The following is a 226,958-nucleotide window of genomic DNA, read 5'->3' as shown; positions in this document are numbered from 1 at the left end:
ACGTCACCGAGGATCGAGTGGCTGAAGAACCAGGCCGCCGGTGTGGTGCTGTCGTAGCCGCCGCGGACGTCCCGCAGGCCGATGCAGCCGTGGCTGGCGTTGTAGTTGCCGAAGGCGCCGCCGCCCCAGTAGTTGCCGTGGGCGAAGGTGCCCGAGTCGGTCAGGCGGATGGCGTGCGGCACGTCCTTGATGTCGTACTCGCTGCCGTAGCCCACCGTCTCGCTGTTCATCCGGGTCTCGGTGAGCTTCTGGCTCATGACCATCTGGCCGTTCCAGGTGTCGTAGCCGGGCTTGCCGGTGGTCACCGGGATGGTCTTGATGGTCTTGCCGTCCTGGGTGACCTTCATCGTGTGCTTCTTGGCGTCGACGTAGGAGACCTGGTTGCGGCCGATGGTGAACTTCACCGTCTTGGCCTGCGAGCCGTACACGCCCTGGCGGCCCTCGACGCCGTTCAGGTCGAGCTTGACGGTGACCTTGGTGCCGGACTTCCAGTACTGCTCGGGGCGGAAGTCGAGACGGTCGTTGCCGAACCAGTGGGGCTCGACGTCGACGGCCGGCTCGGTCGTGATGGTGATGGCCTTCTCGACGTCCTCGGGGTGGGTGATGCCCCGGGTGAAGCGGATGGAGAACGGCATGCCGACGCCGACCGTGGAGCCGTCCTCGGGCGTGAAGTAGCCGACGAAGGTGTTCTTCGGGGTCAGCGTGGTGAAGCTGGAGTCCTCCGCCGCCTGGCGGCCCTCGGAGTCCTTGGCGACCGCGTGCACCGTGTACTTGGTGGACGCGGACAGGTGGGTGTCCGGCGTCCAGCTCGTGCCGTCGGCGGCGATCTTGCCTGCCACCGCCCCGCCCTTGGCGTCCTTGACCTCGACCTGGGTCAGCTTGCCCTTGCTGGCGGTGACCTTGAGGGCTCCGCTGGTGTCGACGGACTGCGCGCCGTCCTTGGGGGCGATGGCGACGACGGCCTCGGACTGCTTGCTCTGCGCCGTGTCCGAACCCTTGCCCTTGCCGTCCCCGGAACCGGAGCCGGATCCGGACCCCGAGCCTCCCCCTCCGCACGCGGTGACCGCGAGCAGCAGGACGCCGAGAATCAGCGCCAACAGCCCCTTGCGGCCCCGCCGCCCGCGTGCGTCAACCGACGCCCCCGATATCGGCCTGACGTTCAAGTCGTACTCCCCTCCCGGGCCTGGTCGGGCCCCACCCCCGCGCAGCTCAAGCGCGCTTGGCGCATATTAACCGCAGGGTTTTGAGATTCGTGTCAGACGAATGTCACCGTTCGGTCGCAACATCAACTGCCCGCTTTCCACTCGTTCCACCCCATGTTCCATCCCCCGAGGCCGTTGTCGGGAGCGACCTTTTTGTCATTGCTGTGGACGACCTCGACGACGTCCCCGATCAGACTGCGGTCGAAGAACCAGCCCGCGGGGGTGTCGGAGCCGCCGCCCTTGACGTCCCTGAGGCCCACGCAACCGTGGCTGACGTTGACGTGGCCGGGGGCGGTCGGCGCCCAGTAGTTGCCGTGCAGGAAGGTGCCGGAGTCGGTCAGGCGCATGGCGTGCGGGACGTCGGGGATGTCGTACTCGCCGCCGAAGCCGACCGTGCGGCTGTTCATGCGGGTGACCTCCAGCATCTCCATCACCACCATCTTCCCGTTGTAGGTGGTGTGTTTCGGCGCCCCGGCGGTGATCGGCACGGTGGCCAGCAGGTCGCCGTCCCGGCGGACCTGCATGGTGTGCGCGGCCGCGTCGACGAGGGAGACCTGGCTGCGGCCGACCGTGAAGGAGAACGTCTTGTACTGGAGGCCGTAGACGCCGGGGGCGCCCTCCACGTCCCGCAGCTTCAGCGCGACGGTGACCTGGGTGCCGGGCTTCCAGTAGTGCTCGGGGCGGAAGTCGAGGCGGGCCTTGCCGAACCAGTGCGGGCGGATCTCCACGGCGGGCTTCGCGGTGACGTGGACGGCGCGTTCGACGGCGGCGCGGTTGTCGATCTCGCGGTTGAACTCCAGGGACACGATCATGCCGGTGCCGACCGTGGAGCGGTTCTCGGGGGTGACGTATCCGATGAAGCGCTCGTCGGGGACGTACGTGGTGAAGGTGGTGTGCCGGGCCGATCTGCGGCCGTGGCCGTCCAGGGCGACCGCGTCGACGGTGTACTTGGCGGCGAGGGCGAGCCGCGCGTCGTCGGGTTCCCAGCGCAGGCCGTCGTCGGAGATGTGTCCGGGCACCGCGGACTCCTGCGCGTCCTGGGACTTCACCACCTTCACGGACTCCAGGCGCCCGCTGGGCACCCGTACGACCAGCCGCTGGTCCGGCCGGATGCCCTTGCCGCCGTCGTCCGGTGAGATACGGATCACGTCCTCGGGCGCCGGGGCCTTGCCCAGCACCTCGTCGATGCCGCCGCCGCTGCCGCCCGAAGTGCAGCCGGCCAGCAGCCCCGCCCATGTCAGTACGGCGGCCAGCCCGGCCCCCACGCGCCACGCGCGCCCATGTCCATGCGTCACGACGTACCCAACGACGGGCCCCGCTCCGGGGAAACGTGAGTGCGACGCAACCGCTGGGCAGAACAGTGGGGAGGACGACGCGCTGGGGAGCCGCGGCCGGGACGCCGTGTGCTCTCTTTTCTGGTCGTCCCTTGAGCCGTGGGAGGCCGTGGTGTCCAGCGCAGCCGAGCAGGAGGCGGTGGCCGAGGAGGGTGTGCGGTCCGCCGCCGTGGTCAACGGCGTGCACCGCAGGCCACCCGGCGTGCCCGTGCGGCCGGGTGCGCCGACACCGCTGGGGGCCAGGTTCCGGGTCGGCCCGGACGGGGTCGCGGGCACCAACTTCGCGCTGTGGGCGGGCGGGGCGGAAGCGGTCGAGCTGTGCCTGTTCGACGAGCGCGGCAGGGAGACCCGGGCGCGGCTGACCGAGCTGACGCACGAGATCTGGCACGGCTTCGTCCCGGGCGTCATGCCGGGCCAGCGCTACGGCTACCGCGTGCACGGCCGCTGGGACCCGTGGACCGGCAGCCGCTGGAACCCGGCGAAGCTGCTCCTCGACCCGTACGCCCGCGCGGTGGACGGCGACTTCAGCCTGCCGCCCGAGGTGTACGGGCACGTCCGCGACTGGCCGCAGCAGCAGGTCGCCGACACCGTCCGCGACGACCGCGACTCGGCGCCGTACGTCCCCAAGGGCGTCGTCGTCCACGATGACGACGACTGGGCGGACGACCGCCGCCCGAAGACCCCGTGGGCGGACTCGGTCATCTACGAGCTGCACGTGAAGGGATTCACCGCCCAGCACCCGGGGATCCCGGAGGAACTGCGCGGCACGTACGCCGGACTGGCGCACCCCGCGGCGGTCCAGCACCTCCTCGACCTGGGCGTGACGGCCGTCGAGCTGCTCCCCGTGCACCAGTTCGCGCACGAGGACCACCTCCTGCGCCGCGGCCTGAAGAACTACTGGGGCTACAACTCCATCGGCTACTTCGCCCCGCACGCCGCGTACGCCGCGTCCGGTACGACGGGGCAGCAGGTCGGCGAGTTCAAGCGCATGGTCCGCGCGCTGCACGCGGCCGGCATCGAGGTCATCCTCGACGTGGTCTACAACCACACGGCGGAGGCGAGCGAGTTGGGCCCGACGCTCTCCCTGAAGGGCATCGACAACCGCGGCTACTACCGCCTCCAGTCGGACGCCCGCAGGTACGCCGACTACACGGGCTGCGGCAACACCCTGCACGTCGTGCAGCCGCACGTGCTGCGGCTCATCACCGACTCGCTGCGCTACTGGGTGACGGAGATGGGCGTCGACGGCTTCCGCTTCGACCTGGCGGCGGCGCTGGCCCGCTCGATGCACGACGTCGACATGCTCTCCCCGTTCCTCGCGGTCATCGCCCAGGACCCGGTGCTGCGACGCGTGAAGCTGATCGCCGAGCCGTGGGACGTGGGGTCGGGCGGCTACCAGGTGGGCGCCTTCCCACCCCTGTGGACGGAGTGGAACGACCGCTACCGCAACGCCGTCCGGGACTTCTGGCGGGGTGCGCTGCCGGACGTACGCGACCTGGGCTACCGCCTCTCCGGCTCCAGCGACCTGTACGCCTGGGGCGGCCGCCGTCCCTACGCCTCCGTCAACTTCGTCACCGCGCACGACGGCTTCACCCTGCGCGACCTGGTGTCGTACGAGAGGAAGCACAACGAGGCCAACGGTGAGGGCAACCGGGACGGCACGGACGACAACCGCTCGTGGAACTGCGGGACGGAGGGCGAGACGGAGGAGGAGCGGGTACGGGCGCTGCGACGGCGCCAGTTGCGCAACCTGCTCACCACCCTGCTGCTGTCGACGGGCGTGCCGATGCTGGTCGCCGGCGACGAGCTGGGCCGCACGCAGCGCGGCAACAACAACGCGTACTGCCAGGACAACGAGATCAGCTGGCTGGACTGGAGCCTGCTGGAACAGCCGGGCTGGAAGGCCCTGTTCGACCTCACGTCCCGTCTGATCGAGCTGCGCCACCGGCACCCGGTGCTGCGCCGCCGCGCCTTCTTCTCCGGCCGGGCGCACTCCGCGGACGGCCTCCGTGACCTGGCCTGGTTCACGGCGCGCGGCAGCGAGATGACCGAACGCGACTGGTACGCCCCCGCCGCCACCCTGGGCATGTACCTCTCCGGCAAGGACATACCCGGCCGCGACGAACGCGGCGCCCCCATCCTCGACGACAGCTTCCTCGCCCTGCTGCACGCCGGCGACCGCCCGGAGAGCTTCGTCCTGCCGGGCCCGCCGTGGGCGGAGAGCTACGAGGTCGTCGTGGACACCTCCCGGGAGGCCCAGACCGAGGAGCCGGGCGTGCTGCACCGGGCCGGGACGGCGATCACGGTGCCGGCGCGGGCGGTGCTGTTGTTGCGGGTCCGTGAAAGCTAGCCGAGGATCCCCCGCTGGTACGCCGTGGCGACCGCTGACGCGCGGTCGTTGACGCCCAACTTGGCGTACAGGTGGGTGAGATGGGTCTTCACGGTCGCCTCGCTGATGAACAGCTCGCGGGCGATCTCGCGGTTGGACGTGCCCTTGGCTACCAGGGCCAGGACCTCGCGCTCGCGCGTCGAGAGCGGCTCGTTGCCGGGGGCGCGGACCGCGGAGACCAGGCGGGAGGCGACGGCCGGGGACAGGACGGTGCGGCCGTCGGCCGCCGCGCGGACCGCCGTGAACAGCTCGTCGCGCGGGGCGTCCTTGAGGAGATAGCCGGTCGCGCCCGCCTCGATCGCGGGGAGGGTGTCGGAGTCGGTGTCGTACGTCGTGAGGACCAGGACCTTCGCGCGGGCGGACCGGCGGGTCAGCTCCCGGATGGCGTCCACTCCGCCGCCGCCCGGCATGCGCAGGTCCATCAGGATCACGTCCGGGTCGAGCACCGACGCCTTCTCCACCGCCTCGACCCCGTCGGACGCCTCGCCGAGCACCGTGAACCCGGGCGCGGACTCGAACATGCCGCGCAGACCGTCCCGTACCACGGGATGGTCGTCGACGATCAACAACGAGATGTCACTGGTCATGGCGGACCAACGGTACGCGAGCCGACAGGGCCGTACCGTGTCCCGGCTCGGACTCCACGGTGAACGTTCCGGCGATGCGTTCGGCACGCGCGCGCATGCCGTCGAGGCCGAAGCCGCCGGCGTGGGAGCGGGCCGGGAGGGCGAGGGGGTCGAAGCCGGTGCCGTCGTCGCGGATGTCGAGGATGACCTCGTCGCCCAGGTAGGACAGGGTGACGCCGACGCGGGTGGCGCGGGCGTGGCGGGCGGCGTTGGAGAGGGCCTCCTGGACGATGCGCAGGAGGGTGGCCGAGACCTCCTCGTGGAGCTGCTCGGCGGTGCCGGTGACGGTGAACTCGGCGCGTACACCGGTCCGTTCGCCCCACTCGGCGACCGTCTTCTTGAGGGCTTCGGGCAGCCCGTCGTTCTCCAGCGCGACGGGCGCGAGGTTGTGCACGGAGCGGCGGGCCTCGCCGAGGCTGTGCCGGGCGAGGTCCATGGCGCGGCCCGTGTGCTCGCGGGCCTGCTCCCGGTCGGGCGTGTTCGCGACGACCTGGAGCTGGGCGATGATGCCGGTCAGGCCCTGGGCGATCGTGTCGTGGATCTCGGCGGCCAGGCGCCGGCGCTCGTCGGCGACCCCGGCCTCCCGCGCCTGGACGAGGAGTTGGGCGTGGAGGGCGGCGTTCTCGTCGAGGGCCTGCTGCAGGGCGGCGTTGGTGCGTTCGAGTTCGGCGATGGTCTCGTTGCGCTCGTGGGCCCGGTGCGTCTCCTGCTCGGTGAGGTGGGCGACCACCATCTGCAGACCGGAGTTGGCGATCAGGAGGGCGGCGAAGACGGCCCACTGGACGAGGCTCCCGAACGGCATTCCGCCTGCCTGCGCCCCGGCCACGGTGACCGCGCTCGCGAGCAGCCCGAGCCGCTGCCACCGCCTGCCCGGGATCGTCTCGTCGGCGTCCATGTAGCCGGCGGCGGCGTAGAACGCGAAGAACGGGTTGATCCAGGTGAGGGCGAAGGCGAGGGCCCAGCGGACGACGTAGTACGCCGTCCCGGCCGGGGAGGGCCTGCGGCGGCGGTCGGGCCCGCCGGGCCGGGTGCTGTGCCACCACAGCTGGAGCACGACCGCGGCACCGAGCAGCGCCCAGGCCGTGTACCACTTGGCCAGGGGGGCGTGCGGGTCGGCGGTCGCGAGCGCGGGGACGACGCTGATGGCGAGCAGCGCGTACGGCCCCCAGGTGTGGAACTGCTCCCAGCGCCGCTCGATCTGCGTGTCCACCGCGGTCATGTCCCCAGTCTGCACGGCCGTGCCCCTACTCCCAGCGGAACCAGCGACTCGCGGCCCCGGTCAGCAGCAGGATCCACACCACCAGCACACCCAGGTGCCCCCAGCCCGGCCAGTGCCCGGCCGCCGCCCGGTTGAGTGCCTCGGCCGCCGCGCCGAAGGGCGTGTACCCGACGATCCGGCCCATCAGGTGCGGCATGGACTGCACCGGCAGCCACACGCCCGCGCAGAACATCGACGGGAAGAACACGGCGGACCCGATCGCGCCCGCGATCTTCGTCGTACGGGACAGTGCCGACACCACCGATCCGAGAGCGAGGGCGACCAGGACGGCGAGGACGAGCGCGAGGCCGTATCCGAAGGGCTGCCTGGGCAGTCGTACGTCGAAGGCGAGCCGTCCGACGGCGAGCGCGAGCAGGGCTGACGCCAGGGCCGAGCCGCCGTACACCGCCATCTGCGCGGAGAGCAGGGCGCGCGGGCGGACCGGGGTGGTGGCCATGCGGCGCAGGATGCCGCGCTCGCGGTAGCCGGTGAGGGTCTGCGGCATGGACTGCAGACCGCCGACGATCATGCCGAGGAGCACGGCCACCGGGACGTAGACGTCGATGGTGCGCAGCCCGCCGAGGTCGGCCTGGTGCTCCCGGAAGCCCGGGATGGAGCCGAGGATCACCAGGAGCAGGGTCGGGAAGAGCAGGATCCAGAAGATGGCGCCGGGTTCGCGGCGGAAGAGGCGGATCTCGGTCCGCAGTACGGCGGTGCTCATGCCACTGCCTCCTTGGTGAGGTCAAGGAACGCGTCGTCGAGGGTGGCGTCCACGACGCGGAGTTGGTGGGCGGTGACGTGGTGGCGGGCGAGGAGGGTGATGACGGCGTTGACCGTCGCGTCGGTGCCGGAGAGCGTGACGCGGCCGTCCTTGTGCTCGACCGAGGCGAGGTCGGGCAGCGCGTTCAGGTCACGGTCGTCCAGCGGCGCGGACGGCGTGAAGCTGATGACGGTCGCGCCCGCCGAACGCCGGATCAGCCCGGCCGGGGTGTCCAGCGCGGCCACCCGCCCCTTGTCGATCACGGCGATCCGGTCGCACAGCCGCTGTGCCTCCTCCATGAAGTGGGTGACGAGCAGAACCGTCACACCACCCGCCCGCACGTCCTCGATGAGCTCCCAGGTGTCCCGGCGGGCCCGCGGGTCGAGGCCGGTGGTCAGCTCGTCCAGTACGACGACCCGGGGGTTGCCGATCAGCGCCAGCGCGATGAACAGGCGCTGCTTCTGGCCGCCGGAGAGCTTGCCGAACCGGGTGGTCAGCTTGGCCGTGAGGCCCAGGCGCTCGGCGAGCGGCGCCCAGTCCAGCGGACTCGGGTAGAAGGAGGCGTACATCTCCAGCGCCTCGCGGACGGTGAGCTTGGGCTGCAGTTCGCTCTCCTGGAGCTGGGCACCCAGCACGCGGGCCACGCGCGCGTGGTCGGCGACAGGGTCGAGGCCGGTGACGCGCACCCGGCCGCCGTCGGGGACCCTGAGCCCCTCGACGCACTCGACGGTGGTGGTCTTGCCGGCGCCGTTCGGGCCGAGGATCCCGAAGATCTCGCCCTCCTCCACGCCGAAGGAGACACCGTCGACGACGGCCCGGCCGCCGTAGGACTTGCGCAGATCGGTGACTTCGATGACAGGCATGGCATCAGACTCCCGAGAAGCGGCACACCGCCACATCGCCCGTCGCGCTCGAAGCGGCATCAGCCGATCGGTTGATGCGGGCGTACGACCCCTCGAACGCGCAGGTCGTAGGTCCGAGGACCGATCCGGGTCCGGCCAAAACTCGCTGGGCGATGTCAGTGCCGATCCGTAGGCTCACTGCTGATGCCCACGACACGTGCAACCACCAAGGACCGGTCGGCCGTACGAACCCTGCTGCGCCTGTGGCCTTACGTCCGGCCCGTCCGGACCCGGCTGTTCACCGCCGCGTTCGTCGCCGTGGTCGCCTCCTGCGTGGGCCTGGTCATCCCGCTCGTCCTGAAGTGGATGGTCGACGGCCCGGTCGCCGACCGCGACCCGGCGGGCGTGTGGCTGGGGGCGCTGTACCTCCTGCTGCTGGGCATCGCCGAGGCCCTGCTGTTCGGCCTGCGGCGCTGGCTGGTGGCCCGCCCCCTGTCGCATGTCGAGGCGGAGATGCGGGCGGACCTCTACCGCCACCTCCAGCGCCTGCCGGTGGCCTTCCACGACCGCTGGGCCTCCGGCCAGTTGCTCTCCCGCGGCACGACGGACCTGATGCTGCTACGCCAGTTCCTGGCCTTCCCCCTGACCTTCCTGCTGGTCAACGGCGTGACGATCCTGGTCGGCGTGACCATCATGCTGCTCCAGGACTGGACCCTGGGCCTGGTGATCCTGATCCCCGCCGTCCCCGTGATGATCACCTGCGTGATCTTCGAGAAGCGCTACGCCCATGTGGCGCGCCTGGCCCAGGACCAGGTGGGCGACCTGACGACGGTCGTGGAGGAGAGCGTCCTCGGCATCCGCATCATCAAGGGCTTCGGCCGCCACCGCAGCCAGGCACGGGCATTCCGGAACCTGTCGCAGACCCTGCGGGGCACGGAACTCCGCAAGGCCGGCCTGCTCGCGACGATCTGGAGCGTCATCGTGACGCTCCCGGAGGTGGCGATCGGAGCGGCACTGGTCCTGGGCACGGTGCAGGTCGCCGACGGCGACTTGTCGGCGGGAACGCTGGTGGCGTTCCTGTCGACGGCACTGGCCCTGAGATGGCCGGTGGACTCGATCGGCTTCCTGCTGGCGATGAGCCAGGAGGCGGCAACGGCAACGGAACGGTACTTCGAGGTGATGGACGAGCCGCCGGAGGCGGCAAGGGGCGCGGGGAACTGCGCGACCAGCCCCCACGCACCCGCACCCGACAACGAAGGCCTCCAGTTCCAAAACGTCCATTTCCGCTACCCCGACGCCCCCAAAGACTCCCCACCCGTCCTCAACGGCATAGACCTCCACATCCGCCCAGGCGAATCCATGGCCCTGGTAGGAGCCACAGGCAGCGGCAAGACAACCCTCACCGCCCTCGTCCCCCGCCTCCACGAGCTCACTTCCGGCCGCATCACACTCGACGGCGAGGACATCACCGCCATGCCCCGCGAGCAGCTGCGCTCAAAAGTGGCCGTCGCCTTCGAAGAGCCAACCCTCTTCTCGGCCTCCGTCGGCGAGAACGTCCTCATGGGCGCCGACGACACCGCAGGCGCCGCCGACCTCGACCGTGCCCTCTCCGTCGCGCAGGCCGAATTCGCCCACGCCCTCCCCAGCGGCACCGACACCCAGGTGGGCGAGCAGGGCCTCAGCCTCTCCGGCGGCCAGCGTCAACGGCTGGCGCTGGCACGGGCGGTCGTCGGCCGCCCTCACTTCCTCGTACTGGACGACCCGCTGTCCGCACTGGACGTACACACCGAGGCCGCGGTGGAAGCCGCCCTGCGCGACGTACTCGCCGACACCACCGCGCTGATCGTCGCGCACCGCCCCTCCACGGTCCTCCTGGCGGACCGCGTCGCCCTCCTCTCCGGCGGCCGTATCACCGCCGTCGGCACCCACCACGAACTGCTGCGCACGAACGCCGAGTACGCCCACCTCATGTCCGGCACCGGGGAAGCGGAGGACGACCGATGACGGCTCCCACCACGTCCGCCCCCACGGCGGACGACGACCCGGACCTCCCCCGCCCGAAGGACTCGGCGGACCCGACGGACCCCTTCGACAAGGACGTCCTGCCCACTCCCCCGGGCGCCACCGCAAGCCTCCTGCGCTCCCTCCTCACCCCCCTCAAGGCCCGCGTCGCCCTCACCACGCTCCTCCTGCTGCTCCAGCAGGCCGCGGTCCAGGCGGGCCCGCTCCTCGTGGCGTACGCGATCGACAACGCCGTACCGGCGTTCCGGAACCACGACCACGGCCCGCTGATCGCGGTGGCCGTGGGCTATCTGCTGTGCGCGCTGGTCTCCGGCGGCCTCCAGTACGCGTTCGTGCTGGCCTCCGTCCGCGTCAGCCAGGACGTGCTGCTCGACCTGCGCGGCCGTATCTTCCGCCACGCGCAGGCACTCAGCATCGACTTCCACGAGCGGTACACGAGCGGCCGTCTCATCTCCCGCTCCACCACGGACGTCGAGTCCCTGCGCGAGCTCCTGAACGAAGGCCTTCAGGAACTCGTCACCGTCGTCCTGTCCTTCGTCTACATCTCGGCGATGCTGCTCTGGCTGGACCCGGGCCTCGGGGCGGTCGCCGTGGCCTCCTTCGTACCGCTGTATCTGCTGGTACGGCTCTACCAGCGGCGCGCGGTTCGGGTGTACCGGGTCCGCTCCACCGCGATCGCGGCCGTGATCGTGAAGTTCGTCGAGACGATGAACGGCATCCGCCCGGTGCGCGCCTTCCGCCGCGAGGCCGTCAACGACACCGAGTTCCGCGAACTCAACCGACGGCACGAACGGGTCAACGGCGACGCGCTGCTGGAGATGGCCCGCTATGTCGTCGGCTCCCGGCTGGTCGCCAACACGGCCGTCGCGCTGATCGTGCTGTGGGGCGCCTACCGGGTGGCGAGCGACTCCCTCGAACTGGGCGTGCTCGCCGCCGCGGTCCTCTACCTGCGCCGCCTGTACGACCCCATCGACCGGCTCGGCATGTTCCTGAACGCGTACCAGTCGGCGGCGGCCTCCCTGGAGAAGATCGCCGGGCTGCTCGCGCAGACGCCGTCCGTGCCGGAGCCGTCGACTCCCGTGGAACTCCCGGCACTCGAGGGCGACCACCCCGGCCGAGAGGTCGTCTTCGACGGCGTCCGCTTCGGCTACCGCACCGGCGGCGAGGTCCTGCCCCGCTTCGACCTCACCCTCCCGGCCGGGCAGACGGTCGCCGTGGTCGGCACGACCGGCGCCGGCAAGTCGACCCTGGCCAAGCTGCTGGCCCGCTTCTACGACCCGACGGACGGCCGGGTCCTGCTGGACGGCGTGGACCTGCGCGAGCTGGCCGTGCCCGAACTGCGGCGCGGGGTGGTGATGGTGACGCAGGAGGCGTTCCTGTTCTCCGGCACGGTCGCCGAGAACATCGCCATCGGCCGCCCGGACGCCACGCGCGAGGAGATCGAGCGGGCGGCGAAGGCGATCGGCGCGCACGAGTTCATCAGCGCGCTGCCGGACGGGTACGACATGGACGTACGAAAGCGCGGCGGCCGTATCTCCGCGGGCCAGCGCCAACTGGTGGCCTTCGCACGGGCGTTGCTGGCCGACCCGGCGGTCCTCATCCTCGACGAGGCGACCAGCTCGCTCGACGTGCCGGGCGAACGGGCCGTGCAGCGCGCGATGTCGACGGTCCTGCGGGGCCGTACCGCCGTGGTCATCGCCCACCGCCTGTCCACGGTGGAGATCGCCGACCGGGTGCTGGTCATGGAGCACGGGCGGATCGTGGAGGACGGCAGCCCGGCCGAACTCGTCGCGGGTACGGGCCGGTTCGCGGATCTGCACCGGGCGTGGCGGGACAGCCTGGCGTAACGACACAACGGGACGGGGGCACATGATCGACGCGTACGAGGACCCGGGCACACCGGACCGCCGCGGCGGCTGGCACTACCTGTGGTGGCTGGTCCGCCGCCAGCTCGCCCGGTGCGTCGCCGGGGCGCTGCTGGCCAGCGTGTGGATGGTACTCATCGCCGCGGGGCCGTATCTGATGTCCCGGGCGATCGACGACGGCCTGGTGCCCGGTCACCTGGCCACGCTCGCCTGGTGGACCGTGCTGCTGTTCGCGGTCGGGGCGGTCAACGCGTGGCTGAGCATCATGCGCCACCGCACGATGACCCGGGTCCGCCTTGACGCCAACCTCCGCACGGTCAAGGTGGTGGTCGGCCACGCGGTACGCCTGGGCGCGGCCCTGTCCCGCCGGACCGGCGCGGGCGAGGTGGTGACGATCGGTGTGGGCGACGTCCAGACGATTTCCCAGTCCCTGACGGTGGTCGGGCCCGGCGCGGGTGCGGTGGTCGTCTACGCCTTCGTCGCGGGCCTCCTCCTCGACATCTCGACGCAACTCGCGGCGGTGGTCCTCCTCGGCATACCGGTGATCGTCCTGTGCGCGGGCCCGCTGACCGTCCGCCTCCAGGGCGCCGAGTCCGAGTACCGGCAACGCCAGGGCATCCTGACGGCCCGCATCGGCGACCTGGCGGGCGGCCTGCGCGTCCTCAACGGCCTCGGCGGCAAGGGCCTGTTCGCGGACGCCTTCCGCCGCGACTCCGGGCGCCTCCGCCGCCAGGGCTACCGCGTGGGCGCGGTGGCCAGCTGGATGCAGGCCCTGGGCGTGGGCCTGCCCACCCTGTTCCTGGCGGTGGTGACATGGCTGGCGGCCCGCCTGGCCGCCCAAGGAACCATCAGCATCGGCGAGTTGGTGGCGGTGTACGGCTACGCGTCGGTCCTGGTGGGCCCGGTGGCGTTCTTCATCCAGATGACGTACGACCTCAACAGGGGCGTGGTGGCGGCCCGCAGGGTCGTACGCCTGCTGCACGTCGAGCCAGAGCCCGACGAGGGCACGACCCCGGCCCCCGCGGAACCGTCCACCCTCCACGACCCGACGTCGGACGTACGGGTGCTGCCGGGCCGCCTGACCGCCCTGGTGAGCGCCAGGCCTGGGGACGCAGCGGAGGTCGTCGACCGCCTCGGCCGCTACACGCCGTCGACGGCGACCTGGGGCGGAACCCGACTGGACGCGATCCCGCTCGCAGAACTACGAGCCCGCATCCTGGTGGCGGACAACGAGGCAGCGTTGTTCGCAGGCCCCCTGCACGAAGTAATAGGCGCCAGCGATTTCAGGAGCGCGGGGAACTGCGCGACCAGCCACAACCAACCCGCAGACGCCCCACAACAACAAGAGGCAACCCCTCTCGCGCAATCAATCCACGCAGCCGCAGCCGAAGACATCGTCCAAGCACTCCCCAACGGCATCCACTCACCGATAGACGCCCAGGCCCGCAACCTCTCCGGCGGCCAACGCCAACGCATCCGCCTGGCCCGAGCCCTCCTCACCGACCCGGAAGTCCTCCTAGCCGTGGAACCGACCTCGGCACTGGACGCACACACCGAAGCAACCGTGGCGGAACGGCTGCGACACGCACGTACCGGCCGCACCACCGTCGTAACAACGACCTCCCCCCTGCTCCTCGACCACGCGGACACCGTCCACTACCTGGTCGACGGCAAGGTCGAAGCCACTGGCACCCACCGCGAGCTGCTGTCCCGAGTCCCCGGCTACCAGGCCCTCGTGGCGCGCGACAACGATGCCGAGGAGGCCGTGCGATGACAACGGGACAGCTCCCCGTCGCCGAACCCGCAGCCGTCCGCAAGGCCTCCCTCCGCCTGATGCGAGCCGACGGCAGGGCCTTCACCGCCGCGCTCCTCCTCAACGCCCTCGCCGCCGCGGCCGGCCTCGGCGGCCCGTGGCTGCTCGGCAGGATCGTCGACGAGGTGCGGGCCGGCCACGGAGTGGACGCCGTCGACCGCCTCGCGCTCGGCATCCTCGTCTGCTCCGTCGCCCAGCTCCTCCTCGCCCGCTGGGCCCGCTACGTCGGCCACCGCTTCGGCGAACGCACCCTCGCCCGGGTCCGCGAGGAGTTCGTGGACCGCGCACTCGCCCTCCCCGCGTCCGTCGTCGAGCGCGCCGGCGCCGGCGACCTGACGGCCCGCGGCACCGCCGACGTCAGCACCGTCGGCTACACCCTCCGCGACGTCGGCCCCGAACTCCTCGTCAGCGGCGTGCAGGCACTGTTCGTGATGGGCGCCGTCTTCGTCATCGACCCCGTGCTCGGCCTCTTCGGCGTGCTCGGGCTGACCCCGATCTGGTTCGCGCTGCGCTGGTATCTGCGCCGCGCCCGGGACGGCTACCTCGCCGAGGGCGCGGCCACCTCGGAGGTCGCCGAGATCCTCGCGGCGACGGCGTCCGGGGCCCGCACGGTGGAGGCGTTCCGGCTCCAGGAGCGGCGGATCGCGGCGAGCCGGGACGCGCTGGACAAGTCGAAGCGGACGCGCCTGTACACGCTGTTCCTGCGCTCGGTGTTCTTCCCGGCCGTCGAGGTGTCGTACACCGTCCCCGTGGCCGGCGTGCTCCTGCTCGGCGGTGTCCTGCACGCGCACGGCGCGGTCGGTGTGGGTGACGTCGTCGCGGCGGCGCTGTATCTGCGGCAGTTCACCGAGCCGCTGGACCAGATCCTGATGCGGGTCGAGCAACTCCAGAGCAGCAGCGCCTCGTTCGCGCGGGTGGAGGGCCTGGCCGCCGCTCCGAGGAACACGCCCGACGGCGACTCCCCGGCCCCCGCCGACGACCGCATCGACGTCACCGGTGTGCGGTACGCGTACGACCGCGGCGGCGAGGTGCTGCGCGGGGTCGACCTGACCGTGCGGCCCGGGGAACGGCTCGCGGTCGTGGGCCCGTCCGGCGCCGGGAAGACCACGCTCAGCCGGCTCCTCGCGGGCGTCGACGCGCCGACCGAGGGCACGGTGACCGTCGGCGGTGTGCCCGTCGTCGGCCTCGGGCCGGAACAGCTGCGCCGCCAGGTCGTGCTGGTCACGCAGGAGCACCACGTGTTCCTCGGCACGGTCCGGGAGAACCTCCTGATCGCCGAACCGGCCGCCACGGACGAGGAGTTGTGGGCGGCGCTCACCGCGGTCGGCGCCGACGAGTGGGTACGGGAGCTGCCCGACGGCCTCGACACCGCGCTGGGCGAGGGGGGCCGCCGTACGGACGGCTCGCAGGCGCAGCAACTCGCCCTCGCCCGAGTGGTGCTGGCCGACCCGCACACCCTGATCCTCGACGAGGCGACGGCGCTGCTCGACCCGACCACGGCCCGGCACACCGAGCGCGCCCTGGCCGCCGTACTGGAGGGCCGTACCGTCATCGCGATCGCGCACCGCCTGCACACCGCGCACGACGCGGACCGGGTGGCGGTGATGGAGGACGGCCTGCTCACCGAACTCGGCACGCACGACGAACTGGTGGCGGCGGACGGGGCGTACGCGGCGCTGTGGCACACCTGGCACGGCGAGTCCGCCTGACACGTGCGACCACCGGACCGCTCACGATCCGACAACAGGTCCGCATAACGAACATGAACACCCGGACAACGAACCATTTCCGGCCAACTTTCTGACGCGGTCCTGACAGAAACCGCAGACTGCTGCCACCCTTCCCACAGCTTCAACACAGCAACCCCACAGCTCCACCCCGGTTCTGCCCGGACGGTCGACCCACCGTCCGGATCTCCCCTGGCCGCGCGACCCGCGGCCACGCAGAAGGAGTCAGTGTTGAGAAGCAGTTCCTCTCGCAGACGCACCTCCCACATCGTCGCCGTCGCCGGCGTCACCGCGCTGCTCGCCGCGGCCGTCCAGGCGGGCGCCGCGTCCGCCGCCCCGGCCCAGGCCTCCGCCACGAACAAGGCCCACGCGGCCGTCAGGCTCACCCCGTCCCAGCGCGCCGAGCTGATACGCGACGCCGACGCGGCGAAGGCGGCCACCGCCAGGGACATCGGCCTCGGCGCCAAGGAGAAGCTCGTCGCCCGTGACGTCGTCAAGGACGCCGACGGGACGCTGCACACCCGCTACGAGCGCACCTACGCGGGCCTCCCGGTGCTCGGCGGCGACCTGGTCGTCGACACCGCCAAGTCGGGTGCCACCAAGGGCGTCATCAAGGCGACGAACGCCGCCCTCAAGGTCTCCGACGTCACCCCGGACATCTCGAGGGCGACCGCCGAGAAGCAGGCCGTGACCCGCGCGAAGGCCCTCGGCGGGACCAAGGCGTCCGCCGACAGCGCCCGCAAGGTGATCTGGGCCGCCACCGGCAAGCCGGTCCTCGCCTACGAGACGGTCATCGGCGGCTTCCAGGACGACGGCACCCCGAACGCGCTGCACGTCATCTCGGACGCGACCACCGGCAAGAAGCTCTACGAGTTCCAGGGCATCGAGAACGCCACAGGCACCGGCAACACGCAGTACAGCGGCACGGTCTCGCTGACGACGACCCAGTCGGGCTCGAACTACAACCTGACCGACGGGGACCGCGGCAACCACAAGACGTACAACCTGAACCACGGCACGTCCGGCACCGGCACGCTGTTCTCGCAGACCAGCAACACGTGGGGCAACGGCACCACGTCGAACGCGGCCACCGCGGGCGCGGACGCCCACTACGGCGCCGCGGTCACCTGGGACTTCTACAAGAACACCTTCGGCCGCTCAGGCATCAAGAACAACGGCGTCGGCGCCTACTCCCGCGTGCACTACGGCAACTCGTACGTGAACGCGTTCTGGGACGACAGCTGCTTCTGCATGACGTACGGCGACGGCTCCGGCAACGCGGACCCGCTGACCTCGCTGGACGTGGCGGGCCACGAGATGAGCCACGGCGTCACCAGCAACACCGCCGGCCTCAACTACAGCGGCGAGTCGGGCGGGTTGAACGAGGCGACCTCCGACATCTTCGGCACCGGTGTGGAGTTCTACGCCAACAACTCCTCCGACGTCGGCGACTACCTCATCGGCGAGAAGATCGACATCAACGGCGACGGCACCCCGCTGCGCTACATGGACAAGCCGAGCAAGGACGGCGCGTCCAAGGACAGCTGGTACTCCGGCATCGGGTCGATCGACGTGCACTACTCGTCCGGTCCCGCGAACCACTTCTTCTATCTGCTGAGCGAGGGCAGCGGCGCCAAGGTCATCAACGGCGTCAGCTACAACTCGCCCACCGCGGACGGGCTTCCGGTCACCGGCATCGGCCGGGACAAGGCCCTCGCGATCTGGTACCGGGCGCTGACCACGAAGTTCACGTCCACCACCAACTACGCGGGCGCCCGCACCGGCACCCTCGCGGCGGCCGGTGAGCTGTACGGCACCACGTCCGCCGAGTACAAGGCGGTGCAGGACGCGTGGGCGGGTGTCGCGGTCGGGGCGCGCTCCGGCGGGGGCGGCGGCACCGGGACGTCGTACGAGAGCACCACGCCCGTGTCGATCCCGGACAACGGGCCCGCGGTGACCTCGTCGATCACCGTCTCCGGCCGGACCGGAAACGCACCCTCCAACTTGCAGGTGACGCCGAACATCACCCACACCTGGCGCGGTGACCTGGTCATCGATCTGATCGGCCCGTCGGGCACCGCGTACCGCCTGAAGAACTTCAGCTCCTCCGACTCGGCGGACAACGTGACGGACACGTACACGGTGAACGCCTCGTCCGAATCGGCCAATGGCACCTGGAAGCTGCGGGTGCAGGACCAGGCCGCACAGGACGTCGGCACGATCAACAGCTGGAAGCTGACCTTCCCGTAGACCGCAGGGCCCGAGCGGCCCCTCGGCCCGGATTCAGGGCGCCGTCCCGGTGGTTCGACCCACCGGGGCGGCGCCCTCTTTTTGCCACCCTCTTACGCACCGATGATTGCCGCTTTACCCAGGTCAACTCGGTTTACATTCCTGCAATGTTCACCCGGGGGTCGTTTTTCAGCCAACATCACTTGAGGGTCCTGACATGTACGCGCCTTGATGTCACTCTTCCTCACAACCGCCGCACAACTTCACAGCAACCCCTTGCCCGGCAGCCCCACTCCGGGTCAGGACTCCCCCACCACAAGGAGCTTGTGTGACCCCCCTCTACGCGCGTCACAAGCGCTCGACTCTGGCCATCGCGACCGCTGTCGCCGCCGGAGCCCTGCTCACCACCGGTCTGACCACCGGTGTGGCCTCCGCCGCCCCGACCCAGGCGGACACGGCCAGTGCTCGGCCGGCCGCAGCGGCCGCCGCGCTGTCGAACGCCTCTCGCGTCTCGCTCATCCAGAAGGCCGAGGCCGGCGCCGCCGAGACCGCCCAGAACATAGGCCTCGGCACCAAGGAGAAGCTGGTCGTCAAGGACGTCGTCAAGGACGCCGACGGCACGGTGCACACCCGCTACGAGCGCACCTACGCGGGCCTGCCGGTCCTCGGCGGCGACCTGGTCGTCGCGACGAAGGACGGCAAGACCGCGAGCGTCACCAAGGCGACCAAGGCGACCATCAAGGTGGCCTCGCTCAAGCCGGCCATCACCACCGCCAAGGCGGAGAAGCAGGCCCTGACCGCCGCCAAGGCCGCGGGCTCGGACAAGACCTCCGCGGACAAGGCCCGCAAGGTCATCTGGGCCGGCTCGGGCACGCCCGTCCTCGCCATCGAGACCGTCGTCGGCGGCCTCCAGGACGACGGCACGCCGAACGCGCTGCACGTCATCACCGACGCCGCGACCGGCAAGAAGCTCTACGAGTACCAGGCCATCGAGAACGCCACCGGTACCGGCAAGACCCTGTACTCGGGCACGGTCAGCCTGACCACCACCCTGTCGGGTTCGACGTACCAGCTGTACGACACCACCCGCGGCGGTCACAAGACCTACAACCTGAAGCACACCACGTCCTCCGGCACCGGCACGCTGTTCACCGACGCCGACAACACGTGGGGCACCGGTGCCGCGTCCAGCTCCACCACGGACCAGACCGCCGCCGCCGACGCCGCCTACGGTGCGCAGGAGACCTGGGACTTCTACAAGTCCACCTTCGGCCGCTCCGGCATCAAGAACGACGGTGTCGGCGCCTACTCCCGCGTCCACTACGGCAGCAGCTACGTCAACGCCTTCTGGGACGACGACTGCTTCTGCATGACCTACGGCGACGGGTCGAGCAACACCCACCCGCTGACCTCGCTGGACGTGGCCGGCCACGAGATGAGCCACGGCGTCACCGCCAACACCGCGGGCCTCAACTACAGCGGTGAGTCCGGCGGCCTCAACGAGGCCACCTCGGACATCTTCGGCACCGGCGTGGAGTTCTACGCGGCCAACTCCTCCGACGTGGGCGACTACCTCATCGGCGAGAAGATCGACATCAACGGCGACGGCACCCCGCTGCGCTACATGGACAAGCCCAGCAAGGACGGCGGCTCGGCGGACTACTGGTCCTCCTCCGTCGGCAACCTGGACGTCCACTACTCGTCCGGCGTCGCGAACCACTTCTTCTACCTCCTCTCGGAGGGCAGCGGTTCGAAGACGATCAACGGCGTGAGCTACAACTCGCCGACGTACAACGGCTCCACGGTCACCGGCATCGGCCGGGACAAGGCGCTGCAGATCTGGTACAAGGCGCTGACCGAGTACTTCACCTCCACCACCAAGTACTCGGGCGCCCGCACCGGCACCCTGAGCGCCGCCGCGGCCCTCTACGGCTCCAGCAGCACCGAGTACGCGGCGGTCAAGGCGGCCTGGACGGCCGTGAACGTCAGCTAGCCCGAGGGGGGTTGGCGGGCGGCACCCGGGGCGAAGGCATTCCCGGGTGCCGCCCTACCCTTGTGTCCCATGCGCATGGAGGACTTCACGTACGACGACGTCGGCGGCACCCGCCGCGGCGGTTTCTGCCCGCCCGGCTTCCGCCCGCTGCATGTGCGTACGCGCATCGGCGAGGGCGAGAAGGTCTTCCGCAGGGCGTCGGAGGCGGTGCTCACCTGGGAGATGCACCGCGAGCTCGGCGTGGGCGTCGAAGCGAGCGCGCCACGCGCCGCCGAGGACGTCGACGTCACCGTCACCCTCGCCGGCATGATCAAGGCCCCGTGCCGGATCGTCTACACGGTCGAGGAACCCCGCCGCGCCGGCTGGGCGTACGGCACGCTGACCGGGCACCCGGAGTGCGGCGAGGAGTCCTTCGTCGTGGAACGCACCGGTGACGGCACGGTCTGGCTGACCGTGACCGCCTTCAGCCGCGCGGCCAAGTGGTACGCGAGGGCCGGCGGCCCGGCGACACGGGGGCTGCAGACCGCGTACGCGCGGCGCTGCGGCAAGGTCCTGCAGAGGCTGTGCGCCCCCGTGTCGGAGTTCTAGGGCTCACCCGGATCTCACCGGAACAACCCGGATCTCACCGGAACAGCACCCCCGCCCCCTCCGCGGCCTCCTCCGAGGGCACCGCCACCAGGCCCAACTCCGCGCCGGACGCGAGGAGTCGGTGCTCGGGGAGGATACGGACGGTGTAGCCGTAGGGGCCGGTGCGCTCCAGGGAGAGCGGGCCCTCGTAGACCCAGCGGCCCTCCGGGTCCGGGCCGCCCGCCGGTTTCAGCGGCACCGTCGTCGCGTCCGCGATGTGGTCCTCCGGGTCGACGCGGCCGGAGACGACCTGCACCTCGACGTCGTCGGGGCTCAGGTCGCCGAGGCCCACCCGCACCCGCAGCCCGAGCGTCGTGCCGAGTTCCGCGGTGGCGGTGGCGGCCGAGGTCTCCACGTGGTCGACGGTCACCCCGTGCCACGCGGCCCGCACCCGCCCCTTCCAGGCGGCGAGTTCGCGCGCGGAGTCGGGGTCCATCGCGCGGTGGGCGTGCGCGGCCGGGGTGTAGAGGCGTTCGACGTACTCGCGGACCATGCGTCCCGCCAGCACCTTCGGGCCGAGGTGGGTCAGCGTCTGGCGGACCATCGCGATCCAGCGGTCGGGCAGTCCGTGCTGTCCGCGCTCGTAGAAGCGGGGGGCCACCCGCTGTTCGAGGAGGTCGTAGAGGGCGTCGGCCTCTATGGCGTCCCGGCGGTCGGGGTCGGTGCCCGTGCCGTCGGCCGTGGGGATCGCCCAGCCGAAGTCGGGCTGGAACCACTCGTCCCACCAGCCGTCCAGGACCGAGAGGTTGAGGCAGCCGTTGAGCGCCGCCTTCATGCCGGAGGTGCCGCAGGCCTCCAGCGGGCGCAGCGGGTTGTTGAGCCAGATGTCGCAGCCGGGGTAGAGCTTCTGCGCCATCGCCATGCCGTAGTCGGGCAGGAAGACGATCCGGTGCCGCACCCGCGGGTCGTCCGCGAACCGCACCAGTTCCTGCACGAGCCGCTTGCCCCCGTCGTCCGCCGGATGCGCCTTGCCGGCGACGACGATCTGGATCGGCCGCTCGGGGTGCAGCAGCAGGTCCATCAGCCGGTCCCGGTCGCGCAGCATCAGCGTCAGGCGTTTGTACGAGGGGACGCGCCGCGCGAATCCGATGGTGAGGACGTCCGGGTCGAGGACCCCGTCGATCCAGCCCAACTCGGCGGTGCCCGCCCCGCGTTGCCGCCAGGAGGCGCGCAGCCGCTCGCGCACCTCGTCGACGAGCTGCTCGCGCAGGCTGCGGCGCAGCTCCCAGATGTCCTGGTCGGGGATGTCGCCGACCGCGTCCCAGCGGTCCGAGCCGCCGACGGTCATCGCGTCCTCGGTGCGCTGGGCGCCGATCTGCCGGGCGCCGAGCCGGAAGACCTCGGGGGCGACCCAGGTGGGGGCGTGCACGCCGTTGGTGACGGAGGTGATCGGCACCTCCTCCGGGTCGAACCCGGGCCACAGCCCGGAGAACATCTCCCGGCTGACCTGGCCGTGCAACAGCGAGACCCCGTTGGCGCGTTGGCCCAGGCGCAGGCCCATCACGGCCATGTTGAAGAGGTTGGGTTCACCGCCGGGGTAGGTCTCCATGCCGAGCCGCAGGACGCGTTCGACGTCGATGCGCGGGAGTTCGGCGTCGGGGCCGAAGTGGTGGGCCACCAGCTCGCGGTCGAAGCGGTCGATGCCGGCCGGGACGGGGGTGTGCGTGGTGAACACGGTCCCCGCGCGCACCGCCTCGAGCGCGGAGTCGAAGTCCAGCCCCTCGGCGCAGAGTTCGGCGATGCGCTCCAGGCCGAGGAAGCCTGCGTGGCCCTCGTTGGTGTGGAAGACCTCCGGCGCCGGGTGACCGGTGAGCCGGCAGTACGTCCGCACCGCGCGCACGCCCCCTATGCCGAGCAGCATCTCCTGCAGCAGCCGGTGCTCGCTGCCGCCGCCGTAGAGCCGGTCGGTCACGCCGCGTTCGCCGACGTCGTTCTCCTCGACGTCGGAGTCGAGCATCAGCAGCGGGACGCGGCCGACCTGGGCGAGCCAGATGCGGGCGTGCAGCTGTTTGCCGCCGGGCAGGGCGAGGGAGACCCGGGCGGGGGTGCCGTCGCTCTCCTTGAGCAGCGCCACCGGCAGCTCGTTGGGGTCGAGGACCGGGTAGTGCTCCTGCTGCCAGCCGTCCCGGGACAGGGACTGGCGGAAGTAGCCGTGCCGGTAGAGCAGGCCGACACCGATCAGCGGAACGCCCAGGTCGCTGGCGGACTTGAGATGGTCGCCGGCCAGGATGCCGAGGCCGCCGGAGTACTGCGGCAGGGCGGCCGTGATGCCGAACTCGGGTGAGAAGTAGGCGACGGCGGCGGGGAGTTCACCGGGCTGGGCCTGGTACCAGCGGTCGCCGGTGACGTAGTCGCGCAGATCGTCCGCGACCGCCGTGAGCCGGCGCAGGAAGCGGCGGTCCTCGGCGAGCTCCGCCAGTCGCGTCGGCGACACGCTGCCCAGGAGCCGTACGGGATCTCCGTCCGAGGCGGCCCAGCGCTCGGGGTCGACGGACTGGAACAGGTCTCGGGTCTCCGCGTGCCAGGACCAGCGCAGATTGCGGGCCAGGTCGCTGAGCGGCAGGAGGGGTTCGGGCAGGACAGGTCGGACGGTGAATCGACGGATAGCCTTCACTTGCCACCTCGTCAGGCGTGCGGAAGAGGACGCACCGCGGTGTGCGTCCTGTCGTCATCCCCGACGGTATCGGGGAGAGGGGTCTCCTAACCACGGGACGTCGAACACCACCCCGCAGCCGGACACAGTCCGGAAATCGCCGCAACCTTCACTCGTCCCCCATGGCCGACATGGCCGATTCCGCCCCCGTAGGCCCCCTTGTGGCGCTTCACACCGCACGAGACGCTGCCCAACGGAGTCAAAGGGAGGGGAACTCGACCATGACGCGGACGCGAACACGGCGTCTGCGCTGGGCAGCGGGACTGACCGCGGTGGCCTGCGCCGCCACGCTGTCGGCCACCACCCTGCCCGCGCACGCCGTACCGGAGGGGCGGATACTCGGCGCCGGTGAGCCCGGCTCCGTCGGCGGAAGCTACCTGGTGACACTCAAGGGGGGTGCGAAGGCTCCGTCGGCCGCCGGTAAGGGCATAGCCGAGAAATACGGGGCGAAAATAAGCCATACCTACGGCACGGTCCTCAACGGCTACTCGATCAGGGCCGACGAGAGACAGGCGAAGCGGCTCGCCGCGGACTCACAGGTCGCCTCGGTCGTCCAGGACACCCGCGTGAGCCTCGACCACACCCAGCAGAACCCGCCGTCCTGGGGTCTGGACCGGATCGACCAGCAGGGCCTGCCGCTGGACCGCAGCTACACCTGGCCGGAGTCCGCGGGCGCCGGGGTGACCGCGTACGTCATCGACACCGGCATCCGGATCAGCCACAAGGACTTCGGCGGCCGCGCGAGCTACGGCTGGGACTTCGTCGGAAACGACAAGACCGCCTCCGACGGCAACGGCCACGGCACGCACGTCGCCGGCACCATCGCCGGCACGAAGTACGGCGTGGCCAAGAAGGCGAAGGTCGTCGCCGTCCGGGTCCTCGACAACAACGGTTCCGGTACGACGGCCCAGGTCATCGCGGGCATCGACTGGGTGACCAGGCACGCGCACAAGCCCGCGGTCGCCAACCTCAGCCTGGGCGGCTACCACAACGCCCAGCTCGACGCCGCCGTACGCAACTCGATCGCGTCCGGCGTCACGTACGCCGTCGCCGCCGGGAACGACGGCCTGCCCGCCGCGCTCTACTCCCCGGCGGACGTCCGGGAAGCGATCACGGTCGGCGCGACCGACAAGGCGGACACCCGGGCGAGCTTCTCCAACTTCGGCTCGGCCGTCGACCTGTTCGCCCCCGGAGTCTCGATCACCTCGGCCTCCTACGCGAGCGACACCGGAAAAGCCACCTTCTCCGGTACGTCCATGGCGACACCGCACGTCACGGGCACGGCCGCGCTCTACCTGGCCGACCGTCCGACGGCCACGCCGGCGCAGGTCGCCAAGGCGCTGGTCAAGCTGGCGGTGTCCGGGAAGGTCTCCGGCCGCGGCCTCGGCTCGCCGGACGAACTTCTCCAGGTGCCGCCCTCTTAGTGGCAGAGTCCCGGGCTCGTCATCCGAGAGTCTGGATTCCGGCCCCGTTCGTTCACGAGCGGGGCCGGTCTTGTGTGTAGACATACGCGTGAGTAGTTAACAAAGTTCCGGAATGCTCACCCGAAAAGGGTGGGAAGGCTCCTCCGGTACGTTGCACGATAGACCCCACGCAGGACCCCCTCCCCATAACCATCCGCCCACCCACGTTGACGCGGACAGGAGCGGTCATGCCCGCCACGCACCACTCGTCGGCACCCCCGACACCCCGTACCGAACCGCCCTCGACGCCCCAGGCCACCGCCGGCATCGGGCGCATACCCGTCCTCGACGTCCAACCGGTCGTCCAGCACGGCCGCAGGCCCGCCAAGGCCGTCACCGGCGAGTCCTTCGAGATCTCGGCCACCGTCTTCCGCGAGGGCCACGACGCGGTCGCCGCCAATGTGGTCCTGACCGCCCCTGACGGCACTCCGGGCCCCTGGACGCCGATGCGCGAGCTCGCCCCCGGCACCGACCGCTGGGGCGCCACCGTCACCGCCGGCGACCCCGGCCACTGGACGTACACCGTCGAGGCCTGGGGCGACCCGATCACCACCTGGCGCCACCATGCCCAGATCAAGATCCCTGCGGGGATGGACACGGAGCTGGTGCTGGAGGAAGGGGCGCGGCTGTACGAGCGGGCGGCCGAGGGGGTGCCGCCAGTGCTATGTGACATAGTACTGAGCGCCGTCGACGCGCTGCGCGACGAGGCCCGCCCCGCCGCCTCCCGCCTGGCGGCGGCGTTGACGCCGGAGGTGGACGCGGTTTTGGCCGCGCACCCGCTGCGGGAGTTCGTCACCGCCTCCGACACCCTGCCCCTCCTGGTCGAGCGGGAACGCGCCCTGTACGGGGCCTGGTACGAGTTCTTCCCCCGCTCCGAGGGCACCCCCCAGCAGCCGCACGGCACCTTCCGCACCGCCGCCCGCCGCCTGCCGGCGATCGCCGCGATGGGCTTCGACGTCGTCTACCTCCCCCCGATCCACCCCATCGGCACCACCTTCCGCAAGGGCCGCAACAACACCCTCTCCGCCGGCCCCGACGACGTCGGCGTGCCCTGGGCCATCGGCTCCCCCGAGGGCGGCCACGACACCGTCCACCCCCAGCTGGGCACCCTCGACGACTTCGCCTGGTTCGTGCAGCAAGCCGCCCGGCACGGCCTGGAGATCGCCCTCGACTTCGCCCTGCAGTGCTCCCCCGACCACCCCTGGGTGCACAAACACCCCGAGTGGTTCCACCACCGCCCCGACGGCACCATCGCGTATGCCGAGAACCCGCCCAAGAAGTACCAGGACATCTACCCCATCGCCTTCGACGCCGACCTCGACGGCCTGATCACCGAGACCCTGCGGGTCCTCAGGCTGTGGATGGACCTGGGGGTGCGGATCTTCAGGGTGGACAACCCGCACACCAAGCCGGTCGTCTTCTGGCAGCACGTGATCGCGGAGATCAACCGCACCGACCCGGACGTGATCTTCCTGGCCGAGGCGTTCACCCGGCCGGCGATGATGCGCACCCTCGCCCAGATCGGCTTCCAGCAGTCGTACACCTACTTCACCTGGCGCACCAGCAAGCAGGAACTGACCGACTACCTCACCGAGCTGTCGCGGGAGACGGCCGCCTACATGCGGCCCAACTTCTTCGTCAACACCCCCGACATCCTGCACGAGTTCCTCCAGCGCGGCGGCCGGCCCGCCTTCGAGCTGCGCGCCGTGCTCGCCGCCACCCTCTCCCCCACCTGGGGCCTCTACAGCGGCTACGAACTGTGCGAGAACCTCCCGCTGCGCGACGGCAGCGAGGAGTACCTGGACTCGGAGAAATACCAACTCCGCCCACGCGACTGGGAATCCGCCGAACGCGAAGGCCGCACCATCACGCCCCTGATCACCAAGCTCAACGCGATCCGGCGTGCGAGCCCCGCCCTCCGTCAGCTGCGCGACCTCCACTTCCACCACGCGGACCAGGACGCGGTGATCGCGTATTCGAAACGGAGCGGCTCGAACACGGTTCTGGTGGTCGTCAACCTCGACCCTCACCACACCCAGGAGGCCACGGTCTCGTTGGACATGCCGCAACTCGGCCTGGACTGGCACGAGTCGGTGCCGGTGCGCGACGAGCTCACCGGCGAGACCTATCACTGGGGCAGGGCGAATTACGTGCGCCTGGAACCGGGCACCCGTCCCGCGCACGTGTTCACCGTCCTGCGACCGTCCACCCCGCAGATCGGAGGGTCACCCACAATATGATCGTCAACGAACCCGTTCCGGACACCTTCGAGGACACCCCCGCCAAGGACCGTGACCCGGAATGGTTCAAGCGCGCGGTCTTCTACGAGGTCCTCGTCCGCTCCTTCCAGGACAGCAACGGCGACGGAGTCGGCGACCTCAAGGGCCTGACCGCGAAACTCGACTATCTGCAGTGGCTCGGCGTCGACTGCCTCTGGCTGCCGCCGTTCTTCAAGTCACCGCTGCGGGACGGCGGTTACGACGTCTCCGACTACACCGCCGTCCTGCCCGAATTCGGTGACCTCGCAGACTTCGTCGAGTTCGTGGACGCAGCGCACCAGCGCGGCATGCGCGTGATCATCGACTTCGTGATGAACCACACCAGCGACCAGCACCCGTGGTTCCAGGAGTCCAGAAAGGACCCCGACGGGCCGTACGGCGACTACTACATGTGGGCCGACGACGACAAGCAGTACGCCGACGCCCGCATCATCTTCGTCGACACCGAGGCCTCCAACTGGACCTTCGACCCGGTCCGCAAGCAGTACTTCTTCCACCGGTTCTTCTCCCACCAGCCGGACCTCAACTACGAGAACCCTGCCGTGCAGGAGGAGATGATCTCCGCGCTGCGGTTCTGGCTGGACCTGGGTATCGACGGCTTCCGTCTCGACGCCGTGCCTTATCTGTATGCCGAGGAGGGCACGAACTGCGAGAACCTCCCCGCCACCCACGAGTTCCTCAAGCGGGTGCGTAAGGAGATCGACGCGCACTACCCGGACACGGTGATCCTGGCCGAGGCCAACCAGTGGCCCGAGGACGTCGTCGACTACTTCGGCGACTTCCAGAGCGGCGGCGACGAATGCCACATGGCCTTCCATTTCCCGGTCATGCCGCGGATCTTCATGGCCGTGCGCCGCGAGTCCCGCTACCCCGTCTCGGAGATCCTGGCGAAGACCCCGGCGATCCCGTCGAAGTGCCAGTGGGGCATCTTCCTGCGCAACCACGACGAGCTCACGCTCGAAATGGTCACCGACGAGGAACGCGACTACATGTACGCGGAGTACGCCAAGGACCCGCGGATGCGCGCCAACATCGGGATCAGGCGGCGGCTGGCGCCCCTGCTGGACAACGACCGCAACCAGATCGAGCTGTTCACGGCTCTCCTGCTGTCGCTGCCCGGTTCGCCGATCCTGTACTACGGCGACGAGATCGGCATGGGCGACAACATCTGGCTCGGCGACCGGGACGCCGTACGCACGCCGATGCAGTGGACACCTGATCGCAACGCAGGTTTTTCGTCCTGTGACCCCGGGCGGCTGTATCTGCCGACCATCATGGACCCGGTCTACGGCTACCAGGTCACCAACGTCGAGGCGTCGATGGCGTCGCCCTCCTCGCTGCTGCACTGGACCCGCCGCATGATCGAGATCCGTAAGCAGAACGCCGCTTTCGGACTCGGCTCCTACACGGAGCTCCAGTCGTCCAACCCGGCGGTGATCGCGTTCCTGCGCGAGTACGAGGACGATCTCGTGCTGTGCGTGCACAACTTCTCGCGGTTCGCGCAGCCCACCGAGCTGGACCTCAGGACCTTCAACGGCCGGCACCCCGTCGAGCTCTTCGGCGGAGTGCGCTTTCCGGCCATCGGTGAGCTGCCGTACTTGCTGACCCTCGCGGGGCACGGCTTCTACTGGTTCCGGCTCCGCAAGGACCCCGTGTAGAGCCTCCGAGAACCCGGGATGGGGCGGTTTCCCCTGTCCCACCCGGGGCACGCATACGTAACACCCCGCCCCCGGGGAAAGGACGCGACGCCATGTCGGAAGCCGTCACCCGTACCGCCACGACAAGCCCCGGCCTCCTTGCGTCACTGGACCCCCTGCTGCGCGAGTGGCTGCCGAGGCAGCGCTGGTTCGCGGGCAAGGGACGGCCGGTCACCGGGTTCTCGCTGGTCGCGGCCACCGAGCTGCTGCCGGCCACGGCCAAGCTGGGCCTGTACCACCTCCTCGTCCGCGCGCACCAGCCGTCCTCGATCGGCGCCGAGCCGCACCCCGGCGACTGCTACCAGCTCCTCATAGGCGTGCGCGAGGCGCTGCCGCCCCGGCTGGCGCCCGCGCTGATCGGACACGTGGAGGAGGGCCCGCTCGCCGGCCGCACGGTGTACGACGCCCTGTACGACACCCGGCCCGCCGAGGTGCTCCTGGAGGCGATGCGCACCCGGGCCCGCATCGGCGCGCTGCGCTTCGACCGGGAGGCGGGGCAGGAGATCCGCGCCGGGCTGGTCCCCCGGGCGGTCACCGCCGAGCAGTCGAACTCGTCGGTGATCTACGGAGATACGTTCATCCTGAAGCTGTTGCGCCGGGTGGTGCCCGGCGTCAACCCCGATCTTGAGCTGCCGCTGGCGCTGGCCCGCGAGCACTGCCCCCGGGTGCCGGCGCCGACGGCGTGGCTGCGGGCCGAGCTGGCCGGGGAGCCGTACGTCCTCGGTGTTCTCCAGCCCTTCCTCCAGGGCGCCGCCGACGGCTGGGAGCTGGCGCTGCGCGAGCTGGCCAAGGGCGAGGACTTCGGCGCCGAGGCGCGGGCGCTGGGGCGGGCCACGGCCGAGGTGCACCTGGCGCTGGCCCGCGCGCTGCCGACCGTCACGCTCGGCCACACCCAGTTGCAGCGGCTCGCCGACGGCATGATCGAGCGCCTGGAGGCGGCCGCGCAGGCGGTGCCCGCGCTGCATCCGTACGTGCCCGCGCTGCACTCGGCGTTCAGCGCGCTGGCCGACCTGGCCGCGGAGGGACAGACCTGGACCGCGCAGCGCGTCCACGGTGACCTGCATCTCGGGCAGTGTCTGCGCGCGCCGGACGGCGAGTGGTTCCTGATCGACTTCGAGGGCGAGCCCGCCAGGCCGCTGGCCGAGCGGCGGATGCCGCAGCCCGCGGTGCGGGACATCGCCGGGATGCTGCGGTCCTTCGACTACGCGGCCCACTCGGCCGGACCTCCCGCAGAGGGGTGGGCGGACACCTGCCGGGCGGCCTACTGTTCCGGGTACGCGGAGGTCAGCGGCCGCGACCCGCGCACCGACCCGGTACTCCTGCGCGCCTACGAAACGGACAAGGCGATCTACGAGGTCGTCTACGAGGCCCGGCACCGCCCGGACTGGCTCTCGGTCCCGATGACGGCGATCGAGCGTTACGCCACCACCGACCTGTACTGAACCCCTTCCCGACCCTCGCCGAGGAGGCGCCGCCCGTGACCCCCCGCCCCACATCCAGCGGTTCGGATCCCAAGAAGACGGCCGAGGAGAAGGCCGCCAAAGCCGCGAAGAGTGTGAAGAAGGCGGTGAAGAAGGTCACGGAGAAGACGGCCGCTCCCGAGAAGACGGCGGCCAAGAAGACGACGGCGAAGAAGACGGCCGCGAAGAAGACCGCGAAGGCCGCCGAGGCGCCGGTGGCGAAGAAGGCCACCGCGAAGAAGACCGCGGCGCGGAAGACGACCGTGAAGGCGACGGCGGCGAAGACGACAGCCACGAAGGCCACCGCCGCCAAGAAGGTCACCGCCGCCGCCGAAAAGGCCGCCGCCCCGACTCCTGCTCAACCGCCGGAGGCCGCGTCGCCCGCCGTCGACGCCGGTGACCGGGAGCGGCTGCTCTCCGGTACGCATCACGACCCGCACACCGTGCTCGGGGCCCACCCCGTGCCCGGCGGTGTCGCCGTCCGGGCGTTCCGGCCGTACGCCCTGTCTGTCACCGTCGTCGCCGGGGAGCTGCGGGCGGAGCTGCACGACGACGGGGACGGGTTCTTCTCCGGGCTGCTGCCGCTGACCGAGGTCCCGGCCTACCGGCTCCTCGTGACGTACGAGGGCTCGGTCCAGGAGGCCGAGGACGCGTACGGCTTCCTGCCGACGCTCGGCGATCTCGACCTGCATCTGATCGGCGAGGGCCGGCACGAGCACCTGTGGCAGGTGCTGGGCGCGCACCCGATGACGCACCAGGGCGTGGCCGGCACCCGCTTCTCCGTGTGGGCGCCGAACGCGCGCGGTGTGCACGTGGCCGGCACCTTCAACTTCTGGGACGGCACCGGCTATCCGATGCGCTCGCTGGGCTCCTCCGGGGTGTGGGAGCTGTTCGTGCCCGGCATCGGCGAGGGCGAGCTGTACAAGTTCGAGATCACCCGCCCGGACGGTTCGAAGACCCTGCGTGCCGACCCGCTGGCCCGCCGCACCCAGGCCCCGCCCGAGACCTCGTCGATCGTCACCGCCGCGCACCACGAGTGGCGGGACGAGGAGTGGCTGGCCCGCCGCGGCGAACTGCCCGCGCACGAGGCGCCGTTCTCCGTCTACGAGGTCCATCTCCCGTCCTGGCGGCCTGGGCTGACGTACCGTCAACTGGCTGAACAGCTTCCCGCGTACGTCAAGGACCTGGGCTTCACCCATGTCGAGCTGATGCCGATCGCCGAGCACCCCTTCGGCGGCTCCTGGGGCTACCAGGTCACCGGCTTCTACGCGCCGACGGCCCGGCTGGGCACCCCGGACGACTTCCGGTACCTGGTGGACGCCCTCCACCAGGCCGGCATCGGCGTCCTGATGGACTGGGTGCCGGCGCACTTCCCGCGCGACGACTGGGCGCTGGCGGAGTTCGACGGCCGCCCGCTGTACGAGCACGAGGACCCGCTGCGCTCCGCACACCCGGACTGGGGGACTCTCGAATTCGACTACGGCCGCCGCGAGGTGCGCAACTTCCTTGTCGCCAACGCCATTTACTGGTGCGAGGAGTTCCACATCGACGGGCTGCGGGTCGACGCCGTCGCGTCGATGCTCTATCTCGACTACTCGCGTGAGCCCGGTCAGTGGGTCCCGAACGTGCACGGCGGCCGGGAGAACTTGGACGCGGTGGACTTCCTCCAGGAGATGAACGCGACCGTGTACCGGAGGGTGCCGGGCGTGGTGACCGTCGCCGAGGAGTCGACGGCCTGGGACGGTGTCACCCGCGCGACCCACCACCGGGGCCCGGGCGGCTTCGGCGGGCTCGGCTTCGGCCTGAAGTGGAACATGGGCTGGATGCACGACTCGCTGGACTACATGAGCCACGAGCCGGTGCACCGCAAGTACCACCACAACGAGATGACCTTCTCGATGGTGTACGCCTACAGCGAGAACTACGTCCTGCCCATCTCGCACGACGAAGTCGTCCACGGCAAGCGGTCGTTGGTGTCGAAGATGCCCGGCGACTGGTGGCAGCAGCGCGCCAACCTGCGGGCCTACCTGGCCTTCATGTGGGCCCATCCCGGCAAGCAACTCCTCTTCATGGGCCAGGAGTTCGCGCAGGGCGCCGAGTGGTCGGAGGCGCACGGCCCCGACTGGTGGCTGCTGGACCCGGCGTACGGCGCGGAGGCCGACCACCGGGGCGTGCGTGACCTGGTCCGCGATCTCAACACGGTCTACCGTCACACTCCGTCCCTGTGGCAACAGGACACGGTTCCCGCGGGCTTCGAGTGGATCGTGGGCGACGCCGCGGAGGACAACGTCTTCGCCTTCCTCCGCTTCGCCACCGACGGCACCCCCCTGTTGGCGGTCTCCAACCTCTCCCCGGTGGTCCGCCACGACTACCGCCTGGGCGCCCCGGACGACGTCCCGGCCTGGCACGAGAGCCTGAACACGGACACGGGCAAGTACGGCGGCAGCGACGTGACGAACCCGGACGTCATCAAGCCGGAGCCGCTGGCCTGGCACGGCCGCCCGGCCAGCATCCGGCTGACCCTGCCGCCGCTCGCGACGGTGTGGCTGCGGCCCGCCTGAGCGCAGCCGTCGTCCTATAGTTGGCCGGGTCGACGTCTTTGGTCCACGGGGGGGATTGAGGCACTTGCGATCCGGCAGAGGAATCGCCGCCGTGCTGTGCGCGCTCGCCGTGCTGCTGCTGGGCGCGTGCGGCACGCAGGTGGCGGGGCGGGGCGCGGACGTGTCCGCGACGGCGACGGGCCCGGTCCCCTGGACCCTCGCCGAGCCCTCCCGGGTCACCGCCGCCCGGCTCGGCGCCGACCGCCGCACCGTGAGCATCGACGCCGACGTGCCCAGCGGCGAGCGTCCCTGCGTACGCGACTTCAAGGCCCGGGACACCGACGCCGAGTACGGCAGCGTGCCGGGCACCGTGCATGTGCAGGTCACCTTCGAGTCGCCGTCCGGCGACCGCCGTTCCGGCTGCACGAAGGAGCGGACGGCCACCGCCCGGCTGCGGCTGCCCGAACCGCTGGGCACACGGCAGCTGGTGATCGACGACCACACGGTCTTCACCACCGACGGCGCCGAACTGCCCGCCCTGCGCCTGTGCGGAGAGCTGGGCTGCACCCCGCCGGCCACGGGCTGCACGCCCGACTCCTATGAGCAGGCGCTGAAGGCGATCGACGCCCCCGAGCACACGTACCGGGACGCGGAGCACTGCGACGGCAAGTGGCTGGTCCTGGACTTCTCCTGGCGCACGGGCCCGGCCTGCGGCGACGACACGGCGGACCCGGCCTGCACGTCCCGCCTCGGCGACCGCTGGTTCTTCCGGGCCGAGAAGTCGGGCTGGAAGCCGATCGCACGCGGCTCGGCGGAGGGCTGCACGGACGTGCACCGCGTGGAGCCCGCCTTCCCCACCACCCTGTGCGGCCCGCTCCCGGCCCTGGCGCCGTCCCTGCACCCGACCTATTCGCCGACGGCCACCGCGACGCCCTGAGCAGCGGGCGCGTCCGGCGGCGCAGCCCTCACGTGGCCTTCTTCCCGCCGAACATGAGCCGGCGCAGGGCGGCCAGCAGCCCCCGCGCGTTGGTGTCCGTGGCGGCCTCGGGTGCCGCCGCCTCCCGCGGGCGCGGGACGGACGGTGGCGGCCCGCTCAGTTCGTAGCGCACCGGCAGCACCTTCAGCCCCCGCACCACCGGTCCCGCCCGCCACGGCAACTGGTCCGGCGGCAGGGTCAGTTCGGCCCGCCCGAAGTGCTCGAAGACCCGGCCGACGGCCGTGGCCACGATCAGGCCGCCCAACTCCCGCGCGGCACTGGGACATTGGTGCGGTCCCGCGCCCCACCCCAAATGGGCCCGCGTGCTGACCGCCGAGCCGACCATCGGTGAGGCCCCGATCGCGAGCAGGTCCTGGTGCGCCGCGGCCGCCGAGGGCGAGACCGCGTCCCCGGCCCGCACCCGGAAGTTGCCGAGCCGCACATCCCGTGCCGCGAACCGGAAGCACATGTTGGCGACCGGCGGATTCGCCAGCGCCGCCCGGTTGACGGTCTCCCCCAGCTGCCCCGCGGACAGGCTCCTGCGCACGGTCGCGTTGCCGCGCAACACCTCCAGCAGGGTGTTCATGACCATGTTGCCGGTGATGTCGTTCAGGTAGACGGCGTTCATGAACAGCTCCCGCCCGAGCTGCTCGTCGGTCAGCTTCGGATCGGTCAGCAGCATGTACGAGGTGAGGTCGTCCCCCGGCCGGGCCCGCCGGTGGGCGGCCAGCCGGGTCATCGCCGCAAGGGCCCGCCCCGTGGCCGGACCGGCGTCGGGGCCGCCGTCGAGCATCCGCCACAGGTCCATGACCAGTTCGTCGCCGAGCTCGACCGGACAGCCGAACAGCTTGGTCGTCACCATCAGCAGCAGCGGTCTGGTGTACTGCGCGCCCAGGTCCGCGAACCCGGCCGTGCCCGACTCCGCGGCGAGCACGCCGACGAGCTCGTCGGCGTAACCCGCGACCGCCGCCCGCAGCTCCCACCCCTGCGGGCTGCGCGCCTCCTGGAAGGGCCGCAGGGCCGAGTGCAGCGTGCCGCGCGCCGCCCGGTGCTCCTCCTCGTCCATGAACATCGTCTGCCGCACCTCGTACCCGGCGAGCAGCGGCCAGTCGTGCGGCAGCCGCCCCTCGGCCCGCGCCCGCCAGTAGCGGATGTCACGCCGCCACTGGCTCTCGTTCCGCAGGACCTCCAGCACCTCGCGGTAGTCGAGAACCAGCCACACGGGCACGCCCATCAGCCCGACGGGGGCGACGGGCCCGTACTGCCGCCGCAGCCGCCCGTACACCGCCCCCGGGTCGGCGTCGAACTCCGAGGTGAGCAGCGGCTGGACGGGCAGCGACTCCAGCCAGGGGCTGTCGGCCGGCTCGGCCGGGTACGGATGGGCTTCCATAACGCACACGCATACCGCACCAAGCGTGCACAAGCGGTGACCGAGGCGGGAACTGTTACGGCTTGGTGATACCAGTTGCTCAGGTGGTGACCAGTGCCTTCGGCAGCCGCCCGGTGTGCAGCACCCCCAGCCGCTGGGTGGCCCGGGTCAGTGCCACGTACAGATCGCTCGTCCCGTACAGCCCCGGTTCGACCACGAGCACGGAGTCGAATTCCAGCCCCTTGGACTGCCGGGGATCGAGGAGTACGACGGTCCGGGTCAGGTCGGGTTCGGCGCCCGCCGTCACCCCGTCCAGCCGCGCGGCGAGCCTGCGGTGCAGATGGCGCGGGGCGATGACCGCGAGCCGCCCCTCGGCGGGGGTCAGCTCCTTCACCGCCTCGGCCACCGCGCCGGGCAGGTCGTCGGTGGCGCGCACCCACGGCCGTACCCCGGTCGAGCGGACCGAGCTCGGCGGTTCGAAGCCGGGGTTCTCGGCGCGCACGACGGCCGCCGCGAGCTCCATGATCTCGGCGGGGGTGCGGTAGTTGACGCCGAGGCGGGTGTGTTCCCAGCGGTCCTGGACGTACGGCTCCAGGATGCGCTCCCACGATCCGACGCCGGCCGCCTCCGCGGTCTGGGCCGGGTCGCCGACCAGGGTCATCGAGCGGGTCGGGCTGCGGCGCATCAGCAGCCGCCAGGCCATCGGCGACAGCTCCTGCGCCTCGTCGACGATGATGTGCCCGAACGCCCAGGTGCGGTCGGCCGCGGCGCGTTCGGCGGCGCTGCGGTGGTCGTCCTCCTCGTGCCGCTCGGCGAACCGTTCGGCGTCGATGATGTCGTGCGCGGACAGGACCTCCGAGTCCTCCTCGTCCTTGTCCTCGAACTCGTAGGTCCGGGAGGCGTAGGAGACGTCCAGGACGCCCTGCGCGTACGCCACCTGCGTCTCGCGTTCCCGCTCGGCCAGCGCCCGCGCCACCCGCTCGTCCACGCCGAGCAGTTCGGCCGCCTCGTCGAGCAGGGGTACGTCCGACACGGTCCAGGCCCGGGTCACCGGGCGGCGGATGGCGGCCGCGTCCTCGTCGGGGAGGTGGCCGACGGGGTCGGCGAGGAAGTCGGCGACCAGGCGCTGCGGGGTCAGCCGCGGCCACAACTGGTCGATGGCGGCCCACACTTCGGGGTTCTCGGCGATCTCGTCGCGGATCTGCGTGATGTCGCTCTCGTCGAGGAGGCTGGAGCCGTCGTAGGGGTCGGTGCCGACGCGCTCGGCGTACAGCTCGGTGAGCGTGTTGAGGATGTGCCCCTCGAAGTGCTCGCGGGCCACGTTGTGCGGCAGCCGCGCGGCCCGGGTCTTCTCCCTGGCCACCTTCACCAGACCGTCGTCGAGCATCAGGATCTCCCGGTCGTGCTCGATCGCGATCACCGGGTCGGGCAGCGCCTGCCAGTCGCGTACGACGTCGGCGAGGACGTCCGCCATGTCGGCGCGGCCCTTCACCGCGGCCGCCGCCCGGGTGTCGGTCGCCGTCGCCCGCACCCCGGGGAACAGCTCCCCGACCGTCGCGAGCAGCACGCCGGTCTCGCCGAGGGAGGGCAGCACCTCGCCGATGTAGCCGAGGAAGGCGGGGTTGGGGCCGACGATGAGGACGGCTCGCTTGGCGAGCAGTTCCCGGTGCTCGTAGAGGAGATACGCGGCCCGGTGCAGGGCGACGGCGGTCTTGCCGGTCCCGGGGCCGCCCTCGACGACGAGCACCCCGCGGTGCGGGGCCCGGATGATCTCGTCCTGCTCTGCCTGGATGGTCTGCACGATGTCGTGCATCCGCCCGGTGCGGGCGGCGTCCAGCGCGGCCAGCAGCACCGCGTCCCCGGTCGGGTCCTCGTGGCCGGTGCGCTCCCGGTCGCCGAGGTCGAGGATCTCGTCGTGCAGGGCGGTCACCGTGCGGCCGCTGGTGGTGATGTGCCGGCGCCGCCGCAGGCCCATCGGGGTGTGGCCGGTGGCCAGGTAGAAGGGGCGGGCGACGTCCGCGCGCCAGTCGATCAGGATCGGGGTGCGCTCGGCGTCGTCCGTGCGCAGTCCGATGCGGCCGATGTGGTGGGTGTCGCCCGAGGTCAGGTCGATGCGGCCGAAGCAGAGCGAGCCGTCGACGGCGTTGAGCGCGGTGAGCAGCCCGGACCGCTCGGCGACCAGGATGTCCCGCTCCAGCCGGGCCTGCATGGGCGTGTTGCCCTGCGCCAGCGCGTCCGTGACGCCCGCCTCGGTGTCCCCGCGCAGGGCGTCCACGCGCATGTACAGAGCGTCGATGAATTGCTGCTCACGCTGCAATTCAAAATCGGAGTTTGACAATTCGACTCCCGCCCGGATATGATGCCTTCAGTGAACTTCTTTGCGACTCAATCCGATTGAAGTCGCGAATCACTCAATATACGCAAGGAAATCCCCCGGACGCAATTGCCCGGGGGATTTCCTTTGTACTGCGTGAGCTCAGAGCACGTCGGCGATCTCCTCCAGGAGCCGGCGCTTGGGCCGCGCCCCCACCATCGCCCTGACCGGCTCACCGCCCCTGAACAGCATGAACGTCGGCATCGACAACACCTTGTACGCGTTCGTCGTCTCCGGGTTGGTGTCCACGTCCAGCTGGACCACCTTGAGCCGCTCCCCCTCCTCCGCCGCGAGCGCGGTGAGCACCGGTCCCATCTGCCGGCACGGCGGGCACCAGTCGGCGGTGAATTCCACCAGCACCGGCAGCTCCGCCCCGATCACCTCCGCCTCGAAATCCGCGTCCGTCACCTCGGCAACTCCGGCCGCCTTGATCACAGTTCCTGCCCTCCCAGTTCGCACAACGGTGGTGGCTCCTCGACGGTCGACAACCGCACGCTGATCTCGGCCCGCACCGCCGTCAGCTCGCCGATCAGCTCGTCGAGCTCGGCCAGCTTGCGCCGGTAGACCGCGACCGAGGCCGGGCAGGAGTCGCCCTCGGGATGCCCGGCCCGCAGACACTCCACGAAGGGCCGGGTCTCCTCCAGGTCGAAGCCGAAGTCCTGGAGCGTCCGGATCTGCCGGAGCAGCTTCAGGTCGCTCTCGTCGTAGGTCCGGTGTCCGTTGCCGCCGCGCCGCGCGGGCAGCAGCCCGCGGGACTCGTAGTACCGCAGCGTCCGGGTCGTGGTCCCGGCCCGTGCGGCCAGCTCGCCGATTCGCATGGGTACGAACGTAAGCCTTGACGCCGACGTCAAGGCAACAGCGGTTTCCGCTCCACCGGTGAGGTGAGCACGATCGAGGTCGTCGTGCGGCCGAGGGCGGAGACCGCTTCGAGGACCTCCTCCAGGTGGACCGTGTCACGGACGGCGACCTTGAGAATCCAGCAGTCCTCGCCGACCACGTGGTGCACCTCGGTGATCTCCGGACGGGCGATCAGCTCCAGGGTGCGGGGGTGCTTCAGGCTGTAGCCGCCGTGCGGGCTGACCCGGATGAAGGCCTGGATGCCGTAGCCGAGCCGGCCCGGGACGACCTGGGCGCCGTACCCGCTGATCACGCCCGCCCCCTCCAGCCGCCGCACCCGCTCGGTGACCGCAGCCGGGCTGAGCCGCACCCGGCGCCCCAGCTCGCTCAGCTTGATGCGGCCGTCCGTCTGGAGGTGCTCCAGGATCTGCCGGTCCACCGCATCGAAGGCCACCGCGGTTTCGTTGGCGGTAGCCCGCAGATGCCGTGTTTCTTTCGGCGTGACGGCCTCGACTCCCATGGTTCCCCCTTCAGGACGGACGGATGCGCCGGGAGAATTATGGTCATGGAGAAGCGACACGGTGCAAAGGCCCGGGAGATCCTGGTCATCGGCGGGAACCGCTATTTCGGCAAGCGGCTCATCGCCCGTCTGCTGGCCGCGGGAGACCGGGTGACGGTCCTGAACCGCGGCTCGTCACCCCCGCCCGCCGGGGCCGTCCACCTTGTCGCCGACCGCGACGACGAGAGGTCCCTCACCGAGGCCCTCGGCTCACGCACCTTCGACGCCGTGGTCGACCAGGTCTGCTACACCCCGCGCCAGGCGGCCGTCGCCCGCCGGGTGTTCACCGGCCGCACCCGGCGCTATGTGATGACGTCGACGGTCGAGGTGTACGAGTACGAGGACTCGATCGCGCTCGTACGGGAGGCGGACGTCGACGCGCGCACGGTCCCGGTCGACCTGGAACTCCCCTGGGACGACCCGGAGTTCCTCGACTCCCACTACGGCGAGGGCAAGCGCCAGGCGGAGGCCGTCCTCGCGGCCGACCCCGGCTTCCCGTACACGGCGGTCCGGGTCGCCCATGTCCTGGGCGGGGACGACGACTTCACCGGGCGGCTGGCCCACTACGCCGACCGCATCCGCACCGGCGAGCCGATCGCCGTACCGGTGACGAACCACCCCGCCACCTACATCCACGTCGAGGAGATCGCCGACTTCCTGTTCTGGGCGGTCGGCGAGGACTTCACGGGCCCGGTCAACGCGGCCTCCCGCGGGCTGCTGACCACGGAGGAACTGTGCGAGGCGATCGCGGACCGGCTCCCGGCGGGCAAGGCGGTGTTCCGGCCGGTGGAGGTCGGCGAGGTCTCCCCCTTCTCCTTCACCCGCTTCCACGGCATGGACAACTCCCGCGCCGCACGGCTCGGTTTCGCCTTCGGCGACGTACGGCAGTGGCTGCCGCGCGCGGTCGCCGAGACGCTCGGGGAGGGCGACTGACATGCGGTACCGCACACTTGGCGGTCTCCGGGTGAGCGCGATCGGCCTGGGCGCGATGCCCCTGTCCATCGAGGGCCGCCCGGACGAGACCCGCGCCCTCGCGACCGTCCACGCGGCGCTCGACGCGGGCGTGACGCTGCTGGACACGGCCGACTCCTACCATCTGCCCGGCGCCGAACCCGGCCACAACGAACGCCTGCTGGCCCGCGCCCTGGCGACCTACGGCGGCGACACGTCCGACGTGCTGGTCGCCACGAAGGGCGGGCGCGGCAGACCCGCCGACGGCAGCTGGAGCACCGACGGGAGCCCGCGGCACCTCAAGTCGGCGGCCGAGGCGTCCCTGAAGCGGCTCGGCGTCGAGGCGATCGGCCTCTACCAGCTGCACAAGCCGGATCCCGCCGTGCCCTTCGAGGAGTCGGTCGGCGCGCTGCGCGAGCTGGTCGACGAGGGCAAGGTCCGGCTGGCCGGCGTCTCCAACACCGACGTGGACCGGATCCGCACGGCCCGCGCCGTCCTCGGCGACCGGCTGGTGTCCGTGCAGAACCGGTACTCGCCGGCCGTGCGGGACAGCGAGGCCGAGCTGCGGCTGTGCGCGGAGCTCGGCCTCGCTTTCCTGCCGTGGAGCCCGCTCGGCGGCATCTCCCGCAGCTCCCTGGACGGGCCCTCGCGGGTGCCGGGCGAGGCGCGCCTCGGCGCCTTCCGTGCCGTGGCCGCCGAGCGCGGAGTCAGTCCCCAACAGGTCGCCCTGGCCTGGCTGTTGGCGCGGTCGCCGGTCGTCGTACCGATTCCGGGGGCGAGCCGGCCGGAGACGGTACGGGACTCGGCGGCCGCGGCGGAACTCGTGCTGGGCGCCGAGGAGTCGGCGCGGCTGGACGCGGCGGTTCAGTGAGCCGGCGCGGCTGGACGCGGCGGTTCAGTGAGCGCGGGGCGCCCGGCCGGGGCGCGGCCCCAGTAGCCACTCCCCCGAGGGCGGCCCGCCGTGGACGTCGTCCTCGTCGCCCTCGTCGTCCTCGTCCTCCAGCCACTCCTCGTTCCCGTCCCGCACCCCGAGCAGCCTGCGCGTCAGCCGGTCGCGGTCGGACAGCAGTTCGTCGAGGGCCTCACGGAGGTCGGACGCCTCGGTGCGGTCGGACTCGCGCTCGGCCGCGATCAGCACGGCCCGGCGGACCAGTTCCTTGGTGAAGGAGGCCGTCGTGCCCTCGGTGCGGGTCACCACCTCCCGCGCGATGTCCTCGCCGAGGTCCAGGTTCGTGCCGTACAGGGCGAGCAGGGCGGCGCGGCCCTCCGCGTCCGGGAGCGGGATCTCGACGGCGAGGTCGACGCGGCCGGGGCGCTGGACGAGGGCCGGTTCGAGGAGGTCGGCGCGATTGGTGGTGAGGAGGAAGGCCACGTCGGCGTCGTCGCCGAGGCCGTCCATCTCGTTCAGCACCTGGAAGAGCAGGGGCTGTTCGCCGTTGCCGTAGTCGCGGGCCTCGGCGATCAGGTCGCAGTCCTCCAGGACGACCAGGGCGGGCTGGAGCATACGGGCCAGCGCGCAGGCCGGGCCGATGGCGTCGATGCTCTCGCCGGAGAGGATGACGACGGTGAACTGCGGGAGGTGGGAGAGGAGATAGCGGATCGTGTGGGTCTTGCCGGTGCCGGGCGGGCCGTAGAGGAGAAGACCGCGGCGCAGGTGCTGGCCGGCGGCGCGCAGCTGCTCACGGCGCCGCGCAACGCCGACGACCTGCCGTTCCACGCGGTCGAGGAGCCCGGCGGGCAGCACGATGTCGTCGCGGGTCAGACCGGGCCGGCGATGGAAGCGGAACGGGCCCAGCCCGTGCCCGAACTGGGAGCCCTCGAAGGAGAGCACCTGCCCCCGGAAGACGTTGTGCTCCCGCACCAGCGCGTCGATCTCGGCGAGCAGCCGGTCCCCGAACTCCTTGTCGGCGGCGAGGACTTCGAGCTCCACCTTGTTGCGCCCGTACTCGTCGGCCGGGCCACGCAGCAGTACGGCGAAGCGCTCGTCGCCCTCCGCGCCGAGGTAGAACCCGCAGGAGACGCAGGCCAGTTCCTCGTCCGGGGAGACCGGCATGTGCGCGTAGTCGACGGCGCCGACGACGAAGCGGTCGTAGCGGTCGGCGGCCTCGATGATGTCGCCGAGGGTGAGTTCGCCGTGGTGCTGGGCGCCGCGCATGCCGATCAGCTCGTGGCTGCGGCCGTCGGCGGCGAACCAGCGCTCCAGGGCGAGATGGACGTTGGGCAGGTCGTAGGGCGCGTAGGCGGCCTTGACCACCGGGCGGTCCGTGGGCGCCGAGCCCAGGTGCTCGCGCAGCCGCTTCGCCAGATCACGGCTGCCGTCGACGTCACCGCGCTTCGGGCGGGCGACCGCCATCAGGAACTCGTAGAACAGCTCGTTGATCCGCTCCAGCGGAAGCCCGGAAGGCTCCCGGTCCGCGCCGTACTTCCGCTCGTACTCGTCCGTGCTGAGAATCTCCACGTCGCCGGGTTCCCCCATGTACGCCTCCGCGTGTTCGGTCGTGCGTCCCCCGAGCCTCTCCAGCCTGGGGCCCGACCGGCATACGGGTCAAAGCATTTGGGGCAAGTGCCCCCATACGGCCCGTGGGTGCGCTAGGGACTGTCCGGCGACTCATGCCGCGAACGCGGGCCGATCCGCCGGAGGCCCGAGAAGCGGCGGGCCCGGGATCAGGCCCGCCGCTTCTACTCCCCCGCTCCCCCGTGCCCCCGTGGCCTACGGGCGCCTCACTGCTCGGCGCCGGCCCGCTCGAACCACACCCGGGCCGCCTCCGGGCGCCCGGTGAGCAGCAGGAGCAGGGCCGCGATCGGGCCGCGGACCTCCTCGCCCGCGCCGCGCGACCAGTCGATGTCGGTGGCGACCAGCCGGGAGCTGGGCAGCGGCCAGGGCCGGGGCGGGATCCGCATGGTCCACACCCGGTCGGCGGCGTCACGCGCGCCCTCCGGCGGCACCTCGCGCGTCCGGCCGAGGGCGAGGGCGATGTCCTGGCCGTGCACGAGGACGTCGAGCAGCGATTCGCGGGGCGTGGTCATGACCGCCGTACGCCGGGAGCCGACGATGGAGCGGAGGTTGGCGACGATGTCCGCCACCGGCAGCCGCGCCTCCCGCAGCGCCGAGTCGTGGATCATCCGGTCGAAGTTCCCGCGGGCGCGGGCGGCCTCACGCAGCACGGCCGTCAGCGGATAGCGCGCCCCGATGGTCAGATGCGCGGCGACGTCCCGCACCCGCCAGTCCCCGCACCCGGTCGGCGTCTCCCACTCCTCGGGGCTCAGCCCCTCCAGCAGATCGGCCAGGCTCGCCCGCTCGCGGTCGACGATCCGCCAGAGCTCGCCCGTCTCCAACACCGCACCCATGGGATCACCGCCACGGTCAAGTGGTAAGCTTCTCTGACCAAAGTAGTCAGAGAATCTGACCAAAGTCAAGGCAGGCGGAGGGGGCGCGGAACGATGGCGGCGGAGAGCGAGCTCAACACGGGCGTGCTTCTGTTCCTCCCCTACCGGGCCCTGGAGAACCGGATCTTCGCCGTGCTCGCCGAGTCCGGGCACGAGGACGTCACCCCTGCTCAGGCCCGGGTGCTCCAGCGCGTCGGGCCGGACGGCACACGGCTGACCGAGCTGGCCGAGCAGGCCCAGATCACCAAGCAGACCGCGGGCTTCCTGGTCGACCAGCTGGAGAAGGCCGGCTATGTACGCCGGGAGCCGGACCCGAGCGACAGACGGGCCCGGCTCGTGTGCCTGGCGGAGAAGGCGCTGGCGGCGAAGGAGATCGCCGACGGGGTGGTGGCCGAGGTGGAGAAGGAGTGGGAGGAGCACCTCGGCAGGCGCCGGATGAAGCAGCTGCGGGAGGCGCTGACGGCGCTGCGGGAGATCACCGACCCGTGGGCCTAGGGCAGCCCTGGACAGCCCTAGGCAGCCCCGGCCGGCACCCCCGCGCTCTCCTCGACCTCCATCAGGGAGGCGCTCTCCCGTTCCTCCTCGAACGCCTTGCGCCCGCCCCGCAGCCCGAACAGCCGCTTGGCGAGGGCGATGTAGAGCACGGCGAGGATGTTGAGGAGCAGGGTGGCGATCTTCAAGTAGCTGACGTGCTCGGTGAGTTCGTAGATCTCCAGCGGCAGGAAGGCGGCGGTGGCGACCACCGTCAGATACTCCGCCCAGCGCTTGGCGTACCAGAGTCCGACCGCCTCGACGAGCTCGATCAGCGCGTAGACGAGGAGCAGTACGGCCACCAGCATCAGCGTGGAGTGCTTGTAGCCGAAGGTCTTCTGGATGGTGCCGACGACCGGCGAGTGGTCGAGGTCGTAGTGGAAGTGCTTGAAGACGGGCCGGAAGACGTCGAGGTACTCGTCGAACAGCCGCCGCACCGAGTCCTGGCTGTTGCTGAACTTCCACACCGCCAGCGCCACCAGCACGATGAACACCCCGCGCACGGCCCGCTCGATCGCCAGGAAGCGCAGGATGAACAGATCCCGCAGCACCTTGCCGCGCGGCACGAGGGGCGCGTGGTCGGCCGGTCCCGAGCCGTGCGGCTCGCCGAGCACGAAGTCGCCGCAGCGCAGACAGCGCCAGGCGCCGCCGAGCGCGGTCTCCGCGTGCAGCCGCGCGCGCAGGCCGTCCTCGTCCGGCGCATAGGTGACATGGCCCTTACGGGCGCAGGTCCGCCGGTCCCAGTCGATCTTCATCCCCCGTGCCTCCCAACGTGTGCGCGGCCGTCCCGCACCGGTCGATCCGGCACGGCACGGTAGTGCATCGGGGTGTGAGACGACGGCCGGGGGCCTTCAGTTCGCCGCCGCACCCACGAGTTCCCGCACCGACCCGCTCCACTCCTCGGCCTCACTCTTCCGTCACGACGCCCCGCTCGCGCGGCAGCAGCTTCACCACGGTGACGGTGCCGACGCCCGGCTCGGGCTCCGGGAAGGCGCGCGTGATGTACGACGAAGCCGAGCGGTCGGGTCCACGGGGGGAGGGACCGACCGCTCGGCGTTCTCGGCCGGGCGACTGACGACGGGGGAGTGTTCAGTCGCCCGGAGTTGGGGGCGTTCAGGGGGTTACGCCTTTGCGAGTTCCTTCTCGCCGCCCTGCTCGGGGATCTCGGCCTGCGGCTGTACGTCCTCGTCGAGGAGGGTCGTCTCGTCGAAGGGCAGGCCGCCCGCGAGGACCTGCCGGACGCGGTCCTTGTCGATCTCCTTGGTCCAGGTGCCGACCAGCACCGTGGCGACGGCGTTGCCCGCGAAGTTGGTCAGGGCGCGGGCCTCGCTCATGAAGCGGTCGATGCCGACGATCAGGCCGACGCCGTCCACAAGGGCGGGCTTGTGCGACTGCAGACCACCGGCCAGGGTCGCGAGCCCGGCACCGCTGACGCCCGCCGCGCCCTTGGAGGCGAGGAGCAGGAAGAGCAGCAGGGGGATCTGCTCACCGATCGACATCGGCGTACCGAGGGCGTCGGCGATGTAGAGGGACGCCATGGTCATGTAGATCATGGTGCCGTCGAGGTTGAAGGAGTAGCCGGTCGGGACGGTGATGCCGACGACGGACTTGCTGACACCCAGGTGCTCCATCTTCGCGATGAGCCGCGGCAGCGCGGACTCGGAGGAGGAGGTGGACAGGATCAGCAGGAACTCGCGGGCCAGGTACTTGAAGAGCGTGAAGATGTTCAGCCCCGCGACCGTCCGCAGCAGCACGCCGAGCACGACGAAGACGAAGAGGACACAGGTCACGTAGAAGCCGAGCATCAGGATCGCGAGGCTCTTCAGCGCGTCGAGGCCGGCGGAACCGACCACGGCGGCGATGGCGCCGAAGGCACCGATCGGGGCGGCCCACATCACCATGCCCAGGATGCGGAAGACGAGCCGCTGGATGTGGTCGACACCACGCAGGATCGGCTGCCCGGCGGAGCCCATGGCCTGCAGCGCGAAGCCGGCGAGCAGCGCGATGAGGAGGGTCTGCAGGATCTGGCCCTCGGTGAAGGCGGAGACGAAGGTGACCGGGATGATCGACAGGACGAAGTCGACGGGCGGCAGCGCGTCGGCGGACACCTGGTCGTGGCCGGAGGCCTTGATCGCGTTGGTGATGTGCAGCCCGTCGCCCGGGTGCAGGATGTTGCCGACGACGAGACCGATGGTCAGCGCGACCAGCGACATCACCAGGAAGTAGCCGAGCGCGATACCGCCCACGGCGCCGACCTTGGCGGCCTTGCGCACCGAACCGATGCCGAGCACGATCGTGCAGAAGATGATCGGCGAGATCATCATCTTGATCAGGTTCACGAAACCGGTACCGAGCGGCTTGAGCTCCACGCCGGCGTCCGGCCAGATGAGCCCCACGGCGATACCGAGGGCCACCGCGGCGATGACGGCGATGTACAGGTAATGGGTGCGGTCCCGCTTGCGAGCGGGTGCGGCAGGTGCCGTATCGGGGGTGCTGGCGGCCACGGCTGCCCTCCTTGACGTCTTCGTCGGCATCACCGGCGTGCGGCTCACGTCCGGATGGAGATGGGGATGGGGACGGGGAAGGGAGGAGACGGAAGGGGAAGCCCTGGCCGGAACCAGGTGTACAGCTCCCGTTCATTCCTCGATGCGGTGACTATGTCGTGCCGTGTGAGGGCGGTCACCCTTCCGTTCATTAAGTTCAACGGCTCACACACTGACCTGTTACCTTCTAAGCATGCCCCACTCCGTGAAGCGCGCCTTCAAGTACCGCTTCTATCCGAATGACGTCCAGGCAGCCGAGCTGACGCGTACGTTCGGCTGCGTGCGGGTGGTCTACAACCTGGCCCTGCAGGCCCGCACGACGGCCTGGTACACGGAGCGGCGCAGGATCAACTACGTCCAAACATCGGCGCTACTGACGGAGTGGAAAAGGACCGAGGAGTACGCCTACCTGACCGATGTCTCGTCGGTCCCGCTGCAACAAGCCCTGCGACACCTGCAGGGCGCCTTCGTCAACTTCTTCGAGAAGCGCTGTGGCTATCCTCGATTCAAGTCTCGCAAGAGGTCCCGCGACAGCGCCGAATACACTCGCTCGGCATTCACCTATCGCGACGGTCGACTGACCCTGGCGAAGATGCGGGAGCCACTGGACATCGTGTGGTCCAGGCCGCTCCCCGAGGGACAGATCCCATCAACGGTAACGGTGTCGCAGGACAGTGCGGGTCGCTGGTTCGTATCGATGCTGTGCGAGGACGCTTCGGTGCGGGCTCTCCCGAACACTGCATCCACAGTGGGCATCGACGCAGGTATCACCGCTCTGGTGACCCTGTCGACCGGAGAAAAAGTCACCAATCCGAAGTTCGAGAAGAAGGATCGGGCGAAGCTCGCTCGTGCCCGACACGAGCTGTCCCGCAAGGAGAAGGGCTCAAGGAATCGCGACAAGGCCCGCATCCGCGTCGCCCGTATCCACGCCCGGATCGCCGATCGACGCCGGGACTTCCTGCACAAGCTGTCCACACATCTCGTTCGTGAGAACCAAACGATCGTGATCGAGGACCTCGCCGTCCGGAGCATGCTGAAGAACCGCAGACTCAGTCGCGCGATCTCCGACGCGTCATGGGCTGAGCTTCGCTCCATGCTGGAGTACAAGGCCGAGTGGCACGGCCGCGAACTGATCGCGATCGACCGCTGGTACCCGTCGAGCAGAACCTGCTCGGCCTGCGGCCACTTGGTCGCGAAACTGCCGTTGAGCATCCGGGAATGGACCTGTGCCGCATGCGGCACGACCCACGACCGGGACGAGAACGCGGCGAAGAACGTTCTGGCCGCCGGGCTGGCGGTGTCGGCCTGTGGAGCCGGCGTAAGACCTCAACGGAGATCCTCCGGGCGGGCGGCCGGTGCTGAAGCAGGAAAGCCTCGAAGGAGCGCCGGACAGCGGCGCAGAGTCGAAGCATCCCCCTCTTCGGAGCGGGAAGAGGCCAATTAGTTCACGCTTGGCCCGTCGGTCGGTGGTGATTGGAAAGACCGGTGCCGACCAAGCGCGAGGCACACTGAACCCATGCGCATCCCCGCCCCGAGACCCCGCAGCCTGGCCGGCCAGCTCTTCGCCATGCAGGCCGTGCTGATAGCGGTGCTCGTGGCTGGATACGCACTGTTCACGTACGTCACCGACGGCCGCCAGGCCGAGGAGGCGGCGGGCCGCCAGGCGACGGCGGTGGCCCGCGCGGTAGCGGACGCGCCGTCGGTGCACGCGGCGATCGACACGCCGAACCCCACGGCGGAACTCCAGCCGTACGCGCTGCGCGTGATGGCGGACACGGACGTCGACTTCGTCACGATCATGAACCCGAAGGGCATCCGCTGGACCCACCCCGACAAGAACCAGATAGGCAAGCACTTCCTGGGCAACACCGAGCGGGCCCTGAAGGGCGAGACCTTCACGGAGACGTACACCGGCACGCTCGGCGCGTCGGTCCGGGCGGTGACTCCGATCGAGGACTCCCACCAGCACGTCATCGGCATGGTCAGCGCGGGCATCAAGGTGGAGGCGATCAGCAAGCGGGTGCGGGGCCAGCTGACGGCCCTGCTCGGCGTGGCGGTCGGGGCGCTGGCCCTCGGGGCGATCGGCACGTACGTCATCAACGCCCGCCTGCGCCGCCACACCCACGGCATGAACGCGGCCGAGCTCAGCCACATGCACGACTACCACGAGGCCACGCTGCACGCGGTGCGCGAGGGGCTGCTGATGCTGGACGGGCAGTACCGGGTGGCGCTGATCAACGACGGCGGCCGGGAGCTGCTGAGTCTGACGGGTGACGTGGTGGGGAAGTCGGTGGCGGAGCTAGGCCTCCCGGCCCCCCTGACGGGTGCGCTGCTGGCGTCGGAGCCGCGGGTGGACGAGGTGCACCTGACGGCGGACCGGGTGCTGGTGGTGAACACGTCGCCGGTGTCGGGCGGAGAGCGGCGCGGGACGGTCGTAACGCTCCGGGATGTCACCGAACTCCAGTCCCTGATGGGCGAGTTGGACTCGGAGCGCGGGTTCACGCAGGCGCTGCGCTCGCAGGCGCACGAGGCGGCGAACCGCCTGCACACGGTGGTGTCCCTGATCGAGCTGGGCCGGGCCGAGGAGGCGGTGGACTTCGCGACGGCGGAACTGGAGCTGGCCCAGGCGCTGACCGACCAGGTGGTGGCGGCGGTGGGAGAGCCGGTCCTCGCGGCCCTGCTCCTGGGCAAGACCGCACAGGCGAACGAACGGGGTGTGGAGCTGGTGGTCTCGGAGGACAGCCGCCTGGACGACGGCCTGCTGCCCGAGAGTCTCCCCGCCCGTGACCTGGTCACCATCCTCGGGAACCTGATCGACAACGCGGTGGACGCGGCGCAGGGGAGTGTGGGGGCGCGGGTGACGGTGACGGCGTACGCGGAGGCGAAGGAGGACGCCGAAGCGAAGGAGGACGCCGAAGGGGACGGTCTCTTCCTGCGGGTCGCGGACACGGGCGCCGGTGTCGACCCGGCCCACGCGGACCTGGTCTTCCAGCGGGGCTTCACGACGAAGCCGGCGGGGCCGGGTGGGCGGGGGCTCGGCCTGGCCCTGGTACGGCAGGCGGTGCAGCGCCACGAGGGGACGCTGTCCGTGGCGGAGGCGGACGGGGGCGGGGCGGAGTTCGTGGTGTGGCTGCCGTTGCGTACGGCGGAGTCGGCGGCGGTGGCAGGGGGTGCGGTGTGAGTGGCGTGGGTGGAGTGAGTGGTGCCAGTGGCGCGGGTGGAGTGAGTGGTGCGAGTGGCGTGAGTGGTGCGAGTGATGCGAGTGGTGTGACCGGCGGCGGGCCGATTCGGGTGCTGGTCGTCGAGGACGATCCGGTGGCTGCCGACGCGCATGTGATGTACGTGGGGCGGGTGCCGGGGTTCGTTCCGGTGGGGAAGGCGCACACGGGGGCCGAGGCTCGGCGGATTCTGGACCGTACGGCGGTGGATCTGCTGTTGCTGGATCTGCATCTGCCGGATGTGCACGGGTTGCAGTTCGCGCGGTCGTTGCGGGCGGCGGGGCATCAGGCGGATGTGATCGCGGTGACTTCGGCGCGGGATCTGACGGTGGTGCGGGAGGGGGTGTCGCTGGGGGTCGTGCAGTACGTTCTGAAGCCGTTCACTTTCGCGACGCTGCGGGATCGGCTGGTGCGGTATGCGGAGTTCCGGGGGGCGGCCGGGGAGGCGAGCGGGCAGGACGAGGTGGACCGGGCGCTGGCGACACTGCGGGCGCCTTCGCCTGCGGCGCTGCCGAAGGGGTTGAGTGGGCCTACGTTGGAGCGGGTGACGGTCGCGCTGCGGGAGGCGGAGGAGGGGCTTACTGCGGCGGGGGTTGCGGAGGGCGTGGGGATTTCTCGGATTACCGCTCGGCGGTATCTGGAGCATTTGGTGGAGGCGGGGAGGGCTGAGCGGGCGCCGGTTTATGGGCAGGTGGGGAGGCCGGAGTTGGTTTATCGGTGGGGGCGGGGGGTGGGGGGGAGGCGAGGGTAGCGGCTCGGGTGCGGGCATAGGCGGCATCGGTGGGGGCGTTGGCGCGAGTGAAGGCGTCGGCGGCCTCACGGTAGGCGGCGCGGGCCTCAACTGAGCGGCCGGAGGTCTCGTGGAGGTCGGCCAGGTTGTAAAGGGCCTGCCCCGCGCCGTGCCAATACTCGCACTCCCGGCAGATCGCCAGGGAAGTGCCGTACGCCTCGACCGCCTCCTCCACCCGGCCCGCCGCCTCCAGGGCGAGGCCGAGGCTGTTCCATGCGTCCGCCTCACGGGGACGGTCCCCGACGGCCTGGAACAGGTCACGGGCCCGGATGTGGGCCTGCAGTGCCTCTTCCACCCGGCCCACCTCCCGCAGGGCCAGGCCGAGATTGCTCCACGAGCCCGCCTCACCAGGACGGTTCCCGAGGGCCTGGTACAGGTCACGGGCCCGGGTCAGGGCCTGCACCGCCTCCTCCACCCCGCCCACCTCCCGCAGGGCGTTGCCTAGGTTGTTCCAGGCGTCCGCCTCACGGGGACGGTCCCCGACGGCCTGGAACACGTCGCGAGCCCGGGTTTGGGCCCGCACCGCCTCCTCCACCCGGCCCGCCCGCTGCAGGGCGTTGCCGAGGTTGTTCCACGCGATCGCCTCGTCCAGCCGGCCACCCGCCCGACCAGCAGCCTCCCGCCCCGCCTCCGCCACCGCGATCCAGTCATCGAAATACCGCCCCCAGTCCAGGTACTCCGCCAGACACTCGGCCAGCCGCCCCGCCGCCCGCGCGAACCGCTCCTCCCGCCCCCACTCCACCGCCGCCACCAGCCCCGCCCGCTCCCCGTCCAACCACGAAAGCGCCTCCCCCCGCTCCACGAACCGCTCCGGCACCTCCGTCCCCGGCAACCACCGCAACCGGTCATCCGCCGCCCCCGCCCACCGCACACACCAGCCCAACACCCGCTCCCGAGCCTGATCCCCCTCCTCCCGCAACCCCCCATCCCCCGCCACCACACCCACCCCAAACGCCCGCACCAAGTCATGCAACCGCCACCGCCCACGCCCGCTTCCCCGCTCCACGAGATGCGCGCGAGCCAGGGCCCTCAGTTCCCGCACCGGCGATACCTCCGCACCGATCAGCGCGGCGACGACCTCGTCACTCGCCTCGGGCCCCGGTGCCAACGCAAGCAGACGCAGCACCCGGGCCTGCTCCGGCGGCAGCCGTCGGTACGAGAGGTCGAAGGCGGCACGGACGCTGCGTTCACCGTCTTCAAGGTGGCCGAGCAGGTCCCGGGACTCCGCCAGCTCCTCCACGAGGTCGGTTACCGCCATCCCCGGGTCCTCAGCCAGCAGCGCGGCCACGATCTGGAGGGCAAGCGGGAGATGCCCGCACAGAGCGGCGAGTTGGCCAACCGCGTCGGGGGAGTCGGCGGCCCGGGTGTCGCACGGGTCGGCGATCCGCAAGGCACGGTCGAGGAGTTCATACGCCTCGCCCGGGGTGAGCTGGTCCAACGGGACGAGTCTGGCGCCGAGTTGGGGCAACCGGTCTCGGGACGTGACCAGGACGCGGTGGCAGGGGTGGCCGGGCAGGAGGGGGCGTACCTGGTCCGGGGAGGAGGCGTTGTCGGCGAGGACGAGGACGGGGCCGCGTTCCCGGGCTCGCGCGTCCAGGGCGGAGCGGTAGAGGGCGGCCCGCTGGTCCGGGGTGGTGGGGATGTGCTCGGGCCGGGTGCCGAGAGCCCGGAGCAACGCTTGCAGGGCACCGTCGGCGGTGACGGGCTCCCGGTCGTAGCCGTGCAGGTCGAGGAAGAGCACGCCGCCGGGAAACCAGCCCCTCTCACAGGCAAGGTGCGCGGTCTGTACAGCGAGCGCGGTCTTACCGATGCCACCGAGGCCGGACACGGCGGCGACCAGAACGGCGGCGGCCGGAGTCTCCGCCGCCCCCTCCCTGTCCGGGTCCAGCGCGGCCAGCAGCGCCGCCGTCTCGTCCGCCCGCCCGGTGAAGCCACCGGGCCTAGGCGGCAGTCCGGCCATCGCCTCGGGTACGGCGGCGGCCCCACCCTGCTGGATCACGACCTGTACGCCGACCACCTCACGCAGGAAGACCCCGCCCCGGAAGTCGGCGTGGTCACCGTCGTACCAGGAGGCCCCACTGCCCGGCGCGTACCGCTCCATGACCCGCGCGACGGAACCGGCGACGCCCCGAGGATCGGCGGCGAACAGCTCGGCCACACCCTCGCCCCACTCCCGCACCACATCCCGCCGCGCCGGAACCGCCGCCGCCTCGGCGACCGCGCCGGCGGACGCCCCGCCACCCAGCCCCACCGCCTGCGCCAGCTTCTCCACGGCCCGGCGCCCGCCGTCCCCGCCCGCGCCCTCCACCAGAGCCGTCAGAAGAGCCGCAAGCCACGCCGCTTCCATCCGCCCGTCCCCCGCCGTTCCGCACCTGGTGCCGTACGTCAAAGGTAGGGCGTCCTACGGGAGTTCAGGCTCCGTTCGCGTACCACACCACCTGCGAGGCGAGCCCACCCACGGCGAGCGCCTCCAGCCCCGACAAGGCGATGAGCAACCCACTCCCCCCGGCGGCCCAGAACACCACCAGCGCGGCCAACGGCACCCCGCAGAACGCCAGCAGATCCACCGCCAACTGCACGGCCTTCCGTGACCCCCGCCGCGCGTCCCCCCGATGAGCGGTCTCCCACCCGAACGCCTGAAGCCCACCCCCCGGCTGCGCCAACGCCGCGAGCTTCGGCGCGAGTTCGCCCCGCACATACGCCCCGATCGCCGAGATCTTCTGGTCGTTCACGAGATACGTCCACCCGAGTACGACACACACCGGCGGCAGCGCGAGCAGCATCGACGCCTGCTTGGCCTGCGCGGCAGCGGCGATGACGGCGGCGACGACCGTAAGAGTCACGTACAGCAGATTGTCCCGGAACCCGATCCGAGCCTTCTGCTCGTCCTTGACGGTCTGATACTCGACGAGCAGCAACTGCCCGACGCTGACGTCCTGTTCAGCCACGCGTTTCCCTTCCCCGGCGTACCTTATGAGTGTGCCCGAGACCGTATCCACCGCTCTCGTCCTGACCGCGCTCCCCCTCGAATACGCCGCCGTACGCGCGCATATCGAAGAGCGCCGAGAGCGAACGCATCGCGACGGAACCCGTATCGAGCAGGGCCGGCTGCCCGGTACGGCATGGCAGGTCGCTCTCGCCGAACTGGGCGTCGGCGCCGACCGGGCCGCCGCCCTCACCACCCAGCTCATCACCTGGCTGCGCCCCGAGGCCGTGCTCTTCGTCGGCGTGGCCGGCAGCCTGAAGGACGATGTCGAGATCGGGGACGTCGTCGTGGGCACGCAGGTGTACGAGATCCACGGCGGCAAGCAGATGCCGGAAGGCTTCCTGGTCCGGCCGAGGTCGCTGCCGGGTTCGCACGCGCTGGAACAGGCGGCCCGTTTCGCGGTCCGGGACATGCCCGACGTACGGCCCCACTTCGCTCCGATCGCCACGGGCGACGTGGTACTGGCGGACGCGGACTCCGACCTCGCCCGCTTCATCCGTCGGCACTACAACGACGCCGCCGCGATCGAGATGGAGGGCTATGGAGCGACCCAAGCCGCCCATCTGAACGGCCGGTTGGACTCCTTGGTCGTCCGGGGTATCAGCGATCACGCCAACGCCGACAAGCACAGGGCCGACGCCTCGGGTTCTCAGCCGCTCGCCGCCAAGCAGGCCGCCGCGGTGGCGGTGGCGGTACTCCGCAGGCACGCACCCCGCGGTAGTGCATCCGACCAGGAGGGTCCCCATGCACACGGGGGCGGCGGGGCCACGTACGGCGGAGACCACATCGACTTCCGGGGCGGCACCTTCTACGGCCCCGTCACCGGCAAGAGGACCGAGCAGCGGTAGAGGCACCGTCCACGGCCCGGCCCCCACGCGAGCGCGACGCTGCCGCCCCGTCCGCCGGCCTTCACCGGCCGCTCGAAGGACCCCAATCGCCTGCTCCCCCACCTCGCCCCCACGGAGGACGACGCCCCCGCGCCTCCACTCCTCATCTTCGCGGTCACCGGCATGGGCGGCATCGGCAAGACCGCGCTGGCGGTCGAGGCGGCGCACCAGGCGCGTGCGGAGGGGTGGTTCCCAGGCGGAACGCTGTTCGTGGACCTGCGGGGTTACGACGACGACCCTGTGACCGCCGATCGTCGAACTGCGGGTCCTCACGACCGAGGTCGGCGCCTTCCCCGGCGCGGGCCATGCCGTGCTCTACGCACATGGTCCGGTCCCCCCAACTCGACACCGTGCAACTGGACTCGGCGCACGGCGGCGAGTTCACTCACTCCGAGGCCCAACTCGCCAACTATCAAGCCCACATGGACTGGTGGCGCACCCACACGGTGAGCCCTGACGACTCACGCGACCTCATCCACTCCATCGCCCGCTACCTCTGACCCCGAGAGACCCCCCTCACCGACTCCCGCGAAGCCCTCCGCGCCCTCATCCACAGCATCAAGGCGGGCAAAGCCGACCACCTCCTCTAGTCACCCCATCAATCCTGCGCACACGCATTGACCTGACTAGACCAGTCAACCTACGTTCACCAGGCAGCCATCCCGGCCACCGTTCCTAGAGACTGAGCGGGAGGGAGCCCTGTTGCCAGGTCTCATGCTCAGCCGAACACCCCGAACGGTGGTGGGTGTTCTGGTCGCCCGCGTTCGCTCCGCGTCCGGGCGGCACGCATCTGCTGCGTGGTCCGGGAACGTGAGGGCGGGGTCCCTCACGCCCCGGGGCGCCCGGTGCGGCCTGGACGGTCCGATGCCCGTACCCATCGCTCTGGTGGGTACGGGGCGGTGTCGTCCGACGCCGGATCGGGTGCCCCAGGGCGCGCCTGCCGATCGCCACGGCCGCGGCCTCGTGGCGCGTGGTCTTGCGATTCTTCGAGGTGAGGGGCTTCTGCCAGTGCTGGGCGCCCCAGCGGGAGGTGTAGGCCGGGTCGACGGCGACCAGGGGGATTGCCAGTTCGGCCGCCATCGACACCAGCCTCGCCCGCAGCCGGGCGACCGGCATGCCGGAGATCAGCCGACGGAAGCGTCTGCGGCGACCGTGCTTCTCCCTGGTGGTCTCAGCGTTGAAGTCCAGATCCTCGACCGCGATCGCCAGACCGTACCGCTTGGCCCAGTGCAGGAGCCGGATCAGGGCGTGGCGGACCTGGGCGTCGCGGTGCTGCATGGTGCCGGACAGGTCGTAGGCGAAGCGGCGCGGGGCACCCACCGGGTTGCCGTGCGCATCGAGCCGCCAGGCCGCCAGGTGGTCGGCGTTCATATCCACGCCGACCAGGCCGCTCGCACGAGCGGCGGACAAGGGCACGGCCTGGACCGCAGGAGTCGTCCAGGAGGCGGTCAGGTACCAGCGGCCCCGTCCCACGTCTTCGTGGAGGCGGTAGGCCACCGCCCGGTTCGCGGTGATCCGGTCGCGCCAGGCCTCGCCCCGGTGCGCGAACGCCACCCGGGCGGCCAGCACGTAGCGGCCTCGCGGAGCGTTCGCCAGCCGGGCCAGCGGGACCGGCAGTTTGATGCTGACCTCCCCATCGAGGCTGACCCGGATGGTCTCGTTGCCGTGCCGCTTGCCGGACTCGCCGTCCGCCTGCAGGAACCGCCGCGCCGCCTCCCACCGGTGCCGCCACGCGTCCTCGCTGAGCCCCGCGTCGTCGAGGTGGTGGCGGGTGTTCAGCAGCCGCTTGCCGCCCCGCACGACCCGCACCCGCCCGGCCTCCCAGCTGGCGCGCTCCCGCTCCAGCCGATCCTCCAGCACCCGCAGACGACGCGACTTCGCAAACCATTCCCCCTCACTGCGGTAGCCGCCTGGAGCCTTCTTGGTCCCCTTCGCCCCGACCGGGAGCGCCAGCCGGTGCCGGATGGTATCGATCCCGGTCTGAAGGCTCTGCAGATGCGCTGCCTGGCCGCGCCGGGCCAGCCCCCACTGATCATGCGTGGCCTTCGTGATGCTGCCCGCCCACCGCGACGACGACCGGCCGGTCAGCTCCCGCTTGCGCTCCGCCCACCGGCCGACGTCGTGCTCCAGCCCGGCCGCACATCGCGCCCTGAGGTCACGGGAGGCCAGCGTCCCAAGGTAGTCGCCGACCAGGCGCAGCACCCCCTCGTCCCGAGCGGTAAGGCCTTTGAGCCGGTCCCGGATGGCCACCCCGACGGGGCCGGGCACCACGAACGGCGCCGCCACCTCCCTCACCCCGCCCAACCCCCGTACCTCCACCCGGCGTCGAAGAACCCCACGCCCCACTCAACGACCGCCCCACGCAAAGGTCACACATTCGACAGAAGAACTCCCGTTCCCGCCGGGGAAAGGGTGTCCCCGCATCCCGCACCCAGGCACCGAAGCTCGCCCGTACACACGAAAGTGCACTCGTGCACACGCCAGCGGAAGCAGTCCCACACCCCCACGTGAGCCCGCAGGAGGTCATGCCCGTGCGCCCCACCGCCGCCCGCCCCCACCTCACCGTTCTCCTCACTCTCACCGTCGCCGCAACCGCCCTCACCGCCTGCGGCAACAGCTCCGGCAGCAGCCCCGACACCGTCAAGGTCTCCTTCAAGCAGTCCACCGACAATTCGATCCACGTGATGGACGACTACCTCGCGGACATCAAGAAGCAGTTCGAGAAGAAGTACCCCGGCAAGAAGGTCGAGCTCGTCCCCATCAAGGCCCCGGACTCGGAGTACTACACCAAGGTCCAGCAGATGCTCCGCTCCCCCAAGACCGCCCCGGACCTGGTCTACGAGGACACCTTCCTCATCAACTCCGACATCACCAGCGGGTACTTGAAGCCGCTCGACCCGTATCTCGCGAAGTGGCCGGACTGGAATCAGTTCATCGACACGGCCAAGACCGCAGCCAAGGCCGAGGACGGGAAGACGTACGGCGTCCCGGACGGGACGGACACCCGGGGGCTCTGGTTCGACAAGAGAATCTTCAAGAAAGCAGGCCTGCCCACCAACTGGCAGCCGAAGAACTGGGACGAGGTTCTCGCCGCCGCCCGCACCATCAAGCAGAAGGTGCCCGGCGTCACCCCGCTCAACGTGTACACGGGCAAGCCGGCCGGCGAACGGGCCACCATGCAGGGGTTCGAGATGCTCCTGTACGGCACGGACGACACCAACGGCGGCACCACGGACCCCTTGTACGACAAGGCGTCGAAGAAGTGGATCGCCGGGAGCCAGGGCTTCAAGGACGCCCTGTCCTTCGTCGAGACCGTCTACAAGGAGAAGCTCGGCCCGGACGTCTCCGACGCCCTCGACCCCAACTTCGCCGTCACCGTCAACAGCGATCTGCTCCCCCAGGGCAAGATCGGCATCAACCTCGACGGCTCCTGGCTCCCGCAGGCCTGGTTGAAGGGGAGCGGGCGCGAATGGGCCGACTGGTCGAAGGAGTTGGGGCTGGCGTACATGCCCACGCAGCACGGCCAGGCTCCCGGCAAGGTGAGCATGTCCGGCGGCTGGACCTGGGCGATCCCCAGCAAGGCCGGCAACCCCGACCTCGCCTTCGACTTCATCAAGACCATGCAGACCGAGGCCAACGCGAAGAAGTGGTACATCGCCAACTCCGGTATCTCGGTTCGGAAGGACGTGGCCGCCGATCCCGCCTACGCCAAGGCCCAGCCCGGCATCAAGTTCTTCACCGACCTCGTCGCGAGCACCCACTACCGGCCCGCCTACCCGGCGTACCCGAAGGTCTCCACCGCCATCCAGGAGGCCATGGAGGGTGTGACCACCGGTGACGCGTCCGTCGACAAGGCGGCGAGCGGGTACGACGACGCCCTCAAGGACGCCACCGACAACCAGGTCGTCAAGAAGTGAGCGGCGGAGAGTGCGTATGACCGCCGCGGCCGCACCGCACGCGACCGATGGCCCGGAGACCGTCAAGGCTCCTCCGGGCCGTCCCGCCCAAACTCCCTCCAAGCACGGGAAGTTGCTCCGCGCCCTCGCCCGGGTGCTCCCCCTCTCGCCCGCCGTCGTCCTCCTGCTCCTCTTCCTCGCCGGGCCCATCGCCTACTGCGCCTACATCGCCTTCACCGACCTCCAGCTCACCGGCCAGGCCCACTCCTCCTTCGTCGGCCTCGCCAACTTCCGCAAGGCCTTCCGGGACGAGGAGTTCCTCAACGCCGTATGGCTCACTCTCGTCTTCACCGTCGTGTCCTCGCTGCTCGGGCAGAACACCCTCGGGCTCGCCCTCGCCGCGCTGATGCAGCGTGCCTCGAAGCCCGTTCGCACCCTCACCGGCGGCATCGTCATCACGGCGTGGGTGCTGCCGGAGGTCGTCGCCGGGTTCCTGCTGTACGCCTTCTTCCGCAAGGAGGGCACCCTCAACGCCATCCTGGACTGGCTCCATCTCCCGTCCCAGAACTGGCTGTTCACCCTCCCGATCCTCGCCGTGTCCTTCGCGAACGTCTGGCGCGGGACGGCCTTCTCGATGCTGGTCTACTCGGCCGCGCTGAACGAGATCCCGAGCGAGATCACCGAGGCGGCGGAGGTGGACGGCGCGGGCGGCTGGCGCCGTATGTGGCACATCACCCTCCCGATGATCCGCCGCTCCATCGGTACCAACCTGATGCTCAACACCCTGCAGACCCTGTCGGTCTTCGGGCTCATCTGGGTGATGACGCGCGGCGGTCCGGGCAACAAGAGCCAGACCCTGCCCCTGTTCATGTACGAACAGGCCTTCCAGAACAGCATGATCGGCTACGGCACCGCGGTCGCCCTGCTGCTCCTCCTCGTCGGCTCCCTGTTCTCGCTCGTCTATCTGCGCCTGCTGCGAACGGAGGTCTGATCCGACATGGCCGCCACCGCCGTACCCCGCCCCACCGCAACCGCCACCGCCACCAGCCCCGGGCCCACGCTCGCCTCCCGCCGCCGTACCCGCCGACTCGCCGCCGACATCGGCCTGTTGGCGGTGGCCGCCGCCTTCGTGCTGCCCCTCGCCTGGGTCCTGCTCTCCTCCGTGGACCCGCACGCCGACCTCCGCGTGAAGGTCCCCGACGGGCTCACCTTCGACAACTTCGACGCGATCCTCACCTCGGACATCACCTTCACCCCGCTGCTCAACAGCCTGATCCTGTGCGGCGGGGCGACGCTGCTCACGGTCGTCTGCGCGGCCCTGGCGGCGTACCCCCTCTCCCGCTTCCGCTCCCGCCTGAACCGTCCCTTCCTCCTGACGATCCTCTTCGCGACGAGCCTGCCGATCACGGCGATCATGGTTCCGGTGTACGCCCTGTTCGTGCGGGTGAATCTGATCGACACCGCGCAAGGGGTGATCTTCTTCTTCACCGCCTCCCAACTCCCCTTCGCCATCTGGCTGATGAAGAACTTCATGGACGGCGTGCCGAAGGAACTGGAGGAGGCGGCCTGGACCGACGGCGCGAACTCCCTCCAGTCCCTGGTCCGCATCGTCCTGCCCCTGATGGGACCGGGCGTCGCGGTGGTCACTGTGTTCTCGTTCGTCCTGATGTGGGGGAACTTCTTCGTCCCCTTCATGCTGCTGCTGACCCCGGACCAGATGCCGGCGAGCGTGAGCATCAACGAGTTCTTCGGGAACCGCGGGATGGTGGCGTACGGCCAGCTCGCCGCCTTCTCGATCGTCTACTCGACGCCGGTGATCCTGCTGTACCTGCTGATCGCCCGACGGCTGGGGGGAGGGTTCGCGCTGGGCGGGGCGGTGAAGGGGTGAGGCCCGCGGGCGTCGGGATTGAGCCGCGCGTTGTCGATCTCCACGCGGCCGTTCGAGGCGTCGGCCATGGCGAACCCCCTTTCGAAGCCCGCCCGCGGCGGTGCACCCCGCGGCACGCCGTCCGGGTCCACCGGCCCGGGATCCCGGGTGTCAGGGGAGCGGCAGACCTTCGCGCATATGCCCATCGACCTTGACGTTCACAAATTCACCACGGAGGGCTGCGACCGCGCGGACCGCTCGACGCCCCCCTCGCGGGCACGCCCCGCCACCAGACAGACGATCTTCGGCCATCCGCGCACACCCCGCACACCTGGCCGAATCCGTACGTTCCTACAATCAGTGATCCTGGCCGAACAGACCGTAGTCAGCCCATTCCGGCGGCCCTACGTTGTGCCCCGTGCGCCAACCATCACCCCAACCCCCACCCCATCAGCCGCCCTACCCGCCGTCCCCCCACCCGCACCGCCCGAGCCACCCCCACCGCCCCCAACAGCCCGCCCCGCCCTTCGACGCCATGGCCGCACGCCGGCTGCGCGCCGCCCTCGGCATGGGACCCGAGCACGTCGCCCACGGGCTGCGCACCTCGTACGGACTCCCCTACGTCACCCCGGACCTCGTCCTCGCCTGGGAACGCGGTCTCGTCTCCCCCACCAGCCCCGAACTCACCGCTCTCGCAGGCGTGTTGTGGTGTTCCCCCGCCGAACTCCTCGGGCGGCCACGCACCCTGCGCGAGCACCGCATGGCCCGCGGCCTCGCCCCGGAGGACGTGGCCCGTACCGCCGGTCTCGAACTGCTCGCGTACCTGAACATGGAGGAGCACAACACCTGGCGCGGCAACGACCGTCAGTCCACCGCCCTCGCCGAGCTCCTCGAACTCTCGCTCCCCGACTTCGTCACCGTCACGGGACGCGAGGGCAAGCTCGCCGAGCTGCTGCGCAGCGCCGTGGGCACGCGCTGGCAGGCGTACGTGCGTCCGGTGGGCAAGATCGTGCCCCTGGACCGGCGTCTGCTGGAGGACACCCTCCAGCAGCTGCACCAGGACTACCAGGGGCAGATGGTCGCCTCGCTGAGCTGGGGCGACGGCCACGCGGCGAGCGATGCGAGCGACGCCGGGCGGGACTTCCTGGACCGGATCGTCGACCACTTCTGGGCCGCGGTCCAGGACAACACCGAATAGAAACCCGACAGCCCCGACAGAGCGCCGACAGACCTAGAAGACCGACTCCGCCTCGTCCATCCGGTCCTTCGGCACCGTCTTCAGCTCGGTAACCGCCTCCGCCAGCGGCACCATCAGGATGTCCGTGCCCCTGAGCGCCGTCATCTTGCCGAACTCGCCGCGGTGCGCCGCCTCCACCGCGTGCCAGCCGAAGCGGGTCGCGAGGACACGGTCGTACGCCGTCGGTACGCCACCGCGCTGCACATGGCCGAGGATGACCGGCTTGGCCTCCTTGCCGAGTCGGCGCTCCAGCTCGTACGCCAGTGCCGTGCCGATGCCCTGGAAGCGCTCGTGGCCGAACTGGTCGATCTCGCCGTGGCCGTAGTCCATGGAGCCCTCGGCGGGGTGGGCGCCCTCGGCGACGCAGACGACCGCGAACTTCTTGCCGCGCGCGAAGCGCTCCTCGACCATCTTGACCAGGTCGGCCGGGTCGAAGGGGCGCTCGGGGAGGCAGATGCCGTGGGCACCGGCGGCCATGCCGGACTCCAGGGCGATCCAGCCCGCGTGCCGGCCCATGACCTCGACCACCATGACGCGCTGGTGGGACTCGGCGGTGGTCTTGAGGCGGTCCATCGCCTCGGTGGCGACGCCGACCGCGGTGTCGAAGCCGAAGGTGCGGTCGGTGGAGGAGATGTCGTTGTCGATCGTCTTCGGCACGCCGACCACCGGGAGGCCGGCGTCGGACAGCATCCGGGCCGCCGTCAGCGTGCCCTCGCCGCCGATCGGGATGAGCGCGTCGATGCCGAAGGCCTCGACCATGTCCTCGGCACGCTCGCAGGCCTCGCGCAGCCGGTCGCGCTCCAGGCGGGAGGAGCCGAGAATCGTGCCGCCGCGGGCCAGGATGCCGCTGACCGATTCCAGGTCCAGGCTGCGGTAGCGCCCGTCCAGGAGGCCGGCGTAACCGTCCTCGAAACCGATCACCTCGTCGCCGTAGTTGTCGACGGCGCGGTGCACGACCGACCGGATCACGGCGTTCAGGCCGGGGCAGTCGCCGCCTGCGGTGAGAACTCCGATGCGCATCTGGCTGTGTCTCCTGCTCGGTGTCGATACCGGTGAGCCAGTGCGATTGTTTCATGCCCCGGAGGACCCTGTCGCATCTGCACCCTATAACCCGATTGCCCCTATCGGGTCAACCGCTTCGCCCCGGTTCACCCCCGATGCTGACGGGCGTCTTATCCACCGCCAGGGGTATTGTCAAGAGGGTTCTGCTCACCTCGGTGGGCGATTTTTATGACGCCTCATACGCCAGACTCGGGCCAGGCCCAGACACGAACTCGGACGCGAAACGGAGAGCACACGTGACGCGCAGCGTATACGTGACCGGAATCGACCGCGGCGACGGCCGCCAGGTCGTCGAGCTGGGAGTCATGGAGCTCCTGACCCGCCAGGTCGACCGGGTGGGGGTGTTCCGGCCGCTCGTCCACCATCAGCCCGACCGGCTGTTCGAGCTGCTGCGCGCCCGCTACCGGCTGTCCCAGGACCCGGCCACCGTCTACGGCATGGACTACCACGAGGCGTCCGCCCTGCAGGCCGAGCGCGGCACCGACGAGCTGGTGTCCACGCTCGTCGACCGGTTCCATGTGGTGGCGCGGGACTACGACGTCGTCCTCGTCCTCGGCACGGACTTCGCCGACACCCAGCTCCCCGACGAGCTCTCCCTCAACGCCCGCCTGGCCAACGAGTTCGGCGCCTCCGTGATCCCGGTGGTGGGCGGCCGCAAGCAGCCCGCCGAGTCCGTGCTCGCCGAGACCCGCAACGCCTTCCGCGCCTACGACGGCCTCGGCTGCGACGTGCTCGCGATGGTCGCCAACCGGGTCGCCCGCGAGGACCGCGACGAGATCGCGCAGCAGCTGGACTCCCGGCTGCCGGTGCCCTGTTACGTCGTACCGGACGAGCCCGCGCTCTCCGCGCCGACCGTCTCGCAGATCGCCCAGGCGCTGGACGCCAAGGTCGTGCTGGGCGACGACTCGGGGCTCGCCCGGGACGCGCTGGACTTCGTCTTCGGCGGCGCGATGCTGCCGAAGTTCCTCAGCGCCCTGACCCCGGGCTGTCTGGTCGTCACCCCGGGCGACCGCGCCGACCTGGTCGTCGGCTCGCTCGCCGCGCACAGCGCCGGCACCCCGCCGATAGCCGGCGTGCTGCTCACCCTCGGCGAGGCCCCCGGCGACGACGTCCTCACCCTCGCCGCCCGGCTCGCCCCCGGCACCCCGGTGCTCTCGGTGCCCGGCATGAGCTTCCCGACGGCGGAGCAACTCTTCGCCCTGGAAGGGAAGCTGAACGCGGCGACCCCGAGGAAGGCGGAGACCGCGCTCGGCCTCTTCGAGCGGTACGTCGACACCGGGGACCTGCTGGGGCGGGTCTCGGCGCCGAGCAGCGACCGCCTCACCCCGATGATGTTCGAGCACCAGCTCCTCGAACAGGCCCGCTCCGACAAGCGCCGGGTCGTCCTGCCGGAGGGCACCGAGGAGCGCATCCTGCACGCGGCCGAGGTGCTGCTGCGCCGCGGCATCTGCGACCTCACCCTGCTCGGCCCGGTCGACCAGATCCGCAAGAAGGCCGCCGACCTCGGCATCGACCTGGGCGACTCCCAGCTGATCGACCCGGCCACCAGCGAGCTGCGCGACTCCTTCGCCGAGCGGTACGCCGGCTTCCGCGCCCACAAGGGCGTGACGGTGGAGCTGGCGTACGACGTCGTGAGCGACGTGAACTACTTCGGCACCCTGATGGTCCAGGAGGGGCTGGCCGACGGCATGGTGTCGGGGTCCGTGCACTCCACGGCCGCGACCATCCGGCCCGCCTTCGAGATCATCAAGACCAAGCCGGACGCCGACATCGTCTCGTCGGTCTTCTTCATGTGCCTCGCCGACAGGGTCCTCGTCTACGGCGACTGCGCGGTCAACCCCGACCCGGACGCGCGGCAGCTCGCCGACATCGCCATGCAGTCGGCCACCACCGCCGAGCGGTTCGGCGTGGAGCCGCGGATCGCGATGCTGTCGTACTCCACCGGTACGTCGGGCTCGGGCGCCGACGTCGACAAGGTGCGGGAGGCCACCGAGCTGGTGCGCGAGCGGCGGCCCGACCTGAAGATCGAGGGGCCGATCCAGTACGACGCCGCGGTGGAGCCGACGGTCGCCCGGACCAAGCTGCCGGAATCCGATGTGGCGGGGCAGGCAACGGTTCTGATCTTTCCGGACCTCAATACAGGTAACAACACGTACAAGGCCGTGCAGCGTTCGGCCGGCGCGATCGCCGTCGGCCCGGTGCTGCAGGGCCTGCGCAAGCCGGTCAACGACCTGTCCCGGGGCGCCCTGGTCTCGGACATCGTCAACACCGTCGCCATCACGGCGATCCAGGCCCAGTCCCCGTCCCAGTCCCAGTCCCCGTCCCCGTCCCCGTCCCCGTCCCCGAGCGAGAAGGCGTCCCAGCGGTGAGCGCGACCCGAGTCCTCGTCCTCAACTCCGGCTCCTCGTCGGTGAAGTACCAGCTGCTCGACATGGCGGACGGCAGCCGGCTGGCCATGGGCATCGTCGAGCGCATCGGCGAGGAGACCTCCCGGCTCAGGCACACCCCGCTCGCCAGGGGCGGGGAGGCCCGGGAGTGGGCCGGGCCGGTCGCCGACCACGACTCCGCGCTGAAGGCCGTCTCCGAGGAGCTGGCCAGGGACGGGCTGGGGCTCGACTCCCCGGAGCTGGCCGCGATAGGCCACCGGGTGGTGCACGGCGGGAAGGCCTTCACCGAGCCGACCGTGATCGACGACGCCGTGCTCGCCGAGATCGAGCGGCTGATCCCGGTCGCACCGCTGCACAACCCGGCCAACCTCACCGGCATCCGCACGGCCATGGCGCTGCGCCCGGACCTCCCCCAGGTCGCCGTCTTCGACACCGCGTTCCACACGACGATGCCGGAGTCGGCCGCGCGCTACGCGATCGACGTCGAGACCGCCGACGAGCACAGAGTCCGGCGGTACGGCTTCCACGGCACCTCGCACGCGTACGTCTCCCGGGCCACCGCGGAGCTGCTCGGCAGGGCGCCGGAGGAGGTCAACGTCATCGTGCTGCACCTGGGCAACGGCGCCTCCGCGTCGGCGGTCCGGGGCGGCCGGTGCGTGGACACCTCCATGGGGCTGACGCCCTTGGAGGGGCTCGTGATGGGTACCCGCTCCGGTGACCTGGATCCGGCCGTCATCTTCCATTTGGCGCGAGTTGGCGGAATGTCCATTGATGAAATCGACACTCTTCTCAACAAGAAGAGCGGGCTCGTCGGCCTGTGCGGCGACAACGACATGCGGGAGATAGAGCGCCGGATCGGCGAGGGCGACGAGGCCGCCCGGCTCGCCTTCGACATCTACATTCACCGCCTGAAGAAGTACATCGGCGCCTATTACGCCGTGCTCGGTACGGTGGACGCGATCGCGTTCACGGCCGGGGTCGGCGAGAACGCGGCGCCGGTGCGGGCGGCGGCCGTCGCGGGCCTGGAGACCCTGGGCCTGGCGGTGGACGGCGCGCTGAACGCCGTACGCAGTGACGAGCCGCGGCTGATCTCGCCCGAGGACGCGAGGGTGAAGGTCGCCGTGGTGCCGACCGACGAAGAACTGGAAATCGCGACGCAGACCTATGCCCTGGTCCGCCCTGCGGAAAAGACGTGACCGAGCGGTAACCGGCAAACGAGCGCCGCTCCGCCCATTTGTATCTTCCGCCAGACGGAATATTCCGCGGCGAAACAAACCGATAGGATCGCCCCATGCGCCGTTCGAAAATCGTCTGTACTCTCGGCCCCGCGGTCGACTCCCACGAAATGCTGGTCTCGATGATCGAGGCCGGAATGAACGTGGCCCGTTTCAACTTCAGCCACGGCACCCACGCCGAGCACCAGGGGCGGTACGACCGCGTCCGTGCCGCCGCCAAGGAGACCGGCCGGGCCATCGGCGTCCTCGCCGACCTCCAGGGCCCGAAGATCCGCCTGGAGACCTTCGCCGAGGGTCCCGTGGAGCTCGAACGCGGTGACGAGTTCGTCATCACCGTCGAGGACGTCCCGGGTGACCGGACCATCTGCGGTACGACGTACAAGGGCCTGCCCGGTGACGTCGCCCGCGGCGACCAGATCCTGATCAACGACGGCAACGTCGAGCTGAAGGTGCTGGACGTCGAGGGCCCCCGGGTCAAGACGATCGTCATCGAGGGCGGTGTCGTCTCCGACCACAAGGGCATCAACCTGCCCGGCGCGGCGGTCAACGTGCCGGCGCTGTCCGAGAAGGACGTCGAGGACCTCCGCTTCGCGCTGCGCATGGGCGCCGACATGGTCGCGCTGTCCTTCGTCCGCGACGCCAAGGACGTCGAGGACGTCCACCGCGTGATGGACGAGGAGGGACGCCGCGTCCCGGTCATCGCCAAGGTGGAGAAGCCGCAGGCGGTGGACAACATGGAGGACGTCGTGATGGCGTTCGACGCCGTCATGGTGGCCCGTGGCGACCTGGCCGTCGAGTACCCGCTCGAGAAGGTCCCCATGGTGCAGAAGCGCCTCATCGAGCTGTGCCGGCGCAACGCCAAGCCGGTGATCGTGGCGACCCAGATGATGGAGTCGATGATCACCAACTCCCGCCCCACCCGCGCCGAGGCCTCCGACGTGGCCAACGCGATCCTGGACGGCGCGGACGCGGTCATGCTGTCGGCGGAGTCCTCCGTGGGCGCCTACCCGGTCGAGACCGTGAAGACGATGTCGAAGATCGTCGTCGCGGCCGAGCAGGAGCTGATGAGCAAGGGCCTGCAGCCGCTGGTGCCGGGCAAGAAGCCGCGTACGCAGGGCGGTTCGGTCGCGCGTGCCGCGTGCGAGATCGCCGACTTCCTCGGCGGCCGCGGCCTGGTCGCCTTCACCCAGTCCGGCGACACCGCCCGCCGCCTGTCGCGCTACCGCGCCGAGCAGCCGATCATCGCCTTCACCACCGACGAGGGCACCCGCAACCAGCTGACGCTCAGCTGGGGCGTGGAGTCGCACGTGGTGCCGTTCGTGAACAGCACGGACGAGATGGTCGACATGGTCGACCAGGAGATCGCCAAGATCAACCGCTTCAACCCGGGCGACATCGTCATCATCACCGCCGGCTCGCCCCCCGGCGTCCCCGGCACCACCAACATGCTCCGCGTCCACCACATCGGCGGCGGCAACTGACCGGTCCGCAAGGGCTCTTGAAGCCTCCTGTACGGCGCTGAGGGCGCCCCCCGGCAAGGGGGGCGCCCTCAGGCGTGTGCGGCTCCCGAACGGGTCTGTGGCGGCGCTCAGCCGGTTCCGTCGGTCGTGTACACGTGCATGCCGGGCACGTGCAGGGTGCCGCCGAACTGCGCGGCCTGGACGACCTTCACGTTGGTGAAGTAGATCAGCGGGATGTTCAGCGGCGGCGGGTTGTCGGGGCTGAACGTGATCGGGATCAGCCCGAACAGGTTCCCGGAGATGGACTCCGTGTACATCGTGGTGTCGCCGTCGCGGATGGTCGACGTCGATCCCGAGGCGGCCTGCACGTGGTAGGTCTTGTTCTGGGTCGTGTCCTTGACCGTCTGGTGCAGGTCGCCGATGTCGGTGCCACCGGAGATGACGTACTTCAGCACCTTCTTCTTGGTGCCGTTGGCCGTCTTCACCTCGACGATGCCCTGGTAGTCGGCGCTCTTCAGCAGCAGCGAGCTGGCGCTGAGGTACCAGGGGTCGTCCGCGACCGCCACCTTGTTGTCGACGCCGCTCTCGTCGTCGGTCGCGGCCGGGCAGTTCTCGGCGTCCGTGCTCGAACTGGCCGACGGGCTCGCGGAGGAGGTGGCCGCGTCGGCCGCTTCCTCGACGGCCTTGGTGGCGCTGTCGGCCGCCTTGGTCGCCGTGTCGGTGGTGTCCTTGACGGTGTCGGTGACCTTCTTGGTCGTGTCCTTGACCGTGTCGGAGACGCTGGAGTCCGAGGAGTCCGAGGTGGCGCTCGCCGAGGGCGAGGCGGACGCGGACGGCGTCGAGCTCGCACTCGACGACGAGCTGCTGCCGCCGGTGAGGATGTCGCCGATCGTGTTGCCGATGTCCTCCAGCAGACCGCCGCTGGTGCTGCTCGCCGACGCCGAGGGCGTGGCCGTGGCGGTGCTGTCGGACGACTTGCTCTCGGACGCGGACGGCGTGGGCGTCGCCTTGTCGTCGGAACCTGAATCCGACGAAGAGGACTTGCCCGAGTCCGACGAGCCCGACGAGTCCTTCGACGTGTCGGCGGACGTGGACGCGGACGGCGACGGCGTCGCCGTGTCGGCCGACGAACTCGCCGAGGCGGACGGCGACGGCGAGGCCGAGGAGTCGTCCAGCGCGGCGACACAGTCCTTGTACTCGTCGGCGGTCAGGCTCTTCGCGGACGAGGAGCCGCCGCTGTCGGCGAGCGCGAGCGAGGACGTGAAGCCCATGCCCATGAGGACCGCGGTCGGCATCGCCACCGTGGCTATCGCCTTGCCGGCGGGCATGTGGAACCTGGTGAACAGCGGCTTCTTGGGTGCCGCGTGGCGCGGCCCGGTTCTCACACGGGACTCGTCCACATCAGTCCCGTGGGTCACCTCGTCAGCCGGCACTGTGCCTCCCGTTCGCCCCGTTCGCCGGGCTCGTTCCTGACAGATCGTTCGGCTCGCCCACCACGGGCTTGAGGATGGTGGTGTCCGGGTCCGCCGCCTCGGGGGTTCCGCCCGTCGCGGGCGGCTCCTCCTGCGCGGCCTCGGCGGGCGGCTCGCCCGGCGCCCAGGCCACGGCCATCGCGCCGCCGACCAGGGCGAGCAGGAAGCCCATCAGGAAGCCGCCGAGGTTGGACACGGGGATGGACACCAGCCCCAGCAGGATCGCCGCGACGCCCGCGAAGGTACGGACGTGCTTCTGGAACCAGAGGCTGAAGCCCAGTACGACGAGCAGCACGCCGATGATCAGGGACCCGGCGCCCGCCGTGGTGGCCATCGCCAGCGTCAGGTGGCCCACCTGGAGGTGGGCGTAGGGGAAGTACGCGATGGGGAGACCGGCGAGCATGACGAAGAGGCCGGCCCAGAACGGCCGTGTGCCCCGCCAGGCGCGGAACTGCGTCCTCCGGCTGCTGAACTGGCCGGGGGACACGGCAGGAGTCTCGGCGCTCATGGAAAACAGCTCCCTGGTGCGGCTTTGCTGTGGCGGTGGTGCTCGTGCTGTGGTGGTGAGTTGTACGCGGTGTGAAGAAAGTCCTGGAAGGTGGACGGGCGGGGGCGCCATCGGCTCCCCCGCCCGTCAGAGAGTGCTTAGTAGCACTCCTTGACGCCCGTCGAGACGGACATCTTCAGCCCGCTGAGCTTGAAGGTTCCGGCGGTGGTCGCCCACGCCGTCTGCTTCACGCCGGTCAGCGTGGCCGACTCGGCCTGCTGCGCGAATCCGTACGGGTTCGCGGTGTCACCGGACTTGATGCCGGGGCCCTTGCTGGCGCTTCCGGCGGCCACACCGATGTCGATGTTCTTGAACGTCGCGTCGGCGCTCAGGTCGTCGAGGTCGATGTAGAGGTTGTCGGCCTCGACCGGCGTGTCACCGCCGCCCGCCTTCAGGATCAGGCTGACGCTACCGATGATCGGGATGTCCGGGGTGACCACGGACTGGCACAGGCCCTTGATGGACGCGGACTTGAACGCCGAGACCGCGACCGGGTGGGCCGTCTTCTTGCCGTCGAGGGTGTACCCCGAGTCAACGGCACCGTACTGAGCGAAGCCGGTACCCGTCAGCTGGTCGGCCGTGACCTTGAACTGCTGGCCGGACACGCTGAACGACGCGGCGAGAGCGCCCTGCGCGAGGGCGACACCTATCGCGGCCGTAGCGGCGACGCTGGGCACCATGACCACAGCGAACCGCTTCCATCTGGTCCCGCCACGCACCTGGGACTCCATATTTCCTCCTTCTCGGACGTACATCTCCTGACCCTGACTAGCCCCAGTTGGCGGCTCAGCCGGGCAGGGATGGGAGAAGTGCTACGTCCTCGGGAAGGAGAGCGCCCGCACTCGGAGGCGCGAACCGCGCACCGATCACCGGCGATCACCCCCGAGCGACAACCACTGGTCGCGCCTGACACGCATCACGCACAACCTTGCTGGACAGGCTTCGCCGTTGGGCGAAGACCCCCCTGCCCAAGAGCCGGCGCCAGTGACGCCGAACTCTGCTCGGTGGGGACCCAGGAACCCCCGCGACCCGACCGGCTGTCGGGGTACGGGAATGGACCGAGCGTCGCCGATCGTGGTGCATTCTCGCCGCCCGCACAAGGGGCTTCGTTACTGGGTAGTAACGGCGGGATAACCGAACAACGACCCACAGGTCTCGGGTGGCGACGCAGGGTGCAGTCGAGGGGGAGGACAAAGACGTTGATGAATGGACAGAATCCGACAGATCAACGCCCGTAACTTACTCGCAGTAACAGCGGCCGCGATTACCAAGTTTTGGTAAAGCGCGGCCGCAGTGACATCCCGTCGGCAAATCTTTCACTTGGGCATCACATGCCGTGACGTTTAGCGACTGGTCAGAACCGGGCCGCCGCCCCGTCAGAACAGCGCACGCGCAAGCGCCCTGCGGGCCGTCGCCACACGCGGATCATCCGCCCCGACCACCTCGAAAAGCTCCAGCAGTCGCAGACGTACCGTGTCCCGCTCGTCACCGGCCGTGCGCCGTACGGTGTCGATGAGCCGTCCGAAGGCGTCCTCCACATGACCGCCGACCAGATCGAGGTCCGCCGCGAGGATCTGCGCCTCGGCGTCGGCCGGCCGGTCGGCCGCGTCCTTGCGCACCTTCTGCGGGTCGACGCCCTGCACCCGCTGGAGCAACTCGGCCTGCGCGAGCCCGAGTTTGGCCTCCGGGTTGCCCGGGTCGTCGCTCAGCACGTTCTTGTACGCCTGCACCGCACCGCCCAGATCCCCTGAATCCAGGGCCTGTACGGCCGCTTCGAGGAGGGCGTCGTACGGGCCGACGGGCTCCGCCTCGACGGCCTCGCGCGCACCGCCGGGCTCGGCCTCGGGGTCGACCGCCAGACCGGTCAGTCCGAAGCGCTGCTCGGCGACCTGCACCAGCTGGTCGAGGGTCTGCCGGATCTGCGGCTCGCTCGCGGCGCCCTGGAAGAGCGGCAGCGCCTGCCCCGCCACCACGGCGAAGACGGCCGGGATCCCCTGGATCCCGAACTGCTGCATCAGCATCTGGTTGGCGTCGACATCGATCTTGGCAAGGAGGAAGCGCCCGTTGTACTCGACGGCGAGCCGCTCCAGCACCGGGCTCAGCTGCTTGCAGGGCTCGCACCACTCGGCCCAGAAGTCGATGACGACGGGCACTTCGGTGGACCGCTGCAGGACGTCGCGCTCGAACCCGGCCTCGTCTACGTCGATCACCAGGTCGGCCGGGGATACGGCGCCCGGGCCGCCGCCCTGCCGGGCCGCTTCGGCGCGCGCCTGCTCCGCCTTCGCCTTGGCCTCCTGGGCCGCCTTCACCGCGGCGAGGTCGACGACTCCGCTCATGGACATGTTCCGTGGCTGCATGCGTCTATCCTCCCCCGATCCCGCGCGCAAGTGAAAAGCGTTGTGAAAGCCGGTCGTGCCGTTCGCCGTTGAACATCGTGCTGTCGGCGCCGGGTCCCCACCCCACGCCCGTGGTCGTCGCCCGTGGAGTCACTCACGAGCTTTCGCTACGAGTCGTAGCGTAATGGCACCGGGTGCCTCCCCGGTACCACCCCCTGGTGATCTCCCTCACGGCCTCACACGAACCGCCCGTTATGGTCATGGGATGCAGAGCCGCACTCCCGCCCCACGCGCCACCGGACGCCCGCGCAACGCCAAGGCCGACGCCGCGATCCTCGCGGCGACCCGGGAGGCGCTGGTGGAGCTGGGCTGGTCCAAGCTCACGCTGGGAGACGTGGCGATGCGGGCCGGGGTCGCGAAGACCACGCTGTACCGCCGCTGGGCCGGCAAGAACGAGCTGGTCGTCGACGCGGTCGCGGAGCTCTTCGACGAGCTGCGGCTGCCCGACCGGGGCACGCTGGCCGCGGACATCGAGGGCGTGGTCCTTCAGTTCGCGGCGATCCTGGCCCGTCCGGAGGCCAAGAGCGGTCTGATGGCGGTGGTCGCGGAGTCCATCCGCGACGACGCGCTGCGGGAGCGGATCCGGGAGTCGATCGTGGACCGCCAGAAGCGTCTGGTCCTGGAGGGCCGGGCGCGGGCGCAGCGACGCGGCGAGCTGCCCGCGGAGACGGATCCCGGGGAGGCGGCCCGGACGGTCGACCTGATCTTCGACGTGGTGGCGGGCGCGGTGGTGCACCGCACGCTGGTGAGCGCGGAACCGGCGGACGAGGAGTGGGTGCGCAGCTTCACGCGGGTCCTGCTGCTGGGCCTGTCGGGAGCCTCGCAGGCTCCCTAGAAGCCCGCCGGCTCGGTGTACGTCCCCCACTCGTCCCGCAGCGCCCCGCAGATCTCCCCGAGCGTCGCCTCGGCCCGTACGGCGTCCAGCATCGGCTCGATCATGTTGGTGCCGCCGCGCGCGGCGGCGAGCATCGCGTCGAGCGCGCCCCGCACCGCGCCGTCGTCCCGCGAGTCCTTCCGCTCGCCCAGGATCCGCACCTGTTCCCGCTCCACCTCGTGGCCGACCCGCAGGATCTCCAGGTCGCCGGTGACGGAGCCGGTGTGGACGTTCACCCCGACGACCTTCTTCTCGCCCTTCTCCAGCGCCTGCTGGTACTTGAAGGCGGACTCGGCGATCTCGCCGGTGAACCAGCCGTCCTCGATCCCGCGCAGGATCCCGGAGGTGACGGGCCCGATCGGGTGCCGCCCGTCGGGATGCGCCCGCAGTCCGCGCTCCTTGATCTGCTCGAAGATCCTCTCGGCGTCGGCCTCGATCCGGTCCGTCAGCTGCTCGACGAACCACGAACCGCCCAGCGGATCCGCCACGTTGGCGACGCCGGTCTCCTCCATCAGCACCTGCTGGGTCCTGAGCGCGATCTCGGCGGCCTGCTCGCTCGGCAGGGCGAGGGTCTCGTCCAGGGCGTTGGTGTGCAGCGAGTTGGTCCCGCCGAGCACGGCGGCGAGGGCCTCCACGGCCGTACGCACCACGTTGTTGTACGGCTGCTGCGCGGTCAGCGAGACTCCGGCGGTCTGGGTGTGGAAGCGCAGCCACTGCGCCTTCTCGGACCGCGCCCCGTACACGTCCCGCATCCACCGCGCCCAAATGCGGCGCGCCGCGCGGAACTTGGCGATCTCCTCGAAGAAGTCGACGTGGGCGTCGAAGAAGAAGGAGAGCCCGGGCGCGAACACATCCACATCCAGCCCACGGCTCAACCCCAGCTCCACGTACGCGAATCCGTCGGCGAGGGTGTAGGCGAGCTCCTGTGCGGCCGTGGCCCCGGCCTCCCGGATGTGGTAGCCGGACACGGACAGCGGCTTGTAGTCGGGGATCCCGGCGGCGCAGTACTCCATGAGGTCGCCGATCAGCCGCAGATGGGGCTCGGGCTGGAAGAGCCACTCCTTCTGGGCGATGTACTCCTTGAAGATGTCGGTCTGGAGGGTCCCGTTGAGGACGGCGGGATCGACGCCCTGCCGTTCGGCGGCGACGAGATACATGCAGAAGACGGGCACGGCGGGCCCGCTGATGGTCATCGAGGTGGTCACATCCCCCAGCGGGATGCCCCGGAACAGCACCTCCATGTCGGCGGCGGAGTCGATGGCGACCCCGCAGTGCCCGACCTCCCCGAGCGAGCGCGGATCGTCGCTGTCCCGCCCCATGAGGGTCGGCATGTCGAAAGCTACGGAGAGACCCCCACCCCCGCTCCGGAGGATCATCCGGTACCGCTCATTGGTCTGCTCGGCGTTCCCGAACCCGGCGAACTGCCGGATGGTCCAGGTCCGCCCCCGGTACCCCGTGGAGTAGAGCCCCCGCGTGAACGGGAACTCCCCCGGCCACCCGATCCGCTCGAACCCCTGGTACACATCCCCGCCCCGGGGCCCGTACACGGCCTGGACGGCATCCCCGGAAACCGTCGTGAAGTCCGCCTCCCGCGTCCGCGAGGCGTCGAACCGGGCCTGCCAACGAAGGCGACCCTCCTCGATGGCGTCAGCGTCCATACCCTCGAATTTACTAGGACGTCCGACTAAATGTCGATGAGCGACCGCCGCACGCGACTCGTACGGCGGTGTGGGCTACGCCTTCGCGACGGCCGGGGACTGGTCGGCGACCGCGCCCTCCAGCTCGTGGGTGATCTTGCGCTCGACGAAGAAGGCGGCCGTTGGAATCGTTCCTGCAAGCAGGACCCAGAGCTGCTTGCCGACCGGCCACTTCGCCTTGGAGCCCAGGTCGAAGGCGAAGATCAGGTAGACGACGTAGAGCCAGCCGTGGGCGATGGCGACGACGCGGGTGAAGTCCGCCGCACCGTCGATGTCCAGGCCGTACTTGGCGATCATGCTCAGGCACAGCAGCACCAGCAGGACACCCGTGACGTAGGCCAGGACGCGGTAGCGGGTCAGCACGCTCTTCTTCATGCCGTCGAGCGTAACCGCCGGTTCCGGGAGATCTTGGGCCGGGTGGTCAGTCCTCGTCGAAGTCGCTCGCCGCCACCCTCAGCGGGCGCAGCATCGCGAAGATCTCGGCGCATTCCTCCGCGTCGTAGACGCCCAGGCCGAAGTCCATCGCCATCAGGTCGCGCGTGGCCGACTCGACGACCTCGCGGCCCTTGTCGGTGATGACCGCGAGGGTGCCGCGGCCGTCGTTCGGGTTGGGGCGCTTGGCGACCAGGCCGGACTTGACCAGGCGGTCGACCGTGTTCGTCACCGACGTGGGGTGCACCATCAGGCGCTCGCCGATCTTCGACATGGTCAGCTCGCCCTCCTTGGAGAAGGTGAGCAGCACCAGCGCCTCGTACCGCGCGAACGTGAGCCCGTACGGCTTCACCACCGCGTCGACCTCGGCGAGCAGGATCTGGTGCGCGCGCATGATCGAGGTGATGGCCGCCATGGACGGCACGTTCCCCCAGCGCTGCTTCCAGAGTTCGTCGGCGCGGGCGATGGGATCGAAGGGGAGACTGAGCGGCTTCGGCACGCCATCGACCTTACCGGCCGGTCACATGGTGGTCAGCCCCGTCTCGCCTTTCGGTCCGAGCCGTCCACCCGGCCTCCATCGAGGTCATGTCGGTTCCGGCCGCCCCCATGGCGTTGTGTCACGATTGGCGACAAATCGTCACTGAACGTCACCCTCGCCCAAGGGAGCGGCATGTCCCGGCTGATCCACACCTTCGCGACTCTCGCACTCCTCGGGCTCGCGGCGGGCTGCTCGTCCGGATCCGGCGTCGACGAGGCCTCCGTCGCGGGCGCCGCCTCCACGAGCCCGGACACCTCGACGCCCTTCTGGGTCGACCCGGCGAGCAACGCCGCCGAGCAGATCCAGATCTGGCGGCGGGAGGGCCGGACCAAGGACGCCGAGCTGCTCGCGAAGATCGCCGACGAGCCGGCCGCGCTGTGGCCGGCCGGCGAGATCGACCCCGGCCCCGTGGTCCGCGCGGCCACCGCGTCCGCCACCTCCGAGGGCCGTACGGCGCTCTTCGTGGCGTACGACATCCCGCACCGCGACTGCGGCCAGCACTCGGCGGGCGGCGCGGCCGACGCGGACGCCTACCGGGCCTGGATCGGGAAGTTCGCGGAGGCGCTCGGGGACAGCAAGGCGCTGGTGGTCCTGGAGCCGGACGCCGTGTCCCACATCGTGGACGGCTGCACGCCCGCCGAGTACCACGACGAGCGCGAGCAGCTGCTGAGCGAGGCGGTCGTCCGGCTGAAGCAGCAGCCGAACACGAAGGTCTATCTGGACGCGGGCAATCCGTCCTGGATCCGCGAACCGTGGAAACTGGTCGAGCCGCTGAAGCGGGCCGGCATCGAGAAGGCCGACGGCTTCTCGCTCAACGTCTCCAACTTCCAGACGAACGAACGCACCAGGAAGTACGGCCTCCAGCTCTCCGGCGACCTCGGCGGCAAGCACTTCGTCATCGACACCAGCCGCAACGGGAAGGGCCCCCTGCCGGGTGCCTGGTGCAACCCGCCGGGGCGCGCCCTCGGCACCCGCCCGACGACCGACACCGGGGAACCCGCCGTGGACGCCTACCTGTGGATCAAGCGGCCCGGGGAGTCGGACGGCACCTGCGAGGGCGGCCCCGACGCCGGGCAGTGGTGGCCGGAGTACGCCCTGGAGCTGGCACGCAACTCCAAGGCGTAGTCCAAGACGTGGTCCGGGAGTTCACCTGACCTGGATCCACTTCGCCTCCGACGGCGTGCCCTGCGCGTCCGTCACGAACAGCATGTACCAGCCGGGCGGCACCAGGGCCGGGTCCTTCGGTACGTCGACCGTCACCGAGTGGGCGTCCTTGGTCAGGCCCAGCTCGATGGAGCGCTGCTCGACGTCGGTGGTGTGGGTGACCGCGCTGGGCCGCATCAGTCGGGCCTTCACCACCCGGTCGGGGTGGTCCGTCCGGTACGTCGCCCGGTGGTGCTTGTCGAGCTCCTGCGGGCCGTCCTCCAGCACCGGCCGGCTCTTGCCGTACTTGTGCAGCAGAGGCGGCGTGAAGACCTCCATGCGCTGCTCGAAGTGGCCGAGCTTGGTGTTCTGCTGGTCGTCGAAGAGCGGGTCGGAGCCGAAGGTGGCGACCCGGCCGTCGGGGAGCAGCAGCGCCTCGGAGTGGTAGTTGCGGCCGACCGTGGGGGCCGCCGCCTCGTGGAAGGCATTGCTCCTCGGGTCGTAGAACTGCGCCTTGAAAATGTTGCTGGCGCTGCGGCCGCGGTAGTCCTCGGAGCCGTTGGTGGTGAAGACGGAGTCGTCCGGCATGATCACGCTGTTCAGGTAGCGCGTGCCCTGCGGGAGGTTGGGGCCGTCCTCGAAGGCCGGGTTGGCCTTCTTCAGGTCCACGACGGCCGTGCGCGGGGTCGACTTCTTGGACTCGCCGACGCCTCCGCCGCCCAGGATCATCACCTTCTGGTCCTGTGCGGGCGGGAGGAGGAGCGAGGAGGAGGTCTCGGTCTCGTCGGGGTCGCGCAGTCCGGGGACCTTGGTGAAGGTGTTGGTCTTCAGGTCCCACAGACCGGGTTCGCGCCCCTTGTCGGCGGGGCCGTAACCCGCGTTGGAGGCCGGGTAGAAGAGCTTGCCGCCCTTGGTGAGGAAGAGCGCGGGGTAGGTGGGGAAGTAGCGCTTGGGGCCCATCGACCACTTCTTGGTCCTCGGGTCGTAGATCTCGTTGTCGCCCGGGTCGATGACCCCGACGTCGTCGAGGCCCGAGACGGCGAGGACGCGTCCGTCGTCGAGGCCGACCAGCGTCGGGTACCAGCGCGCCTTCCGCATCGGGTCGACGGGGATGTACCGCTCGGCCTTCGGGTCGAACTCGTAGGCGGCGCGGATCCCTTGGAAGTCCTGCTTGCCGAGGGTGATCTTCTCGCTCAGGCCGTAGGTGTTGTTGGCGTCCTTGCCGGTCAGGCCCTCGATGTCGTACTGCGACTGCTTCTCGGTGACCGACAGCGGGCCGGGCTCGGCGGCCTCGACGAAGACCCGGACCTCGCTCGCGGTGACCCTGGTCTGCCAGGGCTGCATGACACCGCGGGCGTTGTAGGTGACCTTGAAGGAGCGCTTGGCCTTGGGGACGGTGACGTCGAACCTGCTGACGTACTCGACTCCGGCGGGCGATCTGAAGCGGGTGCCCTTCTTGAGGAAGATCGCTTTGTCGGGGTTCTCGTTCTTGACCCGCATACCGCCGCCGGCCCGCTTCACCTCGCCGTCGAGGCGCTCGTAGCGGGCCGTGCCGCCGGCCACCAGCAGGCGGCCGTCGGGGAGTTGGGAGTGTCCGGAGCAGAAGAAGTCGTCCGGGGTGGGGATCTTCTTGAAGGTGTCGGTCCTGGGGTCCCACAGGATCGTGTCGAAGGACCCGGCGTCGAACTTCTTCTGCTCGTTGCCCGAACCGGCGACGATCAGCACCTTGCCGGTGTGCAGGAGCGCCGCGTGGATGGCGTTGGTGCGGTACTGCTTCGGGATGTCGACCGTGCTCCAGGAGCCGTACTTGGCCTGGTACTCCGGCTGGGAGATCTCGTACTCGTGGTACTTCTCGCTCGCGAAGTCGAGGGCCGCGGGCGCGTTGAGCCCGGCCAGGATCGCGATGCCGCCGATGCCCAGGACGGTCTTCTTTGTCTTTTGCGACGGCTGGTAGGCCATGACGTCAGTTGCCTCCTGTCGTGGAGCCGGAGACCGGGGAGCCGGCGCCGCTGGTGGCCAGGGCGGGCTCGGCGCCGTCGACGGCCCGTGCGGTGCGATGCAGTGTCTGCCGCTCCCGCCGCTCCTTCAGCAGCGTGGAGCACCACACCCCGACCGGCGCCAGGGCGATCGCCATGGCCAGGACCGCCCAGGTGCGCATGGCCGCGTGGGTGTGGTCGAGGACGACCGAGGCGGCCAGGGAGGTCGCGAGGACGATCGCCCAGAAGACGTGGATACGGAAGGTGAGCAGCCGGTCGGGGCTGGCGTCGGCGCCCTTGGGGGTGACGACGAAGCGGGAGGGACGGCGGATCAGCGCCTCGCCGAAGGACTTGAGGTAGATGGGGGCGGAGAGCGCCGACATCGCCATGCCGGCCAGTCCGCCTGATCCTTCGGGCTCGTGCGGGGAGACGTTGTGCCGGCGGTTCCAGAGGTAGAGGCCGATCTGCAGCGCCGCCGCGTCGCTGTAGAGCATCAGCCAGACGGAGGCGGCGACCTGGGTGCCGGAGGCCCCGAACCAGAGGAACAGGACGCAGCTGAGGATGCCGAGGAACCAGTTGACCGCCGTCATCGGGTAGTAGACGAGCATGAGGGTGTACGAGAAGAGGCGGCCGGGAGGCATCGTGAACGGCGCCTTCCAGTACTGCTTGAGGAGCGTCTCGTACGTGCCGCGCGACCAGCGCATCTGCTGGGTGAAGAAGTCCGTCCAGGACGCGGGGCCCTCGCCGACCGCGAGCACGTCCGGGGTGTAGACGGAGCGCCAGTGGTGCCGGGTGAGGGGGTTGCGGTGCCGGTGGAGCTCGAAGCCGGTGGCCATGTCCTCGGTGATGGAGTCGTAGAGGCCGCCGATCTGTTTGACGGCCGAGATGCGTACGACGTTGTTGGTGCCGACGAACATGGGTGAGCGGTAGCGGTTGCCGGCGCGCTGGATCAGCGCGTGGAAGAGGAACTGCTGCGACTCGGCGGCCTTGGTGACGGGGTTGTGGTAGTTGCCGTACACCTGCGGGCCGACCACGAAGGCGACGTCCGGGTCCCGGAAGTAACCCATCATCCGTTCCAGGAAGTTGGGGAGCGGGACGTGGTCGGTGTCGACCGAGGCGAAGAAGTCGTACTCGTCGCCGTGCATGGCGATCCACGCGTTGTAGTTGCCGTGTTTGGTACGGGCCTTGTGGACGCCCTTGGGGCGGTTCCACTCGGGGACGCCGTGCCGGGTGAAGTGGCGTACGCCCAGCTCGGCGCAGAGCGCCTTGGCCTGCTCGTCGTCGCCCTCGTCGAGGAGCCAGACGTCGAGTGGGCCGGTGTGGGTGATCCGCACGGCGCCTTCGAGGGTGGCGCGGACCATGGAGAGGGGTTCCTTGCCCGGGACGTACGTCGTCAGGAAGGCGACGCGGGTGCCGGGTTCCGGGACGACCGGGACGGGGTCGCGGGCGACCAGGGTGGCGTGGGCGACCGAGGCGACGTTGACGACCATGAACAGTTCGATGAGGCCGATGGCTATGAGCATCGCGATGTCCAGGCCGACCATCCACTCGTCGCCGCCCTCGCGCTCCACCCAGTGGGTGGGCCACACGAGGTAGACGAGCAGGGCCGCGGTGAGTATCGGCGCCAGGCTCATCAGGAGGATCGCGCGTATTCGGTGGGGCTCGCTGGAGAGGAGCGAGGTGTACTGCACCCGGTACGGCCCGCCGGACGGCTCGGTGAGCGGTCCGGCCAGTCTGCTGTGGGTGTCGTAGTCGTAGCCCTCCGGCCGCACAGCGCCCTCCAAGAGGTGAGGAATGATCGGCGATCAAGGCCGATAACCACACACAAGTGGAGATTCGTGGGCGTGTCGAACTGGGGGCGTCCAGGTGGGTGGGTGACTGGGTGGCCGGGGGTGCGGAACCCCTTCAGCGGCGGGTCGTGCGGCGCAGGTGGTGGCGGATCGCCCGCTGGGCCACGGGACCCAGGTCCTCCAGGGCGGCTACGAGGGCGCCCAGTTGTTCCAGGGCGTCCAGGGCCGCGTGTGCTCCGGTCGGGTCCACGCCCTCGTACAGCTCGATGCCGACGAAGGACGCGGCCACGGCGCGGGCCAGGCCGGTGGGGTCGGTGAACTCTCCGAAGGGGGTGTGAGCGAGTACGCGGGTGAGGACCTTCTCGATCTCCGCGATCCAGGTGTCCAGTCCCGCCGCCGTGGCCGGGGCGAGCGGCGGGTTCGTCTGGGCGCCGGCCAGCAGCTGGCCGAGGACGGCGACATGGCCGGCGGCCTTCTCCTCCTCGTGCATCTCCCGCCCGAAGGCGAGGAGTTCGCCCAGGGAGGCGATTCGGTCGAGGCGGTCGCGGTAGCGCTCCACCCGTTGTTCGGTGCCGTAGCGGCAGGCCGCGGCGAGCAGTTCGTCGACCGAGCCGAAGTGGTAGAAGACCAGCGCCTGGTTGACTCCGGCCGTGGCTGCGATCGAGCGGGCCGAGGTCTTCGCGATGCCCTGCTCGGTGAGGGTGCGCAGGGCGCCTTCGAGGAGTTTCGTCTTGGTCTCCAGCGACTTGGCCGTCTCGGGGCTCACGCTCGCGCCTCCTCGCGGACCGGGCGCAGTCCTCGGCGTACGCCGTGGGTGCGGATGTTCTCGTACGTCGCCTCGAAGGAGCCCTCGTAGCCGAAGAGGGGGCCGAAGTACCGGTTCACCACCTGGACTTGGATGCGGAAGCGGGCGGTGTTGTCGTCGTACGACTCGCGCACCTCGGCGGTGGCGCCGATGAGTTCGGGCACGCGTACGTCCACCATGCCCTCCCGGAAGCGGTGTTCGCCGGAGCGGATGAGGAGCGAGCCGTCCGGCTCCGCCGTGAGGTGGAGCTCGCTGGCGAGGTGCTGGTGGGTGCCCAGGTAGTCCAGGATGCGGTCGCCCTTCGGGCTCAGGACCATCTGGGCGTCGAAGCGGCGGGGACGGCCGGGCAGGTCGAAGGTGCGCACGAAGGTCACCGTCTCACGGCCGTGGGTGTCCGTGTACGGGACGTTCTCGATGACGAAGGGGACGGCGCGGCCCGGCGTGGGGACGAGGATGTTGCGGGTGGCGCCGAGGGCGAGGAACGGCTTCACCCAGGGGGCGCCGTGCCAGACGCGGTCCATCACGCCGCGGCCGGTGCAGGCCTCGCCGCTCGCCAGGCCCACCGAGAAGCGGCGCTGGAGCTGAGGGTGGAGACGGTCGAAGTCCGTGCCCATCGCGGTGCGGAAGATCGAGGTCATCGCGGGTCCTCCAGGGTGCGCAGCAGACGGGGTGCACGCACGCGCGTGGGCGGCGTGCGCAGACAGCGGCGGGCGGCCGGGGTGCACGGCAGGGGCGCCTTGAACAGGGCCAGCGAGACGGCCACGATCAGGAGCAGGGGCCAGAGGTACGCCATCGACGCCGCGAGCGGTCCGAACAGGCGCAGGAAGCGCTGCTCGCCGAAGCCCGTGCAGCCGGCCGTGATCACGAGGGTGCGCAGGAGCAGCTCGGCCAGCCAGTTGCGCAGGGCCCGTTCGGGGGTGATCCCGCGCTCCAGCCAGAGGCGGAGGCGGTCGAAGGACCAGGCGGTCGCCCAGCCCATCAGGGGGCGGAAGAGCAGTCGGTCGGCCAGCGTGCCGAAGGTGCCCCAGCGTGGGCGGTAGTCGTAGCCGGTGAGGAAGCGGACGGCGTCGCCGTCGGGCACGTAGCGCCAGTAGCCGCTGCCCTCGGCCAGGAGGGAGAGGGGGTGCGGGGAGGAGAAGCGGAGGGCGGAGGTACGGGTGCCGTCGGGACGCTCTCGCTCCCCCGCCGAGACGCCGGTGCCCGCGATGGTGAGGAAGGGCAGCACGCGCGTGGCGTACCGGAAGTGCTGCGGCTCGTCCTTCACGCGCGGGAGGTAGGTGATCTCGGAGAAGCGGAGGTCCCAGCGCTGGTGGCGGGAGGGCTCCTGGGTGCGGTTCCAGAGGTCGTCGAGGTCGGCGCGGATCCGCGCCTCTATGTAGAGCCCGGTGCGGCTCATGTGATTCCCCCAGGTCAGCGTCTTCTTTGAGTAACTTCTTGAGCGAGTGCTCAAACTGCCTAGACAGGAAGGTACACCTGTTTGAGCGATCGCTCAAACAGCGGGCACGAGAAAACCCCGGCCCGTGTGGGCCGGGGTTCGACTTTCCGGGCCGGCTACTCGGCGAGGTGCCGCTCCACCGTCTCCACCTTGGAGGTGAGGCCGTCGGTGACGCCCGGGCGGATGTCGGCCTTGAGGACGAGGGAGACGCGCGGGGCACGTGCCTCGACGGCGGCGACGGCGCGCTTCACCACGTCCATCACCTCGTCCCACTCGCCCTCGACGCTGGTGAACATCGCGTCGGTGCGGTTGGGCAGGCCGGACTCGCGGACGACCCGGACGGCGTCGGCGACGTACTCGCCCACGTCCTCGCCGACCCCGAGCGGGGTCACGGAGAAGGCGACGATCATGCGTTCACGACCCCTTCCTTGCGGGCGCGGGAGGCGATGACCTCGTCCTCGGCGGCGCGCTTGAGCTTGCGCTCGGCGAAGAAGCCGCCGGTCGGGAGGACGGAGAGGACGAAGTAGAGGGCCGCCGTCTTCAGGGGCCACTTGGTGCGGTTCCAGGCGTCCGCCCAGAAGATCACGTACAGGATGAAGAGGACTCCGTGGACCATGCCCATCACCGGCACCGCGTTGAAGTCCGTGGTCCGCTTCAGCACTGAGCAGACCAGCAGGAGCAGGAAGGACACGGCCTCGGGGGCCGAGACGAGTCGGAGGCGGCGGAGGGCGGTGGCGGTCTTGAGGTCCACGGGTCACCTTCGGTGGGAGACAGGTCGCTCTTTGTGAACGGAAGCACAAGCGTTCGCCCATTGTGACAAACAGTCCACCTAAGGGTGCGGTCAGGGTCCCTCTCCACCCACAGGCCCTGTTCGGCGCACCGGAGCTGCGGCTACCTTCGCAGCGTGGCGATGTTCCGACTTCAAGGCAGCAAGGTGCTCGCCGTCGACATGACCGGGGACGCCGTGAAGGCGAAGAACGGCTCGATGGTCGCGTACGACGGTCAGATGGCGTTCAAGAAGCTGAGCGGCGGGGGTGAGGGCATCCGGGGGATGGTGACCCGGCGGATCACCGGCGAGCAGATGACCGTGATGGAGGTGCGGGGGCAGGGGACGTGCTGGTTCGCCGACCGGGCCTCCGAGATCAACCTCGTGAGTCTCCAGGGGGACAAGCTGTACGTGGAGTCGAGCAACCTGCTCGCGACCGACGCGGGGCTCAGGACGGGTACCAGCTTCACCGGGCTGCGCGGTGCGTCGCAGGGGAACGGGCTGTTCACGACCACGGTTGAAGGGCATGGGCAGGCCGCGATCATGTCGGACGGGCCGGCCGTGGTCCTTCGGGTGAGTCCGCAGTATCCCCTGATCGTCGACCCGGGGGCGTACATCGCCCATCAGGGCAACGTCCGGCAGTCCTTCCAGTCCGGTGTGACCTTCCGCACCTTCCTCGGGGAGGGCGGCGGCGAGGCCTTCCAGATCCGCTTCGAGGGGGACGGGCTGGTGTACGTACAGCCGAGCGAGCGGAACACGATCGCGGGGGATGTGTGAGATGCCCTTCCGCGAGATCAACTCCAAGATGATCGAGGCCACGGTACTGCCCGGCCAGCGGCTGTTCAGCCAGCGCGGCGCGATGCTCGCCTACAAGGGCGAGGTGTCCTTCACGCCCAACATGCAGGGCGGCCAGGGCGGCGTCATGTCGATGATCGGCCGCCGGATCGCGGGCGAGGCGACGCCCCTGATGAGCGTCGAGGGCAGCGGCACGGTCCTGTTCGGGCACGGCGGCCACCACGTCCAGATCATCAACCTCACCGGGGACACGCTCTACGTGGAGGCGGACCGCCTGCTCGCCTTCGAGGGCACGCTCCAGCAGGGCACGATGTTCATGGGCTCGCAGGGCGGGGTCATGGGCATGGTGCGCGGCCAGGTGACCGGGCAGGGGCTGTTCACGACCACGCTCCAGGGGCACGGCTCGGTCGCCGTGATGGCCCACGGCGGCGTCTTCGAGGTCCCGATCACCCCGGGGCGTGCCGTGCACGTCGACCCGCAGGCCTACGTCGCCCACCACGGCGACGTACGCAACAAGCTGTCGACGGCCCTGGGGTGGCGCGACATGGTGGGGCGCGGTTCCGGCGAGGCCTTCCAGCTGGAGCTCAGCGGCAGCGGCACGGTCTACGTCCAGGCCTCGGAGGAGAAGTTGTGAGCATGTACGGGACTCCGGGCGGCCCGACGGTCTTCGACCCCATGACGCTGCCCGTCGACGACAACGTCAACAAGTACACCTTCTGCGTGGAGCTCAAGGGGAGCCAGTGGTTCCTGCAGAAGGGGAAGATGATCGCCTACTACGGCTCGATGGAGTTCAACGGCATCGGGCACGGCCGGCTCGACCGCCTTGTCCGTACGTCATTTCATTCGCCACTGCACGCGAGCGACTGGGTCGTGGCGGAGGGCTCGGGCAAGATGCTCCTCGCCGACCGGGCCTTCGACGTGAATTCGTACGACCTCGACGACGGCAATCTGACCATTCGCTCGGGCAACCTCCTCGCTTTTCAGCCAAGTCTCGCGCTCAAGCAGTCGATCGTGCCGGGTTTTCTGACGCTGATCGGAACCGGAAAGTTCGTGGCCGCATCCAACGGTCCGGTGGTGTTCATGGAACCCCCGATCCGGGTGGACCCGCAGGCGCTCGTCGGCTGGGCCGACTGCCCGTCGCCGTGCCATCACTACGACCACGGCTACATGACGGGCCTGATGGGCGGTCTACGTGCGATGACGGGCCTCGGCGGGGCCTCCGGGGAGGAGCACCAGTTCGAGTTCGTCGGAGCCGGCACCGTGCTGCTCCAGTCGTCCGAGACCCTCATGGCCGAGCAGGCCACGGGGGCCGTTCCGCAGCAGGCCGGGGTGCCCGGCGGCGGGGCCCACACGGGCCCCGCACAGCAATCGGGCACACCGCGCCTTCCCGGACAGCTGGGGGACCTCCAGCGTCGCTTCGGGCTGTGAGCGGTAGTCTGCGGAGTGTGACGTCGAACGTGTGCGCGCCGTCATACCACCCTCACTAGTTCGCCTTTCAACATTTTAGGTAGACTTCATTCATGGAGACCGAGACGGCCACCCGCTGGCTGACCGATGCGGAGCAGTGCGCCTGGCGCACCCACCTGGAGGTCAACAGGCTGTTGACGTACCAGCTCGAGAAGGACCTGCAGCCGTTCGGCCTGACAATGAACGACTACGAGATCCTGGTGAACCTCTCCGAGTCGGAGGACGTACGGATGCGGATGAGCGACCTCGCGTCCGCCACCCTCCAGTCCAAGAGCCGCCTCTCCCACCAGATCACCCGCATGGAGAACGCGAACCTGGTCCGGCGGGAGAACTGCGAGTCGGACCGGCGCGGTCTCTACGCGGTGCTGACCGAGCACGGCATGGAGACCATGCAGAAGGTCGCGCCCCACCATGTGGCGTCCGTGCGGCGGCACTTCATCGATCTGCTGTCCCCCGAGGCCCTGTCGGAGCTCGACAAGGCGCTCAAGCCGATCGCGGAACACCTGCGCGGGCAGCGGGGGCGGCCCTAGGGACCGGGACCGCCCCGACGCCCTCATCGGTGGTCGAGGGCGACGGCATCGAGGACACGGCGAGGGGTGTTCCGTTCGCGGGCTCCCCGCGCCGTGGCCAGGGCGGTCAGCAGGGCCGCCGCGCCCGCCGTCGCGAAGCACGGGCCCGTGGGCAGGGCGTCCACCAGGTGCCCGGCGACGGCGCCGCCGGCCGTGAGGCCCGCGTTGACGGCGGTGTTGACCCAGGTACCGGCCCGGACCCTCGCCTCGGGGGCGGACGCGTTGTCGGCGACGAGGTAGGCCGTGGTCAGCGTCGGCGCCACGAAGAACCCGGCGACCGCGAGGGCGAGGGCGAGCGTGCCGAGGCCGGGGGCGAGCCCCGCGCCGAGCAGCGCCAGCCCCAGGCCGACGGTGCTCAGCGGCAGCCGCGTCCGCGCCGGGACGCTCCAGGCGACGGCCCCGTTGAGCAGCCCGCCCACCGCACTGCCGGCCGACAGCGCGGCCAGCGTCCAGGCCACGGCGTCGTCACCGTGATGCCGCTGCTCGACGAAGGCGACGACGACGAGATCGGCCAGCCCGAGTGCCAGTCCCACACCGGCGACGGCGACGACGGGCTGAAGGACCCGCCGAAGCACACCGGCCGACTGGGCACGCCGAGGGTGCTGAATGCCGCCCTGCACGCCGGTCGGGCAAACCCCGCGCCCGCCGGGCCCCGGAAACAGCCGACGCAACACCCTGCGGCCGCCGACCCACCCAGCAGCCAGCCCATTCCCCGCCTCGAGCCCGGCAGCCAGCCTGTCACGCACCGTCCGCGCCCGCGCCCCTGGCCCGGAAAAGGACCCATTCCCCGCCACCAGCCCGGCAGCCAACCCTTCGCGCACCTCCCGCGCCCACTCCCCCGCCCCGGAAGACCTATCCCCCGCCTCTCGCCCAGCCGCCAACCCGTCACGCGCCTCCCGCACCCGCTCCTCCCGCCCCGCAGGCCCCACCCCGGCCACCGCCGGTGAGGTCACGAAAGCCGCCGTTCCCGTCAGCATCAGGCCCGTTCCGACGGCGAGCCCGGCCGCCGGTGAGGCGGAGCCGACCAGTACGCCTACCAGCAACGGGCCCGAGACGAACAGCAGTTCCTCGGCGACGCCGTCGAGGCTGTACGCGCGCTGCAGCAGCGCCCGGTCCGGGGCGAGTCGGCCCCATACCGCGCGCATGGTGGGGCCCAGCGGTGGTGTGCAGGCGCCCGCCGCGGCCGTCACCGCGCCGAGCACGACCGGGGAGGCCGTGCCTGGACGCCAGATCAGTGCCGTCAGGACGGTCAGCAGGGCGGCGTACGCCGTGACCATCGGGACGAGCGCGGCGCGTGGTCCGTGGCGGTCGATCAGGGACGCCCGTACGGGCGAGAGGAAGACGGCGGCGCCGGAGAACAGCGCCATCACGGTGCCCGCCACCGCGTACGACCCGGAGGAACGGGTCACGGCGAGCATCAGGGAGAGCGGGACGACTCCGTACGACAGCCTGCCGAGCAGTGCGGCGGCGAAGGTGCGGCGGGCGTGCGGGATGCGGAGCACGGCGGCGTACGACGGCCGTCGGGCAACTGACGTGGAAGACACGGCAATTCCTCGACTCGAGGCGGGAAAAGGGGACGCCAAAGGGCCGCGTGCAACGGCTGCGGTCTGTCACCGCTCGCCGGACGCGGCCGGGGCGTGCCCTATGCCAAGAGGAGGTACATGTCGATCAACGTAGCAGCGGGGGGAAGGGGACGACCACGCAATATCCCCGCGGCCATGGCATGTCCGCTGCCGTGGGATGTCCCCGCGTCAGCCCTGTGTCAGGCCCGCCACCAGTTCGTCCGCCGCGCGGTACGGGTCCAGCTCGCCGCCCACGATCCGTTCCGCCAGCGCGCCGAGGCGGCGGTCGCCATGGAGGTCGCCGATGCGTTCGCGCAGGGCCGTGACCGCGATCGTCTCGACCTCGCGGGAGGCGCGGGCGAGGCGGCGTTCCGCGAGGACGCCCCGCTCCTCCATCCAGGCGCGGTGCTTCTCCAGGGCTTCCACGACCTCGTCGATCCCCTCCGCGCGGGCCGCGACCGTCTTGACGATCGGCGGGCGCCAGTCGCCGGGGCGGCGGGACTCGCCGAGGCCCAGCATGTGGTTCAGCTCGCGGGCGGTGGCGTCGGCGCCGTCCCGGTCCGCCTTGTTGACGACGTACACGTCCCCGATCTCGAGGATGCCCGCCTTGGCCGCCTGGATGCCGTCGCCCATCCCGGGGGCCAGGAGGACGACGCTCGTGTCGGCCTGGGCGGCGATCTCCACCTCCGACTGGCCGACGCCGACCGTCTCGACCAGGATCACCTCGCAGCCCGCCGCGTCCAGCACGCGGATCGCCTGCGGGGCGGCCCAGGCGAGGCCGCCCAGGTGGCCGCGGGTCGCCATCGAGCGGATGTAGACGCCGGGGTCGGAGGCGTGGTCCGACATACGGACCCGGTCGCCGAGCAGCGCGCCGCCGGAGAACGGGGAGGACGGGTCGACGGCCAGGACGCCGACCCGCCTGCCCTGCTTGCGGTACGCCGTGACCAGGGCGGACGTGGACGTCGACTTGCCGACGCCGGGCGAGCCGGTCAGGCCGACCACGTACGCGTTGCCCGTCAGCGGGGCCAGTGCCGCCATGACCTCGCGCAGCTGCGGGGACGCCCCCTCCACCAGGGAGATCAGCCGGGCCACGGCCCGCGGCCGGCCCTCCCTCGCCTGGGCGACGAGTGTGGCGACGTCCTGCATCACAGCTCCGTTCCGAGATCGACGTACGTACCGAAGGCTCAGGCCTTGGGTACCCGGACGATCAGAGCGTCACCCTGACCGCCGCCGCCGCACAGCGCCGCCGCGCCCACACCGCCGCCCCGGCGCTTGAGCTCCAGGGCCAGGTGCAGGACGAGACGGGCGCCGGACATGCCGATCGGGTGGCCCAGGGCGATGGCGCCGCCGTTGACGTTCACCCTTTCCGTGGACACCCCGAGGTCCTTGATTGACTGGACCGCGACGGCCGCGAAGGCCTCGTTGATCTCGATGAGGTCGAGGTCCTCGACCTCCAGGCCCTCCTTCTTGAGGGCGTGCAGGATCGCGTTGGACGGCTGCGACTGGAGCGAGTTGTCCGGGCCGGCGACATTGCCGTGCGCGCCGATCTCGGCGATCCACTCCAGGCCCAGCTCCTGCGCCTTGGCCTTGCTCATCACGACCACGGCCGCCGCACCGTCCGAGATCTGGGAGCTCGTGCCGGCCGTGATCGTGCCGTCCTTGGTGAAGGCCGGGCGCAGCTTGCCGAGCGACTCGGCGGTGGTGTCGCCGCGGATGCCCTCGTCCTTGCTGAAGACGACCGGCTCGCCCTTGCGCTGCGGGATCTCGATCGGGGTGATCTCGGCCTCGAAGACGCCGTTCTTCTGGGCGGCCGCCGCGCGCTGGTGGGACAGCGCGGCGATCTCGTCCTGCTCGGGGCGCAGGATGCCCAGGCGCGTGTTGTGCTTCTCGGTCGACTCGCCCATCGGGATGTTCTCCCAGGGGTCGGTCAGGCCGTCGTACGCCATGGCGTCGAGCATCTCGATCGCGCCGTACTTGAAGCCCTCGCGGGACTTCGGCAGCAGGTGGGGGGCGTTGGTCATGGACTCCTGGCCGCCGGCCACGACGACCTCGAACTCGCCGGCGCGGATCAGCTGGTCGGCGAGCGCGATGGCGTCGAGGCCGGAGAGGCACACCTTGTTGACGGTGAGCGCCGGGACGCTCATCGGGATGCCGGCCTTGACGGCGGCCTGGCGGGCCGGGATCTGGCCCGCGCCGGCCTGCAGCACCTGGCCCATGATGACGTACTGCACCTGGTCGCCACCGATCCCCGCACGGTCGAGGGCGGCCTTGATCGCGAAGCCGCCGAGGTCGGCTCCGGAGAAGGACTTCAGCGAGCCCAGCAACCGTCCCATGGGCGTCCGGGCGCCCGCGACGATCACGGAGGTGTTCGTTCCAGAAGACATGAGCTGCGATCCCCTTACCGGCTGCACTGCCGAGGAGTGAACGAGGGTTTACTTCGAGCGTACTGAGTGGCACTCCGTGCCGTCACCGTGCCGTCGATGTGATCGCTCGCACGTTGCGCAACCATCCCGGGAGCGCTGCACTAACAGCATGCTGACGCGAATCGACCACATCGGGATCGCCTGTTTCGACCTCGACAAGACCGTGGAGTTCTACCGGGCCACCTACGGCTTCGAGGTCTTCCACTCCGAGGTCAACGAGGAGCAGGGCGTCCGCGAGGCCATGCTCAAGATCAACGACACGTCCGACGGCGGCGCCTCCTACCTCCAGCTCCTGGAGCCCACCCGGCCGGACTCGACGGTCGCGAAATGGCTGGACAAGAACGGGGAGGGCGTCCACCACATCGCTTTCGGTACGGCGGATGTGGACCAGGACGCGGCCGACATCAAGGACAAGGGCGTACGCGTTCTGTACGAAGAGCCGCGACGCGGCTCCATGGGGTCACGGATCACGTTCCTGCACCCCAAGGATTGTCATGGCGTACTGACAGAACTGGTCACTTCGGCGCCTGTTGAGTCACCTGAGCACTGACCCTCGTACATATGGGCCGGTAGGGTTGGGGTCGGTCGCCGCTCTTCGGGGGGTGATCGCACGCCGGGGTCCGGGTTTCGGGGGACGAGCGTCGGGGCAGCAGCCCATGCTCCGCCGTTGATCTGACACCATTCCCCGGGGGCCCCGTTCGGCGGAGGACGGAGCTCGTATGGGCAGACCTGCGACCAGGGGACGGATGGGACCGCGCAGTGCGGGGCTACGAACGCCAGGAGCGAGAGCAGGCGGCTGACGTCGACCACCTCTCTCGGTTCGAGGCCGAGATGGATCGGCTGAAGACCGAGCGTGAGAAGGCGATCCAGCACGCCGAGGACCTCGGCTACCAGGTCGAGGTGCTGCGCGCCAAGCTGCACGAGGCGCGCCGCACCCTCATGTCCCGGCCCGACTTCGCCGGCGGTGACATCGGCTACCAGGCCGAGCAGTTGCTGCGGAACGCGCAGATCCAGGCCGACCAGCTGCGCCAGGACGCCGAGCGCGAGCTGAGCCAGGTGCGGGCGCAGACCCAGCGCATCCTCCAGGAGCACGCGGAGAACGCGGCCCGGCTCCAGGCCGAGCTGCACCAGGAGGCGGTCACCCGCCGCCAGCAGCTGGACCAGGAGCTCGCGGAGCGCCGGCAGACCGTCGAGTCCCACGTCAACGAGAACGTGGCGTGGGCCGAGCAGCTGCGCGCCCGCAGCGAGTCCCAGGCGCGCCGCCTGCTGGAGGAGTCCCGGGCCGAGGCCGAGCAGGCCATGGCCGCCGCCCGCGCGGAGGCCGAGCGGGTCGCCGCGGAGGCGCGGCAGCGGCTGGAGAGCGAGGCCGAGCAGGCCCGTGCGGAGGCGGAGCAGCTGCTGCGCCGGGCCCGTACGGACGCCGAGCGGCTGCTGAACGCCGCCTCCACGCAGGCCCAGGAGGCCACCGACCACGCCGAGCAGCTGCGTTCCTCCACCGCGACGGAGTCGGACTCCGCGCGCCGGCAGGCGCAGGAGCTGAGCCGGACCGCCGAGCAGCGCATGGCGGAGGCCGAGGAGGCGCTGCGCAAGGCGCAGGCCGAGGCCGACAAGCTGGTCACCGAGGCCACCGCGCAGGCCGAGAAGGCCCTCTCCAGCGCCGAGTCGGCCAACGAGCAGCGCACGCGCACGGCGAAGGAGCAGGTCGCCCGGCTGGTCGAGGAGGCCACCAAGGAGGCCGAGGCCACCAAGTCGGAGGCGGAGCAGGTCGTCGCGGACGCCCGCGCCGAGGCCGAGCGGATCGTCGCGGAGGCCGCCGAGAAGGCCCGTACGATCACCGCCGAGGAGAGCGCGACCCAGCTGTCGAAGGCGGCCAAGACCGCCGAGGACGTCCTCAACCGGGCGCAGGAGGACGCGAAGAACACCACCAAGGCCGCCGCCGAGGAGGCCGAGCGGATCCGCCGGGAGGCGGAGGCCGAGGCGGACCGGCTGCGGGCCGAGGCGCACGACATCTCCGAGCAGCTCAAGGGCGCGGCCAAGGACGACACCAAGGAGTACCGCGCCAAGACGGTCGAGCTGCAGGAGGAGGCGCGCCGGCTGCGCGGCGAGGCCGAGCAGCTGCGGGCCGACGCGGTCGCCGAGGGCGAGAAGATCCGGGCGGAGGCCCGCAAGGAGGCCGTCCTCCAGATCGAGGAGGCCGCCAAGACCGCCGAGGAGCTGCTGGCGAAGGCCAAGCAGGACGCCGACGAGCTGCGCCAGAAGGCCACGACGGACAGCGAGAAGGTCCGCACCGAGGCCATCGAGCGGGCGACCACGCTGCGCCGGCAGGCCGAGGAGACGCTGCAGCGCACCCGGCAGGAGGCCGAGCGGCACCGCGAGGAGGTCGTCGAGCAGGCCGAGGGCATCAAGGCCGCCGCCGAGCAGGCCGCCCGCGAGCTGCACGAGGAGACCGAGCGGGCCATAGAGGCACGCCGGGCGGAGGCCGCCGACGAGCTGACGCGGCTGCACACCGAGGCCGAGGAGCGGCTCGCCGCCGCCGAGCAGGCCCTCACCGAGGCCCGTGAGGAGGCCGCGCGGATCCGCCGCGAGGCCGCCGAGGAGACGGAGCGGCTGCGCGCCGAGGCCGCCGAGCGGATCCGTACGCTCCAGCAGCAGGCCGAGGCGGAGGCCGACCGGCTGCGCAACGAAGCGGCGTCGGACGCGTCGGCGTCCCGGGCCGAGGGCGAGGCCGTCGCCGTACGCCTGAGGTCGGAGGCCGCGGCCGAGGCCGAGCGGCTGAAGTCGGAGGCGCAGGAGACCGCGGACCGGGTGCGGGCGGAGGCGCAGGCCGCCGCCGAGCGGCTCGCCACCGAGGCGTCGGAGACGCTGGCCGCCGCCCAGGAGGAGGCCACCCGGCGCCGCCGCGAGGCCGAGGAGACCCTCGGCGCCGCGCGCACCGAGGCCGACCAGGAGCGCGAGCGGGCGCGCGAGCAGAGCGAGGAGCTGCTGGCCTCGGCGCGCAACCGCGTCGAGGAGGCGCAGGCCGAGGCTCTCCGGCTGGTCGAGGAGGCCGACCGGCGCGCGAACGAGATGGTGTCGGGCGCCGAGCAGCACGCCCAGCAGGTACGGGACTCGGTGTCGGGGCTGCACGAGCAGGCCCAGGAGGAGATCGCCGGGCTGCGCTCGGCCGCCGAGCACGCGGCGGACCGTACCCGGCGCGAGGCGCAGGAGGAGGCGGACCGGGTCCGCGCCGACGCCTACGCCGAGCGGGAGCGGGCCACCGAGGACGCCAACCGGGTGCGGCGCGAGGCCCGCGAGGAGACGGACGCCGCCAAGTCGCTTGCCGAGCGCACGGTTTCGGAGGCGATCGCGGAGGCCGAGCGGCTGCGCGCGGACGCGGCCGAGCACGCCCAGCGGGTGCGCACCGAGGTGTCGGACCTGGTCGCCGAGGCCGACCAGGCCGCCGCGCGCACCCGGGCGGACGCCCGCGAGGACGCCAACCGCATCCGCTCGGACGCGGCGACGCAGGCCGACACCCTGATCACCGAGGCCCGCAGCGAGGCCGAGCGGCTCACCACGGAGACGATCCGCGACACCGACAAGCTGCGCACCGACACCGTCGCGGAGGCCGAGCGGCTGCGCGTGGAGACGGCGGCCGAGGCGGAGCGGGTGCGGGCCGAGGCGGTCGCCAAGGCCGAGAAGCTCATCGCCGACGCCTCCGGGGACGCGGAGCGGCTGCGCGCCGAGGCGGCGGACACGGTCGGACAGGCCCAGCAGCACGCGGAGCGGATCCGCAGCGAGGCGCAGCGGGTCAAGGCCGAGGCGGCGGCGGACGCCGAGCGGCTGGTCAACTCCGCGCGCGAGGAGGCCGAGCACACCCTCGACGAGGCCCGCAAGGACGCGGCGAAGCGGCGCCAGGACGTGGCCGAGCAGGTCGACACGCTCATCACCGAGACCACCGCCGAGGCCGACAAGCTGCTCACCGAGGCGCAGCAGCAGGCCCACAAGACGACCGCCGAGGCGGAGGCGCAGGCCGACGCCATGGTGGGCGCGGCCCGCAAGGAGGCCGACCGGCTGGTGTCGGAGGCGACGGTCGAGGGCAACGCCCGGGTGGAGAAGGCCCGTACGGACGCGGACGAGCTGCTGGTCGGCGCGCGCCGGGACGCCACGGCGATAAGGGAGCGCGCGGAGGAGCTGCGCGACCGGATCACCAGTGAGATCGAGGCGCTGCACGAGCGGGCCCGCCGTGAGTCGGCCGAGACGATGAAGGCGGCGGGCGACCGCTGCGACGCGCTCATCAAGGCCGCCGAGGAGCAGCTCGGGAAGGCCCAGGCGAAGGCCAAGGAGCTGGTCTCGGAGGCCAACTCCGAGGCGGGCAAGGTCCGTATCGCCGCGGTGAAGAAGGCCGAGGGGCTCCTGAAGGAGGCCGAGCAGAAGAAGGCGGCCCTCGTGAAGGAGGCCGAGGAGCTGAAGGCCGAGGCGATCCGCGAGGCCAAGGCCACGGTCGAGGAGGGCAAGCGCGAGCTGGAGATCCTGGTGCGCCGGCGCGAGGACATCAACGCCGAGATCTCCCGTGTCCAGGACGTCCTGGAAGCGTTGGAATCCTTTGAGGCCCCGGCGGCGGGCAAGGACGGTGGCGTCAAGGCGGGCGCCGCGGTCGGCGCCCCTCGTTCGGGTAAGCCGTCGGACAGTTAGTCGACAGGTTAACTCCGGTGCCTTCTGGGGCCTTTGACCAAGTTTTTGGCAAGCCGTCCAAGGGTTAGCCACTCAAAAGGGGTGTCATTCTCCAGATCAAACACGTATCCGCTCGATGACACACCGCTTCGGCCCCTAGGATTCCCCCTATCACCTCACCGGTCTCATTTGACAGGAACCCCATGAGCGACACTTCCCCCTACGGCTTCGAGCTTGTGCGGCGTGGGTACGACCGCGCTCAGGTGGACGAACGCATCTCCAAGCTCGTCTCCGACCGTGACAGCGCTCTCGCCCGCATCACCGCTCTGGAAAAGCGCATCGAGGAGCTCCACCTCGAGACGCAGAACGCCCAGGCGCAGGTGACCGACGCCGAGCCCTCGTACGCCGGTCTCGGCGCGCGCGTCGAGAAGATCCTCCGCCTCGCCGAGGAAGAGGCCAAGGATCTGCGCGAGGAGGCCCGGCGCGCCGCCGAGCAGCACCGCGAGCTCGCCGAGTCGGCGGCCCAGCAGGTCCGTAACGACGCAGAATCGTTCGCTGCGGAGCGCAAGGCCAAGGCCGAGGACGAGGGCGTCCGGATCGTCGAGAAGGCCAAGAGCGACGCGTCCCAGCTGCGTTCCGAGGCCCAGAAGGACGCTCAGTCGAAGCGCGAGGAGGCGGACGCCCTCTTCGAGGAGACCCGCGCCAAGGCCGCGCAGGCCGCCGCCGACTTCGAGACGAACCTCGCCAAGCGCCGCGAGCAGTCCGAGCGCGACCTGGCGTCCCGTCAGGCCAAGGCCGAGAAGCGCCTCGCGGAGATCGAGCACCGCGCGGAGCAGCTGCGCCTGGAGGCCGAGAAGCTGCGCACGGACGCCGAGCGCCGCGCCCGCCAGACGGTGGAGACGGCCCAGCGCCAGGCCGAGGACATCGTGGCCGACGCGAACGCCAAGGCCGACCGGATCCGTTCGGAATCCGAGCGCGAGCTGGCCGCCCTCACCAACCGCCGCGACAGCATCAACGCCCAGCTGACGAACGTCCGCGAGATGCTCGCGACGCTCACGGGCGCGGCGGTGGCCGCGGCGGGCACGCCGGCCGACGACGAGCCGATCTCCCGTGGGGTTCCGGCTCAGCAGTCCCGGTAACCAGCAGCACGGTCAAGGGCCCGTACCGTCTCCCCCGAAGGTGCGGGCCTTTGTCATGCCCTGCGGGTGACCAGGGGCAGGAAGATGTCGTCGACGATCTCCGACATCGTCTGTTCCGTCAGCGGCTCGCTGCGCATCACGATCTCGTTGCGGACCAGGTCCGTGGGCAGGGTCATGATCCGGGGCGGGACGTCGGCCGTGGGGATCTCGCCGCGTGCCGCCGCCCGTTCGAGCAGGGTGGCCATCACGTCTCGCATGATCTCGAAGACCTGGGCCCGCATCGGGCCGATCTCCGCGAGCACGCCGTGCACAACGTCCTGCCCGATGTCCCGCTGGCGCTCCGCCATGAGCCGCAGCACCGCGAGGACGTCCTCGCGCAGCGACCCGGTGTCCGGGACCTGGTCGGTGATCGAGCCGCCCTGCCGGTGGCGCAGCGCGGCGACCACCAGTTCCGCGCGGTTGGGCCAGCGGCGGTAGAGGACCTGCTTTCCGGTACGGGCGCGGGCGGCGACGCCCTCCATGGTGAGCCGGGTGTAGCCGACGGCCTTGAGTTCCGCCCAGGCCGCGTCCAGGAGGTCGGCCTCCAGGGCGGCACCGCGCCGCCGGGTGGTCTCCGCGGGCACTGACCCACCTCCTCCTCAAGAGACCTTGCGTCTCCAATCCCCGGCAGCCTATCGTCGAAGTAAGAGACGGAACGTCTCCTAAATCGCCGTCCGGGGGACCCGTATGCCCAAAACCGAAGAACGCCTCGACCCCGCCGTCCTCAAACTGGCCGGAATCCTCGTCCTCGGCGCCCTCGCGCCGCTGCTCGACAGCACGATCGTGTCGATCGCCATCCACACCCTCGGGCACGACCTGAACGCCTCGACGGCGACCGTGCAGTGGGTGAGCACCGCCTATCTGCTGGCCCTCGCGATGGTCGTGCCGGTCAGCGGCTGGGCCGCCGAGCGGTTCGGGGCACGGCAGGTCTGGCTGGGGGCCCTGACGCTGTTCCTGGCAGGCTCGCTGCTGTGCGCGCTCGCCCGGGACATCGAGTCGCTGATCGCCTTCCGGGTGGTGCAGGGCGTCGGCGGCGGGCTGATGCTGCCGGTGCTGCAGACCCTCGTCATCCGCGCGGCGGGCCGGGAGCGGCTCGGCCGGCTCATGGGCGTGGTGTCGATCCCGGCCGTCGTCGGCCCGATCCTCGGACCCGTCCTCGGCGGCCTGATCGTCGCCCACCTCAGCTGGCACTGGATCTTCTACGTCAACCTGCCGATCTGCCTGCTCGCCATCGTGCTCGCGCTGCGGGGCGTACCCAGGGACGAGGGCACGCGGGCCGCCCGTCTCGACCTGACCGGCCTCGCGCTGGTCTCCCCCGGGCTGGCCGCGCTGATCTACGGTCTCGCCCAGGTCGGCGACCAGGGCGGCTTCGGGCACGCGCGCGTGCTGGTGCCGATGACGGCCGGGGCGCTGCTGGTGGCCGCCTTCGTCGTGCGCGCCCTGCGCGTTGCGCACCCTCTCGTGGATCTACGGCTGTTCCGGGTGCGGTCGTTCGGTGTGGCCTCGGCGCTGACCTTCACGGGCGGGCTGACCCTGTTCGGCGGGATGTTCCTGCTGCCGCTCTACTACCAGCAGGTGCGGCACGAGGGCGTGATCGACGCCGGGCTGCTGCTCGTGCCGCAGGGCGTCGGCGCGCTGCTGGCCCGCACGACCGGCTCGCTCTCCGACCGCGTCGGCCCCCGCCCGGTCGCGGTAACCGGCCTGCTGCTGACCGCCCTCGGCACACTCCCCTTCGCGGCCGGCGCCGACAACGGCTACCTCCTGGGCGCCGCCCTCCTGGTCCGCGGCTTCGGCATGAGCGCGGCCAACCTGGCCCTGCTGGTGGGCGCCTTCCGCGACCTGGCCCCCGCGGACGTCCCGCACGCCAGCTCCGCCACCCGCATCCTCCAGCAACTCGGCGGCTCCTTCGGCACCGCAGTCCTCGCCGTCCTCCTCCAGTACGGCGGCGGCACGGACACGGCGTTCGCGCACACCTTCGCCTGGACGACGGCGTTCACCGTTGTTGCCGCCGCCGTCGGCATCTGTTTGCCCGTCCGGGTGGCACTGGCCCAACCGGCGTCTTAGCGTGGCCGCATGATCCAGCTGGAGGGCCTGACCAAGCGGTACGGCGAGAAGGTGGCGGTCAACAACCTCACCTTCACCGTCAGACCGGGCATCGTGACCGGCTTCCTCGGACCGAACGGCGCCGGCAAGTCGACGACGATGCGGATGATGCTCGGGCTCGACCGGCCGACGGCGGGCGACGTCCGGATCGACGGTCAGCACTACGACCACCTCAAGGATCCCCTCAAGTACATCGGCGCCCTGCTGGACGCCAAGGCCATGCACGGCGGCCGCAGCGCCTACAACCACCTGCTCTGCCTCGCCCAGAGCAACGGCATCCCCAAGAGCCGGGTGGCCGAGGTGCTCGACACCGTGGGGCTCACGGCGGTCGCGAAGAAGAAGGCGAAGGGGTTCTCGCTGGGCATGGGGCAGCGGCTCGGGATCGCCGGCGCGCTGCTCGGCGACCCGCGGATCCTGATGTTCGACGAGCCCGTCAACGGCCTGGACCCCGAGGGCATCCACTGGATCCGCAACCTGATGAAGTCGCTGGCGGCGCAGGGCCGTACCGTCTTCGTCTCGTCCCATCTCATGAGCGAGATGGCGCTGACCGCCGACCACCTGGTCGTCATCGGACAGGGCCGGCTGCTCGCCGACACGTCCATGGCCGACTTCATCGAGCAGAACTCGCGGTCGTACGTCCGTGTCCGCACCCCGCAGCGCGAGCGGCTGCTCGACATACTGCACGAGGCCGGGGTCACCGTCGTCGAGTCCGGCAGCGGGGCGCTGGAGGTGGACGGCGGCAAGGCCGAGCAGATCGGCGAGCTGGCCGCGCAGCACCAGATCGTGCTGCACGAGCTGAGCCCGCAGCAGGCCTCCCTGGAGGAGGCGTTCATGCAGCTGACCGCCGAGTCGATCGAGTACCACGCGCACACCGACACCCCCCAGGACGCGCCGCCCGCGCGGCAGCAGGCGTGGGGCGACGGCTGGAACAGGAGCTGAGCATGGCGGCGATCCAGGTCGTACGGTCCGAGTGGACCAAGATCCGGTCGGTGGCCTCGACCGTGTGGACGCTCTCCCTCGCCGTGGTCGTCACCATCGCCCTCGGCATGCTGATCTCGGCGCTGACCAGGCACGAGTTCGACAACATGAGCGCGAAGGACAAGCTCTCCTTCGACCCGACCTTCATCAGCTTCGCCGGGATGAGCCTCGGGCAGCTCGCGATGATCGTGTTCGGGGTGCTGGTCGTCTCGAACGAGTACAGCACCGGCATGATCCGCACCTCGCTGGCGGCCGTGCCGCAGCGCGGGACCTTCCTGTTCAGCAAGATCGCGGTGGCCACCGGGCTCGCGCTGGTCGTCGGTCTCGCCACCAGCTTCGTCGCGTTCTTCCTCGGGCAGGCCATGCTCGGCTCGCACAAGGCGGAGATCGGCGACCCGCACGTGCTGCGCGCGGTGATCGGCGGCGGGCTCTACATGACCCTCATCGCGGTGTTCTCGATGGGCGTCGCCGTGATGCTGCGCTCGCCGATGCTGTCGCTGGGCATCCTGATGCCGTTCTTCTTCCTGGTCTCCAACATCCTCGGCAACGTCTCGGCGACCAAGAAGATCGGCCGGTACCTGCCCGACCAGGCCGGCAGCAAGATCATGCAGGTGGTGACGCCGATCGACGACGACACCCCGTACGGGCCCTGGGGCGGGCTCGCGATCATGGTGCTGTGGGTGGTGGCGGCGCTCGCGGGCGGGTACGTGTTGCTGAAGCGACGGGACGCGTGAAGAAGGGGCGAGCGGAGGGTCACCTTTTACTTGCTCTTGAGCGGAACCGTCAGCGCCTCGATATCCTCCTAACCCTTACGGGGGCGTGTGCCCCGCTGTCCTGAACCTTTCGATGGGTGCGGAGCATGATCGAGGCAGTCGGCCTGACCAAGCGCTACGGCGACAAGACCGCTGTGTACAACCTTTCCTTCCAGGTGCGGCCCGGCGCGGTCACCGGCTTCCTGGGGCCGAACGGTTCCGGCAAGTCGACGACGATGCGGATGATCCTCGGCCTCGACAACCCCACCGCGGGCCAGGTGACGATCGGCGGCTACCCCTACCGGAAGCTGCCGAACGCTCCCCGCCAGGTGGGCGCGCTGCTCGACGCCAAGGCCGTGCACGGCGGCCGCTCCGCCCGCAGCCATCTCCTCTGCCTCGCCCAGCTGTCCGGCATCCCGGCCCGCCGGGTCGACGAGGTGCTCGGCGTGGTCGGGCTGCAGGACGTGGCGAAGAAGCGGTCCAAGGGCTTCTCGCTCGGCATGGGACAGCGGCTCGGCATCGCCGCGGCGCTGCTCGGCGACCCGCAGGTGCTGCTGTTCGACGAGCCGGTCAACGGGCTCGACCCCGAGGGCATCCTCTGGGTGCGCAACCTGATGAAGGCCCTCGCCGCCGAGGGGCGTACGGTCTTCGTCTCCTCGCACCTGATGAGCGAGATGGCGCTGACCGCGGACCACCTCATCGTGATCGGGCGCGGGCAGTTGCTGTCCGACATGAGCGTCAGGGACTTCATCTCGGCGAACTCCGCGGACTTCGCGCGCGTGCGGACGCCGGACACCGAGCCGCAGCTGCGCGAGAAGCTGACGTCCGCGCTGACCGAGGCGGGCGGGCACGTGCTGCCGGAGCAGGACGGCGGACTGCGGGTCACGGGGCTGCCGCTCCCCCGCATCAGCGACATCGCGCACGACGCCGACGTACGCCTGTGGGAGCTGTCGCCGCATCAGGCCTCCCTCGAAGAGGCGTACATGCGGATGACGCAGGGCGCGGTCGACTACCGCTCGACGGCCGACCAGAAGGCGGGCCTGATGCAGCCGCTGCCGCCCGGCGCCCAGCCCCCGATGCCGGTCCCCGGCCAGGGCCAGCCCGGCTGGTACGCCCCACCGCCCCCGCAACAGGGCGGCCAGCCCTTCGCGATGCCCCAACTCCCCCAGGACCACCCCGGCGCGGACACCGCCCCAGGGCCCCCCACGGGCCCGTACGGCGCCCCACCGCCCCCGGGAGCGGGCCACCCCAACCCATACGCCCAGACGCCCCCACAGACCCCTCAGCCACCCCAGAACACGGCCCCGGCGCAGCCCCACCCGTCCACGCCCGCCGCCCAGCCGCAGCCCGCCCCGGCACCAGCGGCACCGCAGCCCCCCGCACCCACGGCTCCTGCTCCCACCGCCTCCGCCCCCGCGGCCCCGGCCCAGCCGCAGGCCGCCCCGGCGTCGGCTGCGCCGCAGGACTCCGCGTCCGCCGGCTCCGCCCCGTCCGCCGCCTCTGCCGCTCCCGCCGATCTGACCAAGCCCGAGGACGCCCGATGAGTGCCCCGACCCCGCAGCCCCCGATGCCGCAGGCCGCCGTACCCGACTGGCAGGCGGTGGCGCACGGTTCGTCGTATCCCGGTGTTGGTTACACCTCGCCGATCCCCGTCGTGCGCACGCACCTCGGGCATGCCATCTCCTCGGAGTGGACCAAGATCCGGTCGGTGCGCTCCACGATGTGGACGCTCGGGGTGTTCGTCGCGCTCGTCGTCGGCATCGGGCTGCTGGTCGCCGCGCTCGTCGCCGCCAACGCGGGGGACGAGAGCCTGCAGGGCGAGAACCCGCTGTCGTTCGGCGTGTTCGGCCTGCTGCTCGGCAGCATCTGCATCATCACCCTCGGCGTGCTGACCACGGCCTCCGAGTACGGCACCGGAATGATCCGGACCACGATGACCGCCTGCCCGACCCGCGGACGCGTCCTCGCCGCCAAGGCGATCGTGTTCTTCGCGGTGGCCTTCACGGTCACCTTCGCGTCCGTGCTGCTCGTCGCCCTCGCCGACGTCTCCATGCTGACCGACGCCCGGGAACCGTCCACCGCCGAGTGGCTGAAGGGCACCCTCGGCGTCTCCTTCTACATCGCGCTGCTCGGCCTGCTCTCGCTGCTGATCGGCTCGGTCATCCGGCACTCCGCCGGCGCCATCACCATCATGATCGGCGTCGTCCTGGCCCCGCTGGTGATCGCGCTGTTCATGTTCTCGGAGGCACTGGACGGCGTACGCCAGGCCCTGTTCGAGTACTCGATCCCGAACCAGCTCAGCGTCTTCTACTCCAACTCCCTCAGCGAGTCCGGCCCGAGCGGCTGGGACCCGCTGTGGATCGCGCTGGGCGTGACCGCCGCCGCCTTCGCCGGCGCCGTCGCCCTGCTGGACCGACGGGACGTCTAGACGGGCCTAGAACTTCGGCGCGTTACGGGACCGCTGCACCCGCGTGGTGCGGCGGTCCTTCGCGTTCCAGCACGCCTTGTGCCAGTGCCGGCGCTCGTCGACGCCCGAATGCTCCGGCCACGCCACCACGTGCGGGACACCGGAGCCGATCATCTGGTCGCAGCCGGGACAGCGGTACGTCTTGCCCTGCGCGCTCGCGCCCGCGACGTGCCGCACGCTCCACTCCTCGCCCTGCCAGCTCTCGGTGGACTGCCAGCCGCCGTAACGGCCGGGACGGTCGTCCTCGGCGCTCCGGCCGGACGAGCCCGAAGGATCGGCACCCTTGGGTCGGTTGCGACGCGGGGACACAGGACACCTCACGGGGCTATACAGGAAGCACGGGTCGTGTCCAGCCTACGGGGCGCGGACAGGGGTACGCGTAGGGCACCGACCGGCGCCGGACCCCCGCCGTGACGGCCCATTCTGCAGACAATCCGCAAATCTCCCCGCCAAGCCGTGACCTCGGCACGTGTCACACGGTTATGCCCGTCGGGGGAGCTCCGCGTCGGAGCCAAGGAAGCAGGAAAAGCAATGCGCGTTGGAAGTTTCGTGTTGGCGGCCCAGTTCCCGGGACAGGGCCAGGGGGAGGCACTGCACCGCGCGGTCCGCTCCGCCGAGGTCGCCGAGGAAGCCGGTCTGGACTCGGTCTGGCTGGCCGAGCACCACTTCGTGCCGTACGGGACCTGCCCGTCGGCCATCACCCTGGCGGCGTTACTGCTGGGACGCACCAGCCGGCTGCGGGTCGGTACGGCGGTCAGCGTGCTGCCCACCGTCCACCCCGTCGCGCTCGGCGAGCAGGCCGCGCTGCTGCACATCACCTCCGGCGGGCGCTTCTCGCTGGGCGTGGGGCGCGGTGGGCCCTGGGTCGACCTGGAGGTGTTCGGCTCGGGTCTCGCGGCGTACGAGAAGGGGTTCCCGGAATCACTCGATCTGCTGGTGCGCTGGCTGCGCGAACCCTCGGTCTCGGCCGCGGGCGAGCGCTTCAGCTTCCGTGAAGTGCCCGTCGTACCAAGGCCGTCGGAGTCCCTGTCGGAGGCGGCGGGACCGGAGGTCGTCGTCGCGTGCACCTCCCCGGCGAGTGTGCGGCTGGCCGCCGAGCGCGGGCTGCCGATGCTGCTCGGGATGCATGTGGGAGACGAGGAGAAGGCCGAGATGGTCGCGCTGTGGCGGCAGTCGGCGCGGGCCGCCGGGCATCCGCCGGAGCGGGTCCTGGACGCGGCGCACGTCTCGGCCGGGGTCTGCCAGATCGCCGACCGGCGCACGGACGCGGTGGAGGCGCTGACGAAGGCGATGCCGGGCTGGCTGAGGCAGGGGCTGGACGCGCATGTCACGGTGGACGGCCGGGCCCGGCAGATGCGCGACCCGCTGGCCTACACCGAGCTGCTGTGCGGACTGCACCCGGTGGGCACCCCGCGGCTGTGCGCCGACCGGCTCGCGGCGACCAGCGAGCGGACCGGCATCTCCCGCTTCGCCCTCCTGGTCGAGGGCTCGGGAGACCTGGCGGCCACCGAGGAGAACGTACGGCGGCTGGGTGCCGAGGTACTCCCCCACCTCGGCTGATTCTGTCGAACCGCGCTGCCCGGCATGGAGCTTGCCGCCCCAGTACTAGTTGCACCTCCCGCGTACGGAGCGGCAAGCAAAGCGGCTACCGCTCAGCAGTCCCGGAACTCCGGAGACTGGTTGAGCAGCTGACTGCGGACCGACGTGAAGCGGGCCAGCGTCTCATCGACCGAGGCGTCCAGCGGGAACACCGCCACCCGGTGGCAGTTCTGGAAGGCCAGTCGCACACCGAAGTGCCGTTGCAGCGCGCCGCGTATCGCGTCACTCGCGAGCGCACGCAGCAGCTGACCGCGTGCCTGCTCGTCCGGCGGGGGCGTCTGGTTGTCGGCGAACGATCCGCCGTCCACCTTCAGCTGGGCCACCAGGGAGCTGATCATCTCCCATGCATAGGGCAGGGAGGTCCGGACGCAGTCGACGAATTCTGCTTCGTCGACCTCGCCTCGCTCGGCCTTTTCGAGTAGGGCCGGTGAGACGTCGAGCGACATGGGTTCTCCTCTCGCACCCCCGTGATCGACAGGGGTTGCCGGACAGATAAGGGAGTTCGCGATACCGAACACGCTCAGTACACGTCTCGCGACCTCCCGTTTACTACGGTAGGCAACCGACGGTGACGGCACCAGGAGAATGCGTACATGCGGAGCCCTCTTTGGGCACACAATCGGCCACAAATGAACAGGGGTTGACCCGGGACTTCCGGGGCGAATCGCGTCGACCCTCGGCCGTCGAGTAGCGTTGCCGACCATGCGTCTCGTCATTGCCCGGTGTTCCGTCGACTACGCGGGCCGGCTCACCGCCCACCTCCCCGCAGCCCCCCGCCTGATCCTGGTGAAGGCGGACGGCAGTGTGTCGATCCACGCGGACGACCGCGCCTACAAGCCCCTGAACTGGATGTCCCCGCCCTGCACGCTGAAGGAGGGCTCGGGCGACGAGGAAGGCGTCTGGACCGTCGTCAACAAGGCGGGCGAGAAGCTGATCATCACGATGGAGGAGATCCTGCACGACTCCTCGCACGAACTCGGCGTCGATCCGGGCCTGATCAAGGACGGCGTGGAAGCACACCTTCAGGAGCTCCTCGCGGACCGCATCGAGACCCTCGGGGACGGCTACACGCTCATCCGCCGCGAGTACATGACCGCCATCGGCCCGGTCGACATCCTCTGCCGGGACGCCGACGGGCAGACGGTCGCGGTCGAGATCAAGCGGCGCGGCGAGATCGACGGCGTGGAACAGCTCACGCGCTACCTGGAACTCCTCAACCGCGACCCCCACCTCGCCCCCGTCCGCGGCATCTTCGCGGCCCAGGAGATCAAGCCCCAGGCCCGCGTCCTCGCCACGGACCGCGGCATCGGCTGCACGGTCCTCGACTACGACGCCCTGCGCGGCATCGAGGACGACAAGCTGCGGCTGTTCTGACGACGGTTCCGTTACGAGGACGAGGGCCGGGTCCGTTGCGACGGACCCGGCCCTCACGCGTACGCGGGCCTCAGATCACCGGGCCCGAGCTGCCGCTCGTGGGCGCGCTTGCCGAACTGCTCGTCTCCGCCGGGGCGCTGGAGGATGCGGGGGCGCTGGAGGCGGGGCCGCTGGCCGAGGTGGAGGTGGACGGGGACTCGGACGCGGACTGCGACGGCGAGGTCGACTCGCTCGGCGAGGGCGAGGTCGACTGCGACGGCGAGGTCGACTTGGTGGGTGTCGGGCTCGAACTCGACGGCTTCGTCGTCGGCGACTTGGACGGCGAACTCGACGAACCGCCCGATCCCTTCGTACCGCTCGGGTTGTCCGACGGCGTGTTCCCGTCCGACGGCGGCGTCGGGTCGTCCGACGTCCCGTACGTGCCGTCGGGGCCCGGGTCCGTCGGCCTGCTGGTCGCCGTACCCGTGTCGCCCTTGTCGTCGCCGTTCTTCGGCGCGTCCGCGCCGAGGGAGCCGTCGTCGACGCCCTGGCTCGCGGACGGGTTGACGCCGACCTTGTCGGACGGCGTGTTGGCGTCGTTGTTGGACGTCGCGCCGAGGGTCACCACCGTGCCGAGGACGGCCGCGAGGAGCGCGCCCGCGCCGGCCGCGACGAGATTGCGCCGGGCGAGGCCGCGGAAGCCGGCCCGGTGGGCCTTGGGCGACGGCCCGCCCGACGGCCCGGCGGCGGCCCGGTTGACGACGATCGTGGCGGAGTCGCCGGTGGACGGCGGCCGGGGCGGCAGCAGGGCCGCGGGGACACCGCCGGGCGGCGACTGCGACTCCTCGTAGCGTGCGTCCGGCACCTCCTCGCCCGCGGTGGAGCCGAGGCCCGGCTGAGTGCCGGTGCGGTCGGCGACCAGGGCGAGGGCGCGGCGCCCGGCGACGGTGCCGCGCTTGTCGGCGCTCGCGCCGCGCAGCCCGACGGACGTCTCCAGCTCGGAGCGGGCCCGGTCGAAGTCCCCGCCGCAGAGCGCGAGGACGCCCAGTTCGTGGTGGAAGTAGGCCTGTTCGGACACCTCGCCGGCCAGCCGGGAGGCCTCGGCGCCGCCCCGCAGGGCCCGCTCCCAGGCGCTCCAGTGCAGGCCCGCGGCGAAGGCGGGCGCGGCCGTGCGGGCCAGCTGGACGGTGACGCTCTCCTCGTCCTCGGCGGGCGGTGTCGTGCCGGGCACCAGCGCGCCGAGGGCGGCGAGCAGGGCGTCGGCCTCAGCGCAGACGCGCTCCGGGGTGACCGAGGGGTGTCCGGCCCACCAGGCGTAGTGCTGGGCGGCAGTCAGGGCGCGGGCGTCGACGTCGTCGCCGTACCCGGCCGCCTCCAGCTGCTGCAGCACGCCCGCCGCGAGGCGGTAGCGGGCGCCGACCGGGGAGACCAGTCCGCAGGAGGCGAGTTCGCCGAGGGCGGCGTCCGCGTGTGTGTCGCCGACGAGGGCCGGCAGATGGGCCTGGTGCGGCACCTCGCCGCCGAGCGCGACGGCGAACCGCAGGGTGGCCCGGGCCGAGGCGCTGAGCCGGGAGGCGAGCAGCGGCGCGGGCGCCGCGGCCTCACCGAGCGAGGGCAGGGGTATCTCGTCGCCGTCCTCGGCACCGAAGGGGGCGTCGAAGGGCGCGTCCACCGGGAGCGCGTCGGCGAAGACGCCGAACTCGTCCACGGCGCCGGCCCCGGCCCGCTGCCGGTCGCGCTCCCGCAGCAGGGCGCCGGCCTGCACGAACCGCAGCGGCAGGCCCTCGGACTCGAACCAGAGGTCGCCGGCCCAGTTGGCCTCCTCCTCGGTGAGCACCCGGCCGACGGCGCGCTCGATGATCTCCACGCCGCCCGCGCGCTCCAGGCCGCCGAGGAAGACCTCCTCGATCGCGGAGTCGGCGGAGGGCGCGGCCACGTCGGGGGTCGTGCCGATGACGAAGGCGCACTCGGGCGTCGCGTCGAGCAGCTCGTCCAGGGCGGCGCCGCCGAACTCGATGTCGTCCAGGACGACGACCGCGCCGATGTCCCGGACGTATCCGAGCAGTTCGTCGCGTTCCGGGCGGTGCAGGGGTGCGTTGTAGACGGCGTAGAAGAGGTCGTACAGGAGGTCGTCGGCGGTGCGGTGGAAGCCGCTGAGGCGGACGACGCCGTCGGGGGCGAGGTCCCCGCAGTCGTCGGCGACCAGGTCGAGCAGGGCGGTGCGGCCGGAGCCCGCGGGGCCGGTGAGCCGTACCGAGCGGCCGCGGGCGAGCAGCCGTACCAGCCGCTCGCGTTCGTCCTGGCGCTCCAGGAGCGACAGGACCGGCTGCGTGGGGCCCGGTGGGACGGGCGGCTTGGCCGCACGGTCCACCTCGGCGCGCTCGGCGGCGGTGAACTTCTCGGGCCGGCCCGGGCGCTCGCCCGGTGGGCAGGCCTCTATCTCGCTGCCGTCGACGGGATTGACGGTGAGCAGGTAGTCGCCCGAGACGAGCTGCACGGTGCGTGCGAGCGCGGGCGAGTGCTGTCCGAAGTCGGGTGTGAGGGGGTCCCTGGGCGGGCGCTGGCGCGGCGCTGTGCCGTCGCCGTCATGGCCGTACTCCTCGGGTCCCCGGTTGTTCGGGTCCATAGGTTCAAGCCCCCCAAAAGCGTCGTGTGCCGAGCCCCTCCCGGCCTTGCTGCACACCGCGCTGTCGCTTCTGGTCCGGGCCCGCTCGCAGGGATGTCGGGCAGCGGGCGACCGAACCTTAAACCTTTGCACAGTATCTACGACAGTCCGGGGTACCGCGCCGCCCGAGACGTCACAGTCTCGTGAGGATTGCGCGCGACGTCATACGCGGGGCAAAGACTCCACCCCGATGCCCCCCTCGATCGCCAGGATCCGGTGCAGCCGGGTGGCCACCAGCAGGCGCTGCATCTGCGGCGGTACGTCGCGCAGCACCAGGCGCCGGCCGCAGCGGCCGGCCCGCCGGTGGACGCCCATGATCACCCCGAGTCCGGTGGCGTCCCAGGAGTCCAGTTCGGACAGGTCGAGCACCAGGTCGCCGACTCCGTCGTCGACGGCCGTGTGCAGGACCGTACGGGCGTCCGCCGCGCTGCGGACGTCGAGGCGGCCCCCGACGACCAGCTCGGCGTGGTCGCCCCTGATGTGCATATGCGCTCCCCGTGAGTGCGGTTGCGTGCTCGTACTCCGTGACGGTGGCTGTGCAACGTCTGACTGCTTCAGCGGCGAACAGGTTGCCGTCTGTAAGCGAACCGATACCGAATTCACCCGAGAGGGTGAGGCCCCTGGGGTCTGTGCGGTTTCAGTGGCTTGACGTACCGGTGGTTCAGTACGTGTAGAAGCCCTGCCCGCTCTTGCGTCCGATGTCACCGGCGTCAACCATCCGGCGCATCAGCTCCGGCGGCGCGAACTTCTCGTCCTGCGACTCGGTGTAGATGTTGCTGGTCGCGTGCAGCAGGATGTCGACGCCGGTCAGGTCCGCCGTCGCCAGAGGGCCCATCGCGTGGCCGAAGCCCAGCTTGCAGGCGAGGTCGATGTCCTCGGCGGTCGCGACACCGGACTCGTAGAGCTTGGTGGCCTCGACGACGAGCGCCGAGATGAGCCGGGTGGTCACGAACCCCGCCACGTCGCGGTTGACGACGATGCAGGTCTTGCCGACGGACTCGGCGAACTCCCGCGCGGTGGCGAGGGTTTCGTCGCTCGTCTTGTACCCGCGGACCAGCTCGACGAGCTGCATCATCGGCACCGGCGAGAAGAAGTGGACGCCGACGACCCGCTCGGGGTGCTCGGTGGCCGCCGCGATCTTGGTGATCGGGATCGCGGAGGTGTTGGAGGCGAGCACGGTGTCCGGGCGCACGATCTTGTCGAGCGCGCGGAAGATCTCGTGCTTCACCTCCAGCTTCTCGAAGACGGCCTCGACGACGATGTCCGCGTCCGCGGCGGCGTCCAGGTCGGTGGTGGCGGTGATGCGGCCGAGGGCGGCGTCGGCGTCGTGCGCCTCCAGCTTCCCCTTGCTCACGAACTTGTCGTACGAGGCCTTGATCCCGTCGGTGCCACGCTTGAGAGCCTCGTCGGTGACGTCCCGGAGGACCACCTCCCAGCCCGCCTGCGCGGAGACCTGGGCGATGCCGGAACCCATCAGGCCGGCGCCGATGACGGCAAGCTTCCGTGCCACGTTTGCGACTCCCCTTCGAAGCGCCTTACACGCTGTTTACGTCTGCCTCTTCGGCGGACCTTAGCGCTCTGTCGGTGCTGTGTGACCGGTAAGTAATGCGCGTCACGTCTCATCTGACGGACATCACACCGGGGCGGCTCACCGATCGCCCCGGACGGCGTAGTTGAGCACCTTCTCGCCCAACAGCTCCTCGATGTCGTCGAGAAGGGCCAGTACCTCTCGTGACACTTCGCGTGGATTGCGCCCGGCGACCATCTCACGGCCGATGGTCGCCACGACCGTCTGGTGGGCCCAGCCGATCTGACCGGCGATCAGGCCGGGCAGCGGGTCGCCGGCGGCGGCGCCCGTCTCCTCGCGCAGGGCGGCCTCCAGGTTGTCCTGGATCTCCTGCTGCAGGGTCCAGAGCCGGGACCGGAGCGGGGGCGCGTCATGGACGACCCGCATGAAACGGTCGTAACCCTCCATCAGTCCGAGTCTGGGCGAGACCGCCAGGACCTCCTCGCGCAGTTCCCGCAGCACGGCCGCGGCGGCGGACTCCCCCACGTCCCGTCCGCGCACCCAGCGCGCGAGCCGGTCGACGACGTCCGCGGTGCGGTCGAGGAAGAGGTCCTCCTTGGTGGGGAAGTAGTTGTAGACGGTGTTGACGGAGACGTCGGCGGCCTCCGCGACGTCCGCGATCGTGACCGTCACGAAGCCGTGTTCCAGGAACAGCCCCGTGGCGATGTCCGAGATGCGCTGCCTGGTCTCGCGCTTCTTCCGCTCCCTGAGCCCCTCTGCCATGTCCGGATCCTAGCCCTTCCTGGGCTCGCTGAAATTTTGGAGGCATTGCAAAATTGGTGAACCTCTGTTTTTCTGTCGGGCATGGCAGTCATCAGCGCGGCCGGACTGGCCCGCACCTTCCAGACCAAGCGCGGCCCGGTCGAGGCCGTGCGGTGTGTCGACCTCACCGTCCGCGAGGGCGAGATCCTCGGCCTTCTCGGGCCGAACGGCGCGGGCAAGACCACCACCCTGCGGATGCTCACGACCTTGCTGAAACCCACCGGCGGCGCAGCCACCGTCGCCGGCCACGACCTGACGACCGACGCCGCGGGGGTGCGCCGGTCGTGCGGATACGTCGCCCAGTCGGGCGGCGTCGACCCGCAGATCTCCGTACGCGAGGAACTGGTCACCCAGGGGCGCCTGTACCGGCTGACCAGGGCTCAGGCGTCCGAGCGCGCCGAGGAGTTGGCGCGCGAACTCGGCCTGACCGAGCTGCTCGACCGCAGGTGCGGCAGCCTCTCCGGAGGTCAGCGGCGCCGCCTCGACATCGCGATGGCGCTCACCCACCGCCCGAAGGTCCTCTTCCTCGACGAACCCACCACCGGCCTCGACCCCGGCAGCCGCGCCGACCTGTGGGACCTGGTCCGCGGTCTGCGCGACCGGCACGGCACCACGGTCGTCCTGACCACCCACTACCTGGACGAGGCCGACGCCCTCGCCGACCGGCTGGTGATCGTCGACCGGGGTGTGGTCGCGGCGGAGGGCACCCCGAGCGCGCTCAAGCTCCGGTACGGCGGCTCGATCGACGCCTCGCTCCAGGACGCGTTCCTCGCGATCACCGGCCGGGGCCCCGCTCCCGCCGACACCGCCCCCGTAGCCGTATAGGACCGCATCGATGCTTCTTCACGACACCGCGCTGATCTACGGCCGCTATCTGCGCCAGTCCCTGCGCTCGCGCTTGGCGCTGCTCTTCGGGCTGCTGATGCCGCTGTTGTACCTGTTGTTCTTCGGTCCGCTGCTGACCGGTCTGCCGCTCGGCGGGCGGGGCAGCTCCTGGCAGCTGCTGGTGCCGGGGCTGCTCCTTCAACTCGGCTTGTTCGGGGCCTCGTTCGCCGGATTCTCGGTCATCGTCGAGAAGGGCCAGGGGGTGCTGGAGCGGATGCGGGTGACGCCGGTGAGCCGGCTCGCGCTGCTGCTCGGGCGAGTCCTGCGCGATGCCACGGTCTTCGTCCTCCAGGCGGTGCTGCTGGTCCTGGCGGCCGTGACGATGGGGCTGCGGGCGCCGCTGGCCGGGGTGCTGATCGGGTTCGGGTTCGTCGGCCTGCTGACGGTCTCGCTCGGCTCGCTGTCCTGTGCCGTGGCGATGAGGGTCGACACACCTCAGTCGTTCGGCCCCCTGGTCAACGCCCTGACCCTGCCGTCCATGCTGCTGTCCGGCCTGATGCTGCCGATGACCCTGGCGCCGGGCTGGCTGGACGTGCTGTCGCACTTCATGCCGCTGCGCTATCTGGTGGACGCGCTGCGGGACGCGTACGTCGGCTCGTACGGGACGGATCACATGCTGTACGGCGCTCTCGTGGCCGTCGGCTTCGCGCTGCTCGCCGTGACGGTCGGCACACGCGTGTTCCGGACGGCCGGAGCGTAATTACGCTGGCCTCATGGTCAATCTGACGCGCATCTACACCAGGACCGGCGACCAGGGCACCACCGCCCTCGGCGACATGAGCAGGGTCGCCAAGACCGACCTGCGGATCTCCGCGTACGCCGACGCCAACGAGGCGAACGCGGTGATCGGCACGGCGATCGCGCTGGGCGGGCTGGACGAGGAGATCGTCAAGGTCCTCACCCGCGTCCAGAACGACCTGTTCGACGTCGGGGCCGACCTCTCGACGCCCGTCGTCGAGAACCCGGAGTTCCCGCCGCTGCGGGTCGAGCAGTTCTACGTCGACAAGCTGGAGGCGGACTGCGACCGCTTCAACGAGCGGCTGGAGAAGCTCCGCTCCTTCATCCTCCCGGGCGGCACCCCGGGCGCGGCCCTGCTGCACCAGGCCTGCACGGTCGTACGCCGGGCCGAGCGCTCCACGTGGGCGGCCCTGGAGGTCCACGGTGAGGTGATGAACCCCCTCACCGCGACCTACCTCAACCGACTGTCGGACCTGCTGTTCATCCTGGCTCGCACGGCGAACAAGGACGTCGGGGACGTGCTGTGGGTGCCGGGCGGGGAGCGCTGACCGTCCCGGCGGCGCTCCCCGCCCCTCCCCCCTCTTCTCAGTGGTCGCTGTCGTCCTGGGCCGCGTCCTTGTCCGCCTGCGCCAGCGCGGACTCGGCCGCGGCCACCTTCTGCTGCATCTCCGAGTAGCCGGCCGGCGTGTCCGTCGCCGTGCCGTGTTCCCGGGCGCAGCCCGCGAGGAGCCCGACGGCCAGCAGTACCGCGGCCGCCGTCGCCCGGGTGCGCATCAGCTCGCGCCCCCGTCGTTGTCGTCGCACCAGGTCCGCACGTCGGCCAGGTCCTTCTGCCGCTGCTGGAGGGTCGTCACCAGCGACTTGCGGAAGGTCAGCCGGTCCTGGAGATACGTGGCGATCTCGCTGTGGCCCGCCGCCTTCGCGTTGTCCACCCGCTGCTGGAGCCGGGCGATCGAACCCCGCTTGTCCGCCCCGGCGTTCAGCCGCTTCAGCGCGCGGTCGATGCGGTGGTCGATGTTCGGCGCCCGCTTGCAGAGGGCCTGCGCGCCGTCGCCGGTGGGCGTCCCCGCCGGGGCGGGGGTGCTCTCTGCCGCCGCGACGCCGGTCCCGGTCGCCAGGAGTGCCGCCGTGGCCAGCCCCACGAGGAGCCTTCGTCGTACGTACATCTCTGCCTCCGTTCCCCGGGCGGCCCCGTAGTCCGCCCGGCAGAGCAGAAGCTAGGGACCGTCTTTGGGGAAACTCTGTGACCGGTTTGTCCCGGCTGTTGCCCCGGCTGTTCTCCCTGCCGTGTCGATCAACCAGTCGCGGTGCGCGGGCAGTTCACCGCCGCCCCGCGGCAGCCGCACCTCGAAGCGCGCGCCGGTCCCGCCCGGCCCGTCGGTGACCGTGACGCGGCCCTGGTGCAGCGCCGTCTGCTGGGCGACCAGCGTGAGGCCGAGCCCCGAGCCCGAGCTGCCGGGCCCGCGCCGGAACCGCTCGAAGATCCGCGCCCGTTCCTCGGGCGGCACGCCCGGCCCGCGGTCGTCGACCGTGATCACGACCTCCGCCTCCGTGCCCCGCACCCCGACCTCCGCGCCCGCCCTGCCCGCCCCGTCCCGGCCGTGGGCCAGGGCGTTGGCCAGCAGGTTGTCGAGGAGCAGCCGCAGGCCGGGTTCCCAGCCGTGGACGGTGAGTCCGGGTGCCGCGTCCAGCGTGATCCGGGCGTCCGGCTCGCGGCGCCGGGCCTCGGCCACCGCCGCGTCGGCGACCTCCGCGAGGTCGACGCCGCCCAGCGCTTCCGCCTCGACGAGGTCGCCCCGCCCCAGCTCGCGCAGCATCACCAACAGGCCGAGCAGCCGGGCGTGTTCGTGGCGCAGGTCGGTGAGGACCTCGGTGCGGTCGGGTTCGGGGAGGTCGGGGTGGGCGGCGAGGATGTCGAGGTTGGTGCCCATGCTCATGAGCGGGGTGCGCAGTTCGTGGGCGGCGGCGGAGGAGAAGGAGCGGGCGGTGTCCAGGGCCTCGGCGGTGCGGGCGGCCTGTTCGTCGTAGCGGGCGAGGGCCTTCTGGAGGGTGGCGGCCAGGTCGTCGACCTCGGTGACTCCGGTCGGCTCGTGGTGCAGCCGGGTGGCGCTGGTACGCGGGTCGAGTCCGGCGGTACGGCGACGCAGGCGGCGCAGCGGGCCGGTCGCGCCGGTGGCGATGCCCCAGGCGAGCAGGCCGGACAGGGGTACGGCGAGCAGGGTCGTGACGGCCACCCGGCGCCGGACGAGCCGGAGTTGGGCCTGGTCGGCGGCGTTGGGCGCGAACACCCAGAGGGTGCCGGAGCCGCGGGCGGTGGTGATCGGGCGGGACAGGGCCCGCCAGCTGGTGGCGCCGTCCCGGACGGTGACGGGGTTCGTCGCCTCGGCCGGGAGCGGCACGGAGTCGTCCGGCTGGGGGCCGCCGCTGAAGGTGGCGTCGGGGCCGATGACCCGTACGCCGACGTCGAGGGCGGCGCTGTACAGCAGCCGTTCACGGTTGTCGGCGGCCTTGGGGCGGCCGTTCGCGCTGGCCCGCAGCAGGGCGCGGGCGTCCTGAGCGACGGCGGCGGCGCGGGTGCGGAGGTGGTCGTCCTCGGCGCTGTGCAGATCGTGGTTGACCAGCTGGAGCAGCAGCCAGCCGGAGGCGAGGACCAGCAGCGGGACGGTGACTCCGATCGCGAGCCCGATACGGGTGGACAGCTTCACGGCTCTTCCCTCAGTACGAAGCCCACGCCGCGAACGGTGTGCACGAGCCGGGTGCCGCCGTCCGCCTCCAGCTTGCGTCGCAGGTAGCTGACGAAGGTGTCGACGGCGTCGGTGCGCACGTCGAAGTCGTACCCCCAGACCCGTTCGAGGAGCCGGTCCCGGGTGAGGACCAGGCCTGCGTTGCGGGCGAGGACCTCAAGGAGCTCGAACTCGCGCCGAGTGAGCTCCAGTTGGCGCCCGTCCCGCTCGGCGGTGCGGGCCGCCGGGTCGATCACGAGACCGGCCACCCGCAGCACCTCGCGGCCGGAGGGCGGGCGGCGGCGGAGCAGGGCCCGCAGGCGCAGCACCAGTTCCTGGAGGGCGAACGGCTTGACCAGGTAGTCGTCGCCGCCCGCCTGGAGCCCGGCGATGCGGTCTGCGGTCTCGTCGAGCGCGGAGAGCATGAGGACGGGCAGGTCCTGGCCCTCGCCGCGCAGCCGCTCGCACACCTCGATACCGCTCATGCCGGGCATCGAGATGTCCAGGACCAGCACGTCCGGCGGGGTGTCCCGGATCGCGGCCAGCGCCTCGCGGCCCCCGTCCGCCGTACGGACCCGGAAGCCACTCAGCCGCAGACCGCGCTCCAGCGAGCGCCGGATGGCCGCGTCGTCGTCCACGACCAGCACGGCCCCCGGGCGTTCCGCCTCGCTCATGCACCCCTCCCTGGCTCATCGTTTCGTCAGCGTACGGTCCTCCTCCCGGCGGACGGCAGCGGTCCCGGGCGCCTTCTTGGGCCAGATCAGGTAGGTGAGCGCGACGATCCCGTGGACGGCCAGGGCGCGCACCGCCACCAGCTGGAAGGACCGCAGGGACGAGGTGTCGCCGTCGCCGACGTACCAGATCGCGGCCTGCAGCAGCGCGCAGGCGACCGCGGCCGCGAGCAGGGTGCGCAGCCAGAGGCCGCCCTCGTGGCGGGCGCGGGCCATGCCGTGGCGCGGCGGCTTCGGCGGGCGCGGGCCGCCCGCGAGGCGGTGGGCCGCGTGGCCGTCGAGCCAGCGGATCGTGTAGTGGCCGTACGCGACGGTGTAGCCGATGTAGAGCGCGGCCAGTCCGTGCTCCCAGCCGGGTTCCGCGCCGTTCTTCAGGTCGGTCGCCGTCACCGCGAACAGGATCAGCTCCAGCAGCGGCTCGCACAGCAGGATCGCCACGCTGGTGCGGCGCCACCCCAGCAGGTAGCGGACGGCGAGGCCCAGGGCCAGCAGCACCCAGAAGGCCACCTCGCAGGCGATGATCAACGTGACGACCACGGCACGCTCCTCTCGGTCACCCTTCCAGGCTCCCGGCGCGCCCGGCCGCTTTCGTCGTCGGCGGTGAGGAACCCGCCGTACATCGAAAGATGCAGTCCAGGACCGTTCCCGGGCATCAGGCGCGGGCCGCGGACACCGTGTTGGATGGAGTCATGGCCCTCCCCCGCCCGCACCGCTTCGACGTGTACCTCGCCGTCGGCGGGCTGCTCGGCGGACTGCTGCTGATGGGGCTCGGCCTGGCGACCCGGCCGTCCGACGACCCGATCACCGTCCTCGACGGGAACTGGCCGGTCCTGCCGCCGCTCGTCGTCATGGCCGGCTGCGAGCTGCTGCGCCGGTCGGCTCCTCGCGTGGCCCTGCTGACCGGCACGGCCGCGATCTGCGCGGACCTCGTGACCCAGGGCAACCTGGCCACGGTCCTGATGTTCACCGACCTGGTCTACGCGGCCGTGCTGTACGGCCCGCTCGCCTCGGCCCGCCGCGTCCAGTGGATCACCGGGCTGCTCACGGTGGCCGCGACGCTGGTGCCGTTCGCGGTGTGGCGGGTGCCGCAGGCGCTGCTGATCGGTGTGGTCGTGGGGGTCGTGGCGTACGGGCCCGCCGCCACGGGCTGGATCGTGCGCAACCACCGTGACGCCGCCGAGGCGGCCGGGCTGCGCGCCGAACAGACCGCGCTGCTCGCCGAGATGGACCGCAGCCAGGCGGTCACCGCGGAACGGGCCCGGATGGCACGGGAGTTGCACGACATGGTTGCCAACCACCTTTCCGCTATCGCGATCCACTCCACGGCCGCGCTGTCCATCGACGACCCCTCGACCTCCCGCGAGGCGCTCTCCGTCATCCGCGAGAACAGCGTCGAGGGGCTCGCCGAGATGCGCCGGCTGATCGGCATCCTGCGCGACGGCGACGAGGAGCCCAGCGCCGTGCCGACCCTCGACGGCCTGGGTGCCCTGGTCGACACTGCCCGCGCCAATGGCCTCGACGTCACGCTGGAGGCCGGGCACGAGGGCGAGGTCCCGGCGCCGGTCGAGCTCGCCGCGTACCGCATCGTCCAGGAGTCCTTGACCAACGCCCTCAAGCACGCCTGCCCCGGCCGCGTGACCGTGCGGCTCACCCGGCTCGACGGCGCGCTCGACGTCCGCGTGACCAGCCCGTACGGCCATCGGGACGGGCCGCGCGCCCCTGGTTCCGGTGCCGGTCTGGTGGGGATGCGGGAGCGGGCCGCGCTGCTGGGCGGCACGTTCGAGGCCGGGCCCGAGGGCGCGCTGTGGGCCGTGCGCGCGACGCTTCCGCTCACCGAAGGGGACCGAACCGAAGGAAATCGAGTCCAAGGAAACCGAGTCGAAGGAACCCGAGTCGAAGGAGACCGGCCGTGATCCGTGTGCTCGTCGCCGAGGACCAGTCCGCGGTCCGCGCCGGACTCGTCCTGATCCTGCGCAGCGCGCCGGACGTCGAGGTGGTCGGGGAGGCGGCGGACGGGGCGGAAGCGGTGGCGCTGGCACGGGAGTTGAGGCCGGATCTGGTCCTGATGGATGTTCAGATGCCGCGCCTGGACGGGGTATCGGCGACCCGGCAGGTCGTCGCCGAGCAGCTCGCCGACGTCCTCGTGCTGACCACCTTCGACCTCGACGAGTACGTGTTCGGCGCGCTGCGCGCGGGCGCGTCCGGCTTCCTGCTCAAGAACACCGACGCGAAGGACCTGTTGGCGGCGGTCCGGACGGTCGCGCGCGGAGAGGGGATCGTCGCGCCGGCGGTCACCCGCCGTCTGATCGCCGAGTTCGCGGCCAAGCCGGTACGGCAGACCCGGGACCCGGCGATCCTCGACGAGCTCACCCGGCGCGAGCGCGAGGTGCTGTCCTGCCTCGGCGAGGGGCTGTCCAACGCGGACATCGCGACGCGGCTCGACATGGCGGAGGCGACGGTGAAGACGCACGTCAGCCGACTGCTCGGGAAGCTCGGGCTGCGCAGCCGGGTCCAAGCGGCGGTCCTGGCGCAGGAGTTGGGGATCTAGCCGAACTTCCCGACAGGTGGTCCAGACCTATTGACCGGTGGTCCAGACCTTTCTATTCTCGCGGCACCGTGGGCGTGAAGGCTCAGTCATGCCCCCAACCCCCAAGGAGGCGCGGCATGCGCTTCAGACACAGAGCCGCGGCAGGTTTCGCCACGCTGCTGCTCCCGCTGGCCGGTCTGGTCGGCCTCGCGAGCCCCGCCCAGGCCGCGACCACCGCGACCGCCACCTACGCCAAGACCCAGGACTGGGGCACCGGCTTCGAGGGCAAGTGGACGGTGAAGAACACCGGCACCACGGCCATCAGCTCCTGGACGATCGAGTGGGACTTCCCCTCCGGTACGTCCGTGACCTCGGCCTGGGACGCGGACGTGACGTCCTCCGGCACCCACTGGACCGCCAAGAACAAGTCCTACAACGGCTCCATCGCGCCGGGCGCCTCGGTCTCCTTCGGCTTCAACGGCGCCGGCTCGGGCTCACCGAGCAACTGCAAGCTGAACGGCGACAGTTGTGACGGCACGACGGTCCCGGGCGACGCGGCCCCCTCCGCGCCGGGCACCCCGACCGCCTCCTCCGTCACCGACACGTCGGTCAAGCTGTCCTGGTCGGCGGCCACGGACGACAAGGGCGTCAAGAACTACGACGTCCTGCGCGACGGCAAGGTCGTCTCGACGGTCACCGCGACCTCGTACACCGACACCGGCCTGACCGCCGGCACCGACTACTCCTACACCGTCCAGGCCCGTGACACCGCCGACCAGACCGGCCCGGTCAGCGGCTCCGTCGCGGTCCACACCACCGGCGGCACCACCGACCCGCCGCCGACCACCGGCGACAAGGTCAAGCTCGGCTACTTCACCGAGTGGGGCATCTACGGCCGCAACTACAACGTCAAGAACCTGGTGACGTCCGGCTCGGCGGCGAAGATCACGCACATCAACTACGCCTTCGGCAATGTCACCAACGGCCAGTGCGCGATCGGCGACTCCTACGCCGACTACGACAAGGCCTTCACCGCCGACCAGTCGGTCAGCGGCGTCGCCGACACCTGGGACCAGCCGCTGCGCGGCAACTTCAACCAGCTGCGCGAGCTGAAGGCCAAGTACCCGAACATCAAGGTGATCTGGTCCTTCGGCGGCTGGACCTGGTCCGGCGGCTTCGCGCAGGCCGCGGCCAACCCGACGGCGTTCGCGGACTCCTGCTACAACCTGGTCAAGGACTCCCGCTGGGCCGATGTCTTCGACGGCATCGACATCGACTGGGAGTACCCCAACGCCTGCGGTCTGTCCTGCGACACCAGCGGGGCCGCGGCCTTCAAGAACGTGATGTCCGCGCTGCGTTCGAAGTTCGGCTCCTCCGCCCTGGTCACCGCGGCCGTCACGGCCGACGGCTCCTCCGGCGGCAAGATCGAGGCCGCGGACTACGCGGGCGCCGCGCAGTACGTCAACTGGTACAACGTGATGACGTACGACTTCTTCGGCGCCTGGGACGCCCAGGGCCCGACCGCCCCGCACTCCCCGCTCACCTCGTACTCCGGCATCCCGAAGGCCGGCTTCACCACGGCCGACGCGATGGCCAAGTACAAGGCGATCGGCGTCCCCGCGAGCAAGCTGCTGATCGGCATCGGCTTCTACGGCCGCGGCTGGACGGGCGTGACGCAGGACGCGCCGGGCGGCACGGCCACGGGCGCGGCGGCGGGAACGTACGAGCAGGGCATCGAGGACTACAAGGTGCTCAAGACGTCCTGTCCGGCCACCGGCACGATCGCCGGCACGGCCTACGCTCACTGCGGCAGCAACTGGTGGTCCTACGACACCCCGTCGACCATCGCCGGAAAGATGAGCTGGGCCAAGTCCCAGGGCCTGGGCGGCGCGTTCTTCTGGGAGTTCAGCGGCGACACCAGCAACGGAGAGCTGGTGAGCGCCATCAGCAGCGGCCTGAGCTGACGCATCTATCCAAACCTGGGCACATATCCAAACCTGGGGCGCGCGGCACATGCCGCGCGCCCCAGGCGTGCGCGGAGGGGGGCCGTTCGGCCCCGCGGTCAGGAAGGTCGGCGGGTGCGGCAGGCCCCTGACCGGGAACATCCTGTATCTCAGCAAGCAAGCGGAATGGCTCATTCAGGGGGGAAGAATGAAACGCAGGTCCCGTACGTCCCAACGGTCCCACACGGGCAGGCGGCCGGTCAGGACCAGGGCGGCGACGACGGCCGGAGTCTTCGTCGGGGCGGCGACCGCGGCTCTCATGGCCGCCTCGCCGGTGGACATGACCGTGACGGTCAGCCCTCAGCCGCACCCGGTGTGCGTGCTGGAGCGTGATCAGGCGACGTTGACGCGCTGACCGGGGGGAGCCGCCTCCAGCCAGGCCAGGAAACCCGTCAACGCGTCCTCGCTCATGGCGAGTTCGAGGCGGGTGCCCCGGTGCAGGCAGGTGAGGATCACGGCGTCGGAGAGGAGGGCCAGCTCCTCTTCGCCCTCGGGGAGGCGGCGGCCGGCCACCTCGATCGCGGCGCGCTCCAGGACGCGGCGGGGGCGGTAGGCGTAGGAGAAGACCCGGTACCACTCGATGCGGTCGCCGTTGTAGCGGGCGACCCCGTAACTCCAGCCTTTGCCGGAGGTGTCGGGTTTCTCGGGGACGTCCCAGCGGAGCGAACAGTCGAAGGTGCCCCCGGAGCGCTGGATGAGTCTGCGGCGCAGCCCGAAGACGAACAGCCCCAGCACCACCAGGGCCACGACGATTCCGCACACAGTCAGAGCGAGGACCATCGACACCGACCTCCTCGTCTCCTAGGTACCGAATACAGGTAACGGAACGGAAAAAACATCCATATCTGCCTCAGCCGCGACCGGCTCCGGATTGCTCCGGTTCCGATCGCGGCTGAGTGACGTCATACAGCTCCGCGCGACTTCAGCGCGTGGCCGCCGCACGAAGTCGTACGTCCGCGCGACGCTCGGCGGCGGCATCGCCCTCCGCCTTCGCCCGCTCCAGCTCGCGCTCCGCGCGCTGGACGTCGATCTCGTCCGACAGCTCGGCGATCTCGGCCAGCAGCGACAGCTTGTCGTCCGCGAACGAGATGAAACCGCCGTGCACCGCGGCGACGACCGTTCCACCATCACTCGTACGGATGGTCACCGGGCCCGACTCCAGCACACCGAGCAGCGGCTGGTGACCGGGCATGACGCCGATGTCGCCGGACGTGGTGCGCGCGACGACCAGGGTGGCCTCGCCGGACCAGACCTCTCGGTCGGCCGCGACCAGCGCGACGTGCAGCTCAGCAGCCAAGGTGGCTCCTCGGGTCACCACCCGGCGGTTCGGCCGGGTGTTGGTTACAAGTCTAGTGGGCGTGGAAGAGGGGGCGGGACGTACCCCGCCCCCTCAGCCGAGCACGAGGCTCAGGAGACGCCCAGCTCCTTGGCGTTGGCCTTCAGGTCCTCGATGCCACCGCACATGAAGAACGCCTGCTCCGGGAAGTGGTCGTACTCGCCGTCGCAGATCGCGTTGAAGGCCGCGATCGACTCGTCCAGCGGGACGTCCGACCCGTCGACGCCGGTGAACTGCTTGGCGACGTGGGTGTTCTGGGACAGGAAGCGCTCCACGCGACGGGCACGGTGGACGACGAGCTTGTCCTCCTCGCCGAGCTCGTCGATACCGAGGATCGCGATGATGTCCTGGAGGTCCTTGTACTTCTGCAGGATCGTCTTGACGCGCATGGCGGCGTCGTAGTGGTCCTGCGCGATGTAGCGCGGGTCCAGGATGCGGGACGTGGAGTCCAGCGGGTCCACGGCCGGGTAGATGCCCTTCTCGGAGATCGGACGGGACAGAACCGTCGTCGCGTCGAGGTGGGCGAAGGTGGTGGCCGGGGCCGGGTCGGTCAGGTCGTCCGCGGGGACGTAGATCGCCTGCATCGAGGTGATCGAGTGACCACGGGTCGAGGTGATGCGCTCCTGGAGGAGACCCATCTCGTCGGCCAGGTTCGGCTGGTAGCCCACCGCGGAGGGCATACGGCCGAGCAGGGTCGACACCTCGGAACCGGCCTGCGTGAAGCGGAAGATGTTGTCGATGAAGAACAGCACGTCCTGCTTCTGGACGTCACGGAAGTACTCGGCCATGGTGAGGCCGGCCAGCGCGACGCGCAGACGGGTGCCCGGGGGCTCGTCCATCTGACCGAAGACCAGGGCGGTCTTGTCGATGACGCCGGAGTCCGACATCTCCTCGATGAGGTCGTTGCCCTCACGGGTGCGCTCACCGACACCGGCGAACACGGAGACACCGTCGTGGTTGTTGGCGACGCGGTAGATCATCTCCTGGATGAGCACCGTCTTGCCGACGCCGGCACCGCCGAACAGACCGATCTTTCCACCCTTGACGTACGGGGTGAGAAGGTCGATGACCTTGACGCCGGTCTCGAACATCTCGGTCTTCGACTCGAGCTCGTCGAAGTTCGGCGCCTTGCGGTGGATGCCCCAGCGCTCGCCGTCGTACTTCTCGTCGACGTTCAGCACCTCACCGAGGGTGTTGAACACCTTGCCCTTGGTGAAGTCGCCGACCGGCACGGTGATCGAGGAGCCGGTGTCCACGACCGGGGCCTGGCGGACCAGACCGTCGGTGGGCTGCATGGAGATGGTGCGGACCAGGCCGTCACCCAGGTGCTGGGCGACCTCCAGGGTCAGCGTCTTCTTCTCGCCCTCCTTCGCCGGGTCGAGGACCTCGACGTGCAGAGCGTTGTAGATGTCGGGCATCGCGTCGACGGGGAACTCCACGTCGACGACCGGGCCGATGACCCGGGCGACGCGGCCCGTGGCAACGGCCGTCTCAACTGTCGTCGTCATTACCTGTCACTCCCCGCGGTCGCGTCGGCCAGGGCTGCGGAGCCACCGACGATCTCGCTGATTTCCTGGGTGATTTCGGCCTGGCGGGCCGCGTTGGCAAGTCGGGAGAGCGTGGTGATCAGCTCGCCCGCGTTGTCGGTGGCCGACTTCATCGCGCGCCGCGTGGCGGCGTGCTTGGAGGCGGCCGACTGGAGCAGCGCGTTGTAGATACGGCTCTCCACGTAGCGCGGCAGCAGGGCGTCGAGGACGTCCTCCGCCGAGGGTTCGAAGTCGTACAGCGGAAGGATCTCGCCCTTGGGGGCGCCCGCGGCGGCAGCCGCTGATGATCCTGTCTGAGCCACCTCTTCGAGGCTGAGCGGCAGCAGGCGGTCGTCGAGCGCCGTCTGCGTCATCATCGAGACGAACTCGGTGAAGACGATGTGGAGTTCGTCCACGCCGCCCTCGGCCGTCTCCTTCTCGATGGCCTCGATCAGCGGGGCCGCGACCTTCTTCGCGTCCGCGTACGTGGGCTCGTCGGTGAAGCCCGACCACGACTCCACGACCTTGCGCTCGCGGAAGTTGTAGTGGGCCAGACCGCGGCGGCCGACGATGTACGTGTCGACCTCCTTGCCCTCGGCCTCAAGACGCTCGGTCAGCTGCTCCGCGGCCTTGATGGCGTTGGAGTTGAAGGCACCGGCGAGACCACGGTCGCTCGTCAGGAGCAGCACCGCGGACCGCGTGACCGTCTCGGCCTGCGTGGTCAGCGGGTGCTTGGTGTTCGAGCCGGTACCGACCGCCGTGACCGCACGCGTCAGTTCCTGCGCGTACGGCGTGGAGGCCGCCACCTTGCGCTGCGCCTTGACGACGCGCGAGGCGGCGATCATCTCCATCGCCTTGGTGATCTTCTTGGTCGCGGTGACGGATCGGATGCGACGCTTGTAGACCCGGAGCTGGGCTCCCATGAGTCAGGTCCCTTCCTTACGTCACTTGGCGGCGGCCGGGGCGTCCTCGCCGAGAAGCTTGCCGTCCGAGGTCTCGAACTGCTTCTTGAAGTCGGCGATCGCGTCGGCAACAGCGGTGAGGGTGTCGTCCGACAGCTTGCCGCCCTCGCGGATGGAGGTCATGAGGCCCTGCTCCTTGCGGTGCAGGTACTCCAGGAGCTCCTTCTCGAAGCGGCGGATGTCGGCGACCGGCACGTCGTCCATCTTGCCGGTGGTGCCGGCCCAGACGGAGACGACCTGGTCCTCGGTGGACATCGGCTGGTACTGGGACTGCTTCAGCAGCTCGACCATGCGCTGACCGCGCTCCAGCTGCGCCTTCGACGCGGCGTCCAGGTCGGAACCGAAGGCGGCGAACGCCTCCAGCTCACGGAACTGGGCGAGGTCGACGCGCAGTCGGCCGGAAACCTGCTTCATCGCCTTGTGCTGCGCGCTGCCGCCGACTCGGGAGACGGAGATACCGACGTTCAGCGCGGGGCGCTGACCGGCGTTGAACAGGTCCGACTCCAGGAAGCACTGGCCGTCGGTGATGGAGATGACGTTGGTCGGGATGAACGCCGAGACGTCGTTGGCCTTGGTCTCGACGATCGGCAGACCCGTCATCGAGCCCTTGCCCATGTCGTCGGAGAGCTTCGCGCAGCGCTCCAGCAGACGGGAGTGCAGGTAGAAGACGTCACCCGGGTAGGCCTCACGGCCCGGCGGGCGGCGCAGCAGCAGGGACACGGCGCGGTAGGCGTCGGCCTGCTTCGAGAGGTCGTCGAAGATGATGAGGACGTGCTTGCCCTCGTACATCCACTGCTGGCCGATGGCCGAACCGGTGTACGGCGCGAGGTACTTGAAGCCGGCCGGGTCGGACGCGGGGGCGGCGACGATGGTCGTGTACTCCAGCGCGCCGTTCTCCTCCAGGGCGCGGCGGACCGACGCGATGGTCGAGCCCTTCTGGCCGATGGCGACGTAGATGCAGCGGACCTGCTTGTTCACGTCGCCCGAGCGCCAGTTGTCGCGCTGGTTGATGATGGTGTCGACGGCCAGGGCGGTCTTGCCGGTCTGGCGGTCACCGATGATCAGCTGGCGCTGGCCGCGGCCGATCGGGGTCATCGCGTCGACGGCCTTGTAGCCGGTCTCCATCGGCTCGTGCACCGACTTGCGCTGCATGACCGTGGGGGCCTGCAGCTCAAGGGCACGACGACCGCTGGTCTCGATCTCGCCGAGGCCGTCGATCGGGTTGCCGAGCGGGTCGACGACACGGCCGAGGTAGCCCTCGCCGACCGCGACGGAGAGGACCTCACCGGTGCGCTGCACCGGCTGACCCTCCTCGATGCCGCTGAACTCACCGAGGACGATGGCGCCGATCTCGCGCTCTTCCAGGTTCAGCGCGAGGCCGAGGGTGCCGTCCTCGAACTTCAGCAGTTCGTTGGCCATGGCCGAGGGCAGACCCTCGACCTTCGCGATGCCGTCGCCGGCAAGGGTGACCGTACCGACCTCCTCGCGCGAGGCCGCGTCCGGCTTGTACGACTGGACGAAGTTCTCCAGCGCGTCCCGGATCTCCTCCGGCCGGATCGTGAGCTCCGCCATCTGGGTTCCCTGCTCTCCTTGTTGGGCCCGAAGTTTCACTTTGGGGGTCTGGGGGCGACCCCCAGGATTCTTCATGTACGGCCCAACCAGGGCCGTCGTAAGTACGTACTGCTATGAAGTTGCTGCTCAGCCCAGCTCGGCGGGCTCAGCCCGCCAGGCGGCGGCCGGCGTCCTCGATGCGGTCCGCGATCGAGCCGTTGATGACCTCGTCGCCGACCTGCACCCGGATCCCGCCGAGGACCTCGGGGTCCACGTCGATGTTGAGGTGCATCGTGTGGCCGTAGAGCTTCGCGAGAGCGGCGCCCAGGCGCTGCTTCTGCGCGTCGCCCAGCGGCACCGCCGAGGTGACGACCGCGACCAGGCGGCTGCGGCGCTCGGCGGCGAGCTTGGACAGGGACTCCAGTCCCGACTCCAGGCTACGTCCCCGGGGCGCGGTCACAAGGCGCGTGACCAGACGCTCGGTCGTCGCGTTCGCACGGCCGCCGAGCAGCCGGTGCAGCAGCTCGATCTTGGCCGCGGTGGCGGCGGCGCGGTCGGTCAGCGCGGCCCGCAGCTCGGTGTTCGAGGAGACGATCCGCCCGAAGCGGAACAGCTCGTCCTCGACGTCGTCGAGCGTGCCGGCCTGCTGCGCGGCGGTGAGGTCGGCGGTGTCCGCCAGCTCCTCCAGGGCGTCCACCAGGTCGCGCGACTGCGACCAGCGGGAGCGCACCATGCCGGCCACCAGGTCACCGGCGGGGCCGCTGACCTGCGAGCCGAGCAGACGCTGGGCGAGCTCCGCCTTGGCTTCGCCGGCCTGCGCCGGGTCGGTCAGGACCCGACGCAGCGACACCTCGCGGTCGAGCAGCGCGGTGACGGCGGCCAGCTCGTCGGCGAGCGCGCCCGCGTCGACGGACGTGGAGTCCGTCAGCGCGTCCAGACGCTCGCGGGCGGCGGCCAGTGCCTCGCGGCTCGCTCCGTTCATCGGGTGGCCTCGGCCTTCTCCTCGAGCTCGTCGAGGAAGCGGTCGATGACACGGCTCTGGCGGGCGTGGTCCTCGAGGGACTCGCCGACGAGCTTGCCGGCCAGCTCGGTCGCGAGGTGACCGACGTCCTGCCGCAGCGCGGACGCGGCGGCCTTGCGGTCGGCCTCGATCTGCGCGTGGCCGGCGGCGACGATCTCCTCGCGCTGGCGCTGGCCCTCGGCGCGCATCTCGGCGATGAGCGCGGCACCCTGCTCCTGCGCCTCCTGGCGCAGACGCGCGGCTTCGTGCCGGGCCTCGGCGAGCTGGGCCTTGTACTGCTCGAGAACGCTCTGGGCCTCGACCTGAGCGGCCTCGGCCTTCTCGATGCCACCCTCGATCGCCTCGCGGCGCTCCTCCAGAACCTTGTTGATGTTCGGGAGCAGCTTCTTCCAGAAGAAGAAGAACACGATGGCGAAGGCGATGGTGCCGACGAGCAGTTCGGGGCCCGGCGGGACGAGGGGGTTCTGCTTCTCCTCGGCCGCCAGCTGAACCAGGTTGGCGATCACATCAGTGCCTTTCGTCGATACGTGTCGGTAAGTAGGTCTTACTGACCGAACACGAACGGCATAACGATGCCGATGAGGGCGAGCGCCTCACAGAAGGCGAAGCCCAGGATCTGGTTGGCGCGGATCAGACCGGCCGCCTCGGGCTGACGGGCGAGGGCCTGGGTGCCGTTACCGAAGATGATGCCGATACCGATGCCGGGGCCGATGGCCGCGAGGCCGTAGCCGATGGAGCCGAGGGAACCGGAGACGCCGGCGGCGAGGTCGATGGCAGCGGACATGCCGTTTCTTCCTTCTCTTTTACGGACCGGTGGGGGTTGGCCACCGGACGAGTTGGGGGTTTGCGGGCGGGTGCGCTCAGTGGTGCTCGGCGAGAGCGCCCTGGACGTAGGAGCAGGCCAGGAGGACGAACACGTACGCCTGGACGGCCTGCACGAAGAGCTCGAAGAGGACCATGATCACGGTCATGACGAACGAGACGCCCGCCGCCGGGATCATGTAGCTGTTCAGCAGGTACCAGCTGGCGACGGTGAACATCGCGAGCAGCAGGTGGCCGGCGAACATGTTGGCGAAGAGCCGGACCGCGTGGGTGAAGGGCCGCACGAGGACGTTCGAGAAGAACTCGATGACGACGACGAGCGGAAGCACCGCGCCGAGCGACTTGTCGTAACCGGTCAGGTTCTTGAACCCGCCGACGAAGCCGTGCTTCTTGAAGGTCAGCGACAGCCACGTGATGTAGACGACCGCGGCGAGCACCGCCGGGAAGGCGATGATCGACGAGACCGGGAACTGGGCCAGCGGGATCACGGACCAGACGTTCATGATCCAGATGAAGAAGAACAGCGAGACCATGAGCGGGACGTACTTCTCGCCCTCGCGCTTGCCCAGCGTCTCGTAGACGATGCCGCGGCGGACGAAGTCGTAGCCGGCCTCGCCGACCATCTGGAGCTTGCCCGGCACGACCTTGGCCTTGCCGAACGCCGCCGAGAAGAAGGTGACGACGAGCAGGGTGGTGATGAGCGCGAGCAGCATCACCTTGTTGAACTCGAACCCGCCGACCGTGAAGATCGGCTTGAAGAGGAACGAGTGCAGGCCCGGAGCCGGGAAGCCACAGCCGTTGTCGGACAGGATGCGGCAATCCCACTCAAAGGCGAGCTGGGTCGGGTCAGCACTCACCGCGGGCTCCTTCGGCGTGACGCATGGGTTCGGCAACCTCGTTGTGTCGGCGCGGCGCGCAGCCGCGGGTCGGCACCGGACTGGTGTTACGGATGTGGGGGCGGCCGGGGGGCTTCGAGCCTCGCGATCGAGAAGGCGTCAGCTCGGATGCCCGCGCCCGCGATGCCGCAGTTGGCACCGGACGATAGCAGGAGATCCCACCGGCCCTTATCCCGGCCCTACCTCTCACGACGAGTGCCCTGTCTTCTCGGGCTTCTCGCTCTTCTCGGAGTCCGGATCGACGTAGAAGATCTTGGACTTCATGTGCGCACGAGCCTGAGTGGCCATCCACACGACGGTCGCGACGACGAGCGAGATCGCGAACGCCCTGGCGTTGAAGAGAGAGGTGTCCTTGAAGAGGGCCACGAAGATCATGAGCAGCAGGAGTTGGGCGACGTAGAGCATCAGGCCCATCGCCTGGAACAGCTGCGGGAGCGTTTTTGCCGTCCACTGGAGGACGTAGAGGCCGATGCCCATGAAGAGCATCGACAGCACCACGCCGACGGCCGCCCCGATGGCCCCCTTGCCGCCCGCGACCGCACCACTGACCGCAACGGCGATCACGCCGGCAGCCGCTGTGGGCACAGCGATCGGCAGAAGGTTCCGGGCGTCATTGGACGGCATGGCGGCAACTCCGCTTTCACAGGGGGCAGGGTGTCGTCATGGACGAGCGTAGTCCCGGGCTGAGAGGGGAACTCACGGCCAATGGACCGTCGCACTACGGTCCTTCGGCTCTATCCCGGGTTCTCGTGAACCGTATCACAAACTATTTGATGCGGTCTTTACCAAGTAGGTGTGCTCGCTGTCACACATGAGAGTGACAGTGCGCGTCTGTGCAAAAACAGGGCCAACTTGTCTGGTATTGGGGGGCTTTGCTCCCCCACGACTTGGCAATGCTCTAGTCAGATTCTTACCTTGCCGACGTCAGCGCGACGTTCCGGCCTTTCGCCTGTCCAGGAAGCGCGAACGGGCGCCGATGGCGGTCGCTCCGTTGACACCCGCCACCCCGGCCGCGACCGGAGTGCGGTGCTCCGGCTCCTCCTGAGTCCCAACAGCCGTCTCCGGTACGGCGATAGCGGCGGCCTCGGCGACCGCGGCCCGGCGCCGCCGGTAGCGCGGCGGCACGAAGGCCTCGGCCCAACGCGGGGCGCGCGGCGTGAACCGCGGCAGCAGAAGCAGCCCCAGCCCGATCGCGCTGAGGATCACCACACCGAGCACGATCCACATGGACGCGGAGTTCACGGAGTAGGCGAGCGCCCCGAACGCGATCAGCGCCGACCAGAAGTACATGATCAGCACGGCCCGGCTGTGCGAGTGGCCGATCTCCAGGAGCCGGTGGTGCAGATGCCCGCGGTCCGCGGCGAACGGCGACTGGCCGCGCCAGGTGCGCCGCACGATCGCGAGGACCAGGTCGGCGGCCGGGATCGCGATGATCGTCAGCGGCATCAGCAGCGGGATGTAGACCGGCACCATCTGGTGGACGGTGTTGCGCTCGGACCCGGCGAACAGCTTCATCACGTCCGGGTCGACCTGGCCCGTGATCGAGATCGCGCCGGCGGCCAGCACCAGGCCGATCAGCATCGACCCGGAGTCACCCATGAAGATCCGCGCCGGATGCATGTTGTGCGGCAGGAAGCCCAGGCACATGCCCATCAGGATCGCCGCGAACAGGGTGGCCGGGGCGGCCGCCTCGATGCCGTACGAGTACCAGATCCGGTAGGAGTACATGAAGAACGCCGCGGCGGCGATGCACACCATGCCGGAGGCGAGGCCGTCCAGGCCGTCGACGAAGTTGACCGCGTTGATGGTGATGACGACCAGCGCCACCGTCAGCAGGGTGCCCTGCCACTGGGTCAGCGCGACCGTGCCGACGCTCGGGATGGGCAGCCACAGGATCGTCAGACCCTGCATGACCATGACGCCCGCGGCGATCATCTGGCCGCCCAGCTTGATCAGGGCGTCGATCTCGAACTTGTCGTCCAGGACGCCGATCAGCCAGATCAGCGCCGCTCCGGACAGCAGCGCCCGCGGTTCGTTGGACTTGTCGAAGACCTCGCTGAGGTTGGTCAGATGGTCCGCGACCAGCAGGCCCGCGCACAGCCCGAAGAACATCGCGATACCGCCGAGACGCGGAGTGGGTTCCCGGTGCACGTCACGGGCCCTGATCTCCGGCATGGCTCCGGCCACGATCGCGAACTTCCGTACCGGCCCTGTCAGCAGATACGTCACCGCGGCCGTGATGCAGAGCGTCAGCAGGTATTCACGCACAGGCTTCCCCACAGGTCTCGCTGGCCATCTCAGCCCCACACCCTAGCGACGGACGCATACCAGTGGGGACTTCCGGGTAGCGACGATGGTTGCACGCCTGCCTGTGTGCCCAGGTTGCACACAGTTGATTCGCAGGTTGTCCGCAGGTGCGCCTACCCCCGCTCAGCCGGGATACGGCGGAAATCTACCGGCCAGCCCACGCGCCTCGTCACGCGCCTTCTGGCTCTCGGTCTCCCCCCGCAGCACACCGGCGAACAGGGCGGCGATGTACGCCATCTCCTCCTCCCCCATGCCCTGCGTGGTCACCGCGGCCGTGCCGAGCCGGAGGCCGCGGGCGTCCCCGTGCGGCAGGGCGCAGCAGTCCAGGACCAGTCCGGCCGCCGCGAGCCGGCCGCGCGCGGTGCGGCCGTCGACGCCGAGGGGCGCCGGGTCGGCGGTGATCAGATGGGTGTCCGTGCCGCCGGTGGTGACGACCAGCCCCTCCGCGGCGAGCCCGGCCGCGAGAACCCTCGCATTGGCGACCACCTGATGGGCGTAAGCGGTGAACGCCGCTGTTGCCGCCTCCCCGAACGCGACCGCCTTCGCGGCGATGGTGTGCATCTGGGCGCCGCCCTGCGTGAAGGGGAAGACGGCCCGGTCGACCCGCTCGGCCAGCTCGCTCCCGCACAGGATCATCCCGCCGCGCGGCCCGCGCAGCACCTTGTGCGTGGTCGCGCAGACGATGTCGGCATACGGCACCGGGTTGGGCGCCGCTCCCCCGGCGACCAGCCCGATGGGGTGGGCCGCGTCGGCGATCAGATAGGCGCCCACCTCGTCGGCGACCTCGCGGAAGAGGGCGTAGTCGATGTGCCGGGGGTAGGCGATGGAGCCGCACACGATCGCCTTGGGCCGGTGGGTGTGGGCCAGCGTGCGCACCTGGTCGTAGTCGATGAGCCCGGTCTCGGCGTCGACGCCGTAGCCGATGAAGTCGAACCAGCGGCCGGAGAAGTTCGCGGGCGAGCCGTGCGTGAGGTGGCCGCCGTACGGGAGGCCGAGGGCGAGGACGGTGTCGCCGGGGCGCAGCAGCGCCGCGTAGGCGGCCAGTACGGCGCTCGACCCGGAGTGGGACTGCACATTGGCGTGCTCGGCGCCGAACAGGGCCTTCGCCCGGTCCACGGCGAGCCGCTCGGCGACGTCGACCATCTCGCAGCCGCCGTGGTGCCGGGCGCCCGGATACCCCTCGGCGTACTTGTTGGCGAGCGGCGACCCGAGCGCGGCCAGCACAGCGGGCGAGGAGAAGTTCTCGGCGGCGATCAGCTGCAGCGTCGTCGACTGCCGGTCGAGCTCCCCGAGCAGGATCTCGGCCAGCTCGGGGTCCTGCCGCCGCAGGACGTCGGCGGTCTCTGGGGCATGGGTGACCGACATGGTGAACTCCGGGGCGTCGACGTTGACGTACGACCAATGTAGGCCCGGGACCCGTGGGGTGCTCGGTCGTCACGTCCTGGCTGGTACGCCCGTGAGTGCTGTGACCACCGGATCCAGCGCCTGGTGTATCTCGTCGCCGATGGACCGGAAGAAGGTCAGGGGGGCGCCGTACGGGTCGTAGACCTCGTCCGCCTCCAGGGTGGGGGCCAGCAGCCACCCGCGTAGAGCCGCGGCCGCACGGACCAGGGCGCGGGCACGGGCGACCACGCCCTCCTCCAGCGGGGGCAGGGTCGCCGGGTCGATGGCGCGGACCAGGCGGGTGAACTCCTTCAGGGTGAAGGTGCGCAGGCCCGCCGAGTGGCCCATCGAGATGACCTGCTGGCGGTGGTCGCGGGTGGCCGTCAGGACCAGGTCGGCCATGATCACGTGCTCGTCGAGCAGCTCACGGCCCATGAAGCCGGAGGCGTCCGCGCCGAAGTCGGCCAGCACGGTCTCCGCGTTGGCCTCCATGGGCGCGCCCTCGTGACCCCAGGTGCCCGCGCTCTCCACGATCAGCGCACGGCCCAGCACACCGAGCCGCTGGCTCACGTAATGCCGGGTCAGCCGCTCGGTGATGGGCGAGCGGCACACGTTGCCGGTGCTGACGTGGAGGATGCGGAAGCAGTCGCGCGGAAGCCCCACGAACGTCGTCGTGATCTCCGCCGCGCTTTCCCCGTTGCCTATGCCACGCCCCGCGTCAGGGGCTGTCAATTGGCCACCTCGAGGTCTGGTACGACCTTCCGCAGCTCGTCGGGCGAGAGCGCACCCTCGCGCAGCAGCACGGGTACGGGGCCCGTGACGTCGACGATCGACGACGGGACGTTGCCCGGGGTCGGGCCGCCGTCGAGGTAGACGGAGACGGAGTCGCCGAGCATCTCCTGCGCGGCGTCACAGTCCTCCGGCGCCGGGTGGCCGGTCAGGTTCGCCGAGGAGACAGCCATGGGGCCGACCTCCGTCAGCAGCTCGATCGCCACCGGGTGCAGCGGCATGCGCACGGCCACCGTGCCCCGGGTGTCGCCCAGGTCCCACTGGAGGGACGGCTGGTGCTTGGCGACCAGCGTGAGGGCGCCCGGCCAGAAGGCGTCGACCAGTTCCCAGGCCAGCTCGGAGAAGTCGGTGACGAGACCGTGGAGGGTGTTCGGGGAGCCGATCAGCACAGGGGTGGGCATGTTGCGGCCCCGGCCCTTGGCGTCCAGCAGGTCCGCCACTGCCTCCGAGGAGAACGCGTCCGCGCCGATGCCGTACACCGTGTCGGTCGGGAGGACCACGAGCTCGCCACGGCGGACGGCGGACGCGGCTTCGCGCAGACCCGTCGTACGGTCCGTCGCGTCGTTGGTGTCGTATCGCCGTGCCATATCTAGCGGGCCTCCTCGTACACGTACATCTGGAAGGGAGCGGTGGGGCTGCTCACGGCAGTGCCTTGCGGGCCGTGGCGAACCGGGGGCGGTTGTTGAGGTCCGGGTGGTCGGCCGCGTCGGCCCAGCCCCGTTCCTCCGTGAAGATCCACGGCACCTGGCCGCCCTGGGTGTCGGCGTGCTCGATGACGACGACGCCGCCGGGGCGCAGGAGCCGGTGTGCGGTCCGTTCCAGACCGCGGATGAGATCGAGGCCGTCCTCCCCTGAGAACAGGGCGAGTTCGGGGTCGTAGTCCCGCGCCTCGGGAGCGACGTACTCCCATTCCGTGAGCGGGATGTAGGGCGGGTTGGAGATGACGAGGTCGACATGACCGTCGAGGTCGGGGAAGGCGTCGAGGGCGTTGCCCTGCCGCAGGTCGACCCGCGACCCCTCGACGTTCTTGCGCGTCCACTGAAGCGCTTCCTCGGACAGCTCCACGGCGTGCACGCGGGAGCGGGGCACCTCCTGGGCTAGGGCGAGCGCGATGGCGCCGGAGCCGGTGCACAGGTCGACGATGCGGGGCTCGACGACGTCCATGGCGCGTACCGCGTCTATGGCCCAGCCGACCACGGACTCGGTCTCCGGCCGCGGCACGAACACGCCCGGCCCCACCTGGAGTTCGAGGTACCGGAAGTACGCCCGCCCGGTGATGTGCTGCAACGGCTCGCGCTGCTCGCGCCGGGCGATGACCTCCCAGTACCGGGCGTCGAAGTCCGAGTCCTTCACGGAGTGCAGCGCGCCCCGCTTCACGCCGTGCACGAACGCGGCGAGCTCCTCCGCGTCGTTGCGCGGCGAGGGCACGCCGGCGTCGGCCAGCCGCTGGGTGGCCTGTGCCACCTCTGCGAGCAGCAGGTTCACGCATTCCTCCGTGTCGTACTGGGTCGTGCGTACGTGCCTTTAGGCGGCTGCCAGCTTCGCCGCCGAGTCCGCGTCGACGCAGGCCTGGATCACCGCGTCGAGGTCGCCGTCCAGGACCTGGTCCAGGTTGTACGCCTTGAAGCCGACGCGGTGGTCCGAGATGCGATTCTCCGGGAAGTTGTACGTGCGGATCTTCTCGGAGCGGTCGACGGTGCGGACCTGGCTGCGGCGGGCGTCGGCGGCCTCCTTCTCCGCCTCCTCCTGCGCCGCGGCGAGCAGCCTGGAGCGCAGGATACGCAAGGCCTGCTCCTTGTTCTGCAGCTGGCTCTTCTCGTTCTGGCAGGAGGCGACGACTCCGGTGGGGATGTGCGTGATGCGCACGGCGGAGTCGGTGGTGTTGACGGACTGGCCACCCGGGCCGGACGACCGGTACACGTCGATGCGGAGGTCGTTCGGGTTGATCTCGACGTCGACCTCCTCGGCCTCGGGCGTGACGAGCACACCGGCCGCGGAGGTGTGGATGCGGCCCTGGGACTCGGTGGCCGGCACGCGCTGCACGCGGTGCACGCCGCCCTCGTACTTCAGCCGCGCCCACACGCCCTGCCCGGGCTCGGTGGCGCCCTGGCCGCCCTTGGTCTTCACGGCGACCTGGACGTCCTTGTAGCCGCCCAGCTCGGACTCGGTGGCGTCGATGATCTCGGTCTTCCAGCCGACGCGCTCGGCGTACCGCAGGTACATGCGCAGCAGGTCACCGGCGAACAGCGCGGACTCGTCGCCGCCGGCGCCGGCCTTGATCTCCAGAATGACGTCCTTGTCGTCACTCGGGTCCCGGGGCACCAGCAGCAGCCGCAGCTTCTCGGTCAGCTCCTCGCGCGACTTCTCCAGCTCCTTGACCTCGGCCGCGAAGTCGGGGTCGTCGGCGGCGAATTCGCGTGCGGTCTCGATGTCGTCGCCGGTCTGCTTCCAGGAGCGGTACGTGGCGACGATCGGGGTGAGCTCGGCGTAGCGCTTGTTCAGCTTGCGCGCGTTGGCCTGGTCGGCGTGGACCGACGGGTCGGCGAGCTTCTTCTCCAGGTCGGCGTGCTCACCGACGAGTTCCTCGACGGCCTCGAACATCTTGGGCTCCTGAAATGCGAAAAGAGAGGGAAGGCGGACGACCAAAAACGCCGGTCCAGGCGCGCCTGTGGAAGGGCGCGGCCGTGGACCGGCGAATTGGGGCCAGCTACTTCTTGGAGCCGGCGGCAGCCTTGCCGAAGCGGGCCTCGAAGCGGGCCACACGGCCACCGGTGTCGAGGATCTTCTGCTTGCCCGTGTAGAACGGGTGGCACTCGGAGCAGACCTCGGCACGGATGGTGCCGCTGGAGATCGTGCTACGGGTGGTGAACGACGCGCCACAGGTGCAGCTGACCTGCGTCTCGACGTACTCGGGGTGGATGTCGCGCTTCAAGGTGTCTCCTAGTTTCGGGAGGGCGCCGGGTCGCCGCCGCGGGATGCGGGGACGTGAACCGGAGCCGACGTACCAGTCTGCCAGGACTGGGGCCATCCCCCAAAACCGGGGGTCGGCGCGATCTATTCCACGACGCCCTTGGCCTCGCCCGTCGCCGTGCCCTTGGTGGCCGTCTTCGGGATGGCCAGGTCGTTCTTCAGGGCCGTCCAGACCTGCTGGGCCTTCGCCTTCTCGATGATCACGCGGTTCGGGTTCGCCGGGTCGTACTCGACCGGCATGGTGATCATCTGCATCTTCGAGGAGCTGATGGACTTCAGGCCGTTGGCGAAGGACATCAGGGAGTTGACCGAGCCCAGGTCGGAGTCGGTGGTGACGGCGCTGGTGGCGGTGTCGGCGAGGTCGTACAGCTTCTTCGGGCTGGTGAACAGGCCGACGTGCTTGACCTGGTCGACGAGGGCCTTGATGAAGGCCTGCTGGAGCTGGATGCGGCCGAGGTCGGAGCCGTCGCCGACGCCGTGCCGGGTACGGACCAGGCCGAGCGCCTGCTTGCCGTTCAGGGTGTGCGTGCCGGCCTTGAGGCTGAGGTGGCTCTGCTTGTCGGTGATGTCCTTGGTCGTGGTGACCTTGACCCCGCCGAGCTCGTCGACGAGCTTCTCGAAGCCGCTGAAGTCGACTTCCAGGTAGTGGTCCATGCGCAGCCCGGTGACGGACTCGACCGTCTTCACGGCACAGGTGGCACCGCCCGTCGTGTACGCGGTGTTGAACATCACCCCGGACGCGGCGTCGTGGGTGACGCCCTTGTCGTCGGTGCACTCGGGCCGGTCGACGAGGGTGTCCCGCGGGATGGAGACGACGCTTGCCTTCTTGTGGCCCTTGTAGACGTGCACGATCATCGCGGTGTCGGAGCGGGCGCTGCCGTCGTCCGTGCCGCCGCCCAGCTTCTTGTTGCTGCCGGAGCGCGAGTCCGAGCCGAGGACCAGGATGTTCTCGGAGCCGTTGTCGACCTTGGTGGGCCGGTCCGTGCCGAGGGCGCCGTTGATGTCGACGCTCTTGATGTTGCCGTTGAGCTTGAAGTACAGATACCCGGCACCGGTGCCGCCCAGCACGAGGATGCCCGCGGCGGTCCAGGCCATCAGCATCAGGGCCTTGCGGTGCTCGCTGCGCGGCTTGCGGCGGCCCTTGGCGCGGTGACGCGGGCCGTTGGTGCCGGCGTCGCCCGGTATGCCGGGCTCCGGCGTGCTCTCGGCGGACATGTGCTCCTCGAATCTCGTCCGGTCGGTTACCCCCTGCTTTCAGGGACAGGCCTGAATCGATGCGAATGACACCGCACCATCGTCACTCCGTCCGGTCAGACGGGGAAACTCGGGAAAGGGTTGCACAACGCTCTGTGCCCAAACCGTGGAGGACTGGACACAGAGCGTGATGACGTAAACGGGACGAACCCCGCTCACCTGCGTTTTCAGCCGAAGATGTCGTACTGCTGGAAACCGGTACCGACCGAGATCCTTGTGGCAAAGATCTCGCTGGTGGCTTTACCGGTGCCCTTGTACAGATAGAGCGTGCCGCCGGGCGTACGGGCCAGGAAGTCGGCCTTGCCGTCGCCGTCGACGTCTCCGATCGCGTCGAAGGCGTTGTACGTCGTGTTGCTCCAGGTGCGGACCTTGACCCGGGCGGAGAACGGGCTGGAGGCGCTGCCGGTGCCCTTGTACAGGTAGACCGCGCCGGTGCTCTTGTTGCGGGCGATCAGGTCGGCCTTGCCGTCACCGTTGAAGTCGCCCTTGCCGCGCAGGGTGTTGTACTGGTTCCAGCCGGTGCCGGTACCGATCTGCTTGCGCGCCGCGAAGGTCCCGTTGCCGTTGCCCGGGTAGAGCCACGCCTTGCCCGCGGAGTCCACGGAGACCAGGTCGGGCTTGTAGTCGCCGGTGAGGTCGCCCGGGGTGACGATCCGGGTCCGGGTCGTCCAGCCGCTGAAGATCTTCGTCTTGGACCAGGAGCCGCTCGCCGGCACGTAGTGCAGCCAGTAGACGTTCCCGGTGGAGCTCTCCCGGGCCACCAGGTCCTGGTAGCCGTCCCGGTTGAGGTCGGTCTGCAGCACGAGGTTCACACCGGAGTACGACCCCACGGACTGACGCGCCCCGAACGAGGTGCCCGTGGAGTTCTTCTGGTACGCCTCCTTGTCGGAGGACGCGCGCACGAACAGGTCGGCCTTGCCGTCGGTGTAGCTGAGGTTGGCGTCGTCGACGTTCGCGTAGGCGGCGCCGACGTAGGTGCTGACCTTGGAGAAGACGCTGTAGTAGCCCTTGGCGACACAGTCCGCGACGCCCCAGGAGACCACGCCCACGATCCGGTTGTTCACGACGAGCGGCCCGCCGGAGTCGCCGTTGCACGCGGCCTTGGTGCCCGTGTCGCTGCCGCTCTGCGTACCGGCGCAGATCATGTGGCCCTTGACGTACTCGGAGCCGTACACGCCGGAGCAGGTGGTGTCGGTGTGGATGGTCAGCGTGGCCGACTTCAGGGTGTCGGAGATGTCGTCGCTGGTGGAGCTGGTACGCCCCCAGCCGTAGATCTTGGCGCTGGTGCCGCCGGTGTACGAGGCGGTGTCGCCGGATGTCGTCATGCGGATCGGCGTCGCCGTGACCGGCGCGGCGAGGGTGAGCACGGCGATGTCGTTGTTGATGGTCGTCGGGCTGTACGAGGGGTGGTTCCACTGCCGCAGGGGCAGCGAGACGGTGCCGCCGTGCAGGTCGGTGTTGCCGGAACTGTCGGTGGTCGGCAGCTGGTTGGTGCCGGTCAGGACGGCGCCGTACGCCTTCCAGTTGTAGCTCTTGCCGTTCTCGTCCTTGACGCAGTGCGCGGCGGTGAGGATCTTCGTCGGCGCGACGACGGTGCCGCCGCAGAAGAAGCCGAGGTCGTCGCTGGTGTCGTCGGTGGTGCCGTTGTCGTCGTAGTACCAGAGCTGCGCCATCCAGGGTGCCGTGGTGATGGCGGTGTCGGTGCCGCCGACGACCTTCGGGCTCACGGTGGAGCCGGTGGTGCTGGAGCTGAGCGTCGACTTCTCGGTCGTCGTCTCCCCGGCGGTGCCGTCGGTGGCGAGGGCGCCGGCGATGCGCTCGGTGAGGGCGGCGGTCGAGACGGAGGCGGTGGCGGGCTTGGTCGTCGGCGCCGGCACGGCGGTCGCGGCGGTCGCCGAGGTGCCCAGCAGCGCCGCTGCGACGGCCGCGGCGGCTCCGGCGGCGGTCAGGGGCAGCGCGAGGCGTATCCGCCGTCTGTGCCGGCCGCCGGTGGACGAGGTTTCGGACAAGGGAGTCCCCTCAGAGGTGCATGAGTCGGAAGGGGTGCATGGGGCACCCATCCCTCTCAGCGCCAAAAGGGCGGCCCCCGTCACTGGTGTGACGGGGGCCGCCCTGCGGAAGGCTCGTGCTCAGTCGCCGTTGCCCGGCGTCGGCGTCGTCTTCTGGATCTGCATCAGGAACTCGACGTTCGACTTGGTCTGCTTCATCTTGTCGAGAAGCAGCTCGATCGCCTGCTGCTGGTCCAGCGCGTGCAGGACGCGGCGGAGCTTCCAGACGACCGCCAGCTCCTCGTTGCCGAGCAGGATCTCTTCCTTGCGGGTGCCGGACGCGTCCACGTCCACCGCCGGGAAGATGCGCTTGTCGGCGAGCTTGCGGTCGAGCTTGAGCTCCATGTTGCCGGTGCCCTTGAACTCCTCGAAGATCACCTCGTCCATGCGGGACCCGGTGTCCACCAGGGCGGTGGCGAGGATGGTCAGCGAGCCGCCGTCCTCGATGTTGCGGGCCGCACCGAAGAAGCGCTTCGGCGGGTAGAGCGCGGTCGAGTCGACACCACCGGACAGGATGCGGCCGGAGGCCGGGGCGGCGAGGTTGTACGCACGGCCCAGACGCGTGATCGAGTCGAGCAGCACGACCACGTCGTGGCCCAGCTCCACCAGGCGCTTGGCGCGCTCGATGGCGAGCTCGGCGACCGTGGTGTGGTCCTCGGCCGGGCGGTCGAAGGTCGAGGAGATGACCTCGCCCTTCACCGACCGCTGCATGTCGGTGACCTCTTCCGGACGCTCGTCGACGAGGACGACCATCAGGTGGCACTCGGGGTTGTTGTGCGTGATCGCGTTGGCGATCGCCTGCATGATCATGGTCTTGCCGGTCTTCGGCGGGGCCACGATCAGACCGCGCTGGCCCTTACCGATCGGCGACACCAGGTCGATGATGCGCGTGGTGAGGACGCCCGGGTCCGTCTCCAGGCGGAGGCGGTCCTGCGGGTAGAGCGGGGTGAGCTTGTTGAACTCCGGTCGGCCGCGGCCGTGTTCGGGCGCCATGCCGTTGACGGAGTCCAGGCGGACCAGCGCGTTGAACTTCTCGCGCCGCTCGCCTTCCTTGGGCTGGCGGACCGCGCCGGTGATGTGGTCGCCCTTGCGCAGGCCGTTCTTGCGGACCTGGGCGAGGGAGACGTACACGTCGTTGGGGCCCGGGAGGTAGCCCGACGTACGGATGAAGGCGTAGTTGTCGAGGATGTCCAGGATGCCCGCGACCGGGATCAGGACGTCGTCCTCGGACAGCTGCGGCTCGGCGCCGCCGCCCATCTCGTCACGGCCACGGCGGCCACGGCGGTCCCGGTAACGGCCGCGGCGGCCGCGGCGGCCGCCCTCGAAGTCGTCGTCGTCCTGGGGGCCGTTGTCGCGCTGCTGACGGTCCTGGCGGCCGCCGCCCTGCTGCTGGTTCTGCTGCTGGCGCTGACCGCCCTGGCCCTGCTGCTCGTCGCCCTTGCGACGGTCGCCGCGGTCACCACGGTCGCCGCGGTCACGCCCGCGGTCGCGGTCCCGGCGGTCGCGGCGGCCCTGCCGGCCGTCGGCGTCACCGGCGTCGCCCTTGGCCTCGCCCTGCGGCTGGCCCTGGGCGGGCGTCTCGGCCTTCGGCTCGCTCTTCGCCTCGGCGACGATCGTCTCGGCGCCCGACGCGGTCGGAGCGCCGGCCTCGGCCGTGGCGCGGCGACGGCGGCGCTCGGCGGGGGCGTCGTCGGAGGCGGGCTGGCCGGGAATCTCGATCTGCTGCTGGGCCACGGCCTGCTCGGCGGGGGCCTCGGCCTTGGCGTCCGCCTTCTTCGCCGTGCTGTCGCCGTTCTCGGCGGACTCGCCGGTACGGGCCTTGGAGGTGGCCCGGCGCTTCGGCTTGGTCTCGGTGGCGGCGTCGGCCTTCGCGGCCGGGGCAGCGCCACCTCCCGCCTGCGCCTCCTTGATGACCTCGATCAGCTGGCTCTTGCGCATCCGCGCGGTGCCCCTGATGCCGAGGCCGGAGGCGACCTGCTGCAGCTCGGCCAGCACCATGCCCTCGAGGCCGGTACCGCGGCGCCGCCGGGAGCCGGCACCGGTGGCAGGCGCGGAGGCGTCCGTGGCGGGCGCGGCAGCGGTCTCCTCGACACGTGCGCCCATCAGATCGGTGGTGTCGCTCACGAAGGGTCCTTCCCTGGAGCGGACGTCGGCCTGTCTGGCTCGGCGACCGGTTGTGCTGTCCGGCTTCGGTCCTTGCTGTGTGGACCGTGCCGGGGCGGTGGTCCGCCCATGGAGGCGGAGGAAATATCTGGGATGGCGCTCGCCGAGACCTGGGCCGTGGCACCGGGTGTCAGTGTCACGTGGTTCGGTAGCACCGATTCCGGAGCGTGCCCGGCAAGTCGCTCAGCGCCCGCGTACGAGGTACTGCCCGCGTACGTCGTACGGAACACAGTGCGGCTTGGGAGGCTCCCGGAAGAATGTCTGTCCCGGACGGGGACAACAAGCACCTCGCCATGGTGGGGTCGGGTGCAGACTTGAGGTTAACACTACCGGATCCAACAAACATTCCCCCTCTCGAAATCCGGCAACCGCCGGCTTCACATGTCACTGGAGGCCGCGAGCGGCAGCACGCTCGCGCCCTGGGCGTCGAGGTCGAGCCGGTTGGCGGCCCACCCCTCGCCCGCCAGATGGGACACCTTGTCGGCGCTGTCGGCGTCGGCCAGCGCCAGCACGGTGGGTCCTGCGCCGGAGATGACTGCCGGGACTCCGTCGGCCCGCAGCCGCTCCACCAGCGCGGCGCTCTCCGGCATGGCCGGCGCGCGGTACTCCTGGTGGAGACGGTCCTCGGTGGCGGGCAGCAGCAGCTCGGGGCGCCTGGTCAGGGCCTCGACGAGCAGGGCCGCACGGCCCGCGTTGGCGGCGGCGTCGACGTGCGGCACGGTGCGCGGCAGCAGGCCGCGCGCGGTCTCGGTGAGGACCGGCTTCCCGGGCACGAAAACCACCGGAACGATGGAATCGGCGGCGTCCATCCTGATCGCGCGGGCGGCGCCCGCCTCCATCCAGGAGAGGGTGAAGCCGCCGAGCAGACAGGCCGCCACGTTGTCGGGGTGGCCCTCGATCTCGGTCGCGAGCTCCAGCAGGGCGGTGTCGTCGAGCCTGGACTCGCCGCCTATGGTCACGGCTCGCGCGGCGACGATGCCGGCGCAGATGGCGGCGGAGGAGGAGCCGAGGCCGCGGCCGTGCGGGATGCGGTTGGCGCACACGATCTCCAGGCCGCGCGGCTGTCCGCCGAGCAGGTCGAAGGCGGTGCGCAGGGAGCGTACGAGGAGGTGGTTCTCGTCACGCGGCAGCGTCTCGCTGCCCTCGCCCGCGATGTCGATGTGCAGCCCGGAGTCGGCCACCCGGACGACCACGTCGTCGTAGAGCCCCAGCGACAGGCCGAGGGCGTCGAAGCCCGGGCCGAGGTTGGCGCTGGTGGCGGGGACGCGCACCCTGACGGCGGCGGCGCGGAAGGCTGGACCGGCCATCGCTCGATGACTCTCCTTGAGCTGCGTGATTGTCGAATGACTTTCGATGAACATTCGATGGTGTACGAAGACCCTGCGGGCCGCGGAGACGGCGCGGCACCCCGGCATACGCTCGGGCATATGCAGCGGGCGGGTTCGGTACAGCCTATCGAAGGAAGGTTCTGTGGCGACATAGGGCGCACAGGAGGCGCACGATGCGTGTCGTAAGCCCCCTGTGCACCCCTCCTGGGGAGTTCCCTAGGCGAGGCCGAGCCGCTCGGCCGCGGTGGCCGCGTCGACCGGGACGGTGACCGGCTGCGGGGCGCCGGCGACGGCCCAGTCGGGGTCCTTGAGACCGTTTCCGGTCACGGTGCACACGATCCGCTGACCCGGGTCGACCTTGCCCTGCTCGGCGGCCTTCAGCAGACCGGCCACGGAAGCGGCGGACGCGGGCTCCACGAAGACGCCCTCCTGAGCGGCCAACAGCCGGTAGGCGCGCAGGATCTCACGGTCCGTCACCTCGTCGATGAACCCGCCGGACTCGTCCCGCGCGGCGAGCGCGAACTGCCAGGACGCGGGGTTGCCGATGCGGATGGCGGTGGCGATCGTCGAGGGGTCCTTGACGACCTCGCCGCGCACGATGGGGGCGGAGCCGGAGGCCTGGAACCCCCACATCCGGGGGGTCCTGGAGGCGACGCCGTCACCGGCGTACTCCTTGTAGCCCTTCCAATAGGCCGTGATGTTGCCCGCGTTGCCGACCGGGAGGACGTGGATGTCGGGTGCGTCGCCGAGCATGTCGACGATCTCGAAGGCGGCCGTCTTCTGCCCCTCGATACGGACGGGGTTGACCGAATTCACCAGCGCCACGGGGTAGTTCTCGCTGAGCGAGCGGGCGAGCGTGAGGCAGTCGTCGAAGTTGCCGTCGACCTGGAGGATCTTGGCGCCGTGCACGAGCGCCTGGCCCATCTTGCCGAGCGCGATCTTGCCCTGCGGGACGAGAACGGCCGAAACCATGCCGGCGCGCACCGCGTAGGCGGCGGCACTCGCCGAGGTGTTGCCGGTGGAGGCGCAGATGACGGCCTGCGCGCCCTCCTCCTTGGCCTTGGTGATGGCCATGGTCATTCCGCGGTCCTTGAAGGACCCGGTGGGGTTCGCGCCCTCGACCTTGAGGTGAACCTCACAGCCCGTGCGCTCGGAGAGCACCTGCGCGGGCACGAGGGGCGTACCGCCCTCGCGGAGCGTCACGACCGGCGTAGTGTCGGAGACGGGCAGCCGGTCCCGGTACTCCTCGATGATTCCGCGCCACTGGTGGGTCATTGCTGGTTACTCTCCTTCAACCCGCATGATGCTGGCGACACCCCGCACGGTGTCGAGCTTGCGCAGCGCCTCGACGGTCCCGGAGAGGGAGGCGTCGGAGGCCCGGTGGGTGACGACGACGAGAGAGGCCTCGCCGTCCCCTTCTGGACGACCTTGCTGCCGAACCGTATCGATGGAAACCCCGTGCTCCGCGAACACGGTCGCGACCTGGGCGAGAACACCCGGTTTGTCGGCGACATCGAGGCTGATGTGGTAGCGGGTGACGACGTCTCCCATTCCCGACACGGGCAGCGCGGCGTACGCCGACTCGCCGGGCCCCGTTGCCCCGCTGAGCCGGTTGCGGCAGACGGCGACGAGGTCGCCGAGGACCGCGGAGGCCGTGGGCGCACCGCCGGCGCCGGGCCCGTAGAACATCAGCTGACCGGACGCGTCCGACTCCACGAAGACGGCGTTGTACGCGCCCCGCACGGAGGCCAGCGGATGGGTCAGCGGAATCATGGCGGGGTGCACGCGGGCCGTCACCGAGCCGCCGTCCCCGGCACGCTCGCAGATGGCGAGCAGCTTGATGGTGCAGCCCATGTTCTTCGCGGAGGCGAAGTCGGAGGCGGTGACCTCGGTCATGCCCTCGCGGTAGACGTCGTCCAGGCGCACACGCGAGTGGAAGGCGATGCCGGCGAGGATGGCGGCCTTGGCGGCGGCGTCGAAGCCTTCGACGTCGGCGGTGGGGTCGGCCTCCGCGTACCCCAGGGCGGTGGCCTCGTCGAGGGCCTCCTGGTAGCCAGCCCCGGTCGAGTCCATCTTGTCGAGGATGAAGTTCGTGGTCCCGTTCACGATCCCGAGCACCCGGTTGACCTTGTCGCCGGCCAGCGACTCCCGCAACGGCCGGATCAGCGGGATGGCACCGGCGACGGCGGCCTCGTAGTAGAGGTCCCTGCCGTGCTGCTCGGCCGCGGCGTGCAGTGCGGCCCCGTCCTGGGCGAGAAGCGCCTTGTTGGCGGAGACGACGGACGCACCATGCTCGAAAGCGGTCGTAATAAGGGTACGAGCGGGCTCGATCCCCCCGATGACCTCGACCACGACATCAATGTCGCCGCGTTTGACGAGGGCGGTGGCGTCCGTGGTGACCAGGCTCGGGTCGATCCCCTCACGCACCCTGGAGGGCCGCCGCACCGCGACCCCCGCGAGCTCCACGGGGGCCCCGATCCTGGCGGCGAGGTCGTCGGCGTGCGTCGTCATGATGCGCGCCACCTCTGAGCCGACAACCCCACAGCCCAGCAGCGCCACCTTCAGCGGACGCGTACGCATCATCCGACCTCGTTTCCTCATACCGTCTACGGTTGGACCAGTCTCACTCACCGGACGGGAGTTTCTGCCCTTCGTCCGGATCGTGAGACATCTATTTCATTTGTACGGGGGTGGAAGACCGGAGATCTTCCGTTCCCGGGGTCAAGGCTGTCCGGGCCGCGCTCACCCGACGTCGAGCCGCAGCAGATCGTCCTCCGTCTCCCGCCGGACGATCACCCGGGACTCACCGTCGCCCACGGCGACGACCGGGGGCCGCAGCACGTGGTTGTAGTTGCTCGCCATGGACCGGCAGTAGGCGCCGGTGGCCGGTACGGCGATGAGGTCACCCGGTGCCAGGTCGGCCGGCAGGAACGCGTCCTTGACCACGATGTCCCCGCTCTCGCAGTGCTTGCCGACGACACGGGCGAGCATGGGCTCGGCGTCGCTGGTCCGGGACACGAGAGCGACGCTGTACTCGGCGTCGTACAACGCGGTCCTGATGTTGTCGGACATGCCGCCGTCGACGGAGACGTACGTCCGCAGCCCGTCGAGGGGCTTGATGGTGCCGACCTCGTAGAGGGTGAAGGCGGTGGGCCCGACGATGGCGCGCCCGGGTTCGACGGAGATCCGCGGGGTCCGCAACTTGGCGGCGTCGCACTCCCGGCTGACGATCTCCGTCAGCGCCTTGGCGATCTCGTGCGGCTCGCGCGGGTCGTCATCGGAGGTGTAGGCGATACCCAGCCCGCCCCCGAGGTCGATCTCCGGCAGCTCGACGCCGTGCTCGTCGCGGATGTCCTTGAGCAGCCCGACAACCCTGTGGGCGGCGACCTCGAACCCGGACATGTCGAAGATCTGCGACCCGATGTGGGAGTGAATCCCGATGAGTTCGAGCGAGTCGAGCTGGAGCGCCCGCCGCACGGCCTCGGCCGCCTGCCCGCCCGCCAGCGGAATGCCGAACTTCTGGTCCTCGTGAGCGGTGGCGATGAACTCGTGCGTGTGCGCCTCGACGCCGACGGTGATACGGATCTGCACGCGCTGCCGCTTGCCCAGCTCCCGCGCGATGTGGGCCACGCGGACGATCTCCTGGAAGGAGTCGAGGACGATACGGCCCACGCCCGCGGTGATCGCGCGGTGGATCTCTTCCTTGGACTTGTTGTTGCCGTGGAAGGCGATGCGGTCGGCGGGCATGCCGGCGGAGAGGGCGGTGGCGAGTTCACCGCCGGAGCAGACGTCGAGGTTGAGCCCCTCTTCGTGCAGCCACCGCACGACGGCGCGCGACAGGAACGCCTTGCCGGCGTAGAACACGTCGGCGTCGGTCCCGAAGGCGGCCCGCCAGGCGCGGGCACGGGCGCGGAAGTCGGCCTCGTCGAGGACGTAGGCGGGCGTGCCGTACTCCTCGGCGAGGGTCTTGACGTCGATACCGCCGACGGTCGCGACACCGTCCTCGTCACGGCTGACCGTCTGGGACCAGACCTTGGGGTCGAGGGTGTTGAGGTCGGCGGGCGGAGCGGAGTAGTGCCCCTCGGGAAGGACGTCGGCGTGCCGGGGCCCGGCGGGGTGTGCGGAACGGCTCATCTGCTTCGTGACTTTCTGGTGGCTTCTCTGGGGGCTGCTGGGGGCCGGGACCGGGAGTGTCAGGGGTGCCGTAGCTGGGGGTGGATCTGGGGGGGGCTTGTCCAGGGGGTGGGGAGGGTCTTGCCCGGTGGTTGTGGCTGTAGCTGCGGCTATCGCTGCGGCTGCGGCTGCGGCTGCGGCGAGCCCAGCTGATTACCGGGACGGAACCTGACCCGTGGCCCTGGTCGGGCTTGTCCAGTGACTTCCAGTCGGCGGCGGCTCCAGTGGCTTCTAGAGGTGGTCGGGTGCGTCGATGCCGAGCAGGGACAGGCCGCCGGCCAGCACCGTCCCGGCGGCTTCGGCGAGGGCGAGCCGGGCGCGGTGGGCGGCCGAGGGTTTCTCGTCGCCGCGCGGGAGGACGGTGGGCAGGAGGGCGAGGGCGGCATCGGCGACGGTGACGAGCTGCCGGGTGAGGCGATCGGGGGAACGGCGGGTGGCCGCGGTGGTGAGGATGCGGGAGTGGTCGGCGAGGGCGGTCACCAAGGGGGTGACGAGGGAGGTGATGTCGGAGTGCCGGGGGCTGCAAGCCTCGGGGCGCGGGATGCCGCTGGGGGCGCGATGTCCGGAGTCGACGGCCTCGGCATTGGCATCGGCATCGGCATCGGCATCGGTGTGCGGGCTTCCGCAGGGTTCGAGGTGCCTGGCGTCGATCGCCTCGGAGTCCCGGGTGTCGCCCGGCTCGGAGGTGAAGCCCAGGTCGGCGGCGTTGCGGCTGAGGGCCCGGGTGCGGGCGTGGGCGTAACGGACGCGGAAGAGCGGGTTGCTCTCGCGCTGGACGAGGTGGTCGGCGGTGATCCGGGGACGGTCGTGGGCGGCGGGGTGCAGCAGCGCCCAGCGGGCGGCGTCGGGGCCCAGCGGGGCGGGGTCCTCCGGGGCCGGAACGGGACGGAGATTGACCGGTTCACGGTGTTCGACCGCGGCGCGGCCGTCCTGGGAGGCGATGATCCGGCCGAGGGCGTCGGCAACGACTTCGGCGCGGACGTCGTCGTACGGGATCCGCAGCTCGACGATCTCCCCGGCGAGAACGTCGGAGTGCCCGTACGCGGCACCCGCCCGCAGGATGTCCCGCACGAGCGCGACCTCGGCGGAGACCCCGGCCTCCCCCAGGCTGATGTTGAGGAAACCGGGCCCGGTGAGGGTGACGTCGGCGATGCCGTCGGTCGCGGCGAGGTGCTGCCGAAGGATCTGGGCGACATCGAGGGGCGCACGGCCGGCCGGCCGGGCGAGCTGGAGGGCGATGTTGGTGGCGTAGTCCCCGCAGCCTCCGGGCCCGGGCGGCGTAACCACGGCCCGTACCGGAACGGCAACACTCAGCTCCCCCTCGTCGACAGCACGACGCACCGCGCGCAGCACGGTGTGGGAGAGCTCGACGGGGGTCACGGGACAAGCGTATGGGAGGAGGGGGGTGGGTAGGCGAGCCGGTTTGGGGAGGGTCCGGGATGTGGGACGGGGGGTGGGGGCCGGGCGAGGACGAGGCAGGGGTGGGGGTGGGACCGGGCGGGACATGTCGAGGCGGCGGAGCCGCTCTCACTGTGGCGTGGCGCGGCTCGGTTGCCAGCAGGGGGCTTGACGTTCTCAGGCGCCGGCGGCGCGCCCGGCCCGCTCGGCCTCACCGACCCCGAGGACGGACCCGACCCCCGAATCGCGACCGTCCCCTCCCGCCACTCCCACCGCTCCTCCCCGCTCCCCTTCCCCTCTCCCACTCCTCCTCCGCTCGATCAACTGCTGTACGAGGCGTACGAGTTCGGCGGGCTCGAAGGGCTTGGCGAGGAAGGCGTCGACGCCGACGTCGAGGCCGGTCTCGACCTCGTAGGAGGTGCAGGCGCTGACGATGGCGAGAGGGAGGTCACGGGTACGGGGGTCGGAACGCAGCCGCGCGGCGGTCCGCAGCCCGTCGAGTCGCGGCATGACGACATCGAGCGTCACGACATCGGGCCGCACCTGATGGACGACATCCAGACACTCGGCACCATCGGCCGCGGTCACGACCTCGAGCCCCTCGAGCTCAAGATTGACCCTGATCAGCTGCCGGATGACCTTGTTGTCGTCCACAACAAGCACCCGACCCGACGCGCCTGGCACAACTCGAGAGTAGGTCGACACCGGCCACCGCGTCCGGCTTTTCCCCACTTCCAACCTGCGCGGGGGACACCGGGACAGCGTGTACGGAGCCAGCACGAAGAGCCGAAGCCAACGACCACTGAGACGCGACGCGCAGGCACCCCCACGTCCATCACCCTGCACCGACACCCGGGCCGACGTCAGGAAACCCGTTCATGAACACCCTGTTGGAGCTGGTAGGGTTCTACCCGTCGCCGCGCACACAGCGCAGCGGACACGCCCCCGTAGCTCAGGGGATAGAGCAACGGCCTCCGGAGCCGTGTGCGCAGGTTCGAATCCTGCCGGGGGCACTCGCCGGTCTGAAGGTTGATTCGAGACCTGACCAGGGCGAATGCCGACAGAAAAGGGCGGGAGTCACTCTCACTGACTCCCGCCCTTTCTCACTCTCTCTCACGGTTCGCGTGTGAGGAGCGTGTGGGTGCTACGGCTGCCACTGGGATGGCTTGGCCTCCCGGCCCAGGCGTGCCCCTGGGGTGCGGCACCATGACAGGCATGGACCTTGAAGGGATAGGTGCGCTCTCTGCGGCCGGAGTGGCCCTCATCGCAGTACCCGCCTCCGTGCTCGTTGGCCGATGGCAGACCAAAGCCGCCCTGCGCTCGGCGGAGGCCACCAGCGAGGCGGGGATGGCTCAAGCCGAATCGTCAATCCGTGCAGCATTGGACGCTGTCCGGGCTGAGACGCGCGCAACGCACTTGTAGTGGCATCGCAGTATCAAGCGAGAAGCCTACGTCTCGTTCCTCCTCGCCGCCCATCGTGTAAGGGAGGTGGGTGAGAGATTCGCCGCGGACAACGCGGAAGATCTCCCAATAGAGAGCATTAAGGCCGGGAAGACTGCTGTCGAAGATGGTCTCGCTGCCCTCAAAGAGGCTCAAACAATCATCGAGCTAGAGGGGCCCGAAGACGTAGCTGCGTCTGCCGCAGTGATGACCAATGCCGTTAAGGCGATGGTCATCTACTTTGGCGAGCAAGCCACTTTTGAGAGAGCGTTGGGAAAGCTTCACAGGTTAATGGACGATCAACCGCCGAGCGTGAGCGGCCCTGCTGAAATCCTCCTTGAGGCGCTTTCTCATGTGCGCCGTCTCCGTTGGACAGCTTCTCCCGATCCCACGGCGTTGGATGAACACGAGGCTCGCGAAGTCATCGCTGCGAAACTGGCCTGCCGTGAGGCAGGAAGAGCGCTACCGCCCAACTCGCTCGAACACGATGAGTTCGAAGCGCTCCTTGAGGGGCACGCACCCCGCCCTCCAATGCTCAGTGAACGGTACCTCGATGCCGTTCATCAATTCGACGCAGAAGAAGTGACCTTCATTCGAGCCGCGAAAGCGGAGCTACACGGCCAAGTTGATATATAAAGTTTCCCTGCCGGGTGTCTTCTGAGCGAGGAAGCCTGAGCGGATTCTACTAGCCGATCCAGCGACGCGGGCTCATGAGAGCGCCCCGCACGGCGGGGACATCGTCCTGTTGCCGCTCGTCTTCCATGAGCACGGTCTGTCCGAGCAGGTCCCCGAGGTGCACGCAAGTCGCGCGCCAGCTCCGTGAGCATATCGATGCGCGGCGGATTCCGGCGCCCGGTCTCGATCTTCGCGAGCCAATCGGTGCTAAGACCGACCAGGCCGGCCAACGTCTGGCCACGGCGCTTCCGGTAGAACGCGATGCGTTCGCCGATACTGGGGTGATCTCCAAGACCACGCATTGCGTGTTGCGTCCTGGTCTGTAGGGACCCGCTTCACGGTATCGAGCCGGTCGTCACGGAAACGGAGGTGTCCCACCTGTCCGACGCACTTGCTGAAACACCCGGGTGTTTCAGCCCTCCCCGGCTCCAGCGCCAGTGGCCGGTACCGGCGGTCAGCAGCGAGGTGAAACCCTGCTGGTCTGCCCGACCCGGGAGCGCCCGAGGCACGCGGCCTGCAACCGGAACTGTCTCCGCCGACGGATACGTCGGCCCTCCTCCCGCTCGGGCTCCTCCCGCCGTCCTGCCGCTTTGTTCTTCGCAGTCGCCCTCCCTGGACGGTCAACCAGGCGCCGAACTCCTGTGGCATCTACCGCCACTACCCGCCGGTCTTGCACCGCCAGATCACGCCTTCGAACTGCTGTCGCAGCCGCGTGGGATACGCGCCGTGCCCGCCGATCGGCAGGTATGGCGCGATTAACTCCCACTCTCCGTCTCTCAGTTGCATGCGCGTCTATGCAGGACCGTCTAGCGGCCCGGGCCCCGGGGGCCTAGAGCGTGTCTCTTTGATGGGTTGATCAGTTGACCGGATATGTCTGTGCGATTAGTGATCACTGATGCGATGTGGGACCGGATCGAGCCGCTGATGCCGGCCGATCCGGTCCGCGGTCGGCGATGGGCCGATCACCGCCGAACCCTGGAAGGTATCGCGTGGAAGTTACCGCACCTGCTCGCCCTGGCGAGACCTGCCGGCCGAGCTCGGTTCGTTCCAGACCGCCCACAAACGACTGATCAGGTGGGCCGTGGACGGCACCTGGGAACGCATCCTCGCCGCAGTTCCGGCAGCAGCGGACGCTGATGCCGACATCGGCTGGACCGTCTCGGTGGACTCCACCGTCTGCCGGGCTCACCAGCATGCTGCCGGTGCCAGGAAAAGGGGGCGCCAGGCCGGGCCGAACCCGACGACCACGCCCTCGGACGCTCCCGCGGCGGCCTGAGTACGAAGGTGCACCTTGCCAGCGACAGCCGTGCACGGCCTCTGGCCCTTCGCGTCACCGCAGGTCAGGCTGGCGACGCCCCCGCTTTCGAGATCGTCATGGCAGGCATCCGTGTTCCGCGAAGCGGCCCCGGTCGACCGAGAACCCGACCCGATGCCGTCTTGGCGGATCGCGCGTACTCCTCCCGCGCGATCCGCAATCACCTCCGGCGACGCGGAATCCGCACAGTCATCCCGCAGCCGCTCGACCAGGCCGGCCACCGGCTGCGGCGAGGCCGCGACGGAGGCCGCCCACCCGCTTTCGACGCCGAGGCATACAAGCAGCGCAACTCCGTCGAACGATGCATCAACCGACTCAAGCAGTGGCGCGGCTTGGCCTTGCGAACGGACAAGCTCGCCATCGCCTACCAGGCCGCACTTCAGCTCGCGGCCATCCTCATCTGGACAGCCCCTTGACGGCCGAAGCACCTTGCCCGCGAGGATGGCCACATGGACGATCTTGTGGAGTTCCTCGTCGCACGCATCATGGACGACAACCACGCCTATGCCTACGTGGCTGACACCATGGGCGGCGAGGCTCTTCTCGACAGCCACCTCCCCATGCTCGATCTGATCGAGCAACTGGCGAACGACTACAAAGCCATGGCCCCCTCGGACTCCCGCTCGGCCGGCCTGGCATACGCGCTGAGAGTCCTTGGCCAGTCATACGCCGAACACCCCGCCTACCAGCAGGAATGGCGCCCATAGCCTTTCAAAGAGACAGGCCCTAGTCGGCTGTGGTCGTCCGGCACCGCGCCGTCGCCTCAGCAGACGGTCGGCTTTGGGATGATCAGCTCACGGTGACCGTTCCTGAGTCTGCCGGGCGTCCCGTCCTCCTTGCGCACATGTATGTCCAGTCGACGCCGGTCGCGTACGTCATTTTGCTGGCCGTTGCCGTGCCTGTGGCCCTTCCTGCCTGGTGGTTCTGAGCCCGCATGATGGTCCCGAAATGGCGCGAGAAGAGGCCGCCGGTGAGCAGGGATCAGCCGAACGCCGTTCAAGCGGCCTGCGGTTGTCACCTGCTGGCCTTCGCCATGCTCGGTCTGGTGGTGTGGGGTATATGGGGCCTCGTTCTACGACTGTGAGCGGGGTTGGACCCCAGCCGGCTCCCGGACCGCACCCGGCTCTGTATTGATCACGACTCCGGACAGCACACCTAGGGCCCTACAACGGGCCCAGAGTTGACTCGACGGACGCTTCAAGATCAGTGTGGTGGATCAATTCCTGGTGGTGAGGGGCAAGGTGTCGTTACGACGGTTGCAGGGGCTGGCCCTTATGGGGGCTGTCGTGATCGGCTGGGGGGTTGCGGGATGCTCGTCCGGGGTGCAGGCCAGTAGCAGGGCGGTGATCGGGGTCGATGCTCCGATGGCTCTCGCGGATCAGGCCGTTCGCTTGAGGGTCAGTGGTCTGGAGCCGCACGACGAGATCACTGTCGGCTCGTCGGCGACCGCACGCGACGGCAAGGTGTGGCACGGCCGAGCAACATTCATCGCGGACGACCACGGTCTCGTTGACCTCTCCACGACGAGGCCGGTGTCGGGGACGTACAACACGGTCGACGGTATGGGCCTGTTCTGGTCGATGAGGCCCCCTACCGGCGATCCGAACAGTGACTACTTCTCCCTCCGTTCCCCTGAGTCCTCCCCCTCGTACGCCGTGAAGATCACCGTGACGGCGCATGGGCGGCAGTTGGCGAGCCGCACGCTCACCCGGGAAGGCAAGGCCAAGGGAGTCAGCAGCCGAACGCTCACCCTGGCCCACGACAAGGTCGTCGGCGAGATGTTCCTGCCGCGGCCCGGAACGCCCCGGCATCCGGCCGTGTTGGTCTTCGGCGGATCCGAAGGCGGTGTCAGCATGAAGTGGGAGGCGGCTCTGCTGGCCTCCCACGGCTACCCGACGCTGGCCCTGGGCTACTTCGGGGAGCCTGGCCTGCCGGCCACCCTACGCAACGTCCCACTGGAGTACTTCGCCACCGCCGCCCGCCTGTTGGCAGCCCAGCCGAGCGCCGACTCCTCGCACGTCATCGCCATGGGCTACTCCCGAGGCAGCGAACCCGCCCTGCTCCTCGCCGAGGACTATCCCCGTCTGATCCACGGCGTCGTCGTGTACTCCCCGTCGTCCAACGTCAACCAGGGATTCGGCGGGGGCAACGCCTGGACCAAGGACGGGCGCCCCATCCCCCAGGGCAGCATCCCGCTGGACCACCTCAGCGGCCCCCTGCTGGCCATCGCCGGCGCAGACGATGCCCTATGGCCATCACCGACCTACGTCAAAGCGATCACCGAGGAGCTGCACGCGGCCCAGGACCGGCATCCGTACCAGGCGCTGATCTACCCCGGGGCCGGGCACGGTGTCGGAACCTTCCCTTTCCTCGCGGAGGGCACAGTTGACCCATCCCTGGGCGGCAATCGCGTCGGCAACGCGGTCGCGAAGGAGCAGGGCTGGCCGAAGGTCCTCGCCCTCCTCGCCGGCGCCCGGTGAGTGCATCATCCAGGCCAAGCGCAACAGCAAGCTTGTCGGAGTTGAATCCGTCCAAGCTCTTGCCGGGTCGTGGAACACAAGTGAGCTGCGAAAGGTGTCCTGATCACCACGTCGTGATTCGGCAGGGCGAGCCACGAATTCGCTCGGCAGCACGGCCGGCTTCAGCTCATTTAAGGTCCCGAGTTGAAGTACCTCATCAAAGAGCATCTCGGAAAGCATGTGATTCCAGGGCCGGTTCCGCCCAAGCGTCGCGCCTGACAACAAGCGGCAGGAAGCCAGACGGCAGGTGCCGGCCGATGCCTCGGCTGCCGTATCACAACCGCACCAGGCCAAGTGGGGGGGCGCTGGTCCCGGCCGGGCGGCAGGGCAACTGACCCGTCACCGAAAACGCTCACGTCGGCGGTGGTCGGCCCGGGATCGCCGTCGTTGTGGTCTCGGCCGAAGCCGTTTGCCAGAGCCAGGCGCAGGCGCAGGCGCAGGAGTTTCGCGAGACGCTCAGCCGTGGCGGGGGAAACTTGGGCCAGCTGAGTGCGGGGTCTTGTCGCATGCCTGGAGTCCCCGTTTCGGGAGAAGAGTCAGGCTCTCGCCGCGGCTGGCGGGGGCGGGTGCGGTTTCTTATGCCGTCCGTTTGCGGGGGGTCGTCTTCTTTGGCTGGGTTGATTTCTTCGCCGTCGTCTTCTTCGACGCCTGTGTTGATTTCGATGTCGACTTCTTCGCCGACGCCGTGGTCTTCTTCGCCGCCGTCTTCTTTCCTGTCGCCCTCGCCGTCGCCGTCGCCGTCGACTTCTTGCCCGTCGTCTGCTTCGGAGTCGCCCGGGCCGACTTCCGGGCCGGTAGGCGTCTCACCTCGGCCTCTGCCTCGGCCTCCCCGCCCTCCTCGCCCTCCTCCCCCCGGGACTTCTTCGCAGCGCTCACGCTCTTCTCCAGGGCCGCCATCAGGTCCAGGACCTTGCCGCCCTTCGCCGGTTCCGGTGCCTCCGGTGGGGTTTCGCCCGCTGCCTTCGCCGCTACGACCTCCTCCAGGGCCTCGCGGTACTCGTCGTGGAGTTCGTCGAGGTCGATCTCGCCCAGGGTGTCCATCAGGGCGTCCGCGAGGTCGAGTTCCTTGTCGTTGACGGTGACCTTCGTGTCGGGGGCCACGCCCTCCGGGGCGCGGACCTCGTCCGGCCACAGGAGGCCGTGCATGGCGATCGCGTTGTCCACCACGCGGAGCATGCCCAGGCGCTCGCGGCCCCGCAGCGCGTACTTCGCTATCGCCACCTTGTTGCTGCGCTTCAGGGCCTCGCGGAGCAGGGTGTACGGCTTCGCAGCCGGGGCGCCGCCGGCCGCCAGGTAGTAGGAGGCGTCCATCTGGAGGGGGTCTATGCGGTCCGCCGGGACGAAGGCCACGATCTCGATCGTCTTCGCCGTGGGGAGGGGAAGGTGGGACAGGTCCTCGTCCGTGATCGGGATGATCGAGCCGTCGGCGTCCTCGTAACCCTTGCCGATCTCGGCGGACGTGACCTCCTTGTCCTCCAGTTCGCAGAACTTGCGGTAGCGGATGCGGCCGCCGTCCTCCAGGTGGATCTGGCGGAAGGAGATCGAGTGGCTCTCGGTGGCGTTCACCAGCTTGATCGGGATGCTGACCAGGCCGAAGGAGATGGCGCCGTTCCATATGGATCTCACAGGCGGGATCCTTTCCGGAATGTCTGGAATTCTTATGGTATGACGCCCATCACGGAGGTGGAGGGGAGACGGCTCGCCCTCAGCAACCTGGAGAAGGTGCTCTATCCGGTGACCGGGTTCACCAAGGGCGAGGTGCTGCACTACTACGCCGTCAACGCCGCCGCGATCCTTCCTCACCTGCGGGATCGGCCCGTTTCCTTCCTGCGGTATCCCGACGGGCCGGACGGGCAGGTGTTCTTCACCAAGAACGTGCCGCCCGGTACGCCCGACTGGGTCACCACCGCCGAGGTGCCTCGGTCGGAGGGGCCGGCCCGGATGGTGCTCGTGCAGGATCTGCCGAGTCTGATGTGGGCCGCCAATCTGGTCACGGAGTTCCATACGCATCAGTGGGTCGTACGGGATCCCGGTGTCGCCGACCGGATCGTCTTCGACCTCGATCCCGGCGCGCCCGCCACCGTCGTCGACTGCTGCCGGGTCGCCCTGTGGCTGCGCGAACGCCTCGCGGACGACGGCATCGACGCCTTCGTCAAGACCTCCGGGTCCAAGGGGCTGCACCTGCTCGCCGCCGTGCGCTCCGCCTCGTCCGAGCAGGTCAGCGAGTACGCCAAACAGCTCGCCGTCGAGGCCGAGCGGGCCATGCCGCGGCTCGTGCTGCACCGGATGACCCGGAGCCTGCGGCCCGGGAAGGTCTTCGTCGACTGGAGCCAGAACGCGGCCCGGAAGACCACCGCCACGCCGTACACCCTGCGTGCCCGGCCGGAACCGACCGTCTCCGCGCCGGTGACCTGGAGCGAGGTCGAGGAGTGCACGGCACCCGCCCAGCTGGCCTTCCAGGCACCCGACATCGCCCCCCGCCTCCAGGACCACGGCGACCTGCTCGCCCCACTCCTCGACCCAGACACCGCCGCGCCGCTTCCCTGACCCCGCGGCCCACCGCGAGCCCCTCCGGTCCCTCCCGTGGCGGGAGCGCGTTCAGCGGGCTGGCCAATCCGCGGAATTTCCCAGTCCACCCCGGGCATGGGTGCACCCTTGGCTCGCCAACCGAAAGCAAGGCACGAAACTCGGGCACGACAGCCCGCCAAGAAGACCAGCCCAGCCCACACGACCTGCCAAGAAAACAGCCAAGGAAACCAGCCAAGGGGGGCACCCATGGCACACCATCTGGCCAAGGACCAGCATGGATCATCGGCAGCGCCCGGACCCCGCACTGCTCCCCACCCCCGCACCACCGTCCGCGTCCGCCGTACCACCGCCCGCGTCCGCCGCACCCTCGTCCTCGGCCTCACAGTCCTCGCCCTCGGCGCCCCGCCCTGGGCCTCGCAGGCGGCCGACGCGCACCTCGCCCCGAGGGCCGTCCCGGGCGCCGGTGTGATCGACGACTGGAGCCGGACCGCCGTGGACGTCGTCCAGACCGACGCCAAGCGGCCCGGGGCCGAGCAGTTCCTCTGGTACGGCTTCGTCGACGCCGCCGTCTACAACGCGGTCGTCGGGATCGAGGGCCGTTACGCCGAGTACAAGTGGGACGTACGAGGGCCCCGGCACGCCTCCTCGGAGGCCGCCGCCGCTGCCGCCGCGCACCGGATCCTGCTCACCTACTTCCCGGCCTCGCAGGCCCGCGTCGACGCCGCCTACACCGCCTCGCTCGCCAAGATCCCCGACGGGAAGGCCGAGGACGACGGGGTCGCCTTCGGGGAGAAGGCCGCCGCGCACATCGTGCGGCTGCGCGAGGGGGACGGGCGGGGCGCGCCGGTCACCTTCGACAAGCCGCCCGCGCCCGGCGTCTGGCGACCCACCCTGCCCGCCAACGCGCCGATGGTCGACCCGTGGCTCGCGAAGGTGCGGCCCATGGTGCTGGACTCCTCCGACCAGCTCCGGCCCGGTCCCCCGCCGGCGCTGACCTCGACGACGTACACGAAGGACTTCGCCGAGGTGAAGGCGATGGGCGCGCGGACGGGGTCCGGGCGGACCGACGCGCAGACCGAGACCGGGCGGTTCTTCGGTGACGTGCTGCCGGTGCAGTTCCAGGCTGCCTATCGCGGGTACGTCGAGCGGCACGGGCTCGACATCGTGGACGCGGCCCGGCTGTTCGCCGCCACCGGTACGGCCACCGCCGACGCGTCGATCACCGCGTGGAACGCCAAGCTGACCTACGGCCAGTGGCGCCCCATCACCGCGGTCCGGCTCGCGGACACCGACGGCAACCCGGCCACCTCGCCCGACCCGGACTGGCTGCCGCTGCTCGACACACCCGCCTACCCGGACTACATGAGCGGCCACTGCACCAACGACGGCGCCACGATGAAGGTCCTGTCCCGGCTGACCGGCGGCGACATCGACTTCCGTATCTCCTCGGCCGTCACGGGCACCACCCGGACGTACACGAGCGCCGCGGACTACAACCGGGACGTGATCAACGCCCGGGTCTGGGCCGGCATCCACTTCCGGACCAGCGACGTCGTGGCCAACCGCGTCGGCACCCGCATCGGCGCCTGGACCCTCGACCACTTCTTCAGGCCGCTGAAGTAGACCCCGCTCCGGGTCCCTCGTGCCGGGGGGAGCCGGGCGGAACTCACACCCGCGTCCACGTCCCCCGGTCCCGCGCCATCGCGTGCAGCGCCTCCACGTCCGCCGGCTTCAGTACGCCGCCGGTGCGGGCGAGGCCCTCGACCTCCGTGTCCCGGAGGACGCGGACCTCGCGCAGGGGCGCCGTGACGGAGACGTCCGACGGGGCGACCAGGGCCAGCACCGGGTGGACCTCGGCCGTCAGGGCGTAGGACGCGCGGTCGGCGTCGGCGCGAACGCGGCGCAGCAGCGGGTGGGGGTCGCGGCGGCCCAGGGTGACCATGGGGTCCGCGACCGTCACCCGCTGTTTGCGGGCGTGCAGGGTGTGTACGGCGAACAGGCCGCCGGGGCCGATCGCCAGGTGGTGGACGCGGTCGCCGCCCGGGAGCGGGATCGAGTGCAGGGCGTGCCAGCCCGCGCCGTCGAGCCGGTCGAGGGCCTCGCCGACCGCCTGTTCCGCCAGGAGGGCGCGGCGGCGCGGGTCCGGGCGCAGCCGGTGGTTCGGGCCGGGCTCGCGGTCCAGGGCAACCAGCAGCGCCTCGCCGGGGCGGTTGGGCGCCAGGTCGTCGTCCGGGTGGAGGGAGAGCCGCGCCAGCTCGGCCGGGGTCGGCACCGGCGGCGGGCCCACGGTCACCGGTCCGGTGATGAAGGGGCCGAGGACCTCCAGCACCTCCTCGTGCTCGTCCTCGCTGAGCAGGTTGACCCTGGCCGCCTCACGGTCGTACCAGGCGATGTTCCGTCCGTCCGTCTGGCACACGTAGAGCCGCTCCTGACCGTGTCGCCAGGTCGGTATGACGCGCAGTCCGTTCATGCACCATCACCCCTTGACCATGGGAACAGGCGGGGTGCTCTGCGGGCAAGAACCCGGTTACCTTTGACAGGAGTTGGGAGGGGGACTTGGGGAGGCGTGTTTGCGTACCCGCAGGAAGCAGCCCGACGTACCGGCCCCGGACGACCCGTGGAGCGAGATCGTGCCCGGCCTGTGGATGGGCGGGCACGAGTTCCGGGGGCGTTCCGGACAACTCGAGTTCGCCGTCGTACGCGATGAGTTCGATCTCGTACAGACGTTGCTACGACTGCCCGGGCACGGTCCCGATCCGGGCGTCGAACACCATGTGTGGCCCATTCCGGACGGGCCGCTGGACGGGACCCAGCTCGCGGGGGTGATCCGGCTGGCGCAGGCCGCGAGCGAGGCGATGGACGAGGGCCGTGAGGTCCTCGTCCGCTGTTACCACGGCTACAACCGCTCGGGGCTGGTGGTCGCGCACGCCCTGGTGCGGCGGGGCCACTCCGCGGAGGAGGCGATCCGGCTGATCCGGGCCCGTCGCTCGCCGTGGGCGCTGCACAACGATCTGTTCGTCGACTATCTGCGGGCGGGCCTGCCGACGGCCCGGCTGCTTGAGGAGCTCGCCGAGTAACGTTTCCTCGCACGCACGGGCGTGTCATAAGTGCACCACATGAGTGCACCATGAGTGCGCAAAAAGGACTTCCGTACGAATAGGGTGTACGGGCCGTCGACAACCCACACGACAACCCGCACCCCAGGAGCACAGTGCAGCCCAGCCGCCCCGTCCGCCTCCTCCGCACCGTGGCCGCCGTCGGCGTGCTCGCGGCGGGCGCGGTGGCCTGCGGTGACGCGGGCGGCCTGGAGGGCGCGGGGTCGACGCCGACGGCGACCAGCCCGGCCAAGCTGTGGCCGGATCTCACCCCCGCCTCCAGCCCCGCCTGGAACTACGACAACGGCGAGTCGGAGGTCATGAAGGGCATCACCGCGCCCGGCGGCGACATCCGCAAGGTGGATCCGGTCGCCGTGGTGAAGGCGGAGATCGCCCAGCACCCGGACGAGTACGCCGGCTCGAAGGCGCAGTACCGCGAGACGGTACGCCGGATGGCCTACTGCGGCGGGAAGCCCGCGGACGACCGGTGCCCGCTCCTCAAGGCGTACTACCGCGACGTCACCGGCGACGGACACGCCGACCTGACCCTGGGCTTCCGGCTGCTGCCGGGCAACCAGACCGCCGTGCGCGTCTACACCGTCGAGGGCGGCCGGGTGGTCCAGGTGATGTCCAACGACGACGCGGTGAGCGGCGTCGAGCTGGCCGGGCACTCGGTGATCATCCACGCGCCGTCCGACCTCGCGGACTACGAGTACCGCTTCCAGTGGACCTGGGACCCCGAGCAGCGCGTCATGCTGCTCACCCACGACGAGATGCTGCACAACGGCAGGCGCGAGCGTCAGTCGACCCCGTCCGTCTCCCCCTCGGCGAGCCCATGACCGGACCGGCGCTCCCCCACTGGGCCGGCACGCTCGCCGTGAAGGCCGCCGCGTTCATCACCGTGATGTGCTGTGCGCTGGCCGCGATGCTCGGTGTGCTGGTGCATGTCTCGGTGACCAACCAGACCGTCGGGCAGGCCCGCGACCTCGCGCTGTCCCGGCTGGCGGACGCGACGAAGGCGTACCAGGCCGGGGACACGCTGCTGCCGGGCGCGGGGGTGGATCCGCCGGGGCTGCCGGACGCACTGCGCTCGCTGGCGGTGGAGGGGGACCGCGGCACGATGGTCTCCGAACATCGCGGGCATCCGACGATGTGGGCGGCGGGGCCGGCCGACCGGGACCGGGCCCTGGCCGTCGAGGTCGACTACTCGCAGCAGTCCCGCACCATCGCCGCGCTCGACCGGTCGATCCTGTGGTCGTCGGGGCTGGCGATCGGGGCGACGCTGCTGGTCGGGGCGTTCGCGGTGACCCGGGTGACGCGACGGCTGCACGCGACCGCGCGGGTCGCGCGGCGGATCAGCGGGGGCGACCTGGACGCGCGGGTCGACGACGCGCGGGCCAAGGATCCGACCCGGCCGCAGGACGAGGTGGCCGCGGTGGCGGCGGCGCTGGACTCGATGGCGGCGTCCTTGCAGGGGAAGCTGCTGAGTGAGCAGCGGTTCACGGCGGATGTCGCGCATGAGTTGCGGACGCCGCTCACGGGGTTGCACGCGGCGGCGGAACTGCTGCCGCCGGGGCGGCCGACGGAGCTGGTGCGGGACCGGGTGGCCGCGCTGCGGACGCTGACCGAGGACCTGCTGGAGATCTCGCGGCTGGACACCGGGCGGGAGCGGCTGGAGCTGGACGCGGAGGAGCTGGGGGCGCTGGCCTCGCGGGTGGTGCGGGCGTCGGGGACCGACACCGAGGTCGTGGTGGTGCGGGACGCGCGGGTGGAGACGGATCGGCGGCGGCTGGAGCGGGTGCTGGGGAATCTTGTGGCGAACGCGCATAAGCACGGCCGGGGGCCGGTGTCCGTGACGGTGGACGGGCCTGTGGTGGTGGTGCGGGATCACGGGGACGGGTTTCCGGAGTATCTGGTTGAGCATGGGCCGCAGCGGTTTCGGACGGAGGGGGGCGCGAAGGGGCATGGTCTTGGGCTGACCATTGCGGTGGGGCAGGCGGAGGTTCTTGGGGCGCGATTGGAGTTCGCCAACGCCGTGGGAGGCGGGGCCGTGGCGCGACTGACGCTCGGTGGGGGCTGATCGCGCAGTTCCCCGCGCCCCTAAAAGCAAAAGACCTCGGCTGGCCCAATTCGAAAGGCCACCCTCGGCATTCGCTCATAACGTGGCGGTAAGTCAGGTTCGTCCCCTTCGTGGAGGTAACACCCCATGTTCCTGCGCTCCGCCTTCAACCGTCTCGCCATAGCCACCGCCGCCGGTGCCCTCATCACCTCCGTCGTCGCCACGCCCGCGCTCGCCGACGACGAGTGGGACGAGGGGGGTGGCGACCCGGGGTTCAGCCAGCAGGACGACCGGGGGGACTGGGACCACGGTGAGCACCACAACAACCCGCGGCTGTACCGGGGGGTCGTCACCGCGAGCGAGCTGTTTCTGCGCAGTGCGCCGAACCGCGGCAGCCAGGTGATCCGGGTGGCCTACCGGGGCGAGCGCGTCTCGATCTTCTGCAAGACCGTCGGGCAGAACATCCAGGGCAACAACCGCTGGTACCTCCTCACCGACGGCACCTGGGCCTGGGGTTCGGCCCGGTACATCGACACCATCGGGCCCACGCCACGCTGGTGCTGAGGCCCTGAGGTCGCAAGACGCACTATTTGGGTAGGTTCCGGACATGACCAACGCCGGAACCACCGTGGCCACAGCGGATCCCCCCGCTCCCGCGGTACGCCTCCCCCGGCGCCGTGGCATCGAGCTGGCCCTCATCGTCCTCGCCGTCCTGCTCTCGGTGTACGGCTACTGCGACGTCGGCCTCGCCAAGAACGGCACCGTCCCGCCCGGCGCCGCCGGTTACGGCGCCGGGCTCGGCGTGCTCGCGCTCCTCGCGCACATCGCCGTACGGCTGCGGGCGCCGTACGCCGATCCGCTGCTGCTGCCGATCGGCGTCCTGCTCAACGGCCTCGGCCTGGTCCTGATCTACCGGCTCGACCTGGAGACCCCCGGCGACCGGGCCGCGCCCACCCAACTCGTGTGGTCCACGCTGGGCGTGACCCTGTTCATCGTGGTGGTGCTGGTACTGCGCGACCACCGGGTGCTTCAGCGGTACTCGTACGTCTGTGTCGTCGCCGCCCTCGTGCTGCTTCTGCTGCCGATCCTCTTCCCGGCCGTCAACGGCGCCCGGATCTGGATCCGGATCGCCGGGTTCTCCATCCAGCCGGGCGAGTTCGCGAAGGTGCTCCTGGCCGTCTTCTTCGCCGCCTACCTGGCCGACAACCGCAACGCGCTCGCGTACGCCGGCCGCCGGGTGTGGTTCATGCAGCTGCCGACCGGCCGGGTGCTGGGCCCGATCGTCGCCATCTGGCTGCTGAGCGTGGGGGTGCTGGTCCTGGAGCGGGACCTGGGGACATCGCTGCTGTTCTTCGGGCTTTTCGTGGTGTTGTTGTACGTCGCCACGGGGCGGACCGGGTGGATCGCCGTCGGGCTGCTGCTCGCCTCGCTCGGTGCCGTGGCCGTGGGCTGGCTGGAGCCGCACGTCCACAGCCGGGTCGAGGACTGGCTGCACCCCTTCGCGTCCATCGACGCGGGGCAAGGGCCGAATCAGCTCGCCCAGTCGCTCTTCGCCTTCGCGGCGGGCGGCGTCCTCGGGACCGGGCTCGGGCTCGGGCACTCCATCCTCATCGGCTTCGCCGCCAAGTCGGACTTCATCCTGGCCACGGCCGGCGAGGAGTTGGGGCTCGCGGGGCTGTCCGCGATCTTCCTGCTGTACGGGCTGTTGGTCGAGCGCGGCTACCGGGCCGGGCTGTCGCTGCGGGAACCTTTCGGCCGGCTGCTCGCGGTCGGGCTGGCCTCGATCGTCGCGCTCCAGGTCTTCGTGATCGCCGGCGGGGTGTGCGGCCTGATCCCGCTCACCGGCATGGCGATGCCCTTCCTCGCCCAGGGCGGCTCCTCGGTCGTCACGAACTGGGCGATGGTCGCCCTGCTGATCCGCGTCAGCGATTCGGCCCGCAGCCAGTACGACGGCGAGGTCGCCCCATGACGAGGTACATCCGGCACGCGGCCGTCTTCTGCGCCCTCCTCCTGGTCGCCCTCCTCGTCAACGCCACCCGCATCCAGGTCGTCCAGGCCGGCCGCTACGACGACAACCCGGCCAACCGCCGCGCCACGATCGCCCGTTACGACCAGAAGCGCGGCGACATCCTGGTCGGCGGCAAGCCGGTCACCGGCTCGCGGGACACCGGCGAGCAGCTCCGCTACGAACGCACGTACACCAACGGCCCGTTGTACGCCCCCGTCACCGGCTTCGCCTCGCAGGTGTACGGCACCACGCTCCTGGAGCACTCCGGGGACGCGGTGCTGTCGGGGACCGACCCGCTGCTCACGCCGTTCCCGCTGTGGAACGACCTGACGCGGGCGCAGAGCCCGGGCGGGAACGTCGTGACCACGCTCAACAGGGCGGCGCAGCAGGCGGCTTACGAGGGGCTGGGGGGCCGGAAGGGTGCCGTGGCAGCGGTGGAGCCCTCGACCGGGCGGGTGCTGGCCCTGGTGTCCAGTCCCTCCTACGATCCCGCCGTGCTGTCGGGCAACTCGGCGGCCACGGAGCGGTCCTGGGCGCGGCTGAACTCGGATCCCGACAAGCCGATGCTGAACCGGGCGGTGCGGCAGACGTATCCGCCGGGCTCCACCTTCAAGGTCGTGACCGCGGCGGCGGCGCTGGACGCGGGGGTCGTGACGGATGTCGACAAGCCGACCGACTCGCCCGATCCGTACACCCTGCCGGGTACGTCGACCACGCTGACGAACGAGGGGGACGGGTGCGCGGACGCCTCGCTGCGGGCCGCGTTCGAGTGGTCGTGCAACACGGTGTTCGCCAAGCTGGGGGTGGATGTCGGGGTGGCCGACATGGCTGCCACCGCGGAGGACTTCGGGTTCAACGACGCCGGGCTGCGGATCCCCTTCTCGGTCGCGCCGAGCACCTTCGACACCTCGGTCGACAAGGCGCAGCTGGCGCTGTCGTCGATCGGGCAGTACAACACGCGGGCCACGCCGCTGCAGATGGCGATGGTCGCGGCGGCGGTGGCCAACGGCGGGCAGGTGCGCCCGCCCTATCTGGTCGAGCGGACGACGACGGACGACGGGGACACGGTGTCGACGTCCGGTTCGCGGCCGGTGCGGCAGGCGATGCATCCGGCGACGGCCGTACGGATGAAGGAACTCATGGAGGACGTGGTCACCGAGGGCACCGGCACGAACGCGGCGATCCCCGGCGCCACGGTCGGCGGCAAGACCGGGACCGCCCAGCACGGCCTCGGCAACTCCGGTACGCCGTATGCCTGGTTCGTGTCGTGGGCGCAGGGGGAACGTGACCTGGAGCCGAAGGTCGCGGTCGCCGTGGTGGTCGAGGACGCGTCCGCGGACCGGGGGGACATCACCGGGGGCGGGGTCGCGGCGCCGATCGCGCGGGCCGTGATGGAGGCGGTGCTCGGTTCGTGAGACGGGGGTACCGGGGACGGCAACTCCCGACCTAACGTTCGGTACATGACTTCAGTCGCCGCGTACGAACTCGCCCAGGTCAACATCGGACGTCTCAAAGCCCCGCTGGACTCACCGCAGTTGAAGGACTTCGTCGACAACCTCGACCCCGTGAACGCCGACGCGGACGCCGCGGACGGGTTCGTCTGGCGGCTGCAGGGCGAGGCCGGCGACGCGACGGACATCGCCGTCTTCGGCGACGAGTGGCTGATCATCAACATGTCGGTGTGGCGGGACACCAACGCGCTGACGGCGTTCATGTACCAGGGCCGCCACCGGGAGATGCTGGCCCGGCGGAGGGAGTTCTTCGAGCGGGTGCAGGAGGCGATGACGGCCCTGTGGTGGGTGCCGGCGGGCCACCGCCCGACGGTGGCCGAGGCGGAGGAGCGCGTCCTGCACCTGCGCGCGAACGGGCCGACGCCGTACGCCTTCACGCTCCGTACGTCCTTCCCGCCGGGGACGGAGGAGGCGGTGGTCGGCGAAGTGCCGGAGGACCTGGGCTGCCCGGTCTAGCGGGCGCCTCCGGAAGCGGTCCGCGCGCCCTGGGCCGCTTCCGGTTCCCGTCAGCCTTCCGCCGCCCCCGCCTCGATCGCCTCCCGCACCTCCGTCACCCGGGCCTGCTCCTCCGCCGCGAAGCGTTCCGCGTCCAGCTTCTCCGCGATCTCCTCGTCCTGGGCCATCAGCAGGTCCAGGTTCGAGTCGCCCATCTCGAAGACGCCCATGTCGACGTACGCCTGCTGCAGCCGCTTGCCCCACAGGCCGATGTCCTTGACGCAGGGGACGATCCGGGAGAACAGCAACTGGCGGAACAGGGCCAGGAATTCGGAGTTCTCGCTGTACTCCTCGGCCTCGGCCTTGGGGATGCCGAAGTTCTCCAGGACCTCGACCCCGCGCAGCCGGTCCCGCATCAAGTAGCAGCCCTCGATGACGAATTCCTCGCGTTCGCGCAGTTCCGCGTCGGTCAGCTGCTTGTAGTAGTCGCGCAGCGCCATGCGGCCGAACGCCACGTGCCTGGCCTCGTCCTGCATGACGTAGGCGAGGATCTGCTTTGGCAGGGGCTTGGTCGTGGTGTCGCGGATCATGCCGAAGGCGGCCAGCGCCAGGCCCTCGATGAGCACCTGCATGCCCAGATACGGCATGTCCCAGCGGCTGTCGCGGAGCGTGTCGCCCAGCAGCGACTGGAGGTTGTCGTTGATCGGGTAGACCATCCCGACCTTCTCGTGCAGGAACCGGCCGTAGATCTCCGCGTGCCGCGCCTCGTCCATGGTCTGCGTCGCCGAGTAGAACTTGGCGTCCAGGTCCGGCACCGATTCCACGATCCGCGCCGCGCAGACCATCGCGCCCTGCTCGCCGTGGAGGAACTGGCTGAACTGCCAGGACGCGTAGTGCTGTCGCAGCTCCCCGCGCTCCTTCTCGCTCATCTTCGCCCAGTACGGCGTCCCGTACAGCGAGATGGACTCGTCCGGGGTGCCCAGCACGTCGTACGGATCGACCTCCAGATCCCAGTCGATGCGCCGCTGCCCGTCCCACTGCTTGTCCTTGCCCTTCTGGTAGAGGGCGAGCAGTCGTTCGCGGCCGTCTTCGTACTCCCAGCTGAAGCGGGCCGCGCCGGACGCGGGGACCTGCCAGAGATAGTCACCGGGATCGTTGGTGTACAGCTCATGGGTCGGCATACCCCGCAGGCTCACATGTAGACGCCGAGTCAACAAGTCCCGTGAAGGGGATTGACGGGCTTGCTGACAGGCAGTCTCATAAGTGTCATGACGACTCTCACGGAAGCAGACGCACTCGACGGCCTGCGCGACGCCCTCGGGCTGCTAAAGGACCGCGAGCAGGTCGCCGAACGGCTGCTCGCCTCCTCCGCGAAGCACTCCTTCGACCCGGACAAGGAACTCGACTGGGACGCGCCCTTCGAGGAGGGGAAGTGGTTCTGGCCGCCGGAGCTGGTCTCGCTGTACGACACGCCGCTGTGGAAGCGGATGGGCGAGGAGCAGCGGATCCTGCTCTCGCAGCACGAGGCCGCGGCACTGGCCTCGCTGGGGATCTGGTTCGAGCTGATCCTCATGCAGCTGCTGGTGCGGCACATCTACGACAAGGCGGCGACGACCGCGCATGTGCGGTACGCGCTGACCGAGATCGAGGACGAGTGCCGGCACTCGAAGATGTTCGCGCGGCTGATCGAGCGCGGGGACGCGCCCTGGTATCCGGTGTCCCGGACCCACCAGAACCTCGGCCGGCTGTTCAAGACGATCTCGACGACGCCGGGGTCCTTCACCGCGACGCTGCTGGGTGAGGAGGTCCTGGACTGGATGCAGCGGCTGACGTTCCCGGACGAGCGGGTGCAGCCGCTGATCCGGGGGGTCACGCGTATCCACGTGGTCGAGGAGGCCCGGCATGTGCGGTACGCCCGCGAGGAGCTGAGGCGGCAGATGGTGACGGCGCCGCGGTGGTCGCAGGAGTTCACCCGGGTCACGTCCGGGGAGTTCGCCCGGGTGTTCTCGGTCGCCTTCGTGAATCCGGAGGTGTACACGAATGTGGGGCTGGACAAGCGGGAGGCGCTGGCGCAGGTGAAGGCGAGTGGGCATCGGCGGGAGGTCATGCAGACGGGCGCGAAGCGGTTGACCGACTTTCTGGATGACATCGGGGTGCTTCGGGGGGCTGGGCGGCGGTTGTGGAAGAGCTCGGGGCTGCTGGCCTGAGGGCGGGTGCGGGCCGGTGGGGGTTGAGCGCGCAGTTCCCCGCGCCCCTTGAGTGGGTCCAGCGACGCCAACCTCAAGGGGCGCGGGGAACTGCGCGACCAGCCACGACGTACCCGCAGACGGCCGACTACCCTGCGAGGCATGACCCCGCCCGCCGCCCCCGCCTACCGTCGGCTGAGTGTCGAGGAGCGCCGTAGTCAGCTCCTCGAAGCCGCCCTCGGCCTCTTCGCGCACCGCGCCCCCGAGGACGTCTCCCTCGACGACGTCGCGGAGGCGGCCGGAGTCTCGCGCCCCCTCGTCTACCGGTACTTCCCCGGCGGCAAGCAGCAGCTCTACGAAGCCGCGCTCCGGTCCGCCGCCGACGAGCTCCAGCAGTGCTTCGACGAGGCCCGCGTCGGCCCCCTCCTCCCCCGGCTCGCCCGCGCCCTCGACCGCTACCTCGCCTTCGTCGACCAGCACGACGCCGGGTTCAGCGCCCTGCTGCAGGGCGGCAGCGTCGTCGAGACCTCCCGGACCACCGCCATCGTGGACGGGGTACGGCGGGCCGCCGCCGAGCACATCCTCAGCCATCTCGGGGTCACGGACCCCGGCCTGCTGCTGCGCATGACCGTGCGGATGTGGATCACCGCCGTCGAGGCGGCCTCGCTGATCTGGCTCGACGAGGACAAGCGGCCGCCGGTCGACGAACTGCGGGACTGGCTGGTGGAGCAGTTCGTCGCCGTGCTGTCGGTGACCGCGGACCGGGACCCGCAGACCGCGGCGCTGGTGCGGGCGCTCGCGGACGATGTCTGAGACTGGTGCCGTGAAGAGCGAACCGATCCCCTTCGAGGGTGGGCCGATGGACGGCCGTGTGCTGCCCGTCCTCGCCGGTGCCACCGGGCATCCGCCGAAGATCTACCGCATCCCGGTGCCCGACCCGGCCGGCGGCCCCGACACCGTGCTCGTCTACCGGCGCGTGCCGCGCGGGTACAGCAAACGGCTGGGGATCCAGCAGGGCTGGAAGTACGAGTACGACCCCGGGGCCGGGCCGGACGAGGGCCGGCCGAGGTGGCCCTGGTCGAAACCGGACAGCAGGCCGGACGCCACGCCGGGCGGCAAGCCGGACGACACCGACGGGTGACGCGGTTGCGCCGAACCGCGTACGTCCGGCGCGCGAAGCGCGAGCATCCGTCTGAAGCTCGCGGTGCGGAGCAGAGGGGCTGCCCGCACCGGAGGTGATGACGTGTCAGGAAGGCTTCTGCGTCTGGTGTGTACGGCGGCGCTGGCGGCCGGCACGGTCCTCGCGCCGCTGCCCGCCGCGGCCGTACCGGCGCCGCCCGGGGCCGGAGAACGGTCCGTCTCCCAGCTGCTGACGGACCTTCAGCGGCTGTACCGGGAGGCCGAGCAGGCCACCGAGACCTACAACGGGACCGCGGAGAAGCTGAGGAAGCAGCGCGCCGACGTCGACCGGCTGGACCGGGAACTGGCCCGCGCCCGGCTCTCCCTGCACGACAGCCGGGGGGCGGCGGGGCGGCTGGCCCGGCAGCAGTACCAGAACAGCACGGCCATCTCGCCGTACGTCCGGCTGCTGCTCGCCCGTGATCCGCAGCAGGCGCTCGACGAGGGCCATGTGATCGGGCAGTTGGCGCGGGAGCGGGCCGAGACGGTCGGGCGGCTCACCGGGAGCGAGAAGAAGGCCGCCGAACTGGCCCGGGCGGCCCGCAAGGCGCTCGACGGTCAGCTCTCCCTCGCCGAGCGGCAGAAGAGGGAACGGGACGAGGTGGAGAAGCGGCTGAAGGACGTCGAGGAGCTGCTCGTCTCGCTCTCTCCCGAACAGGTCGCCGCCGTAGGGAAGTTGGAGAAGCAAGGGGTCGCGAAGGCCCAGCAGCAGTTCATGGCCTCCGGGGCGCCCGGTGCGGAGAGCGAGCCCTCGCGTGAGGGCGATCGGGCCGTGCGGTACGCCGTGCAGCAGCTCGGGAAGCCGTACGAGTGGGGGGCGGAGGGGCCGGAGTCGTACGACTGCTCGGGGCTGACGTCACAGGCCTGGGGGCATGCGGGGCGGCCGATTCCGCGGACCAGCCAGGAGCAGTGGGCGCGGCTGCCGCGGGTGCCGGTGCGGGATCTGCGGCCCGGTGACCTGGTGGTCTACTTCCCCGAGGCCACCCATGTGGCGATGTATCTGGGCGCGGGCATGGTGGTGCAGGCTCCGAGGACCGGCGAGCAGGTGAAGGTCTCGCCCGTCGCCTCCTACCCGATTCTCGGAGCCGTGCGGCCGGACGGCGATCAGGCGGCCCCGGTGACCGAGGCGAGGTAGGCCTCGGTCTTCTCGGGCTCGTAGAAGAAGTTCTCGAAGTCGGCCGGGTCGTCGAAGCCGTTGGCGAAGCGGTCGGCGACCGGGGGCAACTGCCCTGCCGCGCCGATGAGACCCAGGATGTGCTCCGGCGGCGGGGCCAGCATCGCGTTGGTCCACTTGGTGACGTGCCGGGCGGTGTCCCAGTAGCGCTCGAAGGTCGCCCGCATCCAGGCCTCGTCGAACTCCTTCTCGCCGTGGTCGAGGATCGAGGCGAGGTACGAAGCGGCGCACTTGGACGCCGAGTTGGAGCCCTGGCCGGTGATCGGGTCGTTGGCGACCACGACGTCCGCGACGCCGAGGACCAGGCCGCCGCCGGGGAGGCGGCCGATCGGGTTGCGGACGGTGGGGGCGTACCGGCCGGCCAACGTGCCGCCCGCGTCCGTCAGTTCGACCTTCGTGGCCCGCGCGTGCTCCCAGGGCGTGTACCGCTCCATGAGTTCCAGGGTCAGGGAGAGGTGCTCCGCCGGGTCCTTGACGCCGTTGAAGACGTCGAGCGGGCCGCCGGGTATGCCCTCCCAGAACAGGATGTCGGCCGGTCCCGAGGTGGTCAGCGTCGGCATGACGAAGAGCTCGCCGACGCCGGGGACCAGGTTGCAGCGGACCGCGTAGTAGTCCGGGTGCTCCGGGCGCGGGCCGAGGCCGTGCACGTAGGAGACGGCGAGGGCCCGCTGCGGCTCGCTGTACGGCGAACGGGACGCGTCCCGGCCGAACATCGACACCAGCTCGCCCTTGCCCGCCGAGACCAGCACGAGGTCGTACGTACGGGAGAAGTAGTCGAGGTCGGAGACGGCCGCGCCGTGGATGACCAGCTGGCCGCCGCGCTGCGCGAAGGTCTCCATCCAGCCGGCCATCTTCACCCGCTGGTCGACCGACTGCGCGTACCCGTCGAGCCTGCCCACCCAGTCGATGGCCCGGGCGGCCGGACCCTCGCCCCATGATCCCGGGGCCGCCACCGAGACGCCGAGTCCTTCGATCTTCGGGGCCTGGGACTCCCAGAAGTTCAGCTGGAGATCGCGCTCGTGCTGCAGCGCCGTGTGGAACATGCACTGCGTCGACATGACGCGGCCGGAGCGGATCTCGTCCGCCGTCCGGTTCGACATCAGGGTGACCTCGTACCCGTGCGACTGGAGGCCGAGGGCGAGCTGGAGACCGGACTGGCCGGCTCCTACGACGAGTATCTTCCGCATACGGGGCTGTACTCCTACTCCGGTGTTTCGTCGAGCGCGTGGGCGACGAGGGACAGGAGGGTCTCGATGACCGAGATCCGCCGCCGCGCATCCATGATCATTACAGGTATGTGCGCGGGGATCGTCAACGCCTCCCGCACGTCCTCCGGTTCGAAGCGCTCGCTGCCGTCGAAGTGGTTGACCGCGACGACGTACGGCAGTCCGCAGCTCTCGAAGTAGTCGAGCGCGGGGAAGCAGTCCTTCAGCCGCCGGGTGTCGGCCATCACGACCGCGCCGATGGCGCCGCGCACCAGGTCGTCCCACATGAACCAGAACCGCTGCTGGCCCGGTGTGCCGAACAGGTAGAGCACCAGGTCGTCGTCGAGCGTGAGGCGGCCGAAGTCCATGGCCACGGTGGTGGTCAGCTTGCCGGGCGTGGCGGTGAGGTCGTCGGTCTCCTCGCTCGCCTCGGTCATCAGCGCCTCGGTCTGGAGCGGGGTGATCTCCGAGACGGCGGTGACGAGGGTGGTCTTGCCGACGCCGAAGCCTCCCGCCACGACTATCTTCGTGGCGATGGGGGCGCGGGTGCGGTCCGTCTGCCAGGACTTCAGGTCCTCGTCGGTGTCCGCGGTGTCCGCGAAGGCGGTGTCCCCAAAGGCGGTGTCTCTAAAGGCGACGGAGTCCACTGAGCACCCTTTCCAGCAGAGCGCGGTCGGGTCGGCCGGTCCCGTGGCCCGTCCCGGTGCCGTACACACGGATCTTTCCCTGGTCCGCGAGGTCGCTGAGCAGCACGCGGACCACGCCGAGCGGCATCTTCAGCATCGCGGCGATCTCGGCCACCGTGCGCATACGGCGGCAGAGTTCGACGATGGCCTGCATCTCGGGCATGACCCGGGTGCTGAGGGAACCATTCGTCAGTTCCTTGCGCTCCTCCGGCGCTTCGAGGGCCGCCACGAAGGTCTCGACCAGGAGGACATGCCCGAAGCGGGTACGGCCGCCGGTGAGCGAGTACGGGCGGACGCGGGCGGGCTTGCGGTCGCCGCCGCGGACGGGGAGCGTCTGTTTGCTCGGCTTGGGCTTCGGCGGCTTCGTCATCGGGCGCTCCCGGCGGACTCCTGCTCCAGTGATTTCCGTAGCTCGCTGCGGAGTTCGGGGGTCAGCACGTGGCCGGCGCGGCCGACGAACAGGGCCATGTGGTACGCCACCACGCTCATGTCGCAGTCCGCGGAGCCGTGCACACCGAGCAGGGAGCCGTCGCTGATCGACATCACGAACAGGCTGCCCTCGTCCATCGCGACCATCGTGTGCTTCACGGCGCCGGAGTCCATCAGCTTGGCGGCGCCGATGGTGAGGCTGCCGATGCCGGAGACGATGGTGGCGAGGTCGGCGGAGGAACCCCGGGGGCCCCTGCTCTGCGGGGTCTTGGCGCGGGCCTCCTCGTTTCGGCCCGGGTCGGAGGAGAGCAGGAGCAGGCCGTCCGACGAGACCACCGCTACTGACTGGATGCCCGGCACCTCCTCGACCAGGTTCGTCAGCAGCCAGTGCAGGTTGCGGGCCTCACTGCTGAGTCCGAAGGTACTGGGCGCGGTCAACTGCTTGCCTCCTCGACAGTGCCCCCCGTGGCTTCTTCGGATACGGCTGATTCGGATACGGCTGGTTCGGTGGCCGGCACCTTGTTCTGAGCGGTCTGTTCGGCGATCTCCGCCTCTACGTCGCGGTAGCCGGCGGCGGCGCCGCGACGGAAGCCGCCGAGCCTGCGGCGGAGAGCCTCGGCGTCGACGCTGCCGCTGCGCTGGCGCGGGGGTGGGGCGGGGGCGGTGATCCTGGGGGTGCGCTTGGGGAGGCCCTTGGCGGTGAGGGGCTCTTCGTCGTCGGCGGTGCGGGTGTGTTCGGTGCCGTGCCCACCCGCCCCACCCGTGCGACTTTCGTGGTCGGGTGCGGGTGGCCCCAGCGGGGCGAAATCACCGTCGGCGGCCGCGGGTTGGGGGTGGGTGGGCACGGAGCGGGCCGGGGTGGGCGCCGAACGGGCATGAGTGAACGGCCCGTCGGGCGGGGTGAGCCCAGCGGCGATGGCGGGCTCGTCGGCAGGGGTGAGCCAAGCGTCAATGGCCGGCCCGTTATGCGGGGTGGGCCCAGCGTCTACGGCGGGTTCGGCGTGCGGGGCGGGCCCAGCGTGCGGGGCGGGCCCAGCATGTGGGGCGGGCTCATCGTGCGGGGTGGGCCCCGCGTGCGCAGTAGGCGCAGCGTATGGGGCGGGCTCATCGTGCAGGACGGGCCCAGCCTGCGCGGCGGGTTCAGCGTGCGCGGCGGGTTCGGCGTGCAGGGCGGGACCAACGTGCGGGGCAAGCTCATCGTGCTGGATGGGCCCCGCGTGCGCAGCAGGCCCAGCGTCTGGGGCGGGCTCATCGTGCAGGACGGGCCCAGCCTGCGCGGCGGGTTCAGCGTGCGCGGCGGGCCCAGCCTGCGCGGCCGGTTCGGCGTGCGGGCCCTGGGGCAGGGGCTCTTTCTCTGCCGGGACCGGCGCCAGGAGTTCCATCGTGGTTTCGGAGGGGCGTTCCGGCGTCGGCGCTCGACCGGGAACCGGTACCGCACCGGGCTCAGTGGCCGCCGGCTCGGCATCGATCGTCGTGGCCGTCGGCGCTTGTGGCTCCGCCGGCCTCTCCCCCGCCGACTCGATCCCAACCGTCGGCCCCTCTTGCGCCGGGCGCTCCCCCGCCGATTCCCGCTCCCCGGCCGACCTCGTCTCCGCCGGCCTCTCCCCCGTCGACCTCCTCTCCGCGGGCTCCTCCCCCGCCGCCCCCTCCCGTACCGCCTTCTCGTCCCGAACCGCCTCCTCCTGTACCGCCTTCTCCGCCAGGGCCACCAAGGGGTCCGTCTTCGGGCGGGTCGGGAGGACGTTGGAGTTGGCTTCCGCGTCGGCGCCCGGGAGGGTGAAGGTGTGGGGGGTGCCGGGGAGGTGGGAGGGGGATGTCGGGATCGCCGATGACGGGGCCGGTGCCAGTAGAGGCTTCGGTAGGACCACCACCGCCGCCACCCCGCCCTGCTTCTGCTCGCGCAGCTGCACGCGGACGCCGTGCCGGTGGGCCAGGCGGGCGACGACGTAGAGGCCGAGGCCCAGGCCCTCCTCGCCCTCCTGGTCGTACGGGGACTCGGGGTCGAAGTCGGTCAGGCGGGCGTTGAGGCGGACCATGCGGTCCGGCGTCATGCCGATGCCCTCGTCCTGGACGGAGAGCATGACCTCGCCGTTCTCCAGCAGCCAGCCGGAGACCTCGACCGGCATGTCCGGCGGGGAGAAGGAGGTGGCGTTCTCCATCAGTTCGGCGAGGAGGTGCGAGAGGTCGTCCGCGGCGAAGCCGGCCACATGGGCGTGCGGCGGCAGGGCCGCGATGCGGACACGCTCGTAACGCTCGATCTCGCTGACCGCCGCCCGGACGACGTCGACCAGCGGGACCGGGCCCGCGTGCTGCTGGACGTGTTCGGTGCCGGCGAGGACGAGGAGGTTCTCGCTGTGGCGGCGCATGACCGTGGCGAAGTGGTCGAGCTTGAAGAGGGTGGCCAGCCGCTCGGGGTCCTGCTCGCGCTCCTCCAGGCCCTCGATGACGGCCAGTTGGCGCTCGACGAGGCCGAGCGTGCGCAGCGAGAGGTTCACGAAGGTGCCGCCGATGCTGTCCCGCAGCCGCTCCAACTGAGCTGCGGAGTCGGCGAGTTCGGCGCGCAGTTCCTCGCGGGCGTCGGCCATCTTCTGGCGCTGGCCGACCAGGTGCTTGCGGTCGGACTCCAGCGTGGCGATGCGCTCGTGCAGGGCGGCGGCGTGCGCGTGCAGGGCGTTGACGGAGCGTACGACCTGGGCGAACTCGTCGTTGCGGCCGGTGAAGGTGACCGGTTCCTCGGCGGCGGGGTTCTCGGCCTCGGCCAGGCGTGCCGAGCCGCGGCGCAGCACCGAGAGGGGGCGGGTGAGGGTGCGGGCCATGGCCGTGGCGATGCCGACGGCGACCAGCATCAGGGCGCCGAGGACCGCGACACGGATCTCCAGCGCGGTGACGTCATCGTCGCGCAGCCGGGCGAGGTCCTTGGTGCGGCGCTCGTAGAGGGCCGACTCGGCGCCGCGCATCAGCTCGACGCGCGCGGAGAGGGCGTCGTCGACCTTGGTCGCGCTGGTGTCGAGTTCGGACGTGGAGAGGGTCGGCTGGTCGGTGAGGGACGCCAGGTACTTCTCGGCGGAGTTCACCTCGGGGCCGGTGACCGTGCTGTCGTACGAGTTCCGGGCCGCCTTGGGGGCGGTCTCGCGGAAGTCGGTAAGGGCCGCGTCGGAGCGGACCCGGGCCTGCTGGGCGGCGGCCGTCAGCGCGTCGCGGGTCTTGGTGTCGGCGGCCGAGGAGCTGGTCGTGGTGGTCGGCAGGCCGGTGACGGGGCTGATGACGGTCTGGGTGGTCCGCGGCACGCTGAGCGCGGCGAGCAGCAGCCCGCGGGCGGCGGCCGACTGCTGTACGGCGGAGTCGAGCTCGGCGAGCGAGTACGCCCCCGAACCGGCCCTCGACGGCATCCGCTCGGCGAGTCGCTCCGCGAGCCCGTGCAGGTCGGTGATGGCGGCCGAGTAGGCGTCGTGCGCCTCCAGGACGCTGCTCTTGCCGGTGAGCGCGGCCCGGCGCAGGGCGTCGATGCCGTCGAGGTCGCCGCGCAGGTCGCTCGGGAGGTCCGGGTCGGCGCGCAGTTCCTCGACCTGCCGGTCGACGCGGGCGCTGCGCTGCTCGGAGGGCGCCTTGGACTTGGCGCGGCCGGCCGCGATGTACGTGGTGACCTCGTCCCGCTCGTCGGCGAGCGAGTGGGCCAGCGCGAGGGCGTCCTGGGTCTGCTCGGCCAGGGTCACCAGGTCCTGGGAGTCCTTCAGCTGCCCGGAGGCGGCGAGCACGGACGGGGCTCCGGCGCCGGCGATGGCGGCGGCCACCACGGCCACGGCGACGATCAGCCGGTTGCGTACGTGGGTGGGCCGGCCCTTGCCGGTGACGGTGGCGGAAGCGGGTTCCGGCCCCCCTGCGGAGGCCGTCTGCTTGCCTGTGCTGCCTGTGCTGTCTGTGCGACGAGGCCGCGTCTTCTGCACCGGTGCTCGCATTCCTGACTCGTGATCCCCTGGGCCTTGGTGACGTTCCGTCAACTCTCGTCGACAATACGTGCACCCGATACGGCTCCCGACCCTCCCAACTCCCGTGGGCAGTGGCCGCGCATCACCTGACCCGCCACCCGAAGGAGTGAACATCGGAGGGGAGTTGGCGAGCAAGTTCCTCCGACGTCTTCACAGGCCCTTCCGGGCGGGCCGGTTGGACGTCTTCGCCGAGCGGTGGGAGCATATGCCGCCGCGCATTCCCGGAAGGCCGAATTCCACCCCAAATCAGGCGCCTGACCTGCGCGGGTGCGTCAATTCGGCGACCGTTGCCCGCCTTTGGTGAAGCCTGTGGAGACGTCGTGCAGACTGGCCGAATGCGTACGGAACTTGTCTCGGAGCCCGGCGACCCGGACCGCCCCAACGAGGACTTCGCCGCCGTCGTCCTGCCCGCCTCCGGCCAGGGCGGCGCCCTGGTGATCCTGGACGGAGTGACGCCGCCGCGCGACGGGACCGGGTGTCTGCATTCCGTCCCCTGGTACGTCGCCCGGCTGGGCGGCGCCCTGACCGAACTGACCGTTTCCCGCCCGGATGTTCCGCTGGCCGGGGCCCTCGCGCGGGCGATCGCTCGCACAGCTGAAGCACATGCCGAGGCCTGTGACCTTTCTCACCCGCGCACCCCACAGGCCACGGTGGTCACGGCGCGCTGGTCGCCGGAGACGGTCGAGTACCTGGTCCTGTCGGACTCGGCCCTCCTCGTGGAGTCATCGGAGGGCTCGGTGACGGCCGTACTGGACGACCGCCTGTCCCGCCTCCCCCGCTCGGCCCTGGCGACGGACGCCCTGGTGGACGCCAACGTCCGCAACAAGGAGGGCGGCTTCTACACGGCGGCGGCGGACCCGTCGGTGGCGGAGCGGGCGGTCACGGGCACGCTGCCGCGGGCCACCGTACGGGCCCTGCTGGGCATGACGGACGGGGCGACGCGGTGGGTGGAGAAGTTCCGGGAGGGCGACTGGGCGGACTGCTTCCGGTTCGTGCGGAAGGAGGGGGCACAGGCGCTCGTGGACCGGGTACGGGAGCTGGAGCGGAGGGACGCGGAGAAGCGGGCGTACCTGCGACGGAGCAAGACGCACGACGACGCGTCGGTGGTGTACGCGGAGCTGTGACCGCCCCGCGCAAGGAGGGAGAGGGAGGGCGGGCGGCGGCCGAAAGCACGATGACGGACCCACGTCGCATCGACGGCTCCGGTCTCCCGAACGCCCGTTCCTACCGCTCCATCACCCGGTTCAACTGCCCCAGCAACCGCGCCAGTTCCGACACCTCGCGCCGGTCCCAGTGGGCCAGCTGGCTGACGTACCGGCCTCGCCGTGCGTCCCGGACCTTGCTCACGCGGGCGCGGCCCTCCTCCGTGAGGTGGACCAGCCAGGCGCGGCCGTCGGCCGGATCGGGCTCGCGGGCGACCAGGCCTAGGTCCTCCAGGGCGCGCAGCTGGCGGGACATGGTGGCCTTGCCGACGCCGATGTACCCGGCGAGTTCCGTCGCCCGCTGGCGGCCGCACTCGTCCAGCCGGATGAGCAGGCCGTACGCCGCCGACTCCAGGTCCGGGTGGACCTCGCGGGCCATCTCGCCCTGGTTGGCGCGGGCCCGCCGGAACAGGATCGTCAGTTCGCGCTCCAGGGACAGGTACTCCTGGTCTGCACCACTCGGCGACGCCTGCGCCTCTCCGCGGCGTTCCCCGCCGTTTCCGCCTTCGTGCACGTCAGCCCCTGCCTCGGTTTTCCCGTACCTGAAAGTTTCCGCCAGACCCCGTCATCGCCGCAGCTCCACAAGTATTTCGCAGGGCTAGACCAACGGCAGCCTCCACCCCCTCTTCACACCCGCTTCTCTACGTGCGTAGCGTCGTCGGCGTTTCCCCCCACCGAGCATCACCGAGCCTTCGGAGGCACGCCATGCCCGTGCACAGACCGAACCCGCTCCGCCCCCGGCGCCTCTTCCTCGCCGGACTCCTGCTCGCCACCCTCACCCTCACCCTCGCCCTCACCGCCCCCGCCGACGCGGCGACGACGCCGTCCCGCGGCTCCGCCTACATGGGCATGGGCGTACTCGCCCACGACGGCAGCAACGGCACCCCGTCCACCGGCGACGCCACCCAGACCGAGGGTGTGGACGTTGCCAGCTACCAGGGCAACGTCGCCTGGTCGACCCTGTGGAGCAGCGGGGTCAAATGGGCGTACACCAAGGCGACCGAAGGGACGTACTACACGAACCCCTACTTCGCCCAGCAGTACAACGGCTCTTACAACGTCGGCATGATCCGCGGCGCCTACCACTTCGCCACCCCCGACACCACGAGCGGCGCCACCCAGGCCAACTACTTCGTCGACCACGGTGGCGGCTGGTCCAAGGACGGCAAGACCCTCCCCGGCGCCCTGGACATCGAGTGGAACCCGTACGGCGCCGCCTGCTACGGCAAGTCGCAGAGCGCGATGGTCAGCTGGATCGCGGATTTCCTGAACACGTACAAGGCCCGGACCGGCCGGGACGCGGTCATCTACACGGCCACCAGCTGGTGGACCGACTGCACCGGCAACTACTCCGGCTTCGCGTCCGCCAACCCGTTGTGGATCGCGCGCTACGCGTCGGACGTGGGGACGCTGCCGGCGGGGTGGTCGTACTACACGATGTGGCAGTACACCTCGTCCGGACCGACGGTCGGCGACCACGACAAGTTCAACGGGGCGCTGGACCGGGTCGTCGCCCTCGCCAACGGCTGAGCCAACGGCTGACGCATCGGCTTACATCGGCTTACGGAGAAGGCCCGGGCCTCCCTCACGGGACCCGGGCCTTCCCCTATCCGGTGGCGTCCGTCACGCCGCCACCGGAACCTCCGGCTTCGCGTCGCTCGTCGCGGGCGCGAGGGCCAGTTCCAGGACCTGGCGGACGTCCGTGACGGCGTGGACGTCGAGCTTGTCGAGGACCTCCGTCGGGACGTCGTCCAGGTCGGCTTCGTTGCGCTTCGGGATGATCACCGTCGTGACGCCGGCGCGGTGTGCCGCCAGCAGCTTCTGCTTCACGCCGCCGATCGGGAGGACCCGCCCGGTCAGGGAGACCTCGCCCGTCATCGCCACGTCCGTGCGGACCAGCCGGCCGGACAGCAGCGACGCCAGCGCCGTCGTCATCGTGACGCCCGCGCTCGGGCCGTCCTTCGGGACCGCGCCCGCCGGGAAGTGGATGTGCACACCCCGGTCCTTCAGGTCGGCCACCGGGAGTTCCAGCTCCGCGCCGTGACTGCGCAGGAAGCTCAGCGCGATCTGCGCCGACTCCTTCATCACGTCGCCCAGTTGGCCCGTCAGGGTCAGACCCGCCGCGCCCGTCTCCGGGTCCGCGAGGGACGCCTCCACGAACAACACGTCTCCGCCGGCGCCGGTGACCGCGAGGCCGGTGGCGACACCCGGTACCGCCGTGCGCCGCTCCGCCGGGTCCTGGGCGGACTCGGGGACGTGGTGCGGGCGGCCGATCAGGGCGCGCAGGTCGGCGTCCGTGATGGTGAACGGCAGTTCGCGGTCGCCCAGTTCGTGCTGTGCCGCGACCTTGCGCAGCAGCCGCGCGATCGAGCGCTCCAGGGTGCGGACGCCCGCCTCGCGCGTGTACTCGCCGGCCAGCTTGCGCAGGGCGCTCTCGTCCAGGGTCACCTCGTCCTTGTCCAGCCCCGCCCGCTCCAGCTGGCGCGGGAGCAGGTGGTCGCGGGCGATGACGACCTTCTCGTCCTCGGTGTAGCCGTCCAGGCGGACCAGTTCCATGCGGTCGAGCAGCGCCTCCGGGATGGCCTCCAGGACGTTCGCCGTGGCCAGGAACACCACGTCGGACAGGTCGAGTTCGACCTCCAGGTAGTGGTCGCGGAAGGTGTGGTTCTGCGCCGGGTCGAGGACTTCGAGCAGGGCCGCGGCCGGGTCGCCGCGGAAGTCCGAGCCGACCTTGTCGATCTCGTCGAGCAGGACCACCGGGTTCATGGACCCGGCCTCCTTGACGGCCCGCACGATACGGCCGGGCAGCGCGCCGACGTACGTACGGCGGTGGCCGCGGATCTCCGCCTCGTCGCGGACGCCGCCGAGGGCGACGCGGACGAACTTGCGGCCCATGGCGTGCGCGACGGACTCGCCGAGCGAGGTCTTGCCGACGCCGGGCGGGCCGACGAGCGCCAGGACGGCACCGCCGCGGCGGCCGCCGATCACGCCGAGGCCGCGGTCGGTACGGCGCTTGCGCACCGCCAGGTACTCGGTGATGCGCTCCTTCACGTCCTCCAGGCCCGCGTGCTCGGCGTCCAGGATCGCCTTGGCGCCCTGGATGTCGTACGCGTCCTCGGTGCGGGAGTTCCACGGCAGTTCGAGGACGGTGTCCAGCCAGGTGCGGATCCAGGAGCCCTCGGGCGACTGGTCGGAGGACCGCTCCAGCTTGTCGACCTCCTTGAGCGCGGCCTCACGGACCTTCTCCGGCAGGTCGGCGGCCTCGACGCGGGCACGGTAGTCGTCGGACTCCTCGCCGTCCTTCTCGCCGTTCAGCTCGCGCAGTTCCTTGCGTACGGCTTCCAGCTGGCGGCGGAGCAGGAACTCGCGCTGCTGCTTGTCGACGCCCTCCTGGACGTCCTTGGCGATGGTCTCGGCGACGTCCTGCTCGGCGAGGTGGTCGCGCAGCTGGGTGGTGGCGAGCTTGAGGCGGGCCACCGGGTCGGCGGTCTCCAGCAGTTCGATCTTCTGCTCGGTGGTCAGGAAGGGCGAGTAGCCGGAGTTGTCGGCGAGCTGGGAGACGTCGTCGATGGCCTGGACGCGGTCCACGACCTGCCAGGCGCCGCGCTTGCGCAGCCAGGCGGTGGCGAGGGCCTTGTACTCCTTGACGAGTTCGGTGACATGGCCCGGCAGGGGCTCGGGGGTCTTCTCGTCGACACGGGTGCCCTCGACCCACAGGGCGGCGCCCGGGCCGGTGGTGCCGGCGCCGATACGGACGCGGCCACGGCCGCGGATCAGGGCGCCGGGGTCACCGTCGGCCAGCCGGCCGACCTGCTCGACGGTGCCGAGCACACCGGTGCCCGGGTAGGTGCCGTCGATGCGTGGGACCAGCAGCACCCGGGGCTTGCCGGGTTCTGATCGGGCGGCGGCCTGGGCGGCCTCCACCGCAGCGCGTACGTCGGCGTCGTTCAGGTCCAGCGGGACCACCATGCCGGGCAGCACGACCTCGTCGTCGAGCGGCAGCACGGGCAGGGTGAGCGTTGCGGACGTCGAAGCCATGATTTTCCTTCCGGCAGCCAAGTTGAGTTATGTCGACTCAATGCACGGCGGGCCACCAATGTTCCCCGTGTGCTGTTCGCTGTCAGCGATCGGGCGTTGAGCTGGGCATTCGGCCCACCCACGGGGTCCGGGCAGGGCTCGGTACCGAAAGAACACCGCAAGCTCATCGTCGTAATCCCGCAATCGCATTCACAGGAACGGCCTGCACACTGCAAGCTCGCTCACAGGTTGCGTGTGCGCCGAAGCGACGCATTACGGGGACTTACGGGGATTTGCCGGGGACTTGGGGACATCGATGAGCCAGGAGCAGCGGCGGGGGCCTGCCCGGCGTGCCGTGATCGCGGGGGCCGCCGTGGTGGCCGCCGGGGCGGCGGTGCCGCTGGTGGCGCGGGCCGTCGGGAAAGAGGACGGCACCCCCGCCGTCAGCCACGCCCACACCGCCGCGCCCGCCGTGAGCCGGGCCGCCTCCCCCACCCCGTACCGACGGCCCCGTTCGGACCACCGGCCCAACATCCTCTTCGTGCTCACCGACGACCAGCCGAAGGAGACCGACTGGGCCCTGCCGCAGACGCTCGACTGGCTCGGCGGGAACGGCACCACCTTCGGCCGGGCGCACGCCAACACCCCGCTGTGCGCGCCCTCCCGGGCCTCGATCATGTCGGGCCGGTACGCGCACAACCACGGCGTCCTCGACACCCGGCACCCGTACCACCTGGACCAGCGCACCACCGTCCAGCGGCGGCTGCACGAGGCCGGCTACCGCACCGGGCTGTTCGGCAAGTACCTCAACTTCTGGCACACCGGCGACAACCCGCCGCACTTCGACGAGTGGCTCCTCCAGGAGCCAGTGGCGTACTACAACGGCCACTACAACGACAACGGGATCGTCCGGAACATCCCCGGCTACAACACGACCGTCATCAAGGACCGCGCCCTCGCCTTCATCGAGCAGTCCCGGGTCGACGACCGGCCCTGGTTCGCGTACGTCGCCACCCGCAGCGCGCACGAGGTGAACATCCCGGAGCGGCGGTACGCGCACGCGCGCGTGCCCGACTGGGACGGGCGGCCCTCGGTGTTCGAGAGCGACAAGGCCGACAAGCCGCCGTTCCTGCGCAGGGCCGACCACTCCCTCGCCCAGGGGCGGGCGCTGCGCGAGCGGCAGTTGAGGACGCTGCTGTCGGTGGACGACGCGATGCGTGACTTCCGCGAGAAGCTGCGGTCGCTGGGGCAGCTGGAGAACACCCTCGTCGTGTTCACCAGCGACCACGGGCTGTGCTGGGGGGACCACGGCTGGCTGCGCAAGTCGGTGCCGTACCGGCCGAGTCTGGAGGTGCCCTTCCTCGCGTCCTGGCCCGCCGGCGGTCTCGGCGAGGCCCGCACCGACGACCGGCTCACCGCGCACGTCGACATCGCGCCGACCTTCCTGGACGCGGCCGGCCTCGCCCCGGACACCCCCCTCGACGGCCACTCCCTCCTCGACCGGCGCAACGACCGCACCCATCTGCTCGCCGAGTGGTGGTGGAACCGGCAGGACAAGCAGCCGATCCACACCTGGGCGACGTACATCGGCAAGGGCGAGCAGTACACGGAGTACTACCGGACGCGGCTGGACGGGTCCGGCCGTCCGAAGGGCAGCGGTGAGGTGCTGTTCCGGGAGTACTACGACCTCGCCGCCGACCCCTACCAGCTGAGCAATCTGCTGCACGGGGCGAGCCAGGAGCGGGAACTGCGGCTGGGGATCCCCGGGTTGGCCCAGCGGTTGGCGGCCGCCCGGCGGGCCTGACCGGGTTACCTTGCATCCCGTCCTGATCGACAGCGGCGACAGCGGCGACATCAGCGAGGGGAAGTGGGCGGTCATGCCGGGTCATATCGTCAAGGGGCTGTACGAGGTCCTGGACGACCGTTTCAGCAGCGGGCGCTGCACGAACGGCGACGGCAGGCTGGAGGTGCTGTACGACGGGTGCCGGTGGGCCGAGGGGCCGGTGTACCTGCCCGCCTGGCGGCAGCTGGTCTGGAGCGACATCCCGAACGACCGGCTGCTGCGCTGGGACGAGGGCAGCGGCGCGGTGAGCGTCTTCCGGGCCGGCGCCGGGCACGTGAACGGCAACACCGTGGACCGGCAGGGGCGGCTCGTGAGCTGTGAGCAGGGCAACCGCCGGGTGACCCGCACGGAGCCCGACGGCTCGCTCACGGTCCTCGCCGACCGTTACGCGGGCAAGCGGCTGAACAGCCCGAACGACTCCGTCGTGCGCTCCGACGGCACGGTCTGGTTCTCCGACCCGGACTTCGGGATTCTGAGCGACTACGAGGGGCATCGCGCCGAGTCGGAGATCGGCGCGTGCAACGTCTACCGGATCGATCCGGTGAGCGGGCGGGTGCACCTCGCCGCGGACGGTTTCGACGGCCCCAACGGCGTCATCCTGTCCCCCGACGAGCGGCGGCTGTACGTCTCCGACTCGCGGGCCGCGCGCATCCGCGTCTTCGACGTGGCCGAGGACGGCACGCTGTCGGGCGACAGGGTCTTCGCGGAGGCGGCGAAGGGCGTCCACTACGACAACATCCGTCTCGACGACCAGGGACGGCTGTGGGCCGCGGCCCTGGAGGACGGCGTCCACTGCTACGACCCCGACGGCACCCTGCTCGGCCGCATCCTCGTCCCCGAAACGGCCTCCAACATCACCTTCGGCGGCCCGAAGAACAACCGCCTGTTCATCACGGCCACGACCTCGCTGTACTCCCTGGTGATGTCGGTGACCGGGGCGCCGCGGGTCTGACCCGGCGGGTCTCAGGAGGCGGACGCCCGTGCCCACCGCCGGATCATCGGCCAGGTCGACACGCCTATCGCCAGGGAGATCAGGTGGCCCCAGTTGGTCATCGGGTCGGTGAACTCGTACAGGTCCTCCAGGAGCATGCCGCCGAACAGGAGCAGCATGGGCCAGCGGAGCCAGGGGCGGACCAGGCCGGCCAGGGCGCCGACGCTCGTCGCCACGCCGAAGCTGATGCCGTAGTCGAGGCGGTGCAGGGAGCTGTCCGGCAGGTGGCCGAACAGGACCGCGAAGCCCACCGTGCCCTCGGTGGCGAGCGTGGCCAGGACGTGCCCGAGCAGGAAGACGACGGCGGTGCGGGCGCCGCCGATCCGGCGCTCCAGGGCGGTCAGGACCAGGAGGAAGCAGAGGGCGTACGGCGAGACCAGCCCGCCCGCGACCCACAGCGCGCTGGCGAGCAGGACCAGGACGGGCGTGCGGATCAGGTGGGCCACGTCCGTGCTGGAGCCCTGGTGGAGGGCGTGCACGAGGGAGGGGGAGGCGTACGTGGTGATCAGCGAGGTGACGGCCAGGAGGGCTGCGAAGCCGAAGGTGAACGGCGTTCCGGTCGGGGTCGGCAGGAGGCGCCAGGGGCGTGGGAGGCGGGTCGCGGGGGCCGGGAGCGGGGCCGTGACCGTGGGAGCCGGGACGCGCTGGCGGGGCAGAGCGTCGAGCAGGCCGGAGACCTCGGGGAGCGGCGCGGCCAAGGGCTTGGCGTCGGCCGTCGCGGCGTTTTCCACGGGGCGGGGCTCCTTCCGTTCACACCCCACCTTTCGGCTCACCACAGGCCCCTGTCTATGACGGACGCCACGCGAGGGCCGATTCACAGCAACCTTTAAGGGTCTTCTGGCGTCCCGCTCATCTACGCGTCGCCGGGCAGCCCTGTTCCGGCCGTGGTGATGGCGCGCAGCAGCCGGTCGGCGTACTGGCGGAAGCGGCCGACCATGTCGAAGCCCTTGGGGTCGAGCACCCACTGGAGCTGGAGGCCGTCCATGACGGCGGCGGTCTCCTGCGCGACGGCGACGACGTCGGTGTCCGCCCGCAACTCGCCGCTGTCGACGGCGTGTTGGAGGGACGCGGACATGACGTCCGTCAACTCCCGGTAGCGGCGCACGAAGTAGGCGTGGGCGGGGTGCCCGGGGTCGCCGGCCTCGGCGGCCAGGACGTTGAACATCCGGGTGCGGCCCAGGCGTTCGGCGTTGTACTGCTTGAGCCGGAGCAGCCCGACGTAGCACTCGGCGGCGGTGCCGTACTCGTTGGCGAAGAACCGCTCCTTGTCGTGCTGCTCGGTCCGCTCCAGGACCTGCACGAGGAGGTCCTCCTTGCTGCGGAAGTGGTGCAGCAGACCGCCCTGGGTGATGCCGACGTCCTTGGCGATGCGGGCCAGCGAGGAGGCGTGGAAGCCCCACTGCGCGAAGTGCTCGACGGCGGCGTCGAGGATGCGCAGGCGCCGCTCGTCGCCCACGGCGTATGTGCCGCGGCCTGGGCGTTTGCCGACGCTGCCGCTCTCCGTGCGCTCCATGTCCCTCACCCTAGCCGAGCCGCGGACCGGCGGTTACACGAGTCATCAAGCCCTTCCTTTCAAGCCATGTGCAGCGTGATTCTGGCCACTCGCATAAAACCTAGTACCCACTCGGTTTTGCTGGTTCCCTGAGCGGGCCGGTGCGGCGAAGAAGCCGCCCCCGTCCCCATGGAGTCGCCATGGCCCTGAGCCACGACGCGCCGCTCGACGAGACGACCTCCCCATCGTCCGCCGGGAATCCCGAGCCGTCCGCCCCCGCCAAGCTCGTCCTCGGCCTCGTCCTCGGACAGTTCGGCGCCTATCTCGCCGTGCTGACCCCGGTGATGGTGACCCTCGCCCTGCGGGTCGCCCAGATCGTCCCGGAGGCCGACCGGGGCGCCGCCCTCGGCCAGGTGCTGTCCGTGGGCGCCCTGCTGGCGATGCTCGGCAACCCCGTCTTCGGCGCCCTGTCCGACCGCACCACCAGCCGCTACGGCCGGCGCCGCCCGTGGCTGGTCGGCGGCATGGTGGCCGGCTTCGCGGGCCTGCTGGTGGTCGCCCTCGGCTCCAATGTCCTGACCCTGATGGCCGGTTGGGCACTGGCCCAGCTCGGCATCAACGCCTCCCTGGCCGCGCTCACGGCCACCATCCCCGACCTGGTCCCGCCGCGTCAGCAGGCCCGCGTCTCCGGCCTGGTCGGCAGCACGGTCTCCCTGTCGATGATCGGCGGCTCGGCACTGGCCCAGCTGTTCAGCGGCTCGATGGCCCTCGCCTTCCTGGTCCCCGGCGCCATCGGCATCGCCCTGGTCGGCTACCTGGCCACCGTGATGAAGGACCGCCCGGCCCGCGCCGGCGCCTTCGAGCCGTACTCCGTACGGGAGTTCCTGCGCAGCTTCTGGGTCAGCCCCCGCAAGCACCCCGACTTCGCGTGGAACTTCGCCGGCCGCTTCCTGGTCTTCACCGGCGCCTCCTGCGTCACCAGCTACCAGGTGTACTTCCTGATGGACCGCCTCGGCTACAGCGACTCCCAGGTCACCGGCAAGGTCCTCGTCGGCACCCTGGCGATGGTCGCCTCCACCGTCGTCGGCTCGCTGGTGGGCGGCCTGCTCTCGGACCGGTCCGGCCGCCGCAAGCCGTACGTCCTCGGCTCCTCGCTCGTCATGGCCGTCAGCCTGGCGCTGATCGCCTCGGCCCAGACCTTCGGGATGTACGTCCTCGCGCTGGTCGTCTTCGGTCTCGGCGAGGGCCTGTATCTGTCGGTCGACATGGCGCTGGCCGCGGCCGTGCTCCCCAACCCCGACGAATCGGCCAAGGACATGGGCGTGCTGAACATCGGCAACGCCCTCCCCCAGTCCCTCGTCCCCATCCTCGCCCCCGCGCTCCTCGCGATCGGCGGCGGCGGGAACTACGGCGCGCTGTTCCTGTTCGGCGCGATCGCCGCCGTACTGGGCGCGCTGGCCGTCCAGTTCGTCCGCTCGGTCAAGTAGATCCGCACGTATCGAAGGCAGTTGACGATGACCACGCACCCGTACCGCGATCCGGACCGCCCCGTCGACGAGCGCGTCGAGGACCTGCTCTCCCGGATGACCCTGGAGGAGAAGGCCGGCCAGCTCTTCCACACCATGCTCGCCATGGGACCCGGCGGCACCCTCGCCGAGAAGGGCGGCTTCCTCCGGTACGACACGACCGAGCTGATCGCGGGCCGCCATCTCACCCACTTCAACCTGATCGGCCAGGGCGGCGCCCGCGAGATGGCCCAATGGGCCAACCGCGTCCAGGAGTTGGCGGCGGGCACCCGCCTCGGCATCCCGGTCACCCTCTCCACCGACCCGCGCCACGCCTTCACCGACAACCCGGGCGCCTCCTTCCTGGCCGGCGACTTCTCCGCCTGGCCCGAGCCGCTGGGCCTGGCGGCGATCGGCGACCCGGCGCTCGTCGAGCGCTTCGCGGACACGGTCCGGCGCGAGTACCTGGCGGTCGGCTTCCGGGTCGCGCTGCACCCGCAGATCGACCTGGCGACCGAGCCGCGCTGGTCCCGGCAGTCGGGCACGTTCGGGTCGAGCGCGGAGGTGGCGGCGGAGCTCGTACGCGCGTACGTACGGGGACTTCAGGGGCCGGAGCTCGGGCCCGGGTCGGTCGCCGCGATGGTGAAGCACTTCCCGGGCGGCGGCGCCCAGAAGGACGGCGAGGACCCGCACTTCCCGTACGGGAAGGAGCAGGTGTACCCGGGCGGGATGCGCGAACACCACCTCGCGCCCTTCGTCGCGGCCATCGAGGCGGGCTGCTCGCAGATGATGCCCTACTACGGGCAGCCGGTCGGCACGGACTGGGAGGAGGTCGGCTTCGGCTTCAACAAGGACGTGCTGACGGGCCTGTTGCGGGAACGGCTCGGCTTCGACGGCATCATCTGCACCGACTGGGGCCTGCTCACCGACGCCGAGATCCTGGGCGAGCCGGCCGAGGCACGGGCCTGGGGCGTGGAGCACCTGAGCGTCGCCGAACGCGCGGCGAAGGCGCTGGACGCGGGGACCGACCAGTTCGGGGGCGAGCAATGCCCCGAGGTGATCGTGGAGTTGGTGCGTTCGGGGCGGATCGCGGAGGAGAGGATCGACGCGTCCGTACGACGGCTGCTGCGCGAGAAGTTCGTCCTCGGGCTGTTCGAGAACCGGTACGTCGATCCGGACCGGGCCGAGGAGACGGTGGGCGCGGCCGAGTTCACGGCGCTCGGCGAGGCGGCCCAGCGGCGGTCGCTGACCGTGCTGGCGGACCGGGGCGTGCTGCCGGTGACCGGGCGGCCCCGGCTGTACGTGCAGGGGGTGAGCGAGGGCGTGGCGGCGGAGTACGGGGAGGTGGTCGCCGACCCGGCGGAGGCGGATCTCGCCGTGCTGCGGCTGCGGACGCCGTACGAGCAACGGCCGGGCGCCTTCGAGTCGTTCTTCCACGCGGGCTCGCTGGCGTTCCCGGCGGAGGAGCTCAAGGAGATCCTGCGACTGCTGGACGCCGTACCGACGTTGGTGTGCGTGAACCTCGAACGGCCCGCGGTCCTGCCGGAGATCGCGGAACGGGCGGCAGCCCTCCTGGCCGACTTCGGGGCCTCGGACGCCGCCGTGCTGGACGTGACGTTCGGGCGGGCGAAGGCGGAGGGAAGGCTGCCGTTCGAGTTGCCGCGGTCGATGGAGGCCGTGGCCGCGGGACTGCCGGACGTGCCGAACGACACGGAGGACCCGGTGTTCCCGTACGGCCACGGACTGGGCGCGCCTACGGCCTGAGCAGGACGACGTCTCTCGCGTGCGCGGCCTGGGTGGCCGGGTCCCAGTCGCCCGTGCAGTACACGGACGCCTCGCTGATCGCGCCGTCACGGATCTCGGCGCGCATCAGCTCCCGGCAGTACCAGGTGCCCCGCTCGTCCTCCCACCGCTCCTCGAACTCCAGCACCAGCCCGGTCGGGGTCGGATCGACGCGGTGGCGGGGGACGGTGCCCAGGGCCGGGTGGCTGCGGCGGCGGACGGCGACGAGTTCGTCCCGGCCGGAGGTCTGCAACCGCCACTGCGGGACGGTCAGATCGAGGAAGACGTCGTCGGTGAACAGGCCCTCGGGGGCCGTGTTCGTCTCCAGGAAGCGCACGAAGAGGTCGGCGAGCTCCTTGACGTTCATGACATGGCCTCCGCGAGATTGCGGCCGACGACCTCCATCGTGCTGTTCAGCTCGGCGGTGGGGCTGAACTCGACGATCTCGGTGCCGGCGAAGATGAGCGGGAGGTGGCCGGGGGCGCCGTAGTAGGCGTCGCCGGCGTGGAAGACCTCGTCGTGGTCGGCGTAACGGAACACGATCTTCCCGCTGAGGACCTGGCCCCAGTGCGGGCACTGGCAGCGGTCGTCGGGCAGGCCCCGGAAGAGCGGTGCCGGGTCCATGTCCTCCTTCATGGTCTCGTACCCGACGGTGTACGGACCGACCTGGGCGTAGCGGCCCTCGATGACCGGCTCGTCGACCTGGAGCTCGGCCTCGGCCTTGGATGTACGGGGCATGGTGTCCTCCGTCGTCTCGTGGTTTCAACGGAGGAGGCGTGAGGTCGGGCGGCACGGTGTGAGGCGGGGCCTCACAGGCGCCAGGCGGGCGGCTCTTCGGGCCGGTAGACGCAGAGCGTGCCGGTGCGCAGGGCGGTCTCCAGGTGGCGGCCGAGTTCCGGGTGGGCCTCGCCGATCCGCTTCACGGCCGCCCGGACACGTGCGGTGACGGTCGTGCGGGCGCGCTCGGCGGGGGATCCGGTACGGCGGACCCGGCCACCGATGCCGTACGCCGCCGCGAGCTGCGCGACCAGCGCGTCCCGCTCGACGGCGGCCCGGGCGGAGCGGGCCGAGTCCCCGGCGGCGTCGGCGTCCTCGGCCTCCTCCTCCAGCTCCCGCAGCCTGCGCCGGTACGCGGCCCGGGCGGTGGCGTCGATCAGCTCGCCGGTGTCGCCCTGGAGGTGCAGGCCGTCGGCGTTCTCCGCCGCGGCGGGCGGTGCGGCGAGCTCGACGGCCGGGACGGGGGTGCCGGGACGGGCGAGGAGTACGGCGATGTCGTGCAGCCCCTTGCTGTCGGGGAGCCGGACGTCACGCCCGGCGTAGCGGAGGTGCCAGAGGGGGCCTTCGCGCCGGAAGACGAGGGTGTCCTGCACCGGGGCCGGGGCGTGGGCGTGCGCGTGGGACGGGGCGTGCGGGTGGGGCGGGGCGGGCGCGTGGGGCGGGGCGGGCGCGGGGGGCGGGGCGGGCGCGTGGGGCGGGGCCTCCGGGTCCGCGGCCGTGTCCGGCGTCCCGCCCGCGTTCGTCCCCGCCCGTGCCACCCCACCCGGCGTCTCCCCCGCGATCCGCTCCGTCAGCGCCACCGCGCCCGCCGCCTCCGCCGCCCGCAGTGCCCGCTCCCGGTGCGCGCGGGCCCGGTCGGTGTCCCCCATCGCCCTTGCCAGCAGCGCCAGATGACGGTCCACCGGGCCCCTGATCGCCGCGCCGATGCCCTCCACCGCGAACAGGTCGGCGTACGGGGCGAGCAGGTCGTACAGGACGGGCGCGGCGGGGTGGGAGCCGACGGCGGCGACCGTCTCCGCGGCCTGGGCCAGCATCGGCAGCCACTCGCTGTCGCGGGGCGCCCCGCCGAGCCGGGGTGCCACCGCGGAGAGGCGGCGCGCGGCCTCGTCCAGGCGGCCGAACTGCGCCGCGACCAGCCCGAGCGAGACGCGCGGCCACAGCATCGGGGAGTGTTCCAGCAGGGTCGCCTCCGCCCGCACCCGGGCCAGCCCGTCGAGGTCGCCCGTCTCGGCGTACAGGCACCAGCGCTGGGTGACGGCGAGCATGGCGGCGTTGTCGCTGCCGGCCCTGCGGCCGAGTTCCTCGACCTCGTCGAGCGCGGCGGCGCAGTCGTCGTAACGGCCCTCCATCAGTGCGCGCGTGCCGCGCCACAGCGGCACGTACCAGGCGTAGAGCGGTCGCCGCAGCGGCCGTACGACCGCCTCGTACGCCGCCGCCTCCGCCTCGGCCGCCGCGAACGCGCCCGTCTCCATCAGGGCGACCAGCCGCAGGCGCCGGCCGAGGAGTTCGAGCACGGGGTCGCGCAGGTCGCGGGCGATGGTGACGATCTGCGCGGTCCAGGTGAGCCGGTCGCGGCAGTGGTCGGGGCCGGGGCGGGCGTCGCACAGGGCGGCGAGGGCGGGGCCGAGGGTGGCGGGGTCGCCGGTCTCGCGGGCGGTGCGGACGGCTTCCTCGGCGAGGGCGACGCGCTGCCGCTCGGTCTCGACGAGGCCTGCGGCCAGGGAGAGCCGGGCGGTGACGGCGGCACGCAGGGCAGCGTGGGCGGGCCGACCGGCGAGTGCGTGCCGGGCCTCGGTCAGCAGGTCGAGCTGCTCCCGGTCCGCCAGATCGACCTCGAACCCGACGACGCCGGTACCGAGCCCGAGGGCTGCCCGGGCGAGGAGATCGGCCCGGCCGAGATCCCGGGCCAGCGCGGCGGCCTGGAGCAGCGCGCTTCGGGCGGGGCCTCGCTCGCCGGCGCCGAGGCGGGCGGAGCCGAGGCCGAGGAGGAGCTCGACCAGTTCTGAGGAAGCCGGGGAAGAAGACGAAGGGGACGAAGGGGATGTGGGCGCCACGGGAGGAGTGTCGGAGTCCGGCGCGGCGCCCGGCCCGGGGTCCGGCGCCGCACCGACCTCCACCGCTTCCTCCTCATCCGCCGCCCCCACCACACTCCACGCCTCCAGCGCGCGTTCGTACCACCGTGCCGCGTCCTCGAAGGCGAACAGGGTTTCCGCTCGGGTCGCCGCCTCGTGGGCGTAGTGGGCGGCCCGGGGGGCGTGTTCGGGGCCGGCGAGGAGGAGGTGGTGGGCGACCTCCGCGGGGCCCGTGTCGCGGCCCCGGCGGGCGTGACCGGCCAGGACGTCGGCCGCGGCGTGGTGCAGGGCGGTGCGCTCGGCCGGGGCGAGGGAGTCGTACACCGCGTCCCGGAGCAGGTCGTGGCGGAAGGCTCCCCGGTCGGCGCCGGCCTCCGCGAGCAGTCCGGCCCCGGCGGCCTCGCCCAGCAGCGCCCGCACCTCCCCCAACGGCACGTCCGCCGCCTCGGCCAGCACGTCGAGCCGGAAACGCGTGCCCAGTACGGCGGCCACGTCCAGCACGTGTGCCGCCCGAGGGGTCAGATCGGCCAACCGCTCCTGTACGGCGGCCCGCACGGCGACCGAGGAGACCCCGGGCCCGTCCACGGCGGACGGTGTGCCCCAACTGCCCGCCCGCAGCAGCTCGGTGACGAAGAAGGCGTCCCCACCGGTACGCCGCACAAGCCGCCGAACCTCGTCCTCGCCGGGATCCGCCCCCGTCACAGCCGCAACGAGCGCGGCAACATCCCGCACGCCCAGGGGCCCGAGCGGCAACACCCGCCCCCGCCGAAGCAACTGCCCCCGAACCCGAGCCCGCCCATCACCACCCCGCCGGCCCCCGGGGCTCCACCCCTCGCCCCCACCGTCGTCACCCCGCCCCTGGACGTCGGCCGTTCCCGCGCCCCCTGCCGGACCTTCGGCCACCCCTACATGCTCCCGCCTCGCGGCACCGCCACCGCCCTCGCCCCAGCCCTGAACGCCAGCCGCTCCACCGCCCCCTGCCCGCCCTTCGGCGACACCCACATCCCCCGGCTCCCCGTTCTTCCCTTCGTCACCGCCGCCCCCGCGACGGACACCAGCCATTCCGGCGCCCGCTGCCGCCCGACCTTCGGCCACCCCCACATCCCCCGACCCCCCGCTCCGCCCTTCACCACCGCCGCCCCCGCCACGGACACCAGCCACCCCGGCACCCGCTACCCGACCGTCGGCCGCCCCCGCGCCCCGCCTCTCGCCACCGCCGCCCCGGCCCTGAACGCCACCCACCGCCCCGCCCCCTGCCAGACCGTCGGCCACCCCCGCATCCCCGGGCCCCCCGCTCCACCCCTCGCCATCACCCTGGCCGCCACCACCCCGCACCCCCCAAGCCGCATCCTCGTCCCGAGCCGTGGCCAGTAGTAGGACCGGGGCCGTTCGTATCGCGTCCGCCGTTTCCAGGAGCAGGCGTAGGGACGACGTGTCGGCCGCGTGGGCGTCGTCCAGGATCAGGAGGAGGGGGTGGTGGTGGGCGGCCGTGGTCAGGAGGTCCGTCACGTCGCCCGTGAGGCGGAGCCGTGCCGCCTCCGGGTCCGCGCCGTGCAGGGCGGCCGGGCCCGAGCCCGAGACCAGGGCCCGCAACGGCGGTGAGCCGGCGACCAGGCGTCCGCACGCCGTGTCGGCCGCGGCCAGCTCCCGCAGCACCCGGGACCAGGGCCGGAAGGCCCGGCCGGCCGTCTCCGGCGGGCACCACGTCCACAGCGTGCGGAAGGCGTCGGCGTGTGCGGCAGCCTCCTCCGCGGTACGGGTCTTGCCCGCACCCGCGGGCCCGGTCAGCGTGACCAGCCCACCCCGGCCGCCCGCCGCCCGTTCCAGCGCGGCCCGCAGCTCGCCCAGCACGTCCTCGCGTCCCACGAACGGGTAGAACGCGTACGACGGGTCACTCGCGGCCATTCAGCCACCACGCATTTCTCGCCGCTCCATCGCCGGTCTCTCGTCGGTCTCCCGCTGCAAGGGACCTCCCCAGGAGCCTGCCGAGAGCCTGCTTAGAGCGTAGGCAGCGGCGCCGCCACACGCGAGGCACATGACCCTCACACAACCCGCACCATGCCCCGGACACCCCCTAATTCCCCGGCCCTCCCTTCCGCGTTCATGCAGGATGGGGACCATGAGCGTCTGCTACGACAACCCCGTGGTCCTGGACCGTCGTGAGGGCCCGTACGGCGAGGTCGTGCTGCGGCGGCACGGGGAGCTGCTGCAGATCATCGCCAACGGCTGCTTCCTCATGGACACCTCGGACGGTCGTTCCGAGCGCCTGCTCGTCGACGCCGCGCTCGCCGCCCTGGACGCCCGCGAACAGCCGAACGTGCTGATCGGAGGCCTGGGCGTCGGCTTCTCGCTCGCACACGCGGCGGCGAATCCCCGCTGGGGCGCCGTCACCGTCATAGAACGCGAACCCGCCGTCATCGACTGGCACCGCCACGGCCCGCTTTCCGAACTCTCGCGGGACGCACTCGCGGATCCGCGCACCGAGATCGTGGAAGCGGATCTCGTGGAATACGTCCATGAGACATCCGACACGTACGACGCGCTGTGCCTGGACATCGACAACGGGCCCGACTGGACCGTCACCGAGGGCAACGACGGCCTCTACTCGGCGTCCGGACTCGCAGGCTGCGCAAGGGTGTTGAAGCCGGGCGGGGTGCTCGCGGTGTGGTCCGCGCAGCCCTCTCCGGAATTTGAAGGAACACTGTGGAATGCCGGGTTCCAACAGGTGCGTACCGAAGAGATCCCGGTTGCCCGGGGCGTTCCGGACGTCGTACACCTCGCCGTACGACCTGGATAGCCCAGACGCGGTAACTCCCCGTACCCTGCTCACCTGACGCGGATCATTCAAGCGTCAATCGCAAGCATGCGCAGGCATAGCCAGGCAAAGCCAGTCAGAAGGAATGACCCCACGCATTCCGGAAAGCAACAGGGGCGGGCGATGGAGCAGACCCACACATCCCAGAACGGCACGACGGCGACCCCGGGCGCACAGCGCCGGGTGCTGGTGGTCGAGGACGACCCGACCATCGTCGACGCCATCGCGGCCCGCCTGCGCGCCGAGGGCTTCCTCGTGCAGACCGCGGGTGACGGCCCGGCCGCCGTCGACACCGCCGAGGCCTGGCAGCCCGATCTGCTGATCCTCGACATCATGCTGCCCGGCTTCGACGGTCTGGAGGTCTGCCGCCGTGTGCAGGCCGCCCGTCCGGTGCCGGTGCTGATGCTCACCGCGCGCGACGACGAGACCGACATGCTGGTCGGGCTCGGGGTCGGCGCCGACGACTACATGACCAAGCCGTTCTCCATGCGGGAGCTGGCCGCGCGGGTGCATGTGCTGCTGCGCAGGGTGGAGCGGGCGGCCCTGGCCGCGGCGACGCCCCGCTCCGGCATCCTGCGCCTCGGTGAGCTGGAGATCGACCACGCGCAGCGGCGGGTGCGGGTGCGCTCCGAGGACGTCCATCTGACGCCCACGGAGTTCGACCTGCTCGTGTGCCTCGCCAACACGCCCCGCGCAGTGCTCTCCCGGGAGCAGCTGCTGGCCGAGGTGTGGGACTGGGCGGACGCCTCGGGCACCCGGACCGTCGACAGCCACATCAAGGCGCTGCGCCGGAAGATCGGCGCCGAGCGGATCCGCACCGTGCACGGTGTGGGCTACGCGCTGGAGACCCCGACGCCATGAGCGGCGGTCCGGCCGCACGGAGAGGCCCCGGGGAGCCCGAGCCCTGGGGTGGGCTGCGCCCGTTCTCGATCAAGACGAAGCTGGGCGCGCTGGTCGTCATCGCGGTTCTCATCACCACCGGGCTGATGATGATCGCGATGCGTACGGCGACGGAGCTGCGCTTCATCACGGTCTTCTCGATGATCGCCACGCTGCTGATCACGCAGTTCGTGGCCCATTCGCTCACCGCGCCGCTGGACGACATGAACGCCGTCGCCGGCGCCATCTCGCACGGCGACTACACCCGCCGGGTGCGCGAGAACCGCCGGGACGAGCTGGGCGACCTGGCCCAGACGATCAACCGGATGGCCGACGACCTGGAGGCCCAGGACCGCCAGCGCAAGGAGCTGGTGGCCAATGTGTCGCACGAGCTCCGGACGCCCATCGCGGGGCTGCGCGCCGTCCTGGAGAACATCGTCGACGGCGTCACGACCGCCGACCCCGAGACCATGCGCACGGCCCTGAAGCAGACCGAGCGGCTGGGACGGCTGGTGGAGACGCTGCTCGACCTGTCCCGCCTGGACAACGGCGTCGTACCGCTTCGGCAGCGGCGCTTCGAGGTGTGGCCGTACCTGTCGGGCGTGCTGAAGGAGGCCAACATGGCCGTGCCCGCGCGCGCGGGCATCGCCTCGGGCTCCGGCAGCCACACGCGCACGGACGTCCATCTGCACCTCGACGTCTCCCCGCCGGAGCTGACCGCGCACGCGGACCCGGAGCGCATCCACCAGGTAGTGGCGAATCTCATCGACAACGCCGTCAAGCACAGCCCGCCGCACGGCCGCGTGATCGTGAAGGCCCGGCGCGGGGCGCTGCCCGAGTCGCTGGAGCTGGAGGTGCTCGACGAGGGCCCCGGCATCCCGCGCTCCGAGTGGCACCGCGTCTTCGAGCGCTTCAACCGCGGTGGTGCGGGCGCCTCGAACGGACAGGGCGGCGACGGCGGTACGGGCCTCGGGCTCGCGATCGCCCGCTGGGCGGTCGACCTGCACGGAGGCCGGATCGGAGTGGCCGAATCCGAGCGAGGCTGCCGGATTCTCGTCACCCTTCCGGGAGAGACATCCGTGCCAAGTTGACGTAAAGTCCGATCCGGAGCCCCAAGATCCACCTGCGTCCGGGCTGACGGACACGTGTGATCAGGCACACGCCCGCACGCTCAGCGTGCAGGGCCCGCATCGTCGTATGCCGGAATCGTGGATTCGTAGCGGAACCTCGCTTGTTTCCCGCCATTTCTGGGCGCGAAACGCGGTTTCCGGTGTGACTTACGCGACGATGACCTTGCTCGGCCTCACCTTCCCGGCCATGGGGGCGTAGCCTTTATTCCCGCTGTCCATCACCTTGTGAGAAGCGGAAGAGGGCGGTTGCCGCCGTGTCGCCACAGTCCCCCAGTAACTCGAGCATCTCGACCGACGACCAAGCCGGGAAGAACCCCGCGGCTGCGTTCGGTCCCAACGAGTGGCTCGTCGACGAGATCTATCAGCAGTACCTCCAGGACCCGAATTCGGTAGACCGAGCCTGGTGGGACTTCTTCGCCGACTACAAGCCGGGAGCGGCCTCCGCGTCGGCTCCGACGGGTACCACGGCGTCTCCCACGGCTCCCGCGGCGCCCGCCGCCCCGGCTGCTCCGGCCGCCTCCGTTCCCGCACCGGCCCCGGCCGCCCCCGCCGCGCCGAAGCCCGCTGCCGCCGCTCCGGCCCCGGCAGCCGCTGCTCCGGCAGCCGCTCCGGCTGCCGCGAAGCCCGCCGCTGCCGCCCCCGCCGCGAAGCCGGCGGCCAAGGCCGCGCCCGCGACGGAGGCCCCCGAGGGCCCCGAGCTGGTGACCCTGCGCGGTCCCGCCGCCGCCGTCGCGAAGAACATGAACGCCTCGCTGGAGCTGCCCACGGCCACGTCCGTGCGCGCGGTCCCGGTGAAGCTGCTCTTCGACAACCGCATCGTCATCAACAACCACCTCAAGCGCGCCCGGGGCGGGAAGATCTCCTTCACGCACCTGATCGGCTACGCGATGGTGCAGGCCATCAAGACGATGCCGTCGATGAACTGGCACTACGCGGAGAAGGACGGGAAGCCCACCCTCGTCAAGCCGCCGCACGTCAACTTCGGCCTCGCGATCGACCTGGTGAAGCCGAACGGCGACCGCCAGCTGGTCGTGGCGGGCATCAAGAAGGCCGAGACGCTGAACTTCTTCGAGTTCTGGCAGGCCTACGAGGACATCGTCCGCCGCGCCCGTGACGGCAAGCTGACGATGGACGACTTCAGCGGTGTCACCGTCTCGCTGACGAACCCCGGCGGCCTCGGCACCGTCCACTCGGTCCCGCGCCTGATGCCCGGCCAGTCGGTCATCATGGGCGTCGGCTCCATGGACTACCCGGCCGAGTTCCAGGGCACCAGCCAGGACACCCTCAACAAGCTCGGCATCTCGAAGGTCATGACGCTCACGTCGACCTACGACCACCGGGTCATCCAGGGCGCCGCCTCCGGCGAGTTCCTGCGGATCGTCGCGAACCTGCTGCTCGGCGAGAGCGGCTTCTACGACGAGATCTTCGAGTCGCTGCGCATCCCCTACGAGCCGGTCCGCTGGCTCAAGGACATCGACGCCTCGCACGACGACGACGTCACCAAGGCCGCCCGCGTCTTCGAGCTGATCCACTCCTACCGGGTCCGCGGCCATGTCATGGCCGACACCGACCCGCTGGAGTACCGCCAGCGCAAGCACCCCGACCTGGACATCACCGAGCACGGCCTCACGCTCTGGGACCTGGAGCGCGAGTTCGCGGTCGGAGGCTTCGCCGGCAAGTCGATGATGAAGCTGCGCGACATCCTCGGCGTGCTGCGCGACTCGTACTGCCGCACCACCGGCATCGAGTTCATGCACATCCAGGACCCCAAGCAGCGCAAGTGGATCCAGGACCGCGTGGAGCGCGGCCACTCCAAGCCGGAGCGCGAGGAGCAGCTGCGCATCCTGCGCCGCCTGAACGCGGCGGAGGCCTTCGAGACCTTCCTCCAGACGAAGTACGTCGGCCAGAAGCGCTTCTCCCTGGAGGGCGGCGAGTCCGTCATCCCGCTGCTGGACGCGGTGCTGGACAGCGCGGCCGAGTCCCGCCTGGACGAGGTCGTCATCGGCATGGCCCACCGCGGCCGCCTGAACGTCCTGGCGAACATCGTCGGCAAGTCGTACGCGCAGATCTTCCGCGAGTTCGAGGGCAACCTCGACCCGAAGTCGATGCACGGCTCCGGCGACGTGAAGTACCACCTGGGCGCCGAGGGCACCTTCACCGGTCTCGACGGCGAGCAGATCAAGGTCTCGCTGGCCGCGAACCCGTCCCACCTGGAGACGGTCGACCCGGTCATCGAGGGCATCGCCCGCGCCAAGCAGGACATCATCAACAAGGGCGGCACGGACTTCACCGTCCTGCCGGTGGCCCTGCACGGTGACGCGGCCTTCGCGGGCCAGGGCGTGGTGGCCGAGACCCTGAACATGTCGCAGCTGCGCGGCTACCGCACCGGCGGCACGGTCCACATCGTCATCAACAACCAGGTCGGCTTCACGGCGGCGCCCGAGTCCTCGCGCTCCTCCATGTACGCCACCGATGTGGCCCGCATGATCGAGGCCCCGATCTTCCACGTGAACGGCGACGACCCGGAGGCCGTGGTCCGCGTCGCGCGGCTGGCCTTCGAGTTCCGCCAGGCGTTCAACAAGGACGTGGTGATCGACCTCATCTGCTACCGCCGCCGCGGCCACAACGAGTCGGACAACCCGGCGTTCACGCAGCCCCTGATGTACGACCTGATCGACAAGAAGCGCTCGGTGCGCAAGCTGTACACCGAGTCCCTGATCGGTCGCGGCGACATCACCCTGGAAGAGGCCGAGCAGGCCCTGCAGGACTACCAGGGCCAGCTGGAGAAGGTCTTCACGGAGGTCCGCGAGGCCGTCACCGCCCAGCCGGCCGCCGGTCCGGTCTCCGACCCGCAGGCCGAGTTCCCGGTCGCCGTGAACACCGCGATCTCCACCGAGACCGTGAAGCGGATCGCCGAGTCCCAGGTCAACATCCCCGACTCCTTCCACGTCCACCCGCGTCTGCTGCCGCAGTTGCAGCGCCGGGCGGCGATGGTCGAGGACGGGACGATCGACTGGGGCATGGGCGAGACGCTGGCCGTCGGCTCCCTCCTCCTGGAGGGCACCCCGGTCCGCCTCTCCGGCCAGGACTCCCAGCGCGGCACCTTCGGCCAGCGGCACGCGGTCCTCATCGACCGCGAGACGGGCGAGGAGCACACCCCGCTCCAGTACCTCGCCGAGGACCAGGCCCGCTACAACGTCTACAACTCCCTCCTCTCCGAGTACGCCGTCATGGGCTTCGAGTACGGCTACTCGCTGGCCCGCCCCGACGCGCTCGTGATGTGGGAGGCGCAGTTCGGCGACTTCGTCAACGGCGCGCAGACCGTGGTCGACGAGTACATCTCGGCGGCGGAGCAGAAGTGGGGCCAGACGTCCGGCGTCACGCTCCTCCTCCCGCACGGCTACGAGGGCCAGGGCCCGGACCACTCCTCGGCCCGCGTCGAGCGCTTCCTCCAGCTGTGCGCGCAGAACAACATGACGGTGGCCATGCCCACCCTCCCGTCGAACTACTTCCACCTCCTGCGGTGGCAGGTGCACAACCCGCACCACAAGCCGCTGGTGGTCTTCACCCCGAAGTCGATGCTGCGTCTGAAGGCCGCCGCGTCGAAGACGGAGGAGTTCACGTCGGGTCAGTTCCGCCCGGTCATCGGCGACTCCACGGTCGACCCGGCCGCGGTCCGCAAGGTCGTCTTCGTGGCGGGCAAGCTCTACTACGACCTGGAGGCGGAGCGCACCAAGCGCGGCGCGACGGACATCGCGATCGTCCGCGTCGAGCGCCTGTACCCGCTGCCGGGTGCGGAGCTCCAGGCGGAGATCGCGAAGTACCCGAACGTCGAGAAGTACCTGTGGGCCCAGGAGGAGCCGGCCAACCAGGGTGCCTGGCCGTTCATCGCCCTCAACCTGATCGACCACCTGGACCTGGCGGTCGGCGCGGACGTCCCGCACGGCGAGCGCCTGCGCCGCATCTCGCGCCCGCACAGCTCGTCCCCGGCCGTCGGTTCCGCCAAGCGGCACCAGGCGGAGCAGGAGCAGCTGGTGCGTGAGGTGTTCGAGGCGTAACCATCCTCGAAGGCTGTACATGACCGGGCCGCACCCCTCTCCGGGGGTGCGGCCCGGCCGTTTGCGCGCACTTATCCTTGAGGGCATGTACTTCACCGACCGAGGCATCGAAGAGCTGGAGAAACGGCGCGGCGAGGAGGAGGTCAGCTTCGAGTGGCTGGCCGAGCAGCTGCGTACGTTCGTCGACCTCAATCCGGACTTCGAGGTGCCGGTGGAGCGGCTGGCGACATGGCTGGCGCGGCTGGACGACGAGGACGACGACGAGTAGGCCGGTGTGATGTGAGGCGCCTCTTCGGGGGCGCCTTTCGGCTTCCTGGGGGCGCCTCTTCCGGCTTCCTGGGGGGCGCCTTTGCGGGTTTCAGTCCCTCGGCCGCATCAGTTCGTACGTCAGCTCGTACGTCAGCCCCAGCGCCCCGTGCGCCAGCAGCAGCGCCCCTGCCGCTGCCCAGCCGCCGCTGTGCCGCCGTAGGCCCCAGAGCGTCAGGGGCAGGCCCGCAGTCACCTGGGCGAGGGCCAGGGCCCGGGAGCGGGGTGTGCCGGAGCCGGGGAGCCAGGGGCCCAGTCGGCCGCGGTCGACCGCGTCCAGTTCGGCCCGTACCGCCTCCCGCCAGCCCGGCCACTCCACGGGACGCGCGTCCTGCTGGGCGCCGGCGACCTCGCGGAGGCGGTCGGCGGGGTCGCCGGGGGTGAGGCCCGCGGGGAGGGCGACGCCCGCGTGAGTGAGGACGGCGAGCAGGCCCAGCAGGCGGGCTCGCGCGTCGGTCTCGGGGTCCGGCTTCGTCAGGTGGTCGAGGGACTGGACGTCCAGGACCGGGTCGAGGCCCAGGCGAGCCGCGAACGTGCGCATCGCCTCGTCCTCGCCGGCCGGGGTGCCGTTGGCGAGCCAGACATAGCCGACGGGGCGGCGGAAGCCGGAGGCGAGGGTGTAGCCGGCGCGGTCCGCGTCCCACCACAGGGCGAGTACGGGCCAGGGGGCGCCGACGGCGAGAGCGGTGGCCCAGCCGGTCAGGACGCGGTCGACGGGTTCGCCGCCGTGCAGCCACGGCTTGCCCTCGGGGACCAGGACGCTCCAGGTGTCGCCGGCGCCGGTCAGCAGCATGGGTTCGCGCAGCAGGTGGGCGGCGGGGGCGACGGACCCGGGCTCGGCGCGGCAGAGCAGCAGGGCGCCGGGGGCGGGACCGGGGCGGGGAGCTTCCGACGGCATGGTCACAAAATATGGCGGTTCTTGGCTTTTCGCTGCATTTCGCGTCACCGTCACCTTCGGGGCGGCAGCATCCCCGGAAAGGGTGTCTTGACTTTCCCCGGCCGCGATATATCGTGAATTGCAGGAGACGCGATATGGCGCGTTGCGACGGGGAGGTCTGCACCATGTCCGAGTGGTCCCTCGCAGAGCCGAGGAAGCTCACGTTCGAAGAGCCCGTGAGGGAGCTCCACGTACGCATCGTCAACGGAACGGTGAACGTGGTGGGCACGGAGGAAGGTTCCGCGCGCCTGGAGGTCTCACAGATCGAGGGCCCGCCCCTGGTGGTGACCCAGCAGGGCGGCACGCTCACGGTGGCGTACGACGACCTGCCCTGGAAGGGCTTCCTCAAGTGGCTCGACCGGAAGGGGTGGCGGCGCAGTGCCGTCGTCTCCCTCGCCGTGCCGGCCGACACGCACGTGGAGGTGGGCGTCGTCGGCGCCGCAGCCGTGGTCTCCGGTATCGACGGGCATGCGGAGGTGAAGGGCGTCACCGGGGACACGACACTCGTGGGGCTGACCGGCCGGGTCCGCGCGGACACCGTCTCCGGGAGCGTGGAGGCGCAGGCGCTGCGCGGAGACCTCCGTTTCAACTCGGTCTCGGGGGATCTGACCGTGGTCGAGGCGGGCTCCTCGGTCAAGGCGGACTCGGTGAGCGGCTCGATGATCGTCGACCTGGACCCGGCGAGCCGTCCGACCGACATCAACCTGACCAGCGTCTCCGGCGAGATCGCCATCCGGCTGCCCCACCCGGCCGACGCGGAGGTGGAGGCGAACACCGCGAGCGGCACGGTGTCGAACGCCTTCGAGGATCTGCGGGTCAGCGGCCAGTGGGGCGCCAAGCGGATCACCGGCCGCCTCGGCTCGGGCAACGGCAGCCTGAAGGCGACGACAGTCTCGGGCTCGATCGCCCTGCTGCGCAGGCCCGCGGCGGAGGACGAGCCATGGGACGTGGACCCCGAGGACATCGGTCCGGTGGTGGAGGACGCAGCCACTGATGCTGACGCCACCCCGGCGGGCGAGGACCACAGCGACTCGGGGGACAATTCCGCTTCCGGCTCGGACGACCGCGCGAGCGACGACCCGGCCGACGGCACGACCGACAAGAAGGTGCTCTGACATGCCCCCCGTGTTCGCCCATGGCCGCCTCCGCCTCTACCTGCTGAAGCTGCTGGACGAGGCCCCGCGCCACGGTTACGAGGTGATCCGCCTCCTCGAGGAGCGGTTCCAGGGGCTGTACGCGCCGTCGGCGGGCACCGTCTACCCCCGCCTGGCCAAGCTGGAGGCCGAGGGGCTGGTCACCCACACCACCGAGGGCGGCCGCAAGGTGTACGCCATCACGGACGCGGGCCGTGCCGAACTGGCCGACCGCAGCGGCGAGCTGGCCGACCTGGAGCTGGAGATCCGGGAGTCGGTCGCGGAGCTCGCCGCCGAGATACGGGCCGATGTGCGGGGCGCGGCGGGCGATCTGCGGCGCGAGATGCGGGCCGCCGCCTCGGAGGCCCGGCGGGGGCCCGGCGGCAAGGGCCACGGCGAGAAGGACGGCCCGCTCGGCGACTTCGCGGACTACGCCGACAAGGAGGCCTGGCGCGCCGCGAAGGAGGAGATGCGGCGGGTCAAGCAGGAGTGGAAGGAGCAGGCCCGCCGCGCCAAGGACGAGAGCCGCCGCGCCCGCGAGGAGGCCCAGCGGGCCCGGCGCCAGGCCAAGGAGGCGCAGGAGCGGGCCAGGGAGCAGGCACAGGAGGAGCTGCAGCGCATCGCCAAGCGGGTTCAGGAGCAGGTCCAGGACCACTTCGCGCGGGGCGACTGGCCGACGGGCGTGCGGGAGGGCCTGACCGAACTGGCCAAGGAGTTCGGCGACTTCGGGAAGGACTTCGGCAAGGGACTCGGAAAGGACTTCGGCTTCGGAAGGGGCGGAACCGGTACGACGGGGAAGGCCGCCGGCACGGGTGCGTCGACGTCGTCACCGGGGGCCGAGTACTCGTACACCCCGGAGGACTTCCCCATCGGGTACGAACCGGCGTGGGCACACGAGGACTCCAGCGGGGACGCGGCCCGCGACCTGGACCGCCTGCTCGACCGCTTCCGCGACGACATCCGCGACGCGGCCCGCGACCACGGCGTCACGGACGACCAACTACGCGACGCCCGCCGCCACTTGTCGTCGGCGGCGGCCCACATCGGCGCGATACTGCGGACACCGAAGACCTGACGGCCGGGGCCTGCGGGAAGCGTGCCCGGCTGGCCGCTGGCGCGAGCTGCGCGGGACTCCCGGCGATGCGGCCGACGCAAGCAGCGCCGGACTCCCAGCGGCGCGGCCTGCGCGAGCTGGGCGGACTCCCAGGCGATGGGGTCGGCGCTCCGGGCAGCCGCAGCCGCGCCGCCGTGGCCGTCAGCCGCACTGCCAGAGGAAGCGGCCCTCCTTGCCGTCCGGGGAGAGGAAGGCGTAACCGACGCCGGCGTCGCCGAAGTTGACGTGGAAGGGCAGGTCGCAGGAGTCCAGCTGGACGACGAGCTGCCAGTCGGCGCCGGGGGACTCCTCGCCCTGGAGCCAGTTGGGTTCGATGCCGGGGGTGCCGAGGAACTGCCAGGGGCGTTCGTCAGCATTCGCATCGGCGCCCGCACCGGCGGCACGCGGCACGTGGTCCTCCCCCGCACTCGGCCCCTCGGCCCGCTGTTCCACGGTCACGAAGCCCGGGACACGGCCGCCGGGTTGGACCACGAGGGCGTTCTCGCCGCCCTCGGGTTCATAGGTGCCGTCGACGAAGTCGTCCTCGCCGCCCGTCATGAACAGGTAGGCGAGGCGCCCGCCGCCCAGGGCGAACTGCCCGAGGAACTGCATCCGCTCCCCCGTCTCACGCGACAGCGGCCACTGCGGTTCCTCGATCCAGACGGGCTGCCCGCCCATCTTGGTCACCGCCTCACGCACGGCACCGCCCGCCGGTACGAACGCGAGCGGCACGGGCTCGGACACGGTCATGAGAGCTCCTTCGAAGGGTCGGGCCGACCTCGGCGCAGGCCACCCTAGAAGCAGCCACTGACACCCATGCCGGCCACACCAGGCGCGCGCCCACCCCGCGCCCGTCTCAGCCCTGAGCCCCGTCGCTCCAGCAGCCTCCCGGGAAGCGTCAGTCGTTGGTCAAGTCGTTGGTCAGGACGACCTTTCCGAACAGCTCGCCGGACTCCATCCGCTCGAAGCCCTCGCGGGCCCGGTCCATCGGCAGGATCTCGTCGATGACGGGGCGTACACCCGTCGCGGCGCAGAAGGAGAGCAGGTCCTCCAGCTCGTCCTTGGTGCCCATCGTGGAGCCGACGACCTTGAGTTCGAGGAAGAAGATCCGGGTCAGCTCGGCGTGCGAGGGGCGGTCACCGCTCGTCGCGCCGGAGATGACCAGCGTGCCGCCGGGCCGCAGCGACTTGATCGAGTGCGACCACGTGGCCGCGCCGACGGTCTCGATGACGGCGTCGACCCGCTGCGGCAGCCGCGCACCGGACTCCACCGCCTCCACGGCTCCCAGCTCCAGCGCCCGCTTCCGCTTGGCCTCGTCCCGGCTGGTGGCGAAGACCCGCAGGCCCGCCGCCTTGCCGAGCACGATCGCGGCCGTCGCGACACCGCCGCCCGCGCCCTGGACGAGGACCGAGTCGCCGGGCCGTACACCCGCGTTGGTGAAGAGCATGCGGTACGCCGTCAGCCAGGCCGTCGGCAGACAGGCCGCCTCCGCGAAGGAGAGCTCCTTCGGCTTGGGCAGGACGTTCCAGGTCGGTACGGCGACCTGCTCGGCGAAGGTGCCCTGGTAGCGCTCGGTGAGGATCGAACGGGGCTCCTTGGGGCCGACGCCGTGACCGGACTGGCCGATGACGGAGTGCAGGACGACCTCGTTGCCGTCCTCGTCGACGCCGGCGGCGTCGCAGCCGAGGATCATCGGCAGTCGTTCCTCGGGCAGGCCCACGCCTCGCAGCGACCAGAGGTCGTGGTGGTTGAGGGAGGCGGCCTTGACGTTGACGACACTCCAGCCGGAACGGGCCTCGGGAGCCGGACGGTCCCCCAGTTCAAGGCCGTTGAGCGGCTGGTCGCGGTCGATTCGGGCGGCGTAGACGGCGAACATGACCACGACGATAGGCGCCGGTTGCCTCCGGCGGTACGGCAGGGGGTTGTGACACTCGCCCTCTTGCCAAGCGTCGCCCGGCGTCCTGCCCGACCGTCCCTGGGGGCTGCCGCCCCCAGACCCGCTTCGGCCCTGAACGGGCCTCGTCCTCAAACGCCGGACGGGCTGGGTAAGCCAACCGTCGGCCGCCGACGGCGAGCCCCACCCACGGCAAACGCCCGCCCCTCGATCATCCGAATGGGTGGGCGGGTGGGTAAAGAAATGGCCCCGCCCAAACGGACGGGGCCATTCACGCGACCTCAGCGACGAGCAACGCCCTCCGCCCGCGCCGCCGCGGCCACCGCCGCGGTGACCGCAGGAGCGACCCGCTCATCGAACGGCGACGGGATGACATAGTCCGCGGCGAGGTCGTCACCCACGACCCCCGCCAGTGCCTCCGCCGCCGCGATCTTCATGCCCTCGGTGATCCGGGACGCCCGGACCTGCAGCGCGCCCGCGAAGATGCCCGGGAAGGCGAGGACGTTGTTGATCTGGTTCGGGAAGTCGGAGCGACCCGTCGCCACGACCGCCGCGTACTTGTGCGCGACGTCGGGGTGCACCTCCGGGTTCGGGTTGGCCATGGCGAAGACGAACGCGCCCTCCGCCATCGAGGCCACCGCCGGCTCCGGCACCGTACCGCCGGAGACGCCGATGAAGACGTCCGCGCCGGACAGCGCGTCCTCCAGCGACCCGGTGAGGCCCGCCTTGTTGGTGAAGCCGGCGACCTCGCGCTTGACGTCCGTCAGGTCGTCCCGGTCGGCCGACACGATGCCCTTGCGGTCGGCGACGGCCACGTCCCCGATGCCGGCCTCGACCAGCATCTTGGCGATGGCGACACCGGCCGCGCCGGCGCCCGAGATGACCGCGCGCAGGTCGGCGATGGACCGGCCGCTCAGCCGCGCGGCGTTCCTGAGGGCCGCCAGCGTCACGACCGCCGTACCGTGCTGGTCGTCGTGGAAGACCGGGATGTCCAGCCGCTCCTGGAGCTTGCGCTCGATCTCGAAGCACCGCGGCGCCGAGATGTCCTCCAGGTTGACGCCGCCGAAGGACGGGGCCAGCCGGACCACGGTCTCGATGATCTCGTCCACGCCGGTGCAGTCGAGCGCGATCGGCACCGCGTCGACGCCGCCGAACTGCTTGAAGAGGATGGCCTTGCCCTCCATCACGGGGAGGGAGGCCTCCGGGCCGATGTCGCCGAGCCCGAGCACCGCCGTACCGTCGGTGACGACCGCCACCACGGACGACTTCCACGTGTAGTCGTGGACCAGCTCCGGCTGCTCGGCGATGGCGGTGCACACCCGCGCGACGCCGGGCGTGTACGCGAGGGACAGGTCGTCCTTGTCGCGGACCGGCACGGTGGCCTGCACGGCCATCTTGCCGCCGCGGTGCAGCGCGAACGCCGGATCGAAGGAATCGAGGGGCTCGGCCCCGTCCTGATCCGTACTGCTGTCGCTGCGAGGATTGACGATCTCCGCTGCCACTTTGTTTACCCCTTAAGTCTTTATTGGTTGAGGGTGGCCACTCCTGGTGAGAAGTGGGCGGGACCGCGCATGCCCCGATCTATTGATGCGTACGGGTCATACGCGACGGGCGCGCCGCACACGCGCCTCGAGCCCCGGATGAGGGGTGTAAAGAACCTTCTTACCGGACGGACCGCACCGAAGACGAGTCCAATTGCGGGAACAGTGATCAACACCTCGGGGGCCGGTCCGTATCGTGGACGCGGCGAAGATTCTCCGGCCGGAACGCCGGATTCCCGCAGAAGGTCCGCAGATGGCGGGGGCATCATGTCCGAACATGGTGCGTTTCGGGGGTCACCCGTTATCCGATTTTGACATGGTGGGCACCCTGAACGGCTCCGTCCGAATGGCAAGATGCGGTAAACCCACGAGGTCGCGACACCCGAAGGTGTGTGTTCTCGTCGACCCATCGGCAACTCCACCCATCCGCCGGAGGAACCCAAAATGACCGCAAGCTCCACCCGTCGTACCACCGCCGCGCACCACCGTCTGGCCGCGGTCGGTGCGATCGCGGTCGCAGGCGCCCTGATCCTCACCGGCTGCGGTGACCAGACCAAGGACAAGGACAAGGGCAGCAGCAGCGCCTCCACGAGCTCGGCCCCGCTGGCCGGCAAGCTGCCCCAGGCCATCAAGGACAAGGGCGTCATCAAGGTCGGCTCCGACATCGCCTACGCCCCGGTCGAGTTCAAGGACAACTCCGGCAAGGTCGTCGGCATCGACCCGGACCTGGCCGCCGCGATGGGCAAGCAGCTCGGCGTGACCTTCCAGTTCGAGAACGGCACCTTCGACGCGCTGCTCACCGGTCTGCGTTCCAACCGGTACGACATCGCCATGTCCGCGATGACCGACAACAAGAACCGCCAGGAGGGCGTCGACCCCGACACGGGCAAGAAGGTCGGCGAGGGCGTCGACTTCGTCGACTACCTGACCGCCGGTGTCTCGATCTACACCCGCAAGGGCGACACCCAGGGCATCACGGACTGGGCCGGCCTGTGCGGCAAGAAGCTCGCCGTCGAGCGCGGCACCGTCTCGGAGGACCTGGCCAAGGCCGAGACCAAGAAGTGCACCGGCGGCAAGAAGATCACCATCGAGGCCTTCGACGACGACCAGCAGTCCCAGACCCGCCTGCGCTCCGGCGGCGCGGACGCGGCCTCCTCCGACTTCCCGGTCGCCGCGTACGCGGTGAAGACCTCGGGCGGCGGCAAGGACTTCCAGATCGTCGGCGACCAGGTCGAGGCGGCCCCGTACGGCATCGCGGTCTCCAAGGAGGACACCCAGCTGCGTGACGCGCTGCAGGCCGCGATGAACGCGATCATCAAGAACGGCGAGTACCAGAAGATCCTCGACAAGTGGGGCGCCGAGGACGGCGCCGTCAAGGAGTCCGTGATCAACGGCGGCAAGTGACGCCTCCCGACGGGCACCGAGACGGGCACTGAGAGGCAACACCCGTGACTTCTGACATCGACAAGACGGCGGGGCCGAAGGACACGCCCCCGGCCGGCCCGGAGGCCATCAAGGCCATTCCGGTCCGGCACTACGGGCGGTACGTCACCGCCGTCATCGCGATCGCCATCCTGGTCGCGATCATCTACGCGTTCGGCCAGGGCAAGATCAACTGGCACGCGGTCCCCGACTACTTCTTCGACGACCGCATCATGACCGGCGTCGGCAAGACCCTGCTACTGACGGTCCTGTCGATGCTGATCGGCATCGTCGGCGGCATCGTCCTCGCCGTCATGCGGCTGTCGAAGAACCCGGTGACCTCGTCGATCGCCTGGTTCTACATCTGGTTCTTCCGCGGCACCCCGGTCCTGGTCCAGCTGTTCCTCTGGTTCAACCTGGGCCTGGTCTTCGAGTACATCAACCTCGGGCCGATCTACAAGAACTACTGGTCCGACTTCATGACGCCGCTGCTGACGGCGCTGCTCGGCCTCGGCCTCAACGAGGCCGCGTACATGGCCGAGATCTGCCGCGCCGGCCTGCTCGCCGTCGACGAGGGCCAGACCGAGGCCGCCCACGCGCTGGGCATGAGCCATGGCAAGACGCTGCGCCGGATCGTGATCCCGCAGGCGATGCGCGTGATCGTGCCGCCGACGGGCAACGAGGTCATCAACATGCTGAAGACGACCTCGCTCGTGGCGGCCGTCCAGTATCCGGAGCTGTTCCGCTACGCCCAGGACATCGGCCAGAACTCCGGTGCCCCGGTGGAGATGTACTTCCTCGCCGCGGCCTGGTACCTGATCATGACCTCGGTCCTGAGCGTGGGCCAGTACTACATCGAGCGGTACTACGCGCGCGGTTCCAGCCGCGCCCTGCCGCCGACGCCCCTACAGAAGGTGCGCGCCAACCTGTTCTCACTCGGCCGCCCGAAGGGAGGCGCGGCATGACCGACTCGACGGTCGCCATGGTCAAGTCCGAGGGCGTGCACAAGTCCTTCGGCCCGGTCGAGGTCCTCAAGGGCATCGACCTGGAGGTCAAGTCCGGCGAGGTGTTCTGCCTGATCGGCCCCTCCGGCTCCGGCAAGAGTACGTTTCTCAGGTGCATCAACCATCTTGAGAAGGTCAACGCCGGGCGGCTGTACGTCGACGGCGAGCTCGTCGGCTACCGCCAGAAGGGCGACAAGCTGTACGAGCTCAAGGACAGCGAGGTCGCGCTCAAGCGCCGGGACATCGGCATGGTCTTCCAGCGCTTCAACCTGTTCCCGCACATGACCGCGCTGGAGAACGTCATCGAGGCGCCGGTGCAGGTCAAGGGCCAGAACAAGGCGGAGGCCCGGGAGCGCGCCCAGCAGCTCCTGGAGCGTGTGGGCCTGGCCGACAAGGCCGGCAACTACCCCTCGCAGCTCTCCGGCGGCCAGCAGCAGCGCGTGGCCATCGCCCGTGCTCTGGCCATGGACCCGAAGCTGATGCTGTTCGACGAGCCGACCTCGGCCCTCGACCCGGAGCTGGTCGGCGACGTCCTGGACGTCATGCGCGACCTCGCCGAGTCCGGCATGACGATGGTCGTCGTCACCCACGAGATGGGCTTCGCCCGCGAGGTCGGCGACAGCCTGGTCTTCATGGACGGCGGCGTGGTGGTCGAGTCCGGCAACCCGCGCGAGGTCCTGACCAACCCCCAGCACGAGCGGACGCAGTCGTTCCTGTCCAAGGTGCTCTAGCGGTACGACGGGAAAGGGGCGGTACGGGTACTCCGTACCGCCCCTTCTCGCTTGCCCGGTGGGCTACTTGAGGGCGAGCAGCAGGGTGTCCGAGGGCGAGCACCACACCGGCCGGGCCTCGCCGAAGCCCGCCGCGCGCAGCGTGCGCGCGTGCCAGTCCGGCGAGGGCATGTCACCGTCGGCGTGTTCGCCGTAGATCTCGTAGCGGCGGGCGGTGGGTCCGGCCAGCACCGGGTCCTGCGCGGCGAGCTGCCACCACTCGGCCCAGTCCAGGGCGCCGTCGCGCTTGGCCTGGTCCATGCCGGCGTGCCGCCGCGCACGCTCGGCCGCGTTGATCCGGGGCGTCGTCTCGTCGATCATGTGGTCCGCGTTCATGAAGACACCGCCGTCGCGGACGAGTTCCGCGACCTGACCGTAGAGGGCCGCGAGGGGTTCGCTGTGCAGCCAGTGGAGGGCGGTCGCGGTCAGTACGCAGTCGTACGAGTCGTACGGCAGCCTCGTCGTCCACTCCGGGTCCTTGAGGTCGGCGTCCACGAGGGTGACCCGCCCGTCGCCCTCGAAGGTGCCGCGGGCGATGGCGAGGAGCGCCGGGTCGAGGTCGACGCCCGTGCTGGTGGCGTCGGGGAAGCGGGCGAGCAGGCGGGCGGTGATGCTGCCGGTGCCGCAGGCCAGGTCGAGGACGCGCGGGGCGGTGCCGACGAGGGCCTCGGTCATGTCGAGCATGATCCGGAAGCGTTCCTCGCGGTCCGGCATGTACCACTCCTGCTGCCGGTCCCAGCTCTCCTGCCAGGCGTGCCAGTCGGTTCCGGTCGTTCCGGTGCTCGTGGCCATGGAAGCCCCCTCCGCAGACACAGTCGTAATACCCTGGAAGTGCAATCAGCCATTACCTGACCGCACCCACGACGATAGAGCTCCTCCGTAAGGACTACAAGTGGAACTGGCCTATTACTCGGACCATGCCGTCCGTCTCGTCAACACCGAGGAACCGCTGCGGGGCAAGGACTCGCTCACCTCGGTGGAGGCCGTCCGCGACCTGTTCGGCAACAGCCAGGAGGCGGCCCGCCGCACCACCGAGGCCGACGTCACGCGCTTCCGTTCGGTCCGGGCGCGGCTGCGGGCGGTCTTCGAGGCCGCGGACGGCGGCGACGAGACCCTCGCGGTGAACCTGCTGAACTCGCTGCTGCTGGAGTTCCCGGTCAGCCCGCAGATCTCCGGCCACGACCACCGGGACGAGGACGGCCGCCCGCTGTGGCACATGCACCTGGCGGACCACCCGTCGAACGCGACGGCGGGCTACGCGGCCATCGCGGCGATGGGCCTGGCCTTCCACCTCACCGAGTACGGCGTGGACCGCCTGGGCCTGTGCGAGGCGGCCCCGTGCCGCAACGCCTACCTGGACACGTCCACGAACCGCTCCCGCCGCTACTGCTCCGACCGCTGCGCCACCCGGGCCAACGTGGCCGCCTACCGGGCCCGCAAGCGCCTGGAGGCCGACCGGTCGGACAGCACGGGCCGGGCAGCCGACAGCGCCCAGCGCACGGCCGCGAAGGGCGAGCGCTGACCGTCCTTGAGCGGCCGGTAGCGGAAGCGGACCCTGCCCAGCACCAGGTCCTCCGGGACGGTGCCGTAGTCCGTGCTGTCGCCGCCCGCGTAGGCGTTGTCGCCGAGCACCCACCAGCCGCCCTCGCGCCGCTCGGCGGCCCGCTTGACGACCAGCAGGTCCTGCTGGAAGGGATGCCGCAGCACCACGACGTCCCCGGGCCGGATCCGGGCGCCGTACTGCACCACGAGGCGGTCCCCGTGGTGGAGCGTGGGCACCATGGAGGGCCCGGTCACCTCGGCCACCCCGAAGGGCAGCAACGCCCGCCCGCGCTCCATCTCCTGCGACAGCTCCGGCATGCCCGGCACCTCCCCGGTACGTTCATCCACCAGTCTCAGTCTGACCCCGGACTTTTGTCCTAAGCCCATGGGGGCACTCGCGAAATCCCCTCTCCCAGGGAGTAATGTCCCACCTGAGAAGACGATCACGAGGAAGGAATGCTCCATGCTTTCCCGCCTGTTTGCCCCCAAGGTCAAGGTCAGCGCACACTGCGACCTGCCCTGCGGTGTGTACGACCCGGCCCAGGCCCGCATCGAGGCGGAGTCGGTGAAGGCCGTCCAGGAAAAGATGGCCGGCAACGACGACCCGCACTTCCAGGCGCGCGCCACCGTCATCAAGGAGCAGCGTGCCGAGCTCGCGAAGCACCACGTCTCGGTGCTCTGGAGCGACTACTTCAAGCCCCCGCACTTCGAGAAGTACCCGGAGCTGCACCAGCTGGTCAACGACACCCTGAAGGCCCTGTCGGCCGCCAAGGCGTCCACCGACCCGGCCACCGGCCAGAAGGCTCTGGACTACATCGCCCAGATCGACAAGATCTTCTGGGAGACCAAGAAGGCCTGACGGACGACTCGTTCGCGGGGACCGGCGATCGGTGCACCATCGCGGGTCCGAGGGCATACCGAAGGGGCCCGGTCGGTGCATCGACCGGGCCCCTTCGGCGTTCCTAACGGCCGCCGTGGTCGTCCTCCCCGGCTTCCAGCAGGCCCGCCGCCGCGCCCACGATCCGCGGGTCGGGGCGGCCGACGACCTCCTCGTCCTTGTCGTCGTAGTCGAAGCGGGCCAGCACACTGCGCATGGCCTCGACGCGGGCGCGCTTCTTGTCGTTGCTCTTCACCACGGTCCACGGCGCGTGCTCGGTGTCCGTCTCGCGGAACATCGCGACCTTGGCAGCGGTGTAGTCGTCCCAGCGGTCGAGGGAAGCGAGGTCCATCGGGCTGAGCTTCCACTGCCGTACGGGGTCCACCTGACGGATCGTGAAGCGGGTGCGCTGCTCGCCCTGGGAGACCGAGAACCAGAACTTGATCAGGTCCACGCCGTCGTCCGCGAGCATCCGCTCGAACAGCGGGGCCTGGCGCATGAAGCGCCGGTACTGGTCGTCCGTGCAGAAGCCCATGACCCGCTCGACGCCGGCCCGGTTGTACCAGGACCGGTCGAACAGCACGATCTCCCCGGCGGTCGGGAGGTGTTCGACGTACCGCTGGAAGTACCACTGGCCGCTCTCGCGCTCCGTGGGCTTCTCCAGGGCCACCACCCGGGCGCCGCGCGGGTTGAGGTGCTCGGTGAAGCGTTTGATGGTGCCGCCCTTGCCGGCCGCGTCCCGTCCCTCGAAGACGATGACGAGCCGGCGCCCGGTCTCCTTGATCCAGCTCTGCAGCTTCAGCAGCTCGATCTGCTGGAGCCGCTTGTGCCAGTCGTACTCCTTGCGCTCCATGCGGTGCGCGTACGGGTAGTTCTCCCGCCAGGTGTCGATCGGCGAACCGTCCGGGCGGATGAGTACGGGGTCGTCGGGGTCGCTGTAGTCGACCTTCAGGTCGGGCAGCTCTGTCAGCAAGGGCGGTGTGGTCATTCCTGCTCCTGACTGCCGTCTCAGTGGAACTGCGGCACGATGAGATAGATGCCGTACGCCACCACGGCCGCGCAGGCCAGGAAGCACAGGCCGGCCTGCGCCATGCCGAGGGTCGAGGTGCCGCCGTCCGCGCCGCCCTCCTCGCGGGCCCCCTCGTAGCGGGCGAGGCCCAGTACGCCGAGCGCGAAGACGACGACCACGGCGACGGTGACGCCGAGGCTCACCGCGGTGACCTGGCCGAGTGCGCTCCAGTCGAGATCCATGGAAACTCCCCTTGCCTCAGGCGGCCGTGCCGACCGTGGCCGGCGGCTCGGTGCGGATGGCGACCTCGTGGTGGTCGTTGACGTTGTTCGCGTGCACCGGGTTGCGGCGCGAGAGCATGACGATGCCCGCGGCGACCGCGGCACCGATCAGCGCGACCACGACCGTGCCGAAGTTGCCGCCGTGCTTGACCGCGGCCGCGGAGACCCCGCCGACCAGCGCGGCCGCGGGCAGCGTGATCAGCCAGGCGACCACCATCTTGCCCGCGACGCCCCAGCGGACCTCCGCGAGGCGCCGGCCCAGGCCCGCGCCGAGGATGGAGCCCGAGGCCACCTGCGTGGTGGACAGGGCGAAGCCCAGGTGGGCGGAGGTGAGGATGACGGTGGTGGAGGCCGTCTCCGCGGCGAAGCCCTGCGGCGACTCGATCTCGGTCAGGCCCTTGCCCATGGTGCGGATGATCCGCCAGCCGCCGATGTACGTGCCGAGGCCGATGGCGAGACCGGCCGAGGCGATCACCCACACCGGCGGACCGGCGTCATGGCCGAGAGCGCCCGCCGAGATCAGCGTCAGCGTGATGACGCCCATGGTCTTCTGCGCGTCGTTGGTGCCGTGCGCGAGCGAGACCAGCGAGGCCGAGGCGATCTGGCCGAGCCGGAAGCCCTTGGTCACCGACTGCTTGCGGGCGCGGGCGGTGAGCTTGTACGCGAGGTAGGTGGCGAACAGCGCCGCGAGACCGGCCACGACCGGCGAGGCCACCGCGGGGATCAGGATCTTCTCGACAACCTTGTCAAAGTGCACGCCGTCGGAGCCGGCGCCCACCCACACGGCGCCGATCAGCCCGCCGAACAGAGCGTGCGAGGAGCTGGAGGGCAGCCCGACCAGCCAGGTCAGCAGGTTCCACAGGATCGCCCCGATCAGCCCCGCGAAGATCATTCCCGGGGTGACGAGCGTGTCGTCCACGATCCCGCCGGAGATCGTCTTGGCGACTTCCGTCGACAGGAATGCCCCGACGACGTTGAGCACTCCGCTGATCAGCACCGCCACTTTGGGTTTGAGCGCGCCGGTCGCGATGGACGTCGCCATCGCGTTCGCGGTGTCGTGGAATCCGTTGGTGAAGTCGAAGGCCAGTGCCGTGACGATCACGACCGCCACGAGGAACGTGATGTGGTCCATTCCCCTATGGGAGCAAGGGGTTTCGTACGGGAGGCGAACTGAGGGCAAAGGACACTCCAGGACCACGCGCCCGGCGGGTGAGGATCGTGCGATCCTGACGTGGTGAACCGTGAGGATCTGGTACGTCTGCGCAAGGCCCGCGACCGGATGGACCGCGAGTACGCCGAACCCCTCGACGTCTCCGCCCTCGCCCGCACCGCGCTGATGTCGCCGGGCCACTTCCAGCGAGCGTTCCGCACGGCGTACGGCGAGACCCCGTACGCCTATCTCATGACCCGCCGCGTCGAGCGCGCCAAGACCCTGCTGCGCCGCGGCGACCTCACGGTGACCGAGGTCTGCATGGCCGTCGGCTGCACCTCCCTCGGCTCCTTCAGCGCCCGCTTCACCGAACTGGTGGGCGAGACCCCGAGCTCCTATCGCGCCCGCTCGCACGAGGAGAGCGCGGAGATCCCGCCCTGCGTGGTGCGGGCGTACACGCGCCCGAAGCGGGAGTACCGGCCCTAGATTGGGGCCATGGACCTGAAACTCCACACCTGTTTCATCGCCGTCGACGACCACGACAAGGCGATCGCCTTCTACTGCGACGTCCTGGGCCTGGAGGTCCGCAACGACGTCAAGTACGAGGGGATGCGGTGGACGACCGTCGGGTCGCCGTTGCAGCCGGACGTGTCGATCGTCCTGGAGCCGCCCGCGGCCAACCCCGACCTCTCCCCCGCCGACCGGGAGGCGATGGAGCAGCTGCTGGCCAAGGGCGTGCTGCGCGGGGTCAACTTCACCACCGAGGACTGCGACGCCCTGTTCGCCCGCGTCCGGGACGCCGGCGCCGACGTCCTCCAGGAGCCGATGGACATGCCGTACGGGGTGCGTGACTGCGCGTTCCGCGACCCGGCGGGCAACATGCTGCGGTTCATGGAGCGCAAGGCGTGAGCGGACCGGTCCGCTGGACGTACGCCTTCATCGACCGGCCGGCCCGGGACTTCGGCCGCGCCTGCGACTTCTGGACCGCCGTCACGGGCACCCGGCTGTCCGAACTCCGCGGTGAGCAAAAGCAGTTCACGACCCTCCTGCACGACGGCGCCGACGCCTGCGTCAAGGTGCAGGGGGTCGAGGCGGGCCCGGGCGGCGCCCATCTCGACTTCTCGGTGGACGACGTGAGGGACTTCGCGGACACGGCGGTGCGGCTCGGTGCGGCGGTCGTCCTCGACGAGGGGACGCTGATCGTCCTGCGCTCCCCCGCCGGCCAGCTGTTCTGCGCCGTCGAGGCGCACGGCGAGTCGGTCCGCCCGCCCGTCGTTGGCGGCACCCGCCTCGACCAGGTCTGCATCGACCTCGCGCCTTCCCGGTACGACGCCGAAGTCGCCTTCTGGACCGCCCTGTTGGGCGGCTGGGAGTCTTTCGCCGGCTCCCGCCCCGAGTTCCACGTCCTCAAGCCCCCGCCCGGCCTCCCGGTCCGCGTCCTCCTCCAACGCCTGGGCGAGGAGCGGGAGACGGCCGCCCACCTGGACCTCGCCTGCGCCGACATCGAGGCCACGCGTGCCCAACACGAGGAGTTGGGCGCGGAGTTCGTCTCCGCCGGCCCGCACTGGACGGTGCTGCGCGACCCGACGGGCGCCGCGTACTGCCTCACGGGCCGCGACCCGGAGACGGGCGGGCTGCCGAGGCCCGCGGGCTAGCCGCCCGGCCACACCCACGGCTCGACGGCCACCACGGCCTCCACCGGGATCGGCCCGTACACGTGCGGGAACTCCTCCCCGCCGGGCTCACCGGACTCGTACTTCACGGGGACGTCGAGCCGTCCGGGGTCGACGACCAGGACCACCAGGTCGTCGAGGCCCTCGTAGAAGCGGGCCGTGCGCGGCAGCTGCGCGCGGGTGGAGAGGTGGATGAAGCCCTCCTCCTTGAGGGTCTTGCCACGGGTGGAGATCTCGTACGTGCCGCTCACGCGGGCGGCTTCCCAGAGGGCGCGCTCGGTCAGGTGCAGGATGGGGTCGCTCATGGGATCACGCTAGGCCCTCAGACGGGCCGCCCGCTCGCGCAGATAGCGCTGCTCGGGCAGGCTCAGGGTCTTCGCGGCGGCCGTCTCATAGGCGGTCCGGGCGTCGTCGTACGCGCCCGCCCGCTCCAGCAGATGGGCCCGGACCGCGTCCAGGCGGTGGCCCAACTCCGGTTCCAGCACGGCGAGTTCCGCCAGGCCGGCCGCCGGGCCGTCGACCATGGCGAGGGCCACGGCCCGGTTGAGGCGCTCGACGGGACCCGGGACGAGCCGGACCAGCACCTCGTACAGGCCGAGGATCTCCTGCCAGTCGGTCTCCGCCGCGGACGGCGCCTCGTCGTGCACGGCGGCGATGGCGGCCCGCAGCTGGTACGGGCCCGCCGGGCCCCGGGACAGCGCCCGGGTGACCAGTGCGACGCCCTCCTCGACCGCCGCCTTGTCCCAGCGCGCCCGGTCCTGCTCGTCGAGCGGCACGAGCTCGCCGTGCGGGCCGGTGCGGGCGTCGCGGCGGGCGTCGGTGAGCAGCATCAGGGCGAGCAGACCGGCCACCTCGCCGTCGTCCGGGAGGAGGCGGTGGACCGCCCGGGTCAGCCGGATCGCCTCACGGGCCAGGTCACGGCGTTGCAGACCGGCGCCGGAGGTCGCCGTGTAGCCCTCGTTGAAGATCAGGTAGAGGGTGTGCAGGACCGCGGGCAGGCGCTGCTCCCAGTGGTCCGGGCGCCCGAACCGCACGCCCCGCACCTTCTGCTTGGCCCGGCTGATCCGCTGGGCCATGGTCGCCTCGGGGACCAGGTACGCGCGGGCGATCTCGGCCGTCGTCAGACCGCCGACCGCGCGCAGGGTGAGGGCGATCTGCCCGGCCTTGGTCAGGTCCGGATGGCAGCACAGGAAGAGGAGCGTGAGGGTGTCGTCCTCGCGCGGGGCCCGGTCGTCGAGGGTGTACGGCACCCGGGGTTCCAGCGCCGCCACCCGCTCCTCCCGCGCCCGCCGCGCCTCCTCCGCCCGCAGGGCGTCCGTCAGCCGCCGCGCGGCCACCCTGATCAGCCAGCCGCGCGGATTGTCCGGGACCCCCGCCGACGGCCACTGCCCGGCCGCGGCGAGGAGTGCCTCCTGTACGGCGTCCTCGGCGGCGTCGAAGTGGCCGTACCGTCTCACCAGCGCGCCGAGGACCTGCGGCGCGCTGAGGCGCAGCAGGTCCTCGACCTCGGTGGTCGTGCCCATGGACGGCTCAGACGTCCGCGGAACCGCTGTCGATGGGCCGGATCACCACGGGGTAGTTGGTGGCCCCGGCGGGCAGGGGGCACTGGACGATGCGCTCGGCGATCTCGGTGACCCGCTCCAGGCTCGCGCAGTCCAGCACCCAGTAGCCGGCCAGCAGCTCCTTGGTCTCGCTGTACGGGCCGTCGGTGATCACCGGCTTGCCGTCGTCACCCAGGCCGACCAGCCGGGTCCTCGCCGGCTCGGCCAGACCCTGTCCGTCGATCATCTCGCCGGTCTCGGCGAGGTCGTCGTTCAGGGCGCCCATGAAGGCGTACATGGCCTGCACGTCCTCCTGGGTCCAGGCAGGTGAGGTCGCGTTGGCCCTGCCCTGCATGCCCTCGTAGTCCGCCTGCGTGCACTGGACCATGACCAGGTACTTCATGACTCGCTCCTTCGGCTCGGGCCGCCCGTGGCGGGCGGCGCTCACAGGGGACGTCGGAGCCGGGCCGGAATTCTCGACACGGGTTCGGGAACTCCGTTCAGGAATTCTTCGCGGTCGTCTCGCCGGGCCGCCCGTCGGGCTCGGCACCCTCCGGGACGTAGGCCTCGCAGTCGGGGTTGCGGCACGGGCCGGGCACCCATCGCGGGACCCACGCGCCCAGCGTCTTGTGGCGTCTGACGACCGTCGCCACGGGCTGTCCGCAGACCGGACAGACGTGTTCTGAGCTGTCCATGCCCTCAGCGTAGGCCGGTCAGCGCCTGCGCGCGTATGTACGCACCAGGACTCCGTTGCCGAAGGTCCGCACCGACTCCAGCGTGAAGTCGGCGACCGCGAAGCCGCTGCCGAACATCGGCATCCCGGAGCCGTACACCTGCGGGTACGTCTTCACGACCAACTCGTCGATCTCGTCGAGCAGTTCACCGGCGACCTGGGAGCCGCCGCACAGCCAGATGCCGAGCCCGCCGTCCTCCGCCTTCAGCTCGCGCACCCGCTCGACGAGGTTCTCCGCGATGATCTCGACATGCGGGTCGGGCGACTCGGCCAGGCTGCGGGAGGCGACGTACTCGCGCAGGTGCGCGTATGGGCTGGTGACGCCCGCGTCCAGGGCCAGCTGATAGCTGGCACGGCCCTGGATCACGGTGTCGAAGCGGAGGTTGCCGGCCGCTTCGATGCCGAGCGGCTCGCGGGCGTGGGCCGCGATGGTCTCCGGATACGTCGAGGTCAGATACCCGAGGAACTCCTCGTCCAGAAAGGCGAACATGGACGAGGCGTCGCCGCCCGGGTCCCCGATGAAGCCGTCGATGGAGCAGGCGACGAAGTAGGTGAGCTTGCGCAAGCCGGTGCCTTTCCGTGGGTGGGGGTCTCTAGGCTGCGGGGATGCGGAAGCAGACGTTACGTGTCCGGGTGGCCGCCTACGTCCTGCGCCGGCGCGCCGGACGCCCGGTCGAGCTGCTCGTGTTCGACCACGACGCGGACCTGCCGCCCGGCACGCACGTCCCGGCCGGGGGTGTGGCTCCCGAAGAACCCCTGGAAGAGGCGGTGTTACGGGAGGTCGCGGAGGAGTGCGGGCTGACGTGCGTGCGGGTGCTGCGCCCCCTCGCCGAGGAGCACACCCCGCACCCGATCCGTCTCTTCCCCCGCCACACCACCTTCTTCGAACTGGAGGTGGACGCCGACGCGGACGTCCCGGACGCGTGGGATCACCACGTGACGGGCGAGGGGCGCGACAACGGCATGACGTTCCACTGCCGTTTCGAGCCGCTCCCCCTGGCCTCCCCGCTGGCGGACGGCCAGGACGCCTGGCTGGACCGCCTGGAGGTCTGAGCGACGGGCCCTAGCTGGTACGGGGTTCCCGCCACATCGGCCACATGGTCGGGCCGTCGGGGAGGTCGAGGGGCCGGCCGGTGAACTCGAAGCCGAGACGCTCGTACAAGGCGCGGCTGCGGGCGTTGCTGGCCTCCAGGTACGCGGGCAGGGACTCGCGGTCGCAGCGGTCCAGGACGTGGGTGATGAGTGCGGTGCCGAGGCCCTCGCCCTGGCGGTCCGGGGCGACGCCGATCATCCACAGGTACTCGTGGGCGCGGCCGGTGGGGTGGATGCCGTCGGTGAGCCGGCCGATCAGCTCGACGCGCTCGTTGTCGGGGTCGACCGCGGCCCGGAGCTGGGCGGGCCCTTCGTCGTCGTGTCCGGCGTCGGCCGGCACGGAGAGCCAGAGCGCACACGCGCTGCCGTCCTCGGTGACGTCGACACGGCCCGCGGCGAGCACGATGTCGGTGAAGGCGGCCATCAGCCCGGGATGGGTCGTACGGCGGTGCTCCTCGCCCGGGAAGACCCAGTTGCTGACCGGATCGTCCTGGAAGGCCTCGTCCAGCAGCCGCACGACCAGCTCTCTGTCGCCTTCGCCCGCCGCCCGGATGGCCACGCCCATGTGCCTGCTCCTCGCTCTCAACCGACCGTGTCCGTACGGGGGTTGAGCCTAACCGGAGGGCGGACAACAGCGGGCCCCGCACACCGTGGGGATGTGCGGGACCCGCTCGCCGGAGCCTCGGCGGGCGTACGGGGTCAGGAGCCGTACGGCCGCCCCGGTGGGCTCCGGGGTACTGGTGGGACTCAGCTGCTGCGCCGCGTCACGAACTCCGCGAGGGCGAGCAGTCCGCCCGCCGCCTCCGGGTCGGGCACCGCCCGGGACAGCTCCTGCATCGCGCGGGCCATCCGGTCGGCGGCCTGGACCTGCGCCCAGTCCCGCCCGCCGGCCCGCTCGACGGCGAGGGCGGTCCGCTCCAGGTCCTCCTTGGCGTAGGGCGCTTCGTAGAGCACGGCCAGCTCGGCCGCCGCCGGGGTGCCCGAGGTGAGCGCGGCGACCACCGGCAGGGACTTCTTGCGGGCCACGAGGTCCGCCCCGGCCGGCTTGCCGGTGCGCAGCGGGTCGCCCCATATGCCGATGACGTCGTCGATGAGCTGGAAGGCGAGCCCGGCCTGCCGGCCGAACGCGTCCATCGCCCCGACCGCCTCGCCGCCCGCTCCCGCGTACAGCGCGCCCAGCGCACAGGCGCACCCGAGCAACGCGCCCGTCTTCGCCTCGGCCATGGTCAGCACCTCGTCGAGGGTGACCTCGGCGGGTCCGCGCCGCTCCATCGCGGTGTCCGTGTGCTGTCCGGCGCACAGTTCGACGACGCAGGCCGCGAGCCGGGCGGCGGCCGCCCCGGACGCCGGGTGCGGGTCCTCGGCGAGCAGCTGGAGGGCCAGTGCCTGCATCGCGTCCCCGGCGAGGATCGCATCGGCGTCGCCGAACACGGTCCAGGCGGTGGGCCGGTGGCGCCGGGTGGTGTCGCGGTCCATCACGTCGTCGTGCAGCAACGTGAAGTTGTGCACCAGCTCCACCGCCGCCGCGGCCCGTACGGCCGCCTCGCGCGCCCCCGGCCCGCCGAGCGCGGCGGCCGCGGTGAGGACGAGCGCGGGCCGTATCGCCTTGCCCGCGTTGCCCGCCGCCGGTGTCCCGTCGGCGTGCTCCCAGCCGAAGTGGTAGAGCGCGATCCGGCGCATGGAGCCCGGCAACGAGTCGATCGCAGCGCGCAGTTCGGGGTCGACGCACGCCCGGGTGCGCTCCAGGATGGCCGTCGCCTCCTGCCCGTCGAGCCCCTGCGCGTCCAGGGAGACGTCCGGCGCCGCGGGTTTCGCCTCCGTCGTGAACTCGGCCATGGGCTCCCCCTCGGTCAGTCCGCGGACGGTGGCGCTTCCGCTGCGGCCGGTCGCATACGACCGAGGTCTACCCGTCCCCGCGGGCGGGGACACGGCTCCGAGGTGCAGAAACGTCACCTCCAGCGACCGATCTCGACGTTCTCCAGGACGCCGAGTGCGTCCGGGACGAGGACCGCGGCCGAGTAGTACGCCGTCACGAGGTACTTGATGATGGCCTGTTCGTTGATGCCCATGAAGCGCACGGACAGGCTCGGCTCGATCTCGTCCGGGATGCCGGCCTGCTGCAGCCCGATGACGCCCTGCTCGGCCTCGCCGGTGCGCATGGCGATGATCGAGCTGGTACGGGCCTCGGTGACCGGGATCTTGTTGCACGGGTAGATCGGCACACCGCGCCAGGTCGGGATGCGGTTGCCGGCCACCTCGATGGTCTCGGGGACCAGGCCGCGCTTGTTCAGCTCGCGGCCGATCGCGGAGATCGCGCGCGGGTGGGCGAGCAGCAGCTTGGTGCCGCGCCGCCGGCTGAGCAGCTCGTCCAGGTCGTCGGGGCTGGGCACGCCGTCGTGCGGCTGGAGCCGCTGGTCGTACTCGCAGTTGTGCAGCAGCCCGAACTCGCGGTTGTTGACCAGCTCGTGCTCCTGGCGCTCCTTCAACGCCTCGACGGTGAGCCGGAGTTGCTGCTCGGTCTGGTTCATGGGCTGGTTGTAGAGGTCGGCCACGCGCGAGTGGATGCGCAGCACGGTCTGGGCGATGCTCAGTTCGTACTCGCGGGGCCGGGCGTCGTAGTCGACGAAGGTGTGCGGGATGTCCGGCTCGCCGCTGTGGCCCGCCGCGAGGTCGACCTCCTTCTCGCCGTACTTGTTGGTGCGCTGCTCGGGGATCGCGCGCAGCTGCTGGAGGTGCTCGCGCAGGGAGTCGGAGCGCTCCGCGACCTGCTCGACGTCCTGGCGGGACAGGATCAGCACGGTGCACGCGGTGGCCGCGCGGGCGGTGTACTCCCAGATGGCGTCCGGGTCGAGCAGCGCCGCGTCGCCGAAGTAGGCGCCGTCGGCGAGCACGCCGAGGACCGCGTCGTCGCCGTACGGGCCGGTGCCGACCTTCTCCACCCTGCCGTGCGCCAGCAGGTAGACCTCGTCGGTCTGGTTGCCGAACGAGGTGATGACCGAGCCCGGTTCGTACTCCTGCTGCCGGCAGCGCCGGGCGAGCTCCTCCAGCACCTCCTCGTCCTCGTAGTCACGCAGCGCGGGCAGCTCACCCAGCTCGGCCGGGATGACCTCGACCCGGTCGCCGGTCTTCACGAACGTGATACGGCCGTCCCCCACCGCGTACGTCAGTCGCCGGTTCACCCGGTACGTACCGCCCTGGACGTTCACCCAGGGCAGCGTGCGCAGCAGCCAGCGGGAGCTGATCTCCTGCATCTGGGGTGCGGACTTGGTCGTGGTGGCCAGGTTCCGCGCGGCGGCCGTGCCGAGACTCTGCTGCGGCTTGCCCTGCTCCGAACGGACCTCTTCGCCTACCGACATATGAGAATTGCCCTCCCGGTCATGCTCCGGCGCGCTGGGTGCGCAGGAGCATCGCGATCTGCACGGACAACCCTTCCATCACGGAGCGTGCCGGTGCTATTACCCGAAAGAGCGGGAATGGATCACGGCGGGACGGGGCAGATGCGCGATTTCCGTCGAACGTCCAGCGGGCGGGAGCCGGGTCCGCGGTGGCCGGATCCGCTCGCTCCCGCCGACGACAATGTGTGACCGACTGCTTACTTTCGGTACAACTCCCGGCACGGACGGTCGCGTCGGGCGGCCGTCGGCACGGTGCGAAGGAGCCGGTCATGGCCTCACCCATGCCCGCGGGCAGTTTCCTGGACGGTCTCAGGGCGGAGGGACTCACCGTCGTCGAGGTCGGCGACTGGGAGCATCACAACCGCAACCACAAGGGGCCCTGGGGCCCGGTGCACGGGGTCATGATCCACCACACGGTGACCAGCGGCGCCGACCGCACCGTCGACATCTGCCGCGACGGCTACCCGGGCCTGCCCGGCCCGCTCTGCCACGGCGTGATCACCAAGGACGGCACCGTCCACCTGGTCGGCTACGGCCGCGCCAACCACGCGGGCCTCGGCGACGACGACGTGCTGCGCGCGGTGATCGCCGAGAAGGCACTGCCACCGGACAACGAGGCGAACACCGACGGCAACCGCCACTTCTACGGCTTCGAGTGCGAGAACCTCGGCGACGGCGAGGACCCGTGGCCCGAGGCCCAGTTGGCGGCGATCGAGAAGGCGGCGGCCGCAGTGTGCCGGCACCACGGCTGGACGGAACGCTCGGTGATCGGGCACCTGGAGTGGCAGCCGGGCAAGGTGGACCCGCGCGGCTTCACGATGGCGTGGCTGCGCGAGCGGGTCCGGGACCGCCTGAAGTGAGGGGCTCCCGGACCGCCGAGGTGACGAAGGGTTCCCGGACCGCCTGAAATGACGTACGAGGCGACAATGGACCCGTGACCGTCCTCGACACCCTGCGCCCCCGCCTCCCCTCCCCCTTGCAGGAAGTGCCGGACGACCGCTTCGCCCGCCACGGCCTCCGCCTCCTCCTCAAGCGCGACGACCTCATCCACCCGGACCTGATCGGCAACAAGTGGCGCAAGCTCGCGCCCAACCTGGCCGCCGCGGACGGCCGTACGGTCCTGACCTTCGGCGGCGCCTACTCCAACCACCTGCGCGCCACCGCCGCCGCGGGCCGCCTCCTCGGCCTGCCCACGGTCGGCGTGGTGCGCGGCCAGGAACTCGCCGACCGTCCCCTCAACCCCTCCCTCGCCCGGTGCGCCGCCGACGGCATGCGACTGCACTTCGTCGACAGGTCGACGTACCGCCGCAAGACCGAACCGGACGTCCTCGCGCGCGTGCTGCGCGAGACCGGCACGGAGGACGCGCACGTCGTCCCGGAGGGCGGCAGCAACGCGGAGGCGGTACGCGGCTGCCGGGCCCTGGGCGAGGAACTGCGCGGGCAGGCCGATGTCGTCGCCCTGGCCTGCGGCACCGGCGGCACCCTCGCGGGCCTGGCCGCGGGCCTCGCCGCTGGACAGCGCGCCCTGGGGATACCGGTCCTCAAGGGCGGCTTCCTGACCGCCGACATAAGGGCTCTGCAGAACCAGGCCTTCGGCGCCCCGAGCGGCGACTGGACCCTGGACGACCGCTTCCATTTCGGCGGCTACGCGCGCGTACCCGCCGAACTCACCTCCTTCGCCGACGATTTCGAGGACCGTCACGGGGTGGAGGTGGAGCGCCTGTATGTCGCCAAGTTGCTTTACGGACTCGTCGCCCTCGCGGACGAGGGCGCGTTCCCGCGCGGGACGACGATCGCGGCCGTCATCACCGGGCGGCCCTTTACGGTCTGACAGCCGGTCAACCTGCCTTGTCCGCGGCCGTTGTTAAAGTGCCAGGCCGAAGTGAGACATGGGGGGTGGATGGAGCATGGAGCCGTCCAGGAGCACCCAAGCCGGCGGCCAGGCGGCCGTCGCGATCGGCGGTGACGCTCACGGCCCGGTCATGACCAACCCCGTCTTCGCGGGCCCGGCGACCCCGCTGGCCGTGGCGGTCAAGAGCCCGCTCGGCATCTTCAACGCGGTGTCGCTCGACTCGTTCACCGGCCGGGAGTGGCTGATCGCCGAGATCGACGAGTGGTTCGGGCGGGACGGCTCGGGTTACTTGTGGATCGAGTCCGAGGCCGGCCTGGGCAAGACTGCACTGGCGGCCTGGCTGGTGCGCGAGCGCGGGTGGTTCTCCCACTTCGCACGGCACGCACAGGGCGCGTCCGCGCGCGTGGCGCTGCAGAACATCGCCGGCCAGCTGATCTGCGCGTACGGCCTGGACGAGTTCGCACCCGGCGGCATGCTGCCCGAGTGGGTGCACACCCCCAGCGGCTTCGAGGCCGTGCTCACCGCCGCGAGCTCACGTGCGACGGATTTCGACCGCCCGCTCGTCATCGTCGTGGACGGCGCGGACGAGGCCGAGTGCACGGACGACGGCCTCCCCTGGGCCTGCCGCCGGTCCTGCCGCACGGGGTGCGCGTGATCGGCACGTACCGCACGGGAAGCGACCACGCCCTGCCGCCCGACTCCTCCGTCCTGCGCATCGACCGGTCGGACGCGCACAACATCGACGACATTCGCGCTTACCTGGAGCGCGCCCTGGGCGACCCGGAGATACGCGCGCGCCTCGACGGGGCCGGCACGGACCGCGGGGCGGTGGTGCGGTCCCTCGTCGAGCGGACGGGCGGGATCTGGGTCTACCTCCGGTACGTGCTGCGGCAGATCGCCACCGGCCGCCAGGGCGTCGGCGACCTCGACGAACTCCCTGCCGGGCTGTCGGCGTACTACGCGGAGGAGGTGGCGCGCTGGCGACGCGACCCCGACTGGGAGAGCGTCGGCGCCAGGCTGCTGTCGACGCTCGTGGCGGCCGGGGAGGCCCTGGGGCCGGAGACGCTGGCACGGCTGTCCGCCGTGGAGGACA

Annotated in this window: 202 protein-coding genes, 1 tRNA gene and 4 pseudogenes (2 of these 207 running past the window's edge); 96 read left to right on the top strand and 111 right to left on the bottom strand. The window is 70.6% G+C overall.

Going from position 1 to position 226,958, the window contains the following annotated elements; all coding sequences use genetic code 11:
- Both MQP27_RS19145 and MQP27_RS19140 read right to left on the bottom strand, forming a co-directional pair.
- Positions 1 to 1,163, bottom strand: the 5' portion of a protein-coding gene (locus tag MQP27_RS19145; RefSeq protein WP_242766406.1) for a L,D-transpeptidase. The gene continues 91 nt to the left of window position 1, outside the view; the window shows 1,163 of its 1,254 coding nt (coding positions 1-1,163); the start codon lies at positions 1,161 to 1,163; its stop codon lies beyond the left edge, outside the window.
- Between the two features lie 122 nt (positions 1,164 to 1,285).
- On the bottom strand, positions 1,286 to 2,497 hold the full coding sequence (locus MQP27_RS19140; protein WP_242766405.1) for a L,D-transpeptidase: 1,212 nt from the start codon (positions 2,495 to 2,497) through the stop codon (positions 1,286 to 1,288).
- A 151-nt stretch (positions 2,498 to 2,648) separates the two neighbouring features.
- Between MQP27_RS19140 and glgX the strand changes: the two genes are divergently transcribed.
- The gene (glgX, locus tag MQP27_RS19135) at positions 2,649 to 4,886 is read left to right on the top strand and encodes a glycogen debranching protein GlgX (protein ID WP_242766404.1); all 2,238 of its coding nucleotides are present in this window, start codon (positions 2,649 to 2,651) and stop codon (positions 4,884 to 4,886) included.
- Here the strand turns inward: glgX and MQP27_RS19130 are convergent.
- The 4 genes from MQP27_RS19130 to MQP27_RS19115 are packed head-to-tail and all read right to left on the bottom strand — an operon-like array spanning position 4,883 to position 8,432.
- Positions 4,883 to 5,512: a response regulator gene (locus tag MQP27_RS19130; protein WP_242766403.1), complete on the bottom strand. Its 630-nt coding sequence runs from the start codon at positions 5,510 to 5,512 to the stop codon at positions 4,883 to 4,885. The two genes, glgX and MQP27_RS19130, sit on opposite strands and share 4 nt — an antisense overlap.
- Positions 5,502 to 6,770 carry a sensor histidine kinase gene (locus MQP27_RS19125; RefSeq protein ID WP_242766402.1) on the bottom strand — a complete coding sequence of 423 codons (1,269 nt, stop codon included), beginning with the start codon at positions 6,768 to 6,770 and terminating at the stop codon, positions 5,502 to 5,504. The genes MQP27_RS19130 and MQP27_RS19125 overlap by 11 nt, the downstream gene beginning before the upstream one ends.
- Positions 6,771 to 6,795: 25 nt before the next feature.
- Entirely contained in the window at positions 6,796 to 7,530 is a 735-nt protein-coding gene (locus MQP27_RS19120; protein WP_242766401.1) for an ABC transporter permease, read from the bottom strand.
- On the bottom strand, positions 7,527 to 8,432 hold the full coding sequence (locus tag MQP27_RS19115; RefSeq protein ID WP_242766400.1) for an ABC transporter ATP-binding protein: 906 nt from the start codon (positions 8,430 to 8,432) through the stop codon (positions 7,527 to 7,529). Before MQP27_RS19115 ends, MQP27_RS19120 begins: the two co-directional genes overlap by 4 nt.
- 183 nt (positions 8,433 to 8,615) lie before the next feature.
- Here MQP27_RS19115 and MQP27_RS19110 point away from each other — a divergent pair, with 183 nt between their 5' ends.
- The 7 genes from MQP27_RS19110 (at position 8,616) to MQP27_RS19080 (ending at position 20,648) form a co-directional block, all read left to right on the top strand.
- The gene (locus tag MQP27_RS19110) at positions 8,616 to 10,415 is read left to right on the top strand and encodes an ABC transporter ATP-binding protein (protein WP_242766399.1); all 1,800 of its coding nucleotides are present in this window, start codon (positions 8,616 to 8,618) and stop codon (positions 10,413 to 10,415) included.
- Positions 10,412 to 12,280, top strand: coding sequence for an ABC transporter ATP-binding protein (locus MQP27_RS19105; protein ID WP_242766398.1), 1,869 nt, complete (start codon positions 10,412 to 10,414; stop codon positions 12,278 to 12,280). Before MQP27_RS19110 ends, MQP27_RS19105 begins: the two co-directional genes overlap by 4 nt.
- Positions 12,281 to 12,302: 22 nt before the next feature.
- Positions 12,303 to 14,072 carry an ABC transporter transmembrane domain-containing protein gene (locus MQP27_RS19100; protein ID WP_242766397.1) on the top strand — a complete coding sequence of 590 codons (1,770 nt, stop codon included), beginning with the start codon at positions 12,303 to 12,305 and terminating at the stop codon, positions 14,070 to 14,072.
- Entirely contained in the window at positions 14,069 to 15,820 is a 1,752-nt protein-coding gene (locus MQP27_RS19095; RefSeq protein WP_242766396.1) for an ABC transporter ATP-binding protein, read from the top strand. The genes MQP27_RS19100 and MQP27_RS19095 overlap by 4 nt, the downstream gene beginning before the upstream one ends.
- A 249-nt stretch (positions 15,821 to 16,069) precedes the next feature.
- Entirely contained in the window at positions 16,070 to 18,088 is a 2,019-nt protein-coding gene (locus MQP27_RS19090; protein WP_242766395.1) for a M4 family metallopeptidase, read from the top strand.
- A gap of 307 nt (positions 18,089 to 18,395) precedes the next feature.
- On the top strand, positions 18,396 to 20,060 hold the full coding sequence (locus MQP27_RS19085) for a M4 family metallopeptidase (protein ID WP_242766394.1): 1,665 nt from the start codon (positions 18,396 to 18,398) through the stop codon (positions 20,058 to 20,060).
- Between the two features lie 69 nt (positions 20,061 to 20,129).
- Positions 20,130 to 20,648, top strand: coding sequence for a DUF1990 domain-containing protein (locus MQP27_RS19080; RefSeq protein ID WP_242766393.1), 519 nt, complete (start codon positions 20,130 to 20,132; stop codon positions 20,646 to 20,648).
- Positions 20,649 to 20,682: 34 nt separating this feature from the next.
- Here the strand turns inward: MQP27_RS19080 and MQP27_RS19075 are convergent, their stop codons facing one another.
- The gene (locus tag MQP27_RS19075) at positions 20,683 to 23,301 is read right to left on the bottom strand and encodes a glycosyltransferase family 1 protein (RefSeq protein ID WP_242766392.1); all 2,619 of its coding nucleotides are present in this window, start codon (positions 23,299 to 23,301) and stop codon (positions 20,683 to 20,685) included.
- A gap of 260 nt (positions 23,302 to 23,561) precedes the next feature.
- Here MQP27_RS19075 and MQP27_RS19070 point away from each other — a divergent pair, with 260 nt between their 5' ends.
- The 6 genes from MQP27_RS19070 to MQP27_RS19045 all read left to right on the top strand — a co-directional run bounded on the left by MQP27_RS19070 (position 23,562) and on the right by MQP27_RS19045 (position 33,716).
- Positions 23,562 to 24,764 carry a S8 family peptidase gene (locus tag MQP27_RS19070; RefSeq protein ID WP_242766391.1) on the top strand — a complete coding sequence of 401 codons (1,203 nt, stop codon included), beginning with the start codon at positions 23,562 to 23,564 and terminating at the stop codon, positions 24,762 to 24,764.
- 227 nt (positions 24,765 to 24,991) lie between these two features.
- The gene (locus MQP27_RS19065; protein ID WP_242766390.1) at positions 24,992 to 27,043 is read left to right on the top strand and encodes an alpha-1,4-glucan--maltose-1-phosphate maltosyltransferase; all 2,052 of its coding nucleotides are present in this window, start codon (positions 24,992 to 24,994) and stop codon (positions 27,041 to 27,043) included.
- Entirely contained in the window at positions 27,040 to 28,740 is a 1,701-nt protein-coding gene (gene treS / locus MQP27_RS19060) for a maltose alpha-D-glucosyltransferase (protein WP_242766389.1), read from the top strand. Before MQP27_RS19065 ends, treS begins: the two co-directional genes overlap by 4 nt.
- A gap of 92 nt (positions 28,741 to 28,832) precedes the next feature.
- Positions 28,833 to 30,221 carry a maltokinase N-terminal cap-like domain-containing protein gene (locus tag MQP27_RS19055; RefSeq protein ID WP_242766388.1) on the top strand — a complete coding sequence of 463 codons (1,389 nt, stop codon included), beginning with the start codon at positions 28,833 to 28,835 and terminating at the stop codon, positions 30,219 to 30,221.
- A 35-nt stretch (positions 30,222 to 30,256) separates the two neighbouring features.
- On the top strand, positions 30,257 to 32,800 hold the full coding sequence (glgB, locus tag MQP27_RS19050; protein ID WP_242766387.1) for a 1,4-alpha-glucan branching enzyme: 2,544 nt from the start codon (positions 30,257 to 30,259) through the stop codon (positions 32,798 to 32,800).
- Between the two features lie 64 nt (positions 32,801 to 32,864).
- A complete protein-coding gene (locus MQP27_RS19045; RefSeq protein ID WP_242766386.1) occupies positions 32,865 to 33,716 on the top strand; it encodes a hypothetical protein in 852 nt (283 codons plus the stop codon).
- Between the two features lie 28 nt (positions 33,717 to 33,744).
- On the opposite strand, the gene MQP27_RS19040 is transcribed toward MQP27_RS19045, so the two are convergent.
- From MQP27_RS19040 to MQP27_RS19020, 5 genes are all read right to left on the bottom strand, one after another.
- Complete coding sequence (locus tag MQP27_RS19040) at positions 33,745 to 35,145, bottom strand: cytochrome P450 family protein (RefSeq protein WP_242766385.1); 1,401 nt, start codon at positions 35,143 to 35,145, stop codon at positions 33,745 to 33,747.
- Positions 35,146 to 35,224: 79 nt separating this feature from the next.
- Positions 35,225 to 37,405, bottom strand: coding sequence for a HelD family protein (locus MQP27_RS19035; RefSeq protein WP_242766384.1), 2,181 nt, complete (start codon positions 37,403 to 37,405; stop codon positions 35,225 to 35,227).
- A 195-nt stretch (positions 37,406 to 37,600) separates the two neighbouring features.
- Positions 37,601 to 37,933: a thioredoxin family protein gene (locus MQP27_RS19030; protein WP_242766383.1), complete on the bottom strand. Its 333-nt coding sequence runs from the start codon at positions 37,931 to 37,933 to the stop codon at positions 37,601 to 37,603.
- On the bottom strand, positions 37,930 to 38,316 hold the full coding sequence (locus tag MQP27_RS19025; RefSeq protein ID WP_242766382.1) for a MerR family transcriptional regulator: 387 nt from the start codon (positions 38,314 to 38,316) through the stop codon (positions 37,930 to 37,932). The genes MQP27_RS19030 and MQP27_RS19025 overlap by 4 nt, the downstream gene beginning before the upstream one ends.
- A 29-nt stretch (positions 38,317 to 38,345) precedes the next feature.
- A complete protein-coding gene (locus MQP27_RS19020) occupies positions 38,346 to 38,855 on the bottom strand; it encodes an Lrp/AsnC family transcriptional regulator (RefSeq protein WP_242766381.1) in 510 nt (169 codons plus the stop codon).
- Between the two features lie 39 nt (positions 38,856 to 38,894).
- Between MQP27_RS19020 and MQP27_RS19015 the strand changes: the two genes are divergently transcribed.
- Both MQP27_RS19015 and MQP27_RS19010 read left to right on the top strand, forming a co-directional pair.
- Positions 38,895 to 39,827 carry an NAD-dependent epimerase/dehydratase family protein gene (locus MQP27_RS19015; protein WP_242766380.1) on the top strand — a complete coding sequence of 311 codons (933 nt, stop codon included), beginning with the start codon at positions 38,895 to 38,897 and terminating at the stop codon, positions 39,825 to 39,827.
- Between the two features lies 1 nt (position 39,828).
- A complete protein-coding gene (locus MQP27_RS19010; RefSeq protein ID WP_242766379.1) occupies positions 39,829 to 40,716 on the top strand; it encodes an aldo/keto reductase in 888 nt (295 codons plus the stop codon).
- Positions 40,717 to 40,740: 24 nt separating this feature from the next.
- On the opposite strand, the gene MQP27_RS19005 is transcribed toward MQP27_RS19010, so the two are convergent.
- Both MQP27_RS19005 and MQP27_RS19000 read right to left on the bottom strand, forming a co-directional pair.
- Positions 40,741 to 42,321 (bottom strand): AAA family ATPase, encoded by a 1,581-nt coding sequence (locus tag MQP27_RS19005; protein ID WP_242766378.1) that lies wholly within the window; start codon positions 42,319 to 42,321, stop codon positions 40,741 to 40,743.
- Positions 42,322 to 42,566: 245 nt separating this feature from the next.
- Positions 42,567 to 43,193, bottom strand: a complete 627-nt coding sequence (locus tag MQP27_RS19000; RefSeq protein WP_242766377.1) for a maleylpyruvate isomerase family mycothiol-dependent enzyme — start codon at positions 43,191 to 43,193, stop codon at positions 42,567 to 42,569.
- Between the two features lie 93 nt (positions 43,194 to 43,286).
- Here MQP27_RS19000 and MQP27_RS18995 point away from each other — a divergent pair, with 93 nt between their 5' ends.
- Positions 43,287 to 43,727 (top strand): MarR family winged helix-turn-helix transcriptional regulator, encoded by a 441-nt coding sequence (locus MQP27_RS18995; protein WP_242766376.1) that lies wholly within the window; start codon positions 43,287 to 43,289, stop codon positions 43,725 to 43,727.
- Positions 43,728 to 43,744: 17 nt separating this feature from the next.
- On the opposite strand, the gene MQP27_RS18990 is transcribed toward MQP27_RS18995, so the two are convergent.
- Complete coding sequence (locus MQP27_RS18990; protein ID WP_242766375.1) at positions 43,745 to 44,518, bottom strand: DUF2127 domain-containing protein; 774 nt, start codon at positions 44,516 to 44,518, stop codon at positions 43,745 to 43,747.
- Between the two features lie 366 nt (positions 44,519 to 44,884).
- On the bottom strand, positions 44,885 to 46,267 hold the full coding sequence (locus MQP27_RS18985; RefSeq protein WP_242766374.1) for a cation:dicarboxylate symporter family transporter: 1,383 nt from the start codon (positions 46,265 to 46,267) through the stop codon (positions 44,885 to 44,887).
- A gap of 232 nt (positions 46,268 to 46,499) precedes the next feature.
- Between MQP27_RS18985 and MQP27_RS18980 the strand changes: the two genes are divergently transcribed.
- The 3 genes from MQP27_RS18980 (at position 46,500) to MQP27_RS18965 (ending at position 50,275) form a co-directional block, all read left to right on the top strand.
- A complete protein-coding gene (locus tag MQP27_RS18980) occupies positions 46,500 to 47,750 on the top strand; it encodes an RNA-guided endonuclease InsQ/TnpB family protein (RefSeq protein WP_242766373.1) in 1,251 nt (416 codons plus the stop codon).
- A gap of 72 nt (positions 47,751 to 47,822) precedes the next feature.
- Complete coding sequence (locus MQP27_RS18975) at positions 47,823 to 49,487, top strand: ATP-binding protein (RefSeq protein ID WP_242766372.1); 1,665 nt, start codon at positions 47,823 to 47,825, stop codon at positions 49,485 to 49,487.
- A gap of 86 nt (positions 49,488 to 49,573) precedes the next feature.
- Positions 49,574 to 50,275, top strand: coding sequence for a response regulator (locus MQP27_RS18965; RefSeq protein ID WP_308289954.1), 702 nt, complete (start codon positions 49,574 to 49,576; stop codon positions 50,273 to 50,275).
- On the opposite strand, the pseudogene MQP27_RS18960 reads toward MQP27_RS18965, so the two are convergent.
- Together MQP27_RS18960 and MQP27_RS18955 are read right to left on the bottom strand one after the other, a co-directional pair.
- A pseudogene (locus MQP27_RS18960) lies at positions 50,256 to 52,661 on the bottom strand (ATP-binding protein); the annotation flags it as partial. The gene MQP27_RS18965 and the pseudogene MQP27_RS18960 overlap by 20 nt on opposite strands.
- A 64-nt stretch (positions 52,662 to 52,725) precedes the next feature.
- A complete protein-coding gene (locus MQP27_RS18955) occupies positions 52,726 to 53,262 on the bottom strand; it encodes a hypothetical protein (protein ID WP_242766371.1) in 537 nt (178 codons plus the stop codon).
- A gap of 25 nt (positions 53,263 to 53,287) precedes the next feature.
- Here MQP27_RS18955 and MQP27_RS18950 point away from each other — a divergent pair, with 25 nt between their 5' ends.
- Together MQP27_RS18950 and MQP27_RS18945 are read left to right on the top strand one after the other, a co-directional pair.
- Positions 53,288 to 54,148: a 5'-methylthioadenosine/S-adenosylhomocysteine nucleosidase gene (locus MQP27_RS18950; RefSeq protein ID WP_242766370.1), complete on the top strand. Its 861-nt coding sequence runs from the start codon at positions 53,288 to 53,290 to the stop codon at positions 54,146 to 54,148.
- A 362-nt stretch (positions 54,149 to 54,510) separates the two neighbouring features.
- Positions 54,511 to 54,687: a Scr1 family TA system antitoxin-like transcriptional regulator gene (locus MQP27_RS18945; RefSeq protein WP_242766369.1), complete on the top strand. Its 177-nt coding sequence runs from the start codon at positions 54,511 to 54,513 to the stop codon at positions 54,685 to 54,687.
- Positions 54,688 to 54,862: 175 nt separating this feature from the next.
- Here MQP27_RS18945 and MQP27_RS18940 read toward each other — a convergent pair whose 3' ends face one another.
- Positions 54,863 to 56,491: a transposase gene (locus MQP27_RS18940; protein ID WP_242766368.1), complete on the bottom strand. Its 1,629-nt coding sequence runs from the start codon at positions 56,489 to 56,491 to the stop codon at positions 54,863 to 54,865.
- A 221-nt stretch (positions 56,492 to 56,712) separates the two neighbouring features.
- Between MQP27_RS18940 and MQP27_RS18935 the strand changes: the two genes are divergently transcribed.
- The 4 genes from MQP27_RS18935 to MQP27_RS18920 all read left to right on the top strand — a co-directional run bounded on the left by MQP27_RS18935 (position 56,713) and on the right by MQP27_RS18920 (position 61,148).
- Positions 56,713 to 58,104: an extracellular solute-binding protein gene (locus tag MQP27_RS18935; RefSeq protein ID WP_242766367.1), complete on the top strand. Its 1,392-nt coding sequence runs from the start codon at positions 56,713 to 56,715 to the stop codon at positions 58,102 to 58,104.
- A 16-nt stretch (positions 58,105 to 58,120) separates the two neighbouring features.
- Positions 58,121 to 59,074, top strand: coding sequence for a carbohydrate ABC transporter permease (locus MQP27_RS18930; RefSeq protein ID WP_242766366.1), 954 nt, complete (start codon positions 58,121 to 58,123; stop codon positions 59,072 to 59,074).
- A 6-nt stretch (positions 59,075 to 59,080) separates the two neighbouring features.
- Complete coding sequence (locus MQP27_RS18925; protein ID WP_242766365.1) at positions 59,081 to 59,971, top strand: carbohydrate ABC transporter permease; 891 nt, start codon at positions 59,081 to 59,083, stop codon at positions 59,969 to 59,971.
- A gap of 514 nt (positions 59,972 to 60,485) precedes the next feature.
- Positions 60,486 to 61,148 carry a helix-turn-helix domain-containing protein gene (locus MQP27_RS18920; protein ID WP_242766364.1) on the top strand — a complete coding sequence of 221 codons (663 nt, stop codon included), beginning with the start codon at positions 60,486 to 60,488 and terminating at the stop codon, positions 61,146 to 61,148.
- A 33-nt stretch (positions 61,149 to 61,181) separates the two neighbouring features.
- On the opposite strand, the gene MQP27_RS18915 is transcribed toward MQP27_RS18920, so the two are convergent.
- Positions 61,182 to 62,207, bottom strand: a complete 1,026-nt coding sequence (locus tag MQP27_RS18915) for an ATP-dependent 6-phosphofructokinase (protein WP_242766363.1) — start codon at positions 62,205 to 62,207, stop codon at positions 61,182 to 61,184.
- Positions 62,208 to 62,485: 278 nt separating this feature from the next.
- Between MQP27_RS18915 and pta the strand changes: the two genes are divergently transcribed.
- The 3 genes from pta to pyk all read left to right on the top strand — a co-directional run bounded on the left by pta (position 62,486) and on the right by pyk (position 67,352).
- Entirely contained in the window at positions 62,486 to 64,618 is a 2,133-nt protein-coding gene (gene pta, locus MQP27_RS18910) for a phosphate acetyltransferase (RefSeq protein WP_242766362.1), read from the top strand.
- Positions 64,615 to 65,832: an acetate kinase gene (locus MQP27_RS18905; protein ID WP_242766361.1), complete on the top strand. Its 1,218-nt coding sequence runs from the start codon at positions 64,615 to 64,617 to the stop codon at positions 65,830 to 65,832. Before pta ends, MQP27_RS18905 begins: the two co-directional genes overlap by 4 nt.
- Before the next feature lie 95 nt (positions 65,833 to 65,927).
- Positions 65,928 to 67,352: a pyruvate kinase gene (gene pyk / locus MQP27_RS18900; RefSeq protein ID WP_242766360.1), complete on the top strand. Its 1,425-nt coding sequence runs from the start codon at positions 65,928 to 65,930 to the stop codon at positions 67,350 to 67,352.
- Between the two features lie 107 nt (positions 67,353 to 67,459).
- Here the strand turns inward: pyk and MQP27_RS18895 are convergent, their stop codons facing one another.
- From MQP27_RS18895 to MQP27_RS18880, 4 genes are all read right to left on the bottom strand, one after another.
- A complete protein-coding gene (locus MQP27_RS18895; RefSeq protein ID WP_242766359.1) occupies positions 67,460 to 68,764 on the bottom strand; it encodes a hypothetical protein in 1,305 nt (434 codons plus the stop codon).
- A complete protein-coding gene (locus tag MQP27_RS18890; RefSeq protein WP_242766358.1) occupies positions 68,754 to 69,311 on the bottom strand; it encodes a DUF6114 domain-containing protein in 558 nt (185 codons plus the stop codon). The genes MQP27_RS18895 and MQP27_RS18890 overlap by 11 nt, the downstream gene beginning before the upstream one ends.
- Positions 69,312 to 69,448: 137 nt before the next feature.
- Positions 69,449 to 70,081: a DUF6230 family protein gene (locus MQP27_RS18885; RefSeq protein WP_242766357.1), complete on the bottom strand. Its 633-nt coding sequence runs from the start codon at positions 70,079 to 70,081 to the stop codon at positions 69,449 to 69,451.
- Between the two features lie 645 nt (positions 70,082 to 70,726).
- On the bottom strand, positions 70,727 to 71,707 hold the full coding sequence (locus MQP27_RS18880; protein WP_242766356.1) for a tetratricopeptide repeat protein: 981 nt from the start codon (positions 71,705 to 71,707) through the stop codon (positions 70,727 to 70,729).
- A gap of 244 nt (positions 71,708 to 71,951) precedes the next feature.
- Here MQP27_RS18880 and MQP27_RS18875 point away from each other — a divergent pair, with 244 nt between their 5' ends.
- Complete coding sequence (locus MQP27_RS18875; protein ID WP_242766355.1) at positions 71,952 to 72,581, top strand: TetR/AcrR family transcriptional regulator; 630 nt, start codon at positions 71,952 to 71,954, stop codon at positions 72,579 to 72,581.
- Here the strand turns inward: MQP27_RS18875 and icmA are convergent.
- From icmA to MQP27_RS18860, 3 genes are all read right to left on the bottom strand, one after another.
- Positions 72,578 to 74,278, bottom strand: coding sequence for a coenzyme B12-dependent isobutyryl-CoA mutase large subunit (gene icmA, locus MQP27_RS18870; RefSeq protein WP_242766354.1), 1,701 nt, complete (start codon positions 74,276 to 74,278; stop codon positions 72,578 to 72,580). The two genes, MQP27_RS18875 and icmA, sit on opposite strands and share 4 nt — an antisense overlap.
- 75 nt (positions 74,279 to 74,353) lie before the next feature.
- Complete coding sequence (locus MQP27_RS18865) at positions 74,354 to 74,692, bottom strand: DUF3817 domain-containing protein (protein ID WP_242766353.1); 339 nt, start codon at positions 74,690 to 74,692, stop codon at positions 74,354 to 74,356.
- A gap of 46 nt (positions 74,693 to 74,738) precedes the next feature.
- A complete protein-coding gene (locus MQP27_RS18860) occupies positions 74,739 to 75,248 on the bottom strand; it encodes a MarR family winged helix-turn-helix transcriptional regulator (RefSeq protein ID WP_242766352.1) in 510 nt (169 codons plus the stop codon).
- A gap of 171 nt (positions 75,249 to 75,419) precedes the next feature.
- Here MQP27_RS18860 and MQP27_RS18855 point away from each other — a divergent pair, with 171 nt between their 5' ends.
- Complete coding sequence (locus MQP27_RS18855) at positions 75,420 to 76,412, top strand: glycoside hydrolase family 6 protein (RefSeq protein WP_242766351.1); 993 nt, start codon at positions 75,420 to 75,422, stop codon at positions 76,410 to 76,412.
- A gap of 21 nt (positions 76,413 to 76,433) precedes the next feature.
- Here the strand turns inward: MQP27_RS18855 and glxA are convergent, their stop codons facing one another.
- From glxA to MQP27_RS18820, 7 genes are all read right to left on the bottom strand, one after another.
- A complete protein-coding gene (glxA, locus tag MQP27_RS18850; protein ID WP_242766350.1) occupies positions 76,434 to 78,389 on the bottom strand; it encodes a radical copper oxidase GlxA in 1,956 nt (651 codons plus the stop codon).
- Between the two features lie 4 nt (positions 78,390 to 78,393).
- Entirely contained in the window at positions 78,394 to 80,178 is a 1,785-nt protein-coding gene (locus tag MQP27_RS18845; RefSeq protein WP_242766349.1) for a glycosyltransferase family 2 protein, read from the bottom strand.
- Positions 80,179 to 80,311: 133 nt separating this feature from the next.
- Complete coding sequence (locus MQP27_RS18840) at positions 80,312 to 80,962, bottom strand: TetR/AcrR family transcriptional regulator (protein WP_242766348.1); 651 nt, start codon at positions 80,960 to 80,962, stop codon at positions 80,312 to 80,314.
- Positions 80,959 to 81,639, bottom strand: coding sequence for a DUF4166 domain-containing protein (locus MQP27_RS18835; RefSeq protein ID WP_242766347.1), 681 nt, complete (start codon positions 81,637 to 81,639; stop codon positions 80,959 to 80,961). The genes MQP27_RS18840 and MQP27_RS18835 overlap by 4 nt, the downstream gene beginning before the upstream one ends.
- A complete protein-coding gene (locus MQP27_RS18830) occupies positions 81,636 to 82,397 on the bottom strand; it encodes a hypothetical protein (protein ID WP_242766346.1) in 762 nt (253 codons plus the stop codon). Before MQP27_RS18830 ends, MQP27_RS18835 begins: the two co-directional genes overlap by 4 nt.
- Before the next feature lie 155 nt (positions 82,398 to 82,552).
- A complete protein-coding gene (locus MQP27_RS18825) occupies positions 82,553 to 82,846 on the bottom strand; it encodes an MTH1187 family thiamine-binding protein (protein ID WP_062715249.1) in 294 nt (97 codons plus the stop codon).
- Complete coding sequence (locus tag MQP27_RS18820; RefSeq protein ID WP_242766345.1) at positions 82,843 to 83,187, bottom strand: DUF3817 domain-containing protein; 345 nt, start codon at positions 83,185 to 83,187, stop codon at positions 82,843 to 82,845. The genes MQP27_RS18825 and MQP27_RS18820 overlap by 4 nt, the downstream gene beginning before the upstream one ends.
- Positions 83,188 to 83,346: 159 nt before the next feature.
- Here MQP27_RS18820 and MQP27_RS18815 point away from each other — a divergent pair, with 159 nt between their 5' ends.
- The 4 genes from MQP27_RS18815 to MQP27_RS18800 all read left to right on the top strand — a co-directional run bounded on the left by MQP27_RS18815 (position 83,347) and on the right by MQP27_RS18800 (position 85,994).
- A complete protein-coding gene (locus tag MQP27_RS18815; protein WP_242766549.1) occupies positions 83,347 to 83,979 on the top strand; it encodes an AIM24 family protein in 633 nt (210 codons plus the stop codon).
- Between the two features lies 1 nt (position 83,980).
- A complete protein-coding gene (locus MQP27_RS18810) occupies positions 83,981 to 84,631 on the top strand; it encodes an AIM24 family protein (protein WP_242766548.1) in 651 nt (216 codons plus the stop codon).
- 2 nt (positions 84,632 to 84,633) lie between these two features.
- Positions 84,634 to 85,425: an AIM24 family protein gene (locus MQP27_RS18805; RefSeq protein ID WP_242766344.1), complete on the top strand. Its 792-nt coding sequence runs from the start codon at positions 84,634 to 84,636 to the stop codon at positions 85,423 to 85,425.
- A 92-nt stretch (positions 85,426 to 85,517) separates the two neighbouring features.
- A complete protein-coding gene (locus tag MQP27_RS18800; RefSeq protein WP_242766343.1) occupies positions 85,518 to 85,994 on the top strand; it encodes a MarR family winged helix-turn-helix transcriptional regulator in 477 nt (158 codons plus the stop codon).
- 23 nt (positions 85,995 to 86,017) lie between these two features.
- Here MQP27_RS18800 and MQP27_RS18795 read toward each other — a convergent pair whose 3' ends face one another.
- The 3 genes from MQP27_RS18795 to MQP27_RS18785 form a co-directional block, all read right to left on the bottom strand.
- Positions 86,018 to 87,577, bottom strand: coding sequence for an MFS transporter (locus tag MQP27_RS18795; protein ID WP_242766342.1), 1,560 nt, complete (start codon positions 87,575 to 87,577; stop codon positions 86,018 to 86,020).
- 207 nt (positions 87,578 to 87,784) lie between these two features.
- Positions 87,785 to 88,741: a methylmalonyl Co-A mutase-associated GTPase MeaB gene (gene meaB, locus MQP27_RS18790; protein ID WP_242766341.1), complete on the bottom strand. Its 957-nt coding sequence runs from the start codon at positions 88,739 to 88,741 to the stop codon at positions 87,785 to 87,787.
- Between the two features lie 38 nt (positions 88,742 to 88,779).
- Complete coding sequence (locus tag MQP27_RS18785; protein ID WP_242766340.1) at positions 88,780 to 89,979, bottom strand: acetyl-CoA C-acetyltransferase; 1,200 nt, start codon at positions 89,977 to 89,979, stop codon at positions 88,780 to 88,782.
- Positions 89,980 to 90,127: 148 nt separating this feature from the next.
- Here MQP27_RS18785 and mce point away from each other — a divergent pair, with 148 nt between their 5' ends.
- The 3 genes from mce (at position 90,128) to MQP27_RS18770 (ending at position 95,807) form a co-directional block, all read left to right on the top strand.
- Entirely contained in the window at positions 90,128 to 90,568 is a 441-nt protein-coding gene (mce, locus tag MQP27_RS18780; RefSeq protein ID WP_242766339.1) for a methylmalonyl-CoA epimerase, read from the top strand.
- 209 nt (positions 90,569 to 90,777) lie between these two features.
- A complete protein-coding gene (scy, locus tag MQP27_RS18775; RefSeq protein WP_242766338.1) occupies positions 90,778 to 94,689 on the top strand; it encodes a polarized growth protein Scy in 3,912 nt (1,303 codons plus the stop codon).
- Positions 94,690 to 94,871: 182 nt separating this feature from the next.
- Positions 94,872 to 95,807 (top strand): coiled-coil domain-containing protein, encoded by a 936-nt coding sequence (locus MQP27_RS18770; RefSeq protein WP_242766337.1) that lies wholly within the window; start codon positions 94,872 to 94,874, stop codon positions 95,805 to 95,807.
- 53 nt (positions 95,808 to 95,860) lie between these two features.
- On the opposite strand, the gene MQP27_RS18765 is transcribed toward MQP27_RS18770, so the two are convergent.
- Positions 95,861 to 96,430 (bottom strand): TetR/AcrR family transcriptional regulator, encoded by a 570-nt coding sequence (locus tag MQP27_RS18765; RefSeq protein ID WP_242766336.1) that lies wholly within the window; start codon positions 96,428 to 96,430, stop codon positions 95,861 to 95,863.
- 103 nt (positions 96,431 to 96,533) lie between these two features.
- Between MQP27_RS18765 and MQP27_RS18760 the strand changes: the two genes are divergently transcribed.
- From MQP27_RS18760 to MQP27_RS18740, 5 genes are all read left to right on the top strand, one after another.
- Complete coding sequence (locus tag MQP27_RS18760) at positions 96,534 to 97,910, top strand: DHA2 family efflux MFS transporter permease subunit (protein WP_242766335.1); 1,377 nt, start codon at positions 96,534 to 96,536, stop codon at positions 97,908 to 97,910.
- A 9-nt stretch (positions 97,911 to 97,919) separates the two neighbouring features.
- The gene (locus tag MQP27_RS18755) at positions 97,920 to 98,888 is read left to right on the top strand and encodes an ABC transporter ATP-binding protein (protein WP_242766334.1); all 969 of its coding nucleotides are present in this window, start codon (positions 97,920 to 97,922) and stop codon (positions 98,886 to 98,888) included.
- 2 nt (positions 98,889 to 98,890) lie between these two features.
- Entirely contained in the window at positions 98,891 to 99,661 is a 771-nt protein-coding gene (locus MQP27_RS18750; protein WP_242766333.1) for an ABC transporter permease, read from the top strand.
- 125 nt (positions 99,662 to 99,786) lie between these two features.
- Complete coding sequence (locus MQP27_RS18745; protein WP_242766332.1) at positions 99,787 to 101,223, top strand: ABC transporter ATP-binding protein; 1,437 nt, start codon at positions 99,787 to 99,789, stop codon at positions 101,221 to 101,223.
- Positions 101,220 to 102,107: an ABC transporter permease gene (locus MQP27_RS18740; RefSeq protein WP_372511229.1), complete on the top strand. Its 888-nt coding sequence runs from the start codon at positions 101,220 to 101,222 to the stop codon at positions 102,105 to 102,107. Before MQP27_RS18745 ends, MQP27_RS18740 begins: the two co-directional genes overlap by 4 nt.
- A gap of 6 nt (positions 102,108 to 102,113) precedes the next feature.
- Here MQP27_RS18740 and MQP27_RS18735 read toward each other — a convergent pair whose 3' ends face one another.
- A complete protein-coding gene (locus tag MQP27_RS18735; protein ID WP_242766331.1) occupies positions 102,114 to 102,455 on the bottom strand; it encodes an Rv1322 family protein in 342 nt (113 codons plus the stop codon).
- Positions 102,456 to 102,677: 222 nt separating this feature from the next.
- On the opposite strand from MQP27_RS18735, the gene MQP27_RS18730 reads away from it, so the two are divergent.
- On the top strand, positions 102,678 to 103,706 hold the full coding sequence (locus tag MQP27_RS18730) for an LLM class flavin-dependent oxidoreductase (RefSeq protein ID WP_242766330.1): 1,029 nt from the start codon (positions 102,678 to 102,680) through the stop codon (positions 103,704 to 103,706).
- A gap of 92 nt (positions 103,707 to 103,798) precedes the next feature.
- Here MQP27_RS18730 and MQP27_RS18725 read toward each other — a convergent pair whose 3' ends face one another.
- Entirely contained in the window at positions 103,799 to 104,191 is a 393-nt protein-coding gene (locus MQP27_RS18725; protein ID WP_097269047.1) for an SCO5389 family protein, read from the bottom strand.
- Between the two features lie 256 nt (positions 104,192 to 104,447).
- On the opposite strand from MQP27_RS18725, the gene nucS reads away from it, so the two are divergent.
- The gene (nucS, locus tag MQP27_RS18720) at positions 104,448 to 105,119 is read left to right on the top strand and encodes an endonuclease NucS (RefSeq protein ID WP_242766329.1); all 672 of its coding nucleotides are present in this window, start codon (positions 104,448 to 104,450) and stop codon (positions 105,117 to 105,119) included.
- A 70-nt stretch (positions 105,120 to 105,189) separates the two neighbouring features.
- Here the strand turns inward: nucS and MQP27_RS18715 are convergent, their stop codons facing one another.
- From MQP27_RS18715 to MQP27_RS18700, 4 genes are all read right to left on the bottom strand, one after another.
- On the bottom strand, positions 105,190 to 107,724 hold the full coding sequence (locus tag MQP27_RS18715; RefSeq protein ID WP_242766328.1) for a P-loop NTPase family protein: 2,535 nt from the start codon (positions 107,722 to 107,724) through the stop codon (positions 105,190 to 105,192).
- A gap of 201 nt (positions 107,725 to 107,925) precedes the next feature.
- The gene (locus tag MQP27_RS18710) at positions 107,926 to 108,249 is read right to left on the bottom strand and encodes an STAS domain-containing protein (protein WP_242766327.1); all 324 of its coding nucleotides are present in this window, start codon (positions 108,247 to 108,249) and stop codon (positions 107,926 to 107,928) included.
- Positions 108,250 to 108,424: 175 nt separating this feature from the next.
- On the bottom strand, positions 108,425 to 109,273 hold the full coding sequence (locus MQP27_RS18705; protein WP_242766326.1) for a 3-hydroxyacyl-CoA dehydrogenase family protein: 849 nt from the start codon (positions 109,271 to 109,273) through the stop codon (positions 108,425 to 108,427).
- A 138-nt stretch (positions 109,274 to 109,411) separates the two neighbouring features.
- Entirely contained in the window at positions 109,412 to 110,053 is a 642-nt protein-coding gene (locus tag MQP27_RS18700; RefSeq protein ID WP_242766325.1) for a TetR/AcrR family transcriptional regulator, read from the bottom strand.
- 81 nt (positions 110,054 to 110,134) lie between these two features.
- Between MQP27_RS18700 and MQP27_RS18695 the strand changes: the two genes are divergently transcribed.
- From MQP27_RS18695 to MQP27_RS18685, 3 genes are read left to right on the top strand one after another with little or no spacing between them, the layout of a single operon-like run.
- Positions 110,135 to 110,917: an ABC transporter ATP-binding protein gene (locus MQP27_RS18695; RefSeq protein WP_242766324.1), complete on the top strand. Its 783-nt coding sequence runs from the start codon at positions 110,135 to 110,137 to the stop codon at positions 110,915 to 110,917.
- A gap of 10 nt (positions 110,918 to 110,927) precedes the next feature.
- Complete coding sequence (locus MQP27_RS18690; protein ID WP_242766323.1) at positions 110,928 to 111,677, top strand: ABC transporter permease; 750 nt, start codon at positions 110,928 to 110,930, stop codon at positions 111,675 to 111,677.
- Between the two features lie 13 nt (positions 111,678 to 111,690).
- On the top strand, positions 111,691 to 112,263 hold the full coding sequence (locus MQP27_RS18685) for a cob(I)yrinic acid a,c-diamide adenosyltransferase (protein ID WP_242766322.1): 573 nt from the start codon (positions 111,691 to 111,693) through the stop codon (positions 112,261 to 112,263).
- A 37-nt stretch (positions 112,264 to 112,300) separates the two neighbouring features.
- Here the strand turns inward: MQP27_RS18685 and MQP27_RS18680 are convergent, their stop codons facing one another.
- The 5 genes from MQP27_RS18680 to MQP27_RS18660 are packed head-to-tail and all read right to left on the bottom strand — an operon-like array spanning position 112,301 to position 115,706.
- Entirely contained in the window at positions 112,301 to 112,489 is a 189-nt protein-coding gene (locus tag MQP27_RS18680) for a hypothetical protein (RefSeq protein ID WP_242766321.1), read from the bottom strand.
- The gene (locus tag MQP27_RS18675; protein ID WP_242766320.1) at positions 112,489 to 112,881 is read right to left on the bottom strand and encodes a hypothetical protein; all 393 of its coding nucleotides are present in this window, start codon (positions 112,879 to 112,881) and stop codon (positions 112,489 to 112,491) included. The genes MQP27_RS18680 and MQP27_RS18675 overlap by 1 nt, the downstream gene beginning before the upstream one ends.
- Before the next feature lie 51 nt (positions 112,882 to 112,932).
- Positions 112,933 to 114,420, bottom strand: coding sequence for a sensor histidine kinase (locus MQP27_RS18670; protein WP_242766319.1), 1,488 nt, complete (start codon positions 114,418 to 114,420; stop codon positions 112,933 to 112,935).
- Positions 114,417 to 115,112 (bottom strand): response regulator transcription factor, encoded by a 696-nt coding sequence (locus tag MQP27_RS18665; RefSeq protein WP_242766318.1) that lies wholly within the window; start codon positions 115,110 to 115,112, stop codon positions 114,417 to 114,419. Before MQP27_RS18665 ends, MQP27_RS18670 begins: the two co-directional genes overlap by 4 nt.
- A gap of 15 nt (positions 115,113 to 115,127) precedes the next feature.
- On the bottom strand, positions 115,128 to 115,706 hold the full coding sequence (locus tag MQP27_RS18660) for a hypothetical protein (RefSeq protein WP_242766317.1): 579 nt from the start codon (positions 115,704 to 115,706) through the stop codon (positions 115,128 to 115,130).
- Between the two features lie 152 nt (positions 115,707 to 115,858).
- Between MQP27_RS18660 and MQP27_RS18655 the strand changes: the two genes are divergently transcribed.
- From MQP27_RS18655 to MQP27_RS18645, 3 genes are all read left to right on the top strand, one after another.
- Positions 115,859 to 117,082, top strand: coding sequence for a sensor histidine kinase (locus MQP27_RS18655; RefSeq protein WP_242766316.1), 1,224 nt, complete (start codon positions 115,859 to 115,861; stop codon positions 117,080 to 117,082).
- Entirely contained in the window at positions 117,079 to 117,717 is a 639-nt protein-coding gene (locus MQP27_RS18650; protein WP_242766315.1) for a response regulator, read from the top strand. Before MQP27_RS18655 ends, MQP27_RS18650 begins: the two co-directional genes overlap by 4 nt.
- Positions 117,718 to 117,833: 116 nt before the next feature.
- Positions 117,834 to 119,660 carry a glycoside hydrolase family 18 chitinase gene (locus MQP27_RS18645; RefSeq protein WP_242766314.1) on the top strand — a complete coding sequence of 609 codons (1,827 nt, stop codon included), beginning with the start codon at positions 117,834 to 117,836 and terminating at the stop codon, positions 119,658 to 119,660.
- A 174-nt stretch (positions 119,661 to 119,834) separates the two neighbouring features.
- Here MQP27_RS18645 and MQP27_RS18640 read toward each other — a convergent pair whose 3' ends face one another.
- The 27 genes from MQP27_RS18640 to MQP27_RS18510 all read right to left on the bottom strand — a co-directional run bounded on the left by MQP27_RS18640 (position 119,835) and on the right by MQP27_RS18510 (position 148,280).
- Entirely contained in the window at positions 119,835 to 119,981 is a 147-nt protein-coding gene (locus tag MQP27_RS18640; RefSeq protein WP_242766313.1) for a hypothetical protein, read from the bottom strand.
- 51 nt (positions 119,982 to 120,032) lie between these two features.
- Positions 120,033 to 120,479, bottom strand: coding sequence for a DUF2550 domain-containing protein (locus tag MQP27_RS18635; RefSeq protein WP_242766312.1), 447 nt, complete (start codon positions 120,477 to 120,479; stop codon positions 120,033 to 120,035).
- Positions 120,480 to 120,621: 142 nt separating this feature from the next.
- Entirely contained in the window at positions 120,622 to 120,996 is a 375-nt protein-coding gene (locus MQP27_RS18630) for a F0F1 ATP synthase subunit epsilon (protein ID WP_242766311.1), read from the bottom strand.
- A 110-nt stretch (positions 120,997 to 121,106) separates the two neighbouring features.
- Complete coding sequence (gene atpD / locus MQP27_RS18625; RefSeq protein WP_242766310.1) at positions 121,107 to 122,543, bottom strand: F0F1 ATP synthase subunit beta; 1,437 nt, start codon at positions 122,541 to 122,543, stop codon at positions 121,107 to 121,109.
- Positions 122,543 to 123,484: a F0F1 ATP synthase subunit gamma gene (locus MQP27_RS18620; RefSeq protein ID WP_242766309.1), complete on the bottom strand. Its 942-nt coding sequence runs from the start codon at positions 123,482 to 123,484 to the stop codon at positions 122,543 to 122,545. Before MQP27_RS18620 ends, atpD begins: the two co-directional genes overlap by 1 nt.
- A gap of 21 nt (positions 123,485 to 123,505) precedes the next feature.
- Positions 123,506 to 125,095, bottom strand: a complete 1,590-nt coding sequence (gene atpA, locus MQP27_RS18615) for a F0F1 ATP synthase subunit alpha (protein WP_242766308.1) — start codon at positions 125,093 to 125,095, stop codon at positions 123,506 to 123,508.
- Positions 125,096 to 125,240: 145 nt separating this feature from the next.
- Complete coding sequence (locus MQP27_RS18610; protein WP_242766307.1) at positions 125,241 to 126,056, bottom strand: F0F1 ATP synthase subunit delta; 816 nt, start codon at positions 126,054 to 126,056, stop codon at positions 125,241 to 125,243.
- Positions 126,053 to 126,601, bottom strand: coding sequence for a F0F1 ATP synthase subunit B (locus tag MQP27_RS18605; RefSeq protein WP_058923150.1), 549 nt, complete (start codon positions 126,599 to 126,601; stop codon positions 126,053 to 126,055). Before MQP27_RS18605 ends, MQP27_RS18610 begins: the two co-directional genes overlap by 4 nt.
- A 38-nt stretch (positions 126,602 to 126,639) precedes the next feature.
- Entirely contained in the window at positions 126,640 to 126,879 is a 240-nt protein-coding gene (gene atpE, locus MQP27_RS18600) for an ATP synthase F0 subunit C (RefSeq protein ID WP_046591560.1), read from the bottom strand.
- Positions 126,880 to 126,955: 76 nt separating this feature from the next.
- Entirely contained in the window at positions 126,956 to 127,774 is an 819-nt protein-coding gene (gene atpB, locus MQP27_RS18595; RefSeq protein ID WP_504979079.1) for a F0F1 ATP synthase subunit A, read from the bottom strand.
- 225 nt (positions 127,775 to 127,999) lie between these two features.
- Positions 128,000 to 128,437, bottom strand: a complete 438-nt coding sequence (locus MQP27_RS18590; protein ID WP_242766306.1) for a Cg1360 family ATP-synthase-associated protein — start codon at positions 128,435 to 128,437, stop codon at positions 128,000 to 128,002.
- 300 nt (positions 128,438 to 128,737) lie between these two features.
- Positions 128,738 to 130,081: an MraY family glycosyltransferase gene (locus tag MQP27_RS18585; protein ID WP_242766305.1), complete on the bottom strand. Its 1,344-nt coding sequence runs from the start codon at positions 130,079 to 130,081 to the stop codon at positions 128,738 to 128,740.
- Between the two features lie 162 nt (positions 130,082 to 130,243).
- Positions 130,244 to 131,485, bottom strand: a complete 1,242-nt coding sequence (glyA, locus tag MQP27_RS18580; RefSeq protein WP_242766304.1) for a serine hydroxymethyltransferase — start codon at positions 131,483 to 131,485, stop codon at positions 130,244 to 130,246.
- Positions 131,486 to 131,554: 69 nt separating this feature from the next.
- The gene (locus tag MQP27_RS18575; RefSeq protein WP_242766303.1) at positions 131,555 to 132,235 is read right to left on the bottom strand and encodes an arsenate reductase/protein-tyrosine-phosphatase family protein; all 681 of its coding nucleotides are present in this window, start codon (positions 132,233 to 132,235) and stop codon (positions 131,555 to 131,557) included.
- The gene (locus MQP27_RS18570; RefSeq protein ID WP_242766302.1) at positions 132,232 to 132,879 is read right to left on the bottom strand and encodes an L-threonylcarbamoyladenylate synthase; all 648 of its coding nucleotides are present in this window, start codon (positions 132,877 to 132,879) and stop codon (positions 132,232 to 132,234) included. Before MQP27_RS18570 ends, MQP27_RS18575 begins: the two co-directional genes overlap by 4 nt.
- Positions 132,880 to 132,931: 52 nt before the next feature.
- Positions 132,932 to 133,777, bottom strand: coding sequence for a peptide chain release factor N(5)-glutamine methyltransferase (gene prmC / locus MQP27_RS18565; RefSeq protein WP_242766301.1), 846 nt, complete (start codon positions 133,775 to 133,777; stop codon positions 132,932 to 132,934).
- 39 nt (positions 133,778 to 133,816) lie between these two features.
- Complete coding sequence (prfA, locus tag MQP27_RS18560; RefSeq protein ID WP_242766300.1) at positions 133,817 to 134,893, bottom strand: peptide chain release factor 1; 1,077 nt, start codon at positions 134,891 to 134,893, stop codon at positions 133,817 to 133,819.
- Between the two features lie 106 nt (positions 134,894 to 134,999).
- Complete coding sequence (gene rpmE / locus MQP27_RS18555; RefSeq protein WP_019753312.1) at positions 135,000 to 135,224, bottom strand: 50S ribosomal protein L31; 225 nt, start codon at positions 135,222 to 135,224, stop codon at positions 135,000 to 135,002.
- 122 nt (positions 135,225 to 135,346) lie between these two features.
- Positions 135,347 to 136,477, bottom strand: a complete 1,131-nt coding sequence (locus MQP27_RS18550; protein ID WP_242766299.1) for an LCP family protein — start codon at positions 136,475 to 136,477, stop codon at positions 135,347 to 135,349.
- Between the two features lie 206 nt (positions 136,478 to 136,683).
- Complete coding sequence (locus MQP27_RS18545; protein ID WP_372511228.1) at positions 136,684 to 138,576, bottom strand: trypsin-like serine protease; 1,893 nt, start codon at positions 138,574 to 138,576, stop codon at positions 136,684 to 136,686.
- A 69-nt stretch (positions 138,577 to 138,645) separates the two neighbouring features.
- Positions 138,646 to 140,688, bottom strand: a complete 2,043-nt coding sequence (gene rho / locus MQP27_RS18540; RefSeq protein ID WP_242766298.1) for a transcription termination factor Rho — start codon at positions 140,686 to 140,688, stop codon at positions 138,646 to 138,648.
- Positions 140,689 to 141,104: 416 nt separating this feature from the next.
- On the bottom strand, positions 141,105 to 142,034 hold the full coding sequence (thrB, locus tag MQP27_RS18535; RefSeq protein WP_242766297.1) for a homoserine kinase: 930 nt from the start codon (positions 142,032 to 142,034) through the stop codon (positions 141,105 to 141,107).
- A 237-nt stretch (positions 142,035 to 142,271) separates the two neighbouring features.
- Positions 142,272 to 143,330 (bottom strand): threonine synthase, encoded by a 1,059-nt coding sequence (thrC, locus tag MQP27_RS18530; protein ID WP_242766296.1) that lies wholly within the window; start codon positions 143,328 to 143,330, stop codon positions 142,272 to 142,274.
- 6 nt (positions 143,331 to 143,336) lie between these two features.
- Entirely contained in the window at positions 143,337 to 144,635 is a 1,299-nt protein-coding gene (locus tag MQP27_RS18525; RefSeq protein WP_242766544.1) for a homoserine dehydrogenase, read from the bottom strand.
- 162 nt (positions 144,636 to 144,797) lie between these two features.
- Entirely contained in the window at positions 144,798 to 146,189 is a 1,392-nt protein-coding gene (lysA, locus tag MQP27_RS18520; RefSeq protein WP_242766295.1) for a diaminopimelate decarboxylase, read from the bottom strand.
- A 270-nt stretch (positions 146,190 to 146,459) separates the two neighbouring features.
- Positions 146,460 to 147,608 carry an ArgS-related anticodon-binding protein NrtL gene (gene nrtL, locus MQP27_RS18515; protein WP_242766294.1) on the bottom strand — a complete coding sequence of 383 codons (1,149 nt, stop codon included), beginning with the start codon at positions 147,606 to 147,608 and terminating at the stop codon, positions 146,460 to 146,462.
- A gap of 195 nt (positions 147,609 to 147,803) precedes the next feature.
- Positions 147,804 to 148,280, bottom strand: coding sequence for a response regulator (locus MQP27_RS18510; protein ID WP_372511226.1), 477 nt, complete (start codon positions 148,278 to 148,280; stop codon positions 147,804 to 147,806).
- 287 nt (positions 148,281 to 148,567) lie between these two features.
- On the opposite strand from MQP27_RS18510, the gene MQP27_RS18505 reads away from it, so the two are divergent.
- Together MQP27_RS18505 and MQP27_RS18500 are read left to right on the top strand one after the other, a co-directional pair.
- A tRNA-Arg gene (locus MQP27_RS18505) sits at positions 148,568 to 148,639 on the top strand.
- A 475-nt stretch (positions 148,640 to 149,114) separates the two neighbouring features.
- Complete coding sequence (locus tag MQP27_RS18500) at positions 149,115 to 149,702, top strand: hypothetical protein (protein WP_242766292.1); 588 nt, start codon at positions 149,115 to 149,117, stop codon at positions 149,700 to 149,702.
- Here the strand turns inward: MQP27_RS18500 and MQP27_RS18495 are convergent.
- A complete protein-coding gene (locus MQP27_RS18495) occupies positions 149,630 to 150,043 on the bottom strand; it encodes a helix-turn-helix domain-containing protein (RefSeq protein ID WP_242766291.1) in 414 nt (137 codons plus the stop codon). The two genes, MQP27_RS18500 and MQP27_RS18495, sit on opposite strands and share 73 nt — an antisense overlap.
- Before the next feature lie 127 nt (positions 150,044 to 150,170).
- Positions 150,171 to 150,527, bottom strand: a pseudogene (locus tag MQP27_RS18490) (transposase); the annotation flags it as partial.
- 84 nt (positions 150,528 to 150,611) lie between these two features.
- On the opposite strand from MQP27_RS18490, the pseudogene MQP27_RS18485 reads away from it, so the two are divergent.
- The 3 genes and pseudogenes from MQP27_RS18485 to MQP27_RS18475 all read left to right on the top strand — a co-directional run bounded on the left by MQP27_RS18485 (position 150,612) and on the right by MQP27_RS18475 (position 153,536).
- Positions 150,612 to 151,472 (top strand): annotated as a pseudogene (locus tag MQP27_RS18485) (IS5 family transposase).
- Positions 151,473 to 151,505: 33 nt separating this feature from the next.
- On the top strand, positions 151,506 to 151,763 hold the full coding sequence (locus MQP27_RS18480; protein ID WP_242766290.1) for a DUF6221 family protein: 258 nt from the start codon (positions 151,506 to 151,508) through the stop codon (positions 151,761 to 151,763).
- Positions 151,764 to 152,330: 567 nt separating this feature from the next.
- Positions 152,331 to 153,536: an acyl-CoA thioesterase/bile acid-CoA:amino acid N-acyltransferase family protein gene (locus MQP27_RS18475; protein WP_278196213.1), complete on the top strand. Its 1,206-nt coding sequence runs from the start codon at positions 152,331 to 152,333 to the stop codon at positions 153,534 to 153,536.
- A 615-nt stretch (positions 153,537 to 154,151) separates the two neighbouring features.
- Here MQP27_RS18475 and ku read toward each other — a convergent pair.
- Positions 154,152 to 155,201: a non-homologous end joining protein Ku gene (ku, locus tag MQP27_RS18470; RefSeq protein ID WP_372511225.1), complete on the bottom strand. Its 1,050-nt coding sequence runs from the start codon at positions 155,199 to 155,201 to the stop codon at positions 154,152 to 154,154.
- Between the two features lie 39 nt (positions 155,202 to 155,240).
- Here ku and ligD point away from each other — a divergent pair, with 39 nt between their 5' ends.
- Positions 155,241 to 156,122: a non-homologous end-joining DNA ligase gene (gene ligD, locus MQP27_RS18465; protein WP_242766288.1), complete on the top strand. Its 882-nt coding sequence runs from the start codon at positions 155,241 to 155,243 to the stop codon at positions 156,120 to 156,122.
- Between the two features lie 228 nt (positions 156,123 to 156,350).
- Positions 156,351 to 157,727 (top strand): vanadium-dependent haloperoxidase, encoded by a 1,377-nt coding sequence (locus tag MQP27_RS18460; RefSeq protein WP_242766287.1) that lies wholly within the window; start codon positions 156,351 to 156,353, stop codon positions 157,725 to 157,727.
- A gap of 43 nt (positions 157,728 to 157,770) precedes the next feature.
- On the opposite strand, the gene MQP27_RS18455 is transcribed toward MQP27_RS18460, so the two are convergent.
- On the bottom strand, positions 157,771 to 158,574 hold the full coding sequence (locus tag MQP27_RS18455; RefSeq protein ID WP_242766286.1) for a nuclease-related domain-containing protein: 804 nt from the start codon (positions 158,572 to 158,574) through the stop codon (positions 157,771 to 157,773).
- Positions 158,575 to 158,674: 100 nt separating this feature from the next.
- On the opposite strand from MQP27_RS18455, the gene MQP27_RS18450 reads away from it, so the two are divergent.
- From MQP27_RS18450 to MQP27_RS18420, 7 genes are all read left to right on the top strand, one after another.
- On the top strand, positions 158,675 to 159,181 hold the full coding sequence (locus tag MQP27_RS18450) for a protein-tyrosine phosphatase family protein (protein WP_242766285.1): 507 nt from the start codon (positions 158,675 to 158,677) through the stop codon (positions 159,179 to 159,181).
- Positions 159,182 to 159,315: 134 nt separating this feature from the next.
- Positions 159,316 to 160,038 carry a hypothetical protein gene (locus MQP27_RS18445; RefSeq protein WP_308289947.1) on the top strand — a complete coding sequence of 241 codons (723 nt, stop codon included), beginning with the start codon at positions 159,316 to 159,318 and terminating at the stop codon, positions 160,036 to 160,038.
- Complete coding sequence (locus MQP27_RS18440) at positions 160,035 to 161,279, top strand: ATP-binding protein (protein WP_242766284.1); 1,245 nt, start codon at positions 160,035 to 160,037, stop codon at positions 161,277 to 161,279. Before MQP27_RS18445 ends, MQP27_RS18440 begins: the two co-directional genes overlap by 4 nt.
- A gap of 126 nt (positions 161,280 to 161,405) precedes the next feature.
- Positions 161,406 to 161,822, top strand: coding sequence for an SH3 domain-containing protein (locus MQP27_RS18435; RefSeq protein ID WP_242766283.1), 417 nt, complete (start codon positions 161,406 to 161,408; stop codon positions 161,820 to 161,822).
- Between the two features lie 43 nt (positions 161,823 to 161,865).
- Entirely contained in the window at positions 161,866 to 163,227 is a 1,362-nt protein-coding gene (locus MQP27_RS18430; RefSeq protein WP_242766282.1) for an FtsW/RodA/SpoVE family cell cycle protein, read from the top strand.
- Entirely contained in the window at positions 163,224 to 164,681 is a 1,458-nt protein-coding gene (locus tag MQP27_RS18425; RefSeq protein ID WP_242766281.1) for a penicillin-binding transpeptidase domain-containing protein, read from the top strand. Before MQP27_RS18430 ends, MQP27_RS18425 begins: the two co-directional genes overlap by 4 nt.
- A 45-nt stretch (positions 164,682 to 164,726) precedes the next feature.
- On the top strand, positions 164,727 to 165,233 hold the full coding sequence (locus MQP27_RS18420) for a DUF3291 domain-containing protein (RefSeq protein WP_242766280.1): 507 nt from the start codon (positions 164,727 to 164,729) through the stop codon (positions 165,231 to 165,233).
- A gap of 50 nt (positions 165,234 to 165,283) precedes the next feature.
- Here the strand turns inward: MQP27_RS18420 and MQP27_RS18415 are convergent, their stop codons facing one another.
- Positions 165,284 to 166,393 (bottom strand): ferritin-like domain-containing protein, encoded by a 1,110-nt coding sequence (locus MQP27_RS18415; protein ID WP_242766279.1) that lies wholly within the window; start codon positions 166,391 to 166,393, stop codon positions 165,284 to 165,286.
- Between the two features lie 87 nt (positions 166,394 to 166,480).
- On the opposite strand from MQP27_RS18415, the gene MQP27_RS18410 reads away from it, so the two are divergent.
- The 4 genes from MQP27_RS18410 to MQP27_RS18395 all read left to right on the top strand — a co-directional run bounded on the left by MQP27_RS18410 (position 166,481) and on the right by MQP27_RS18395 (position 169,712).
- Positions 166,481 to 167,419: an AurF N-oxygenase family protein gene (locus MQP27_RS18410; protein ID WP_242766278.1), complete on the top strand. Its 939-nt coding sequence runs from the start codon at positions 166,481 to 166,483 to the stop codon at positions 167,417 to 167,419.
- A 141-nt stretch (positions 167,420 to 167,560) separates the two neighbouring features.
- Positions 167,561 to 168,211 carry a TetR/AcrR family transcriptional regulator gene (locus MQP27_RS18405; RefSeq protein WP_242766277.1) on the top strand — a complete coding sequence of 217 codons (651 nt, stop codon included), beginning with the start codon at positions 167,561 to 167,563 and terminating at the stop codon, positions 168,209 to 168,211.
- Between the two features lie 10 nt (positions 168,212 to 168,221).
- Positions 168,222 to 168,539: a DUF8847 domain-containing protein gene (locus MQP27_RS18400; protein ID WP_242766276.1), complete on the top strand. Its 318-nt coding sequence runs from the start codon at positions 168,222 to 168,224 to the stop codon at positions 168,537 to 168,539.
- A gap of 102 nt (positions 168,540 to 168,641) precedes the next feature.
- Entirely contained in the window at positions 168,642 to 169,712 is a 1,071-nt protein-coding gene (locus tag MQP27_RS18395) for a C40 family peptidase (protein WP_242766275.1), read from the top strand.
- On the opposite strand, the gene MQP27_RS18390 is transcribed toward MQP27_RS18395, so the two are convergent.
- Genes MQP27_RS18390 through MQP27_RS18370 form a run of 5 tightly spaced genes read right to left on the bottom strand, consistent with a single transcriptional unit; the run spans position 169,682 to position 176,015 of the window.
- Positions 169,682 to 170,938 (bottom strand): styrene monooxygenase/indole monooxygenase family protein, encoded by a 1,257-nt coding sequence (locus MQP27_RS18390; protein WP_242766274.1) that lies wholly within the window; start codon positions 170,936 to 170,938, stop codon positions 169,682 to 169,684. The genes MQP27_RS18395 and MQP27_RS18390 overlap by 31 nt on opposite strands.
- 14 nt (positions 170,939 to 170,952) lie before the next feature.
- Complete coding sequence (locus tag MQP27_RS18385; protein WP_372511224.1) at positions 170,953 to 171,603, bottom strand: GTP-binding protein; 651 nt, start codon at positions 171,601 to 171,603, stop codon at positions 170,953 to 170,955.
- A complete protein-coding gene (locus tag MQP27_RS18380; RefSeq protein WP_242766273.1) occupies positions 171,584 to 172,012 on the bottom strand; it encodes a DUF742 domain-containing protein in 429 nt (142 codons plus the stop codon). The genes MQP27_RS18385 and MQP27_RS18380 overlap by 20 nt, the downstream gene beginning before the upstream one ends.
- Entirely contained in the window at positions 172,009 to 172,509 is a 501-nt protein-coding gene (locus MQP27_RS18375) for a roadblock/LC7 domain-containing protein (protein ID WP_242766272.1), read from the bottom strand. Before MQP27_RS18375 ends, MQP27_RS18380 begins: the two co-directional genes overlap by 4 nt.
- Positions 172,506 to 176,015: a sensor histidine kinase gene (locus MQP27_RS18370; protein ID WP_443735755.1), complete on the bottom strand. Its 3,510-nt coding sequence runs from the start codon at positions 176,013 to 176,015 to the stop codon at positions 172,506 to 172,508. Before MQP27_RS18370 ends, MQP27_RS18375 begins: the two co-directional genes overlap by 4 nt.
- A 377-nt stretch (positions 176,016 to 176,392) precedes the next feature.
- Between MQP27_RS18370 and MQP27_RS18365 the strand changes: the two genes are divergently transcribed.
- Entirely contained in the window at positions 176,393 to 177,181 is a 789-nt protein-coding gene (locus MQP27_RS18365; protein WP_242766270.1) for a protein phosphatase 2C domain-containing protein, read from the top strand.
- Between the two features lie 100 nt (positions 177,182 to 177,281).
- On the opposite strand, the gene MQP27_RS18360 is transcribed toward MQP27_RS18365, so the two are convergent.
- Positions 177,282 to 177,773, bottom strand: coding sequence for a MarR family winged helix-turn-helix transcriptional regulator (locus MQP27_RS18360; RefSeq protein WP_242766269.1), 492 nt, complete (start codon positions 177,771 to 177,773; stop codon positions 177,282 to 177,284).
- A gap of 191 nt (positions 177,774 to 177,964) precedes the next feature.
- Here MQP27_RS18360 and MQP27_RS18355 point away from each other — a divergent pair, with 191 nt between their 5' ends.
- Complete coding sequence (locus MQP27_RS18355; RefSeq protein WP_242766268.1) at positions 177,965 to 178,789, top strand: lysozyme; 825 nt, start codon at positions 177,965 to 177,967, stop codon at positions 178,787 to 178,789.
- A gap of 93 nt (positions 178,790 to 178,882) precedes the next feature.
- Here the strand turns inward: MQP27_RS18355 and lon are convergent, their stop codons facing one another.
- Positions 178,883 to 181,297 carry an endopeptidase La gene (lon, locus tag MQP27_RS18350; RefSeq protein WP_242766267.1) on the bottom strand — a complete coding sequence of 805 codons (2,415 nt, stop codon included), beginning with the start codon at positions 181,295 to 181,297 and terminating at the stop codon, positions 178,883 to 178,885.
- A 295-nt stretch (positions 181,298 to 181,592) separates the two neighbouring features.
- Here lon and MQP27_RS18345 point away from each other — a divergent pair, with 295 nt between their 5' ends.
- Together MQP27_RS18345 and MQP27_RS18340 are read left to right on the top strand one after the other, a co-directional pair.
- Complete coding sequence (locus MQP27_RS18345; protein ID WP_242766266.1) at positions 181,593 to 183,080, top strand: sulfatase family protein; 1,488 nt, start codon at positions 181,593 to 181,595, stop codon at positions 183,078 to 183,080.
- Between the two features lie 73 nt (positions 183,081 to 183,153).
- Entirely contained in the window at positions 183,154 to 184,071 is a 918-nt protein-coding gene (locus MQP27_RS18340; RefSeq protein ID WP_242766540.1) for an SMP-30/gluconolactonase/LRE family protein, read from the top strand.
- An 11-nt stretch (positions 184,072 to 184,082) separates the two neighbouring features.
- On the opposite strand, the gene MQP27_RS18335 is transcribed toward MQP27_RS18340, so the two are convergent.
- Entirely contained in the window at positions 184,083 to 184,841 is a 759-nt protein-coding gene (locus MQP27_RS18335; protein ID WP_242766265.1) for a rhomboid-like protein, read from the bottom strand.
- A 122-nt stretch (positions 184,842 to 184,963) separates the two neighbouring features.
- Positions 184,964 to 185,623 carry a TetR/AcrR family transcriptional regulator gene (locus tag MQP27_RS18330; RefSeq protein WP_242766264.1) on the bottom strand — a complete coding sequence of 220 codons (660 nt, stop codon included), beginning with the start codon at positions 185,621 to 185,623 and terminating at the stop codon, positions 184,964 to 184,966.
- Positions 185,624 to 185,802: 179 nt separating this feature from the next.
- Here MQP27_RS18330 and MQP27_RS18325 point away from each other — a divergent pair, with 179 nt between their 5' ends.
- Together MQP27_RS18325 and MQP27_RS18320 are read left to right on the top strand one after the other, a co-directional pair.
- Positions 185,803 to 187,089, top strand: coding sequence for an MFS transporter (locus tag MQP27_RS18325; protein ID WP_242766263.1), 1,287 nt, complete (start codon positions 185,803 to 185,805; stop codon positions 187,087 to 187,089).
- 27 nt (positions 187,090 to 187,116) lie between these two features.
- On the top strand, positions 187,117 to 188,871 hold the full coding sequence (locus tag MQP27_RS18320) for a glycoside hydrolase family 3 protein (RefSeq protein WP_242766262.1): 1,755 nt from the start codon (positions 187,117 to 187,119) through the stop codon (positions 188,869 to 188,871).
- Here MQP27_RS18320 and MQP27_RS18315 read toward each other — a convergent pair.
- The 3 genes from MQP27_RS18315 to MQP27_RS50965 all read right to left on the bottom strand — a co-directional run bounded on the left by MQP27_RS18315 (position 188,861) and on the right by MQP27_RS50965 (position 192,398).
- Complete coding sequence (locus MQP27_RS18315) at positions 188,861 to 189,256, bottom strand: hypothetical protein (RefSeq protein WP_242766261.1); 396 nt, start codon at positions 189,254 to 189,256, stop codon at positions 188,861 to 188,863. The two genes, MQP27_RS18320 and MQP27_RS18315, sit on opposite strands and share 11 nt — an antisense overlap.
- The gene (locus MQP27_RS18310) at positions 189,253 to 189,627 is read right to left on the bottom strand and encodes a cupin domain-containing protein (RefSeq protein WP_242766260.1); all 375 of its coding nucleotides are present in this window, start codon (positions 189,625 to 189,627) and stop codon (positions 189,253 to 189,255) included. The genes MQP27_RS18315 and MQP27_RS18310 overlap by 4 nt, the downstream gene beginning before the upstream one ends.
- A 71-nt stretch (positions 189,628 to 189,698) precedes the next feature.
- Complete coding sequence (locus tag MQP27_RS50965) at positions 189,699 to 192,398, bottom strand: ATP-binding protein (RefSeq protein ID WP_278196211.1); 2,700 nt, start codon at positions 192,396 to 192,398, stop codon at positions 189,699 to 189,701.
- Between the two features lie 249 nt (positions 192,399 to 192,647).
- On the opposite strand from MQP27_RS50965, the gene MQP27_RS18300 reads away from it, so the two are divergent.
- Positions 192,648 to 193,112 carry a hypothetical protein gene (locus tag MQP27_RS18300; protein ID WP_242766259.1) on the top strand — a complete coding sequence of 155 codons (465 nt, stop codon included), beginning with the start codon at positions 192,648 to 192,650 and terminating at the stop codon, positions 193,110 to 193,112.
- A 9-nt stretch (positions 193,113 to 193,121) separates the two neighbouring features.
- Here the strand turns inward: MQP27_RS18300 and MQP27_RS51650 are convergent.
- A pseudogene (locus tag MQP27_RS51650) lies at positions 193,122 to 193,643 on the bottom strand (ATP-binding protein); the annotation flags it as partial.
- A gap of 214 nt (positions 193,644 to 193,857) precedes the next feature.
- Between MQP27_RS51650 and MQP27_RS18295 the strand changes: the two are divergent.
- From MQP27_RS18295 to MQP27_RS18275, 5 genes are all read left to right on the top strand, one after another.
- Positions 193,858 to 194,535, top strand: a complete 678-nt coding sequence (locus MQP27_RS18295) for a spermine/spermidine synthase domain-containing protein (protein ID WP_242766258.1) — start codon at positions 193,858 to 193,860, stop codon at positions 194,533 to 194,535.
- 141 nt (positions 194,536 to 194,676) lie between these two features.
- On the top strand, positions 194,677 to 195,414 hold the full coding sequence (locus MQP27_RS18290) for a response regulator transcription factor (RefSeq protein WP_242766257.1): 738 nt from the start codon (positions 194,677 to 194,679) through the stop codon (positions 195,412 to 195,414).
- A complete protein-coding gene (locus MQP27_RS18285) occupies positions 195,411 to 196,523 on the top strand; it encodes a HAMP domain-containing sensor histidine kinase (protein WP_242766256.1) in 1,113 nt (370 codons plus the stop codon). The genes MQP27_RS18290 and MQP27_RS18285 overlap by 4 nt, the downstream gene beginning before the upstream one ends.
- Positions 196,524 to 196,816: 293 nt before the next feature.
- Positions 196,817 to 200,620: a multifunctional oxoglutarate decarboxylase/oxoglutarate dehydrogenase thiamine pyrophosphate-binding subunit/dihydrolipoyllysine-residue succinyltransferase subunit gene (locus MQP27_RS18280; protein ID WP_242766255.1), complete on the top strand. Its 3,804-nt coding sequence runs from the start codon at positions 196,817 to 196,819 to the stop codon at positions 200,618 to 200,620.
- An 85-nt stretch (positions 200,621 to 200,705) separates the two neighbouring features.
- Positions 200,706 to 200,888, top strand: a complete 183-nt coding sequence (locus tag MQP27_RS18275) for a DUF6104 family protein (RefSeq protein WP_164434833.1) — start codon at positions 200,706 to 200,708, stop codon at positions 200,886 to 200,888.
- Between the two features lie 90 nt (positions 200,889 to 200,978).
- On the opposite strand, the gene MQP27_RS18270 is transcribed toward MQP27_RS18275, so the two are convergent.
- Positions 200,979 to 201,824, bottom strand: a complete 846-nt coding sequence (locus MQP27_RS18270; protein WP_242766254.1) for a hypothetical protein — start codon at positions 201,822 to 201,824, stop codon at positions 200,979 to 200,981.
- 164 nt (positions 201,825 to 201,988) lie between these two features.
- Between MQP27_RS18270 and MQP27_RS18265 the strand changes: the two genes are divergently transcribed.
- Positions 201,989 to 202,978: a DUF4097 family beta strand repeat-containing protein gene (locus MQP27_RS18265; RefSeq protein ID WP_242766253.1), complete on the top strand. Its 990-nt coding sequence runs from the start codon at positions 201,989 to 201,991 to the stop codon at positions 202,976 to 202,978.
- A gap of 1 nt (position 202,979) precedes the next feature.
- Positions 202,980 to 204,071 carry a PadR family transcriptional regulator gene (locus MQP27_RS18260; protein WP_242766252.1) on the top strand — a complete coding sequence of 364 codons (1,092 nt, stop codon included), beginning with the start codon at positions 202,980 to 202,982 and terminating at the stop codon, positions 204,069 to 204,071.
- A gap of 180 nt (positions 204,072 to 204,251) precedes the next feature.
- Here the strand turns inward: MQP27_RS18260 and MQP27_RS18255 are convergent, their stop codons facing one another.
- The 3 genes from MQP27_RS18255 to MQP27_RS18245 all read right to left on the bottom strand — a co-directional run bounded on the left by MQP27_RS18255 (position 204,252) and on the right by MQP27_RS18245 (position 207,485).
- Positions 204,252 to 204,839: a YwqG family protein gene (locus MQP27_RS18255; RefSeq protein WP_242766251.1), complete on the bottom strand. Its 588-nt coding sequence runs from the start codon at positions 204,837 to 204,839 to the stop codon at positions 204,252 to 204,254.
- A 148-nt stretch (positions 204,840 to 204,987) separates the two neighbouring features.
- Positions 204,988 to 205,965, bottom strand: a complete 978-nt coding sequence (locus MQP27_RS18250) for a zinc-binding dehydrogenase (protein ID WP_242766250.1) — start codon at positions 205,963 to 205,965, stop codon at positions 204,988 to 204,990.
- Between the two features lie 299 nt (positions 205,966 to 206,264).
- Positions 206,265 to 207,485, bottom strand: coding sequence for an NAD(P)-dependent malic enzyme (locus MQP27_RS18245; protein ID WP_242766249.1), 1,221 nt, complete (start codon positions 207,483 to 207,485; stop codon positions 206,265 to 206,267).
- A gap of 483 nt (positions 207,486 to 207,968) precedes the next feature.
- Between MQP27_RS18245 and MQP27_RS18240 the strand changes: the two genes are divergently transcribed.
- From MQP27_RS18240 to MQP27_RS18230, 3 genes are read left to right on the top strand one after another with little or no spacing between them, the layout of a single operon-like run.
- A complete protein-coding gene (locus MQP27_RS18240) occupies positions 207,969 to 208,928 on the top strand; it encodes an ABC transporter substrate-binding protein (protein WP_242766248.1) in 960 nt (319 codons plus the stop codon).
- Between the two features lie 44 nt (positions 208,929 to 208,972).
- Positions 208,973 to 209,911, top strand: coding sequence for an amino acid ABC transporter permease (locus MQP27_RS18235; protein ID WP_242766247.1), 939 nt, complete (start codon positions 208,973 to 208,975; stop codon positions 209,909 to 209,911).
- Complete coding sequence (locus tag MQP27_RS18230; RefSeq protein ID WP_278196210.1) at positions 209,908 to 210,681, top strand: amino acid ABC transporter ATP-binding protein; 774 nt, start codon at positions 209,908 to 209,910, stop codon at positions 210,679 to 210,681. The genes MQP27_RS18235 and MQP27_RS18230 overlap by 4 nt, the downstream gene beginning before the upstream one ends.
- A 63-nt stretch (positions 210,682 to 210,744) precedes the next feature.
- Here the strand turns inward: MQP27_RS18230 and MQP27_RS18225 are convergent, their stop codons facing one another.
- Complete coding sequence (locus tag MQP27_RS18225) at positions 210,745 to 211,512, bottom strand: class I SAM-dependent methyltransferase (RefSeq protein WP_242766246.1); 768 nt, start codon at positions 211,510 to 211,512, stop codon at positions 210,745 to 210,747.
- A gap of 100 nt (positions 211,513 to 211,612) precedes the next feature.
- Here MQP27_RS18225 and MQP27_RS18220 point away from each other — a divergent pair, with 100 nt between their 5' ends.
- Positions 211,613 to 212,242, top strand: coding sequence for a CGNR zinc finger domain-containing protein (locus MQP27_RS18220; protein WP_242766245.1), 630 nt, complete (start codon positions 211,613 to 211,615; stop codon positions 212,240 to 212,242).
- On the opposite strand, the gene sodX is transcribed toward MQP27_RS18220, so the two are convergent.
- On the bottom strand, positions 212,146 to 212,580 hold the full coding sequence (gene sodX, locus MQP27_RS18215; RefSeq protein ID WP_242766538.1) for a nickel-type superoxide dismutase maturation protease: 435 nt from the start codon (positions 212,578 to 212,580) through the stop codon (positions 212,146 to 212,148). The two genes, MQP27_RS18220 and sodX, sit on opposite strands and share 97 nt — an antisense overlap.
- A gap of 145 nt (positions 212,581 to 212,725) precedes the next feature.
- Between sodX and sodN the strand changes: the two genes are divergently transcribed.
- The gene (sodN, locus tag MQP27_RS18210; protein ID WP_004983535.1) at positions 212,726 to 213,121 is read left to right on the top strand and encodes a superoxide dismutase, Ni; all 396 of its coding nucleotides are present in this window, start codon (positions 212,726 to 212,728) and stop codon (positions 213,119 to 213,121) included.
- A gap of 103 nt (positions 213,122 to 213,224) precedes the next feature.
- On the opposite strand, the gene ppk2 is transcribed toward sodN, so the two are convergent.
- Genes ppk2 through MQP27_RS18195 form a run of 3 tightly spaced genes read right to left on the bottom strand, consistent with a single transcriptional unit; the run spans position 213,225 to position 215,561 of the window.
- On the bottom strand, positions 213,225 to 214,127 hold the full coding sequence (gene ppk2 / locus MQP27_RS18205; RefSeq protein WP_242766244.1) for a polyphosphate kinase 2: 903 nt from the start codon (positions 214,125 to 214,127) through the stop codon (positions 213,225 to 213,227).
- A 20-nt stretch (positions 214,128 to 214,147) separates the two neighbouring features.
- Complete coding sequence (locus tag MQP27_RS18200; RefSeq protein ID WP_242766243.1) at positions 214,148 to 214,390, bottom strand: hypothetical protein; 243 nt, start codon at positions 214,388 to 214,390, stop codon at positions 214,148 to 214,150.
- Between the two features lie 16 nt (positions 214,391 to 214,406).
- Entirely contained in the window at positions 214,407 to 215,561 is a 1,155-nt protein-coding gene (locus tag MQP27_RS18195) for an inorganic phosphate transporter (RefSeq protein WP_242766242.1), read from the bottom strand.
- 102 nt (positions 215,562 to 215,663) lie between these two features.
- Between MQP27_RS18195 and MQP27_RS18190 the strand changes: the two genes are divergently transcribed.
- The 3 genes from MQP27_RS18190 to MQP27_RS18180 are packed head-to-tail and all read left to right on the top strand — an operon-like array spanning position 215,664 to position 217,234.
- On the top strand, positions 215,664 to 216,065 hold the full coding sequence (locus MQP27_RS18190; protein ID WP_242766241.1) for a helix-turn-helix domain-containing protein: 402 nt from the start codon (positions 215,664 to 215,666) through the stop codon (positions 216,063 to 216,065).
- 9 nt (positions 216,066 to 216,074) lie between these two features.
- Entirely contained in the window at positions 216,075 to 216,488 is a 414-nt protein-coding gene (locus tag MQP27_RS18185) for a VOC family protein (protein WP_242766240.1), read from the top strand.
- Positions 216,485 to 217,234 (top strand): VOC family protein, encoded by a 750-nt coding sequence (locus MQP27_RS18180; RefSeq protein ID WP_242766239.1) that lies wholly within the window; start codon positions 216,485 to 216,487, stop codon positions 217,232 to 217,234. The genes MQP27_RS18185 and MQP27_RS18180 overlap by 4 nt, the downstream gene beginning before the upstream one ends.
- On the opposite strand, the gene MQP27_RS18175 is transcribed toward MQP27_RS18180, so the two are convergent.
- From MQP27_RS18175 to MQP27_RS18155, 5 genes are all read right to left on the bottom strand, one after another.
- Positions 217,231 to 217,557 carry a DUF952 domain-containing protein gene (locus MQP27_RS18175; protein WP_242766238.1) on the bottom strand — a complete coding sequence of 109 codons (327 nt, stop codon included), beginning with the start codon at positions 217,555 to 217,557 and terminating at the stop codon, positions 217,231 to 217,233. The two genes, MQP27_RS18180 and MQP27_RS18175, sit on opposite strands and share 4 nt — an antisense overlap.
- A gap of 9 nt (positions 217,558 to 217,566) precedes the next feature.
- Entirely contained in the window at positions 217,567 to 218,775 is a 1,209-nt protein-coding gene (locus MQP27_RS18170; RefSeq protein ID WP_242766237.1) for an RNA polymerase sigma factor, read from the bottom strand.
- A gap of 7 nt (positions 218,776 to 218,782) precedes the next feature.
- On the bottom strand, positions 218,783 to 219,196 hold the full coding sequence (locus MQP27_RS18165; RefSeq protein WP_242766236.1) for a YciI family protein: 414 nt from the start codon (positions 219,194 to 219,196) through the stop codon (positions 218,783 to 218,785).
- Between the two features lie 97 nt (positions 219,197 to 219,293).
- On the bottom strand, positions 219,294 to 219,488 hold the full coding sequence (locus MQP27_RS18160; RefSeq protein WP_242766235.1) for a formate dehydrogenase accessory protein FdhE: 195 nt from the start codon (positions 219,486 to 219,488) through the stop codon (positions 219,294 to 219,296).
- 18 nt (positions 219,489 to 219,506) lie between these two features.
- Positions 219,507 to 220,091 (bottom strand): dihydrofolate reductase family protein, encoded by a 585-nt coding sequence (locus MQP27_RS18155; RefSeq protein ID WP_242766234.1) that lies wholly within the window; start codon positions 220,089 to 220,091, stop codon positions 219,507 to 219,509.
- A 41-nt stretch (positions 220,092 to 220,132) separates the two neighbouring features.
- Between MQP27_RS18155 and MQP27_RS18150 the strand changes: the two genes are divergently transcribed.
- Positions 220,133 to 220,579: an NUDIX domain-containing protein gene (locus MQP27_RS18150; RefSeq protein ID WP_242766233.1), complete on the top strand. Its 447-nt coding sequence runs from the start codon at positions 220,133 to 220,135 to the stop codon at positions 220,577 to 220,579.
- 10 nt (positions 220,580 to 220,589) lie between these two features.
- Here the strand turns inward: MQP27_RS18150 and MQP27_RS18145 are convergent, their stop codons facing one another.
- From MQP27_RS18145 to MQP27_RS18135, 3 genes are all read right to left on the bottom strand, one after another.
- Entirely contained in the window at positions 220,590 to 221,183 is a 594-nt protein-coding gene (locus MQP27_RS18145; protein WP_242766232.1) for a GNAT family N-acetyltransferase, read from the bottom strand.
- A 182-nt stretch (positions 221,184 to 221,365) separates the two neighbouring features.
- On the bottom strand, positions 221,366 to 222,454 hold the full coding sequence (locus MQP27_RS18140) for a family 2 encapsulin nanocompartment cargo protein polyprenyl transferase (protein ID WP_242766231.1): 1,089 nt from the start codon (positions 222,452 to 222,454) through the stop codon (positions 221,366 to 221,368).
- Positions 222,455 to 222,567: 113 nt separating this feature from the next.
- Positions 222,568 to 223,974 carry a family 2B encapsulin nanocompartment shell protein gene (locus MQP27_RS18135; protein ID WP_242766230.1) on the bottom strand — a complete coding sequence of 469 codons (1,407 nt, stop codon included), beginning with the start codon at positions 223,972 to 223,974 and terminating at the stop codon, positions 222,568 to 222,570.
- 308 nt (positions 223,975 to 224,282) lie between these two features.
- On the opposite strand from MQP27_RS18135, the gene MQP27_RS18130 reads away from it, so the two are divergent.
- From MQP27_RS18130 to MQP27_RS18115, 4 genes are all read left to right on the top strand, one after another.
- On the top strand, positions 224,283 to 224,873 hold the full coding sequence (locus MQP27_RS18130) for an N-acetylmuramoyl-L-alanine amidase (RefSeq protein ID WP_242766229.1): 591 nt from the start codon (positions 224,283 to 224,285) through the stop codon (positions 224,871 to 224,873).
- Between the two features lie 74 nt (positions 224,874 to 224,947).
- Positions 224,948 to 225,844, top strand: a complete 897-nt coding sequence (locus tag MQP27_RS18125; protein WP_242766228.1) for a 1-aminocyclopropane-1-carboxylate deaminase/D-cysteine desulfhydrase — start codon at positions 224,948 to 224,950, stop codon at positions 225,842 to 225,844.
- 76 nt (positions 225,845 to 225,920) lie between these two features.
- Entirely contained in the window at positions 225,921 to 226,520 is a 600-nt protein-coding gene (locus tag MQP27_RS18120; protein ID WP_242766227.1) for an ATP-binding protein, read from the top strand.
- Positions 226,517 to 226,958: the beginning of a hypothetical protein gene (locus tag MQP27_RS18115; protein ID WP_242766226.1), read on the top strand. Its footprint extends 2,747 nt past the window's final position; 442 of the gene's 3,189 nt are visible here — the first part of the coding sequence; it begins with the start codon at positions 226,517 to 226,519; its stop codon lies beyond the right edge, outside the window. The genes MQP27_RS18120 and MQP27_RS18115 overlap by 4 nt, the downstream gene beginning before the upstream one ends.

The sequence above is a fragment of the Streptomyces cylindrosporus genome (assembly GCF_022698165.1).
GTDB lineage: Bacteria > Actinomycetota > Actinomycetes > Streptomycetales > Streptomycetaceae > Streptomyces > Streptomyces cylindrosporus.
This window is presented reverse-complemented; position numbering and strand designations above follow the sequence as displayed.

Excerpts from the sequence above, each read along its gene's own strand:
- MQP27_RS19130 (WP_242766403.1), bottom strand. The coding sequence starts at position 5,512 with ATGACCAGTGACATCTCGTTGTTGATCGTCGACGACCATCCCGTGGTA.
- MQP27_RS19125 (WP_242766402.1), bottom strand. The coding sequence starts at position 6,770 with ATGACCGCGGTGGACACGCAGATCGAGCGGCGCTGGGAGCAGTTCCAC.
- MQP27_RS19120 (WP_242766401.1), bottom strand. The coding sequence starts at position 7,530 with ATGAGCACCGCCGTACTGCGGACCGAGATCCGCCTCTTCCGCCGCGAA.
- MQP27_RS19115 (WP_242766400.1), bottom strand. The coding sequence starts at position 8,432 with ATGCCTGTCATCGAAGTCACCGATCTGCGCAAGTCCTACGGCGGCCGG.
- MQP27_RS19110 (WP_242766399.1), top strand. The coding sequence starts at position 8,616 with ATGCCCACGACACGTGCAACCACCAAGGACCGGTCGGCCGTACGAACC.
- MQP27_RS19105 (WP_242766398.1), top strand. The coding sequence starts at position 10,412 with ATGACGGCTCCCACCACGTCCGCCCCCACGGCGGACGACGACCCGGAC.
- MQP27_RS19100 (WP_242766397.1), top strand. The coding sequence starts at position 12,303 with ATGATCGACGCGTACGAGGACCCGGGCACACCGGACCGCCGCGGCGGC.
- MQP27_RS19095 (WP_242766396.1), top strand. The coding sequence starts at position 14,069 with ATGACAACGGGACAGCTCCCCGTCGCCGAACCCGCAGCCGTCCGCAAG.
- MQP27_RS19080 (WP_242766393.1), top strand. The coding sequence starts at position 20,130 with ATGCGCATGGAGGACTTCACGTACGACGACGTCGGCGGCACCCGCCGC.
- MQP27_RS19070 (WP_242766391.1), top strand. The coding sequence starts at position 23,562 with ATGACGCGGACGCGAACACGGCGTCTGCGCTGGGCAGCGGGACTGACC.
- MQP27_RS19065 (WP_242766390.1), top strand. The coding sequence starts at position 24,992 with ATGCCCGCCACGCACCACTCGTCGGCACCCCCGACACCCCGTACCGAA.
- treS (WP_242766389.1), top strand. The coding sequence starts at position 27,040 with ATGATCGTCAACGAACCCGTTCCGGACACCTTCGAGGACACCCCCGCC.
- MQP27_RS19055 (WP_242766388.1), top strand. The coding sequence starts at position 28,833 with ATGTCGGAAGCCGTCACCCGTACCGCCACGACAAGCCCCGGCCTCCTT.
- MQP27_RS19040 (WP_242766385.1), bottom strand. The coding sequence starts at position 35,145 with ATGGAAGCCCATCCGTACCCGGCCGAGCCGGCCGACAGCCCCTGGCTG.
- MQP27_RS19035 (WP_242766384.1), bottom strand. The coding sequence starts at position 37,405 with ATGCGCGTGGACGCCCTGCGCGGGGACACCGAGGCGGGCGTCACGGAC.
- MQP27_RS19025 (WP_242766382.1), bottom strand. The coding sequence starts at position 38,316 with ATGCGAATCGGCGAGCTGGCCGCACGGGCCGGGACCACGACCCGGACG.
- MQP27_RS19020 (WP_242766381.1), bottom strand. The coding sequence starts at position 38,855 with ATGGGAGTCGAGGCCGTCACGCCGAAAGAAACACGGCATCTGCGGGCT.
- MQP27_RS19015 (WP_242766380.1), top strand. The coding sequence starts at position 38,895 with ATGGTCATGGAGAAGCGACACGGTGCAAAGGCCCGGGAGATCCTGGTC.
- MQP27_RS19010 (WP_242766379.1), top strand. The coding sequence starts at position 39,829 with ATGCGGTACCGCACACTTGGCGGTCTCCGGGTGAGCGCGATCGGCCTG.
- MQP27_RS19005 (WP_242766378.1), bottom strand. The coding sequence starts at position 42,321 with ATGGGGGAACCCGGCGACGTGGAGATTCTCAGCACGGACGAGTACGAG.
- MQP27_RS19000 (WP_242766377.1), bottom strand. The coding sequence starts at position 43,193 with ATGGGTGCGGTGTTGGAGACGGGCGAGCTCTGGCGGATCGTCGACCGC.
- MQP27_RS18995 (WP_242766376.1), top strand. The coding sequence starts at position 43,287 with ATGGCGGCGGAGAGCGAGCTCAACACGGGCGTGCTTCTGTTCCTCCCC.
- MQP27_RS18990 (WP_242766375.1), bottom strand. The coding sequence starts at position 44,518 with ATGAAGATCGACTGGGACCGGCGGACCTGCGCCCGTAAGGGCCATGTC.
- MQP27_RS18980 (WP_242766373.1), top strand. The coding sequence starts at position 46,500 with ATGCCCCACTCCGTGAAGCGCGCCTTCAAGTACCGCTTCTATCCGAAT.
- MQP27_RS18975 (WP_242766372.1), top strand. The coding sequence starts at position 47,823 with ATGCGCATCCCCGCCCCGAGACCCCGCAGCCTGGCCGGCCAGCTCTTC.
- MQP27_RS18950 (WP_242766370.1), top strand. The coding sequence starts at position 53,288 with ATGAGTGTGCCCGAGACCGTATCCACCGCTCTCGTCCTGACCGCGCTC.
- MQP27_RS18945 (WP_242766369.1), top strand. The coding sequence starts at position 54,511 with ATGGTCCGGTCCCCCCAACTCGACACCGTGCAACTGGACTCGGCGCAC.
- MQP27_RS18935 (WP_242766367.1), top strand. The coding sequence starts at position 56,713 with ATGCCCGTGCGCCCCACCGCCGCCCGCCCCCACCTCACCGTTCTCCTC.
- MQP27_RS18930 (WP_242766366.1), top strand. The coding sequence starts at position 58,121 with ATGACCGCCGCGGCCGCACCGCACGCGACCGATGGCCCGGAGACCGTC.
- MQP27_RS18925 (WP_242766365.1), top strand. The coding sequence starts at position 59,081 with ATGGCCGCCACCGCCGTACCCCGCCCCACCGCAACCGCCACCGCCACC.
- MQP27_RS18920 (WP_242766364.1), top strand. The coding sequence starts at position 60,486 with ATGGCCGCACGCCGGCTGCGCGCCGCCCTCGGCATGGGACCCGAGCAC.
- MQP27_RS18915 (WP_242766363.1), bottom strand. The coding sequence starts at position 62,207 with ATGCGCATCGGAGTTCTCACCGCAGGCGGCGACTGCCCCGGCCTGAAC.
- pyk (WP_242766360.1), top strand. The coding sequence starts at position 65,928 with ATGCGCCGTTCGAAAATCGTCTGTACTCTCGGCCCCGCGGTCGACTCC.
- MQP27_RS18890 (WP_242766358.1), bottom strand. The coding sequence starts at position 69,311 with ATGAGCGCCGAGACTCCTGCCGTGTCCCCCGGCCAGTTCAGCAGCCGG.
- MQP27_RS18885 (WP_242766357.1), bottom strand. The coding sequence starts at position 70,081 with ATGGAGTCCCAGGTGCGTGGCGGGACCAGATGGAAGCGGTTCGCTGTG.
- MQP27_RS18880 (WP_242766356.1), bottom strand. The coding sequence starts at position 71,707 with ATGCAGCCACGGAACATGTCCATGAGCGGAGTCGTCGACCTCGCCGCG.
- MQP27_RS18875 (WP_242766355.1), top strand. The coding sequence starts at position 71,952 with ATGCAGAGCCGCACTCCCGCCCCACGCGCCACCGGACGCCCGCGCAAC.
- icmA (WP_242766354.1), bottom strand. The coding sequence starts at position 74,278 with ATGGACGCTGACGCCATCGAGGAGGGTCGCCTTCGTTGGCAGGCCCGG.
- MQP27_RS18865 (WP_242766353.1), bottom strand. The coding sequence starts at position 74,692 with ATGAAGAAGAGCGTGCTGACCCGCTACCGCGTCCTGGCCTACGTCACG.
- MQP27_RS18855 (WP_242766351.1), top strand. The coding sequence starts at position 75,420 with ATGTCCCGGCTGATCCACACCTTCGCGACTCTCGCACTCCTCGGGCTC.
- glxA (WP_242766350.1), bottom strand. The coding sequence starts at position 78,389 with ATGGCCTACCAGCCGTCGCAAAAGACAAAGAAGACCGTCCTGGGCATC.
- MQP27_RS18835 (WP_242766347.1), bottom strand. The coding sequence starts at position 81,639 with ATGACCTCGATCTTCCGCACCGCGATGGGCACGGACTTCGACCGTCTC.
- MQP27_RS18830 (WP_242766346.1), bottom strand. The coding sequence starts at position 82,397 with ATGAGCCGCACCGGGCTCTACATAGAGGCGCGGATCCGCGCCGACCTC.
- MQP27_RS18825 (WP_062715249.1), bottom strand. The coding sequence starts at position 82,846 with ATGATCGTCGCCTTCTCCGTGACCCCGCTCGGGGTCGGCGAGGACGTG.
- MQP27_RS18815 (WP_242766549.1), top strand. The coding sequence starts at position 83,347 with ATGTTCCGACTTCAAGGCAGCAAGGTGCTCGCCGTCGACATGACCGGG.
- MQP27_RS18810 (WP_242766548.1), top strand. The coding sequence starts at position 83,981 with ATGCCCTTCCGCGAGATCAACTCCAAGATGATCGAGGCCACGGTACTG.
- MQP27_RS18805 (WP_242766344.1), top strand. The coding sequence starts at position 84,634 with ATGTACGGGACTCCGGGCGGCCCGACGGTCTTCGACCCCATGACGCTG.
- MQP27_RS18800 (WP_242766343.1), top strand. The coding sequence starts at position 85,518 with ATGGAGACCGAGACGGCCACCCGCTGGCTGACCGATGCGGAGCAGTGC.
- meaB (WP_242766341.1), bottom strand. The coding sequence starts at position 88,741 with ATGCAGGACGTCGCCACACTCGTCGCCCAGGCGAGGGAGGGCCGGCCG.
- MQP27_RS18785 (WP_242766340.1), bottom strand. The coding sequence starts at position 89,979 with ATGTCTTCTGGAACGAACACCTCCGTGATCGTCGCGGGCGCCCGGACG.
- mce (WP_242766339.1), top strand. The coding sequence starts at position 90,128 with ATGCTGACGCGAATCGACCACATCGGGATCGCCTGTTTCGACCTCGAC.
- MQP27_RS18770 (WP_242766337.1), top strand. The coding sequence starts at position 94,872 with ATGAGCGACACTTCCCCCTACGGCTTCGAGCTTGTGCGGCGTGGGTAC.
- MQP27_RS18760 (WP_242766335.1), top strand. The coding sequence starts at position 96,534 with ATGCCCAAAACCGAAGAACGCCTCGACCCCGCCGTCCTCAAACTGGCC.
- MQP27_RS18755 (WP_242766334.1), top strand. The coding sequence starts at position 97,920 with ATGATCCAGCTGGAGGGCCTGACCAAGCGGTACGGCGAGAAGGTGGCG.
- MQP27_RS18750 (WP_242766333.1), top strand. The coding sequence starts at position 98,891 with ATGGCGGCGATCCAGGTCGTACGGTCCGAGTGGACCAAGATCCGGTCG.
- MQP27_RS18745 (WP_242766332.1), top strand. The coding sequence starts at position 99,787 with ATGATCGAGGCAGTCGGCCTGACCAAGCGCTACGGCGACAAGACCGCT.
- MQP27_RS18740 (WP_372511229.1), top strand. The coding sequence starts at position 101,220 with ATGAGTGCCCCGACCCCGCAGCCCCCGATGCCGCAGGCCGCCGTACCC.
- MQP27_RS18730 (WP_242766330.1), top strand. The coding sequence starts at position 102,678 with ATGCGCGTTGGAAGTTTCGTGTTGGCGGCCCAGTTCCCGGGACAGGGC.
- MQP27_RS18725 (WP_097269047.1), bottom strand. The coding sequence starts at position 104,191 with ATGTCGCTCGACGTCTCACCGGCCCTACTCGAAAAGGCCGAGCGAGGC.
- nucS (WP_242766329.1), top strand. The coding sequence starts at position 104,448 with ATGCGTCTCGTCATTGCCCGGTGTTCCGTCGACTACGCGGGCCGGCTC.
- MQP27_RS18715 (WP_242766328.1), bottom strand. The coding sequence starts at position 107,724 with ATGGACCCGAACAACCGGGGACCCGAGGAGTACGGCCATGACGGCGAC.
- MQP27_RS18710 (WP_242766327.1), bottom strand. The coding sequence starts at position 108,249 with ATGCACATCAGGGGCGACCACGCCGAGCTGGTCGTCGGGGGCCGCCTC.
- MQP27_RS18700 (WP_242766325.1), bottom strand. The coding sequence starts at position 110,053 with ATGGCAGAGGGGCTCAGGGAGCGGAAGAAGCGCGAGACCAGGCAGCGC.
- MQP27_RS18695 (WP_242766324.1), top strand. The coding sequence starts at position 110,135 with ATGGCAGTCATCAGCGCGGCCGGACTGGCCCGCACCTTCCAGACCAAG.
- MQP27_RS18690 (WP_242766323.1), top strand. The coding sequence starts at position 110,928 with ATGCTTCTTCACGACACCGCGCTGATCTACGGCCGCTATCTGCGCCAG.
- MQP27_RS18685 (WP_242766322.1), top strand. The coding sequence starts at position 111,691 with ATGGTCAATCTGACGCGCATCTACACCAGGACCGGCGACCAGGGCACC.
- MQP27_RS18680 (WP_242766321.1), bottom strand. The coding sequence starts at position 112,489 with ATGCGCACCCGGGCGACGGCGGCCGCGGTACTGCTGGCCGTCGGGCTC.
- MQP27_RS18675 (WP_242766320.1), bottom strand. The coding sequence starts at position 112,881 with ATGTACGTACGACGAAGGCTCCTCGTGGGGCTGGCCACGGCGGCACTC.
- MQP27_RS18665 (WP_242766318.1), bottom strand. The coding sequence starts at position 115,112 with ATGAGCGAGGCGGAACGCCCGGGGGCCGTGCTGGTCGTGGACGACGAC.
- MQP27_RS18655 (WP_242766316.1), top strand. The coding sequence starts at position 115,859 with ATGGCCCTCCCCCGCCCGCACCGCTTCGACGTGTACCTCGCCGTCGGC.
- MQP27_RS18645 (WP_242766314.1), top strand. The coding sequence starts at position 117,834 with ATGCGCTTCAGACACAGAGCCGCGGCAGGTTTCGCCACGCTGCTGCTC.
- MQP27_RS18640 (WP_242766313.1), bottom strand. The coding sequence starts at position 119,981 with ATGTCCACCGGCGAGGCGGCCATGAGAGCCGCGGTCGCCGCCCCGACG.
- MQP27_RS18635 (WP_242766312.1), bottom strand. The coding sequence starts at position 120,479 with ATGGTCCTCGCTCTGACTGTGTGCGGAATCGTCGTGGCCCTGGTGGTG.
- atpD (WP_242766310.1), bottom strand. The coding sequence starts at position 122,543 with ATGACGACGACAGTTGAGACGGCCGTTGCCACGGGCCGCGTCGCCCGG.
- MQP27_RS18620 (WP_242766309.1), bottom strand. The coding sequence starts at position 123,484 with ATGGGAGCCCAGCTCCGGGTCTACAAGCGTCGCATCCGATCCGTCACC.
- atpA (WP_242766308.1), bottom strand. The coding sequence starts at position 125,095 with ATGGCGGAGCTCACGATCCGGCCGGAGGAGATCCGGGACGCGCTGGAG.
- MQP27_RS18610 (WP_242766307.1), bottom strand. The coding sequence starts at position 126,056 with ATGAACGGAGCGAGCCGCGAGGCACTGGCCGCCGCCCGCGAGCGTCTG.
- atpE (WP_046591560.1), bottom strand. The coding sequence starts at position 126,879 with ATGTCCGCTGCCATCGACCTCGCCGCCGGCGTCTCCGGTTCCCTCGGC.
- MQP27_RS18590 (WP_242766306.1), bottom strand. The coding sequence starts at position 128,437 with ATGCCGTCCAATGACGCCCGGAACCTTCTGCCGATCGCTGTGCCCACA.
- glyA (WP_242766304.1), bottom strand. The coding sequence starts at position 131,485 with ATGTCGGTCACCCATGCCCCAGAGACCGCCGACGTCCTGCGGCGGCAG.
- MQP27_RS18570 (WP_242766302.1), bottom strand. The coding sequence starts at position 132,879 with ATGGCACGGCGATACGACACCAACGACGCGACGGACCGTACGACGGGT.
- prfA (WP_242766300.1), bottom strand. The coding sequence starts at position 134,893 with ATGTTCGAGGCCGTCGAGGAACTCGTCGGTGAGCACGCCGACCTGGAG.
- MQP27_RS18550 (WP_242766299.1), bottom strand. The coding sequence starts at position 136,477 with ATGTCCGCCGAGAGCACGCCGGAGCCCGGCATACCGGGCGACGCCGGC.
- MQP27_RS18545 (WP_372511228.1), bottom strand. The coding sequence starts at position 138,576 with ATGGGTGCCCCATGCACCCCTTCCGACTCATGCACCTCTGAGGGGACT.
- thrB (WP_242766297.1), bottom strand. The coding sequence starts at position 142,034 with ATGGCCGGTCCAGCCTTCCGCGCCGCCGCCGTCAGGGTGCGCGTCCCC.
- thrC (WP_242766296.1), bottom strand. The coding sequence starts at position 143,330 with ATGACCCACCAGTGGCGCGGAATCATCGAGGAGTACCGGGACCGGCTG.
- MQP27_RS18525 (WP_242766544.1), bottom strand. The coding sequence starts at position 144,635 with ATGCGTACGCGTCCGCTGAAGGTGGCGCTGCTGGGCTGTGGGGTTGTC.
- lysA (WP_242766295.1), bottom strand. The coding sequence starts at position 146,189 with ATGAGCCGTTCCGCACACCCCGCCGGGCCCCGGCACGCCGACGTCCTT.
- MQP27_RS18495 (WP_242766291.1), bottom strand. The coding sequence starts at position 150,043 with ATGCGTGGTCTTGGAGATCACCCCAGTATCGGCGAACGCATCGCGTTC.
- MQP27_RS18480 (WP_242766290.1), top strand. The coding sequence starts at position 151,506 with ATGGACGATCTTGTGGAGTTCCTCGTCGCACGCATCATGGACGACAAC.
- MQP27_RS18475 (WP_278196213.1), top strand. The coding sequence starts at position 152,331 with ATGGGGGCTGTCGTGATCGGCTGGGGGGTTGCGGGATGCTCGTCCGGG.
- ligD (WP_242766288.1), top strand. The coding sequence starts at position 155,241 with ATGACGCCCATCACGGAGGTGGAGGGGAGACGGCTCGCCCTCAGCAAC.
- MQP27_RS18460 (WP_242766287.1), top strand. The coding sequence starts at position 156,351 with ATGGCACACCATCTGGCCAAGGACCAGCATGGATCATCGGCAGCGCCC.
- MQP27_RS18455 (WP_242766286.1), bottom strand. The coding sequence starts at position 158,574 with ATGAACGGACTGCGCGTCATACCGACCTGGCGACACGGTCAGGAGCGG.
- MQP27_RS18440 (WP_242766284.1), top strand. The coding sequence starts at position 160,035 with ATGACCGGACCGGCGCTCCCCCACTGGGCCGGCACGCTCGCCGTGAAG.
- MQP27_RS18435 (WP_242766283.1), top strand. The coding sequence starts at position 161,406 with ATGTTCCTGCGCTCCGCCTTCAACCGTCTCGCCATAGCCACCGCCGCC.
- MQP27_RS18430 (WP_242766282.1), top strand. The coding sequence starts at position 161,866 with ATGACCAACGCCGGAACCACCGTGGCCACAGCGGATCCCCCCGCTCCC.
- MQP27_RS18425 (WP_242766281.1), top strand. The coding sequence starts at position 163,224 with ATGACGAGGTACATCCGGCACGCGGCCGTCTTCTGCGCCCTCCTCCTG.
- MQP27_RS18420 (WP_242766280.1), top strand. The coding sequence starts at position 164,727 with ATGACTTCAGTCGCCGCGTACGAACTCGCCCAGGTCAACATCGGACGT.
- MQP27_RS18415 (WP_242766279.1), bottom strand. The coding sequence starts at position 166,393 with ATGCCGACCCATGAGCTGTACACCAACGATCCCGGTGACTATCTCTGG.
- MQP27_RS18410 (WP_242766278.1), top strand. The coding sequence starts at position 166,481 with ATGACGACTCTCACGGAAGCAGACGCACTCGACGGCCTGCGCGACGCC.
- MQP27_RS18405 (WP_242766277.1), top strand. The coding sequence starts at position 167,561 with ATGACCCCGCCCGCCGCCCCCGCCTACCGTCGGCTGAGTGTCGAGGAG.
- MQP27_RS18390 (WP_242766274.1), bottom strand. The coding sequence starts at position 170,938 with ATGCGGAAGATACTCGTCGTAGGAGCCGGCCAGTCCGGTCTCCAGCTC.
- MQP27_RS18380 (WP_242766273.1), bottom strand. The coding sequence starts at position 172,012 with ATGACGAAGCCGCCGAAGCCCAAGCCGAGCAAACAGACGCTCCCCGTC.
- MQP27_RS18365 (WP_242766270.1), top strand. The coding sequence starts at position 176,393 with ATGCGTACGGAACTTGTCTCGGAGCCCGGCGACCCGGACCGCCCCAAC.
- MQP27_RS18355 (WP_242766268.1), top strand. The coding sequence starts at position 177,965 with ATGCCCGTGCACAGACCGAACCCGCTCCGCCCCCGGCGCCTCTTCCTC.
- lon (WP_242766267.1), bottom strand. The coding sequence starts at position 181,297 with ATGGCTTCGACGTCCGCAACGCTCACCCTGCCCGTGCTGCCGCTCGAC.
- MQP27_RS18345 (WP_242766266.1), top strand. The coding sequence starts at position 181,593 with ATGAGCCAGGAGCAGCGGCGGGGGCCTGCCCGGCGTGCCGTGATCGCG.
- MQP27_RS18340 (WP_242766540.1), top strand. The coding sequence starts at position 183,154 with ATGCCGGGTCATATCGTCAAGGGGCTGTACGAGGTCCTGGACGACCGT.
- MQP27_RS18330 (WP_242766264.1), bottom strand. The coding sequence starts at position 185,623 with ATGGAGCGCACGGAGAGCGGCAGCGTCGGCAAACGCCCAGGCCGCGGC.
- MQP27_RS18325 (WP_242766263.1), top strand. The coding sequence starts at position 185,803 with ATGGCCCTGAGCCACGACGCGCCGCTCGACGAGACGACCTCCCCATCG.
- MQP27_RS18320 (WP_242766262.1), top strand. The coding sequence starts at position 187,117 with ATGACCACGCACCCGTACCGCGATCCGGACCGCCCCGTCGACGAGCGC.
- MQP27_RS18315 (WP_242766261.1), bottom strand. The coding sequence starts at position 189,256 with ATGAACGTCAAGGAGCTCGCCGACCTCTTCGTGCGCTTCCTGGAGACG.
- MQP27_RS18310 (WP_242766260.1), bottom strand. The coding sequence starts at position 189,627 with ATGCCCCGTACATCCAAGGCCGAGGCCGAGCTCCAGGTCGACGAGCCG.
- MQP27_RS18300 (WP_242766259.1), top strand. The coding sequence starts at position 192,648 with ATGCTCCCGCCTCGCGGCACCGCCACCGCCCTCGCCCCAGCCCTGAAC.
- MQP27_RS18295 (WP_242766258.1), top strand. The coding sequence starts at position 193,858 with ATGAGCGTCTGCTACGACAACCCCGTGGTCCTGGACCGTCGTGAGGGC.
- MQP27_RS18290 (WP_242766257.1), top strand. The coding sequence starts at position 194,677 with ATGGAGCAGACCCACACATCCCAGAACGGCACGACGGCGACCCCGGGC.
- MQP27_RS18285 (WP_242766256.1), top strand. The coding sequence starts at position 195,411 with ATGAGCGGCGGTCCGGCCGCACGGAGAGGCCCCGGGGAGCCCGAGCCC.
- MQP27_RS18275 (WP_164434833.1), top strand. The coding sequence starts at position 200,706 with ATGTACTTCACCGACCGAGGCATCGAAGAGCTGGAGAAACGGCGCGGC.
- MQP27_RS18270 (WP_242766254.1), bottom strand. The coding sequence starts at position 201,824 with ATGCCGTCGGAAGCTCCCCGCCCCGGTCCCGCCCCCGGCGCCCTGCTG.
- MQP27_RS18265 (WP_242766253.1), top strand. The coding sequence starts at position 201,989 with ATGTCCGAGTGGTCCCTCGCAGAGCCGAGGAAGCTCACGTTCGAAGAG.
- MQP27_RS18260 (WP_242766252.1), top strand. The coding sequence starts at position 202,980 with ATGCCCCCCGTGTTCGCCCATGGCCGCCTCCGCCTCTACCTGCTGAAG.
- MQP27_RS18255 (WP_242766251.1), bottom strand. The coding sequence starts at position 204,839 with ATGACCGTGTCCGAGCCCGTGCCGCTCGCGTTCGTACCGGCGGGCGGT.
- MQP27_RS18250 (WP_242766250.1), bottom strand. The coding sequence starts at position 205,965 with ATGTTCGCCGTCTACGCCGCCCGAATCGACCGCGACCAGCCGCTCAAC.
- MQP27_RS18240 (WP_242766248.1), top strand. The coding sequence starts at position 207,969 with ATGACCGCAAGCTCCACCCGTCGTACCACCGCCGCGCACCACCGTCTG.
- MQP27_RS18230 (WP_278196210.1), top strand. The coding sequence starts at position 209,908 with ATGACCGACTCGACGGTCGCCATGGTCAAGTCCGAGGGCGTGCACAAG.
- MQP27_RS18225 (WP_242766246.1), bottom strand. The coding sequence starts at position 211,512 with ATGGCCACGAGCACCGGAACGACCGGAACCGACTGGCACGCCTGGCAG.
- sodX (WP_242766538.1), bottom strand. The coding sequence starts at position 212,580 with ATGCCGGAGCTGTCGCAGGAGATGGAGCGCGGGCGGGCGTTGCTGCCC.
- sodN (WP_004983535.1), top strand. The coding sequence starts at position 212,726 with ATGCTTTCCCGCCTGTTTGCCCCCAAGGTCAAGGTCAGCGCACACTGC.
- ppk2 (WP_242766244.1), bottom strand. The coding sequence starts at position 214,127 with ATGACCACACCGCCCTTGCTGACAGAGCTGCCCGACCTGAAGGTCGAC.
- MQP27_RS18200 (WP_242766243.1), bottom strand. The coding sequence starts at position 214,390 with ATGGATCTCGACTGGAGCGCACTCGGCCAGGTCACCGCGGTGAGCCTC.
- MQP27_RS18195 (WP_242766242.1), bottom strand. The coding sequence starts at position 215,561 with ATGGACCACATCACGTTCCTCGTGGCGGTCGTGATCGTCACGGCACTG.
- MQP27_RS18185 (WP_242766240.1), top strand. The coding sequence starts at position 216,075 with ATGGACCTGAAACTCCACACCTGTTTCATCGCCGTCGACGACCACGAC.
- MQP27_RS18175 (WP_242766238.1), bottom strand. The coding sequence starts at position 217,557 with ATGAGCGACCCCATCCTGCACCTGACCGAGCGCGCCCTCTGGGAAGCC.
- MQP27_RS18170 (WP_242766237.1), bottom strand. The coding sequence starts at position 218,775 with ATGGGCACGACCACCGAGGTCGAGGACCTGCTGCGCCTCAGCGCGCCG.
- MQP27_RS18165 (WP_242766236.1), bottom strand. The coding sequence starts at position 219,196 with ATGAAGTACCTGGTCATGGTCCAGTGCACGCAGGCGGACTACGAGGGC.
- MQP27_RS18160 (WP_242766235.1), bottom strand. The coding sequence starts at position 219,488 with ATGGACAGCTCAGAACACGTCTGTCCGGTCTGCGGACAGCCCGTGGCG.
- MQP27_RS18150 (WP_242766233.1), top strand. The coding sequence starts at position 220,133 with ATGCGGAAGCAGACGTTACGTGTCCGGGTGGCCGCCTACGTCCTGCGC.
- MQP27_RS18145 (WP_242766232.1), bottom strand. The coding sequence starts at position 221,183 with ATGGGCGTGGCCATCCGGGCGGCGGGCGAAGGCGACAGAGAGCTGGTC.
- MQP27_RS18140 (WP_242766231.1), bottom strand. The coding sequence starts at position 222,454 with ATGGCCGAGTTCACGACGGAGGCGAAACCCGCGGCGCCGGACGTCTCC.
- MQP27_RS18135 (WP_242766230.1), bottom strand. The coding sequence starts at position 223,974 with ATGTCGGTAGGCGAAGAGGTCCGTTCGGAGCAGGGCAAGCCGCAGCAG.
- MQP27_RS18130 (WP_242766229.1), top strand. The coding sequence starts at position 224,283 with ATGGCCTCACCCATGCCCGCGGGCAGTTTCCTGGACGGTCTCAGGGCG.
- MQP27_RS18120 (WP_242766227.1), top strand. The coding sequence starts at position 225,921 with ATGGAGCCGTCCAGGAGCACCCAAGCCGGCGGCCAGGCGGCCGTCGCG.